Annotated in this window: 162 protein-coding genes, 1 tRNA gene and 2 pseudogenes (1 of these 165 cut by a window edge); 84 read left to right on the top strand and 81 right to left on the bottom strand. The window is 40.7% G+C overall.

What is annotated here, in order from left to right; all coding sequences use genetic code 11:
- Nucleotides 1-616, top strand: a pseudogene (locus tag F0475_RS00820) (THUMP-like domain-containing protein); it begins 695 nt to the left of the window's first position.
- Nucleotides 617-687: 71 nt separating this feature from the next.
- Nucleotides 688-2,238, top strand: a complete 1,551-nt coding sequence (locus F0475_RS00815; RefSeq protein WP_155714981.1) for an endonuclease I family protein — start codon at nucleotides 688-690, stop codon at nucleotides 2,236-2,238.
- 208 nt (nucleotides 2,239-2,446) lie between these two features.
- Here the strand turns inward: F0475_RS00815 and F0475_RS00810 are convergent, their stop codons facing one another.
- Together F0475_RS00810 and F0475_RS00805 are read right to left on the bottom strand one after the other, a co-directional pair.
- Nucleotides 2,447-3,001: a DUF3332 domain-containing protein gene (locus F0475_RS00810; protein ID WP_009435403.1), complete on the bottom strand. Its 555-nt coding sequence runs from the start codon at nucleotides 2,999-3,001 to the stop codon at nucleotides 2,447-2,449.
- Nucleotides 3,002-3,057: 56 nt separating this feature from the next.
- Nucleotides 3,058-4,719: a DUF6377 domain-containing protein gene (locus F0475_RS00805; protein WP_155714980.1), complete on the bottom strand. Its 1,662-nt coding sequence runs from the start codon at nucleotides 4,717-4,719 to the stop codon at nucleotides 3,058-3,060.
- 233 nt (nucleotides 4,720-4,952) lie between these two features.
- Between F0475_RS00805 and F0475_RS00800 the strand changes: the two genes are divergently transcribed.
- The 5 genes from F0475_RS00800 to F0475_RS00780 all read left to right on the top strand — a co-directional run bounded on the left by F0475_RS00800 (nucleotide 4,953) and on the right by F0475_RS00780 (nucleotide 15,651).
- On the top strand, nucleotides 4,953-7,091 hold the full coding sequence (locus F0475_RS00800; RefSeq protein ID WP_155714979.1) for a glycoside hydrolase family 97 protein: 2,139 nt from the start codon (nucleotides 4,953-4,955) through the stop codon (nucleotides 7,089-7,091).
- A 235-nt stretch (nucleotides 7,092-7,326) separates the two neighbouring features.
- Nucleotides 7,327-8,883: a DUF6377 domain-containing protein gene (locus F0475_RS00795; protein ID WP_234422923.1), complete on the top strand. Its 1,557-nt coding sequence runs from the start codon at nucleotides 7,327-7,329 to the stop codon at nucleotides 8,881-8,883.
- Nucleotides 8,884-9,670: 787 nt separating this feature from the next.
- Entirely contained in the window at nucleotides 9,671-11,965 is a 2,295-nt protein-coding gene (locus F0475_RS00790; protein WP_155714977.1) for a leucine-rich repeat domain-containing protein, read from the top strand.
- Nucleotides 11,962-12,183, top strand: coding sequence for a hypothetical protein (locus F0475_RS00785; RefSeq protein WP_009435550.1), 222 nt, complete (start codon nucleotides 11,962-11,964; stop codon nucleotides 12,181-12,183). The genes F0475_RS00790 and F0475_RS00785 overlap by 4 nt, the downstream gene beginning before the upstream one ends.
- A 129-nt stretch (nucleotides 12,184-12,312) precedes the next feature.
- Nucleotides 12,313-15,651: a glycoside hydrolase family 66 protein gene (locus F0475_RS00780; protein WP_155714976.1), complete on the top strand. Its 3,339-nt coding sequence runs from the start codon at nucleotides 12,313-12,315 to the stop codon at nucleotides 15,649-15,651.
- A gap of 222 nt (nucleotides 15,652-15,873) precedes the next feature.
- On the opposite strand, the gene F0475_RS00775 is transcribed toward F0475_RS00780, so the two are convergent.
- The 3 genes from F0475_RS00775 to F0475_RS00765 all read right to left on the bottom strand — a co-directional run bounded on the left by F0475_RS00775 (nucleotide 15,874) and on the right by F0475_RS00765 (nucleotide 18,699).
- Complete coding sequence (locus tag F0475_RS00775) at nucleotides 15,874-16,377, bottom strand: LOG family protein (RefSeq protein WP_155714975.1); 504 nt, start codon at nucleotides 16,375-16,377, stop codon at nucleotides 15,874-15,876.
- A 154-nt stretch (nucleotides 16,378-16,531) separates the two neighbouring features.
- Nucleotides 16,532-17,722 carry an FprA family A-type flavoprotein gene (locus tag F0475_RS00770; RefSeq protein ID WP_155714974.1) on the bottom strand — a complete coding sequence of 397 codons (1,191 nt, stop codon included), beginning with the start codon at nucleotides 17,720-17,722 and terminating at the stop codon, nucleotides 16,532-16,534.
- A gap of 38 nt (nucleotides 17,723-17,760) precedes the next feature.
- A complete protein-coding gene (locus F0475_RS00765; protein ID WP_155714973.1) occupies nucleotides 17,761-18,699 on the bottom strand; it encodes a carbohydrate kinase family protein in 939 nt (312 codons plus the stop codon).
- Nucleotides 18,700-18,841: 142 nt separating this feature from the next.
- Here F0475_RS00765 and F0475_RS00760 point away from each other — a divergent pair, with 142 nt between their 5' ends.
- The 4 genes from F0475_RS00760 (at nucleotide 18,842) to F0475_RS00745 (ending at nucleotide 24,686) form a co-directional block, all read left to right on the top strand.
- Nucleotides 18,842-20,083, top strand: a complete 1,242-nt coding sequence (locus F0475_RS00760; protein ID WP_155714972.1) for a M16 family metallopeptidase — start codon at nucleotides 18,842-18,844, stop codon at nucleotides 20,081-20,083.
- Nucleotides 20,084-20,216: 133 nt separating this feature from the next.
- A complete protein-coding gene (locus F0475_RS00755) occupies nucleotides 20,217-21,488 on the top strand; it encodes an NAD(P)/FAD-dependent oxidoreductase (protein ID WP_155714971.1) in 1,272 nt (423 codons plus the stop codon).
- Nucleotides 21,489-22,270: 782 nt separating this feature from the next.
- Nucleotides 22,271-24,172 carry a DEAD/DEAH box helicase gene (locus tag F0475_RS00750; protein ID WP_155714970.1) on the top strand — a complete coding sequence of 634 codons (1,902 nt, stop codon included), beginning with the start codon at nucleotides 22,271-22,273 and terminating at the stop codon, nucleotides 24,170-24,172.
- A gap of 25 nt (nucleotides 24,173-24,197) precedes the next feature.
- A complete protein-coding gene (locus tag F0475_RS00745; protein ID WP_155714969.1) occupies nucleotides 24,198-24,686 on the top strand; it encodes a methylated-DNA--[protein]-cysteine S-methyltransferase in 489 nt (162 codons plus the stop codon).
- Between the two features lie 275 nt (nucleotides 24,687-24,961).
- On the opposite strand, the gene F0475_RS00740 is transcribed toward F0475_RS00745, so the two are convergent.
- The 11 genes from F0475_RS00740 to pnp all read right to left on the bottom strand — a co-directional run bounded on the left by F0475_RS00740 (nucleotide 24,962) and on the right by pnp (nucleotide 40,045).
- On the bottom strand, nucleotides 24,962-27,085 hold the full coding sequence (locus tag F0475_RS00740) for a S46 family peptidase (protein WP_155714968.1): 2,124 nt from the start codon (nucleotides 27,083-27,085) through the stop codon (nucleotides 24,962-24,964).
- Between the two features lie 58 nt (nucleotides 27,086-27,143).
- The gene (locus F0475_RS00735) at nucleotides 27,144-28,589 is read right to left on the bottom strand and encodes a lipopolysaccharide biosynthesis protein (RefSeq protein WP_009435478.1); all 1,446 of its coding nucleotides are present in this window, start codon (nucleotides 28,587-28,589) and stop codon (nucleotides 27,144-27,146) included.
- A gap of 68 nt (nucleotides 28,590-28,657) precedes the next feature.
- Nucleotides 28,658-29,884 carry a nucleoside recognition domain-containing protein gene (locus tag F0475_RS00730; protein ID WP_155714967.1) on the bottom strand — a complete coding sequence of 409 codons (1,227 nt, stop codon included), beginning with the start codon at nucleotides 29,882-29,884 and terminating at the stop codon, nucleotides 28,658-28,660.
- Nucleotides 29,885-30,435: 551 nt separating this feature from the next.
- Nucleotides 30,436-30,897, bottom strand: a complete 462-nt coding sequence (locus F0475_RS00725) for a copper resistance protein NlpE N-terminal domain-containing protein (RefSeq protein ID WP_155714966.1) — start codon at nucleotides 30,895-30,897, stop codon at nucleotides 30,436-30,438.
- 91 nt (nucleotides 30,898-30,988) lie between these two features.
- On the bottom strand, nucleotides 30,989-31,465 hold the full coding sequence (locus F0475_RS00720) for a DUF4625 domain-containing protein (RefSeq protein WP_155714965.1): 477 nt from the start codon (nucleotides 31,463-31,465) through the stop codon (nucleotides 30,989-30,991).
- A 149-nt stretch (nucleotides 31,466-31,614) separates the two neighbouring features.
- On the bottom strand, nucleotides 31,615-32,346 hold the full coding sequence (locus F0475_RS00715) for a DUF4625 domain-containing protein (protein ID WP_155714964.1): 732 nt from the start codon (nucleotides 32,344-32,346) through the stop codon (nucleotides 31,615-31,617).
- 186 nt (nucleotides 32,347-32,532) lie between these two features.
- Nucleotides 32,533-34,689: a TonB-dependent receptor gene (locus F0475_RS00710; RefSeq protein ID WP_155714963.1), complete on the bottom strand. Its 2,157-nt coding sequence runs from the start codon at nucleotides 34,687-34,689 to the stop codon at nucleotides 32,533-32,535.
- A gap of 259 nt (nucleotides 34,690-34,948) precedes the next feature.
- On the bottom strand, nucleotides 34,949-35,287 hold the full coding sequence (locus tag F0475_RS00705) for a hypothetical protein (RefSeq protein ID WP_155714962.1): 339 nt from the start codon (nucleotides 35,285-35,287) through the stop codon (nucleotides 34,949-34,951).
- Between the two features lie 240 nt (nucleotides 35,288-35,527).
- Nucleotides 35,528-37,366: a lamin tail domain-containing protein gene (locus tag F0475_RS00700; RefSeq protein ID WP_155714961.1), complete on the bottom strand. Its 1,839-nt coding sequence runs from the start codon at nucleotides 37,364-37,366 to the stop codon at nucleotides 35,528-35,530.
- Between the two features lie 13 nt (nucleotides 37,367-37,379).
- Nucleotides 37,380-37,574, bottom strand: coding sequence for a hypothetical protein (locus F0475_RS00695; RefSeq protein WP_155714960.1), 195 nt, complete (start codon nucleotides 37,572-37,574; stop codon nucleotides 37,380-37,382).
- 215 nt (nucleotides 37,575-37,789) lie between these two features.
- The gene (gene pnp, locus F0475_RS00690) at nucleotides 37,790-40,045 is read right to left on the bottom strand and encodes a polyribonucleotide nucleotidyltransferase (protein ID WP_155714959.1); all 2,256 of its coding nucleotides are present in this window, start codon (nucleotides 40,043-40,045) and stop codon (nucleotides 37,790-37,792) included.
- A 755-nt stretch (nucleotides 40,046-40,800) separates the two neighbouring features.
- Here pnp and F0475_RS00685 point away from each other — a divergent pair.
- The gene (locus F0475_RS00685; RefSeq protein ID WP_155714958.1) at nucleotides 40,801-41,955 is read left to right on the top strand and encodes a TlpA disulfide reductase family protein; all 1,155 of its coding nucleotides are present in this window, start codon (nucleotides 40,801-40,803) and stop codon (nucleotides 41,953-41,955) included.
- 946 nt (nucleotides 41,956-42,901) lie between these two features.
- On the opposite strand, the gene F0475_RS00680 is transcribed toward F0475_RS00685, so the two are convergent.
- The gene (locus tag F0475_RS00680; protein WP_155714957.1) at nucleotides 42,902-43,726 is read right to left on the bottom strand and encodes an alpha/beta hydrolase; all 825 of its coding nucleotides are present in this window, start codon (nucleotides 43,724-43,726) and stop codon (nucleotides 42,902-42,904) included.
- Between the two features lie 303 nt (nucleotides 43,727-44,029).
- Here F0475_RS00680 and F0475_RS00675 point away from each other — a divergent pair, with 303 nt between their 5' ends.
- The 6 genes from F0475_RS00675 to F0475_RS00650 all read left to right on the top strand — a co-directional run bounded on the left by F0475_RS00675 (nucleotide 44,030) and on the right by F0475_RS00650 (nucleotide 50,853).
- Nucleotides 44,030-44,566, top strand: a complete 537-nt coding sequence (locus tag F0475_RS00675; RefSeq protein ID WP_009435448.1) for an NUDIX domain-containing protein — start codon at nucleotides 44,030-44,032, stop codon at nucleotides 44,564-44,566.
- A gap of 79 nt (nucleotides 44,567-44,645) precedes the next feature.
- A complete protein-coding gene (gene topA / locus F0475_RS00670; protein ID WP_009435473.1) occupies nucleotides 44,646-46,982 on the top strand; it encodes a type I DNA topoisomerase in 2,337 nt (778 codons plus the stop codon).
- 91 nt (nucleotides 46,983-47,073) lie between these two features.
- Entirely contained in the window at nucleotides 47,074-47,652 is a 579-nt protein-coding gene (locus F0475_RS00665) for a shikimate kinase (protein WP_155714956.1), read from the top strand.
- 57 nt (nucleotides 47,653-47,709) lie between these two features.
- Entirely contained in the window at nucleotides 47,710-49,602 is a 1,893-nt protein-coding gene (gene speA, locus F0475_RS00660) for a biosynthetic arginine decarboxylase (protein WP_009435484.1), read from the top strand.
- Between the two features lie 269 nt (nucleotides 49,603-49,871).
- Nucleotides 49,872-50,384 (top strand): RNA polymerase sigma factor, encoded by a 513-nt coding sequence (locus F0475_RS00655; protein WP_009435466.1) that lies wholly within the window; start codon nucleotides 49,872-49,874, stop codon nucleotides 50,382-50,384.
- Entirely contained in the window at nucleotides 50,374-50,853 is a 480-nt protein-coding gene (locus F0475_RS00650) for a pyruvate ferredoxin oxidoreductase (protein ID WP_155714955.1), read from the top strand. The genes F0475_RS00655 and F0475_RS00650 overlap by 11 nt, the downstream gene beginning before the upstream one ends.
- Nucleotides 50,854-51,011: 158 nt before the next feature.
- Here the strand turns inward: F0475_RS00650 and F0475_RS00645 are convergent, their stop codons facing one another.
- The 3 genes from F0475_RS00645 to F0475_RS00635 all read right to left on the bottom strand — a co-directional run bounded on the left by F0475_RS00645 (nucleotide 51,012) and on the right by F0475_RS00635 (nucleotide 54,327).
- Nucleotides 51,012-52,241: an anaerobic sulfatase-maturation protein gene (locus F0475_RS00645; protein WP_155714954.1), complete on the bottom strand. Its 1,230-nt coding sequence runs from the start codon at nucleotides 52,239-52,241 to the stop codon at nucleotides 51,012-51,014.
- Between the two features lie 52 nt (nucleotides 52,242-52,293).
- Entirely contained in the window at nucleotides 52,294-53,838 is a 1,545-nt protein-coding gene (locus F0475_RS00640; RefSeq protein ID WP_155714953.1) for an arylsulfatase, read from the bottom strand.
- A 99-nt stretch (nucleotides 53,839-53,937) separates the two neighbouring features.
- Complete coding sequence (locus F0475_RS00635; protein ID WP_155714952.1) at nucleotides 53,938-54,327, bottom strand: hypothetical protein; 390 nt, start codon at nucleotides 54,325-54,327, stop codon at nucleotides 53,938-53,940.
- Nucleotides 54,328-54,795: 468 nt separating this feature from the next.
- On the opposite strand from F0475_RS00635, the gene F0475_RS00630 reads away from it, so the two are divergent.
- From F0475_RS00630 to F0475_RS00620, 3 genes are all read left to right on the top strand, one after another.
- Nucleotides 54,796-57,489, top strand: a complete 2,694-nt coding sequence (locus tag F0475_RS00630; protein WP_155714951.1) for a 4-alpha-glucanotransferase — start codon at nucleotides 54,796-54,798, stop codon at nucleotides 57,487-57,489.
- 96 nt (nucleotides 57,490-57,585) lie between these two features.
- A complete protein-coding gene (gene pulA / locus F0475_RS00625; RefSeq protein ID WP_155714950.1) occupies nucleotides 57,586-59,499 on the top strand; it encodes a type I pullulanase in 1,914 nt (637 codons plus the stop codon).
- Between the two features lie 228 nt (nucleotides 59,500-59,727).
- A complete protein-coding gene (locus F0475_RS00620; RefSeq protein ID WP_155715076.1) occupies nucleotides 59,728-61,572 on the top strand; it encodes a glycoside hydrolase family 13 protein in 1,845 nt (614 codons plus the stop codon).
- Between the two features lie 52 nt (nucleotides 61,573-61,624).
- Here the strand turns inward: F0475_RS00620 and F0475_RS00615 are convergent, their stop codons facing one another.
- The 6 genes from F0475_RS00615 to F0475_RS00590 form a co-directional block, all read right to left on the bottom strand.
- Nucleotides 61,625-62,140 carry a structural protein VP3 gene (locus F0475_RS00615; protein WP_155714949.1) on the bottom strand — a complete coding sequence of 172 codons (516 nt, stop codon included), beginning with the start codon at nucleotides 62,138-62,140 and terminating at the stop codon, nucleotides 61,625-61,627.
- A gap of 27 nt (nucleotides 62,141-62,167) precedes the next feature.
- A complete protein-coding gene (locus F0475_RS00610; protein ID WP_155714948.1) occupies nucleotides 62,168-62,569 on the bottom strand; it encodes a PIN domain-containing protein in 402 nt (133 codons plus the stop codon).
- Nucleotides 62,566-62,814: a hypothetical protein gene (locus tag F0475_RS00605; RefSeq protein WP_155714947.1), complete on the bottom strand. Its 249-nt coding sequence runs from the start codon at nucleotides 62,812-62,814 to the stop codon at nucleotides 62,566-62,568. The genes F0475_RS00610 and F0475_RS00605 overlap by 4 nt, the downstream gene beginning before the upstream one ends.
- Before the next feature lie 414 nt (nucleotides 62,815-63,228).
- Complete coding sequence (locus F0475_RS00600; protein WP_155714946.1) at nucleotides 63,229-64,164, bottom strand: redoxin domain-containing protein; 936 nt, start codon at nucleotides 64,162-64,164, stop codon at nucleotides 63,229-63,231.
- Between the two features lie 101 nt (nucleotides 64,165-64,265).
- Nucleotides 64,266-65,945, bottom strand: a complete 1,680-nt coding sequence (locus F0475_RS00595) for an ABC transporter ATP-binding protein (RefSeq protein ID WP_155714945.1) — start codon at nucleotides 65,943-65,945, stop codon at nucleotides 64,266-64,268.
- 84 nt (nucleotides 65,946-66,029) lie between these two features.
- Nucleotides 66,030-66,920: an NAD kinase gene (locus F0475_RS00590; protein WP_155714944.1), complete on the bottom strand. Its 891-nt coding sequence runs from the start codon at nucleotides 66,918-66,920 to the stop codon at nucleotides 66,030-66,032.
- A gap of 136 nt (nucleotides 66,921-67,056) precedes the next feature.
- On the opposite strand from F0475_RS00590, the gene F0475_RS00585 reads away from it, so the two are divergent.
- From F0475_RS00585 to F0475_RS00570, 4 genes are all read left to right on the top strand, one after another.
- On the top strand, nucleotides 67,057-67,626 hold the full coding sequence (locus F0475_RS00585; RefSeq protein ID WP_155714943.1) for a DJ-1 family glyoxalase III: 570 nt from the start codon (nucleotides 67,057-67,059) through the stop codon (nucleotides 67,624-67,626).
- A gap of 14 nt (nucleotides 67,627-67,640) precedes the next feature.
- Nucleotides 67,641-68,309: a 2-C-methyl-D-erythritol 4-phosphate cytidylyltransferase gene (locus tag F0475_RS00580; protein WP_155714942.1), complete on the top strand. Its 669-nt coding sequence runs from the start codon at nucleotides 67,641-67,643 to the stop codon at nucleotides 68,307-68,309.
- A 568-nt stretch (nucleotides 68,310-68,877) separates the two neighbouring features.
- The gene (gene recG, locus F0475_RS00575; RefSeq protein ID WP_155714941.1) at nucleotides 68,878-70,974 is read left to right on the top strand and encodes an ATP-dependent DNA helicase RecG; all 2,097 of its coding nucleotides are present in this window, start codon (nucleotides 68,878-68,880) and stop codon (nucleotides 70,972-70,974) included.
- A 271-nt stretch (nucleotides 70,975-71,245) separates the two neighbouring features.
- Nucleotides 71,246-72,250 carry a peptidoglycan DD-metalloendopeptidase family protein gene (locus tag F0475_RS00570; RefSeq protein ID WP_009435490.1) on the top strand — a complete coding sequence of 335 codons (1,005 nt, stop codon included), beginning with the start codon at nucleotides 71,246-71,248 and terminating at the stop codon, nucleotides 72,248-72,250.
- Nucleotides 72,251-72,494: 244 nt separating this feature from the next.
- Here the strand turns inward: F0475_RS00570 and F0475_RS00565 are convergent, their stop codons facing one another.
- The 6 genes from F0475_RS00565 to F0475_RS00540 all read right to left on the bottom strand — a co-directional run bounded on the left by F0475_RS00565 (nucleotide 72,495) and on the right by F0475_RS00540 (nucleotide 80,244).
- Nucleotides 72,495-72,929 (bottom strand): hypothetical protein, encoded by a 435-nt coding sequence (locus F0475_RS00565; protein ID WP_155714940.1) that lies wholly within the window; start codon nucleotides 72,927-72,929, stop codon nucleotides 72,495-72,497.
- A 107-nt stretch (nucleotides 72,930-73,036) separates the two neighbouring features.
- Nucleotides 73,037-73,816 carry a glycosyltransferase family 2 protein gene (locus tag F0475_RS00560; RefSeq protein WP_155714939.1) on the bottom strand — a complete coding sequence of 260 codons (780 nt, stop codon included), beginning with the start codon at nucleotides 73,814-73,816 and terminating at the stop codon, nucleotides 73,037-73,039.
- Entirely contained in the window at nucleotides 73,813-75,087 is a 1,275-nt protein-coding gene (locus tag F0475_RS00555) for a glycosyltransferase family 4 protein (RefSeq protein ID WP_155714938.1), read from the bottom strand. The genes F0475_RS00560 and F0475_RS00555 overlap by 4 nt, the downstream gene beginning before the upstream one ends.
- Before the next feature lie 374 nt (nucleotides 75,088-75,461).
- The gene (locus F0475_RS00550; RefSeq protein WP_155714937.1) at nucleotides 75,462-77,087 is read right to left on the bottom strand and encodes a hypothetical protein; all 1,626 of its coding nucleotides are present in this window, start codon (nucleotides 77,085-77,087) and stop codon (nucleotides 75,462-75,464) included.
- 57 nt (nucleotides 77,088-77,144) lie between these two features.
- Complete coding sequence (locus tag F0475_RS00545) at nucleotides 77,145-78,629, bottom strand: hypothetical protein (RefSeq protein ID WP_155714936.1); 1,485 nt, start codon at nucleotides 78,627-78,629, stop codon at nucleotides 77,145-77,147.
- 109 nt (nucleotides 78,630-78,738) lie between these two features.
- A complete protein-coding gene (locus F0475_RS00540; protein WP_155714935.1) occupies nucleotides 78,739-80,244 on the bottom strand; it encodes a hypothetical protein in 1,506 nt (501 codons plus the stop codon).
- A gap of 345 nt (nucleotides 80,245-80,589) precedes the next feature.
- Between F0475_RS00540 and F0475_RS11695 the strand changes: the two genes are divergently transcribed.
- Entirely contained in the window at nucleotides 80,590-80,748 is a 159-nt protein-coding gene (locus tag F0475_RS11695) for a hypothetical protein (RefSeq protein WP_199879760.1), read from the top strand.
- 223 nt (nucleotides 80,749-80,971) lie between these two features.
- Here the strand turns inward: F0475_RS11695 and ispF are convergent, their stop codons facing one another.
- From ispF to rplM, 8 genes are all read right to left on the bottom strand, one after another.
- Nucleotides 80,972-81,475: a 2-C-methyl-D-erythritol 2,4-cyclodiphosphate synthase gene (gene ispF / locus F0475_RS00535; protein ID WP_155714934.1), complete on the bottom strand. Its 504-nt coding sequence runs from the start codon at nucleotides 81,473-81,475 to the stop codon at nucleotides 80,972-80,974.
- A gap of 35 nt (nucleotides 81,476-81,510) precedes the next feature.
- Nucleotides 81,511-82,680, bottom strand: coding sequence for a type IX secretion system outer membrane channel protein PorV (gene porV / locus F0475_RS00530; protein WP_036895578.1), 1,170 nt, complete (start codon nucleotides 82,678-82,680; stop codon nucleotides 81,511-81,513).
- Between the two features lie 99 nt (nucleotides 82,681-82,779).
- Entirely contained in the window at nucleotides 82,780-86,364 is a 3,585-nt protein-coding gene (gene porU, locus F0475_RS00525) for a type IX secretion system sortase PorU (protein ID WP_155714933.1), read from the bottom strand.
- Between the two features lie 91 nt (nucleotides 86,365-86,455).
- The gene (locus F0475_RS00520) at nucleotides 86,456-87,073 is read right to left on the bottom strand and encodes a fumarylacetoacetate hydrolase family protein (RefSeq protein ID WP_155714932.1); all 618 of its coding nucleotides are present in this window, start codon (nucleotides 87,071-87,073) and stop codon (nucleotides 86,456-86,458) included.
- A gap of 150 nt (nucleotides 87,074-87,223) precedes the next feature.
- Nucleotides 87,224-88,222, bottom strand: a complete 999-nt coding sequence (gene tsf / locus F0475_RS00515; RefSeq protein ID WP_009435503.1) for a translation elongation factor Ts — start codon at nucleotides 88,220-88,222, stop codon at nucleotides 87,224-87,226.
- Nucleotides 88,223-88,341: 119 nt separating this feature from the next.
- Entirely contained in the window at nucleotides 88,342-89,157 is an 816-nt protein-coding gene (rpsB, locus tag F0475_RS00510) for a 30S ribosomal protein S2 (RefSeq protein WP_155714931.1), read from the bottom strand.
- Between the two features lie 221 nt (nucleotides 89,158-89,378).
- A complete protein-coding gene (gene rpsI / locus F0475_RS00505; protein ID WP_009435516.1) occupies nucleotides 89,379-89,765 on the bottom strand; it encodes a 30S ribosomal protein S9 in 387 nt (128 codons plus the stop codon).
- 11 nt (nucleotides 89,766-89,776) lie between these two features.
- Entirely contained in the window at nucleotides 89,777-90,241 is a 465-nt protein-coding gene (gene rplM / locus F0475_RS00500) for a 50S ribosomal protein L13 (protein ID WP_009435477.1), read from the bottom strand.
- A 1,883-nt stretch (nucleotides 90,242-92,124) separates the two neighbouring features.
- Here rplM and F0475_RS00495 point away from each other — a divergent pair.
- The 11 genes from F0475_RS00495 to F0475_RS00445 all read left to right on the top strand — a co-directional run bounded on the left by F0475_RS00495 (nucleotide 92,125) and on the right by F0475_RS00445 (nucleotide 111,449).
- A complete protein-coding gene (locus F0475_RS00495) occupies nucleotides 92,125-93,216 on the top strand; it encodes a lactonase family protein (RefSeq protein ID WP_155714930.1) in 1,092 nt (363 codons plus the stop codon).
- Between the two features lie 555 nt (nucleotides 93,217-93,771).
- Nucleotides 93,772-93,951, top strand: coding sequence for a hypothetical protein (locus F0475_RS00490; RefSeq protein WP_155714929.1), 180 nt, complete (start codon nucleotides 93,772-93,774; stop codon nucleotides 93,949-93,951).
- A gap of 36 nt (nucleotides 93,952-93,987) precedes the next feature.
- The gene (locus tag F0475_RS00485; protein WP_155714928.1) at nucleotides 93,988-96,393 is read left to right on the top strand and encodes a hypothetical protein; all 2,406 of its coding nucleotides are present in this window, start codon (nucleotides 93,988-93,990) and stop codon (nucleotides 96,391-96,393) included.
- Between the two features lie 203 nt (nucleotides 96,394-96,596).
- On the top strand, nucleotides 96,597-99,227 hold the full coding sequence (locus F0475_RS00480; RefSeq protein WP_155714927.1) for a substrate-binding domain-containing protein: 2,631 nt from the start codon (nucleotides 96,597-96,599) through the stop codon (nucleotides 99,225-99,227).
- Nucleotides 99,228-99,501: 274 nt separating this feature from the next.
- Nucleotides 99,502-102,603, top strand: coding sequence for a SusC/RagA family TonB-linked outer membrane protein (locus F0475_RS00475; RefSeq protein WP_155714926.1), 3,102 nt, complete (start codon nucleotides 99,502-99,504; stop codon nucleotides 102,601-102,603).
- A gap of 23 nt (nucleotides 102,604-102,626) precedes the next feature.
- Nucleotides 102,627-104,360, top strand: coding sequence for a RagB/SusD family nutrient uptake outer membrane protein (locus F0475_RS00470; RefSeq protein ID WP_155714925.1), 1,734 nt, complete (start codon nucleotides 102,627-102,629; stop codon nucleotides 104,358-104,360).
- 3 nt (nucleotides 104,361-104,363) lie between these two features.
- A complete protein-coding gene (locus F0475_RS00465) occupies nucleotides 104,364-105,752 on the top strand; it encodes a DUF4960 domain-containing protein (RefSeq protein WP_155714924.1) in 1,389 nt (462 codons plus the stop codon).
- A 16-nt stretch (nucleotides 105,753-105,768) separates the two neighbouring features.
- Nucleotides 105,769-107,364: a glycoside hydrolase family 32 protein gene (locus tag F0475_RS00460; RefSeq protein WP_155714923.1), complete on the top strand. Its 1,596-nt coding sequence runs from the start codon at nucleotides 105,769-105,771 to the stop codon at nucleotides 107,362-107,364.
- A gap of 175 nt (nucleotides 107,365-107,539) precedes the next feature.
- On the top strand, nucleotides 107,540-109,234 hold the full coding sequence (locus tag F0475_RS00455; RefSeq protein ID WP_155714922.1) for a DUF4980 domain-containing protein: 1,695 nt from the start codon (nucleotides 107,540-107,542) through the stop codon (nucleotides 109,232-109,234).
- A gap of 165 nt (nucleotides 109,235-109,399) precedes the next feature.
- On the top strand, nucleotides 109,400-110,560 hold the full coding sequence (locus F0475_RS00450; RefSeq protein WP_155714921.1) for an MFS transporter: 1,161 nt from the start codon (nucleotides 109,400-109,402) through the stop codon (nucleotides 110,558-110,560).
- A gap of 7 nt (nucleotides 110,561-110,567) precedes the next feature.
- A complete protein-coding gene (locus F0475_RS00445; protein ID WP_155714920.1) occupies nucleotides 110,568-111,449 on the top strand; it encodes a carbohydrate kinase family protein in 882 nt (293 codons plus the stop codon).
- Between the two features lie 283 nt (nucleotides 111,450-111,732).
- Here the strand turns inward: F0475_RS00445 and F0475_RS00440 are convergent, their stop codons facing one another.
- Both F0475_RS00440 and F0475_RS00435 read right to left on the bottom strand, forming a co-directional pair.
- On the bottom strand, nucleotides 111,733-113,061 hold the full coding sequence (locus tag F0475_RS00440) for an MFS transporter (protein WP_155714919.1): 1,329 nt from the start codon (nucleotides 113,059-113,061) through the stop codon (nucleotides 111,733-111,735).
- Nucleotides 113,062-113,131: 70 nt separating this feature from the next.
- Nucleotides 113,132-114,157 carry a LacI family DNA-binding transcriptional regulator gene (locus F0475_RS00435; RefSeq protein ID WP_155714918.1) on the bottom strand — a complete coding sequence of 342 codons (1,026 nt, stop codon included), beginning with the start codon at nucleotides 114,155-114,157 and terminating at the stop codon, nucleotides 113,132-113,134.
- Between the two features lie 281 nt (nucleotides 114,158-114,438).
- Between F0475_RS00435 and F0475_RS00430 the strand changes: the two genes are divergently transcribed.
- The 9 genes from F0475_RS00430 to F0475_RS00390 all read left to right on the top strand — a co-directional run bounded on the left by F0475_RS00430 (nucleotide 114,439) and on the right by F0475_RS00390 (nucleotide 131,536).
- Nucleotides 114,439-117,507: a SusC/RagA family TonB-linked outer membrane protein gene (locus tag F0475_RS00430; protein ID WP_155714917.1), complete on the top strand. Its 3,069-nt coding sequence runs from the start codon at nucleotides 114,439-114,441 to the stop codon at nucleotides 117,505-117,507.
- Nucleotides 117,508-117,528: 21 nt separating this feature from the next.
- Nucleotides 117,529-119,163: a RagB/SusD family nutrient uptake outer membrane protein gene (locus tag F0475_RS00425; RefSeq protein WP_155714916.1), complete on the top strand. Its 1,635-nt coding sequence runs from the start codon at nucleotides 117,529-117,531 to the stop codon at nucleotides 119,161-119,163.
- Nucleotides 119,164-119,269: 106 nt separating this feature from the next.
- Nucleotides 119,270-120,451, top strand: coding sequence for a SusE domain-containing protein (locus F0475_RS00420; protein WP_155714915.1), 1,182 nt, complete (start codon nucleotides 119,270-119,272; stop codon nucleotides 120,449-120,451).
- 82 nt (nucleotides 120,452-120,533) lie between these two features.
- A complete protein-coding gene (locus tag F0475_RS00415; protein ID WP_155714914.1) occupies nucleotides 120,534-121,541 on the top strand; it encodes a SusF/SusE family outer membrane protein in 1,008 nt (335 codons plus the stop codon).
- Nucleotides 121,542-122,125: 584 nt separating this feature from the next.
- A complete protein-coding gene (locus F0475_RS00410) occupies nucleotides 122,126-124,099 on the top strand; it encodes an alpha-amylase family glycosyl hydrolase (RefSeq protein ID WP_155715075.1) in 1,974 nt (657 codons plus the stop codon).
- A 414-nt stretch (nucleotides 124,100-124,513) separates the two neighbouring features.
- On the top strand, nucleotides 124,514-124,882 hold the full coding sequence (locus tag F0475_RS00405) for a desulfoferrodoxin family protein (RefSeq protein WP_009435463.1): 369 nt from the start codon (nucleotides 124,514-124,516) through the stop codon (nucleotides 124,880-124,882).
- Nucleotides 124,883-125,385: 503 nt separating this feature from the next.
- Nucleotides 125,386-128,433 (top strand): SusC/RagA family TonB-linked outer membrane protein, encoded by a 3,048-nt coding sequence (locus F0475_RS00400; protein ID WP_234422927.1) that lies wholly within the window; start codon nucleotides 125,386-125,388, stop codon nucleotides 128,431-128,433.
- Nucleotides 128,434-128,444: 11 nt separating this feature from the next.
- Entirely contained in the window at nucleotides 128,445-130,367 is a 1,923-nt protein-coding gene (locus F0475_RS00395) for a RagB/SusD family nutrient uptake outer membrane protein (protein ID WP_199879759.1), read from the top strand.
- 35 nt (nucleotides 130,368-130,402) lie between these two features.
- The gene (locus F0475_RS00390; RefSeq protein ID WP_155714912.1) at nucleotides 130,403-131,536 is read left to right on the top strand and encodes a SusE domain-containing protein; all 1,134 of its coding nucleotides are present in this window, start codon (nucleotides 130,403-130,405) and stop codon (nucleotides 131,534-131,536) included.
- 518 nt (nucleotides 131,537-132,054) lie between these two features.
- Here the strand turns inward: F0475_RS00390 and F0475_RS00385 are convergent.
- A tRNA-Asn gene (locus F0475_RS00385) sits at nucleotides 132,055-132,128 on the bottom strand.
- A 185-nt stretch (nucleotides 132,129-132,313) separates the two neighbouring features.
- Between F0475_RS00385 and F0475_RS00380 the strand changes: the two genes are divergently transcribed.
- The 12 genes from F0475_RS00380 (at nucleotide 132,314) to F0475_RS00325 (ending at nucleotide 148,495) form a co-directional block, all read left to right on the top strand.
- Nucleotides 132,314-134,002: a S41 family peptidase gene (locus F0475_RS00380; RefSeq protein WP_155714911.1), complete on the top strand. Its 1,689-nt coding sequence runs from the start codon at nucleotides 132,314-132,316 to the stop codon at nucleotides 134,000-134,002.
- A 489-nt stretch (nucleotides 134,003-134,491) separates the two neighbouring features.
- On the top strand, nucleotides 134,492-134,959 hold the full coding sequence (rimP, locus tag F0475_RS00375; protein WP_155714910.1) for a ribosome assembly cofactor RimP: 468 nt from the start codon (nucleotides 134,492-134,494) through the stop codon (nucleotides 134,957-134,959).
- Between the two features lie 5 nt (nucleotides 134,960-134,964).
- Nucleotides 134,965-136,230, top strand: a complete 1,266-nt coding sequence (nusA, locus tag F0475_RS00370; protein ID WP_155714909.1) for a transcription termination factor NusA — start codon at nucleotides 134,965-134,967, stop codon at nucleotides 136,228-136,230.
- A gap of 144 nt (nucleotides 136,231-136,374) precedes the next feature.
- Complete coding sequence (infB, locus tag F0475_RS00365; RefSeq protein WP_155714908.1) at nucleotides 136,375-139,311, top strand: translation initiation factor IF-2; 2,937 nt, start codon at nucleotides 136,375-136,377, stop codon at nucleotides 139,309-139,311.
- 354 nt (nucleotides 139,312-139,665) lie between these two features.
- Complete coding sequence (sufB, locus tag F0475_RS00360; protein WP_155714907.1) at nucleotides 139,666-141,111, top strand: Fe-S cluster assembly protein SufB; 1,446 nt, start codon at nucleotides 139,666-139,668, stop codon at nucleotides 141,109-141,111.
- Nucleotides 141,112-141,129: 18 nt separating this feature from the next.
- Nucleotides 141,130-141,534 (top strand): hypothetical protein, encoded by a 405-nt coding sequence (locus F0475_RS00355; RefSeq protein WP_155714906.1) that lies wholly within the window; start codon nucleotides 141,130-141,132, stop codon nucleotides 141,532-141,534.
- A gap of 12 nt (nucleotides 141,535-141,546) precedes the next feature.
- Nucleotides 141,547-142,305, top strand: coding sequence for a Fe-S cluster assembly ATPase SufC (gene sufC / locus F0475_RS00350; protein WP_155714905.1), 759 nt, complete (start codon nucleotides 141,547-141,549; stop codon nucleotides 142,303-142,305).
- A 99-nt stretch (nucleotides 142,306-142,404) separates the two neighbouring features.
- The gene (sufD, locus tag F0475_RS00345; RefSeq protein WP_155714904.1) at nucleotides 142,405-143,748 is read left to right on the top strand and encodes a Fe-S cluster assembly protein SufD; all 1,344 of its coding nucleotides are present in this window, start codon (nucleotides 142,405-142,407) and stop codon (nucleotides 143,746-143,748) included.
- A 102-nt stretch (nucleotides 143,749-143,850) separates the two neighbouring features.
- Nucleotides 143,851-145,068, top strand: coding sequence for an aminotransferase class V-fold PLP-dependent enzyme (locus F0475_RS00340; protein ID WP_155714903.1), 1,218 nt, complete (start codon nucleotides 143,851-143,853; stop codon nucleotides 145,066-145,068).
- Nucleotides 145,069-145,663: 595 nt separating this feature from the next.
- Complete coding sequence (locus F0475_RS00335) at nucleotides 145,664-146,266, top strand: ribonuclease HII (RefSeq protein ID WP_155714902.1); 603 nt, start codon at nucleotides 145,664-145,666, stop codon at nucleotides 146,264-146,266.
- A gap of 18 nt (nucleotides 146,267-146,284) precedes the next feature.
- Nucleotides 146,285-147,238, top strand: coding sequence for a helix-turn-helix transcriptional regulator (locus F0475_RS00330; protein WP_155714901.1), 954 nt, complete (start codon nucleotides 146,285-146,287; stop codon nucleotides 147,236-147,238).
- 57 nt (nucleotides 147,239-147,295) lie between these two features.
- On the top strand, nucleotides 147,296-148,495 hold the full coding sequence (locus F0475_RS00325; RefSeq protein WP_155714900.1) for an SGNH/GDSL hydrolase family protein: 1,200 nt from the start codon (nucleotides 147,296-147,298) through the stop codon (nucleotides 148,493-148,495).
- Here F0475_RS00325 and F0475_RS00320 read toward each other — a convergent pair whose 3' ends face one another.
- Entirely contained in the window at nucleotides 148,496-149,647 is a 1,152-nt protein-coding gene (locus F0475_RS00320) for a hypothetical protein (protein ID WP_155714899.1), read from the bottom strand.
- A 630-nt stretch (nucleotides 149,648-150,277) separates the two neighbouring features.
- Between F0475_RS00320 and F0475_RS00315 the strand changes: the two genes are divergently transcribed.
- The 4 genes from F0475_RS00315 to F0475_RS00300 all read left to right on the top strand — a co-directional run bounded on the left by F0475_RS00315 (nucleotide 150,278) and on the right by F0475_RS00300 (nucleotide 153,906).
- Nucleotides 150,278-150,733 carry an energy transducer TonB gene (locus F0475_RS00315; RefSeq protein ID WP_234422922.1) on the top strand — a complete coding sequence of 152 codons (456 nt, stop codon included), beginning with the start codon at nucleotides 150,278-150,280 and terminating at the stop codon, nucleotides 150,731-150,733.
- 240 nt (nucleotides 150,734-150,973) lie between these two features.
- Nucleotides 150,974-152,491 (top strand): 2,3-bisphosphoglycerate-independent phosphoglycerate mutase, encoded by a 1,518-nt coding sequence (gene gpmI / locus F0475_RS00310; protein ID WP_155714897.1) that lies wholly within the window; start codon nucleotides 150,974-150,976, stop codon nucleotides 152,489-152,491.
- A 108-nt stretch (nucleotides 152,492-152,599) separates the two neighbouring features.
- Nucleotides 152,600-153,265, top strand: a complete 666-nt coding sequence (gene ung, locus F0475_RS00305; protein WP_155714896.1) for a uracil-DNA glycosylase — start codon at nucleotides 152,600-152,602, stop codon at nucleotides 153,263-153,265.
- A 44-nt stretch (nucleotides 153,266-153,309) separates the two neighbouring features.
- Nucleotides 153,310-153,906: a DUF3109 family protein gene (locus F0475_RS00300; protein WP_155714895.1), complete on the top strand. Its 597-nt coding sequence runs from the start codon at nucleotides 153,310-153,312 to the stop codon at nucleotides 153,904-153,906.
- A gap of 82 nt (nucleotides 153,907-153,988) precedes the next feature.
- On the opposite strand, the gene F0475_RS00295 is transcribed toward F0475_RS00300, so the two are convergent.
- The 4 genes from F0475_RS00295 to rpsT form a co-directional block, all read right to left on the bottom strand.
- Entirely contained in the window at nucleotides 153,989-154,873 is an 885-nt protein-coding gene (locus tag F0475_RS00295; RefSeq protein WP_155714894.1) for a helix-turn-helix domain-containing protein, read from the bottom strand.
- 12 nt (nucleotides 154,874-154,885) lie between these two features.
- Nucleotides 154,886-157,300 (bottom strand): glycoside hydrolase family 95 protein, encoded by a 2,415-nt coding sequence (locus F0475_RS00290; RefSeq protein WP_155714893.1) that lies wholly within the window; start codon nucleotides 157,298-157,300, stop codon nucleotides 154,886-154,888.
- 86 nt (nucleotides 157,301-157,386) lie between these two features.
- Entirely contained in the window at nucleotides 157,387-159,360 is a 1,974-nt protein-coding gene (gyrB, locus tag F0475_RS00285; protein WP_155714892.1) for a DNA topoisomerase (ATP-hydrolyzing) subunit B, read from the bottom strand.
- Between the two features lie 183 nt (nucleotides 159,361-159,543).
- Entirely contained in the window at nucleotides 159,544-159,798 is a 255-nt protein-coding gene (gene rpsT / locus F0475_RS00280) for a 30S ribosomal protein S20 (protein ID WP_155714891.1), read from the bottom strand.
- A 206-nt stretch (nucleotides 159,799-160,004) separates the two neighbouring features.
- Here rpsT and recO point away from each other — a divergent pair, with 206 nt between their 5' ends.
- A complete protein-coding gene (recO, locus tag F0475_RS00275; protein ID WP_155714890.1) occupies nucleotides 160,005-160,730 on the top strand; it encodes a DNA repair protein RecO in 726 nt (241 codons plus the stop codon).
- A gap of 891 nt (nucleotides 160,731-161,621) precedes the next feature.
- Nucleotides 161,622-161,813 (top strand): annotated as a pseudogene (locus F0475_RS11990) (hypothetical protein); the annotation flags it as partial.
- Nucleotides 161,814-161,964: 151 nt separating this feature from the next.
- Here the strand turns inward: F0475_RS11990 and ftsZ are convergent.
- From ftsZ to mraZ, 13 genes are all read right to left on the bottom strand, one after another.
- Complete coding sequence (gene ftsZ / locus F0475_RS00270) at nucleotides 161,965-163,290, bottom strand: cell division protein FtsZ (RefSeq protein WP_009434739.1); 1,326 nt, start codon at nucleotides 163,288-163,290, stop codon at nucleotides 161,965-161,967.
- 54 nt (nucleotides 163,291-163,344) lie between these two features.
- Nucleotides 163,345-164,793: a cell division protein FtsA gene (gene ftsA / locus F0475_RS00265; RefSeq protein WP_155714889.1), complete on the bottom strand. Its 1,449-nt coding sequence runs from the start codon at nucleotides 164,791-164,793 to the stop codon at nucleotides 163,345-163,347.
- A gap of 83 nt (nucleotides 164,794-164,876) precedes the next feature.
- Entirely contained in the window at nucleotides 164,877-165,815 is a 939-nt protein-coding gene (locus tag F0475_RS00260; RefSeq protein WP_155714888.1) for a cell division protein FtsQ/DivIB, read from the bottom strand.
- A gap of 49 nt (nucleotides 165,816-165,864) precedes the next feature.
- A complete protein-coding gene (gene murC / locus F0475_RS00255) occupies nucleotides 165,865-167,256 on the bottom strand; it encodes a UDP-N-acetylmuramate--L-alanine ligase (RefSeq protein ID WP_155714887.1) in 1,392 nt (463 codons plus the stop codon).
- An 87-nt stretch (nucleotides 167,257-167,343) separates the two neighbouring features.
- Entirely contained in the window at nucleotides 167,344-168,450 is a 1,107-nt protein-coding gene (gene murG / locus F0475_RS00250) for an undecaprenyldiphospho-muramoylpentapeptide beta-N-acetylglucosaminyltransferase (protein ID WP_155714886.1), read from the bottom strand.
- 67 nt (nucleotides 168,451-168,517) lie between these two features.
- Nucleotides 168,518-169,822 carry an FtsW/RodA/SpoVE family cell cycle protein gene (locus F0475_RS00245; RefSeq protein WP_009434745.1) on the bottom strand — a complete coding sequence of 435 codons (1,305 nt, stop codon included), beginning with the start codon at nucleotides 169,820-169,822 and terminating at the stop codon, nucleotides 168,518-168,520.
- A 32-nt stretch (nucleotides 169,823-169,854) separates the two neighbouring features.
- The gene (murD, locus tag F0475_RS00240) at nucleotides 169,855-171,186 is read right to left on the bottom strand and encodes a UDP-N-acetylmuramoyl-L-alanine--D-glutamate ligase (RefSeq protein ID WP_155714885.1); all 1,332 of its coding nucleotides are present in this window, start codon (nucleotides 171,184-171,186) and stop codon (nucleotides 169,855-169,857) included.
- A gap of 190 nt (nucleotides 171,187-171,376) precedes the next feature.
- Complete coding sequence (locus F0475_RS00235) at nucleotides 171,377-172,648, bottom strand: phospho-N-acetylmuramoyl-pentapeptide-transferase (RefSeq protein ID WP_155714884.1); 1,272 nt, start codon at nucleotides 172,646-172,648, stop codon at nucleotides 171,377-171,379.
- Between the two features lie 20 nt (nucleotides 172,649-172,668).
- The gene (locus F0475_RS00230) at nucleotides 172,669-174,126 is read right to left on the bottom strand and encodes a UDP-N-acetylmuramoyl-L-alanyl-D-glutamate--2,6-diaminopimelate ligase (RefSeq protein WP_155714883.1); all 1,458 of its coding nucleotides are present in this window, start codon (nucleotides 174,124-174,126) and stop codon (nucleotides 172,669-172,671) included.
- Nucleotides 174,127-174,168: 42 nt separating this feature from the next.
- The gene (locus F0475_RS00225; protein ID WP_009434743.1) at nucleotides 174,169-176,328 is read right to left on the bottom strand and encodes a penicillin-binding protein; all 2,160 of its coding nucleotides are present in this window, start codon (nucleotides 176,326-176,328) and stop codon (nucleotides 174,169-174,171) included.
- Nucleotides 176,329-176,333: 5 nt separating this feature from the next.
- A complete protein-coding gene (locus F0475_RS00220; RefSeq protein ID WP_155714882.1) occupies nucleotides 176,334-177,056 on the bottom strand; it encodes an FtsL-like putative cell division protein in 723 nt (240 codons plus the stop codon).
- Nucleotides 177,049-177,993 carry a 16S rRNA (cytosine(1402)-N(4))-methyltransferase RsmH gene (rsmH, locus tag F0475_RS00215; RefSeq protein ID WP_155714881.1) on the bottom strand — a complete coding sequence of 315 codons (945 nt, stop codon included), beginning with the start codon at nucleotides 177,991-177,993 and terminating at the stop codon, nucleotides 177,049-177,051. Before rsmH ends, F0475_RS00220 begins: the two co-directional genes overlap by 8 nt.
- A 22-nt stretch (nucleotides 177,994-178,015) precedes the next feature.
- Nucleotides 178,016-178,498: a division/cell wall cluster transcriptional repressor MraZ gene (gene mraZ, locus F0475_RS00210; protein WP_155714880.1), complete on the bottom strand. Its 483-nt coding sequence runs from the start codon at nucleotides 178,496-178,498 to the stop codon at nucleotides 178,016-178,018.
- A gap of 255 nt (nucleotides 178,499-178,753) precedes the next feature.
- On the opposite strand from mraZ, the gene F0475_RS00205 reads away from it, so the two are divergent.
- Both F0475_RS00205 and F0475_RS00200 read left to right on the top strand, forming a co-directional pair.
- Nucleotides 178,754-179,581: a glycerol acyltransferase gene (locus F0475_RS00205; protein WP_155715073.1), complete on the top strand. Its 828-nt coding sequence runs from the start codon at nucleotides 178,754-178,756 to the stop codon at nucleotides 179,579-179,581.
- An 81-nt stretch (nucleotides 179,582-179,662) separates the two neighbouring features.
- Nucleotides 179,663-180,652: a GNAT family N-acetyltransferase gene (locus tag F0475_RS00200; protein WP_155715072.1), complete on the top strand. Its 990-nt coding sequence runs from the start codon at nucleotides 179,663-179,665 to the stop codon at nucleotides 180,650-180,652.
- A gap of 471 nt (nucleotides 180,653-181,123) precedes the next feature.
- Here F0475_RS00200 and F0475_RS00195 read toward each other — a convergent pair whose 3' ends face one another.
- The 15 genes from F0475_RS00195 to F0475_RS00125 form a co-directional block, all read right to left on the bottom strand.
- Nucleotides 181,124-183,313, bottom strand: a complete 2,190-nt coding sequence (locus F0475_RS00195) for a glutamine synthetase III family protein (protein WP_155714879.1) — start codon at nucleotides 183,311-183,313, stop codon at nucleotides 181,124-181,126.
- Between the two features lie 580 nt (nucleotides 183,314-183,893).
- Nucleotides 183,894-184,871, bottom strand: coding sequence for a helix-turn-helix domain-containing protein (locus tag F0475_RS00190; RefSeq protein WP_234422921.1), 978 nt, complete (start codon nucleotides 184,869-184,871; stop codon nucleotides 183,894-183,896).
- Nucleotides 184,872-185,064: 193 nt separating this feature from the next.
- The gene (locus tag F0475_RS00185) at nucleotides 185,065-187,218 is read right to left on the bottom strand and encodes a helix-turn-helix domain-containing protein (protein ID WP_155714877.1); all 2,154 of its coding nucleotides are present in this window, start codon (nucleotides 187,216-187,218) and stop codon (nucleotides 185,065-185,067) included.
- Between the two features lie 430 nt (nucleotides 187,219-187,648).
- Nucleotides 187,649-188,425, bottom strand: coding sequence for a TIGR02757 family protein (locus F0475_RS00180; protein WP_155714876.1), 777 nt, complete (start codon nucleotides 188,423-188,425; stop codon nucleotides 187,649-187,651).
- Between the two features lie 41 nt (nucleotides 188,426-188,466).
- Nucleotides 188,467-188,925 (bottom strand): thioredoxin-dependent thiol peroxidase, encoded by a 459-nt coding sequence (gene bcp, locus F0475_RS00175; protein WP_155714875.1) that lies wholly within the window; start codon nucleotides 188,923-188,925, stop codon nucleotides 188,467-188,469.
- A gap of 207 nt (nucleotides 188,926-189,132) precedes the next feature.
- On the bottom strand, nucleotides 189,133-190,365 hold the full coding sequence (locus F0475_RS00170; protein ID WP_155714874.1) for an LL-diaminopimelate aminotransferase: 1,233 nt from the start codon (nucleotides 190,363-190,365) through the stop codon (nucleotides 189,133-189,135).
- 14 nt (nucleotides 190,366-190,379) lie between these two features.
- On the bottom strand, nucleotides 190,380-191,267 hold the full coding sequence (gene dapF, locus F0475_RS00165) for a diaminopimelate epimerase (RefSeq protein WP_155714873.1): 888 nt from the start codon (nucleotides 191,265-191,267) through the stop codon (nucleotides 190,380-190,382).
- Nucleotides 191,268-191,608: 341 nt separating this feature from the next.
- The gene (locus F0475_RS00160) at nucleotides 191,609-193,636 is read right to left on the bottom strand and encodes a M13 family metallopeptidase (RefSeq protein ID WP_155714872.1); all 2,028 of its coding nucleotides are present in this window, start codon (nucleotides 193,634-193,636) and stop codon (nucleotides 191,609-191,611) included.
- 185 nt (nucleotides 193,637-193,821) lie between these two features.
- Nucleotides 193,822-194,727, bottom strand: coding sequence for a hypothetical protein (locus F0475_RS00155; protein ID WP_155714871.1), 906 nt, complete (start codon nucleotides 194,725-194,727; stop codon nucleotides 193,822-193,824).
- A gap of 2 nt (nucleotides 194,728-194,729) precedes the next feature.
- Entirely contained in the window at nucleotides 194,730-195,770 is a 1,041-nt protein-coding gene (locus tag F0475_RS00150; RefSeq protein ID WP_155714870.1) for an NAD-dependent epimerase/dehydratase family protein, read from the bottom strand.
- A 14-nt stretch (nucleotides 195,771-195,784) separates the two neighbouring features.
- Nucleotides 195,785-196,519: an IspD/TarI family cytidylyltransferase gene (locus F0475_RS00145; protein WP_155714869.1), complete on the bottom strand. Its 735-nt coding sequence runs from the start codon at nucleotides 196,517-196,519 to the stop codon at nucleotides 195,785-195,787.
- A 36-nt stretch (nucleotides 196,520-196,555) separates the two neighbouring features.
- Nucleotides 196,556-197,386: a LicD family protein gene (locus tag F0475_RS00140; RefSeq protein WP_155714868.1), complete on the bottom strand. Its 831-nt coding sequence runs from the start codon at nucleotides 197,384-197,386 to the stop codon at nucleotides 196,556-196,558.
- A 651-nt stretch (nucleotides 197,387-198,037) separates the two neighbouring features.
- Nucleotides 198,038-198,211, bottom strand: coding sequence for a hypothetical protein (locus F0475_RS00135; protein ID WP_155714867.1), 174 nt, complete (start codon nucleotides 198,209-198,211; stop codon nucleotides 198,038-198,040).
- A 3-nt stretch (nucleotides 198,212-198,214) separates the two neighbouring features.
- On the bottom strand, nucleotides 198,215-198,412 hold the full coding sequence (locus F0475_RS00130; protein WP_155714866.1) for a hypothetical protein: 198 nt from the start codon (nucleotides 198,410-198,412) through the stop codon (nucleotides 198,215-198,217).
- 166 nt (nucleotides 198,413-198,578) lie between these two features.
- Nucleotides 198,579-202,016, bottom strand: coding sequence for a leucine-rich repeat domain-containing protein (locus tag F0475_RS00125; protein WP_155714865.1), 3,438 nt, complete (start codon nucleotides 202,014-202,016; stop codon nucleotides 198,579-198,581).
- 965 nt (nucleotides 202,017-202,981) lie between these two features.
- Between F0475_RS00125 and F0475_RS00120 the strand changes: the two genes are divergently transcribed.
- The 9 genes from F0475_RS00120 to F0475_RS00080 all read left to right on the top strand — a co-directional run bounded on the left by F0475_RS00120 (nucleotide 202,982) and on the right by F0475_RS00080 (nucleotide 212,695).
- On the top strand, nucleotides 202,982-204,817 hold the full coding sequence (locus F0475_RS00120; RefSeq protein WP_155714864.1) for a phosphoethanolamine transferase: 1,836 nt from the start codon (nucleotides 202,982-202,984) through the stop codon (nucleotides 204,815-204,817).
- On the top strand, nucleotides 204,814-205,935 hold the full coding sequence (locus F0475_RS00115; protein ID WP_155714863.1) for an acyltransferase family protein: 1,122 nt from the start codon (nucleotides 204,814-204,816) through the stop codon (nucleotides 205,933-205,935). Before F0475_RS00120 ends, F0475_RS00115 begins: the two co-directional genes overlap by 4 nt.
- Before the next feature lie 26 nt (nucleotides 205,936-205,961).
- Nucleotides 205,962-206,987, top strand: coding sequence for an acyltransferase family protein (locus F0475_RS00110; RefSeq protein WP_155714862.1), 1,026 nt, complete (start codon nucleotides 205,962-205,964; stop codon nucleotides 206,985-206,987).
- Nucleotides 206,987-207,865: a decaprenyl-phosphate phosphoribosyltransferase gene (locus tag F0475_RS00105; RefSeq protein WP_155714861.1), complete on the top strand. Its 879-nt coding sequence runs from the start codon at nucleotides 206,987-206,989 to the stop codon at nucleotides 207,863-207,865. The genes F0475_RS00110 and F0475_RS00105 overlap by 1 nt, the downstream gene beginning before the upstream one ends.
- 12 nt (nucleotides 207,866-207,877) lie before the next feature.
- Nucleotides 207,878-208,489 carry an HAD family hydrolase gene (locus F0475_RS00100; protein WP_155714860.1) on the top strand — a complete coding sequence of 204 codons (612 nt, stop codon included), beginning with the start codon at nucleotides 207,878-207,880 and terminating at the stop codon, nucleotides 208,487-208,489.
- A 1-nt stretch (nucleotide 208,490) separates the two neighbouring features.
- Nucleotides 208,491-208,877: a GtrA family protein gene (locus tag F0475_RS00095; protein WP_155714859.1), complete on the top strand. Its 387-nt coding sequence runs from the start codon at nucleotides 208,491-208,493 to the stop codon at nucleotides 208,875-208,877.
- A gap of 72 nt (nucleotides 208,878-208,949) precedes the next feature.
- Nucleotides 208,950-210,299: a DUF6080 domain-containing protein gene (locus F0475_RS00090; protein WP_155714858.1), complete on the top strand. Its 1,350-nt coding sequence runs from the start codon at nucleotides 208,950-208,952 to the stop codon at nucleotides 210,297-210,299.
- Nucleotide 210,300: 1 nt separating this feature from the next.
- A complete protein-coding gene (locus F0475_RS00085; RefSeq protein WP_155714857.1) occupies nucleotides 210,301-211,725 on the top strand; it encodes a DUF6080 domain-containing protein in 1,425 nt (474 codons plus the stop codon).
- 7 nt (nucleotides 211,726-211,732) lie between these two features.
- Entirely contained in the window at nucleotides 211,733-212,695 is a 963-nt protein-coding gene (locus F0475_RS00080; RefSeq protein WP_155714856.1) for a glycosyltransferase, read from the top strand.
- 11 nt (nucleotides 212,696-212,706) lie between these two features.
- On the opposite strand, the gene F0475_RS00075 is transcribed toward F0475_RS00080, so the two are convergent.
- Complete coding sequence (locus F0475_RS00075; RefSeq protein ID WP_155714855.1) at nucleotides 212,707-214,149, bottom strand: lipopolysaccharide biosynthesis protein; 1,443 nt, start codon at nucleotides 214,147-214,149, stop codon at nucleotides 212,707-212,709.
- 365 nt (nucleotides 214,150-214,514) lie between these two features.
- Here F0475_RS00075 and F0475_RS00070 point away from each other — a divergent pair, with 365 nt between their 5' ends.
- Complete coding sequence (locus tag F0475_RS00070) at nucleotides 214,515-215,510, top strand: helix-turn-helix domain-containing protein (protein ID WP_155714854.1); 996 nt, start codon at nucleotides 214,515-214,517, stop codon at nucleotides 215,508-215,510.
- Here F0475_RS00070 and nadD read toward each other — a convergent pair.
- The 3 genes from nadD to F0475_RS00055 all read right to left on the bottom strand — a co-directional run bounded on the left by nadD (nucleotide 215,501) and on the right by F0475_RS00055 (nucleotide 217,724).
- On the bottom strand, nucleotides 215,501-216,157 hold the full coding sequence (nadD, locus tag F0475_RS00065; RefSeq protein WP_199879758.1) for a nicotinate (nicotinamide) nucleotide adenylyltransferase: 657 nt from the start codon (nucleotides 216,155-216,157) through the stop codon (nucleotides 215,501-215,503). The genes F0475_RS00070 and nadD overlap by 10 nt on opposite strands.
- Nucleotides 216,158-216,775 carry a guanylate kinase gene (gmk, locus tag F0475_RS00060; RefSeq protein ID WP_155714853.1) on the bottom strand — a complete coding sequence of 206 codons (618 nt, stop codon included), beginning with the start codon at nucleotides 216,773-216,775 and terminating at the stop codon, nucleotides 216,158-216,160. It lies immediately after the preceding gene.
- Nucleotides 216,776-216,845: 70 nt separating this feature from the next.
- Complete coding sequence (locus tag F0475_RS00055; protein WP_155714852.1) at nucleotides 216,846-217,724, bottom strand: YicC/YloC family endoribonuclease; 879 nt, start codon at nucleotides 217,722-217,724, stop codon at nucleotides 216,846-216,848.
- An 87-nt stretch (nucleotides 217,725-217,811) separates the two neighbouring features.
- Between F0475_RS00055 and tsaB the strand changes: the two genes are divergently transcribed.
- The 6 genes from tsaB to rseP all read left to right on the top strand — a co-directional run bounded on the left by tsaB (nucleotide 217,812) and on the right by rseP (nucleotide 223,795).
- Entirely contained in the window at nucleotides 217,812-218,504 is a 693-nt protein-coding gene (gene tsaB, locus F0475_RS00050) for a tRNA (adenosine(37)-N6)-threonylcarbamoyltransferase complex dimerization subunit type 1 TsaB (RefSeq protein WP_155714851.1), read from the top strand.
- Nucleotides 218,505-218,578: 74 nt separating this feature from the next.
- The gene (locus tag F0475_RS00045; protein WP_155714850.1) at nucleotides 218,579-219,178 is read left to right on the top strand and encodes a DUF4290 domain-containing protein; all 600 of its coding nucleotides are present in this window, start codon (nucleotides 218,579-218,581) and stop codon (nucleotides 219,176-219,178) included.
- 3 nt (nucleotides 219,179-219,181) lie between these two features.
- Entirely contained in the window at nucleotides 219,182-220,495 is a 1,314-nt protein-coding gene (murA, locus tag F0475_RS00040; RefSeq protein WP_155714849.1) for a UDP-N-acetylglucosamine 1-carboxyvinyltransferase, read from the top strand.
- A 183-nt stretch (nucleotides 220,496-220,678) separates the two neighbouring features.
- Nucleotides 220,679-221,200, top strand: coding sequence for a ribosome maturation factor RimM (gene rimM, locus F0475_RS00035; protein WP_155714848.1), 522 nt, complete (start codon nucleotides 220,679-220,681; stop codon nucleotides 221,198-221,200).
- A 23-nt stretch (nucleotides 221,201-221,223) separates the two neighbouring features.
- Complete coding sequence (locus F0475_RS00030) at nucleotides 221,224-222,381, top strand: 1-deoxy-D-xylulose-5-phosphate reductoisomerase (RefSeq protein ID WP_155714847.1); 1,158 nt, start codon at nucleotides 221,224-221,226, stop codon at nucleotides 222,379-222,381.
- A 13-nt stretch (nucleotides 222,382-222,394) separates the two neighbouring features.
- The gene (rseP, locus tag F0475_RS00025; RefSeq protein WP_155714846.1) at nucleotides 222,395-223,795 is read left to right on the top strand and encodes an RIP metalloprotease RseP; all 1,401 of its coding nucleotides are present in this window, start codon (nucleotides 222,395-222,397) and stop codon (nucleotides 223,793-223,795) included.
- 527 nt (nucleotides 223,796-224,322) lie between these two features.
- Here rseP and purL read toward each other — a convergent pair.
- Nucleotides 224,323-228,069 (bottom strand): phosphoribosylformylglycinamidine synthase, encoded by a 3,747-nt coding sequence (gene purL / locus F0475_RS00020; RefSeq protein ID WP_155714845.1) that lies wholly within the window; start codon nucleotides 228,067-228,069, stop codon nucleotides 224,323-224,325.
- Nucleotides 228,070-228,540: 471 nt separating this feature from the next.
- Here purL and F0475_RS00015 point away from each other — a divergent pair, with 471 nt between their 5' ends.
- Both F0475_RS00015 and F0475_RS00010 read left to right on the top strand, forming a co-directional pair.
- Nucleotides 228,541-229,401, top strand: coding sequence for an OmpA family protein (locus F0475_RS00015; RefSeq protein WP_155714844.1), 861 nt, complete (start codon nucleotides 228,541-228,543; stop codon nucleotides 229,399-229,401).
- A 240-nt stretch (nucleotides 229,402-229,641) separates the two neighbouring features.
- Nucleotides 229,642-230,004 carry a DUF1304 domain-containing protein gene (locus F0475_RS00010; RefSeq protein ID WP_155714843.1) on the top strand — a complete coding sequence of 121 codons (363 nt, stop codon included), beginning with the start codon at nucleotides 229,642-229,644 and terminating at the stop codon, nucleotides 230,002-230,004.
- Nucleotides 230,005-230,686 lie beyond the last annotated feature (682 nt).

The raw sequence follows: 230,686 nt of genomic DNA, 5'->3' as shown, positions 1-230,686 counted from the left end.
GCTTGATTGACACCGAGCTGTAAACGAACTAAACGTTATTGGCAACGTTATACGTGAGGTTCACATCCTCTCTGTGCGCAATGAATGTAAGGAGTTGCTGATAGTTATGCGACAAGTAAAGGCTATGACTGGTGCAACAATAGCCTTAGATTCTCCACTCCGTGTCGTTTGTGTGAATGATGGTGAGGTCGTTTCCTATTATGAAGAAGAGACAGCAGGCATCTTACCGAGCATTCTTTCAACCGCGCCTACAGCTGGTCAATATCTCTATGAGCCTAATGCTTCACTGATGAAAGCAGGTTGTTTTGCCCTAATCAGTCGTCGTTATGAGGTTTCTGCACTAAGTGCAAATTCTCATTTATTTGTCTCCAATAGTCTTATAGAGCACTTCCCAGGTCGCAGTTTCCGCCTTGTAGCCGTCTCATCATTTAATAAGAAGGAGTTACGTCGCACCTTATCAGCTATCAAGAAAGCTAATCTTGCCGTGCGCAACTTCCCTATGAGCGTTGCAGACTTGCGTAAGAAACTCAAGATAAAAGAAGGAGGAACAGATTATCTCTTCGCTACTACCGATGCAAATAACAATCATCTCTTACTCTTATGTGCGAAGGTGTGAGTGATAAACAACGATGATCTCCTTGTAAAAAAGTAATTATCATTATTCATCAAAATAAACCAATAAGAACTATGAACAGGTTATTAAAAATGGTCGTCGCCACGACATTGATAGGAATCTCTATGTCGGCGAATGCCATCGATCGCCAAAGTCTTAAACAGTATGCCGCTTCTTTAAAAGGACTAAAGAAGGAGCAACTAAAGAATGCACTGCACACTCTGATGGACAAAAAGGCTGTCTTGAAGTATGGCAGTGGTAACAATGGTACATGGTGGGGCTTTTGGTACACCGATCGTGACCCTAAAAACAATGAATGTTACAACCGTTATAGCGACAAGAAGTTCTACTTCGTCGACCACAGCGGAGTAGCTATTGCAGACATGAACATCGAACACTCGTTCCCAAAGAGCTGGTGGGGAAAAGAGAAGAATGATGCTTGGTGCGACCTTTATAACCTCTATCCATCTGATGCAAAGGCTAACAGCGATAAGAGCAACTACCCGATGGGTGTAGTTGTAAAGGTTACTAAGCCTGCTGGAGAAGGCTATGATAAGGTTGGAACAGGCTATGCAGATGGACAACTCATCAAGATGTGGGAGCCAGGCAACCATTTCAAAGGTGAGTTCGCACGCAGTTATCTGTACATGGCGACCACTTATCAGCACCTAAAATGGGTGAAGACGGGACTGCAAAGCCTTGAGAATAACAGCTGGCCAACGCTTAGGGAGTGGGCTTATAAGCTCTACCTCAAGTGGAGCAAGCAAGATCGTGTAGACCAACAAGAGATTGATCGCAACAATGCAGCAGCCAAGATACAGAATAATCGTAACCTCTTTATCGATTATCCAAACCTCGCTGAATATGTTTGGGGTGATAGTGTGGATGTTGCTTTCAACCCCGATCTATCTATAACGACGGCTTCTGACGATGCACGTTATACTGGTGCAATCGTCACACCAACTAATCCAAGTGAAGAGCCAGGTACTCCTGGGGGTGGAGAAGACGATCAAGTAACTCCTAAAGAGAATAAGACTTTTGTGAAAGCTACGGCAGTTCCCGCTGTTAATACACAGTTCCTTCTTGTTGTAAAGGTAGGTGAGAACCTCTTTGCCGGTCAGACCGTTCAGGGTAAAAAGAGCTACGGTTATCTAAATGGATCAGTAGTAACAACTAAGAAAGAGATTATCTTTACTTCCGATGAAAACCTATTCTTTACATTAGAACAGGCTGCGGGTGGTTACTACATCAAGGACACTAAGGGGCGTTACTTCTATCAGGATGGCAAGTACAAGAACTTTAATGTAGTCAACTCAACCGATAAGGCAACTATATGGACAGTCACTCCAAATGCCGACGGAACATTTGTTATCACAAGTTCTGATGGTCACGTCGTACAGTACTCAACGCAATATAAGTCGTTTGGAGCATATAAACCAGCAAGCTCTGGGAATCTTTCTCCAATGCTATATGTATATGATGCAACAGCAGGAATATCAACACTTAATGTTGTCAAGAGTGATGATAAAAACGTTTATAACCTGCAAGGAGCACGTATGCCAAAGGATGCGCAGCTCGCACCGGGTATCTATATCCGTGGTGGAAAGAAGTTTGTTGTAAGATAGATCGTCGGTTTTAATTCCCCGTTCTATGCGTATATAAAAAGAGAGAAAGGCGTCTTCTCCATTTAACAAGGGCGTTTCCTTGCATGGAGAAGAGCCTTTCTTTAGTATCAAGAGAGCCTCTCTTGAAAAACCATCCAGCCATCCCTTGAGGGGAAAGTGGCTACTGGATGCTATGATATAGTATGTTGATACAACCTAGCCAATCGACTTATCGTCTTGCCATGAAGTATGTTGTACCAGCTTGAGCCTGCTGAACTTCTAATAAACCAGATGCATCTGGCGTTACATCAACAGTCAAACCATTATTCAAGAAAGCCTTAACAGAACCATTACCATTAAACTGGATCACCTTTTGTTCTTTGCCTTCTGCATTCATATACCACGTGTTCTCTTGCTTATTGTACGTGAAGTAATAGACCTGACCATCGGGTTTTGTGATCTCATAACCATTCTCCAAGTACTTAACAGCGTACATTAAGCCATCGTCACCCTTGATGTTTCGAACCTTACCAACACGATTGGCAACAGGGTTATCACCGGTCCAGAACTCAATAGAGTTGAGTACTAACGTATCCGCAGCACCGCAGAATGCGTATGCAGGAGATATTACTAAGAAGATAATCTCATTGATGAACTTTGACTTAGTGGCGTGTTTATTCCACTGCGCAAGCTTGTTGAACAAGGCAAATGAACCTACACAAGAACTCATGAGGGTAGCTGCAACGAGCAAACTAACCATTGTTTTAATACCTTTTGTTGTCATACTTTTTGTTTTAAAGTGAATATTAATAATGTTGTTAACCTGTTTGTTGTTTCTAATTAGTCGTTTCCAATGACGCTACAAAGTTTTGATACTTCTGCTTCAAAGTTCGTTTTATCGATGGCTTTGGCTTTAAGTGCAGAGCGATAGTTGTATATTGTCTGTGGAGAATAGAACAGTAAATCAGCTATCTCGGCACTCTCTTTTACGCCAAGGCGTATGAGAGCCATGATACGTTGGTCTGTTGTTAGCTCGTTGGAATGGGTGTTTTTTATCTGACAATCCGCTTTTAGTAATGCGTTTAACTCCTTTGTGAATGTTGGATAGAGGTCTAGAAACGCCTTGTCAAAGCGTGAGAGGAATGTAGAAGCATCCTCTTCGGACAGTCGACCAGATGAGAGTTGACTCAAGAGTTCGCTTGTTTGGTTTGCTTTTATCTTCCTTTTTACCAGCGTCTGTTGCTGTTTTAGTCTTGTAATGTACTTTGCACAAAGGTCAATATATAGCTTTGCCAATCCTTCCCGTTTGCGGTTTGTGTCTATTAATAGGGCATTTAGCTTATGTAACTGTGTGTTTAAGCCTTTCTGTCGAGTGTTAAGTTCCGACAAACTATCATTGTTCTTTTGTAATTCTCGCTGTTGTAAACGCAGTCGTTTGGTCTGTTTTACAATATACGTGATGGCTACGAGTAGGAAAATTAGGAGCAATGAGATGGCAATGATAGCAATCATCTGCACTCGATTACGCGTGTTTAATGTCTGTTGATAGCTGTTGACAATGACTGGTAACTTATTAGATATCTCTATAATACGTAGTCGGTTGTTATAGAAACGAGCATCTTCAAGTGACTTTTGAATATACTCCTGTGCTCGATCAATTCGGTTTTTATCATGCTCAAAGATGTACATGGCAAGCGTTTGTAAGGCGTAATTCTCCATCGTACAGTTCTCTGCATCAGCAATGCTGGACAATAGAAGAAACCTTTCTTGCTGATCCGTTCGCCCTTCATTGGCGTAGCTTCCTGACAAGGCAAAGCATGCCATAGCATAAAAGCGTGAATCAGTGGGCAAGAGGCTAGCTGCTTTTAGATAATGAGAACGTGCTTTCTTGGGATCGTTAAGTACAAACACGCAATATTCCCCATAGTAGTATTCGTAAGTTCTTGCGGTTTCATCGCAATAATCCATTGCTTTAATCAATGCCTGCTTAGCCTTCTCACGATGGATGGGAGCGTATTTCTGGTCATTACAAAAGTCTGCCCAATAGGTGTGAATACGAAAGATAGAGAAGTAAAAGTCGAACTTTTGTGTTCTATCCAGCGCTGTTGTATCCACTAAACTTATGGTTTCTATAGCCTCACTGTATAATCCGCCGATAGAAAGAAGCTCTGCTTTATGAATGACATTGCTGTTATAATAATATGTATTCGCTGTTTCCTTTGCTAAGTCAATGCCTTTGTCGAGGTAAGTCATTGCTGAATCAAATTGGAAAACATAGTATTCTTGATAAAGCAAGTCGTATGTCTGCAATCGTTTTAAGGTCTTTTCTTCTGTGAGAAGTCTTTTTTTTATTCGGTTAATAGTCTCATTTTTCCTTTTAATATGAGCTGTTTGATGACTCAAGAGAAGGTCTAACTGCTCTTGTAAATGTTGTGTGTCATTGTCAGCAAAGAGACCTGTTGGCAATGCTAGTAAGGATATGTATAAAAGTAATTTGCGCATCTTTTAATCTCTTCTGACTGCAAAGATAATACATTACTATCAATTAAGAGATATCTACTTAATATAATTATTATGTTAATGCAAAGGCTTGATTGCTAATGTCTTAAACGATAATACTTGTCGAAATTGTCTACTTATCAACTACTCAAAGAACCTTTTATTCACTTTTTTAGCTATCTTTGCAAGTAAAGATAATTAAAAATTAAAATCCAATTAATACTTTTAACAAAACAATGAAGAGATTCAATATTGCCCTTATGGGGCTTTTGATGGGTATGGCAAACCTTGCTTCTGCGCAGACGGTCACGTCTCCTAATGGTAAGATTGCTGTTAAGTTCTCACTTACAGGAAATGGTGTGCCAACTTATGAGATGACTTACAAAGGTAAGGAAGTTGTTAAACCGTCTCATCTTGGTCTAGAACTAGCAAAGGACAAGCATGCTAGTAAGGGGATGGATGAGACTAGTTTGATGGATGGTTTTCAGACAACTAACACAAAGACAACCACCTTTGATGAGACATGGAAACCTGTTTGGGGAGAGACTTCAACGATTCGTAACCATTATAACGAGCTTGAGGTAGACCTTAACCAACCGAGTAGTAAGCGTGACATCATTATTCGTTTCCGTGTTTATGACGATGGAATGGGCTTGCGTTATGAGTTCCCAGAACAGAAAGAACTAAATTACTTTGTTATAAAAGAGGAACATACGCAGTTCGCAATGGCTGGTGATCACACTGCATGGTGGCTCCCTGGAGACTATGACACACAAGAGCAAGAGACGCAGGAGAGCAAGCTCTCTGAGATACGCTCACGTTTCCATGATGCTGTGAATTGGAGTAACTCTTCTGTAGGAGTGTTCTCTGAAACGGGCGTTCAGACCTCTTTACAGATGAAGTCAAACGATGGTCTCTACATTAATATACATGAGGCTGCATGTGAGAACTACGCTACGATGCACCTTAACTTGGATGATAAGAACATGGTGTTTGAGTCTTGGTTGACTCCAGATGCTACTGGTTTGAAAGGCTTCATGCAGACACCTTGCACAACACCTTGGCGTACGGTCATGGTGAGCGATGATGCTCGTGATATGTTAGCAAGCAACTTGATTCTCAATCTCAATGAACCATGTAAGATTGAAGACACCTCTTGGATTCATCCAACTAAGTACTGCGGTGTATGGTGGGAAATGATTGCTGGTGGTAAGTCATGGGCTTACACCGATGATTTCAACTCTGTTAAGCTCGGTCAAACAGACTATGCTCATGCCAAACCAAACGGTCATCACCCTGCAAACACAGCCAACGTGAAGAAGTATATAGACTTTGCTGCAGCGAACGGATTGGACCAAGTGTTGGTAGAAGGCTGGAATATCGGTTGGGAAGACTGGTTCGGACACTGGAAACAAGATGTGTTTGACTTCGTAACTCCCTATCCTGACTTTGATATAAAGGCTCTTAACGAGTACGCCCATTCGAAGGGTGTGAAGCTGATGATGCACCATGAGACCTCTTCAAGTGCTCTTAACTATGAGAGACACCTAGAAGATGCGCTCAACCTGATGAATAAATACGGTTATGATGCAGTAAAGACTGGATATGTCGGAGACATCATTCCACGTGGTGACCATCACTATTCTCAATCGATGAACAACCACTATATGCATGTAATTAAGGAGGCTGCAAAGCACCATATCATGGTGAATGCACATGAGGCAACGCGTCCTACAGGTCTTTGTCGTACTTATCCAAACATGGTGGGCAATGAGTCTGCACGTGGAACAGAGTACGAAGCGTTCGGAGGAAGCGACCCTAACCACACTGTTATATTGCCTTTCACACGCTTACAAGGCGGTCCTATGGATTACACTCCGGGTATCTTAGAGACTCAACTGTCTACTTGGTGCAGCAACAAGAGCTGGGTTCACACCACACTCGTTGGTCAGCTCGCTCTTTACCTAACCATGTATAGTCCATTGCAGATGGCTGCCGACCTTCCAGAGAACTATCAGAAGTACAACGATGCGTTCCAGTTTATTAAGGATGTAGCCGTTGACTGGGACGATAGTCGTTATCTTGAGGCAGAACCTGCACGCTATATTACAGTTGCAAGAAAGGCTAAAGGCACCAATAACTGGTTCATCGGAGGTAAGACGGGACTTGCTGCTCATACGAGCAACATCAAGTTAGACTTCCTAGACAAGGGTCGCAAATATGAAGCAACCATCTATGCTGATGCTAAGGATGCCGATTATGAGAAGAATCCAAAGGCGTATACTATCACGAAGCGTAACGTTAAGAAGGGGGATGTTCTTAAGTTACAAGAGGCTCGCGGAGGTGGTTTTGCCATCAGTATCAAGGCTCTTTAAGGAGGGTGAATACACATTGAAGTGTAGCTAAATAATAGCAAGTCGCATGACTTATGCAGTTTTCTTGGGACTGACTTCATGCTGACATAAGTGTTGCGACTTGCCTTTTTCTCCCCTTTCTGATAGACTAATTCTCATAAAAAAGCAAACTTTTTTAACCCAAGCATACTAAATACTCGAATGCTACGTATATATATTAATGAGAGATTTTAAGCCCAAATTAATCGTGATGAGAATGAGAAGAATCTTTATCTTAGGTGCATTCTTATGTGTTACCTCGCTTATGAAAGCACAGTTGTATGCGCCTACACTAGATGACCTTGATAAGGTTCTTGCTGCTTCTGAACAGTATGATAAGCAGTTTGAACATAATATTGAGAAGGTAAAAAAGCAATTTCATGCTGCCAAAACAAAGCAGAAAAGATATGACTTGACCGATAAACTCTTCAACTTATACATCTCTTATTCCGTCGACTCTGCCATTGTCTACGCTGAAAAGAAGCTACAACTGGCTAAGCAGATGAACAATAAAAGAGATATAGGGGACGCTAAACTCAATCTTGCCTACCTATTTATAAAAGGTGGACAGCTCAAGGATGCAAGTGACTTAGTTGAATCTATTCAACGAGATGAGCTTGTGCCGAGTCTTTCCTTTTACTATTTTTCAACACGAAAGACGCTCTATGACAACCTTGCCGATGCTGCATTAACTCCATGGCAACGCAAACAATACACCCAACTAGCTGAAGTTTGCAACGATTCTATCATCGCTCATAGCAAGAAAGTGGATATTTGGTCACGTGCGGAGAAGTTTGTTAACCATCATCAAGACGAACAGGCGAAGCAGATTCTACTTGAGGCTTATGCCAAGTTAAAGCCTTACGACAGGCAGATGGGCTTTGTTGCCTACTCATTAGCAGAGATATACAGACGCCAGAAGGAGGTTGATGAGCAAAAGAAGTTCCTCATTGCAGCCGCAATCTCCGATATTCACAACTCCGTTAAGGAGTATCTTGCGTTACAGGAATTGGCTACCCTTCTCTTTGAAGAGGGCGATAACAAGCGCGCCTACGCCTATATGGGGCGAGCTTTGGACGATGCCGTCTTCTGTAATGCACGTCAACGTACAATCGCAATGGCTGATGTTTGGCCTGTTATTCAGAAGTCGCACGAGCGGGAAAGCGCCTCTCGAACACTTTGGTTAACAATAGGATTGATACTTATCAGTCTGTTGTCTGTATTCCTCATTGTGATGATATTCTATATTAATCGTCGCCTCAAAGAGTTGAAAGAAACACGTAAGCTCCTCTCAACAACCAATGAGCAACTCAAGGAATCGAACCATATTAAGGACGAATACATCACTCGATTCCTTAACCAATGTTCAATGTATATTGATAAACTCGACACTTATCGCAAGCATATCTATCGACTTTTCTCTGCTGGCAAACGTGCAGAACTGATGGAAACACTCAAGTCGCAAGAGTTTGTCGATCGAGAGTTAGAGTTCTTCTATGCTACCTTTGATGAAACGTTCCTTGGGCTTTTCCCCAACTTTGTAGAAGACTTTAATGCCTTACTAAAGCCTGATGAGCAAATCATACCGAAGCAATCAAGACGTCTATCAACCGACTTGCGTATCTTTGCACTCATACGTCTTGGTGTGAAGGAAAACGAGTTGATCTGTTCGTTCCTGCGTTGTTCTAAGGCTACTGTCTATGCTTATCGCTCGCGTGTGCGCCTTAAATCATTATGTCCTGATAAGTTTGATGAACAGGTGATGAGGCTTTAATCGTATCTAACATTTGATAAATTAGATAATCGCCACAACTCTTATTATATGTAAAAGAGTTGTGGCGATATTCTTTTTGTCCCTTTTCATCGGTTAATTTAATGCCTCTTAGTCGAATGAAATATGCCCCTTTCTTATAGTGTAAACCATCGGTAATCATCGTGTAAACGCTCATACGTTATAAAAAATAATCTAATTTTATTAGAAGATTGGTTTGTTTTAAAGCAACTTTTAGACTATTTTTCCATTTAAAAAAGTATCTTTAGAGATAGAGACGATATTCTTTAGCCATTTTAAATATGCTCTTTTATTATAGTAAATACCACTAGAAGCGTTCTTGTAAGCCTTTTCTATAATCCTTACTTGTCAATTGTTTTTCTTAGAAATATAGTATTTAACCTGTGAAGATAGTTTAATATCTCATTCATAAAAGTATTTGATTTTAGCTAAAAAACACTTGGTAATAGGTCTAATAACATTATGTTATACTTATAAAATATGGTTTTTATAAATCGCTAAGTACTTAATAATCAGTTATTATACCCTTTAAAGCATTTGTATTAATACAATAGATATATTTGATATAAGCATATCTTTTTGTAACTTTGCACGTGTAAAAAAAGCGAGAGAACTATTAATGTTATAAAAAGTTGACATGTGATCAAGGGTACAAAGAGGACTATTTTCTAGGATGTAATAATCATTTAAACATTTATTTATCACACGACATCCAGCCAATGCGTGCCTATCAATCACCAAGAAAACTTAAAATTAAAATTTAAAACAAATGAAGAGAAAATTACTTCTGGCGTTGTTTGCAATCATCTCACTAGGATGTTTTGCAGACTCTCAACCAACAGATGTTGAGCGAAGAACCAACTTGTTTGTGGACAATGGTATGCTGTTTAGTATCCAGAAATTCGTGAGTACTAGTTCACAAGACAATGCTGTTGAGTTCTGTGGTTGGACTACTTTGACTGATTTGAGCACTGATGCGAAGAAGGATGCTGCTTTGGCTGATGCGCAGAATAATGCCATTAGTAAGGTAGGAGCAGTTACTATTCCTGAAACAGTAACAGCTGCTGTTACTTACGGGGGGGTACTTCAAGGTTCTGCTACTTATAAGGTTACCATGCTTCGTGCTAACCTTTTCCGCGCAGCAAGCTCTGGTGTTACAAGCCAGATAACCAAGATTACAATCCCAAAGACAGTTGAGCACATTGAATCACGTTGTTTTGATCAATGTGAGAACATGACTGAATTTGTTATTGAAGGTGCTACTGATGGTACTTCTCAGTTGAAGGAGATTGACTCACATGCATTCTTAAACTGTAAGAAGTTGGCATCTATCACGCTTCCAAATACAGTAACTTACTTAGGCGATGATGATCCTAACTCTATTGAAGGTGGTGTGTTTGAAGGCTGTGAGTCGCTTACCTCTTTCACATTCCCAAGTAGTTATGCTTCACGTAACTTGCCAAGTTTTACCTTCAAGAATTGTACGAACTTAGCAACTATCAATTGGAATGGTTATAATCCAAAGCGTTTAAACAAGAATGCATTCGAGAATTGCGATAAAATCACATGGTCTCAAGTTCCTCAATCTGTAGAGGAGTTAGGCGATAACTGCTTCTATATCTGTGATGCTTTGACGTCTGTTGACCTCTCAAGAATCAAGAAGATGGACACAGGTGTGTTCTGGGGGACACCTTTAACATCTGTTGAATGGCCTGCAGCTGTAACTGAAATTCCTGCAAATACATTCTGGGCTTGTGGTCAACTAACAACTATCAAAGGTATTCCTGGGCAGCCAGGTGCATGGGATAACATCACTAAGATTGGTGCAAATGCATTCAATATGTGTGCTGCTTTGACTACTATTAAGTTGCCAGCAGAGCTTAAGACAATTGATGCGCAGGCTTTCCGAAGCTGTGATCATTTAGCTACAGTAGACTATGGTACTAAGGTTGAAACTATCGGTGACGGTGCTTTCTGGTCTACTGGTGCATTGAAGAAGTTCTTCTTCAAGGGTTCTGTTAAGACACTTGGTGCTGATGCTTTCCGAGAGAGTGGACTTACTTGTGTTCACCTCAAAGGTGATATGACTATCGGTAAAGGGGCTTTCATGGACTGTAAAAGCTTGAAGTACGTAGAGTTCCCTGCTACATCTTTAGCTACTCAGCCATTGACTTATGTGGCAGAAAGCATGTTTGCAGGTTGTACAAGTCTGCCTTTCATCACTCTTCCATCTACTGTAACAGAGATAAAGGCTAACGCTTTCAATGGTTGTTCACACTTGAATTACGTTAATATCTTGGCTGAAACTCCAGCAACATTAACTACTAACGCATTTGATAACACACCAAAGAATGTCTATGTAAAGGCAAGTAAGTTGTCTGATTATCGGTCAAATGCTGATTGGAACACACTCAACTTGAAGGATACTTACGAGCAGACATTGAATACAAAGTATGCTACTTTCACACACGACTTCCCTGTAGACTTTGTTGCAGCTAATGGTCGTGATGCTATGGAAGCTTACGTAGGTAAGAGCACATACAAGGTTACGCAGCCTACAAAGATTCAGAAGATATTGAAGATGACAAAGGCTACTTCAATAGCAGCCAACGAAGGTGTTATCCTTGCTGGTACACCTAATACTACTTACACCTATCGTATCGCAGAGTCAGCTGTTGCTAAGCTCGCTGATAACAAGGTAATGCCTGTTCGCGAAGATACTCTTCTTTATCAGACAGAGACAGATGGTAAGAGTAACTGGACACTACAGTCTGATTATAAGTTGCACTTAACTCAGGACGCAAAGACCATCTACTGTGGTAGAGCTTACGTTCATGAAACCAACGAGCCAGGTGTTCAAGGAGCAAAGTCAGTAGTCTTCGGTTTAAGTCTTGACGATGAAGATGGTAATATGACCAACGATGCTACAGGTATCGAAAGCATTGATGCAGCAGGTAAGGCTGATGAAGACAATGTTTACTATACCATTTCAGGTGTTCGAGTAGTGAACCCAACAGAGAAAGGTGTATATATTAAGAATGGCAAAAAAGTTATTGTACGATGAAAAAGAACTATGTTAGTCCTGTCACAGAACAGGTAGAGATAAAGCTAGAGAAGCATTTGTTAGACTTGTCATTTGATGATACTCCAGCAGATCCAGGTACTGCTCTCGGTAAGAAACATGTATTTGATGACATGGACGATGACTATTCAGATAGAGTGAATGTAACATCAGGTGGTGACGTATATGTGGGTAACCGCAGGTCACTATGGGATGATTAAATATTAGAACTAAATTTATATTGAAAGGGCATTGCCACGTGTCTAGCCTAAAGGGGTTAGTGTGTGGCGATGCTTTTTATATTTAATAAGGTGGTAATTCATCATAGTTTTAATGAGAAAGGATAATTAATGAGATTGAAACGATTACTTTTTTTGTGTACAGCATTACTATCGTTTACAACGTCGTTTGCTGATGATTTTGTGCAAAATAGCATTAAATACACAACTAGTTCGGATAAGACTGTAACGTTGGTGGATGGTAAGTCTACCAGTGGTGACGTTGTAATACCATCCAGTGTAAGGTATGGTAAAAATGATTATGCGGTTACAGTCATTGAACACAATGCTTTCCAGGGGAATAACTCGATTACATCTGTGATTATTCCTAGTTCTGTTAACAGTATTGGTTATAGTGCTTTCAATGCTTGTAAGAACCTTCGTTCCGTAACAGATGCGTCAAGCAATGCTAATATGCAGGGCTATGAATACACTGATTGTTCCAATCTTCAATCAGTCACATTGTCTGGTTCCTTACAAACGATTGGTTATCGTTCCTTTGCCAACACTGGGTTAACATCCTTGGTGTTGCCTGCCAATGTGAAAGAGATTGGTGGACAAGCCTTCCAAGATTGCCAACACTTGACACAGGTGCAGTTTGATAGCCGTTTAGAAGTTATCAAGGATCATGCCTTTAAGCAGACGGGACTTATAATTTTGGAGCTTCCTAGTGGTGTTAATGAGATTGGAGAATGGTCGTTTGAAGGTTGTCAAAACTTGAAGAAGGTAGTCTTGCCACTTCGAGCAACAGCCTTAGGAACAGGTAGTTTCTTCCATTGTACATCATTGGAATCAGTTGTTATTCCAGGTAATATCACCACTTTCAATGACAATACCTTTAATGGTTGTAGCCGTTTATCGGCTGTTTATTATTTAGGTGATAACCAACCTAGCGTTAATCAATACACTTTTGCGGGTGTTGATAACAAATTCAACTTCTATGTGAAACCATCTGCTTTGGCAAACATAAGGGGTGTTGCTTATATATCAGATAAGGTGAAGGATAGCTTCCCCTATCAACAAAGAAGTAAGTATGCCACCTTCTCAAGTGAATTTGCAGTTGATTTCGCTTCTGTGAATGGCTTGAAAGCATATATCGCAAAGGGTGTTGGTGAGAATAACTCAGTCAACTTGCTTCCTGTTACGACTGCTGGTGCAGGTACTGGACTAGTTATTGAGGCTACACCAAACACTGTTTATCAACTCCGTTTGGCTGATAATGATACTCACTATGACGACAATGCCCTCCATGTAGCAACTAGTGAGATTGCCAACAATGCAACGATTCAGTATAAGGCTGACCTTACTTACCTTTCTAACCCAGTTGATTTGACAACTGATAAGGTACGTTATGAGCCTAATAGCACTGTTACTTTCACAACTAAGTATGCTTTCCCAGATGGAGCAAAGGTGCGTTATCTACATGGAAATAAGGTTGTCGCCACTGCAGATATCAGTGGAAAGACCTCATGGACATGGAAGGTTCCTGCTGATAACTTCACTGGTTATCTTGCAGAAGTGTATACTACAGTAGGTACAACTGACAATGTTTATGCAACAATAGGTATTGATGTCTCAACGGAATGGGGTCGTTTCCCACGTTATGGATTTGTTTCTCACTACGATGCAAGCAAGACGCTAGATAAGGTAAAGGGAGAGGTTGCTATGCTCAATCGCTATCACATGACTGGTATTCAGTTCTATGATTGGCAATGGCAACACCATATTCTATTCCCTCAAGGCGCTACACAGTGGAAAGATATTGGTTTGCGTAATGTCTATAAGTCGTCAATCGATAACTACATCAACCAGTTGCATGGTGTAGGAAGCAAGTGTATGTTCTATGACTTGATATATGGTGTGACTGGAAACATGAATGGCAACACACCAGAAACACCTGACAATCTTGATAAAGACGGCGTTAGCAGTGATTGGGGATGGATCGACTTGCATGAAAAGAAAGGTGGTGGTTACGATCTCCATCAGTATCAGTATCCTCTTGGTAGTTGGCCGAGCATATACGTAATGAACCCTGGAAATCAGAATTGGGTAAACTATCTTGCTGGTTCTATCAATAAGGTTTATCAGAACTTTGGCTTTGATGGTTATCACATCGACCAGTTGGGGCATCAACGTGATGCTTATTACGTTAACTTGAAGAGTAAGAAAGTGAACGGAAAGAAGGTTTATACTGATGGTGACCGCCGTAACACGAATGACTTTGAGGGCTATTTTGCTAACTTCATCAACCGCATGAAGGCGGATAACCACAATAAGTATCTTGTGATGAACGCTGCTTCAAGCTTCGGAGGACCAAACATTGTGGGTACAAAGAACGTTGAATTTGGTTATAATGAGATGTGGGGAGGGGACGACTACTACTGGAATTATCGCAAGATCATACAGGATAACCGTCGTAACAATGGTAAGAACACCTTTAATACAGTGTTCGCTGCCTATTTGCATTGCCGCAATGGTCGCCCAGGAGAGCTTCGCTTGAGTAGTGCTTTGATGGGAGAAGCTACAATCTTTGCCCTTGGTGGGTCAAGAATAGAGCTTAGTGGAGACCACATGTTGTTCACGGAATACTTCCCAGATGACACTCGTCCAATGTCAAGTAAGCTGCAAAAGTCAATCATTCACTACTATGATTTCCTTACAGCATACGAGAATTACTTGCGAGATAACAATGCGGAAACGACTGTAAGTATGACGATGGATGGCAAGCAAGTGGCAGCTTGGGATCTCTCTAACCCTGATCCTAGTCTAAACGAACATCCAGAGAAGCAGACAATAGGACCTAAGCCTTACATGGTGAACACTTACAGCACCAAGAAGGGGGATGTTACAACAATCCAGTTGTTGAACTATAGCAATGTTTCAAGGGACAACTTTAATATTCGCGACTTGTCAGAAACAATGCCATTGCCTAATGTCTTGAACAATAAGAAGATTGTACTTGACGATGCGCAGCCTGTTGCACGTATTTGGGTTGCTAGCCCTGACCGTCTTGGTGGTGCTCCACAAGAGTTAGACTTCACACAGAGTAGCGGTAAAGTAACGTTTACCTTACCTTCTTTGGAGTATTGGACAATGGTTGTTGTAGAGCATGGTCAGAAGTCAGTAGACAATAGTTCTCGTATTAAGAACTATGTCTTGAGTGGTGAGAGTTTCTCTTTGGCACAGCAGAATAGCCTTGTTGCGGGTGATGTTTATTTGTCTTTCCCTGCTTCACTTGTGTCAGCAACGACAAACGTAATGCCTTTGAAGATGGTTACAGAAGGTATTAAGAGCCTTACTAATGTGTGTGGCAATAGTTCAGATGACTATTACACGTTATCAGGAATAAAGCTACAAAAGCCTTCGAAAGGTGTTTACATTCATGATGGTAAGACTATTGTTGTGAAGTAAAGTAAACCATTAGATTGATAAATCCCCCTCTTTATTGTGTGAAACAATAGAGAGGGGGACTTTTTTATAGTCATTTATTAGAGTGAATTGACGCACAACTTGAAGTATAATTGACGTGTAAGTTAGAGTACAATGAACCTTTAAGTTAAAGTACAACTAAGCTTTAAGTTAAAGTAGGATCGTCGTTTAACTTAAAGTATAATGATCGTCTAATAATGGTTCTTAAAAGTCTTTTATCTCGATGAAATCGTGATAATTTCCACGAATCATATTACGCTTTTGTAAGTCGTCTAATAGTGCGATAAGGCTATTCCAAAAGCCTTTCATGTTATATAGCACAACCTTCTTCTGATGATAGCCGATAGTGTTTGAGGCTATAATAGTGAAGACTTCATCGAGAGTACCTACTCCTCCTGGTAGTGCATAGAACACATCTGCACGCTCCATCATGATTGCCTTGCGGTCAGTGAGGTCTTCACAAGGGATTTCCACATCAACGTAATCACTCACTCTGCGCCCTTCCTCCATGATACGTGGGATGATGCCGATGGTTCGCCCACCTGCTTCATGAACGGACTTACCGATACATTCCATCAGACCAGAGTTCCCTCCGCCATATACTAAGGTGTGCCCATTCTCTCCAATCCATCTTCCCAACGTCTCAGTTAAGCGAAAGTAGTCTGGGTCAATATTGTTATTTGCGGAACAAAATACTGCTATTTCCATCTAATTACCTATGTTTGTTTGTGTACAAAGATACTAAAAAAACATGAATCGAGTGTGTTATATCAATGTTGCTTTCGTCTTTTATTCTATTAAAAAAAGGTTCGCTAAGTGTGATTAGCGAACCTCTTATAAGATCAATGGATGAGTATCAGTTTTATTCAGCCAATAGCTTAGCAGCCATCTCACGTCCTAAGCGAGCACATTCAGCTTTGATTTCTGGTGTGAGAGCCTGCTTCATCTCAACAGGTTCGCCCACCTTCTCGAAGTGGAGATGATTCTCATTCCATTCCCCGATAGCAGCAACCGCCTTTGAAGCCCATGAGTAAGAGCCGAACCAACCGATGTAATGGTTCTTAATGTCACGATTGGCAACCTCTTGGAGTAGTACGTCCATCTCGTGATAAAGCCCTGCATTGTAAGTAGGAGCACCCACAATGAGACCACGGAAGCGGAAGATGTCTTGAAGAATGTAGCTGTGGTGCGTCTTTGATACATTATAAAGACGAATGTCCTTAACGCCTGCTAAAGATGCTGCACGTGCTATTTGTTCTGCCATTCGTTCGGTGTTTCCATACATTGTACCATAGCAGATGACCAAACCAGGGTCTGTTTCATACTTTGACATGCGGTCATATAAACTGATAACTTTATCTACATACTTATGCCAAACAGGTCCATGTGTAGAGCAGATATAGTCTATATGAATACCAGCAAGCTTCTTCAAAGCATTCTGAACAGGTGTTCCATACTTTCCAACGATGTTTGAGTAATAGCGAACCATCTCTAACCAGCACCAGTCGGTATCAATCTCTTGATCGATGAAACCGCCATTTAATGCACCAAAACAGCCGAAAGCATCGCCTGTAAAGAGGTGAGATACCTCACCTTTACACAATGTCATCATTGTTTCTGGCCAGTGAACCATAGGTGTCATAAAGAACTGTAAGGTGTGAGCACCTAGTGAGAGCTCTTCTCCGTTCTTAACTTCTATGGTGTTATCTTTGATTCCGTAGAAGCCAGACATCATGTCGAAGGTCTTCTTGTTACCAATGACTTGTATGTTAGGATAGTACTTCTTCAATAGAGCTAACGATCCAGAGTGGTCAGGCTCCATGTGATTAATGACGAGATAGTCAATCTGTCGGTCGCCCAAAACCTCTCGGAGTTTTTCAATGAACTGTACGAAGAAGTCTACCTCAACGGTATCAATAAGGCAAACCTTCTCATCGTCGATGAGATAAGAGTTGTAACTAACACCATAAGGCAATGGCCACAAGCCCTCAAAGAGAGCTTTGTTCCGATCGTTAACGCCTACGTAATAAACTTTATTGGCAATTTCTATCATTTTTATATCATGTTTAGTGTGGTCTGTTCGGGTGTGTTTTAGGAATGAGAGAGCTTCATTTTCTCCCCAAAGTCCTTGCTTACATAGTTGAATATGTCCTTACAACAATCAGCAGAGAAGGCTAAGGCACATTCAATCACCTTGTCCCATTGTTCTTCCGTTAAGCCCCTTTCAAGGTCAGCACGTGTAATACCATGTTTCAAGATACCGAATATAATACCTGCATTGAAGTTATCTCCAGCCCCGATGGTACTAACAACATTCGTGTTAAGAACAGCGTATGACTTCTTAAAATCACGTCCTCCACGTATCTCTACAGGTTGACTTCCGTGTGTATAAACAAATTGTTTGCAATAGAAAGAAATCTCTGCATTGTACACCTTATCGGCTTCCTCCTTTTTATAAAGGGTTGCAAAATCCTCATGACTACCCCGAACAATGTCAGCATAATCGAGGTTCTCTATCAGATTAGGTGTTATCTTGATGACCTCATCCTTATGTGCTAGTCGGAAGTTAACGTCATAATAGATGATAGCTCCACGTGAATGAGCATAATCAAGAAGTCCCATTACTTGTGGACGTATAACTGGATTCACCGCATAATACGATCCAAAAAGTACGATGTCATCGGGTTGTATATCTGGATAAGTAAACTCTAGTTGGTCATGAGGGTGGTCTTTATAAAAGATGTATTCGGCATCATTGTTCTTATCAAGGAATGCCAATGATACAGGAGACTTCGAGTCTGGGAATATACTGACGTTGTCAGCATTCACACCATTGTCTTGTAAGAACTTAATGATGTATTCTCCAACATGGTCATTACCTGCTTCTGAAATGAACGTGACGTCCACTCCACACCGACCCAATGAAGTGATAGCATTGAAGGTAGAGCCACCTGGCACTGCTTCCACTGGTTTATTATCCTTGAAGATGATGTCTAAGACTGTTTCACCTATACCTATTACTTTCCGCATTTGATTGTGAATTACAATTGTGTTCCACTTTAGTTGTGCAAATATAGTGTAATTTAAGCGGACTACAAAAAGTTTCTCTCTTCTTTTTTTATTGGTCGCCAAAGACGCTTACTATATCATTCTTTTTTCTTACTTTTGCACTATGATAGAATATCAAACGGCAGTCTTGGATAACGGACTGCGTATTATCGCTCTTCAAACAGCCTCACCTGTGGTTTATTGTGGCTACCAAATCAATGCAGGAGCAGCCCATGAGCAATCGAACGAGGAGGGAATAGCACATTTCTGTGAGCATGTTACATTCAAGGGTACCACTCGTCGCACCGCTTTAGACGTCATAAACTGTCTTGAGGAGGTGGGAGGTGATTTGAATGCATTTACCACTAAGACCGATACAGTGTATTATTCTGCTATCTTGAAGGAACATCTTCCAAGGGCTATAAGCCTTCTTACGGATATAGTCTTTCATAGTGTCTATCCTCAGAAGGAGATTGATAAGGAGGTGGAAGTCATCTGTGACGAGATAGAATCGTATAACGACAGCCCTTCTGAACTGATATATGATGAGTTCGAGAACCTTATCTTTCATGGTCATCCATTGGGGCATAACATCTTAGGGGCGTCAGAACGTGTGAGAAAGTTCACTACCAAAGATGCACTCCACTTCACGCAGCAACATTACCGACCTGATAATGCCGTCTTCTTTGCCTATGGTAACGTTGATTTCAACATACTTTTGCAACTCTTGTCACAAGAGAATGGCACAAATGTGACCATGGTTGGCGAACTTGATAAGCATTTGGAGAAGTCATTGCCAGTATTGAGTGCATACGAACCACAGACAATTAAGATTGACAAACACACTCATCAAGCACATGTAATGATTGGTAATCGTGCCTATGCAGTGCATGATAAACGGCGAATGGCACTCTATCTCTTGAATAACATATTAGGTGGTCCAGGTATGAGTGCACGTTTGAACCTTGCATTACGCGAACGGAGAGGGCTGGTGTACACAGTAGAAAGTACGATGGTAAGCTACTCTTCAACTGGATTATGGAGTATTTACTTTGGTTGTGACGCACAAGATGTGGATGAATGTATGGCACTTGTACATGCAGAATTAGACCATTTCATCGACAAACCATTGACAGATTCAGAACTAACAATAGCCAAACAGCAGATTAAAGGGCAGATTGGTATAGCCTGCGACAACCGTGAGAACCTTGCACTTGACTTCGGTAAAGGCTTCTTGCACTATGGTTGGAAGAAGGACATAACGGCTCTTTATCGTAATATTGACGCCATTACGGCAGAGGAGATACAAGCAGTTGCACAAGAGTTGTTCGTTGAAGAGCAACTTACGAAACTAATTTACGAATAGGAATTTATAGATATGAAACAGAGGTATTTGACGTCCTTTTCTTTGAAAAGGAGATTGCCTTGGCATGATATTCTCTGTTTACTTTAATATAAGAATAGGTAACAAACATACAAAACATAAATAATGCAGGATAATGAAAGCAAACATTGCGCATACAGATAAGCAAAGAGTCGTCATCGTTGGAGGTGGACTAGGTGGATTGGAATTGGCATCTAAGTTGGTTGATAACGACTTTCAAGTGGTCTTGATAGATAAGAATAACTATCATCAGTTCCCTCCTTTAATTTATCAAGTGGCATCAGCAGGACTTGAGCCAAGTAGTATCTCGTTCCCATTCCGCCGTATCTTCCAAGGAAAAGACGACTTTTTCTTCCGTATGGCAAAGGTAGAAGCAGTGGACGCAAGCAATAAGATGATTAAAACATCAGTGGGTGACGTCCATTACGACTACCTTGTTTTGGCTGCAGGAGCGAAGACAAACTACTTTGGAAACAAGGATATTGAGGCAACAACACTCCCGATGAAGACGGTGGGAGAGGCTATGCGCCTTCGTAATACCATCCTTCGTAATCTTGAGAAGGCTGAGACCGAGGATGATCCAGCACGCAAACAGGCTCTAATGAACATTGTTGTTGTGGGTGGAGGTGCCTCTGGTGTGGAAATTGCAGGTGCTGTAGCCGAGATGAAGAAGAATATTTTGGAGCGTGATTACCCTGATCTTGAGTCCTCACAGATGCACATTTATCTTGTTAATGCAGCTGATAGACTTCTTTCGGCAATGGATCCTGCATCCTCAGCAAGGGCTGAGCGCGATTTGAAAGAGCTACATGTGCATATTCGTCAGCCGCAGTTTGCAACAGAGTATAAGGATGGTATATTGAAAACAAGTGCCGGACTTGAGATTCCTGCAGAGACAGTTATCTGGGTGAGTGGTATTTGTGCGAACACTATCGAGGGTTTGCCGAAGGAAAGCATAGGTCATGCTGGTAGAATCCTTACCAATCGTTTCTGTCGTGTGAAGGGCTTACAAGATGTTTATGCTATAGGCGATCAGAGTTTGATAGAGGGCGATAAGGAGTATCCGTTAGGTCATCCTCAGTTAGCACAAGTGGCTTTGCAACAGGCAAAATGTGTTGCGCAGAATCTTAAAAACCAGTTGAAAGGACAGGAAGAAAAGCCATTTAAGTACAAGAACCTTGGTGTTATGGCGACCATTGGGCGCAATCATGCAGTTGCAGAGATTAATGGTCAAAAGTTTGGAGGATTCCCTGCTTGGTTCTTGTGGTTGGTAGTTCACCTTCGTTCTATTCTAGGAGTAAAGAACAAGACATTCATTCTCTTAAATTGGGTTTGGAATTATTTGAATTACAAACAGAGCCTGCGTCTGATACTGAAAGCCAAGTAAATCTTTCAGTTCAGCAGTCTAGTAGGATAAGAATTTACCCTTTGGAGCAATGGATGATAGCATATCAAACCTTGCACCAAAGGGTATTTTATTATCTGATAGATACTTCTTTTTGTTTGAAAGAATGTTTGTTTGTCGTGAAAAATAGTCTAATAAATAGAATTAAATAAACTATTCTTCTTTGATTAATAGTTTATTTTTGTTTTTAACTAATGCTCCTTTGCACTATAGGAGTAAGTTTCCTCCGATTTAATTAGCTGTTATTAGGATTTTAATTAGGTGTTAGTAAGATAAGTATTAGATGTTAGTAATAAACAAAAAGACTTCGCATCCCTGCGAAGTCTTTCATTTAACATCTAACTTACTCACGTAAGTTGTATGCTTCTGTACTAACTCAAATAATTAACTTTAATAACGACTATTTTTCTATTTGACGTTACAAAGGTACGAAAAAAGTATTAAAAGAGGACATTCTGATAAGTAAATTCTTTTGCTTTTAGACTTTATAACAGTAAGAAAAGTTCGTCCATATTTATGCAAAGTATATATAGTGAACATCGTAAACTATTTGTTTCTTATTCTCTAAGAAGGCTGATTTATAGTTTGTTTTATTTGTAAGATCCAACTTCTTAGCGTACCTTTGCACCCCATAAAGGTAGCATGCCACCTGAGAGTCTGCGTGTTTTAGTTGAAGAGAAGAGCGCAGGCAAGTGTCTTTCTGTGGGTTCGTTTGGTGGCGAGTTTACCTTTTCTATAGGATAATAAATAATAAACAAACGAATTTGAAGACATTTGAAGAGTTGGGCGTGAGCGAAGAGATTCGCCGTGCCATTAGTGAGCTTGGATTTGAACATCCAATGCCTGTACAAGAAGAAGTAATCCCTTATTTATTAGGTAATCGAAATGACGTTATCGCCCTAGCGCAGACTGGTACTGGAAAGACGGCTGCCTTTGGCTTACCACTGCTTCAGAGGATTGATACAAGCAGTAAGTCGACACAAGCGATAGTGCTTAGTCCGACCCGAGAGTTATGCTTGCAGATTGCAGATGACCTCAAGGACTTCGGTAAGTACATCCCTCATCTGCACATCGCAGCCGTTTATGGCGGTGCTTCCATCGATACCCAGATTCATCAGTTGCGCCATGGTGTACAAATCATTGTGGCAACTCCGGGTCGATTGATCGACTTAATGCACCGTGGAAAGGCTCGTTTGGACCAAGTACGGAACGTTGTCTTGGATGAAGCAGACGAAATGTTGAACATGGGTTTCCAAGAGAGTATCACCGAGATACTCACTGGTGTGCCTGAAGATCGTAATACTCTTCTCTTCTCTGCAACGATGAGTAGGGATGTAGAGAAGGTGGCTAAGGGCTACTTGCACGACTATAAAGAGATTGTTGTGGGCAGTCGTAACGAAGGAGCAGAGAGCGTTAACCATATCTATTATATGGTGAATGCACGCGACAAGTACCTTGCTTTGAAGCGATTGGTGGACTTCTACCCTAAGATCTACGCCATTGTATTCTGTAGAACAAAGGTAGAAACACAAGAGATAGCCGATAAGTTGATTAAAGACGGATACAATGCAGAGTCGTTACATGGCGACTTGTCACAGCAACAACGTGACCTTACAATGCAGAAGTTCCGCTCTCATCTCACACAAATCCTCGTTGCGACCGATGTTGCAGCACGTGGATTGGATGTGAATGATTTGACGCATGTCATCAACTATGGGCTTCCTGACGATATAGAAAACTATACCCACCGTTCGGGGCGTACAGGTCGTGCGGGCAAGAAGGGTACTTCCATTTCGATTATCCACTCTCGTGAGAAATATAAGATACGTAACATTGAACGTGAGATAGGTAAGGAATTTATTGATGGAACGCTTCCTTCGCCTGAAGAGATATGCAAGAAACAACTCTTCAAAACGATGGATAACATCTTGAAGACGGATGTAGATGAGGAGCAGATAGTACCTTACATGGAGGATATCAACCGCCAGTTTGAGTATATAGATAAGGAGGATCTTATCAAGAAGATTGTTACGTCCACCTTTGGACGCTTCCTTGACTATTATAAGAATGCGCCAGAGATTGAGAAACCATCGGCTCGCAGCAGTCGTGAGGAGGGGCGTAGCGGTCGTAGTGAGGGCAGAGCAACGCACAGCCGTGGCGCACGTAAGGCAGAGAAGGGCTTTAAGCGACTCTTTATTAACCTCGGTAAGAATGACGGCTTCTATCCTGGTGAGGTGATGCAATTCATTAATAAGAATATGAATGGGCACCAGGCAGTGGGGCATATAGACCTCCTTGGGAAGCAAAGTTACATCGAAGTGCCTGAACAAGACGCCCAGAAGGTGATGAAAGCCTTAGATGGTGCTGTCTACAAGAGGCGTAAAGTGCGTTGTAATGATGCTGATGAACCAGGGCACGGACGCTCGGCTGGTGGTCGTTCCACTGGTAGTCGTGGTGGTTACGGAAGCCGTGCTGAAGGTCGCCAAGACGATCGTGGGCGCAGAGGTCGTGGGCGTCGTCAAGCAGAGAATGACGCTCAGTTTGCTACACATAAGTTCAAGAAGGACGATTGGAAAGAGCTTATGAAAGGTGCACCAGCAAAGCTGAAAGGGGAAGAACCCGACTTCTCAGAAGAGGGGTGGGCACGTAGACGCCCGAAGAAATAAGTCTTATCAACCCTAACCTTCTGTTATGTTCTATTGTCGTTACCAATCTCCCTTGGGCATACTCGTGCTTGCTGAGGCTGAAGGAAAGCTAAGGTATTGCTGGTGGGAGGATGTTATGGAGAGGAAGATAGGCGATGATTGGACGGAAGTTGATAGTTCGGATGATTCCTTATTGGCTGAGGCTTGTCGGCAGTTAAACGATTATTTCTCTGGCAAACGAGGCTCATTTGACTTACCATTGGGCTTTGACGGAACACCCTTCCAACGTCTCGCATGGCAGACCTTATTAACCATTCCTTACGGAGCGACGCTCTCTTATACCGAACAAGCCCGAAGAATGGGACGAGAGAAGGCTGTAAGAGCAGTTGGAAATGCCAATGGTCATAACCCTTTAATGCTCTTTGTTCCCTGTCATCGAGTCATTGCTTCGAATGGAACCTTGGGTGGTTATGCGGGTGGAACAGACCGAAAAAGACAATTACTAAGCATAGAGAAAGAGGATGTGTCTGATTAGGCACATCCTTTTTGTTGGTAGTGAGCAACCTGTCTCACGCTCCTTAATAATAAAGAGTAAACTCCGTTTTGATGGAAGAAAAGCTGTGTTATCACAATAAGAAGCTGGGCTTTAATACCTATCTAGCGGTTTGTTCATAGCTAAAAAGAGGCTGTATCACATCCTTTTATCAATCGTTTGTATTGATAAGAGAACCGATACAGCCTCTTGGTTATTTGTGTTACGCTATCTGGTGATTGATATTCTCTTCATCAGATAGCCGATTTTACTTGTGCTTATTGTGGATTGATCTCCTTTAATAGACGGTCAGCATGCCCCCACTTATCCATGAGATAGAGTACAAAACGGATGTCGACGCCAATGCAACGAGCAAGTTTGCGGTCGAAATTGATGTCACTTGAGAGGCTATCCCAGTTGCCATCAAAGGCGAGACCAATGAGTCGTCCCTTGCCATCAAACATCGGGGAACCAGAGTTACCACCAGTGATATCATTGTTAGTAAGGAAACATAGTTGCATCTTACCAGTCGTCTTGTCAGTGTAAGAACCGAAGTCTTTTGCACTCATAAGCTCTTTCATGATAGGTTCTACCTGATAGTCCTCTATCTTTGAGCCCTCATCCATCTTCTTAACAATACTCTCTGCAGTTGTATAATAGTTGCTGTTGAAGCCTCCAATCATGTATCCTCCCACCTGTCCATACGATAGGCGCATGGTGGAATTGGCATCGCTATAATGTGGCAAGTCCATCTCCATTTGTACTTTAGCCTCACACAACTTCTTCTCTTCAGCGTCAATCTCTTCCGTCTTATTGCTGAGGTCGGCAAGAATGGCACGATAATTTATCAATAAGCTAATGCCTAACAGCACTCCAGGGTCCTTGAGTGTCTTCTCGTCCTGATAGAACTTTTGACCTTTCTTGAGTAGTTTGCTCTGTGAATAAACGAACTTGGTGTACTTCTCATAATCGTTGCCGAACTCCGTCTTGATAGTCTCGTAGAAGTCAGGAAGGAACTTAGCTGGTACGTGTTCACAATAGTTTTTAAGCATGGCAGCCGCCATCTCTTGGTCAAGGGTAGGGTTCCATTCATCTTGATTATCCTCATATACCATGTACTGCTTCTTTGGTTCGTTCGCAGGACCGTACACCTTGAGGGAGCCACGAGCCATGTTAAGTGCTCTGGTGAATAACTCTGACGTTCTCCAGAACGACTCCATCCAATACATACTGGCAAGTTTTGCATCATTACTATTCGAATAGAGCTTAGCCAACTTATCGAAGTCTACCTTTATAGTTGGGGCTTGGATATTCTTCTCTTGGAGCCATGCACGAATGCGAGCTTCGTACTCTGCCTTCTGACGAATCAGTCCGATAGAGTCGATACACTTGTTCATTCCCATGGAGTTCTTCCAATAGTTCGCAGCCTGGACGTACCTGTTCTCGTATTGTATACGTGTCTTCTCGTTCTTATCCATGTACTTCTTCATGAGTGCGAGTTTGATATCTCGAGCTTGAACACGTACAGAATTATCAATGTCACGACGCTGTTGAATACCATAAGAAGACAAGTAACGACTTGTTGAACCAGGGTAACCAATGGTCATAGCGAAGTCCTTGTCCTTGTAACCCTGCATGCTCACGGGTGCCCAATGGGCTGGGTGATAAGGCACATTGTCCTTTGAGTAGGCTGCAGGACCATTCGTTTTAGGGTCTGCGTAGATGCGGAATACAGAGAAGTCACACGTCTGTCTCGGCCACATCCAGTTATCTGTCTCACCACCAAACTTACCCATACTCTTAGGTACAGTGAATACGAGACGGACATCAGGGAAGTCCTGATAAGTTGTTGCATAATACTTATTTCCCTCATAGAAAGGGTCGATGTTGATGTGTAAAGTCTTATCAATCGCCTTGATGGAATCGGTTAGATGATTCGTGAGGGAATCTATGATAGCTTCAGTCTGCTCTGCGTTCTTTCCTGCGATGAGCTTGTTTACACGTGCCGTAACGTCCTCTTGCTTCTTCATAAACGACACATAGAGGTTCTCGTTAGGCAGTTCTTCAACGTAATTCTTCGCATAGAAGCCATCCTTCATATAGTCATGTTCTACGGTGGAGTGGGCATTGATAGCACTAAAACCGCAATGGTGATTGGTGAAGACCAATCCATCTGGAGATACAACAACGCCAGAACAGTAACCAGAGAAGCTCACAACGTAATTGCTAATAGCGTTGGGTGAGTTGTAAATCATGTCACATGGTAACTGAAAACCCTCTGCCACCATCTGTTCATAGACTGCATCTGGGAGGTTGTGGAGCGTCCACATACCTTCATCAGCATGGATAGAAGGACTGCTTAAAGCCAATGACGCAGCAATAAGTAAGGTTGATTTCTTCATGTTTAATATAATTGGTTGATGATATTCTTAGGTTTCTTTCATTCCTCAAACACTCTCCTTAACTCTTATGTCTCCGTATCTTTACCAGTGGAAGGTCGTGGTAAAGAACGTGAGCAACGAAGAGTAAGATGATAATCGTGTTCACGGTAAGGGCGAGAGGAACGGATAAACGTTCATTGCTAATCGTTATTCCCGCAAAGAAAAGACCACCGATGAGCACATACACAAAGATACTCTTCAATGGATAAGCAATGGGATACTTACGTTGACCGACGATGTAAGAGAGTATCATTGCCGTTGCATTGCCTAAGAAACCAGCCCATGCACAGGCGATGTAACCATAACGTGGTACGAAGATAACGTTGATTCCAATGATTACGGCACATCCAATGCCAGAGAAATAGGCACCCCAAATGGTCTTATCAATGAGCTTATACCAGAAACTAAGGTTGAAGTAAACGCCCGTCATGATACCACCAGCCATCACGATAGGTACGACCTTCAGTCCAACCCAATAGTCACGACCAATGATGTGACGCAGAATATCCATGTAGCCCATTACCACCAAGAAGGCAAGTAAGGTGAAGATGATAAAGAACTTCATAGCTCTTGCGTATGTCTCTTTGTTGTCTTTGTCTCGAGACTTACCAAAGACGAAGGGTTCATAAGCATATCTGAAGGCCTGCGTAATCATTGACATGATCATAGCAATCTTACTGGCGGCACCGAAGATACCGAGTTGTGTATGTGCATCGTTATTCTTGTAGACATAAGGAAAGAGTATGTAACCTGCCGTCTGATTAAGTATTCCAGCAATACCAAGGATGAGGATAGGCCAAGAATAGGACAGCATCTTCTTAGCGAGAGGTACATCAAAGAGCTTCCCACTGCCGAAGAATCCGTCTTTCAGCTCTCTCCAGAAGCAGAAAGTGATAGTTCCTGTACATGCCAAGTTGATGTAGAAGGCATAACCCACCTCATGTCCACCTAATACGAGATAGTAAGCAAGGTTCAAGATGATATTCAATGCGATGAATAAGAGTTTGAAAGCTGCGAACTTGATAGGGCGTTTCTTATATCTAAGATACGCAAAGGGAATGCACTGGAAAGCATCAATCGCCACAGTGATAGCCATTGCCCATACGTAAGAGGGGTGCTCCGAATAGCCCATAAAGTTACAGATGGGCTGTATAAAGATGAATACTAGAGCAATAAAGAGCAGGGATGTGAAGCCTACGAGCGTCAATGTCGTTGAATAGACACGCTTTGGATCCTGGTCACTCTTATTGGCATAACGGAAGAAAGTGGTCTCCATTCCGTAAGTAAGAACGACGAGTAAGAGGGCAGTATAGGCGTATATGTTTGTGATAACACCATATCCTCCGCTCGCCGCACTAATCTTTGCGGTGTAAAGGGGTACGAGAAGATAGTTTAAGAACCTTCCGATGATACTGCTCATACCATAGATAGCAGTGTCTTTTGCAAGTGATTTTAAATTTGCCATTGCTTGTTTTTATTATTAGGCACCCACTTCTAGAGAAGTAGTAACCCCTAATCGTCTTATATTGGTTACTAGAAGAAGATATAACAGATTGCGATTGCAGCTATTACACCAGCCAAGTCGGCTAGCAGTCCACAGGCTACTGCATGTCGAGTGTACTTAATGCTCACACTACCGAAGTAGACAGCTAGGATGTAGAAAGTGGTATCTGTTGATCCTTGGAAGATACAACTTAATCGTCCAACGAATGAGTCTGCACCGTAAGTCTTCATTGCTTCAATCATTAGTCCACGTGCCCCGCTACCTGAAAGAGGTTTCATAAGAGCCGTAGGGAGTGCGTCGACGAATCGAGTGTCTAGTCCGCAGGTTTCGACAAACCATCTAATACCTTTCATCATAAGCTCCATACCACCTGAAGCACGGAATACTCCGACAGCCACTAAGATAGCAACTAAGTAAGGGATAATGCGTACTGCTGTATGAAAACCCTCTTTTGCTCCTTCGATGAAAGCGTTATAAACGTTGATCTTCTTTAATAGTCCGGCAGCAATGAATAGGACGATAATGGTCATCAAGATGAGGTTTGAGGCAATAGAAGTTACTGTTGCCATGGTCTGCTTGTCCATTTGTCCAAAGCTCCAGATGACTACTCCAACAAAACCCATCAGTCCGATGAGCCCTAAGAGGAGTGTGGGTTGGAAGATATTAATGCGTTGCCAGCCTGCAGTAATCAGTATTCCAACCAGTGTAGCGACGGTAGTTGCCAATAAGATAGGGATGAATACGTCAGTTGGTTGGGCTGCCCCGTACATACTTCGATAGCCAAGAATAGCTGTTGGGATGATGGTTAGTCCAGAAGTATTCAGCACTAAGAACATGATCATGGGGTTTGTTGCCGTGTCTTTCTTCGTGTTTAGCTCCTGCATTTGGCTCATCGCCTTTAGTCCGGTAGGCGTTGCTGCATTGTCAAGACCCAACATGTTGGATGCAATATTCATGAAGATTGACCCCATGACAGGGTGGTTTCGTGGAATATCAGGGAACAGCTTTGATAGAAAAGGGCTCAACATGCGTGCAAGAACATTGACGATTCCCGCTTGCTCACCTATCTTCATGATGCCCAACCACAATGCCAAGACTCCAGTTAGGTTCAGTGATGTTGTAAAAGCGGTCTCAGATGATTCGAAGGTAGCCTTTACCATCTTCTCAAATATAGTCGTGTCGCCCATCAGAAGAGAGATAATTCCAAAGATGAAAGCGATGAAGAAGAACGCTATCCAAATGTAGTTCAGTGCCATTTAACCTATTTGTTACTGTTAATTCTTTGTCTTTTGATTGATGAAAAGGGAACTACTGGTAGCGAATGTGCCATTCTTCCCATTGCAAAGATACGCATTTATACGTTAACATGGGGCATAATAAAGAAAAAAGATAGGTGTGTTCAAGGAATGAGAAGGGAAGAGGAAAGGTTAAGGGAATGCTAGTAAAAGCCTTTTCAAGCTCCTTCGAAGAAGGGTATGTGGCTATGGGGACTAGTAAAGGAACGCTTTTCTCCATTTAAGAAGGGCGTTTCCTTATAGTGAAGAGGGCGTTTCTTTGATGGGAAGAAAGCACTTCCTTAATAGTACTTATTCTCTATCTCGAAAAGAAACATTGTGTTTGTCTATGATTCGTAGTGGTGTTTAGAACCTATCCTCTATCTCTGGATGAGGGTGAGAGGCGCTAGCCTTAAATGAAGGAGATAGACAAGTTGGGATGCAAAAAGGCTACATAAGCGATTGCGCAAATGGTTGCGAATCCACTTATGTAGCCCATGTTTTAGTTTTTGAAAACCTTAAGTCGACTGGAATTACTTCTTCAACTTCAAGTCATAATTCATGTCCTTGCTGTTAACAGCAGGCTCTTCAAAGTCAGAGTTAACCAATCGGAGGGTTGAATCATTTACTACGAGGAAGTTGGTGGTGTTGCCCTTGCCCAACTCAAACTGGTAGTAGGTATTCTTCTTACCCTTAACATCCTTCTCTACAACCTTATACTTACCTGTGTAGCTGTAAGTGGTGTCTACTTCTGTTTCAGACTTCATATAAGCCTCTGAAACGCTGTAGCCATTGGTTGAATCTTTCGCTAATGCGACATGATACTTGATACCTGCAACGTCTGCAGCAGGTGTCATTCCTTCATAAACTGATGAGTCAGCTGCAACAGAGTCCTGCGCTGTTGAATCCTTACTCTCTGCGTTTGTTGTAGTCTTGCCATTGTTGCAAGCTACCATAGCTGCGCATGCAGCTACCAATAACATTACTTTTTTCATAACTTTCTATACATTAGTTTGTAATTAATCTTTATACTCTCGGGCTGCAAAGATATTATATTTTCTTTGAAAGAAGCAAGTCTTTTAACCTTTATTTTATCTTTATAGCCATTGCACGCAATTGCTGGTTGCCTGTTTGATCGGTAACTCGAATGACGAAGTGATAGTCTCCTGGGTCAATATCTGATGGTATTTCGATATCTTGCTTAGCATCGAAAGACTTACTTCCGCTAGGTATCTTGAAACTTTCATCATAGTGGAAAGGCTTTACAGGCGCCTTCTTTGGATCCATAGAGCAGCCTTGAGCCTGTGTTCCATGCGTGTGATGGTCGAAGTTATTGTGTATCTCTATGTTGTAACTACCTAATTCGTCATTATCAGTAAGGCGATAACGGAAGGGGATAATGCCTCCTCTTTGAAACACATCACAATCCATTGGAACGGCAGTAATGCCTTGATCAGTGATAATTGGTAGTTGATTGTCTTTTACAATGTCGTCGTTATTAGTGCAAGCTACTGTTCCCAATAGTATTGCAGCGGTTGTTAAACAGAATAAAACCTTTCTCATAAGTTTCTTGTTTTATGTTTGTTCGTTGTTAATTAGTTGGTTCTTCGAAAAGATGTAAGGTATATGTGTCCGCCACCTCATAGGGAGGATGGGGCGGACACATGTGCTGTTTACTCTTATTGTTATTGATGAAGAATAGTACAAGGAGGTTATTTTACGATAAAATCCTCAATCTCTTCGGTTGTCTCGCGACCATCAGCATCCTTTACAGTGAAGTGTATGTGATAGGTACCTGGTTTACATTCTGCAGGGACAGCAAGCTCTTTGTTAAATGTAATCTTACCTTTTTTACCATTGAGATCATTGATTTCTATCTCATGTTCCTTGTCTCCGTGGAACTCAACCTCAATCTCTTTAATATCTGAAGTTGTCTCTATGTTGGCTTGGAAAGTGAGCTTCTCATTAGGTGCAGCTGTCATCTTGTCAACATTTAGATTGGTTATCTTCGGTGCCTTCGTATCAACTGTCTTTTTCTTTAACTGAATCTTTTCACTGATGTAACGAGTAGTGTTATCAACCGTTGTAACTGCAATGATACAAGTATATTCACCTTCTTTGAGATCGTCAGAGAGCTTAAGATGCTCATGGAACTTTGTATTTAATACGCCAACATACTTAGCATCTGTGTATGATTGAAGCTTTACTTGTTTATTATCCTTTAATAGGGCAACTTGGATAACACGGATTTTTGCATTAGAGACAATGTCACACTCAAGATGAATATCACCTCCGATGATACCAATCTTGTTGTTGTCATGACCAAATTCAGGGTTCTTGAATTCAATAGAACTTGGTGTGATGTCTTCGTTGTCACATGATGTCAACACCATTGCAAATACGCTTAAGAGTGCTAAAGCACCAATAAATAGTTTCTTTTTCATTGTGTAAATTGTTTTAAGTAAGGCTTTCGCCTAGATTTGTAATCTTATAACTTGTCTTTAATGACTTGTTTGTTTATGTTTAAGGAAAGGGAGTCATGGGGGAAGAAGATGTGTATATGTCTGCCCACCACGCTCATCCTTTCACTATCTCAGATTTAATTTGTAAGATTAAGTGCTATTTTTTCTTTAGAAGTCCAGCCCTACCATTAATGCTACATTGCGTCCCGGTTCAGGCACATCGATGAGTCGATAGAAGCTAGTATGGTCGTAATACTTTCGGTTCAAGAGGTTTTCTGCATTGAGATTAATGCGTAGTTTCTTGTTACCGAGGTTGAAGTTCTTTCCTGCAGTGAGGTTTAGAGTGTAGTAACCTGGCGTCTGCTTCTCTGGTGGAACTATATTGTTTTGTCTACCAGTAACATGCAAGTTGAATGCTACAAATCCCTCATTACCTATCTTCTCACGGCAGAAATCATACTTGATAGTGGCATCTGCTGACCAAGGAGTGCTGAATGGAAGAGTGTAACCCTTCTTTGCTCCTGATAACTGTTCGGCATATAGATACTCACCCTTTAGTTCCGTGCTCAGAGAAGGGAGTATCTTCCAGTTTAATTGTAGCTCTGCTCCATAGCGAATCACGCGACTTTGTGTATAAAAATACCATTGTAAGCCTTCGTAGTAATCGGGAGTTGGATTCATGTAGATGTAGTTCGGGAAGTAATTGAGGTAGGGATCGAACTGAACGGAAAGTCGATCATTGCCCCAGTGAATACCTGCATCCACTTGATAAGACTCTTCTGGTTTGAGGTCTGGATTACCTTTCTCATATCTAAAGATGTGATAATTGACACCATCTGTACCGAGTTCCTTTGGTATTGGAACACGGAAACTCTTACCGATATTGAGCTTTAGAATCCATTGTTTGACTGCATAGTTTACACCAGCTGACCATGTCAAGCTATTGAAAGAACGGCTAAGATTGACGGAGCGTTCCTTATATACGGAGTCAGTAGCATTGATTGGTGTTTTGAACCAGTCGTTGTAACTGTGCAAGTGAGTATGTACGTGGTCATAACGAACACCAGCGTTAAGAATTAAGTCGTTCGTTACCTTAAAGCGGTCGAAGGCGTAGGCTCCGAACGAACTCGTCTCAAAGTCTGGAATAATAAAGCCCCATCCTGCACGGCGGTTATGCTGATATTCACTGTTGATACCTGTTGTCAGTGTGTGTCGTTCACCCATCGTGAGGCGCATAATGACGTTGGCAGTGTAGGTATCTTTCTTAAATTCACGTTCAAGCGTATGTGGAGGAGTTGGCATATAACCATGTGATACCGCTTCTGCAAGCTCCTTTCTATGGTTGTTCTGATAGGCTATGTTGGCTTCAAGAGCTAAGTTGCCATGTTGATAAACAGTGTGGCTCATTGCCTTAAAATGATTCACACTCTGATAGGGTAAGTCGATGTCTCGACGTGACTTATCATAGTCAATGCTTGACAATCTGACCTCCAGACCATGTGCATTAGCAAAGAATCCACTCTTTGAATATGTATCAGAAAACTTCAACTCAGTATGAAAGTTATAATGCTTGTAACCAATGGTTATGCTCCCATCACGCTCTAATCCAGCTGTGTTACGAAGTCTTTTCTTATAGAGTGGGATGTCGTAAGAGAAGTACTGAATACTATTGGTTGGTACTTTGTAATCGGCATAATCAATGTAAGTTGCGTTTGCCTTCCAATAGAAATGCTTACCAGTTCCTTGCAAACGGGCTGCTGCTCCAATAGATGCGTTATTGCTTCTCGTGAAGAGAGAGGCACTTCCTTCAAATGGTTTGGTAGGTATGAAGTTGGTGTAAAGGTTGATAACTCCACCAATAGCGTCCGATCCATAGAGTAGAGCAGCTGGGCCTTTGATCACTTCGATACGGTCGATAGCGAACTGATCAATCTCTAATCCGTGGTCATCTCCCCACTGTTGTCCTTCATGTTTGATGCCATCTTCGGTTACAACCATTCGATTAAAACCGAGTCCACGTATCGTGGGTTTCGATTGTCCAGAACCGATACTCATTGCCTTAACTCCTGGTATTCCACTGAGTGATTGCATGAGACTTCCCGTGAAGTTTGTCTGTAAATACGACTTGTCAATGCGTACAGTATTGACAGAAGATGACATTTGTGTCTCTTTCTGACGATCGCCTAATACGGTGACATTTTGCATAACAATACTACTATCAACGTCGCTTTTTTCTTTCGCTGGAACGACTATTGATGTGTGTTGTAGGGCTACTGCTGTCACACAAATAGGTGATAGAACGAAAGCTAAAATAGCTTTATTCATTATCGCTTGTTCTAATGTTTAAATAAAAGAAATGCTGTTTCCTCTCCTTTATATGTGTTAGAAGCAATATAAAAGAGGGTGTTTGTGTGCCATGACGACAGATTATAGACTTACAATAAGGCGTATTCTCCCCTATACGAGAGGATGCAATACTACGCTATAATCCCTGTCATGATGACGGAAAAAGGGCTTAATAAAAGATAATAAGCTGATAATCAGTAAGGCTAATAACAGTGATTATCATTTATGGACGTCCCCTTTAAAAGCGTACAGGGGGAGCTCTAAGGCTGGTGACTTCTACCTCTGGGCGTACATAAGAGATGTGCGTAAAAAGGAAGAGGAAGCCCAATAAGATAAGGGTTGCTGTTGCAAGCAAGACATCCGCACCTTTTACAAAGTTGAAAAAGGTAAAGTGACAGATGGAACAAGAATCAGGATTGTGGCTTTGACCTTGTTGTCCTGTTGCGTGATGACCGTTAGCAAGCTCAGTTTCAACCTGACATACATGCACAGACTTTACTACCATTGGTAACATGAAGAGTGCCAACAGTAGCCATGCAATAAGCATCTGTCTTGTATTTTGGTTTTGCTTAGCCATCTAAAAGCCTTTGAAATTCCGTGGCAAAGATATTTGTTATTTCGTAACAAAGCAAATAATAGGTTTCTCTTTTTGTTATTATTAACAATAAGAAGTATGTGGAAAACCATTATTCAATGACAAAAGATCTCGTGTTAATGCCTTTTGTCATTGAATAATCCTCCTATCGAACTTATATAATTAATGCTAAGCTAGATGTCATTTATTCTCTATTAATCAAATATCTTCTATTTGCTTTGCTTATGGAAGATGAATGATATTGGTGTAATAAGACATATTACGGTAGCGTTCTGGTCTATTCCCACTTCCACCATCTTTATAATTCACGAATGGTATGAACCTACTATCATAATCATTAAAGGTTCCAAGGAAGTTTAATCCACTTGTTTCTATCGGCATATAATACCATCCCTTTGGATTAAATCCATTATAAGGAGCATTAAAAGGTGTCTCCTTTGAACGAATAAAATCTCTCTCTCCTAAATAATAATTATAATAGAAACCATTGCTGCCATTCAACAAATAGCCCACTTCAACACCAAAATTGTCTACTATATTATTGTTTGGGTCTTTCAAATCGATGTTCCAACCGTCTTTACAAATATACTTTGAATAACGTACACCACCCGTAACAGCTGACGGAGTAGACACTCCAGACCCTGTATTGATTACTTGATAAGCCTTATTCTTAGCTACAACTTCTGCATAGCCTGTGCCCGCAGCTAAGCAAATAGACTTTCCTGCAGGTATCGATGTTGTTGAGTTTCCTGGCATACCAACACTACTACTTCCTCGACTCAATGCTTTGAGGTCAGTCAGATTAGCGACATATAATGCTCCATAAGGAGGTACATTCCATGGGTTTGGACTCACAAGATAATAGCCTTTCAACGATACTGTCTCTCTTGAAGCATTTGTTATCTCAATCCAACTGTTCTCTCCGTTTTCTGCAGAAGAGTGGTAATACTCTGTTATCATCAATGCTCCACGTGTCTCTTTCAGACTTGCATTGATACTAAAGTTATACGTATCGCCATCTTTGAAGTCTACAATAGCTTTCGCTTCACGGTAGAATCGATTACGCATAGACAAGAAATCAATCTGTGGAGCTACTGCACCTGTCTTGCTATCAGCCTCACTGCGGAGGATAACTCTTGCTTTTTTCGTACTGGTGACACCTGGCGTAGCCTTTACCCAGATATAGAAAGGCTTGGTATACTTGGTTGTTCCTGCTCCATCAGCCTCACCACCGATAGCGAAATTATTAACTCTAATCGTGTCACATTCGTCTAAAACTTTCCCCTGTCGTCTATCTATATTAATTCTGTATGAACTTGGTTTCCATACAGGAGAAGCTTGTGAGAGGTCAAATGTACCATCCATGTGGAGCACGTCAGACTTCAAGGCAATAGAATAAACGTTGCTCTTGTAATACATATCCGACTTTGCTCTAACGCCAATCCAGCTTCCTAACATTAAAAACTGAACTTTAGCGTGCTTTGTAGCAGGGTCTACTTTCGTTAACTTAGAATAGAGTGGGATGTTATAATCGTATGAACTCGCATCTATAACCTTTGGTCCAAAAACCCTCATGACGCCATTTGCGCCAATACCTTGTGTCCATGCACCATTTTCTACACCGTCTTCCTTACCCGTAGCTGATGCCACTTGCAGTTTAGACAAGTCAAAATCAGATGGTACGGAGAACGTAAAGTAACCCTTATTGGCTGAGATAATCTGCAAACCCTTGGCTACCTTTCTACTTATTTGGCGTGTTCCATCAGTGATATAGACAAATAAAGGAATCGTACTTCCAACCCTCCAGTTATAAGTCAATGACCCTTGCTTATCGTAAGTAATAGGTGTACGGGTCGCAGCAGGCTGTTCGGCATCCCATACATTTGTCATCTGTTTTGCGTTCACCATATCCTCTACATTCTTGTCTAATGTAACATCAACGGTGAAAGTAATTTCTTCTTTTGCTTTCTGTTGCTCAGTTGAATTGATATCTTCCTGCGAGCAGGCAACAAGTCCAAGTGTTATTGTCGCGTAAATTAATGTTTTTACAATGTAATTCATAATTTCAGTTATTTCAAGATAAGATTGATGTATGTTTAGCTGGAACACTGAGAGTAGCTGGTTCGTCCATCTCATACTCCTCGTCTTCATCATCCATGTTGTGTCCTTCGGAACCTTTAGGGAGATCACCAGAGGCTGATTCTAAGAGAGAAAATTCCATTATGATTGGAATTACAACCATAGTGGGAGAAAGATAGTCTTTTTTCATTTTAGTGTTAATAGCGTTGTTTAAATTAAATGTAAGATCATTTTATCTCACAAAAGTGGTTAGATAGATGTGGTTTATATAATTTAGATGATGTGGTTTATATAGTCAGGTAGAATTGAAATTGTATCTACGTGGCCTTGTAGATATTGAAATATGATCCCCCAGCAAGCTATAGTCGACTTCTGGGGGATTATAGTATTATTTCAAACGAACGATTATTCGTTATTCTCTACATCGTTATTCTCGCGACGTGGACGACGCTCTTCATGACGATGCTCACCATCACGACGTGGACGACGGTCACCACGTGGACGGCGCTGTGGCTCTACATAACCCTCTGGCTTCTCGAGTAATACACGACGAGAAAGCTTGTACTTACCAGTCTTAGGATCGATGTCGAGCAACTTAACCTTAATCTTGTCGCCTTCCTTGATACCAGCTTCTTCAACAGTCTCAAGACGCTTCCAGTCGATTTCAGAGATGTGAAGCAAGCCGTCCTTACCTGGCAGAATCTCTACAAAGCAACCATATGGCATGATAGAACGCACAGTTCCTTCATATACCTCGCCAATCTCTGGAACGGCAACGATTGCCTTTATCTTACCAAGAGCAGCATCAATAGAATCCTTGTTAGGCGCAGAAACTTGTACCTTACCAATTCCCTCTGTCTCTTCGATTGTGATAGTAGCACCTGTTTCTTCCTGTATCTGCTGGATAATCTTACCACCAGGACCAATCACAGCACCAATGAACTCCTTTGGAATCTCCAATTGGATAATACGTGGAACCTGTGGTTTCATTTCCTGACGTGGCTCTGCGATAGTCTCTGTCAATAGGTTAAGGATATGCTCACGACCAGCCTTAGCCTGCATCAAAGCCTTCTCCAAGATTTCGAATGATAGACCATCACACTTGATATCCATCTGTGTTGCAGTCAAACCATCCTTAGTACCTGTAGTCTTAAAGTCCATATCTCCTAAGTGATCCTCATCACCAAGAATATCGCTCAATACAGCATATTTGTCCTCACCTGGGTTCTTGATAAGACCCATAGCAATACCAGATACAGGCTTCTTCATTGGAACACCTGCATCCATCAATGCCAATGTTCCTGCACATACGGTAGCCATTGATGAAGAACCATTAGACTCAAGAATCTGGCTAACTAAGCGTACAGTGTATGGGAAATCTGCTGGAATCTGACCCTTCAAAGCACGCCATGCCAAGTGACCATGACCAATCTCACGACGACCAACACCACGTTGTGCCTTAGCTTCACCAGTACAGAATGGAGGGAAGTTATAGTGTAAGAGGAAGCGTTGATAGCTCTTATCTAACACGTTGTCAACCATCTTCTCGTCCATCTTGGTACCGAGTGTACAAGTTGATAAAGACATCGTTTCACCGCGTTGGAAGATAGCACTTCCGTGTGGCATTGGTAGAGTATCTACCTCGCACCATATTGGTCGAATCTCATCCGTTGCACGTCCATCCATACGCTTGCCAGTGTCAAGTACACTGCGACGCATAGAGTCACGTTGAACATCAGCAAAGTATCTTTCTATTTCTGCGTGTTTTTCTTCGAGGTCGTCTTCACTTAAGTCAGTGTGTGCTGCATCGTATGCTTCAATGAAATCAGACTTGATTTTCTCGTAGGTTTCTTCACGATGTTTCTTATCGTTGTCACCGCTTTGAGCCTCAGCATAGCAAGCATCGTATGTCTCTTTGCGTACCTGTTCGCGTAAGTCTTCATCATTGATTTCGTCGTCATACTCACGTTTTACGTCAGTACCACATGCCTTAGAAAGCTCTTCCTGCATCTCACACATAGGTTTGATAGCCTCATGTGCTGCCTTCAAAGCGCCAATAAGATCCTGTTCAGAAACCTCATCCATCTCACCCTCAACCATCATGATGTTGTCCTTAGTAGCACCCACCATGAGATCCATGTCTGCATGTTTCATCTGCTCGAAGGTAGGGTTGATGACATACTCACCATTAACACGTGCAACGCGAACCTCTGATGTAGGATAATCAATAGGGATGTCAGAAGCTGCTAAAGCTGCTGATGCTGCAAATCCTGCGAGAGCGTCTGGCTGATCAATGCCATCGGCTGATAACAGCATTACCTGTACATAAACTTCGCAGTGATAATCTGATGGGAATAGTGGGCGAAGTACGCGATCCACAAGGCGTGAAGTAAGGATTTCATCGTCATTTGCTTTGCCTTCGCGTTTGGTGAAACCACCTGGATAACGTCCTGCTGCAGCATATTGCTCGCGATAATCAACTTGCAAAGGCATAAAGTCTGTACCCGGAACTGCCTCTTTAGCTGCACAAACAGTGGCAAGAAGTACTGTGTTGCCCATGCGGAGCACTGCGGCTCCATCTGCCTGCTTTGCAACCTTTCCGGTTTCAATTGAGATGGTTCTTCCATCTGGCAATTGAACTGTTTTCGTAATTACGTTCATCTAAAATTAAAAATACTTATTGTTTTGACCAACATCTAGGGAACAAAAAGTGATATGTACGCTAAGGTTTGATACCTTCTAACGTCCCTTTTCACGCATCCCTTCAAAATTAATCCGTGCAAATTTACCTATTATATATTTAACGAACAAATAATTGGCTATTTATTTTCGACTGATAATCAATGATTTTAAAATTGTTTTCTCTTGTTGTTCTAACTTGTTGTCTAGGGAAAACTAGTGATCTTCTATGTTCTTCATCATCAGCTTTCTCCATTATAGATGTAAGTCTTTAAAACGTGGTATAGAGCAAGATAGTCCTTTATGGGTATGTAACCTATGTTGCAAAAGTAACTATTGAATGTTTCTGAAAAGGCTTTTTCTAAATTAAAAATAGACTAAAAATATTTATTATAAAATTAAAATTTGATAATTATTAAACTAAAAGTAGATCTAAAGTAATGTACTCTTTATCTTAGAAGGTAATACTATAGCAAATAAAATCGCCTTATGAGCTAAAAAGAGAATATCTCTTTCTAAACTTATTTGGTGGTTGTGTAAATTGACGTAAAGTTTCTTGTGAGGTAGAAATGAGGCGTAGGAAAGAAAAATGGAATAGTCAGAAGATTAGGGGGAGAATACTTTGTTTTTTATATATCACTTTGATAATATTTGATACTAATTGCTTTGCTGTTTTCTCAATTTACGTTACCTTTGCACGAAACTTTAAAAGTTAAAAACGTAATATCTATTAATTAATGAAGCATACTATCAAAAGAATATTCGTTGCAGGAATAATAGCTGTGGGGGTAATTGTGCTGGCTAGTTGTGCTGGAGAACAATTTCATGTTAATGGCTCAATTGCTAATGCAAAAGATTCTGTACTCTATTTTGAGCATAATGGTCTAGAAGGTTTCTCTACAATAGATTCTGTAAAACTCGATGAAAAGGGCAATTTTTCGTTCTCTTCAGATAAGGTTGATCATCCAGAGTTCTTTCGTTTGCGTATTGCCGGACAGATTATTAATATCGCTATAGACTCTACTGAAACGGTTAATGTACAGGCTACTTATCCGCAGATGGCAACAGATTATTCTGTAAAAGGTTCTTATGAGAATGAGAAAATAAAGGAGTTAGCTTTGAAGCAAGTTGACTTACAAGCTCAGTGTCAAACTATTTATGCCGAGCGTCCAGATATTGCCGACTCTTTAGTGAATGTTCTTGTTAGTGGTTATAAGCAAGATGTGTCACGTAATTACATCTTCAAAGAACCAATGCGTGCTTATAGTTACTTTGCTTTATTCCAATACATTGTAGTGGGGAATGAAGCTCGTTTAATCTTTGACCCTACTAAGGATGCCAAGGATAATAAGGTGTTTGGAGCTGTTGCAACGAGTTGGGACACTTATTATCCTGGTTCGGATCGTACACAGAACCTGCATAATATCACCATCAAAGGGATGAAAGACGAGAGAATAGTGCAAGCACAAACTAAGCCTGTGGAGGTAGATGCGAAGGAGATGGGAGTTATAGATTTACCTTTGCGTGATAATCGTGGTGTAGAACATCATCTTACTGATTTAAAAGGAAAGGTTGTCTTGCTTGATTTCCATGTTTTCTCAGCAGAAGGATCAACTGAGTACATCATGAAAATGCGTGAACTTTATAACAAGTATCATGATCGTGGATTGGAGATCTACATGGTTTCTCTCGATAATAACGCTCATTTCTGGAAAGAACAAGTAGCCAGTCTTCCTTGGATAAACGTTTATGATGATACGGGTATCAGTCGTGCATATACTGCTCCTGCGCAGACTATGCCAATCATCTATCTTATTGATCGTGGTAATAACGTTGTAAAAAATCCATCACAGATACAGAATTTGAGTGAAGAAATAGAGAAACTATTATAAAAAAAGATTGTAAACTTTGTGGGGATGTACATACTTGTGCATCCCAACTATTTTTTTGTAAGATAAATAAAGAACAATGACGAGAATAAAAAATCTCATTTTTGTCGTTGATGTCATTGCTGTTACAACTTAAACTTTGTATCTCGTTGGGAGTATGTTAGAAGCGAGTAATGTAAAAGTGACAGCAAAGTTAAAAACATACTTGTATTGTTAGAGACTAAAATCACAAATCACACCAATCACAATCACATTTAGGTTTTTTCATGTTTTCGCATAATTAAAATAGACATTATATATTATCATTTATTAATAAGGTATTATATTATATGGGATTCCATTTTGCATATTGAAACTACCTTTTTGTGATTTGTGATTTTGTGATTTTGTGATTGTTAGACATGTAATATTGAACTTTTCTTCTTTTGATCATTTATTTTTGCTCTCTGGACTTTATTCCGTTAGGTCAGTTGTTAACTTGTTAAGTAGATATGGTCAGAAGGTTACATTTACCTTTATCTTCTTGTAATACAGTGCCTTACATCGGTGTTTGCAATACTTGTTAGTCTTGTACCCCGAAAACCCATTGTTTTCTATCTAAAACTGCTTATCTTTGCAGCAGGAAAAGAAAAAGCAGGCTCACCCTCTACCCTTTGACCTCTGATTTTAACCTTATGGTCTTTTGCTAAATGGAGAACTGCACCAAGTGTATAAAGTTCCTAGTTCAATAGTCAATGGTCAAAGTTCAAAAAGATTAGTGTTAGTCGATTCAAAGGTTAGTGTTAGTAGGCTCAAAGCTTAGTGTTAATAGATTAATAGTTCGATGTTCAAAAATAAATGCGGAATTGCCTCTGTAAAGGCAACCCCGCAAGAATTATAAGCTAATTAAGTTTTTCCAGATAACAATATGTTGTTAACTATTGTCTCTATGGATAATGTTGGTAAGAGTTTAGAAACTCTTCAACCATGCTTTGAGATCCATCATCATTTCTTCGTGATAACGGAAACCAATCTTACTACCCCAACCATGACCACCACCAGGGTAAACATGGAGTGAAGCACGAACATCATTGCGATAAAGTTCTGTGTAGTAGTTGACACCATTTGCAGGTGGAACAGTATCATCATCGTCACTAAGAGCGATGAATGCGCGAGGAGTAACACGACTAACGTTCATATCTGCACTGTATTTCTTCTCGTCACGCTTGCTTGGGCGTTTACCTAAGAAGTTGATACGACTACCTTCATGCCCATAGCCTTCTACCATTGAAATGACAGGGTAGAAAAGAATCTGGAAATTTGGCTTTGCCTCACCTTGACTACATGTTGCAATAGTTGCTGCAAGATGTCCACCAGCAGAAAATCCCATGATACCAATGTCATTACGATTAATCTTCCAACTGGTAGCATTCATACGTACCAACTTCATTGCTTGTTCGGCATCAGAAATAGGAACATTGGGTTCACCATGTGGTAAACGATACTTTAGAACGATAGCAGCTATACCTTGATTCTGGAAGAACTCCCCCCAATCATAGCCTTCTTTGTCCATAGAAAGAGAGGTGTATCCGCCACCAGGACAAATGACAACAGCACGTCCAGTGGCTTCTTTTTCCATTGGAAGGTATACGCGAACCTTTGCAGTATCCTGTGAGTCGCCGTTGTCATAGGGTGGATGACCATTATAGAGTTTAACATCAAAAGCCCTCTGAGCTGACATTGACATTGCAATAGCAGCTAATCCAGCTACAAGAAAAAGTTTTCTTAATTTCATTCTAATATAATGTTTATTTGATTCTTATCCGCTAAGATGTAATAATCAAAATTTTATTAATGCTGGAGGTAATGCCTCCTTGGTTACAAGCAGATTTGTAGCCTATTGGCGCAAAGTTAACAAAAATATAGGATTAAACTAGTGGAAGTTTAGAGTTTTTAGTATATTTGCAAATTGAAGAAGTAAAAGGCATTGAGTCTAAAGGTATTTTAATGATTGTGAGTTTTATGTTAACAACTGTTCTTTTGGTATTGGATATATCAGTTTTCTCTCAATCAATAATTCATCTCCAATAATCATTTTATGCACGTATTAGAGAAGTTTCAGTATTGCCCTGTATGCGGAAGTAAGCATTTTGTTGAACAGAATGAAAAGAGTAAACGTTGTGAGAGTTGCGGCTTTGAATATTTTCTTAATCCTAGTTCTGCTGTAGCCGCCTTTATTTTGAATGATAAAGGAGAGTTGCTAGTAACACGAAGGAAGTTTGATCCTGGACGTGGAACGTTGGATCTTCCAGGTGGTTTCTGTGATATTGGTGAAACGATAGGAGAGGCTTTAGCACGTGAAGTAATGGAGGAAACGAACCTCGTCATTAAGGAGAAGTGTTATTTCTGTTCGCTTCCCAATAAGTATCGTTACAGTGGCTTTGACATTCCAACACTTGATGCTTTCTTTGTTTGTAAGGTCGAAAATGAGGAAAAGTTGTGTCCTGCAGATGATGTAGAAAGTGCTATATGGACCCCTTTGAATGAAGTTCATACAGAACAATTTGGGTTGCGTTCCATCCGACAAGCTCTTCGTGATTTTCTTCAAAGGCATGACGAATACTTAAAAAAGTAGAAAAATTATCTATTATATAAGGTGTAAGCAAAAAGTTTAAGTACTTTTGCGTCCTTGAAAAAATGTACAATTAGTAATCATGCAAGAGAATCTGGTAATAGTAGAGAGTCCTGCAAAGGCTAAAACAATAGAAAAGTTTCTTGGTAAAGACTATAAAGTGATGTCTTCTTATGGTCATATTCGTGACCTTAAGAAGAAAGAACTAAGCATTGACGTCGATACGTTGAATCCTGATTATGAAATCCCAGAAGAGAAGAAGAAGGTTGTCAGCGAATTGAAGAAGAATGCTAAAGCGGCTAAGAAGATTTGGTTGGCTTCCGATGAGGATCGTGAGGGAGAAGCTATTAGTTGGCACTTGTGTGAAGTGTTGGGGCTTGACGAAGAGAATACGAGTCGTATAGTCTTTCACGAGATTACCAAACCTGCTATACTCAAGGCTATTGAGTCTCCACGTCATTTAGATATGAATTTGGTAAATGCACAGCAGGCTCGCCGTGTGTTAGATCGTCTAGTGGGGTTCCGTCTTTCACCAGTTTTATGGCGAAAAGTAAAGCCTGCTTTGAGTGCTGGTCGTGTGCAAAGTGTTGCCGTTCGTCTGATTGTTGAGCGTGAACGAGAGATTCAAAATTTTCAACCAGAGCCTTATTATCGTCTGAATGCAATCTTTGCTGTTACTAGTGAAGATGGCTCAAAGAACGAGATAAAGACAGAACTGAATAAAAGATTTAAGACGCATGAAGAGGCTTTAGCATTCTTGGAATTGTGCAAACAATCAAAGTTTACGGTTTCATCGATTACGAAGAAACCATTAAAACGTATACCAGCTCCACCTTTTACTACATCAACTTTACAACAGGAGGCTGCTCGTAAACTTGGATTTACGGTTAGTCAAACAATGATGATAGCCCAGAGATTGTACGAAGCAGGACGTATCACTTACATGAGAACAGATAGTGTTAACTTGTCGGCTTTAGCCATTAATACAAGTAAGGCGGAGATAGAACGCTTATACGGCACAGAATATAGTAAAGTAAGAATGTATCAGACGCATAGTAAGGGCGCTCAAGAAGCGCATGAAGCTATTCGCCCTACTTATATGGAGAATGTTTCTATTGAAGGAACTAGTCAAGAGAAACGTCTTTATGATCTTATTTGGAAACGAACTATTGCATCTCAGATGGCTGATGCTCAGATAGAGAAAACGACAGTTAATATAGCATTGAGTTCAGAAGATGGTTCTTCTCAAACTGATTTGCAGTTTGTTGCAAATGGTGAAGTTGTTGCTTTTGAGGGGTTCTTGAAAGTTTATTTTGAGTCAACTGATGATGAAGAGGGGAATGAGGAATTGTCACATGCTTTACCAGTGATACATGAAGGTGAGGTGTTGGAGCGTCGTGAAATAGTCTCAACAGAGCGTTATTCACAAGGTCCAAATCGTTATACAGAAGCTAGTCTGGTTCGCAAATTGGAAGAACTGGGTATTGGGCGTCCTTCAACTTATGCTCCAACAATTTCAACTATTCAACAACGTGAATATGTTCAGAAAGGTGATCGTAAAGGTGAAGAGCGCAAATATGCTGTTGATTCCTTGCTTGGATTGAAGATAACATCAAAGAGCAAGAAGGAAATGGCTGGTGCTGACAAGGGAAAGTTGATACCAACTGATGTTGGTATAGTTGTTAACGACTTTCTAATGGAGAACTTCCCAGACATCATGGACTATAACTTCACAGCTAAAGTTGAGCAAGAATTTGATAAGATAGCAGCAGGTGAAGTGGAGTGGAATAAAGAGATGAAACTCTTTTATGAGAACTTTGAACCAGAAGTTGAGAAGGTTATGAATGCTCGCTCTGAACATAAAGCTGGTGAAAGAGAATTAGGAATAGATCCGAAAAGTGGTAAACCTGTATTTGTTAAAATAGGTCGTTTTGGTCCCGTTGTGCAGATAGGTAGTGCAGATGATGAGGATAAACCACGTTTTTCTCAACTCCCTACAGGAAAAAGTATGGAGACCATTACACTAGAAGAAGCGCTAGAATTGTTCAAATTACCACGTACATTGGGGCAGTTTGAAGGCTCAGATGTTGTTATTGGAGCAGGTCGCTTTGGTCCTTATGTACTCCATGATAAAAAATACACATCAATACCCAAGGGGGAAGATCCATTAACAATAACACTTGATGCTGCTATCAATCTTATTCAGAAAAAGCGTCTACAAGAAGCACAGCGTCACTTGAAGACTTTTGAAGAAGATGCTAAGATGGAGGTGATGAATGGGCGTTATGGTCCATACGTTGCTTATGATGGTAAGAATTATCGTATGCCGAAAGCTCTTTATGATAAGGCTTCTGAATTGACTTACGAACAATGCTTGGATATTGTTAAGAATGCTCCAGAGCCAAAGAGAAAAAAGTAAGATAACTGATCTCTCCTTTATAATATAATGTTGATCACACTTTTTCTTACGACATAGAAAGTGTGTAATGATATATGAAAATTTCGTGAGTATGTCAGATAACAAGGCTGGAAACATACCGCTTCGTATCATTCTTATCGGATATATGGGGTCTGGCAAGACTACTATTGGCCGAGCCTTATCGAAAGAGTTGAACATTCCTTTCTATGATTTAGATTGGTATATAGAGAGTAGGATGCGAAAATCTATAAAGCAGATCTTCGATGAAAAGGGGGAAGAAGGATTCCGAAAGATAGAAAAAGCAATGCTTCATGAGGTGGCAGAGTTTGAGAATGTTATTCTAGCTTGTGGAGGTGGTACACCTTGTTTCTTTGATAATATGGATTATATGAATACTCAGGGAGAGACCATATATCTGAAAGCTAGTCCTGAAGTGTTATATGGTCATTTGCAGATGGGAAAGTCTGTTCGCCCTCTGTTATTAAATAAGAAATCTGAGGAGGTACGCCAGTTTGTTTGTAGACAATTGCAAGAACGTGAACCATTCTACACCAAGGCAAAGCATACATTAGATGTTAGTTTGATGGACAACTATGAGAAGATTCAAATATCTGTAGGTGGTGTCTGTCAGTTGTTAGCGGTAGATACAACGTTAAACGGTAAGTTGTGAAGATTCATAATTTCTATTTATAGTTTGAAAAAGATATACAAGGGTTAGGAAACGACAATGAAAAAGTGGACGATAGAAGATTCTACAGAACTGTACAACACGTCGGGGTGGGGTACTTCTTATTTCGGTATTAATAATAAAGGTGATGTTTATGTAACACCATGTAAAGATAATACTCAAATTGATTTACGTGATGTTATGGATGAACTAGCCCTACGCGATGTTACACCTCCTGTGTTACTTCGTTTCCCTGACATTCTTGATAATCGAATTGAAAAGACTTCGTCTTGTTTTGAAAAAGCAAAAAAAGAGTATGACTTCAAAGCTGAGAACTTCATAATCTATCCTATTAAGGTGAATCAAATGCAGCCTGTCGTTGAAGAAATCATCTCTCATGGGCGTAAGTTTAACTTAGGCTTGGAAGCAGGATCAAAGCCAGAATTACATGCTGTAATTGCTGTTCAATGCCAGAGTGATTCCCTTATTATCTGTAATGGATATAAGGATCAGAGTTATATTGAGCTTGCTCTATTGGCGCAAAAGATGGGTAAACGTATCTTCATTGTCGTTGAAAAGCTCAACGAAATAGATCTTATCGCACGTGCAGCAAAGAAACTTAACGTTAAACCTAACCTTGGTATTCGTATAAAATTAGCATCTAGTGGCTCTGGAAAATGGGCTGAAAGTGGTGGCGATGCATCGAAATTCGGTCTTACTTCCTCTGAACTTCTTCAGGCTTTAGAGACGCTTGATGCAAAAGGGCTGCATGATAGTTTGCGTCTAATACACTTCCATATAGGTTCGCAAATAACAAAGATTCGTCGTATTCAGACGGCTCTAAATGAAGCAGCACAGTATTATGTGAACCTGAGGAAGATGGGGTATAACGTAGACTTTGTTGATTGTGGTGGTGGACTTGGAGTCGATTATGATGGTACACGTTCATCCAGTAGTGAGAGTTCTGTGAATTATAGTATTCAAGAATACGTCAACGATTGCGTTTATACGTTTGTAGATGCAGCTAACAAGAGTGATATTCCACATCCAAATATCATTACGGAAAGTGGTAGAAGTTTGTCTGCACACCATTCGGTTCTTGTTATTGATGTTCTTGAAACTGCATCTTTACCTGAGATGTCTGAAGAATTTGAAGCAAAAGAGACCGATCACCAGCTAGTAAAAGACCTTTATGATATATGGGATAATCTTGATGCTCGTAATATGTTAGAGGATTGGCATGATGCAGAGCAGATTCGTGAAGAAGCCTTAGAATTATTCTCTCATGGTTTGGTTGACCTTCGTACTCGTGCGGAGATAGAAGCAATGTATTGGAGTGTATGCCATGAAATCAATAATTTAGCAAAGAACATGAAGCATGTTCCTGATGAGTTACGTAACATGGATAAACTTCTTGCAGATAAGTATTTCTGTAACTTCTCCCTTTTCCAGTCTCTTCCAGATAGTTGGGCTATAGACCAATTATTCCCAGTGATGCCTATTCAGCGTCTCAATGAGCGTCCAAGCCGTAATGCGACATTGCAAGATATAACCTGTGATAGTGATGGAAAGATATCAAATTTTGTTGCTATGGGGCGTAGCAGTCATGTACTACCAGTTCATCCGTTAAAGTCAAATGAGCCTTATTATCTTGGTGTATTCCTTGTCGGGGCTTATCAAGAGATTCTTGGTGATATGCATAATCTCTTTGGCGATACCAATGCCGTACATATTTCTGTGAAGGATGGGGGGTATCATATCGATCAGATCTTTGATGGTGAGACTGTCGAAGAAGTTCTGGAATATGTTCAGTACAATCCGAAGAAGCTTGTTCGCCAATTGGAAATATGGGTAACAAAGAGTGTTAAACAAGGTAAGATCTCTCTAGAAGAAGGTAAGGAATTCCTTAGCAATTATCGTAGTGGACTTTATGGTTACACATACTTGGAATAGGTTATGATTTCCTAGAGGAGGTAGAGCATACTTGGCGAATTAATGAGAAATGCGATTTTATGCAATCTAAATACTTAGTTAAAAACCAAAGTATGCTCTGCAATCTTTGATTTATTAATATAATATACTCTTGATTATTGAGATTGTGTTGTCGTAAACAATAAGGTGATAATCATAAATGATGTGTTATTAAAGGTTAAATGGATACTCTTTCGTTCTATTCTCTGTAACTTTTAGTCATATATAATCGTCATTTAAATAGTGAGAAGATGAAAAATATCAGTTTTCGAGATGATATCTTGCCGTTGAAGAATCAACTCTTCCGGCTTGCACTTCGTATCACACTCAACAGGTTTGAGGCTGAAGATATAGTGCAAGATACGCTGATAAAGGTTTGGAATCGTCGCTCTGATTGGGAGGACATAGACTCTATTGAAGCTTTTAGCTTGACGATATGTCGTAATCTCTCACTCGATCGCATCAAGAAAAAAGAGAATGATAACAACTCTTTAGAAGATGTAAAAGGAGTAGAACCATTATCTTCATCTAATCCACAAGACCGAATGATTCAAGCTGACAGGGTGAATCTAATTAGACAAATAGTAGATTCACTTCCTGAGAAACAACGAAGCTGTATGCAGCTAAGAGACTTCGAAGGTAAATCTTATAAAGAGATAGCTGTCATATTGGATATTACTGAAGAGCAAGTGAAGGTTAATATCTTCCGAGCAAGACAGGCGGTCAAACAAAGATATTTGAAACTAGATAATTATGGATTATAAGTACATTGAACAGTTACTGGAGCGCTATTGGCGCTGTGAAACTTCTCTTCAAGAAGAGGAGATTCTACGTGCGTTCTTCTCTCAAGAGGACATTCCAGCAGCTTTACTACCTTATCGCGACCTTTTTACATATAGTAAGAACGAGAAGGAAGAGAGCGTACTGGGCAGTGACTTTGACCAAAGGGTATTGGGGATTATAGAGAAGGATGAGCCTGTGAAGGCACGTGTCATCACGATGCGTCATCGTCTTATGCCACTCTTTAAGGCTGCTGCTATAGTAGCAATTATCCTCACGTTGGGGAACGCAATGCAAGTTGCTTTCTCTGATGAAGACGCCTCACGTGCAGTATCAAGTACTGCTGCCGTAGACAAACCCCATGAAGGTCCTTCCGTTGCTAAGGCTGATTCTGTAAAGGTAGACACTTTGCAACATAAGATACAGACATCTGTGTCATCCATAACAAAGTAAGACAATTTCTATGCTTTCTCAATAAATAATCATTTAAAAGTAAAACAACTCGAGGCCGTGAGGTCTCAATATTCTCTCAAATTTTTCATAAATACTAACGTAGAAGAGCTGGTACTCGTTAAGAGTATCAGCTCTTCTGTCTTAAGGGATGCGTGTGTTTACTCTCTACCCAATTGATCAACAAACTTCATGACATTGGCTGGTGGACGTTGATTCAGTAGTTCGTTCTTCATGTAGTCCATATATGGAGCAATGTGTTGGAAGAACTTCTTATACCCTTTGCAGAGGTAGTTAAGACCAGGATTACCATACTTATCCTTTATAAATCGGTTCTTTGGACACTCTCCATGACAGGCAAATTCCCATTCACACTCACGACATTGAAGTGGGAGCGAGGCATGCTTGAGTTTGCTAAACTGCCGTTGTTTCTCCCCATAAAGCATATCAATCAATGTCTTATCTTTTACATTACCAAGTTTGTATTCAGGGAACACAAAGTGGTCACAAGAGTACACATCTCCATTGAACTCCATTACTCCTGCATGTCCACACTCCTTTGCATACACACAGATACCAGGTGTTTGTCCCACCCAGTTAGCCAATATGCAATCGAATATCTCCACATAGGTTTGCCCCACATCATTGCGTACCCACTCATCAAAGATTGCACACAAGAAGTCGCCCCACTGCTCTGGTGTAACCGAGAAGTCCGCTATTGGCAACTCTTCCTTATCGGTTAATGTAGCTAGATGTCGCCCATCCTTATGTTGTATGATGCGCTCTACAATAGGTGAAATCTGTATGAACTGGCATCCAATCTCCTTGAAGAAGTGATAGAAGTCGAGCGGGTAATCAGCATTGAAATCGTTTACTACCGCCATAGCATTCCATTCCACGTGGTGTTTCTGGAACTGTTTAATCCCCTTCATAACCTTTGACCATGATGGACCATTGCGTGCTGTGCGCCGGTATTCATCGTGAAATTCCTGTGGACCATCAATCGATACACCTACAAGCCAGTTGTTCTCACGTAGGAACTCACACCATTCATCAGTCAATAACGTACCATTTGTTTGTATAGTATTGCTTATTCTGCGCCCGTTAGCATACTTGCGTTGTAATTCAACTGCCTTTTTGAAAAATGATAGTGGGCGCATCATCGTCTCTCCCCCATGCCATGTAAAGAGAACCTCATTCATGGTTTGAGCATTGATATATTCCTTTGTGAATCGTTCTAATAGCTCTTCTGTCAGTATGCGAGTTGGTGTGTTCTTATAGAGATTTGCCTTTTCAAGATAATAGCAATACTCACATCTGAGGTTGCAGGAAGCCCCGACGGGCTTTAGCATGATATATAAAGGGTGCGAAAATGGTGCAATTGTGTTCATGTCTATGTGTCTTTTCTTATCTTACTTATCCTTATCTACATTTGCTTAATTGTCATCTTTTATCCAATGAAGGCATTGTAACAGGGAAAAGTTCACTATTCGTATGCTCTTTCTGAGCAATTTCTATCATCTTCTGTACGATATCTGGATGCTCATTTGCTATGTCATGATCCTCATGAAGGTCGTTTGCTAGATTGTAAAGATGTGGTATTCCATGAATAGTAATCAGTTTCCAATCCCCCATTCGAACAGCTGTTTGGTCCGTTTCAGCGAACTCCCAATAAAGATAAGGGTGCTTCTTTTGTCCGATTCCATCGTTTATGAGCGTAGGAAGAATTGATATTCCATCGAAGTAATCGATAGTCTTTTTCTTATTACGATAGCTTCGTACATAATCCTTTACACCTGCCATTTCTGCAAAAGTAGGCATGAGATCATAGAAAGCAAAGGGCAAATTACTCTCTACACCAGCCTTAATATGTCCATTCCAGCGAGCTATGAAAGGTATTCTGATACCTCCTTCGTAACATTGTCGTTTAATACCTCTTAGCTTTCCATCGCGGTTGAAGAACGAAGGATCAGCCCCGCCTTCCTCATGAGGACCATTGTCACTGGTAAAGATAACGAGTGTGTTGTCCGCAAGACCTTTCTCATCCAATAGCTTGAGAATCTCTCCTACGTATGAATCAAGGCGTGTTATCATTGCAGCAAACTGTGCGTGCGTGTGAACAACAGCGTTATATCGTGAGCCTTCTTGCCCTCCCCACGTCTTATCAGTGAAGAACTGCTTCTTATAAAACGCCACTAACGAGTCGTCCGGTTGCGTAAGTTCAGCATGAGGAAGCGTATAAGTGAATACTCCAAAGAATGGTTTATCCTTCGTTTGAGCCTTCAGCCAATCCATGGCATGCTGGTGGATGAGGTCAGCCGAGTATTGCGTGCGTTTAAAGTATTCGTCTCCAAACATCGGATGATTGATGTTTTCTGTCAAGATAACACGTTTCACCGCCGTATCTCCTCGTTCTTTATAGTATTCGTTGAGGAAGTTTGGATAATAGAGATGGGCTTGGAATTGGCATATATAGCCATAGAAATCATCCACCCCTCGCTTATCAGGTGTTGAAACAGAGCCTTCGTAACCTCCTGCCCACTTACCGAACATTCCCGTTCGATAGCCATTATCCTTCATTATCTCTGGTAAGATAATGTGATTGGGGTCGTAAGGATGCTGCCCAACAACGCTGAAGTCTTTGTTTTTCCCATAGTAAACAGGCTTGCTATTCTGCCAATATTCCTTGTTACCACGCACCTCCGTATGTCCCGAGTGCTGCCCAGTCATTAGGCAAGCACGTGATGGTGCACTCACAGGAGCACCTGCATAAGCCTGCGTGAAACGCATTCCTTCCTTTGCCATTCGGTCTATGTTAGGCGTAAGGATGTACTTTTGACCATAGCAACCGAGGTCGCCATAGCCCATATCGTCACACATTATATATATAATGTTAGGCTTCTGTTGCTTCTTAGGAGTTGTGGCATTGCCTTGCACACAACTGAAAGCTGTGATGGGCAAAAGCGTTTTTACAATTTTAGAAATCATATTAATAGGTTTTTAGGTTTGGTTTCTTGCATAGAAACCCTATTGCTGGTTCTTTATTACTCGTCGTTTCTTCTTGTTTGAATGTACAACTTTTCAATCCTACCAAACCTCATCTCCATCACTAAACGACAGTGGGAAGCGACGGATAGTATCGGGTTGGATGATCGTAAGAGTTGTATTTCCTTTCTGCTTCACAATCCTGTTTCCAGCCCTTAGGTCTTTATCGGTTATTGCCCAGAACCTCGTTATTTTGTGCACACGTGTGCGTCCGTCTCGGTCGACACCCTCTACTTGGTATTCCCGAGCAGACTTAAAGGACACCACTTTGAAGTCGAAGGTTTGCTCTTTAATGTGCGCTATTAACTCTGGACGAGTGTCTCTTAAGCAATCGTACAAGAATGCATAACCAAACAAAGCATAGATTATTACTTTTATAATTTCAGCCTTGTAAAGGTTTAAATAAGCAATATAATAGCTCAGATTGTGCATAGGCTATGATGGATCCATTGGTTATGTGCAAAGATACAAATATTTTTCTTTAATTGTGACAAGCTGTTGTTATAAATTAAAAGAGGCTCTTTTAAGGAGGAAGAGAGCCTCTCTTTGTATCAAGGAAAGGCTCTCTTCATGGCAAGGAAAGGCTCTCTTTAAATGGAGAAGAATATTTACTTTCTTGCACCTCCTTGTTTGTAACTAAAGAAGTGCACCTTCTTTATCTCTCACAATCATCTCTTCTTTTGTGCTGTTCTTTGTTTTTTGGGGTGCTTCTCTCACCCTCTTTGTCTTTCAAAGAATACCTTGTAAAGGCTTAATAATGAGAGACTAAGCAAGTGATAATCTATAAGTTAGGGTTGAAAGTGCAAACGATTACGCATAAATTGATATAAATCATGCAAAGAGCTATTGCTTATTCACATTATTATTATTAACTTTGACGAAAAATAACTACCCAACTCTATGAACATACAGTTTAACATAAACTATCAAACCTACTATGGTCAAGAACTTGTCTTGAGCATAATTACAGGGAGACACAACGGGGTGAATGAGACCTCACAGTACAGGATGCACACCTTAGATGGCTATCACTGGAGCGTAGAAGTACGTAAGGACGTGAAGCCAGGGACGCAGATTGATTACTTCTATAGTGTTCTTCGTGGCGATAACGAGGAGCGAAAGGAATGGAGCGTCATGTGTCATCGATTGAACTTCGATGCTGAACGCGGTTTAAACTATTGTGTTTACGACCACTGGAATGATATTCCTGAGGATTCATACCTATACTCTTCTGCTATTGCTGATTGTGTTGTCGGTAAGAAACAAGAGAAGGTTAAACTCAACAACTTCAACAAATCGGTTACACTCAAGGTGCGTGCGCCACAGTTAAGGGCTGAAGATCAACTCTATCTCATTGGTGCTGAACCAGCATTAGGCGCTTGGAACGAAAAGAAAGCACTGAAGATGACACAGCACAACATCAATGAGTGGATGGTAACTCTTGATGGTGCAAAGTTGGCAAGCAGCCGTTTAGAAGTGAAGTTCTTCATTAAGAACAAAGCAGATAACGATGCTATCGTATGGGAATACAGCGATAATCGTATCGTTGAATTGCCTGCAATGGATGAAGGTGACGTCATGGTCTATGAGTTGGATGAGGCTTTTTTCCCACTTCCAGCCGTTCGCATAGCCGGAACATTAGTCCCTGTCTTCTCTCTTCGTTCGGAGTCTAGCTTCGGAATAGGCGACTTTGGCGACCTAAAGAAGATGGTTGATTGGGTGAGTCTGACGCAACAACGTGCGCTACAGATTCTTCCAATCAACGATACAACCATCACTCACACCTGGACGGACTCCTATCCTTATAGCTGTATATCCATCTTTGCACTTCATCCGCAGTATGTTGACCTCAACGCCTTACCTGCTTTAAAGGATAAAGAGCAGCGTGATAAGTTTGAAGCCTTGCGTAAAGAACTTAACGCCTTACCGCAGATTGACTATGAAAGAGTCAATGATGCGAAGACAGAATATCTACGTTTACTATTCGAACAAGAGGGTCAAAAGGTGCTCACGAGTGATGCTTTTAAAGCCTTCTTCATCGATACAGAGAGCTGGTTAGTGCCGTATGCTCAATATTGCTACATGCGTGATAAGAATGGAACAGCTGACTTCTCACGTTGGTCCGACCATAACCAATGGGATGAAGCAGAGCGTAAACAGCTATCGTCACCAAAGGAGAAAGCATACAAGGAGGTCGCTTTCTTCTATTACGTGCAATATATCCTCAGCAGTCAACTAAAGGCTGTCCATGAGTATGCACAAGCGCATAAAGTGGTCCTGAAAGGCGATATTCCTATCGGAGTAAACCGTTATGGATGTGACGTGTGGACGCAACCTCGATACTTCAACCTTAATGGTCAGGCAGGCGCGCCACCTGATGATTTCTCTGTAAATGGGCAGAATTGGGGCTTTCCAACATACAACTGGGAGGAGATGATAAGCGATGGTTGCAAGTGGTGGATACGTCGCTTCCAGAACATGTCGAAGTATTTTGATGCCTACCGAATCGATCATGTCTTAGGCTTCTTCCGTATATGGGAGATTCCAATAAGTGCTGTTCATGGTCTGTTAGGACAGTTTGCTCCATCGCTAGGAATGAGTCGTGAGGAGATTGAGGGCTATGGTTTACACTGGCAAGAGGAGCTATTTACCGAGCCATTCATCACTGATTGGATATTAGATCGTGTATTCAGAGAGCATGCAGATGAGGTTCGTCAAAAGTATGTTGAGCATATTTGGGGTGACAGATACAAGATGCGTCCAGCCTTCGATACGCAACGTAAGGTGGAAAAGGCATTTGCTGGTAAGACCTCAGATACTGATGTTTGGATACGTGATGGGCTATATTCTCTGATTAGCGATGTGCTCTTTGTGCGTGATCATAAGGATTCTAACCGCTTTCATCCACGCATTAGTGTGCAGTTCGCATTCATCTATGAGAGCCTTTACGATAGTGATAAAGCAGTATTCAACAGGCTTTATAATGATTATTACTATCGTCGCAATAACCAGTTCTGGTATCAGGAAGCAATGAAGAAGTTGCCTAAGTTGGTGAATGCAACACGTATGTTGGTATGTGCCGAGGACTTAGGTATGGTGCCTGATTGCGTTGCCTGGGTAATGAACGAGCTTCGTATCCTTAGCTTGGAGATACAGAGTATGCCGAAAGACCCGCATGTTCGATTCGGACACTTGGGTCAGAACCCATACAGAAGTGTAAGTACTATCTCCACACATGACATGGCTACACTTCGACAATGGTGGGATGAAGACTGGGCAAGAGCGCAGGATTACTTCAATAGTATGCTTCATCGTGGTGGACCAGCACCTCACCCATTACCTGGATGGCTTGCTCGTGACATCGTTAGTCGCCATTTGACATCACCAAGTATGCTCTGCATCTTAGGCATTCAAGACTGGATGAGTATTGACGAAACGCTCCGATTGGCTGATCCTGACGCCGAACGCATTAACATCCCGGCTAATCCTAAGCACTACTGGCGCTATCGTATGCATGTAAGTATCGAAGAGTTAATGAAGAACAAGGACTTTAATGGACAAGTAATTGATTTGATTAACCAAGCTGGAAGATAATTCTATTAGGCGATTATGATGCTTTGACAAGTGTTTATAATCGCCTATTATCAATAAAACCATCTATAACTATTCATTAAGAAGACTAACGTAACAATGAAGATAAAGTATTATTTGGCTGCTTCTATCGCTACCTTTATGCTTTCACAAGGGGTTTCTGCACAAGAGAAATTCGATGAGGTGTCTTACACACCATCGGCTACAACCTTCCGTCTTAATGCACCATCAAAACCTGTACTAAGGCTATATGATGAGGGACTTGGTGGTAAGGCTTATAAGAAGTTGAAGCTCACACAGAGTGGTGATAATACATGGTCTGTGGTCGTGAAAGGCGACTTAAAAGGGAAATTCTATACTTTTGATATTGGTAAGGGAGAAACTCCTGGTGTCTTCGCAAAGGCTGTTGGCTGCAATGGTAGTCGTGGAGCTGTGGTGGACATGAGGGACACGAACCCTGTTGGATGGGACTCGGATAGACGCGTTCCGACGAAGAGTCCAGCCGACCTTATTATATATGAGCTACATCATCGGGACTTTTCTATAGATAAGTCATCTGGCTTTGTAAACAAAGGGAAGTACCTTGCTCTGACAGAGCAAAAGGCTATTGACTATCTAAAGAAGTTGGGTGTGAATGCTATTCACATTCTTCCTTCTTTCGACTTTGCCTCTATCGACGAGTCGAAACCAGATGTTCCTCAATACAACTGGGGCTATGATCCGTTGAATTATAACGTCCCCGAAGGGAGTTACTCATACGATGCCAGTCTGCCAACTCGTCGTATCATGGAGTTCAAACAGATGGTACAAGCATTGCACAAAGCTGGTATTAGGGTGATTCTTGACGTTGTTTATAATCACACTTACGACCTTGCTAACAGCAACTTCGAGCGTACCTTCCCTAAAGCCTACTATCGTTATAAGGCTGACGGAACGCCTTCTGATGGTTCAGGTTGTGGTAACGAGACGGCAAGTGAGAAGTCGCTTATGCACGAGTTTATGCTTGAGTCAATGAAATACTGGGTCAAAGAGTATCACATCGATGGCTTCCGTGTAGACCTCATGGGCGTTCATGACATTCAAACTATGAATGATATCCGTCGTGAACTCAATGCTATTGACCCCGAGATATTCGTTTATGGAGAGGGATGGAGCGCTGGAACTTGTGCTTATCCGCATGATAAGCTGGCGATGAAGGCTGCTATTCCACAAATGCCAGGCATTGCAGCGTTCTCTGATGACATCCGCGACGCTTTGCGCGGACCATTCTCTGATGATCACCAAGCTGGCTTCTTGGGTGGTGTGAAAGGTTTGGAGGAGAGCATAAAGGCTGGTATTGCAGGTATGATAGCCCACCCACAGGTTGATTACAACAAGGTGAACTATTCGAAGAAGCCATATGCAATAGAGCCAACACAGATGATCTCTTACGTAAGTTGCCATGATGACTTGTGCTTAGTAGACCGATTAAAGGCTTCAATACCCGAAGTGGTATATGATAAGGATGCGTTAATTAGATTGGACGAATTGGCTCAAACAGCTGTATTCACATCTCAAGGCGTACCTTTCATGCTGTCTGGTGAGGAGATGTTACGCGATAAGAAAGGTGTTCACAATTCGTTTAATTCACCTGATAGTATCAATCACTTGGATTGGAACAACCTAACTGCTTACCCGCAAGTGTTCCAATATTACAGTCGTCTCATCCGTCTTCGTAAGAACCACCCAGCCTTCCGTTTAGGCAATGCAGAGCTTGTCCGCAAGCATTTGGAGTTCCTTCCAGTACAGGACTGCTTGGTTGCTTTCCGTCTAAAAGACCATGCTGGTGGTGATAAGTGGAACAATATTTACGTCATACTCAATGCTAATTCAAATCTAAGAACCGTCAATATCCCTAAAGGGAACTACACGATTGTATGTGCAAATGGCGATATCAACGAAGCAGGATTGGGTCAGATGGAAGGCGGAGAGGTAATGGTTGATGCGCAATCGGCATTGATCTTACATGATTAAACACGTCTCCTTCCTTCCTTACAAGGGTAGGGTTGCTAGCAAGAAGAGGCTAGCAAGAAGAACCAGAAATATAACTTTTCAACAAGTCTCCCCATCCTTCCAATGGATTGGGGAGCTTTCCGAATAACAATGAACCTAAAACAAACAATCAACAAAGCAGCTCTTTGTTCCGCAAGAAGGCTATGGAGCAGCTTATTCTTATTATCTTTATTCATCGTTCCAACAGCTATGACTGCTCATAACAGTACATCCGTACCAAAAAGTCAATCGGTATCGAAAGTGGATATCACACGCATTGAACCAGAGAACTGGTTTGTTGGTATGAAAGATCCAACACTTCAGTTGATGGTTTATGGTAAGGATATCAAGTTCTCTGACGTATCAACTGATTATGAGAATGTGCGCATTGACTCACTTGTTAGGCTTGATTCGCCTAATTACTTACTGGTTTATCTCAATCTAAAAGACGCTAAACCGGGTGAGATGACGCTCTCATTTAAGGGCAAGGATGGTAAAGTTATCAAACGAAAGTACCAACTTTTGGCTCGTTCTATGGCTGGTGCTGACCACAAGGGATTCGATAACTCGGATGTTCTCTATATGCTCATGCCTGACAGATTCGCTAATGGTAACCCGAAGAATGACGTTGTTAAGGGTATGCAAGACCAACTATGCGACCGCAACGAACCGAGTCTTAGACATGGAGGAGACCTAGAAGGTATACGTCAGCATCTCGATTATTTCACTCGTTTAGGGGTAACAGCTCTATGGTTCACACCCGTTTTGGAGAACGATAGACCAGCCGATAACGGGAAGAATAGTACGTATCATGGCTATGCAACAACCGATTATTATAAGGTGGATCCACGCTTTGGTACAAACGATGAGTACAAGAAACTCATTGCTGAATGTCATCAGAAAGGACTGAAGGTAGTCATGGATATGATCTTTAACCATTGTGGTGACTATCACACATGGAACCGAGATATGCCCTCAAAGGACTGGTTTAATTATCCAAACTATGGTTTGCAAACAAGTTATAAACTAACTCCTGTGCTCGATCCATACGCCAGTAAGGTGGACATGAGGGAGACTGTTGATGGCTGGTTCGTCGCTTCCATGCCCGATCTGAACCAACGCAACCCTCACGTTATCAAGTATCTTATACAGAACTCAATGTGGTGGATAGAGACAGTGGGTATAGATGGAATACGCATGGACACCTATCCTTACGCTGATCGAAAGGCTATGGCAGAATGGATGAAGGCATTAGATGCGGAATACCCAAACTTCAATACCGTTGGAGAAACGTGGGTTACAGAACCTGCTTACACAGCTGCTTGGCAGAAGGACAGCAAGCTCTCTGATATTAACAGCTATCTGAAGACGGTGATGGACTTCTCTTTCTTTGATAAGCTAACGCTTGCGAAGAACGAAGAAACCGATGATTGGTGGAAGGGACTGAATCGTATTTACAACTCATTGTGCTATGATTACCTCTATACGAACCCATCTTCTGTGATGGCATTCATCGAGAATCACGATACAGACAGGTTCCTTGGCAATGGTAAGGACACAACGGCTCTGAAGCAGGCTTACGCTTTGTTGCTCACAATGAACCGTATTCCGCAACTTTACTATGGTACGGAAGTACTCATGAATGGTACGAAGGAGATAACAGATGGCAATGTCCGTAAGGACTTCCCAGGTGGTTTTCCTGGTGATAAAGTCGATAAGTTCACACGTGAAGGGCGCACAACTGCAGAGAACGCCATGTTCGATTGGACTTCAAGAATACTACATTGGCGACAAAACAATGAGGTGATTAGCAAGGGAAAACAAACCCAATTCATCCCTTGGCATGGTGTTTATGTACTCGCAAGACAGCTTGATGGCAAGACTGTTCTCACCATTCTCAATGGCAAGAAGGCTGATAATAAGGTGGAGGTAGCACGTTATGCAGAAGTGATTGGTCAACATACTACAGCCACAGACATCACAACTGGCAAGACAATCGACCTCACAAAGGACATCCCACTGGGGCATCGTCAGACGATGATACTCAGTTTCTAAGCCCATAAACAACAAACAGCGAGAAGGCTATCAAGCCCTTCTCGCTGTTTGTTTATTTATTTTCTTTGTTCGACTCGAACATTTGCAGACCTATTAACTGTACCAATTCTTTGAACTCGGGGGAGTATTTTACACCCGTCTTACCCCATTCGTACTCATGACGAATATTCTTTCCTGGATAATAGATAGTCACAAATAAGCTCCCTAGATCAGTACAAAAATCGTTATTCTTAACGGCTATCACATCCTTAGCAGAGCCTGTGACGTATATGTCATCCACGAGTTCTTTGACTCGAAAACTGCGCTCGTCACTAACCTGAACTATGTCTGTTGTGTCTTTCACCTTGCCTTCTACCGATACATTATGCTGTATATACTTACACGAACGACCCTGTTTATCTACTACCCAAGTAATGTATTTAGGATTTAAAACATAGCCTGGAAATGACTCAATAACGACAGAGTCATACGCTTCTGACGTATTCTTCGCCGTCAACACTCGGTTTCCTTTGGAACAGCTAATGCCTATCAAGGCGATTACAACACATAAATAAACGGGCTTCCTCATCTGTTTTATTCTATTAAATAACGGCAGTTACCTATCCACCCAATTAATAACTTCGAGGTTAGGAATATAGCGGAAATGCTTGATATTATCAGTTACTAAGGTCAAATTCCACGCTAACGCTGATGCAGCAATCAACAGATCAAAGTCTTCAATAGTAAATCCTTCCAATCGAAGAGAGTTCTTCGTCTGTGCAAAGATGTCTATTCCTACTTCAAAAGGAACCACATTTACCTTTTGAAGAAAGCTATCAATCAATTGAAGATTCTCCTTTGTTCGGTTGCTTTTATATGCACCATATTTCAACTCGGCAAGCGTTATCTCCGAGATAAAACATTTCTCGAACCCAACGTGATTAAGCCTATCTGCAATGTTCCACTTATTGCGGAACAAGAAAACACAGATATTCGTATCAAGCAGGAAACCATTCATAACTCTATCTCTCTATTCTTAGTTCTACTCGTCCGGATGTCCTTTATAATGCTTTCTGTAGTCCTATCATCACGCCAAAGACCAGCAAACTGGTCTGCCCAATGCTCATCCTTCGCCTTTACTTCCCTATGAAGTAACGAGTCACTTAACAAAGAGATCAGTTCCAACTTAACGTTATCACTTAGGTTTTTAAGGATATTCCAATACGGAATCCGCCCACTATTTAATGTGTAATTACCATCCATAACTATTCCTTTATATGCCTGTTGCAAAGATACACAATAATGTGTTTGCCTCCAAATAATCGTCTTTTAAGTTGCTATTAACCGATAGCTCTATCAGTGTTCATGACAATCTTTGAGGCACTTCATGCTCTCCAGGATTATTACAAGGCTTCTGTAATACTTCTCCAAGCCTTCTGTAATGGTATTACAAGCCCTTTGTAATATTTCTGTAAGACTTCAGGAAGATTCTCAAAAGGCTCTTTTAAAGACCAAGATTGTGGTTAAGAAGATACGAGATGAGCATTAGCAAGAATAGAAAATGATTTTTATTAATCCTTACTCTACGCCTTTTAACTGGTGAGATAAGGGCAAAAAAAGCCCCTCTCTGTAGGAGAGGGGGTGGGGGTGAGGCTTGTATCTTGAATTGAAAAGCCGTTAGGGTTGAAAGATGATAGGCACTGTTACGCGTGCTTGTATAGGGCGGTCGTTCTGCATAGCGGGCTTCCATCCCACCATGCGATTGGTTAATCGAACCGCTTGCTCCTTGTAGAACTCCACGCAATTAGCAAGTACTCGCTTCTGCTTAGCCGCATCCATCTTCATAAAATGCTTACTTGTGCCCTGCACATTCTTAACATCTACGACACGAGCACCCGTCACGGAACCATCCATTTCGACGTTAAATAAGACGGTCATTTCGGCATGTACCTTCGAGCGAATAGCCTGAATGCTGTGGTGCTGATTACGTGCAAAATAGTTGGCGATGGCTTCCTGCCCTCCTTCAAACGTCGGGAGAACATCCGCCTTACTAACTTTTGGTTGCAAGTCGATGGACTCTAACTTTGCTTTTAACTTGTTGATCTCTACCGTTCCCATAACTACTTTGCCGTTAGGGTCGATGAGGTACATTGAAGGAATCCAATCAATCTTATATAACTTGTCGATAAATGTATTCTTCCTAAACTTCTTCAGTTCGCTTACCTGCGTCCAATTCATCTGATAACGATTCCAGTATGTCTTTGCCCAAGCCTCTCGGTCGGTATCAAAAGAGATACTAACGAATTGCACACCATAGTCGCGGAACTGCTCATAAAGTGCTTTCATGGCTGGAATATCACGCCGACAATCGGGGCACCAACTCGCCCAGAAGTCTAAAACAACATAACTTCCTCGGTACTGGCTCAGCTTGATATCCCTACCATCATAGGTTCTCAAGGTAAACTCTGGGGCTTTCGTACCTGGCTTCAACATGTTAGTTGCATACTTTGCATCCAAGTCTATTGCAGCTTGAATGGTATCATTTGTTTGTGCGAGAGCAGCTGGAACTGCCATAAAGAACGCACATGCAGCTGTTAGGAAAATCTTTTTCATATCGTTACTTATCTACTTGCTGTTTTCTTACTTCACGTTATTTGTATTAGGTCTGTTGGTTATTTTGCAAATATACTATCTTATTTTCAATAACACAAGACCTATTGTATTTTTTCAATTGTCAGTGTTTGGTCGCAATACTCCACAACTGCTGGACGGTGCGTGATGAATATCACCGTCTTATCATGTGTAGAGAGTATGTTCTTGAGGAGCTTCTTTTCGGTCTCAGGGTCTAGTGCAGAAGTGGCCTCATCGAATATCATTATACTTCGATTACGTAGTAGGGAACGGGCAATGGCAATGCGTTGTGCCTGTCCTTCACTCAATCCGCCGCCTTGTTCGGAGCATGGAGTATCAAGTCCAAGAGGCAAGTGGAACACGAAATCAGCACAACTCTTGCATAACACTTCTTCCATCTCTTCTTGTGTAGCATCTACCTTTCCAAGTAGGAGGTTCTCACGTATTGTACCACTCAAGAGCGTGTTCCCCTGTGGTACATAGACGAAGTTTGTACGCATGAGAGGGGATAGTTCTCTACTTTCCTGCGCATTATAAATCTCGACCTTGCCCTTTGTTGGCTTCAATAATGCTAGTAACATCCTGATGAGAGTAGTCTTTCCTGCTCCTGTTTCACCTAATATGGCGGTACACGAACAAGGGTAGAAATCGAAGTTCAAGTCCCTTAGTATCTCTCGATCACCATCCTCGTAACGATAGTTAATACCCTTCAATCGGATGCCACAAGGCGATGATAACTCTATCGGGTCGCCCTGTTCTTCGAGTGGATTCTCCTCTAATTCCATCAGTCGTTCGGCTGCTGTAAAGACAGAGACAAAGGCTGGGACAAGCTTTGTTAGTTGTCGGGCAGGGCTTTGAATCTTATTCACTAACTGCAAGAAAGCCGTCATTCCGCCAAATGACAATGTATGAAGTGACATGCGAATGGCCGCCCATGTGAAGGCGACAAGATACCCAAATGCGAAGCCAAAGTTCAATACTAAGTTAGAGAAAACAGAGAACTTTGTCTTGCTAACAACCTTCTGTCGCAGTTCTTTCTGTGTACCTTCTAGCTTGCCAACTATCATCTCGTCGCTCTCAAGAGTCTTAATCAACATACGGTGTTGAATGGTCTCTTGGAGTACACTTTGTACCTTAGAATCAGAGTTACGAACCTCCCTTGTGAGGCGTCTCATTTGACGAACATAGACCTTACTAACCAATACAAACAATGGTATGATGACGACAATCAAGAGTGCAAGTCGCCAATCCATCGTCAAGAGATAACAGAAAGCTCCGAGGAACATAGCCAATGTTGAGATAGAACTAGGGATGGTTTCGGTGAGGAAAGTGACGACATTTGCAACGTCAAGTTCCAATCGGTTCAATACATCTCCGCTGTGGTAACGTTCCCGACCATGCCACTCTGAGCGCAAGATACGGTCTAGCATGTTCTGTTGCATCCTATTCTGCGCCTTTATTCCCAGCAAGTTTCGCACCCAGACAGAGGCGATACTCAATGCAAAGTCGCATAGAATCAAGCCTCCCATGATACTAACAGCGATGTAAATACTGCCTGGTTTAACATGAGAAGCAACGTCAATGGCATTTTGGACAGCCCATACAGTAGCCAAAGAAACGCCCACACTGAGTAGACCAATCAATGCATTGAGGATTGCTTGCTTATGGTTTCCGCGCCACGCAAGCCATAACCAATGAAATATCTCCTTAGTAGTATAGCGTGTGTTAGGTATCTGGAAGAGCCTTCTTATCTTATCAATCATTGTATAATCTTTCGTTAGCTGTGGTTTATGTCTCGGTCTTTATCAAACAAAGAGAGTTAGTGGTTAGGACATGATAACAATCCGTTAGAACTTACGAGTATCTGCTCCCCACATGAGTTTCTCGCGTAGTGTGGAGAAGAAATGCTGTTCCTTCCGCTTTACGATACGCACTTTATGAGAGGCTTTCCTTATCTTTAGCGTCACACCCTCACGTAGTTTCTCTGATCGTCCATCAACTGCTGCCAAGAAGTTGTGGCTTCGGCTCTCTACTTCTAGGGTTATCTCGGCCTTGTCACTGATAACGATTGGACGAATGTTGAGGCTATGAGGAGCAACAGGAGTCATGCTAAAGATGTCCGATTGAGGGACTATAATAGGTCCACCGACGGACAATGAGTAAGCTGTTGAGCCTGTTGGCGTACTGATAACGAGTCCATCTGCAAGATAAGTGGTGAGGTATTCACCATTAACAGTTGCCTTAATAGAAATCATCGCAGCGTTATCTCTTTTCAAGATCGCAATATCATTCAGTGCGTATGGGCATCCCTCCAATGGTTCGCCAAGTGCTTCTAATTGCATAACGGCACGTTCCTCTATCTCAACATCACCTGCAAAGACATTATCTAAGATAGATCTAGCCTCATCAGGAACCACACTTGCAAGGAATCCCAAGCGTCCCATGTTCACTCCAATGATAGGTGTTTGCTTCGGACCAACCTTACTTGCCGCCTTTAAGAACGTCCCATCGCCCCCGAGAGAGATAACGTAATCGACATCAAAGTTTACTCCCTCAAACACACCAGCTATCTTTAAATCCTCCTGAAGTTTATTCTCTAAAGCATGAAAGAAGCCTTGCTCTAAGTAAATATCAGCCTCGTGTTGAGCCAAATAACCCAACAGTTCTTTTATCCGAATAGACTCTAAAGCTTTAGAAGCACTACCAAAAATGGCGAAACTCAGTTTCTTCTCAGTCATAAAAACATACCTTTTAAATATCTTTTAGCCTTGCAAACGGTACTAAACGACGAATAATTAGTATATTTGCAAGTACTTTACTTCTGCAAAAGTAAGGTTTTTAATTGGATTTGTAGACTTAAATACGAAATAAATTATGGCTAAAGTGTATGAGTTTCTGGCTAATGGTTTCGAAGAGGTAGAGGCATTAGCACCCGTAGATATCCTACGTCGAGGTGGCGTGGAGGTTAAGACTGTGAGCATAACAGGCTCCCCGCTCGTTGAATCATCGCATGGGGTGATGGTGAAAGCCGACTTACAAATAGAAGACCTAGGTGTTATTGATGATGCAGATATGCTCTTGATACCTGGTGGAATGCCTGGTGCACAGAACTTGAAGGACGATGTTCGTGTTGGAAAAGCACTGCTTCATCAGGTGGAGAGTGGTAAACGTGTGGGCGCAATCTGTGCTGGACCGATGGTTCTCGGTGCTTTGGGAATCCTCAAGGGCAAGCGTGCTACATGCTATCCAGGCTTTGAGAAGTTTCTTACTGGTGCAGAATACACCAAGGAATTATGCACTATTGATGGCAATGTGACAACAGGTAAAGGTCCTGCTGCAGCCTTCGTTTATGGTTTCAAGCTATTAGAACAACTCGTATCAGTAGAGAAAGCGAACGAAATCAGGGAAGGTATGTTGATCAACGAACTCATTGCTCTGCATTAAAACATCGTCAGAAGATGATAAGATACGCTATTATCGTTGCAGGAGGAAAGGGTTTGCGAATGGGAACAGAGGTGCCTAAGCAATTCCTTCCCATCGCTGGTAAGCCTGTTCTGATGCACACCATTAGTAGGTTTCACGCCTATGATGAGCACTTAAAAGTCATCCTTGTCCTTCCAAAAGAGCAACAGGAGTATTGGAATCAGCTCTGTGAAGAATATCATTTCACCGAAGATTACCAGCTTGCAGATGGTGGCGCTAGTCGCTTCCAGTCGTGCCGTAATGGCTTGTCAATGATACCTAATGATACAGAAGGGCTCGTTGGAATTCATGATGGTGTGCGTCCATTCGTTTCAAACGAGGCTATCTCACGTTGTTATGACGCTGCAGAGAAAGAGAAGGCAGTGATTCCTGTATTGCCCGTGACAGACACCTTGCGCTTTGTGGGCGATTCCGATAAGGGGAGGAATGTGTTGCGAAGTGATTACAGAGTGGTTCAGACGCCACAAGTGTTTGATATCCAACTCCTCAAAAAAGCATATAACCAACCCGAGAGTACCAGCTTTACTGATGATGCTAGCGTTGTTGAAAGCATTGGACAGGCTGTCACTATGGTGGAAGGGAATCGTGAGAATATAAAAATCACTACCCCCTTCGATCTGAAAGTAGCGGAGATTTTGGTGTAAAAAGGCTCTTCCGATAATTCAAAATTCATAATTCATAATTCAAAATTATGATTACTTCGAGTTGACGAGTGGGCAGGTTGACAAGTAAACGAGTTGTTTGTTCTGCAGGAAACAATACTATCTACTCCCCTCTCCATTGGGAGATGGGGCAGGGGTGAGCCTTTTTTAACAAAGAAGACACGGATGACACGAAGCCTAAAGGCGACACAGAGTTCCTTACGGAACAATAGAACCCACAGAAGCTTACGCCCACGTGTAATTCAAAATACAAGATTCATAATTATAAGTTATAATCAGAACAATTTGAGAAGAGCGTTCCCTTGCATTGAAGAAAGCCTCTCCTTGCATCGAAGAAACGCCCTCTTTAAATCAAAGAAAGGCTCTTGTTAAATGGACATAACGATTCAAACTGATTTCCGTTAGGCACTCCTCCCCTTGGGGGAGGCTGGGTGGGGTTCCAAAAGAGAGCCTCTCTTGTTAGCTTCCGTTAGGCTACATCCCCTCCTTTGGAGGGGCTTGGGGAGGCTTTAAGTAGCTGTGTTGAGGTTCTCAAAAGTTGTTGTAACGCATGGATATACTATCACAAGACATCATGTATCTACCAGGTGTAGGTCCGAAAAGGAAAGAGATTCTAAGCAAAGAGCTTGGCATCTGGAGTTATCGTGACCTCTTGGAGTATTTCCCCTACAAGTATGTTGACCGCACAAAGATATACCTTCTCTCTGAGTTGTCGGCTGATATGCCCTTCGTACAAGTGAAGTGTAAGATACTAAGCTACGAGGAGTTTGAAGTCGGGAAGCGTCGGAAACGAATCGTGGCGCACGCTACGGATGGTCATGGGATATGCGATATTGTATGGTTCAATGGTACTAAGTATATTTATCAAAACTATCAATTAGATAAGGAATACATCATCTTTGGGAAGCCAACCTACTATAACGGACGCTTTCAATTCAGCCATCCTGATATCGACGATGCCAGTCAGTTGCAGCTCAATGACATGGGTATGCAACCTTTCTATATAACGACTGAGAAGATGAAAAAGGCTGGTATCACCTCTAGAGCAATGGAGAAACTAACGAAAACACTGCTTAGTAAGCTCACAACTCCGCTTGACGAGACCCTTCCCTCATTCATTACTACTCCCTTACACCTCATCTCTCGTGATGCAGCCATGCGTAAGATTCATTATCCAAAGTCGGTAGATGATACGCAGCGAGCACGTGTACGCCTTAAATTTGAGGAACTCTTCTATGTTCAACTCAATATTCTTCGCTATGCAAGTGACCATCGTCGCAAGTATCGGGGGTATATCTTCAATCGTATTGGAGCACAATTTAACTGGTTCTACACGCATAATTTACCCTTTGAACTTACTGGTGCACAGAAGAGAGTGATGCATGAAATACGTGCAGATATGATGTCTGGCAAACAAATGAACCGTCTCTTGCAAGGCGATGTAGGTTCGGGTAAGACGCTCGTAGCCCTTATGTCTATGCTCATAGCCATCGATAACGGCTATCAAGCATGTATGATGGCACCGACGGAGATACTTGCAGAACAACACCTACAGACTATCAAGGAGTTTCTCAAGGGTATGAACTTACGCATAGAACTGCTGACTGGTATTGTGAAAGGCAAGAAACGCAAAGAAGTACTTGCTGGGCTTTTGGATGGAAGTGTACATATTGTTGTCGGAACGCATGCTATCATAGAAGATAAGGTGCAATTCCAAAACCTCGGGATGGCTGTTGTTGATGAGCAGCATCGCTTTGGTGTGGAGCAAAGAGCAAAGTTATGGAGTAAGAGTGACAATCCTCCTCACATCCTCGTAATGACAGCTACTCCTATTCCACGTACCCTTGCCATGACGATATATGGTGACTTAGACGTGAGTATCATCGATGAGTTGCCTCCAGGACGCAAGCCCATACAGACGATACACAAGTATGATGACCAGATGACGAGCCTCTATCAGGGTATAAGACAGCAGATAAAGCTTGGCAGACAGGTGTATATTGTCTATCCACTCATCAAAGAGAGTGAGCGAATAGACCTCAAGAACCTCGAGGACGGATACGCTGCTATGTGTGAGATATTCCCTGACTTCAAGTTAAGTAAGATTCATGGTAAGATGAAGGACAAGGAGAAAGAGGCAGAAATGCAGATGTTTGTCAGTGGAGAAACGCAAATCCTTGTTGCTACAACAGTGATAGAAGTGGGTGTGAACGTACCGAATGCAAGTGTAATGATTATTCTTGATGCACAGCGTTTTGGGCTTTCTCAGCTCCATCAGTTGCGTGGACGTGTCGGAAGAGGTGCCGAACAGAGTTATTGTATACTTGTTACTAATCGCAAACTCACAAAGGAAACGAGTAAGCGAATTGACATTATGTGTGATACGAATGATGGTTTCGAGATCGCAGAAGCCGATTTGAAGCTAAGAGGTCCAGGTGATTTAGAAGGTACACAGCAAAGTGGTATAGCCTTCGACTTAAAGATTGCCGATATAGCACGTGATGGTCAGCTTGTTCAAATGGCACGTGAAGAGGCACAAAAGATAATTGATAGTGACCCAACCTGCCAAAAGAATGAATATAAATTACTATGGGATAGACTTAAAGCGTTAAGAAAGACTAACATAAACTGGGCTGCGATCTCTTAAAATTAATTTGTCGAAAGCTCTCACAATATGCACTTCTAAACGGCTTGACATATATCATCTACGAATCAAGAGATATAAAAGTCGTTTGTTAAACAGCCTATAAAAACTGTTAACCTGTTGTCTTTTTGTCATTTTTTCCTTATCTTTGCGAAGTCTTTTGATACTTAGTTCGATTCTTTGTTATAAGTTTTCAACATGTCAAGAGATAGGAACTTAACAATTTGTTCCGGCCTTTTTAGGCTTCATAGTACAGAAATAAAATAACTTGATTATGATGTTTAAAAGAATTGTTAGGACTTTCGCACTTACATCTCTATTCGCCCTAACAGCCCACACAGCTAACGCACAAGACTTGCTTGCACGTCAGGCACCAATTGATAGACGAGCTAAAGCACTTGATACAATGGTTATTAGTCGCTTACGTGAATCTGAGGAAGTTGAAGAACCAGCATCTGAACTCTACAACGATTGGAATAACAATTATGCACATAGGGGTGGTAACCTCCCTGATGTATACAAGATTGACCTCCGCGGATTCCATATGCCAACTCCTAGTCGCGTCATTACGAGTAACTTCGGACGCCGTTGGGGACGTCGCCACTTAGGTATGGACATTAAAGTCTACATCGGTGATACCATCCGCGCAGCCTTCTCTGGAAAGGTTCGTGTTGTTAAGTACGATGCAAATGGTTATGGAAAATATGTTGTAATACGCCATAACAATGGTCTTGAAACTATCTACGGACACTTATCAAAACAGCTTGTTTCAATTAACCAGACAGTTCGTGCTGGTCAGCCGATTGCTTTAGGTGGTAATACTGGTCGTTCTACAGGTTCTCACTTGCATTTTGAAACACGTCTTGCTGGCGTTGCTTTGAACCCAGCTTTATTCTTCGACTTTGCTCATCAGGATGTTACTGGCGACTACTATGTGTTCCATAAGAGTACACTAGCACAAGAGTCAGAACAAGCAACAGCTGCTCGTGGTACTTCTTCAAGCCTTGGTTATTCTCGTGAAAACATTCAAGGCACACGTGGACAGAGTTCTTCTACTCGTCAAGAGAAGGCTTACAATACTGATTTCTCTAATCACACACCACGCACAGAAGCTACAAGTAGTACTGGTCAGATTATCTATCACTCAGTAAAAGAAGGTGAGACTATTGAGTCTATTGCTGAGTTGTATGGTGTAACGATTGATAAGTTATGTCGCTTGAATCGTCTAGGTCGATACACGAAGGTGGACAAAGGATGGATTCTCAAGATTAGTAAGTAAACGAATTAATTGATAATACAAAAACACCTCGTTAGATATTTTATTCTAACGAGGTGTTTTTTATTAGGATAGCTTTTGTAATTTGCTGTCATTCCTGTCATTATTTTCGTGTGCACAACATACTGATTACAGAATAATATTATAAGTGCTAAAAGTGACAGCAGCTAATATTAAAACTAAATTAGGGCTTTATGTAACCCAAAGTGGATGTGATTTTTATTGAAAGGAATAGCACGGAAAGTACTTACCGATTGTCAGTACTATCTTTCTTGAATGAGTCGGATATGCCTTTACCGAGCTTCTTAAAGAACTTCTTACCACCTTCTCCTATCTTGCGGGTTACCTCGCCCATAGTCTTCACTTCGCGTTTTACAACACGACCTATGCCACGTGACATTGTCCGCAAACCATCTTTTACCTCTGTCTCGCCAGAGTCTCTTCGTTCAACTCTATCGGTTTCTACCTTCTTGCTGCTAGTAGGCTTTATTGCAGAAGATGGTTGAGGCGCAGGCGTAAGATGCTTTGTTGGAGTTGCGGTGTGTGCTCTTGCCTCTGCTTTCTGGCGTGCTTTAACCAAATGTGGAGATGCGCCTGCAATTCCACTATACTCTGTTTGTGCTGTTGCTGATAGACTTATCAGCGACAAAACAACTATAAGTTTTGTTTTCATTCGTTCCATAGTCTTTCGTTTTATAACTTACTAATTAAACGATAAATGAGCATTGTAAATTATAGTCCTTAACAAACAATAGTACGCTTTAAAGGCCTTTAAAAGGAGGAGAAAAGCTATTTAAATACTTTACGGACAGCAAACCACGCGTGGAGCAAGATTGTAGTAAGAAGTCCGTAATGGCGGTTCATCACATCAAAACGCTCTTTGAGAGAGTCCTTATGATGGATGGTTGTTTGTCCCTCTTCCATGTAGTTGGCAACGACAGCATGTATGTTACGTAGAAGAAGGTGTCGCCGTTCCCCCTCTTTCATAACTCTTATACACCAGTCAACATCTGCTGAATAACGGAAAGATATGTCATAAGGAAGAGAGCGAGCAATATCTATACGTGCATAAAAGGCTTGATGGCATACCACCATACCCTGACGGAAAGAACGCCAAGTAAGTCTTTCTGGGGGACTGAGTCGACGGTGATACAAGAAATTACCCTTGTCATCAATTATATCTGTATTTCCAAAGAGGACAGCAGGATGCTCTTCACCATCTCCCACGACAGCTGCTAACATTACCTTATTTAATGTCTCTGCATCAGGAAAGCGGTCACCTGCATTCATAAAGACAATATAGTCTCCTGTTGCTAGTTGTAACCCTTTATTCATTGCATCATAGAGCCCCTTGTCAGGCTCGCTTTGGATTTTTACAATATGCCCATTCTCTGCATTATCAGATTGTTCTTGATAAGCCTTAGCAATACTTATTGTCTCATCAGTTGACGCTCCATCAATAATAAGATGTTCCACATGAGGATAGTTCTGCATCAATACACTGTCTAGAGTAGGACGTAAGACAGCAGCTGCGTTATAGGTTATTGTGACAACAGAAAACGTAATCATAATCGATAATTCTTAAAGGCCATTGCCTCATTATATATATTAATGTATTGCAAAGCGACGCTACGTTGAGAATAACTACGCTGTACCTTTGTTATTGCTGATGAGGAGAGGTCTTGGTAATCGGCTTCTTCTAGAATCCAATGAAGTCCTTGTGCGAGGTCTGTAGCATCACGATACTTTGCAACATAACCATTTACCTTGTGGTCAATCTCTTCTGGAATACCACCCACCTTAAAGCCTACACTGGGTACACCACACGCCATTGCTTCCATAATGGTGTTAGGTAGATTCTCTGAGAGAGAAGGTAAAACGAAAACATCAGAAGCATTATAGACATCTACAATACGCTGAGTGTCGTTGATATATCCCAACTCATAGACTTCAAAGTCGAATTCCTCTCTTAGGTTCTCTGCATGACCACCTAGTATGGCTATAGCTGTTTTATTGACTATCTCTGGATAATCCTTTGCTAACTTATGGCAGGCTTCAATGAGATAAGAGATTCCTTTGTTTACATTTGTTACGCGTTGTGATGCAAAAAGAATAATTTTCTTGTCTAAAGGAAGTCCTGCATTTATGCGAGCCTGTTTCCTATCTGTGGGATGAAAAACATGTGTATCAATGGGATTGGGGATAGAGAAAACTTGTTGTCCAGCAAGAATAGCACTCTTGCTTGCCTCCTTTTCGAGCCATTTGCTACACGTTACAAACATGATATTGCGCCCTTCAAGCATCTTCTTCTTACGCTGAAGCACCTTATTAGATAAGTCGTTTGTAGAACCACCATTGGGTAGAAGGCGGCAATTACCGCAATAAGACTGATAACGCAGACAGTTTAGTGTGATATGACAGATACCTGTTGCAGGCCAAATATCATGCATTGTCCAAACAATAGGCTTTCCACTATCAAGGATCTTGCGGATTCCTTTCAGCGAAAGCATTCCTTGATTGATCCAAGAAAGATGTATAATATCAGCCTCCTTAAACTCTGGTAACTTTGTGATATCAACTCCAGAATTAGCAATATCTATCTCAAATAGGTGCTTACGACTGAAGTGTAGATGCCAAAATATGGTCCATCGTTCCCAAAGAAAGTGTAATTGATTGCGTAAAGTATGTGATAAACCAACAACAGTAATATCATCCGTCAGTTTATCACGTACTAACATCTTTGCTTTTACGCCATTGTTATTCAGAGCGTCCTTAAGTCGGTTGGCAGCTAAAGCAGCACCACCTGTCTTCTCACTGGTATTTACTATCAGAACTTTCATTCGCTTATTTCCTTTTCAGCAAAGTTACAAGAAAAGGCATAAACACACAAGGAAAGTAACAAAATATTAGTTGTTTACGGACACAGAAGGTTGATTTGCGTCAAGAAAGGGGCATTATCTTGATAAAACATAAGTAAAATGTTGCAAGGAAGTGAGAATCATCCTACCTTTGCATTGTCAAAAGGTTAATAGATTGTTTAGGTTAGTAGTAATAGATTTAGGTTTTTAGTTATTTTATTTTAGGTAAAACGTTTAACGATTGATCAGTGATAGCAAAGGTAGTCGTGAGATTCCCTTTCACATAAAAAGATTTTTGGTTAAACATACTGATAACGCCGATGCTCGTTGAGAGTATCGGCGTTTACTTTTATGGATTACATCACTCGGTCTATTACAAAGTCCTTATAATATAGATTTCTCCGCACATCACCCTTTATCTGCAGTAGTTTTCCTTTCGTATCAAAGCGATATTCGTAAGAATCGATCCTAGTCTTCATATCCTGTATGGCTGGGTCTGATTCATCCACAAAATCACCATCTTTCACTTCGGGGTCGCCTTTAAGCGATACGACAAACCCTTGCTTATCCTTTGATATGTTATAAGTTCCATAGTCACCAAGTAGGTCGAAGTACTCTCTGCCAGTGGTCTCACCTTCATCAAAGTGCATCTCTAGTCCAATCATTGCCGTTAACTCGGGCATATATTGTATAAATGATCCATCTTTTATGAAGTTATCCAGGTGATATAAGATATTCTCACCTTCAGTTGTCCTCATCGTCTCATCAGTTACTCTAGAGAACTTTCTATTCCTTTTCCAGTCCTCTTGACACCATCGTTTGAGGTTCTTATACCACTGATTGAACATCTTCTGATCCTTCACCTCAACGTTGGTCTCTCCCGTCAGATTATTTGCTTCGATGATAAAATGCTGCTTGAGCATCTGTTGCAACGTCTTAGCTTCAAGTTTATTTAGTTCCTTGTCGTATGCACCTGTTTGCCAATCAGGCAGCTTTACATCTAGCCCCTCTACTATGCATTCTAGGCGACAAAGATCATTATTAACCACCAGCGGGACAAGTTTAAAGGTATGTGTTCCCGTTATCCATTTCATTTCACAATCCACTTTTATACGATAAGTGAGCGTATCCCCCACAGTATATTGCGATGGAAGTAAGGGCTTATAAGTGGGTTCTTTCACAACTGATGCCTGCATACGCTTCATAAATAGTTGCCCCTCTGCCACATTCTTTATCTCTTGAAAAAATGAGACTCTTCTGTTGACTGGCACATTCTTTTTATCAATTGGCCATTGTAACTTATTATCAATCGCCATGTACACATCATCCTTCTGCGGATTATTATAGAGCTTGACTAATCGTTTTGCATCCTGACGAGTGAGCCTTAGTGTGCCAGTAACGCTCCCATCAGAGATTTCATCTTTACGCACAGCAGTGAATGAAGCCGTAGTCATGGCATAAGGCGACTGCTTATCTAAGGCACAAAGGATTAGCCAATCATCCATCAGTTCGTTTATACCAAAGCCAAAGATGTAACGTGAAGTGTCATAGAGTTGCTTCTCACGTGCCAGATTCAGCAACCTCATCACAATTTTCTCATCCTGTGGATTCACCTGTACATACGAATTCATGTGAAAAGCAACATCTTCTCCATTATCAGCTGCATCTGCCGCCTCTGCTGCAACATACCCATCTGTATCGGGTAAGGTCCCGAAACGCTTCTTGAAAGCCGCTGTTGAGTCAGCTTCCGCTGCATTTTGATTCCCATAAATCTCGTCATTAAAGCGTCCGAAATACTTCACTAATGGGCGTGTCGTAATATGCTTCTGATAGGGTAGGAGCTTATCACTAATCGACTTCAGTAGTTCGTGTGGGTCATGTACTACTGGATAAAATGATATTTGCACGGGCTTCAATGCTTGCGCCATGGACATTTGCAGACAGCTAATAAGCATTAATAAGAGGAGGCTTATACGTTTCATAAAGTCTATATGTTTGATAATTTACATTCTAATTCGTTGTTCATTCATTCCATCCGATTAGTTCGTGCGCTCTATGAGATAGCCATAAGCTTCAACATCTGACATTCCTTTGTCCTTCTCTGTTGCTTCCTGTTTGACAATCCATTGATATTCTAACCGCTGTATGAGTCCTTGCTTATCTATATGGTAGATATATCTTTCCTCCGTATCACTGTCCTTATCCTTTGTCTGGAGCGTGATAACAAGTCCCTCGTTAGCCTGTGCGATTGTATAATCGACTAAGTTCTTCGCACAAGGGAAGTAACACGTACCTTGTGTCTGCCCCTCAGAGAAGAAATAATCCATTACCGTCATCACCTCTAATTCGGGTAACCGACGTGCCATATTATCACCCGTAAAGTCTGCACTCACCTCCTTCAATAGTTCCTCAGCCATCTGCTTGGCTGCTCCTTGCATTTCCTCTTTGCTCGCACCAAACATAGCTGCATTCTCTATCAGATATTCCTCTATCTCTTTAAGGAACGTCTTGGAGTTAATCAATGTCGATACAGCAGTGTGTGTTGTCAGGTCAGTCTCTATCATAATGTGACTCTTGCGTAACCTGTCACAAGTATAATCTATTATCTTCTGAAATACTTCTTCATATTCACGCATCTCCTTTTCATTTGCAGCGTGGAGTGTATCTTCAATACATTCTATGCGTGTCATCTTGTCGTTTACAAGTCTTGGTATGAAACGGAATACATGGGATTCCTTCTGCTTACCTTCCTCTTTCCGAGCTGTGAAGCGATAGGTCAAGGTATCACCTATCACGTATTGCGGACGATAAAGTGGTTTGAGTGGAGCCTCCTTTACAGCCGTTGACTTCAGGCGTCGCACAATCTCTTCTGCTTTAACCGCACCCATCTCATTCGGAATTTCTATCTCTGTAGTGGAAACCCCACTATCAACAAACATCGTGGCGAGGAACTTTCCATCCAGCAGAACCACAATATTATTGTCTACTTCTTGATAAGTCAACTTCGTAAACGCTACTGCGGCATCACGTGTAAGACTTAGTTGGAATACGGGATAGCCATCAGAGCTCTTGCCGCAACGCGCATTCGTAATTGACAATGTTGGGATAGCCACAGGACTTTTTAAGTCTATGACGTGTAAGTCGTACAAATCCTTATCCAAAGGTGACCTCGATAACAAGAGTTGATAATGTGAAGTGTCATACAATCCTTTCTCTTTGGCAAGATTTAAAAGACTCTGTACCATACTTCTATTCTGTTCAGAAACATAGAACAAGGCATCATCAGTAGGGGAAGAAGGGCTCGCTTCGTCAATCTCTGTGCTGATAAAGTCCAATAAGTCGATAAGCGACTTCGATGTAATATGCTTCTGATAAGGCAATAACTTCTTGTTGATTGGTCGAATAAGGCTTGCCACATTCTGAGAGGCAGGGTAGACTGACAGCGTTGCAGGCTTATCACTCTGTGCAATAGCGCATTGAAAGACTGCAACAATCGATAATAATGATAAGAAGAAACGTTTCATAAATTGTTCTGAAGTAGTTATGTGCGACAAAAATAAGGATAATTCGTTTTATAAGGTTTATCATTTGGTTATTTGTTCTAAAGTCATACGCTGCTATCACCACAGCCGACTATCTTATGCGTTCTATAAGATAGCTCGAAGGAACACGGAAGGTTGGGCTCACGGCATTACGAGGTACCTTCGCATTAGCAATCGCCTCATACCTCAATTGTCGTATCAGTCCACGCTGGTCGATAGAATAGGTGTACTTCCCTGCCCCACCATTCTTATCTGCCTTGACAGTAAGCGTAATCACTAGTCCATCATCCATCTTCGTGATCGTATATTCTGCTATTTTATCCTCCAAATAAAGGTAACATGTGCCTTGTGTCTGCTGATTAGAAAAGCGATTATCGATCTGTGTCATCACGTTCAATTCCGGTAGTATGCTTTCTATATACCCTTGTTCAAAGAACCCATCCCAGGCTTCTGCCAGCCTTTCAGCCACCTGCTTCAAGTCATTATGCCCAGACAATCCCATCACTTTGACCACTGCACTATGCGTTGTAAGATAGGTCTCCAATGCATGGGATAACGCTGGTAAATCCTTCAGCATAGGCACAACAAAGTGAGACGACTGATCTGTCTCAATCATAAAATGGTTCTTGCGTAACTCATAAACGAAATAATTAGCCATATCCTTATATTCCTTGTTTCCCTTAAAGAACTCGTCAATGGTAAGAGCAATAGAATCTACCACACATTCCATCCGTGTTATACTATCGTTCACAAGTCTTGGGATGAGTTGAAAGGTGTGCGAACGCTGTGCAGTACCCTTACTCTGTGGGAAAGAAACACGATAAGTCAGCGTATCACCCAATACGTATTGCGGACGATAAAGGGGCGTATAAGCAGAATCACTCACCACAGCAGCCTTCAGATGCGGCAATAGTTTCTGACCTTCCTCTTCTCTAAACCCCAATGATAGCTCCAGCGTCTTAGTAGAGATAACACTTCGAACACAAGGAGATGTGAGGAGCTTACCATCCACTAAAAAGAGTATCAGATTATTTATTTCGTGATAGGTAAGGTTTGTGAAAGCATCCGCAGCACCATGTGTAAGACTTATTTTAAATACAGAATCACCATAAGAGCCCTTGCTGAAACGTACATCTGTAAACGAAAGCGATGGAATTATGTAGGGATTCTTTAGGTCTATAACATATAAGGCAGACGGCTCTAATGCGGATTCTCCACTAGAGAATAAGAAGCGATAGCGGGTGGTATCATATAAATGTTTCTCCCTTGCAAGATCTAAAAGACTCTGCACCTTAGACTGATTAGTCCCTGCCACATAAAAGTAAGTGTAATTAACAAGATATGAGTCTTTATCCTCTTCTGTTGTACGCCCCTTATCACCAGTATACGTATGGGGAACACGACTCATAAACTTAATAAGCGACTTAGAAGTAATATGCTTCTGATAAGGCAATAGCTTCTCGCTAATCCTATTGATAAGCCCCGTTGCATCCTTGACTGCCGGATAAACGGAAATTGTTGCAGGCTTATCACTCTGCGCAATAGCGCATTGTAGGACAGCAACAAGCAATAATAATGATAAGAAGAGACGTTTCATAAATTGTTCTGAAGTAGTTATGTGCGACAAAAATAAGGATAATTCTTGAAACGGCAAAGGGGATAAAGCATTAGATTCACATTTGATGTCAAGTATTCTCTAACGTCAGTAATGGTAAGTTCTGTATAAAGCCACGATCGCTTGAACCCCGTTTGCGCTCTTTGTCTCATAGGTTCCCACATTCTTTCTCACCCGTTCCGCATTCCTTTCTCACGTGTTCCCCATTCTTTTCTCATGCGTCTTGCGTCTTTGTGTTCCGTATCTTTTTTTAGTTTCACCATGGTGAAACGAGTGTCTCATTATGATGAAACCAGTGTCTCTTCATGATGAAACTTGTGTCTCATCATGATGAAACTAACTTTATATGCGTGTGTAAATGATGCGCAACACGTGAGAAAGGAATGGGGAACAGGTGAGAGAGAAATACGCAACGCGTTAGAAAGAATGCTGAAACTAGTGAGCAACGATTCGCAAACAGGTCAAACGTTGATGTTCTGCCGTTGAAACAGACGCTCTTTGATAGGATTAGATTGTTTCTTGTAATATAAGCTGATTTTATTATCACCCTTTGGTAAGTCTATTGGAAAGCTAGACAGAAATCGAGAATCCATGTAGGAGAGCCTGACTCTTAGACTTTATAGCGCTGGAATATCCGTATAATAAAAAACGGCTGATAGCAGTATGAAGAACCGCTATCAGCCGTATTTTATTTAGTCTTTATTAGCCTTTACACCTTTACTATTAGGCATACAGCATAAGCCGCCATACCCTCTTCTCGTCCAACGAAGCCCATTCGCTCTGACGTGGTGGCTTTGATGGATACGGCGTCGATGTCGCAATCTATGATATTGGCTAGACATTCGCACATTGCTGGTATGTGAGGGTTTATCTTCGGACGCTCAGCGCATACGGTTGCATCGATGTTGCCCACACGATAACCCTTTGTGGCAAGTAGTTCGATGGTCTTACGTAAGATTACTTTCGAGTCCATATCCAATGTTTCGTTGGCAGTATCTGGGAAATGATAACCAATATCACGCATATTAGCAGCACCGAGTAGTGCATCACAAATGGCGTGAATGAGGACATCCGCATCGCTATGTCCGAGCAATCCAAGGCTGTGTTCTATCTTAATACCACCGAGATAGAGGTCACGCCCTTCAACGAGTTTATGGACATCGTAACCCATTCCAATGCGGAAAGATGGGATTGATTGAGTAATATTTGTCATATCTATTAGATGATAGCCCCGCGGGGGAGGCTTGCCTATTTCCTCTTAAACAAGTCCTTTATACCATCCATATCAAATGATAGGGAGAATCGGAGCGTTTGGTCGAGTGGGTTGTTCTTAGCCGTTGCAATGACATAGCCCGCATCTAGTGCGAATACATTCATCTTGAATCCAGCACCTACGGTGAAGTACTTGCGGTTTCCCTTATTCTCACTCTCGTTGTGATAACCTGCACGAAGTGAGAACTTATCATTGTAGGTATATTCAGCTCCCACACTCCATTGCACCTCCTGCATCTCTTCAGAGAATCCATTGGGCGCGTCGCCGAAGCTCTTGAAGATACCCGAGATAGACGATACATCATAGTAATCCTTCTGCAAGCGGTTGTCATAATCTACTTGCGATTCGCCCGTATTACGCTTGGGGTAAGTTGGAACTAGCAACTTGTTTGCATCAGCAGCTATGGTGAACTTATTGAACTCATCAACTGGAATCATCAATGCGGCACCTAAGCGGAGATTGGTAGGTATGAACTCAGAGCGATTATCGCCACCGAACGTTATCTTAGAACCAATGTTCGAGATATTCAAGCCTAGTCCTAACTGGCACTCACGCTCACCAATGTTGATGTAATTCTGGTAATAGCAAGAGAGGTCGGCTGCGAAGGCGGAACCGGGAGATGTATCTTCCTTATAGTCATACGTGAGGTCGGAATAAATCCAACGCACAGCGGCTCCGAGTGAGAAGTGCTCACTTAACATCAAAGAATAAGCTACGTCTAATGACATCTCGTATGGGTTGATTGTCATATTAGAGCCGTCATTCGTCTGCACCTCACCCAAAGAGAAATAACGAAGGGAGGATGATACAGCACTATAATCACCTATGCGATAATATCCGGCTACGTAAGCGAGGTCGATGTCACTCACCAATTGGCGAAGCCACGGGGTGTAGTTCAAAGAGACACCTGCACGAGAAATATTAAAAGGATACTTCGCAGGGTTCCAATACTGGGAATTAACATCAGGGTCAGTGGCTGCTCCTACATCACCCATACCTGCTGCGCGTGCATCAGGAGCAATGGTTTGTGAGGTAACGGAGGTAGTAACTGGGTTGAACATATCCTTCTTTGTGCCCTGTGCAAATGCGGCAGAAGAGGTCATAACGACCATGGTTAAGAAGGATAAACGAAGCTTTTTATTCATCTTATTTACTTGAGTTGCTTATGGAATATTGCTATATAAAGAATCCATGATGCAGCTAGTTTGCCAGCTTACATCATGGATTAAAACGTCTTACTTATGTTACTTATTGTCTAGGACAATGAGTTTCTTAGCCTTTGACACCTTTGTTGCACCATCACAACTGAGGCGAACTCGATAGAGATAGACGCCTGTTTGCAATCGTGTTCCATTATCTACTATCAGGTTCCAGTTGGTTGAGATGGCATTACCTGATGATACGCCTGACTCCACGTGATGCCAGAGTAGGCGTCCACCCATGTCGAATACTTCTATCTCTACATCCACATTCGAACCCATGTAGTTATGCGATACGATGAATGTTGTCTCGTTGTAAGCAGGATTCTTCGATGCACTGACGCTATAGATATCGGGGGCAAGCCCTTTGACCACATTGAAGTGGAGCGTTACTGTTGACGCATTGTTTTGGATGTCCCATGCTCGGAACTGCAGGGTGTGCGGTCCTTCTGATAGTTCGGGTAGACTATATCCCGTTGTGCCCGAGGTATAGCTGCCGAAATCATAACGGAAGTTATCATTGAGGAGGTAGGTTTGTGTCAATTTACCATCTATACACAACTGCATATCATGACCAATCCCATTGCCTGACGCATTGATACCATCCTTGTCGGTTATCTGTGCAACAAAGTATGGTGTGCTATTCACCTTGCCTCCGTCGACAAAAGAAGGAGAATTGAGGTAAGCGTAGATAGATGGTCCGATAGAGTCATTATAGACTACTTCTGACCCATCAATATTGAATCTATCTTCATATCCTTGCGCCATGAGAGAATGGTCTTCGTTGATAGCAGAGAAGTTCATCAAGCCCGTACCTGATGTATAATTGATGTCACGTGGTACTGCGAAAGTGAGTGTAAACTCGCCATTGCGCACACTATCCGTACCATTGTAAAGCGTCTTCAGTCGGTCGTAATAGGTGAGGGCTACGTCGGCAGACTGGTCTTGTTTCTTGCAGGTTACGAGTTCTTTGGTATCTCTTACGACCGCAGTGATGAGCCCATTGAAGTCCGTTTGCTTATTACCACCCTTTGTAATAGAGCCTTTCACCTTCACGATTGAGCCACCTTTAATTAGGATAGTATTACCGGCATTCACAGCTTGACCATTGATTGACTCTACGTTCACTTGCAGCTTTGGGAGGTTGAGGGCTAAAGCTGGATCACCTAAGAGGGCATATTGCAGTTTGTTTGGTGTAAGGTCTCTACTAGAGTTGATTAACTCGCACTTTGCGAGTCGTTGCGCCTCACCAAGTGTGGTTGGCTTTCCGTTTGTAAGACTCAGCACATGCTTTAGGAAGGCAGTATTGATAGCCTTGTTATAATAAGTATATACTGTATGAGTCGTTCCCCAGAATGCTACCGAGCCACCTTTGCTATTCAGTATAGCCGCTTCACCGATAGTTGGAATCACACCATCATACGGCATAATATCACAACTGGCGGTAATCCATAACGGAAGATTTGTATTGGAGAAGTTCTTGAAGTCAACAAGACGGAGTACTGCTTCATGTGAAATCTGATCTTCTTTACCATGCCCTGCATAATCCATTATCAATGCTCCTTGTGCTTGCTGTTGCTTGATAAGCGCACTAGCTTCTGGGTAGGTATTACCCGTAGCAGTAGAGATTCGAGGGTAAGCATCCCACATTACCTTCTTTATTTGATAAGCAGGGTAGGCGAATGATACCGATTCAGCAGTTTCATTCACATCGCGCATGTGGATATTATTATTGCCATCATCCCCCATGAACATAAGTACATTTTCCCAGCTTCCTCCATTCTTGTTTAATGCGTAATTAATGGTCTTGTCAACAAGCGTCTTCGCATCAATAGCATTGGTAACAGGGAATCGTCCAACGCCAAGATCCTCCTTATCTCGACGTAAAAGGTCAGTTCCTTCACCATCATCCATCAGAGTGAACCATCCGTCATTAACATAACAGTCGGTCTCACTAAATGAGTTCTCACTCTCGTAAGCAAGTAGGTAATCATCTGGATTCAATAAACGACAAGAATTAGTATTCATGCGATTATCCCATACACAATCACCAAAGAGCAAGAGTGACTGGGGCATGGTCTGTGCATTTGTCGCACGATCATACAACATCTTCATGTAACGTCGGTAAGCCATTGCATCAGGTGTTCCACTAGAGAACTCGTTGTATAGTTCGTCAGCAGGGACAACTCGTACAGAGATATTATCATGTGTTCTGTGGAAATCAGCTAGGCGCTCAGCTTGTTGTAAGAGCTTCTGACTTGTTGGGATGATAATCACCATATTGACAGGCTCATCGGCATGATGATCCTGATTGGTGATATTATATACATACTCTGGAGTTGGGAACGATGTACTCAATGAAGGTGCTGGGGCAGGCGTTGGATAGGTCATTGTGAGATAATCGAGCCTTGTAGGACCACCTGAGATCGTCGTGAGCCGGATGCTATCTACACTTTGGAGGTTTGATACAGCATAATCTCTGATAACCTCATAACCTTTATCAAAGGAGTCACCAGGTGCAATATGTATCTCACCGAGTTCTCTTCCGTTGGCTTCCACCTTAATGGTTGATGTGTAGTCACCTGTTGTCACAGCAACAGTCAAGATACCTGTGCTGGCTTTTGCCTTATTCTTTAAAGTGAAGACCTTGCCCTCATTTAATTTTAATGGAGTCTCTTCAAAGAGATTACGACCACCATTAAACCAACTGAAGTTATCTACCTCGTGCAATGAATGGTAGTCATTTGCTGATGGATAAAAGCTATTTAAGAAGGTTGTACTATCTGATATGGATGCTGGATTGCCTGCGTTATCTTCTGTAAGGAAGTAATATCCGTAATCAGAATAGGGATTGCGAGTGCGTCGAGTGGCTGAATTGCTATCCCAATTAACAGAACCTTTAGCATAGAATAGCCTCTTACCATGGCTTGTATAGGTTGGAACCTCTTTCAAATCATCATGCGATATGATATAATTAGCTGTCAGTTCTTCATCTTGGAGATGCCCACCATAGCCATAGATTTTCACCTTATCTAAATTGGTAAAGCCAGCTCGTCGAATCAAGTCATTACTTAATTGATACACACCATCAGCTGGGACACGTATCTTTGCCCACTTGCCAGTAGACAAGACGGAATGGTTAGCATAACGATTGGATACCTCTGAAGTCGTAAGCCCACCAGGTCTAGTACTCATCATAGATTTCATTCCTCTCTTAGCATTCAACGACTTCGGACGTGAAGTGAGTGCTATCATAAAGCTAACAAGGAACTGTTTCTTGCCATCACGCTCAACAATCGGTATCAAAGAGAATTCTAGCACACCCTTTTTACGCTCGACCGTCATCTGTTGATGTATCTCTGGCAATGTTGGAGGTACTTGTTTTGTGAGAGAATTATAATGTTGTATGTCCTCAGGGCTCATGTTTATGAACTCAGGGTAGCGTATCTCTAGCTCATAGATAGAGTCTGCATAATTCTCTCCAACGGGAATAGCGTAATGGAAATGAGGTAAGAGTGAGTCAATCGTAACATCTTCAACTGTTAGATTGAAGAATCGTTTCTGTTGTGCACTCATCGTTATACAGCTCAACAGAAGTATGAGGGAAAGAAGATTTATTCGTTTCGTCATTGACTTAATAATTCTTTTTGATGATTGTAGGGGACTTGTTATAAGTTACTCAATCCTTATGCTTTGTTTTGATAAATAGCTTTTATACCTTTTACTTACAATGAAGATCCAGTACTTTACGTTCTTCTATATATCCTTCAAGTCGGTCGTTGATATGTACAGGGAATCCACTAGTAGGACAACCAGTATAAATAAGGTCTCCAGTCTTTAGTGTGAAAAACCGACTAATATAGCTTATGATTTCATCCACCTTATAGATCATATCGTTCGTACATCCTTCTTGCTTTGTTTCCCCATTGACATCAAGGTGAAAGCGAAGACGTTGAATATCCAAGAACTTATCTTTTGAAACCCATTCGCCTAGTGCAGCAGCTCCATCGAAACTCTTACTCATATCCCAAGGAAGTCCCTGCTGGCTCAGTTTCCTTAGTAAGTCACGTGCCGTAAAGTCGATACCCACTGTTACAGCATCATAATATCGAGAGGCAAAACGCTCGGATATAGACTTACCTAAACGGCAAACTCTTACAACGATTTCAGCTTCATATTCTATAGTTCCTAACTCATCTGGAATGAAGAAAGGCTTCCTATCTTTCAATAGAGAAGAGTCTGCTTTAGTAAAGATAACAGGATCATCTTGTTTCAATAACGGCTCATTTAGTGCTTTATTGTATCCGACATAATTCATGCCGACAGCAAATATCTTCATATCTTATCTTGCTTATCTCATCTACAACCATTAATTCCATCAATATGGACTGTCATGATTCTGATGAGCTAGTAATCTAAAAAAGAGTTGCAGGAGCCTGATGGCTTTCCTACAACTCCTTGCTTATTTTGCTTTAACGATATACGTTGATTAGTCTGCAGAGAGTGTGAAACGCTTGTAAGCAACGATCTTCAAATCCTTACCTTGAGCCTTAAGCCACTCGCCAACGCTCTGCTTATCACCATCACCAAATTGGAACTCTTGATCAACCAAGCAGTTCTCTTTGAAGAACTTGTTCAAACGACCTTTAGCAATGTTTTGAATCATTCCCTCGTTGAGGTTAGCGGCTTTCTCTGCACCAACAGTCTTGCGAATCTCGATAGCCTTGTCAGCCTCCTCACGAGTCAACCAACCCTTGTTGATGTTTGACTCGATGTGATCATCACTATCAACCAAGTTTGCGTTGATACCAGCCTTCTTAATAGCTGCTACAACAGCCTTTTCAACCTGCTCTTCCTTTGTCTTCTCAACAGCCACCTTGAACTCTTCATCCTTTACAGATTGTGGTACAGAAGCTTCATCCAAAGCAACTGGTTTCATTGCTGCTACTTGCATCGCAATCTTGTGACCAGCGTCCTCGTTATTCTCATTGAGCTGAACCATAGTGGCAAGGGTATGCTTATTCATGTGATCATAAACAGATACATTCTCACCCTCTAGGAAGTTATAACCATCAAGCTCCATCTTCTCGCCAGTTACACCAGAGCGCTGTTGAACAGCAGTAGCTACATCTTCTCCGTTAGCAAGCTTTAATGCCTTAACCTCATCGAGGCTCTGGCACTTGTTTGCCACAGCAGCATCCAAAATCTCTTGAACCAATGCAATGAAGTCCTTACCATTAGCCACGAAGTCGGTCTCGCACTTAACAGCAATCATAGCAGAAAAGCCATCAACCTGCTTTACAAGCACACAACCATTAGATGTCTCACGATCAGAACGCTTAGCCGCAATTGCTAAACCACGCTCACGAAGCAATTCTTTTGCTTTGTCGAAGTCGCCTTCAGCCTCTGTGAGAGCCTTCTTTACATCTGCTAAACCTGCGCCAGTCATAGCGCGGAGCTTCTTGATATCTTCAATAGATACAGCCATTTTTGTTTTTCCTTTCTAATATTATTAAATAATGCGGGCGTTGATGAGAGATGATGAACCTATATATCAAAAGATATAAGAGTTCATTAGCACTCACCAGCGCCCACTATGTTTTATTTTTACTCAGCAACTGGTGCTTCGTTCTCAGCCTTTGGAGCTTCCTCTGTTTTACGAGCAGAACGCTTTGGCTTAGCTTCTGGTGCTACTTCAGACTGCTCTGCATTAGCCTTCTCATCAGCCTTTTCAGCCTTACGCTCTGTAAGACCTTCTGCAATAGCCTCACAGCAAGCACCAAGGATTGCTGCTACTGAATCCTTTGCATCATCGTTTGCTGGAATAACATAATCGATGTTCTTAGGATCAGAGTTAGTATCAACAATACCGAATACAGGAATACCCAAGCGATTAGCCTCCTTAACGGCAATGTGCTCTTTCATTACATCTACAACGAAGAGTGCAGATGGCAAGCGAGTCAAGTCAGCGATAGAACCAAGGTTCTTCTCGAGCTTTGCACGCTGGCGAGAGATTTGGAGCAATTCACGCTTAGAGAGGTTAGAGAATGTTCCGTCGTTCATCAACTTGTCGATGTTCGTCATTTTCTTAACTGCCTTACGGATTGTAGGGAAGTTGGTCAGCATACCACCGGCCCAACGTTCATTAACGTATGGCATATTAACAGATGCAGCTTTCTCAGCTACAACTTCCTTAGCTTGTTTTTTAGTAGCGACAAACAAAATCTTCTTTCCACTCTTAGCAATGCCCTTGAGTGCTTCTGCGGCTTCATCAACTTTAGCCACAGTCTTGTGAAGATCGATGATGTGGATACCATTGCGCTCCATGAAGATATAAGGCGCCATTGCTGGATTCCACTTACGACGGAGGTGGCCAAAGTGGCATCCTGCCTCCAATAACTGGTCAAAATTTGTTCTTGACATGTTGTTTTGTTTTACTTGTTTACTTTCTTTTTAATTCTTTCTTGACGAATAAGCTTCGTCAGGCTTGTTAGAATCAATCAATGAGTAGTCCCCCGATAAAGGAATCTCATTAATTTAGATACTAAACTCTTTTTCTTTGATCTTCGACCTTTTATGTCTTTAATACGAACATACTAAATGTACATATAAATTCTCAAGATTATAAAGACCAAAGAAAAATATTAACGCTTACTGAACTGGAAGTGAGCACGAGCCTTTGGCTGACCTGGCTTCTTACGCTCAACTGAGCGACTATCACGAGTCAAGAAACCTTGAGCTTTCAATGCCTTCTTATCTTCTGCGTTAACCTTTACCAATGCACGCGCAATAGCAAGACGCAATGCCTGGCTCTGACCTGTAAAGCCACCACCATCGAGGTTAGCCTTAATGTCATACTGACCCTCTACACCGAGCAACTGCAGTGGTTGTTTAACCACGTATTGCAGGATAGCTGATGGGAAGAATTCAGTTAAATCTTTCTTGTTAATTGTGATCTTACCGGTGCCCTCTGAGAGGTAAACACGAGCGACTGCACTCTTACGGCGACCAATTGCATTAATTACTTCCATCTTTCTCCTTATTATTTATACTGGTTAATATCAATTGCCTTTGGCTTCTGTGCCTCGAGACCGTTGAGCTCTGTACCGTCGATAACATAAAGGTTATCCAGCAAATGACGACCTAGAGGACCCTTTGGTAACATACCCTTTACGGCGTGACGAATCATCTTGTCAATACCATTCTTGCGAGCACGAAGCTGTGCAGGAGTATTGAAACGCTGACCACCTGGGTAACCAGTATAACGTGTGTAAACCTTATCAGTCTCCTTCTTACCAGAGAATACAACCTTAGCCGCATTGATAATGATTACATTGTCACCACAATCTACGTGTGGAGTGAAAGTTGGCTTGTACTTTCCGCGAAGTAACTTAGCTACTTTAGAGCAAAGGCGACCTACAATCTGATCGCTCGCGTCAATAACGACCCACTCTTTCTTAGCTGTTTCCTTATTAACGGAAATAGTCTTGTAACTTAAAGTGTCCATTTTAAAAAATTAATAATTTTACTACTAAAAAACGTTTTCTATTTCACGAATATGCTTTGCCTAACCATGTCGCCCGGCCAAAGACAACACTATTAACATGATTCGTATGGGGCTCTAAGAGTACCCCTATAATAATCGGACTGCAAAGGTAATTGTTTTCTACCTTATATATATGATTTTCTATAATCATTCTGTGTTATTTACGATTATTTAACCAATCGCCCTCTCCTTATCCTTACCCAATAATAAAAAGTACTCTTGTTATAATGAAAACAGGGCAAAGAGGGTTTCTTAGTGCAATAAGGATAAGTTTTTTAGTGTAAAGGAATGGTTTAGCACAAAAAGGAATGGTTTTTAGAGCTAAAGATATAGCGTTTTGAGGGAGGCGGGTTATAGTTTTTGGAGGATAGAATGTATTTGTTTCATGAAGGGTGTGCGAGTTCTCTATTAGAAGGATATTGAAAATCGTGTAAAAATAAGAAGATTCATGGGCGTGATTTCTTTACAATATGAATATTCTTGGCAAGTCTTTTACACCGTTTTGCACACTAACAGAAGGGGTAATGTGAGGTTATAAAACCCTCTCCAGGGGGTATTTTTTTTTTCTCTCTCTGAGGCTTCTAATCTTCAAAAAAGCCCGATTTCATCGAGATGGAGATAAGTAGACAAGTGAAAAGAAGCCTCCCCCAACCCCTCCGAAAGGAGGGGAGCTTCCTTTCTGCTATTTTTAGATGATGTCAGCGAGGGGTTCTCTGCACTCTCCCCTTTTCGGGGGAGTTGGAGGGGCTGGAGGCTTTCCCCGTTACAGCGTTACACGTTACACGTTACATTTTTGCTTATGGAGTTTTCGTAGGGGAGGCAGGAAGGGTATAGTTTATTATTATATATAATATATATATTATATATAATAATAATTTTATTTATATTTTAATTTATAATTTATTTACCTTAAAAAACTACATTTTATTACTCTTTGTTTTATTATGCTTTTTTTGCCCTTAAATTCCACAATTTTTACCCCCTTATTAACGTGTGAGATATAAAAATGTAACGTGTAACGTGTAACGGTGTAACAAAAGGAAGTGAAAGGAGGCCTCCCCAAGAAGCCTCCGAAAGGAGAGAAAGCCTCCCCCGACCCCTCCGAAAGGAGGGGAGTCCCATTCGCTCAGGGGAGGATAAGCAAGGAGAGTATTGCAAATCTTCATCCAATAGGGCTCCCCTCCTTTCGGAGGGGTTTGGGGAGGCTTCTTGGGGAGGCTTTTCTCCACTCGTTAAATGCGAAAATCGTGTTAGCGTATTATGTTGATTATTAGTTAGTTATCGGTGTTTGTGTCATTTTGTTGAGTACTAACACCTCCTCGTTACCCTCATTTTCTTGCTTCCTTCTTCGATTCTTCGTATCTTTGCATTGATGATTAAAAACCATTGACCTGTAACTTGTTAAACGAAAAATCTAGCGTTATGATTACTAAGATAATCCAAAAAATAAAATTCCAAAATCAATTTAATGATTCTCTCGAGTTAGCGAATTTGCTAGTCGACGAATTGTTCGTAAAGGTGCTCTGTGCTTTCTCTTGCCTCTTGCGATACTCCGTGTATAAAGGCGAACTTTTTAATGCTGGATTAAAGAAATCTGCATTGAAGTGCTGGAATCCGTTTCGACGGAAGGTGCTGAACGAACAGATTTGTCCTGAACCATTTAAACCCTTTTTAATAAAGTTCCATTCATTTTTTTTAAAATCTGCGCCATGAAGTCAAAAAAGTAAAAAAGCCGAATCTTTCTAGAACTTTTCCTTACTTTTGCAGGCGTTTGGAGATCCCTGTATGGCATTGCTTAATAGCGTTCTCTGAATAACAAACAAACACCTATAAACATTTATTCAATGAAAACAAAAGCTATTTTATTGGGACTTACATTGGCTCTTATCCCTGGTCTGAATAGAGCTGAAAACGGCATTAAGATGGTTGTTGGTACTTATACTGACGCAGGAAGTAAGGGTTTATATTCCTTCTCTTTTGATGATTCTAATGGCTCTGCAAAGGAACTCAGCTCGTTAAAAGTCGATAATCCTTCTTATTTCACCTTTAGCAAGAATGGGCGTTTTATTTATGCTGTAAGCGAGAAAAACAATGCCACAGCAGCACTTAATGCCATCAGCTTTGACCCTGTGAAGGGCGACTTAGGATTGATGAACTCTCAACTGACGCATGGTGCTGACCCCTGTTATGTTGATACTGATGGAAAGATTGCGCTCACGGCAAATTATTCGAGTGGTACAATTTCTGTATTTCCTATCCTGAAAAATGGCACGTTGGATAAGTCACTTCTTATGGTAAGTAGTAAAAAAGGCGGACCTAACAAGACGCGTCAGAATACGCCTCATGCTCATTGTGCTATCTTTGCCCCTGATGGTTATATTCTTTCAACAGACTTTAGTGGGGATCGGATTCTTAGCTTCTATTATGATAAGGATAAGAAAAAACTTGAAGATCACGGCATAGCCGCCCATCTGAAAGCTGGTTCTGGACCTCGTCATATCACCTTCTCGCCCAATGGTAAATATGCTTATCTTATGAGCGAATTGTCAGGGAAAGTGACGGTGTTCACTTATGAAGAAGGAAAGTTGAAGGAAGTCCAAACGCTAGTGGCTGATGACGCACGTGCGCAAGGAGGTGCAGATATTCATGTCAGCCCTGATGGTAAATTTGTTTATGCTAGTACACGCCTAAAAGGTGATGGAATCACGATTTTCCGTGTGAATGGCAATGGAACGCTAACGCGGGTAGGCAAACAATCAACGGGCAAACATCCCCGTAATTTTGCCATCACGCCCAATGGTAAATTCCTCCTTGTGGCTTGTCGTGATGCTAATAAAATTCAAGTTTTTTCACGAGACAAGGAAACGGGTATGCTCAAGAATACGAACCAGGATATCCATCTGAGTCATCCTGTTTGTGTAAGATTCTATAATTAAAATTTTACTAACATTTCCCTGAGCTCGGGGGAGGAAGTGTTAGTTCTTATATTCAAGGTAGAGGCAAGGCGAACTCGTCTGTCCCTACCTTCTTTCTTTTTATTGTCCCTACCTTCTTTCTTTTATTGACAATATTTCCTTTCTTTTTATTGTCAATACTTCATACAATTACTTCTCTTTCCTCTCAACCTTTAATATAAATCTTAAACGCTCAAAGCCCCACAAATTTCAGCAATATAACCTTGTTTCAAAGTATAGACAAATATTTACATTTTAAGTCTTATTCACTTATAACGAATCAAGAGGAATGATCTTCATTATAGTTAAAATATTAAAATTGTTCTCGTTAACACATTGTTATTGTGCGATTTATAGTTAACTTTGCATCCGTTTTGGAAGGCTATTTTTTAAGAGTGTAAAGCCACTATTGTTTTGTTCACGACAATTAACTTCGATAATTTTAGATTGTATAACAAATTATAAACCATAATTTTTGGAGTTCAACGCCCTCAGTAATATTAAGGTGAGGAAACTCCGTTTAGTGATTATTTTGATATGAAGAAGAAAGATTATGTAAAGCCTAACGCACAGGTGTTGAGCCTTTACACAGACGAGTTTATGGAGGGTGGCTTCCATACAGGTAGTACTATGAAGGGTAGCTTGGATGCTGGCTATGATGGTGGTGACGCAGATTCAAGTAACTCTAATGGCATCGAGAATGATCAAGAGCCTTAAAATTAAGAAAAGTAATAACAAATAAATAAACCATACATGAAACGATTAATTTATTCATGCATTGCTGTTTGCGCATTGATTTTTACAAGTTGTGCAGACCAGGATGTTACAGAAAACATTAATGGTAGTGAGAACAAACCTGGAGTTACTGTCTCAATGTCTTTGGAAGGTAATATGCAGGGGAATCAAACAGCACCTGTAAGCCGTGCAAATACCAATATTGGTTATAAAACAGATGAGAGTACTGGCTTCCCTACACCTGTAGGCTTGTTCGATGCTGTTGGTAATGATGGTAAGGAAATTGCTGAAGGTACAAAGGTTCCTGTTGTTCTTATTTTTAGAAGTACTGATAATAGTCAGCCTATAACAAAGGTAGAGACAAAGTGGACCTATCATAAGGGTGGTGATTTGACATTGGAACCCAGTGAGACGTTCAACATGGAAGCAAGTACCGACCTCACAAAGGGTACATGGTATGTATGTGGTATTCTTGGTGGTGAGTTCCTCAAAGGTCAGAATCAAGTAAAAATCAATCCTTTCTCAGAAGGACATGTCGCTAAGGTGAATAACCAAGAAGTAACATGGGGTGCTAACATCCCTTACATCTTTGGCTGGCGTGAGTTGGTTGCTAAGAGTAAGACAACTTTCAAGGCGAAGGATAACAAACCTGTTCGTTTTAAGCAGTTCGGTACTATCGTACGTTTAAAGGTGACGAACAAGACTGGTTTCAACTTTAAGTATAATGGTGTACGTATCATCACAAGTAATATTCTTTGTGGTCAGTTTGACCTCAAGGCTTTTGATGATAAGACACTTGTACCTACGCTTAAAGATACAAAGGACGGAGATGTTGAAACTCCTACATCAGAAGATTACAAGAATGTTTTCAAGCCTTTCAAGTTCTATCAGCGCCCAACAACTGATAATGCTATCGTTAATACGCTCTCTACAAGAAATAGATATCGCATTAAGGGTGACTTTATAGCAAATTATGCTGAAGAGAAAGCTAATGACGCAAAGAATGATAACGATTTAACTAAGAAATTGAATACTGCACTTACCTATTATGACCATACTTTCCTAAAAGATGCAACGGGAAACAACTTCGATAATGTGCCAAATAATGACGTAGCACCAAGTTATATCTATGTGTGGATGGCACCACAGACACAAGCTGTGAAGTTGTATAATGATAATGCGGAATCTTCAACAAGTACTAATTACACCGTAAATCGTGTCGCTAAGACACAGTTCTTGTTGATGGCTATACCAACAGAAACGAGTACAAGTTCTCCTGTTATACCTACCTCAATTAATATGATACCAGCTTATGGTACACGTGCTGACTATGTGTCAGGCGTTAATTATTCAGCTCGTGGTAGTGTTGTTTATAAATTCCCTCCATTGAGCTATATTGCAAAGCACGATAACTTTGGTACTGATGCTGAATTGTCGGTTGATAACGATTATAATGTGGCTAATACAAAACGCTATACTTACCAAGAATACGTTGTAAACACAGAGAAGATAACCGACAAACTGGCTTCTATACCATCTGGATATATGTTTGCAGGTAATGAATATTGGCGTAGTATCATTGCACAATACTATGGTTTTGCTGGCTTCCGTAATGCTGGCACAAGCTATAAGTATTCTGTCGGCTTTGTTTCTCCTGCTAAATTACCGGGTTGGAGTACCACTAAACTTGTTTTCCATTCCTATTCTAAGGGTGTGAAAGATAGTAACGGCAAACTTATTGCCTATATGATTGGTATGTCGAAAAAGCCCGATTACATTACCAATAGCGTAGAAGGTCAGGTTTATATGGGGCATGTAACAACTCCTACACAGCGAGTTAGCGCAGGACTTGATGGCGATCCAACATGGATAGACAATAATAACTATCGCTATACCATACGTTATGAAGATGTGAATGGGTCAGCTGTACTCACTCAACGTTACCTTGGTCCACGCTTTGTACTTGATATGGATGATATCGATACAGAAGACTTTTGGGCTGACCCAAGCAATGGTACTACCTATCCAGCCGATACTAAGCGTATATTCCCATACGCAGGAGTGAATAGTTCTACCTCTGTTGGTAATCAAACTTTCTGGTTTTACGAGACATCAACATTAGGAAAGGGAACACAATATTGGACTCCTGACAATACAACAGATAATGGAAGATATACTCCACAGAACTCTGATCGCACAGGAGCAATGCTTGGATTGGGTGGCGTTCGACCTAAACAGGCTGTTGCTTTCATGGGTTCGCAGGGCGGAGACCAGACTTGTGGCTTCTTCCAACACTATCTTTATATAAACGTTCCAACAACTGGTAATGTAGCCCAAGGCGCAAAAGATGATCCACGATTTAAACTAAACTTCATTATGAGCGCTCCTGTACGTCTTTGGAAGACAACTCCATACGCTGACTAATACAGAAATATTATATGATAAAGGTATCGGCAATGTCCTTCAAAGGATGTTGTCGATATTTTTTTGTGTGTAAGGCTATTTATTTGAAGTACTGGTTTCTATGAAAGACGAATAAATGAATAACATTTGCGTATATAGAAGAAAGGGTGTATCTTTGTAAATTTTTGTACCTCTATAATATAATGTTTAAGATCTGAATTTATATGAGACAATACATTTGGATGATTCTTCTTGCCCTTCTTCTCACTAATTGCACAGATAATAATGGGAAGAAATATGTTATTGGTGTTTCACAATGTTCGGGAGATATATGGCGCGATAAGCTCAACAACGAACTTGTGATGAGTACCTATCAGCATGATAATGTGACACTGAAATTTGCTTCAGCTAATGATAATGACAGGTTACAGAAACAACAGATTGAACAGTTTATAAAGGAAGGGGTCAACCTTCTTATTGTTTCTCCCAATCAAATTCATACGATTTCATCGGTCATCGATAAAGCATACGATGCAGGAATTCCTGTTATCCTCTTCGATCGTAAGACCGATTCAAGAAAGTATACAGCCTTTATAGGGGCTGATAACTATGAGGCAGGACACGAAATAGGCTATTTCATCGGTCAGCAGTTAGAGGGTAAAGGGAATATTGCAGAGATTTGTGGATTACAAGCATCGTCTCCTGCTATCGAACGAAACAGAGGTTTTATGGATGCTTTGAAGAATTATCCTGATATAAAGGTCGTGGCTCGTGGGTATGGAGACTGGATAAAAGAAAGTGGTGTCACGGCTATGGATAGTATACTTGTGCAGTCTAAGGAGCCTTTCCAATATGTCTTTGCACAAAATGACCGCATGGCTTTAGGTGCTTTGCAATCTATAAAGAAGCATAAGGTTAAGGGAATAAAAATAGTTGGAATAGATGCTCTTCCTGTTTCAGGAGGAGGTATGGAGAATGTTCGTGATGGTAATTTAGAAGCTTCTTATATCTATCCTACCCGAGGCGATTCGGTTATGCAACTCGCGTTGAATATCCTTGAGAAGAAGCCTTATAAGCGTGACAACTATCTAAAAGGTGCATTGGTAACAAAGGCAAACGCTAATGTTTTACTTATGCAAAATGAAGAGATGAACAAGCAGACCGCCCGTCTCAATGCACTTCATGGGAAGGTAGATACTTATTTGGTGCAATATAATCATCAAAAGATGTATATTGTGCTTTTTAGCATAATCCTTCTCTTGCTGATAGGTATTATGGTTTATATCTATCGGACCATCCTTATGAAGCGAAGAATAGAGGAAGAAGCCAACAAAGCAAAACTTCAGTTTTTTACAAATATAAGTCATGAATTGCGTACACCACTTACGTTGATAGCTGATCCTGTGAACTATATCATCCATGATGATAACCTTAATTCACAACAACGAAGTATGCTTCAGATAGTACAACGTAATGTGCTTGTCCTGACACAATTGGTCAGTGAGATCCTTGACTTCCGTAAGGTGCAGAATGGTAAGATGGAACTACGCCTCTCCGACTTTAATCTTGCGGAAAGTATGAAACAATGGATTAAGCTTTTCAGTGTCTCTGCACAGAAGAAGCATATTGCCATTAGTATGGATGCCCCTGATACAATCATGCTCAGAGCAGATCAAGATAAGATAGAGCGAATCTGTTATAATCTTCTTAGTAATGCCTTAAAATATACGTCTGAAGGTGGAGAAATCTCTCTGACAGCTAAAGAAGAGAATGGGCGTGTTATGATTAGTGTGGCAGATAATGGTTGTGGTATTTCAAGTGATGAACTTCCTTATATTTTTGATCGTTTCTATCAAGCAAAGAATGCAGGACGTGGTACGGGTATTGGGTTGGCTATTGTGAAAGCTTTCACAGAATTGCATCACGGAGAAGTAAGTGCTACAAGTATAGAGGGAAAAGGAAGTACCTTTACTATTCATATTCCTGTTAGACAGAAAGGAGAGGTAACTAACCAGCCTACAGAGAAAATAGAACAATTGGTTGAGCCATCATCCGCAGAAGAAGTTCCGAATCAAGCTCGTCATATAGATGAACTTATACAGCCTTATCAAACAGATAAACCAGAGGTGTTAATCATTGATGATAATATCGATATTCGCACTTATCTAAGGTCGGTACTATCCGAAAAGTATAATGTGAGTGAAGCCGCCGATGGAAAAGTCGGTTTGGAACTTGCACGGAAAATAGTTCCAGATATAGTGTTGTCGGACATTATGATGCCTGTCATGGACGGATTAGCATTTTGTCAACAGCTGAAAACGGATAAAGCTATCAGTCATATACCTGTCATTTTACTAACAGCACGTAGTCTTGATGAGCAACGCGCTGAGGGGTATGAGCATGGCGCAGATGCTTATTTGTCCAAACCATTCTCACTTCGTCTACTCCTTTCACGTATTGACAATCTCATAGAAAGTAGGAAAAAGTTGAATCAAACATGGTCAAAAGGTGTTGAGGACGATGAAATCGGTAATATTTCGAATGAAATTGATAAATCTTTCCTTAAGCAATTGCGAAAGATAATACAAGAAAACCTTGCAAATAGTGACTTAAGTGTAGAGCAGATTGGCGATGAAATCGGACTTTCTCGTGTACAACTTTATCGGAAAGTAAAGGCTCTTACGGGCTATTCTCCTGTAGAAATTGTACGTAAAGCTCGTCTCACTCGTGCCCGTCATCTCCTTCAAACGACTGAGCGCACGGTGTCTGAAGTGGCTTATGCTGTAGGCTTCTCTACGCCCAGTTATTTCTCAAAATGCTATAAAGACGAGTTTGGGGAGAATCCCAAGAAGTGATGATAGGATTATGAAAACCGTTTAAAATAAGTGATATAGGCACTTGTGGGTGTGTAAATCTCCTGTAAGGTGAGGTGTTGAACACTTAAGAAAATGAACGATTTGTCAGATTCGTGAGAATAGACAAATCGTTCATTTATTATTAATATCTTTGTTATGTAACATTTATTACATTCGGAGAACGATTATTATTGGAAAAGGATATCACCATTTCTTATCTTTGCGCCATAAAACCAAAAGAATATTATTTAGTATTACTAACTATCAGAAAGTCATGAAACAATTATTGCGAGTAATCATGAGTCTGTTACTTCTGATGTATTGTGCTGGAGTTATGGCACAAACAGCAGATGTTAGCGGTAAAGTGATTGACGAACAGGGGGAACCTGTTATTGGTGCATCGGTGGTACAGAAAGGTACATCAAATGGTACTGTCACCGATATTGATGGTAATTTCACCTTTAAGGCTCCACAAAGTGCTACACTTGTAGTCTCCTATGTAGGCTATAAAAGTGTAGAAGTAAAGGCTGGTGTCGGAATAAAGGTACAGCTACAAACAAATGCGAGTGAACTAAACGAAGTCGTTGTTACGGGTTATACAACCCAACGCAAAGCAGATCTTACAGGAGCTGTTTCGGTTGTAAGTGTAGATGAATTAGCAAAGCAGAATGAGAACAATCCAATGAAGGCGCTACAAGGTAGGGTTCCTGGTATGAATATCTCTGCAGATGGTTCACCTTCAGGATCTGCTACAGTGCGTATTCGTGGTATTGGAACTCTGAATAATAACGATCCTCTTTATATTATAGATGGCGTACCGACTAAGGCTGGTATGCATGAGTTAAATGGTAGTGATATAGAAAGTATCCAAGTTTTGAAAGATGCTTCTTCTGCTTCTATCTATGGTAGCCGTGCAGCTAATGGTGTTATCATTATTACTACAAAGAAAGGTAAGGAGGGAAGAGTAAACGTAGATATTGACGCTTCTATTGCGGCGTCAATGTATGCCCATAAGATGAAAGTTCTTAATGCGAAGCAGTATGGACAGGTAATGTGGCAAGCTTATGTTAACGATGGTATGGATCCAAATACTAATGGTTTAGGGTATCGTTACGACTGGAGTTACGACGTACAAGGAAATCCTGTGTTGAATGGCATTAGCATGCGTAAGTATCTTGATGGTGCAGGAACAACACCTGCTGCTGATACAGACTGGTTTGATAAGACGACACGTACAGGTGTTGTTCAGAACTATAATGTAGCGGTAAGTAGCGGTTCAGATCGTCATTCGTCTTATTTCTCATTAGGTTATTATAAGAACTTAGGTATCATTAAGACATCTGATTTTGATCGTTATTCAGCTCGTATGAATACTGAATATAAGTTGATAAAAGATGTTTTGACCGTTGGAGAGCATTTTACGTTAAGTCGTACGTCAGAGGTTCAAGCACCTGGCGGGTTCCTTGAGAATGTTCTTCAGTTTAATCCTTCACTCCCTGTTTACACAGAGAACGGAACTTATGCGGGTCCAGTCGGTGGTTATCCTGATCGTGAGAACCCAGTTGCACGTCTGTATCGTAACAGTGATAATCGTTATGTTTATTGGCGTACTTTTGGTGATGCATACATAAATCTTCACCTTTTCAAGGGATTTAATTTGCGCTCAACCTTTGGATTGGATTATGCTCAGAAGCAGCAGAGATTCTTTACTTACCCTATAACAGAAGGAACGGTTGCTAATTCAAAGAATGCTGTTGAGGCAAAACAAGAACATTGGACAAAGTGGATGTGGAATGCTGTTGCAACTTATAATTTGCAAGCTGGTTTACACCGTGTAGATGCTATGGCAGGTATTGAGTTGAATCGTGAAGATGACAACTACTTCTCAGGTTATAAAGAAGACTTCCTGATTCTTAATCCTACCTACATGTGGCCTGATGCTGGTACTGGTACTGCACAAGCCTATGGTGGAGGAAGTGGATACTCTTTGGTGTCTTATTTCGGAAAATTGAATTATAATTATGCTGACAAGTATTTAGCTTCATTCACCCTTCGTTATGATGGCTCATCACGATTTGGTAAGAACAATCGTTATGCCACATTCCCTTCTGTCTCTTTGGGATGGCGCATTAATCAAGAGAAGTTCTTAAAGAGTGCACAATGGTTGAATGATTTAAAACTTAGAGCATCGTGGGGAGCAACTGGTAATCAGGAGATTTCTAACATCGCGCGTTACACCATATATGTTAGTAACTATGGAGTAAATGAAAATGGTGGTCAGAGTTATGGTACATCATATGATATAGCAGGTACTAATGGTGGTCGTCAATTGCCAAGTGGATTTAAACGTGACCAACTCGGTAACAATGACATCAAATGGGAAACGACCTATCAGACTAATCTTGGTCTGGACTTCTCTATGTTCAACTCTTCATTATATGGAAGTTTTGACTGGTATTATAAAAAGACTAAGGATATTCTCGTACAGATGGCTGGTATCGCTGCTATGGGAGAAGGTAGCACACAGTGGATCAATGCTGGTGCTATGGAGAATCGTGGTGTAGAACTCAACTTGGGTTATCGCAAGACAACCAATGGTGGTTTTCATTATGACATAGCAGGTAACTTTAGTACTTATCGTAATAAGATAACAGCTTTGCCAGCAACAGTTGCTGCCAATGGTACCTTTGGTGGTAATGGTGTGAAGAGTGTTATTGGTCATCCTATGGGTGCACAAGTTGGCTATGTTGCTGATGGCATCTTTAAGAGCCAAGATGAAATAGATAATCATGCGAAACAGGATGGTGCAAAACTTGGACGTATACGTTGGAAAGACTTGGATGGCAATAACGTCATTACAGAAGCAGACCAAGACTGGATTTATAATCCAACTCCAGACTTCTCTTATGGCCTAAATGTGTATCTTGAATATAAAAACTTTGATTTCACAATGTTCTGGCAAGGTGTACAAGGTGTAGATATTATCTCTGATTTAAAGAAGCAGACTGATATTTGGGCTGGTTTAAATATTGGTTTCCTAAATAAGGGTCAACGCTTGTTAGATGCATGGAGTAGTACTAACCCAAGTAGTAATATTCCTGCGCTCTCACTATCAGATAATAATAATGAGAAGCGTGTTTCTACTTATTGGGTGGAGAATGGTTCATACTTAAAACTACGTACTATTCAGTTAGGATATAATTTGCCAAAGAGTATGACGAACCGGCTTGCAATGCAGCGTTTACGTTTCTACCTCAGTGCGCAGAACTTATTAACTATACATAGTAAGAGTTTTACCGGTGTTGATCCAGAGAATCCAAACTATGGTTACCCAATTCCACTCAATATCACATTCGGTATAAACGTTACATTCTAACAATTATCATCTGACTATATAATATGAAAAAAATAATATATTCAGCACTTGTGCTCGCTACCCTTAGTATGACAAGTTGTTCAGACTTCTTGGATGAACATACTCCACAGGCAACACTAAGTGATGAGCAAGTAAAGGAGGCTAATCATGTTGATGAACTCGTAACATCAGCTTATGCCATATTTATTTCAGCAGAAGATATCAATTCTTCGTTTTCAATGTGGAATTATGATGTCCGCAGTGATGATGCCTATAAAGGCGGTAATGGAACAAGTGATGGAGATGTGTTCCATCAACTTGAAATAGAACAAGGAGTCTTGACCACAAACTGGAATATCAGCGATATGTGGCAAAGATTATACAATTGTATATCACGTGCCAACACGGCAATAGCTCTTCTTGAACAAGTCAATAGTACTGTCTACCCTCGAAAGGATGAACGTTTGGCTGAGATGAAGTTCCTGCGTGCATATGGACACTTTTTGTTAAAGCGTTTGTATAAGAATATACCTTTTGTTGTAGACCCTAATCTTAAGTCAGAGCAATATAACATGCTTTCTAATCGTGAATATACGAATGATCAAGGTTGGCAAGTTATTATTGATGACTTGATGGAATCTTACAATAACCTTCCTGTTCATCAAGCAGACAAGGGACGACCAACAAAAGCATCAGCTGCAGCTTTCCTTACGAAGGTGTATATGTATAAGGCTTATCATCAAGATAATGAGAACACGAATGAAGTTACAAGTATATCAAAAGACGATCTTTTGAAAGCTGTTCAGTTTAGTGATCCATCTATTTATGCTGCTGGAGGCTATGGCTTAGAGAGTGATTTCCATAATAACTTTAGACCAGAACCACAGTTCGAGAATGGAAAGGAAAGTCTTTGGGCAATGCAATATTCTATCAATGATGGAACTAAGAATGGTAATCTCAACTGGAGTTATGGACTGATTGTTCCAAATATTCCTGGTGTAACAGATGGAGGATGTGATTTTTATAAGCCAAGTCAAAATCTTGTTAATGCTTATCGTACAGATGCTAATGGACATCCATATATCGGTACATTTAACAATCAAGACTATAATAAAGCAACAGATTATGCTGACCCACGCTTATTCCTTACCATTGGTATTCCTGGTTTGCCTTATGAATTTAACTCTAAGTTCATGATGGATAGGACTGCTACATGGAGTAGAAGTAATGGATTGTATGGCTATTATGTAACTTTAAAGCAGAATGTAGACCCAGAAAGTCCTTATCTGAAGAAAGGTGCATGGTGGGGTACATCAGAGAATCGTATTGTCTTCCGTTATGCTGATGTTCTGCTTGAGCGTGCAGAAGCTTTGATTCAATTAAACGATGGTCGTATTAACGAAGCAATCAATATCATCAATCAAATCCGTAATCGTGCTAAACAAAGTACAAGTGCTATCAGCAATTATCAGAGTGATTATGGTGTGAGAATGAATGTTATGCCATATACTGGAACCTACAGTCAGGTAGAGGCGCTTGATATTGTTAAAATGGAGCGTCGTATAGAGATGGGTATGGAATCTGAAAGATTCTTTGACCTTGTAAGATGGGGAGAGGCAGAACGCATACTCAACAAGTATTATGCAGAAGAAGCTAATGACTGTTCTATCTATAGTAGTGCTCACTTCACTAAAAATAAGAATGAGTATTTGCCTATTCCATATGCACAAATAGCTGCTTCAAACGGACATTATAAACAAAATATTGGTCAGTGGTAAAGTATGAAAACAAATATAACAACAATATTCATTGCGCTTATTGCTTTCTTTGCATTAGGTAGCTGCAGCGACGAGAATAATATTTCTGATCTGCAATTAAACGGATTATGTTCAGTCGATTCTATCGTATTGGATAATTATAAAGGTGTCGTAGATCAGGCTTCACGTACAATCACTGTGCGTGTCCCTGAGACTTACGATGTTACAAATATGACCGTTAGCACACTTAAGGTAAGTGCTGGCGCCATCTGTAATTTCAAAGAGGGTGACAAACTTAATATGCTTACGGCTCAGGTGCTCAGTGTTAAGAATGGTGACGTCTTCCTTGATTGGACTATCAATGTGTTGAGAGATGAGGCAAAGATTACTTCTTTTAAGATTAATGGAACATATAATGGTGTTATTGATGAAGCGAATAAGACAATTTCTGTCTATGTGCCAAATACGCTTGACCTCCATTCTCTAATCCCTACAATAGGTTTGAGTACAAATGCGACGGTTAGTCCATCTAATGGTATTGCAACGGACTTCTCTAATCCTGTTACATTCACAGTTACCAATAATACTGCTTCTGCAATATATACTGTAAAAGTAACAGCTATTGGTAAGCCTACTGCAGTCTTTGTTAGCTTGCCTGCTTCGATGAATGAACTCAATTCAGAGGAATTAACTGCTTGTAAGTGGATGCTTCAGAATATTCCAAATTCATTATATGCATCATTTACTGATATTAAGAATGGCACAGTAGATCTTAGCGAGTGTAAAGTGATATGGTGGCATTATCATAAGGATGGAGGAGTAGATGGAAAAGAAGCTTTCGAAAGAAGTGCGCCTGAGGCTGTCAATGCAGCAGTTGCCTTAAGAGACTATTATAATAATGGTGGTTCTTTCCTCTTCACTCGATATGCAACAAACATGCCAGCTGAGATTGGCGCAGTAGCAAACAATGCTGCTCCAAATAATTGTTGGGGGCAGAACGAAGCTGATGCTGAGAAAGTAAGTGGTCCTTGGAACTTCTTTATTCAAGGGCATACGAGTCATCCTCTTTTCCAAAATCTTATAATGAAGAGTGGTGAGCCTAATTCTATTTATACGTGTGATGCAAATTACCGTATCACCAATTCAACTGCTCAGTGGCATATTGGTACCGATTGGGGTGGATATGATAACTTAAATAAATGGCGTACAGAGACTGGAGCACAAGATTTGGCTTATGGTGGTGATGGTGCTGTCGTTGCATGGGAATTCCCTGCAACTGGAACAAAGGGCAAGATTCTCTGTATTGGCTCTGGATGTTATGACTGGTACAGTATTGATGACGTTCCTGCTTACTACCACAATAACATTGCTAAGATGACACAGAACGCATTCAACTATCTAATGAATCATTAAATAAAGTATAATTGATATGAGAACTATGATATATTCTCTCGCTCTCATCGCATCTTTATCAGCCTCACTAATGAGCTGTAGCGATGATAAGACCATGATAGAGGAAAAAGATTGGAATACAACAACTTATTTCAAGTCTACAGATGAAATGGGGCAAGCTACCTTTTATAAGCCAACTGTTGGATTTGTTGGAGACCCAATGCCTTTCTTTGATCCTAAAACAAAGAATTTTAAAGTTATGTATTTACAGGACTTTCGTCCTAATCAGGCGGGTACTTATCATCCTATCTGGGCTGTAGAAACATCAGATGGAGCCAACTACCAATCACTTGGAGAGTTGATTCATTGTGGTGGTATCAATGAGCAGGATGCGGCACTGGGTACAGGTTCTACCGTTTATAATGATGCTGACGGATTATATTATACCTTCTATACAGGTCATAGATATCAAACAAATTCTACTAATAATGGTGAGATGGTGATGATGGCAACATCATCCGACTTCAAAACATGGACTAAGAATCGTGTTTTCCGCTTGAAAGGTGATGATTACGGATATAGTAAAGATGACTTCCGTGACCCCTTTGTCTTCAAAGGTGACGATAATAAATGGCACATGCTTGTTTCTACTCTAAAGGGAAGTAAAGGTCATTTGGCTGAGTTTACATCAGATGATCTTAAGACGTGGACCCATGCCGGAACGTTTATGACCATGATGTGGGACCGATTCTATGAATGTCCTGATGTGTTCAAGATGGGTGATTGGTGGTATCTTGTTTATAGTGAAAAGCATTCAGCTATCCGTCGTGTGCAGTATTTCAAAGGTAAGACTCTTAATGAACTCAAGGCTTGTACACAGAATGATGCTGGTTTATGGCCTGATGGACATGAGGGATTCTTAGATAGTCGTGGTTTCTATGCAGGTAAAACTGCGAGTGATGGTCAGAATCGCTATATTTGGGGATGGTGTCCAACACGTCCAGGCAAGGATAATGCTGCTGTTGGTGCTGCTCCTAATGAACCTGAGTGGGCTGGCAACCTTGTTGTCCACCGTCTCATACAACACGCTGATGGTAGTCTTACCTTAGGAGAAGTAAAAGGGATTAGCGATAAATACGGCAAAAAACAAGAAGTAAAGGTTATGGCAAAGAGTGATAATGGTGTTGAGAATGTAACTGATGGCTATAAGCTTTCTGGTGATTCTTACCTACTTTTCAATCGTCTTGGCTATCACAATAAAATTTCCTTCACGATAACAACTTCTAATAACTGGGATAAGTTTGGTGTTTCATTCGTACGTGGCACAGATTCTGAGAAGTATTATTCTTTGGTGGTAAATCCTGAAAATGAACAGACACGTAAGATAAACTTTGAGGAAGAAGGTTCTGCGGGTCGTGGTTTCATAAATGGTATTGATGGCTACAACTTCGCTCGACCAACCGACAATGTCTATCATGTCACTATCTATACGGACAATAGTATAGCCGTAATGTATATTAATGATGTATGTTGCTATACCAATCGTATTTACGAAGTACAGAAGAACTGTTGGAGTATCAATAATTATGGAGGTAATATCACCATCAGTAATCTCACTGTAAGTCAGTATTAAGAATTTAAACCCTTTCTTCACTAAAGATAGAATAAAAGAGATAGTCGTTCATTCTGTGAGAAATTGCTTGTTATCGCAAATAATATCATTGAATGGGCGACTACTCTTTCTAACTTATCAATAAAATGTCTATCTTTGTCTATCTGAAACTAAAAATATAATGAATCAACCTATAATGAGTAGAAAGATTAAATTATTGGCTATTTGCCTTTTTATAACTACAACATTTATGCATGCGCAAACATTCTTAAGTTCAAATCATGCTATGAAGCGTGTGAAAACTGCAGATAAGTATATTCTTCTTCCTGTAGAGGAGGAAGAAGGTTATGCACATATTCGCGTTATCAAAGATAATCAAGTTGTAAAAGAATTCAATTGTAAGCTTGCTATAAACAAGACTGATTATAATGTGCCACTTAATGTCAGTGAATATGGTGGTGATGTATTGCTTGATATCCAGTTCTTAGGAGATAAGCGTAGTATCGGTTTAATCAATAATTTTGCTTGCTGGAAAGATATAAAAGCAACAAATGTGTTTGATTCCAAGAATCGTGAAAAGTTCCGTTCTATCTATCACCATACTCCAGTCTATGGCTGGATGAACGATCCTAATGGTATGTTCTACAAAGATGGTGTATGGCATTTATACTATCAGTATAACCCTTATGGTTCGCAGTGGGAGAATATGACGTGGGCGCATAGTACCTCTACAGACCTCATACACTGGAAAAATCATGGAGAAGTGATACAACCAGATGCACTTGGAACTATTTTCAGTGGTAGTAGTGTCGTTGATAAAGAAAATACCGCAGGGTTTGGAAAGGATGCTGTTGTTGCTTTTTACACTTCTGCAGGAGCTGCGCAAACACAAAGTATTGCATATAGTACGGATAATGGTGAGACTTTTAAGAAGTATGTAAACAACCCAATTCTTACAAGTGATGTACCTGACTTCCGTGATCCTAATGTCTTTTGGAATGAAGAAGTGAAGCAATGGAATCTTATTCTTGCAGCAGGACAGCAGATGAATATATATAGCTCAAAGAACTTGAAAGACTGGAAGTATGAAAGTTCTTTTGGAGAGGGATATGGTAATCATGGAGGTGTTTGGGAGTGTCCTGACCTCTTGAAGATGGGAGATAAGTGGGTGCTTATCTGTAACATTAACCCTGGGGGTCCCTTTGGTGGTAGTGCAACTCAATACTTTGTAGGCTCATTTGATGGTCATAAATTCACTTGCGAATCAAAACCTGAGGTGACAAAGTGGATGGATTATGGAAAAGATCACTATGCAACCGTATCGTTCAGTAACGCTCCTGATGGTAGAATTGTCGTTCTTCCATGGATGAGTAACTGGCAGTATGCTAATCAAGTACCTACACAGCAGTTCCGTTCAGCCAATGGTTTGCCAAGAGACTTGGGGCTTTATAGTTACAATGGGGAAGATTATGTTAGCGTAAAGCCATCACCTGAAGTCTTTGCTGCCTTTGAGAAGAAACCGTCTGGACGCCTCCAATCTGCTGCTTATATAGAAGTGACCAATATTAAGAGTAATGCTTCTATAGTGTTAAGTAATGACAAGGGAGAACGAGTTACTATGGTTTATGATGGAAAGAATGCTACTTTCAGTATGGATCGTACAGAGAGTGGTGTTACTGATTTTCATAGTGACTTTAAGGCTAAGACGGTAGCTCCAACTAATGGTGTTATTAAATCAATGCAAATATTTATAGACCGTTGTAGTATTGAAGCTTTTGATACTGAAGGTAAAGTAGCAATGACTAACCTCGTTTTTCCGTCAAAGCCTTATGATAAGATAATAGTAAAGGGATGCAAAGTAAAGATTTATGAATTGAAGGATCAAAAGTAATAAAAGAAAAAATACTAATTCTGTCTATTAATTATATGTAATCTTGTTAGAGATATATTTGTTGATATTAATGAACGGAATTTCAAGGTTTCTTTCTTCGTAAAAAAGTAACTTTGCAAGTATAATTAAAATAGTAGAACTACACAAACTAAAAATTTAAAGATTATGTCGAAAACCAATAAACTCGCACTACTGCCCGTAATGCTTTGCTTCTTTGCGATGGGCTTCGTTGATTTGGTGGGTATTGCCTCCAATTATGTAAAGAACGATTTGCAACTGTCGGATTCAACTGCAAATGTTTTTCCGTCCCTTGTTTTCTTTTGGTTCCTTATCTTTTCCGTACCGACTGGTATGTTGATGAATAAGATTGGACGCAAGAAAACGGTTCTTATTAGTCTTATTGTTACCTTGTTCTCCCTGCTTTTACCGATATTCGGTGAGTCCTATGGTTTGATGCTTGTTTCATTCTCATTGCTTGGAATAGGCAATGCTTTGATGCAAACATCGTTGAATCCGCTCGTTTCAACGGTGATGAAAGGTGGAAATTTGGCGTCAACACTTACTTTCGGACAGTTTGTTAAGGCAATAGCGTCTTTTATGGCTCCTTATCTCGCTATATGGGGAGCGCAGGCAAGCATTCCTGCCTTTGGTCTTGGATGGCGTGTTCTTTTCCCAATTTATTTGATTATAGGCACACTTGCTACGCTGTTACTCTTCTCAACGCCTATAGAAGAAGAACCTATTGAAGGCAAAGCAAGCTCTTTTACAGAATGTTTCAGCCTATTGGGTAAACCTATTGTGTTGCTTAGTTTCTTAGGTATTATGTGTCACGTTGGTATTGATGTTGGTACAAACACCACGGCACCAAAGATTCTGATAGAGCGTTTAGGAATGTCATTGAATGATGCGGCTTTTGCTACATCCCTCTACTTTATCTTCCGTACTATTGGATGTCTTACAGGTTCGTTCTTCCTTCGTGTGATGAATAATAAGGTTTTCTTTATTATTTCGGTTACGATGATGGCACTTGCTATGTGTGGAATGGCTGTAGGAACGTCAAAGACCGTACTTTTTGTAGCGATTGCTCTTGTCGGTTATGGTAATAGTAATGTCTTCTCAATGGTCTTTGCACGTGCTTTACAGAGTGTTCCCGACAAGCAGAATGAAGTGAGTGGATTGATGATTATGGGACTTTTCGGTGGTACTATCTTCCCTCTCTTGATGGGATTTGCCAGCGATGGGTTCGGTCAAGTGGGAGCTGTTATTGTAATGGCGATAGGTGTACTCTATCTTTTTTCGTATATTCCAAAAATGAATAATAAATAAAACAGATATGAAACAGTTAATTGTTGGCCTCGGAGAGGCATTGTGGGATTGTCTTCCTGAAGGTAGAAAGTTGGGTGGCGCACCTGCAAACTTTGCTTATCATACAGGACAGTTTGGGCATGATTCGTTGGCTATTAGTGCTGTCGGAAATGATGCTTTGGGTAAGGAAACACTCGATGAATTCGATAAAAAAGGCGTAAACTACTTGATGCCGGAGGTCGATTATCAGACAGGAACGGTGCAGGTGGAACTCGACAGTGAAGGTATACCTACTTATGATATCAAAGAGGGGGTAGCTTGGGATAACATACCGTTTACTCCTGAGATTGAAGAAGCAGCCAAGAACTGTCGTGCGGTATGCTTTGGTTCACTCGCACAGCGTAGTAGTGTAAGCCGCCAGACAATACAGAAATTCCTTGAAACAACGCCAAAGGATTGTCTCAAGATATTCGATATCAATCTTCGTCAGAACTTCTATACAAAGGAGATTATCACTAATTCGCTTCAGCATGCCAATATCCTCAAGATTAATGATGAGGAACTTGTTACTATCGGTCGTCTCTTTGGTTATCCAGGTCTTGATATTGAGAACAAGTGTTGGCTGCTTTTAGGAAAGTACAATCTTGATATGCTTGTGCTGACTTGTGGTGTTAACGGCTCGTATGTCTTTGCACCAAACCTCAAGTCGTTCCAAGAAACCCCATCGGTAGAGGTTGCTGATACCGTTGGTGCAGGTGATTCCTTTACGGGTGCCTTTACTTCAGCTATCCTTGCAGGTATGCCTCTTCCAGATGCTCATAAGTTAGCAGTGGATGTCAGTGCGTATGTATGCACGCAAGATGGTGCAATGCCAAAGATTCCACAGACAATGTTGGATAGAATTAAGTAATTGTATCATCCTTTCAAGAGCCTTACAATCCTTGATGTAATATCCAATAATAGAGGAAACACAAATAGGCATAGGCACAAGAAAGAGATTTTTACATTATAAGAGGGCGTTCCCTTGTATCAAGAAGAGCCTTTCCTTGCATTGAGGAAAGGCTCTTCTTAATTTAAGGAAAGGCTCTCTTTGTTTCTTCGCTATAGTTATTACAAAGTAAAAAGGCATATCGGAACGCTTCCCGATACGCCTTTTCGATTTAGAGAGAGTTATAAAAAAGTAATGTATTTATCTATTCACTTGCTTTATGCTCCTTGATGACTCCCACTGAGATAGCACCTAATACTAAGGCTATACCAGCGACAATCATCATGTGACTCTGCTCAGGACCGACTAACTGAAGTAGTAAACCACCAATAGCAGCTGCAATGATTTGTGGAATACAAATCGTTCCGTTGAAGAGACCTAAGTATGCTCCCATGTGCCCATAACCCTCCAGTGCGTTTGTAACAAAGGTGAAAGGCATGGCAAGCATTGCTGCCCATGCACATCCAATGAGGATGAATGGAATGAACATAACGTACTGGTTGTGTATATAAGCCGCCATGACAAAACCGATACCACCGAGAATGAGCGATAGAGCATAGGCTAACTTGCGATTCTTGAATTGTGGGAGAATAGTTGCCCAAACGACTGATCCAATAGCTTGTATTGCGAAGAGGATACCTACCCAGTTACCAGCTTCTTGATAACCTGCCGTTGTTGTGGCATCATGTGCAAGCATATCGACGTTCCAACAGTTTGCTGCAACTGTGCCATTCGTGTATGTCCACATATACATAAAGGCGAACCAACAGAAGAATTGAACTACTCCTACCTTCCAGAAAGTGGCTGGTGCATTCTTTAATAAGGTCATCCAACCCGTCTTCTGTTCGTTTTCTGGTGTTTTCAAACTATGATATTCGGCATATACCTTTGGTGGCATCTCTTTGACCTTAGCTGTAGTATAGATGACGCAAAGGATGAGTATGGCCGCACCAATATAGAAAGAATAAACAACGGAGTCGGGGATTACACCTAAAGGAGCTTGGTTTGAAATACCAAGGAAGGTGAATAAGAAGGGGAAGATATAACCAGCAATGGAGCCAGCGTTGCATAGGAACGATTGAATAGAGTAGGCGAGTGTCTTTTGTTTCTCGTTAACCATGTCTCCAACAAGCATCTTGAAAGGTTGCATTGCCATGTTGATACTGGTATCAAGGAACATCAATGAAAGCAAACCAAAGACCATTGCTGTGGATACAGCCATACCTAATGACCCTGCATTAGGCAATAGACACATGACTAATACAGCAACAGCTGCTCCTATAAATAGGTAAGGTATGCGTCGACCGAAGCGTGTCCACGTTTTGTCGGATAGGGTTCCAACGATGGGTTGCACGACGATACCCATTAGAGGAGGGAGTATCCAAAAGTAGCTGAGCTTATGTGGATCAGCTCCAAGTGTCGCAAAGATACGAGAGATGTTAGCACTTTGAAGTGCATAGGCAATCTGAACTCCAAAGAAACCGAAGCTCAGATTCCATAGCTGCCAGAAACTTAAATTAGGTTTTTGTTTCATTACTTATATTCTTTATAGGGCCTCTTTAATAGCTCCAAAGGAGTATCTTTTGAAGGCAGACTTTGTTTTCTTATCTAGTTGTACCTCTTATTATCAATCTTGTACGTATTATTCTCTTTTCGATACGAGTCTTAGGTATCACTCCTTCCACCTGGTCTATGAGAATATTAGCAGCCTCTTCGCCTACACGCATACCACGTTGTTCCACTGTTGTTAACATCGGATCACAGGCAATGGCACGCTCTCCATTTGTGAAACCACAGATAGATATATCTTCTGGTACACGATAACCCATACGTTTACAAGAGTAGAGTATGCCTATTGCTGTATCATCATTGACAGCGAAGAAAGCATCAGGGGGATTGGACAAAGACATTACATCAGGGGTTATTGACTCAGCATCTGCACGATTGTCACAGGTTCTTATCAAGTGCTCATCAGGCTTCATTCCATGCTTCAAGAGGGCATCTTTATAACCATTATATCGGTTTTTACCAATCTCCATGGTTAATGACGTACCATAATAAGCGATGTTTTTACAACCTGTATCTATAAGGTGTGATACAGCTGCATATGCCCCCATATAATCATCAACGACAACTCTACTGGCATTGACTCCAGTGCTGATACGATCGAAGAATACAAGAGGTAGCCCTTGATGGATGAGCTTTTGGAAGTGATCATACTTCGTTGTATTCTTCGCCTGAGACACGATAATGCCGCAAACCTTGTTCTCGTGGAAGGCTTTACATATCCTTACCTCGTTCTCATACTTCTCTTTACTTTGAGCAACCATCAGTTGATAGCCTCTAGCAGATGCCTCCTCCTCTATACCAGAGAGGATGGATGAGAAATAGAAATGCGACAATTGAGGGATAATCACGCCTATTATCTTTAATGGTTGAACCTTGCTTTTGCGCAAACTCTCAGCTATGATATTGGGAAAGAAGTTGTGTTCGCGCGCATAACTCTTAATCTCTTCACGCTTCTCAGCCGATATTCTTGGGCTATCTTTTAGTGCGCGAGAGACAGTAGCAACCGATACTCCTAAGTCTCGGGCTATATCTTTCATTGTTATGCTGGACTGATTGTTCATCCGAATTAATAGATTCCTTTATCCTTATATATTTACTTCTGTAGCGCAAATATACACATTTTTCACAAATCATTTGACTTATGTCAATTTATTTATAGCCTTTTTATATGTGCAAACGTTTGCACAGTTTAAATAACATATTTAATACCCAAAAAGTGTGAAAGTAATCTTTCTCATTTAACTTTGCACTTACTAACCTCTCAAAATCGGCTATTAACCGACCTTGATGATGCTGAACATATATACTTTAATCAATTTATAACACTTTAATTAACAAAAAGATGAAGCAGGTAAAATGCAAGTTTCCTGTTAAGGTGATGGGGCTCTTCGCTGGTCTCTGCCTTTCAGTCAGTGCTTTTGCACAATCTACTACTGTCACAGGACAGGTGAAAGATGCTTCAGGTGAGCCTGTTATTGGTGCCTCAGTTCTAATTAATGGAACTTCAAATGGTACTGTAACGGATCTTGATGGTAACTTCTCTGTCAATGTACAACCTGGTGCTACACTTACAATCTCTTACATTGGTTATCAGAAACAGCAGGTTGCTGCATCCAATGGTATGGTCATTACGTTGAAGGATGACCAAGCTCAACAGATGAATGAAGTTGTTGTTATTGGATACGGAGCCGTTAAAAAGAGCGACTTAACAGGTTCTGTAACAGCTCTGAAGCCTGATGGGAAGAATAAAGGACTTGTTGTTAATGCACAGGATATGCTCTCTGGTAAAGTTGCTGGTGTGAGTGTAACGAATGATGGAGGTACTCCAGGTGCTGGTTCTACTATCCGTATTCGTGGAGGTTCGTCTTTGAACGCATCTAACAATCCATTGATTGTTATCGATGGTGTGGCTATGGACCAAACTGGTGTTAAGGGTGTCACCAACCCATTGTCGCTTGTCAATCCACAAGACATTGAATCATTTAACGTCTTGAAAGACGCTTCTGCGACAGCAATCTATGGATCTCGTGGCTCAAATGGTGTTATCATCATTACAACAAAGAAGGGGCGTCGTGGAACACAGATATCTTATAATGGAAGCTTTACTGTTAGTACAAAATCAAAGAATCTAGACGTTTTGTCGGCTGATGAATATCGTAAACTTATAACAGAGAAGTTCGGTACGGCATTGTACACACTGGACTCTAATGGTAACCAAGTTCCTACTGCTTATGCTCGTTTGGGTAAGGCAAATACTAACTGGCAAGACGAGATCTTCCGCACAGCATTTAGTCATGATCATAACGTTGCTGTATCGGGTCAAGCCGCAAACTGGCTTCCTTATCGTGTAAGTGCAGGCTATACAAATCAGCAGGGTATCATTAAGACCTCTAACTTCGAGCGTTTTACTGGTGCTTTGACATTGAGTCCTTCTCTCTTGAATGACCATTTGAAGTTGACGTTGAATGCAAAGGGTATGTGGACAAAGAACCGCTATGCCGATGGTGAAGCGATAAAGGCTGCACGCCAGTTCGACCCAACTCAGCCTGTTCGTGCAAATGGATTTGATAATTTCGGAGGTTATTATCAGTGGTTGGACGATGGTACTGCGCTCAATGACCCTACTTGGCCACAGACTTACTTCTCATTGGCTACTAAGAATCCAGTGTCTATCCTCAATTTAAGGAACGAACGCGCCATTAGTCGCGACTTCTTAGGTAGTGCTGATGTAGACTATAAGGTACATGGTTTCGAAGACCTCCGTTTACACGTTACTGCTGGTATTGATATTGCCAAAGGACGTCAGACTAAAGATATTGATCCTGCTTCTCCACAGGCTATTTACTATGGTTCACATGGTTGGGAATCCCAGTTGAAGCGCAATATGCAGCTTTCTGCTTACGCTCAATACTACCATGACTTCAACGACAAGGCTAAGAATCACTTTGATATCATGGCTGGTTATGAGTGGGCACACTTCTGGCATAATACGCACAACTCGTATTGGAGCTTCTTCCCAAAGACCAATAACGATGCAACACTTGCCGGTAAAGAGCGCAATCGTACGAAGTATGACTATGCGACAGAGAATTACCTCGTATCTTTCTTCGGTCGTGCTAACTGGTCATTGATGGATGGTCGCTATATGGTAACTGCTACTGTTCGTGATGATGGATCATCTCGTTTCAGAGATCACTGGGCTGTATTCCCTTCATTCGCATTCGCTTGGCGTATGAATGAGGAGAATATGTTGAAGCAGATTGATTGGTTGTCTGACTTGAAGTTGCGCCTTAGCTGGGGTATGACTGGTCAGCAAGAAGGTATCGGAGATTATAACTATTTCGCCGTTTATGAGATGAATACTGGTAGCGAGTCTTACTATCCAGTCTATGGTGATGGTACGTTAGCTCGACCAAAGGCATTCGATCCGAATCTGAAGTGGGAGACGACCACCTCTTATAATATTGGTCTAGATTGGGGTATCCTCAAGCAGCGTCTTAGCGGTACAGTTGATTGGTACTATCGTAAGACAAGTGACCTCCTTAACAGTGCAACTGTATCTGCTGGATCTAATTTCCGTAATCAGGTTATGAGCAACATCGGCTCTATGTTTAACACAGGTGTTGAAGCAAGTATCCACTGGTTAGCCGTTAATACCAAGCTATTCAACTGGACAATGGATTACAACTTCACCTATAATTATAATAAGATTACTAATCTTAACGGTGGCAATGATGCGAACTACTTCGTTCCAACAGGTGGTATCTCTGCTGGTACAGGTGGTAACATTCAGGCACAGCATGTAGGTAACGCTGTCAACTCCTTCCACGTATTCCAACAGGTATATGATAAGAGTGGTAAGCCAATAGAAGGTGTGGTTGTTGACCGCAACCGTGATGGTAAGATCACAGATGCTGATAAGTACTATTATAAGGCACCTGCTGCTCCTGTAACAATGGGCTTTGCTTCTCGCTTTGAGTATCGTAATTGGGATCTCGGTTTCGCACTCCGTGCAAGTCTTGGTAACTATGTTTACAATGATGCTTTCGCAAGTGTTGCTAACATGTCAAACTCTGAATTGTTCTCAAAGGGCAAGTATCTTGTAAACCGTCCATCGGATGTCTTGGCTGATAACTGGCTCACCACAGAGACAAAGTCTATACAGACTGACTACTGGGTACGGAATGCTTCATTCTTAAAGATGGATAATATTACCCTTGGTTACAGCTTCGCTAACCTCCTCAAACAGGGTAAATGGAATGGAATCTCTGGCCGCGTTTATGGTACAGTGAACAATGTCTTCTGTCTTACAAAGTATAAGGGACTTGATCCAGAGGTATTCAATGGTATTGATAACAACCTCTATCCACGTCCAATATCATTCATCTTGGGTCTGAATTTGAACTTCTAATCCGTTTAAAGAGTAGTTACAATGAATACAAATATTAAATATATATTCTCTGCAGCAGCCTTTATGCTGTCTGTAGGACTTACCTCTTGTACTGGTGATTTGGATGTTAATCCTATTGATCCAAATCTAAAGACAAAGGTTAATACAAAGGCTGAAAGCGCCTTAAACAAGTGTTATGCTACCATCGCAATGGCTGGTAATGGAGGAGCTAATGGCGATAGTGATGTCGATGGTATAGATGGTGGTACGAGTGGTTATATCCGTCAGTTGTTCAATACACAGGAACTTACAACCGATGAAGCCATCTGTGCTTGGGGTGGTGATGAAGGTATTCTCAACTTCAACTTCAATACTTATGATGCTTCACATCCTATGTTGAAGGGTTTTTATAACCGTCTTTACGTAGGCATTACTTACTGTAATCAGTATCTTAAAGACTACGGCGACTATAACGAAAAAATGTCTGCTGAGGCTCGATTCCTTCGTGCTTTGAACTATTATTACCTCTTGGATGAGTTCGGTAACGTACCGTTTACGACAGCAATATCGTCTAGTAATCCTGCTCGTATCGAACGTGCTGATCTTTACAAGTGGCTTGTTGATGAATTAAAGACCAATGTTGAGCCTAAATTGGGTGAACCTCAACCAAAGACATCAGCTACTGCTGGCTATGGTAGTGTTGATAAGGCTGCTGCATGGATGCTCTTAGCTCGTCTTTATCTGAATGCTGAGGTATATACAGGTACACCTGATTGGGCTAATGCTAAGCTATATGCAAAGAAGGTTATCGACTCTCCTTACAAGCTCTACACAACCAAGAAAGGGCAGTGGAGTGCTTATCAACAGCTCTTCATGGGCGACAATGGCGAGAATGGAGCTTCTGTTGAGGCTATCTTCCCAATCCTCCAAGATGGTAAGACAACTACCTCTTACGGTACAACGCTTTACCTCATGGCTGGCTCAAACGACAACAGCGAGCACATAAAGGATGCTACAACAAAGGGTAACAACACGACTGCAGGATGGGGTGGTAACCGCATGCGCCCTGACTTGGTACAGAAGTTCTTCCCTAACAACGACGCTCCTAATATTGGTGCCTACGCTATGCCAGCTGCTGCCGATGATGATCGTGCGCTCTTCGATGGTGATGGAAGAAACGTAGATAATGGCAATAATGAAACTGATGTGAAAGTGTTTACCAACGGATTTGCCGTTTGTAAGTTCACTAACTTTAAGACGGATGGTTCTGCTGGACATGACTCTAATTTCCCAGATACCGACTTCTTCCTCATGCGTGCTGCTGAAGCTTATCTGATATATGCTGAGGCTGATGCTCGTATGAACGGTGGAACGACAACAACTGATGGTACACAATACATCAACGCACTACGTAGTCGTGCGCACGCTACCACTCACACCGCTTATTCTCTTCGTCAGATCTGTGACGAATGGAGCCGTGAGTTCTACTTCGAAGGTCTCCGTCGCACCACACTCATACGTTTCGGTTACTTTGGAGGTGACGTTAACTATAACTGGAGTTGGAAGGGTGGCGTAAAGAGCGGCCGTAACTTTGATACTCATCTCAATCTCTTCCCTATTCCTTCATCTGACTTGACAGCCAACAAGAAACTTGTTCAGAACCAAGGATATAATTAAGGTATATGCCAATACTTAGCCGATGGCGCACACCAGAGGCTAAGTATTGGCATAGAAAGAAGATTGAACTATCGAATAGAACATAAATGATTAAATGATAATTAATATGAAATCAATAATAAAGTCTTCATTGTTATTGTGTGCAGGTGTAGCGTTGTTCTCTGCTTGTGACAAGGACTTGGAACATAATCCAACCCTTCAAACACCAAAGACATTTAAGCTGAATACTCCTGCCTACGCTGCACAGACAGTTGACCTAAAGGTTGCTGATAAGTTGAACTTCACTTGGTCACAGCCAGAATATGGTGCTCCGATAGCTGCCGAGTATGGTATGCAATTCTCAACTACCAATAAGTGGACTAAATCAGTCGACAAGGTAGTTGATATGGATGCTGAACGTGGCGACTACGCACCAGTAGGAACACCAACAGGAACATGTAGTACGTCGGTTAGTGCAGCCGAACTTGCGACCGCAATAGAGAAGATGGAGCGTTATGAGGAAGGTCATGTGCCAGCAAGCCAAGACCTCTATGCACGTGTTTACTCACTCGTTAATGGCGATACCATCTATTCAAATGCCGTTAAAGTGAACGTTGCTCCTTATTATGTTGAGCTATCTGATGCTCCTGTTGAGACCTGGTACCTCGTTGGTGGTAACTTCGGTGATGGCTCATGGGGCAATACTCAGGTCGTACCTTTGCTTCCACAGGAAGGTCAGGAATATGACAAGAAAACTGGTAAGGGCGTTATCTCTTGGACTGGTTACCTATCAACAGCAGGCTTCAAGTTGAAGAAGAACCCTGCAAGTTGGGATGATGGTCAGGTTGGTCAGGGCGCAAGCTTTGGTGATTTCAAATATAACGATGGCGGCTCATCAGATATTAAAGTTCCAACAGCAGGCTACTATACGATTACATTCGATACAAAGAATCCTAAGTTGAAGATTGTACCTTACACTGGTGCTGCACCTACTGTCTATACTTCAATGGCATTGCCAGGCAAGCACGATGGCTGGACTGTTGCAGGTGGTACACCAATGACTGCAGAGACTTCTGTTGTTGAGAACCACGATTGGAAGGCTACAGTGACATTCACAGAGAAGTCAACCGGTGCTGATGGCGAAGGCTGTAAGTTTGCTGCCAATGGCACATGGGACGTAAACTGGGGTGCTGAAAACTTCCCATACGGTGTTGCAACTAAGGGTGGCAAGAACGTTCGTAACTTGAAGGGAACGTACACTGTTTACTTCAACGACATCACTGGTCAGTATTCTTTCGTAAAACAATAACAAATAAAAGATACCTTTTAGAAGGTGTGTGCCTTTGGGCATTACCTTAGGGCACACCTTCTTCTTAATAACAAGAATTGATATGAAGAAGATATTAGTCTTAGCAAGTACTGCACTGCTCCTTGCTTCTTGTGGTAGCAATGAATATGAAGAGTGGGCTAAGCCACAGTCTAATGCTGAGGAGACGGCTAACTCTGTGAAGTTCACTGTAGCTGAAGCACCCGCAATCGACTTCAATACGGTGACTGCCGACTCTGTCCAGCTCTTTACTCCATCAGTGGTTTCCACTGATGCCGTTGCTGCACAGACCTTGACTGCCGTACTTTCTAACAACAACAAGACGGCAACCTTGAATGTTAGCGATGCGGGAAAGGTAAAGAGTACAGAACTGGTTTCAGCCATAGAGAACCTTTATGGTAAGAATGGCGACCAGCATGAAGTTGCCATGGCGGTGACCAATAAGATTAAATTACAGCGTGGCGAGGGTTATAGTCTGTCGCAGAATGTAAAGGCAAAGGTCACTTGTGTTGCTCCTGCCTTCACCCAGTATCTCTATATGTCGGGCGACGCTAATGGTTGGTCATTCAGCAATCCGCTCTATAGTCCAGCTGCCGATGGCAAGTACACTGGCTTTATGTATCTCAATCAGAACGGCTTTAAGTTTGCTACCCAACAGGATTGGAATGGTACTGACTATGGTCAGGATCTTGTAGAGAAGGGTGCTAACATCGTCATGACTGAGCCTGCTGGTTTCTATAAGGTAGACCTTGATCTGACCTCACAGACCATTACTTACACCGCAATCAATAGTGTTGGTATCATTGGTTCTGCCACTCCTAATGGTTGGAGTTCAGATGCAGCAATGACCTACAATGCGGCTCAAAAGTGCTGGGAACTTGATAACGTAACCCTGACAACAGGTGAGATGAAGTTCCGTGCGAATAGTGATTGGGTGTTAGACTGGGGTGGTTCTTTGGATAATATCACCTTTAAGGGCGGTAATATCAACGTAACAGCTGGTAAGTACAACATCAAGTTGTATCTCTCTTGTGACAGCAAGTCACACTGCACAATGGAGCTTGTTCCATAGACTCTGAATTTCTATTTATATATTTAAGGTGCGTTGGTTCGTTGTTAGCCAGCGCACTTTTTTCATGCTCCTTGTGTATATCTGTCCCCGTGTCAGATATGTTTCATTCCAGTCTCAGTCTATGAAACTCATCGTTTCAATACATGGAACGCAGGGTTTCAATACATGGAACGCAGGGTTTCAGTATATGGAACGCACAGTCTCAAGCCTATGAAACACAGAGTTTCAAGTATGTGAGACACAGAGTATCAGGCGCTGATACACACCGTCTCACGGCTTGATACTCTCATTACCGAATATTAGTAGTGATTGAAAGCCTATTATCTTGAATCAGAGAGAGGCGTGTTGTAGGGTGGAGGAAAGGGAGATGTGGGGGCGTGATAGCCGTTAGTTATGGTCGTGACCATACCCAGCTCGAAATGCAAACGTTTGCATGAAAAAAAGCGTATGCCGTTATCTGTATTGAAAGACAATGTGTTGTAAATCACTAACTTTGCACTCATCAACAAGAGATAACTAAAATCAAAATCTATATGAAACGTATTTTGACTTGCTTATGCACACTTTTTCTATGCTTATGTGCCATGGCACAGGGTTGGCCAAGCAGTTATGGCGGTGTGATGTTACAAGGTTTTTATTGGGATTCGTTCGATGATTCGCAGTGGACAGTGCTTGAAAAGAAAGCCGATGACCTATCGGGTTACTTCGACCTTGTATGGGTTCCGCAGAGTGGTAAGGCTGCTGCAACGAAGTCGATGGGTTATGATCCGCTCTATTACTTCAATCAGAACTCATCGTTCGGTACGGAGGCAGAACTCAAGAGTATGATTCGTACCTTCAAAGAAAAGCATATTGGGACGATTGCCGATGTAGTGATTAATCATCACGGAACGAATAATGGATGGTTTGGATTCCCTGCAGAAGTGTATAAAGGAGTAACATATCAGAACCTTTCTACAGATGTTTGCGCTAATGATGACAAAGGTGCAGCAGCTGCAGAAGCGTCCCGGATAGGTGTTCAACTCAGTAAGAACAATGACGAGGGAGAAGGTTGGGGAGGCATGCGTGACCTTGACCACAAGAGTACTAACGTGCAGAACATTGTGAAGGCATACGAAGATTACTTGCTTAATGACCTTGGTTATGCTGGTTTCCGTTATGATATGGTGAAGGGATTTGCCGCTTCTCATGTTGGTGATTATAATACTGCAGCAGGCGTGAAGTACTCTGTTGGCGAGTATTGGGATGGTAATGCGAATACGGTAAAGGCATGGATTGATGCCACAGGAAAACGTAGTGCAGCCTTTGATTTCGCCTTCCGTTATTCCGTTCGTGATGCTATCAATAGTCAGGATTGGCGTAAATTAGGCAATAGTACTATTACGGGTTTGAATGTAGATAATGGTGCTTACAAACGTTATTCAGTGACTTTTGTTGAAAACCATGACGTTGAGTATCGTTCTGTATCAGAACAACAAGACCCTATCCGAAGGGATACGTTGGCTGCTAATGCCTATCTTTTAGCTATGCCAGGCACGCCTTGTGTGTTCTATAAACATTATCTTGCTTATCCTAAAGAGATAAAGGCTATGATTGACGCACGCAAGTTGGCAGGGATTACTAACGAGAGTGCGTATCAGATGTATCGCTCTTTAAAGGATTATTATGCCAATGTTGTGACTGGAAAGAAGGGCAATTTGCTTGTCGTTGTGGGTAAAGGTGCGAACCAACTGGTTGTGTCTTCTGCTCGATACACAAAGCTGTTGAGTGGCTATCATTACGCTTATTATCTTGCAAGAGAGGCTGAATTGCCATGGGCGGATAAGGCGAGTGGAAGTTATGAAAGTGAGAACTTGAAGGTTAAACTGGTGGCAGTTTCTGCTGATGATAACGCTCAATTGGTTTATACCTTAGATGGTTCAACACCGACGATAGGTAGTCATAAGGTGGCAAATGGTACTGAAATCACTTTGCCCGAGGGGAAGACTATATTAAAGGTGGCAGTGTTGTCGAATGGTAAAGTAGGGGAGCAGGTGCTCACACGCACGTATATGGTGAAGCAGCCAGAGCCTTTCGTGCCTCAAACTATCCGTGTTTACGTGAATACGGAGCAGGTGGGTTGGAACGATTATGTGAATATTCACTCTTGGGGTGGCACTCATGTCGGAACGTCTTGGCCGGGTGATAAGGTTACTTCAAAGACAACCGCAAATGGTAAGACATGGTTTTATAAGGACTATACGCTTAATAAGGCGAATGATTATGTCAACTTTGTTTTTAACATAGGAACGGCTACAACGGCTGCTAATAACCAGACCCTTGATATTGAACGAGTGAATAAAACATCTTACTTTGTGGTTACAAGTACGAAAGAAGATGGGAAATATAAGGTGAATGATGAGACTTTTAGCGTGACCAAGATTGATAATGTACGTGGTAAAGAAGCACCAGCCAGCACCGATAACCATTATTACACCCTGTCTGGGCAATGCCTTTCTAGTGTTCCCACACAGCCCGGAATCTATATTCATAGGGGTGAGAAGGTTGTTATAAAATAGATAAGAGCTGTTGAATCTCATACTTTCAGTAGCTGTCAAGAAGGTTGTTTCAGTATAAAACTCATACTTTTAAATGATGTAGAACTAATAAGTTCGGGTTTAATCTCATACTTTTAAATGATGTAGAATTAATAATTTCAGGTTTAAGGTTTTATGTTTGAATGATTCAAAACGATATGCTTTCTCAGATAATAAGTTTTGAATAACGATGGAAGAAGGTGGGCACAGCGGTGTTCACCTTCCTTTCTTTTCATGTTAGGTCTCGAGTCTTATTCCCTTAAACTCTACTCTCTTCCTCATTTAATAGCGCTAATTGTTAAATAATGTAAGCCTTGTAATATTTACAAAGAATAGTTTTCTCTCTTCCAACAAATACTCTTAAATTTGCATTCGAACATTAATTAATAATTTATTATGGCGACAAGAAATAATGTATATAAGTGCCCAAAGACAGGCAGTTTAGTAGAAGTATTAGTTGGAGGCGAGTGTGAATTAGGTGACTTGCAACTATTGAAAGAGAACACAACAGATGCTGCTACAGAGAAGCATGTACCAGTTGTTGAGAAGATAGAAGGCGGTTATCGCGTTACAGTTGGTGAGGTTGAGCACCCAATGACAGCTGAACATTCTATCCAGTGGATTGAATTGATTACTGAAAACAACGAGGTTTTACGTAAGTACTTAGACCCAAGTGAAAAGCCTGTTGCTGTTTTCAAGACTGATGCCAAGGAGGTTTATGCACGTGAATATTGCAACCTTCATGGTCTTTGGAGATCAAAGTAAGTAAGAGATAAAGCGTCTATTTATAATAAGAGAGGATACATCGGCTCTTTCATAAGAGTCTTGTGTATCCTCTCTTATTATATTCTATTTCTTAGTAGTGATTTCTTCTTTCTATAAACCACGATAGAAACGCTCCTTCGATGGAATCGATATATTTAGTCAAGATACCTTCTTTTATTGTTTTATACTTTTTTCTTATAAAGGAAAATAGACTCTGCTGATAGTCAGGGAGATGCGAACTCCATTGTTAGAAATTCTTTATACATATACTAATAGAACTTAGGTAACTGCAGTAAAATGTTTAATTTTGCAACAGAATCTAAACTACACCTTGATGAGATGTACTCAATTTATCATGTAAAGAGTGTATTTATTAACTTTACCTATTAAATATAATGAGACAAAAGCAAATGTTTTTTTGCCGTAGTATGCTTAATAGGCGTACCTTAAGTACAGCATGCCTTGTTGCGTGTTTGTTCTCTGGTGGTGCCTTAAATACTGTCATGGCAACCCCTACTGATTTAATGGTAAGTCAGCAAACAAAGACTTATAAGGTAACAGGTCAGATTACTGACTTAGCGAAAGAACCTTTGATTGGAGTTACAGTAACGGTAGTTGGAACAAATGGTCCAATACGTGCAATTAGTGATATTGATGGTATTTTCTCCCTCAATGTACCTGAAGGTGAGAATAAATTAGAGTTTTCTTACGTCGGATACAAGAAGCAGACAATATCAGTATCAGGTGCAAAATCATTGAATGTTGTACTTGAAGAAGAGACGAAGGATATTGATGAAGTTGTGATAACGGGCTTTAGTAGTCAGAAAAAAGCATCTATTGTTGGTGCCATTCAGACTATCCAACCTAATGATTTGAAGTTTGGTAACACTCGTTCTTTATCTAATAATCTTGCTGGTAAACTATCTGGTGTCATAGGAGTTCAACGCTCTGGTGAACCTGGATATGACGATTCTAACTTCTGGATTCGAGGTATTAGTACCTTCTCTGGAACACGTGCACCATTGGTGTTAATAGATGGTGTTGAGCGTGATCTTAATAATGTTGATGTAGCCGAGATAGAATCTTTCTCGGTATTAAAAGATGCTTCTGCAAGTGCCATGTATGGTGTTCGTGGTGCTAATGGTGTTATCGTTATTACGACAAAACATGGAAAGATTGGTGCTCCGTCGGTCAAGTTCCATGTTGAGCAATCGGTTAATACGCCAACTCAATTACCTAAGTTCTTAGATGCACCAGCCTATATGGGGTTACTCAATGAACTCGCAGGTGAAGCTAATGCACCTCTTCCTTTTACACAGCAACAGATAGACAGAACACGTAGTGGATATGATCCGGACCTTTATCCGAATGTGAATTGGATAGATGCTATTACGAAGAAATATGCTTATTCAACACGTGCTAACCTAGATGTAAGCGGTGGTTCCGACTTTCTCCGTTATTCCATCGTGGCTTCTTACTTCCGTGAAACGGGTATGTTAGCACAAGATAAATCATTGCCATTTGATAATTCAACCAATAATCAGATGTTCAATCTTCGTTCTAATATTGACATGGATGTGACTAAGACAACCTTGTTACGTGTGAATATTGGTGGATTCTTGAATCGCTTTAGACAGCAGAGCTGTAATACTGATGACGCTTTCAAGCAGGCATTTGAAACGTTACCCTTCGTATCTCCAATTCGTTATAGTGATGGAACAATACCAAAAGTATCGAATCGAGCTAACCCGTGGGAAACGGTAACACAGCATGGGTATGACTTCTATACAAGCTCTAAGATTCAAACACTCTTCTCTGTAGAACAAGATTTGAAGATGGTTACTCCTGGTTTAAAGGTGAAAGCTCTCTTTAGTTTTGACCGCTGGAACAAGAGTACACGTAGTCGTACTGCCAATCCAGGAACAGTTCTTCCTGCAACAGGACGCGATGCAGAGGGTAATTTGTTACACCTTCAAGGAAGTGTAGGAGATGAGTCCATGGGTAGTAGTAAGGGAAGTGAGTATGGTAATACACGTGTTTACTTTGAAGCAGATATGTTGTATAACCGTCGTTTCGGAAAGCATGATGTAGATGCACTCTTCCTTTATAATCAACAAGCTTATGATGATGGTGATATTCAAGATTATCGTAAACAAGGTGTAGCAGGGCGTCTCTCTTATACTTATGATAATCGTTACGTTGCAGAGTTCAACTTTGGTTATAATGGTTCAGAGAACTTTGCCAAAGGTAAGCGATTTGGTTTCTTCCCTTCGCTTGCTGTTGGCTGGTTAATGAGTGAGGAACCTTGGATGCAGAAGTACCATAATATTTTTAATAAGATAAAGTTCCGTGCCAGCGTTGGTAAGGCTGGTGATGATAAGATTGAGGGACGTCGTTTTGCTTATTTAACGACTTTGAATCAGTCTGCTCAAGGTTATACTTGGGGAACAACGGGGCAGGTTAATTATGAAGGGGATGTCAAAGGTATCAGTGAGGGTGATATTGGCGTGAGCAATCTGACATGGGAAACGGTAAAGAAGTATAATTTTGGCTTTGAACTAGGTCTATGGAATATGATTGATTTTAACCTTGACCTCTTCCGTGAGAAGCGTTCTAATATCTTCATGAAACGTAGTATTATTCCTTCACAAAGCGGATTTATCAATAACCCATGGGCAAACTTTGGTAAGGTAACTAATGGAGGTGTAGAGATGAGTCTTAACTTCCATAAGCAATGGAATAAGGATTGGTTCACCTCTGCTTATGCTAACTTTACATACGCAAAGAATCGTGTTGATGAGTATGATGAACCTGAAAAGAAGAAAGATACCTATCGCGCACAGACAGGTCGCTCTCTTTATGAACTCCAAGGACTCACAGCTGAGAGACTATTTACGAATGATGACTTCAATGCCGATGGTTCATTGAAAGCAGGTATCCCATCACAAAGTGGTGTAGGTGGTACAAATCTCAAACCAGGTGATGTGAAGTATGTTGATAAGAATGGTGATAACGCTATTACAGAAGAGGATGCTGGATTCATTGGGGGGACTATTGATCCACGGATTGTTTATGGATTTGGTGGTGTGATAGCCTATAAGAACTTCGATTTTAACTTCTTTTTCCAAGGTGTTGGAGATTCTCATCGTATTATAGGTGGTACACCATATTTTATACCAGGTAGTGGTACAACTGTACAAGGAAATGCTTATAGTGAGAATATCAGCGATCGTTGGACTACTGATAATCAAGATCCATATGCGTTCTGGCCACGTTTTACCTATGGACCTAATGTTAATAACTATCGTGCCTCAACTTGGTGGAAGAAAGATATGAGCTTCCTTCGCTGTAAGACAATAGAACTTGGTTATACACTTAATACTAACTGGCTTAAGAGTCTATATGTAAAGAGTATGCGTGTGTATGTCAGTGGCAATAACCTCTTTGCCTTCTCTAAGTTTAAGTTATGGGATCCAGAATTGGGAACGAGTGATGGTTTAAGATATCCAATGAATCGTTCTATTCAGTTTGGTGTAGACATTAATTTCTAATGATGTTAATTATGAAATCTAGAAAAATAGCTAAATACTTTGCAATTGGTTTGTTGACTTTAAGTGCAACAACGTCTTGTTCTGATTATCTTGACAAAGAACCTGATACAGAACTAGACATGAAGACTGTATTCACAAATCGTGATAAGGTTTATAGAATGCTGTCTTATGTTTATAATATCATCCATACTCCAGATAAATTTGCCTTAACAGAAGATGGATATGAGGTGTTTGCTGATGATTTAACACCATCACGGCGTTGGGAACAATGGAGTTGGGATCAAACAATTCCGAAGCTGTTTGGACAATGGACGATAAATTCTTCGTGGCGAGGAAACCTATGGGGGGATATGCCTAAGTATATTCGCCATGGTTACATCATGGAGAATATGTTGCATGCATTGCCTGATCAAGACCTTCCTCAGCGTGAAGTTGACAATATCAAGAACGAGTTGAAGTTCTTAACAGCTTATGGTTGGTGGCAAGCTGCAGAGGCTTATGGTGGTATACCATTCAAGCCAGACTATATTACTCCATCTGATTTTACACTTTCGGAATTGATGGTTGGACAATCAAAGTTCGATGATATCGTTGACTATTGTGATAAACAAATGCTAGAAGCTGCTAATGCTTTACCTGCTACTTATGCTGACCCTTCAAAGTATGGGCGGATAACAAAGGTCATGGCACTTACTGTTCGTGCACGTATGTTGCTCTTTGCTGCAAGTCCATTAGTAAATGGTAACTCTTGGTATAACAATTATAAGAACAAGAATGGAAAGCTAATTTTCAACCAAACTTATGACCCCAATAAGTGGAAAAAGGCTGCAGAAGCTTGTAAGCTATGTATTGATGAGGCTGAGAAAGCAGGATATGAATTATATAAAGAGTATAATGATGATGGTTCGATAGACCCATTTATGTCAACGTATAATGTTCACATCAAACGTTGGAGCGAAGGAAATCATGAGATAACATTCCCTGTAACCAAGCACAACGCATATAAAGACATTACAGGATTGCTCAATTGGTGTTCTGTACGTGAAGTCGGTGGTGGTAATGGACTTGGTGTTTATCAAGGTCTTGTGGATGCTTTCTTTGCAAAGAATGGCCTTCCTATAAGTGATCCCAACTCTAACTATCGTGAAGAAGGTTTCTCTACAGTAACTGATACACGAAATACAAAGTGGGAATATGGTACAGGTCATATGGGAGAAGTAACAGCTCCACACACCTATAATATGTATTGTAATCGTGAACCACGTTTTTATAACGCAGTAACTTATAATGGTGCATGGCTTACATATGTTGGTCGCAAGGCTGATATGCTATATAACCATACAGATAATGTACGATCAAGTTCACCGCACGATGCACCTCAGAATGGTTATCTTCTTCGTAAGGCAATTAACTTGACAGATAATGTTAAGACGGGAAAGATTACTGATAGACAAGGTTTCATCTATCGTCTAGCCTTCACATATTTGGATTATGCAGAAGCAGAAAACGAAGCCTTTGATGATCCTGCAGCTCGGTCTTCGGCATTGGTATATCTAAATCGTATTCGTGAACGTGCTGGTGTACGTCAGTATACATTTGATAATGTAAGCCTTCAGGATGATAAGTGTATTCATATAGACAACTCCCAAGCTGCACTTCGTAAGGTTATTCGTGCAGAACGTCGAGTAGAGTTGTGCTTTGAAGACAATCGTTGGTATGATATCCGTCGTTGGAAAGATGCAGAAAACTTGCCAGAGATGATAGGTGATGGTTACGGTATGAACTCTTTGGGAGGTGATGAAGCTAGCTTCTATAAGCGTACAGTCTTCCAACATCGTATTTGGAAGCGTCAATATTATTGGATGCCTGTATATATTGATGAATATGAGAAGAACCCGAACTTGGTGCAAGGTCCATTCTGGGAAAGCGAATAGTCCAACATGAAATATGAATTATAATTGCGAAAACAATGAAGACAATCAATAAAATATTCGGACTTCTTAGTATCCTTCTAGCATTTACTGCTTGTAATGAAGATCCTACTTATTTTCAACTACCTAATCAGCCAGATGATATGCACATTCAAGCATCTGTTTCTGAAGTGGTCTTGAATAAGGGACAAGAAGGTCAGCCCGCTATTACTTTCAAGTGGGATGAGGTGAAAAGTCCTATTAAGGACTATGATTCAATCACCTATAGTATTAGACTCTATGCCACAGAATCAAAGAGTGATAACCATACGGAATTTATTTCTATAGGTAAAAAACGAGAAGTTACATTCACTCATAAGGAGCTTAATGATATAATAGCTCGGTGGGTTCCAGCTGGTACAAAGGTTTCTGTGACAGCGGAAGTAGTAGGGTTGATAAATAATGAAATCAAATATATTAAGCCAGAATCCTCAATGGTAGAGTTTAGTGTGACTGGTTATGAGAAGACTCCAATGTATCTTTATGCTCATCTCAAGGATGATGCTACGGGGGCTGAACGTGTAGAACGACTAAGTCAGCGTCAGTTGGGCTCTGGTATTTATGAAGGTACATTCCCTGTAACTCCTTGTAGTTATTATTTCACAACATCACCTACATCAGATCGTCCTGCTTATGGTCAAGATAGTGGTGAGAAGCTGAAGTTTGTTAATGAGGGTAATGTCTCAAACTTTGCGAATACAGCATCTGGCACACGAACATTTATTGTTGATATTAATGATGAGTTCATGGATTGTCGTGTCGTGAACATTGTTCAATTACCAACTCGTGAAACAATCCGAATCGTTGGTGATGGTTGTTCTATTGGTTGGGATCCTGGATCATCAGAAGGCTTATTTAAGATAGAGAATCCTCGTTATCCTTATATCTACTCATGGACAGGAGAATTTAAGAACGGAGAAATCAAGGTAAATACTGGTACGAACTGGGGTGATCAATTCTTCTTTGCTCCAGAGTCGAATGCTGATCCTGCTGTTAATCACCAATTGAATATGTTTAGATATGAAGGAGCTGGTGGTGATGTGAAGTGGAAAGTTACTACTCCTGGGCGCTTTAAGTTTACCCTTTGTTTGGATGCAGATAACTTACACACATCCTTTGAGCCTGTACAATAATAGGTATAAACGATCTTTGTGATTGATTCTTCAAAAAGAGATATGTTGCAATTTCCTTAGTTGTAGCATATCTCTTTCTTCTTATCTAAACTTGTGGAAACTCTTTTCTAGTATCGATAGGGTGTATTCTCTTATGATTTTATTCTTGCTTTTGCTACCTTTTCCTATTTGAAAAGGCCCTAATTTAGTTTTAATTATAGTTGATGTCATTTTTAACAATTGCTGTAGTTGTTTTGATTTTAGTGATTTATGTTCGGTAAGAGAGTGCCAAAATTGGTAGTAGAAATATTTTTCTTCGTTTTTATAGGTCTTAGCTCTTTTTAAACTCCTTTGTATTCTTCATCCTTTAGGAAGCTTCGAACTACTAGTGTAAATAGTCAATACTACTTGTGTTCCTTGTCAACACAATAAGTCATTAAAGCAAGTAGACAGCTAATAGAGTGGGGCTTTAATGTGAATATGTTATCTTAGAAAAAGAAAAAAAGGAAATTCTCTAATTGAGAATTTCCTTTTCTATGCGCTCCAGGATGGGCTTGAACCAACGACCCCCTGATTAACAGTCAGGTGCTCTAACCAACTGAGCTACTGAAGCAGGTGCTTGTTTCTTGTAAGCGGTTGCAAAGGTACGATGTTTATTTGTAACTACCAAATATTTTGAGAATAAATTTCAATAAAAGAGTAAAATACTTTAATTTCCTATGCTAATTATGTATTTTCCATTATAATAATGTACTTTTGCCCCCTATAAGCTCATAACTTACAAACAAAACATACGTGATGAAAAAACTATTCATAGTATTCTGTCTTTGGATTCTTGCTTTTGGTGGTGCTGCAGTGGCACAAAATAATTCGGACAAGGATCATAATTTTAAGGTAGCAAAGAACCTCGAGACCTTTTCTGCAATATATAAATACCTCGATTTGATGTACGTTGACACCCTCAATGCAGATGAGGTTGTTGGTAATGGTATTAATTATATGCTTCATTCGTTGGATCCTTATACGGTGTATTATCCGGAAGATAAGGTGAAAGACCTTGACCTAATGATCTCAGGTAAGTATGCTGGTATCGGTGCGGTGATACGTTATAACTTTGCTATAAAGAATACGATTATTGATCAACCATACGAAAATATGCCTGCTTCAGAGGCTGGATTGAAGAAAGGGGATATTATTCTTGCTATTGGTGACTCGTCTATGGTGGGTAAAGATGTCTCCTATGTAAGTAATAGATTACGTGGTGATGCTGGCTCACGATTTGTCCTCACGATAAAGAGACCATCAACAGGTAAGAAGATGAAGTTTAAGATTACACGTCGTTCAATTCAACTTCCTGCTGTTCCTTATTATGGTTTGCAGGATGATGGAGTCGGTTATCTGAATCTCAACTCTTTTACAACTGATTGTTCAAAGGATGTGCGACGTGCTTTTCTTGATATGAAGAAACAAGGAATGAAGTCGCTAGTCTTGGATCTTCGAAATAATGGAGGTGGTAGTTTGCAAGAGGCTATCAATATTGTTAATATGTTTGTTCCTAAGGGCATAACATTGGTGAAAACCATTGGAAAGATAGAACGCGCAAATAAAGAATATAAGACAACTGTTGAGCCAATAGACACTGTTATGCCGATTGTTGTTCTAGTGAATGATGAGACTGCAAGTGCCAGTGAAATTACTAGTGGCAGTTTACAAGACTTGGATCGTGCGGTTATTCTTGGTACACGAACCTATGGAAAGGGACTTGTGCAAGTGTCAATGGATCTTCCTTATAATGCTAATTTAAAGTTGACAACCAGTAAATATTATATTCCTAGTGGACGTTGTATTCAAGCAATCAATTATAAACATTCTAATGGTGGATACACCGAACATGTGCCAGATTCCTTGACGCATGTGTTCTATACTGCTGATGGTCGTGAGGTCAGAGATGGTGGAGGTATTAAGCCAGATATTGAGGTGCAACCAGACTCTTTGCCTAATATTGCTTTTTATCTTACCTCATCTGGACGTGATTCAAGTGAAGTGATGTTGAATTGGGAATTGAAGTATTTGAGTACACATCCTACAATTGCTCCTGCAAAGAACTTTGTTATCTCCGATGCGGATTACGCTGATTTTAAACAGGCAGTACTAAAGAGTGGCTTCAAATATGATCGTGAAAGCAAGAAATATCTAGAAGGTCTTGTGAAATTAGCAAGGTTTGAAGGTTATTATGATGACGCTAAACCAGAGTTCGATGCATTGGAGAAAAAGCTCAATCATAACATTGCTAAGGATCTTGATTACAACAAGCAGACCTTAAAACAGTTGTTGACAAGTGATCTTGTTTCTGCTTATTACTACCAGAGAGGATCAATGGAAAATAGTTTGCAGTTCGACAAACAATGGAAAAGGGCTGTAGAGTTGTTGAAAGATCCAGCTGCATATAAGAAAATACTGCAACCATCTGTTGATATTAAAAAGTAGTAAGTATTAGATAAAGCGTAAGTTTTTAAGACTATCAATAGATACCTTTTTAAAGAGAAAAGATGCCCTTTGAAGTAATCAAAGGGCATCTTCTTGGTTATTAAAGGGTATCTATATACTTGTAAAAGGGTGTTTCCTTTGTGGAGAAAATAGTTTATTTATAATTATTAAATAATCTGTTTATTGTCAACTTTTAGATTATTTTTTAAGCAAAGTGATTGTTTTCCCTAATTAAATAGAGCGTTTTCTGCTTCACAAGAAAGGCTAGCTTGGGGAATAATTAAAAGTATGTTTACTTTAAGGAGCATTGGATTAGTTTGGGTTAGAAAGTCTTATTACACATCACTTGCGTTATATGTATTAGAACAAGTGAAGTCTTAAGAAAAAGTAGAAAACATTTGGCTTGTGTCGAATTTATTTGTAACTTTGCACACGTTCAGAGGAATGAGGGGCTTTCGATAGCTCCTCATTTTTCATATTAAAACGCTTATGATAGATAAAAACGTTGTAAAGAGTCTCGTTGACGAGTGGCTGGAAGGTAAGGAATACTTCCTAGTTGACATTCAAATCAGTTCAGATGACAAGATTGTCGTTGAGATTGATCACGCCGATGGGGTGTGGATAGAGGATTGTGTAGAGCTGAGTAAATATATAGAAGATCGCCTTTCACGTGATGAGGAGGATTATGAGTTAGAAGTTGGTTCTGCTGGTCTAGGACAGCCATTCAAGGTTCCTCAACAGTATGTGAACTTTATTGGAAAGGAAGTTGAGGTGTTGGATAAGGATGGGAAGAAGGTTAAAGGCGTTTTGAAGAGCGTTGATGGCAATGATTTCATCGTTGCTGTTAATGAGAAAGTACAAGTGGAAGGAAAGAAGCGTCCAGTGAAAATGGATGTAGACCATGCGTACAAGATGGATGAAGTAAAGTATACAAAATATATAATAAGTTTCAAGTAAAGGCTATGGCAGCAAGAAAAGTAGAAGAAGAGCGTCCGAATATGATCGAGACCTTTAAGGAGTTTAAAGACACCAAGAGTATCGATCGCACAACACTTGTGAGTGTATTGGAAGAGAGCTTTCGTAATGTTCTCGCAAAGATATTCGGTAGCGATGAAAACTTCGACGTGATTGTTAATCCTGATAAGGGAGACTTTGAGATTCACCGTAACCGCGTAGTTGTGGCTGATGGTGAGGTTAAAGACGAAAATAAAGAGATTAGTCTGACGGATGCACGTAAGATAGAAGCCGATTATGAAGTTGGTGAGGATGTTAGTGAGGAGGTCGATTTTAATAAGTTCGGTCGCCGTGCTATCTTGAATTTACGCCAGACTTTGGCGTCAAAGATCCTTGAATTGGAGCATGACTCTCTATATAATAAGTATAAGGATCGTGTTGGTCAAATAATTTCAGGTGAAGTCTATCAAACTTGGAAACGTGAAGTCTTACTTGTTGATGACGAGAATAACGAGTTGATACTCCCTAAGGGTGAACAGATTCCACGTGATCAGTATCGTAAGGGTGAGACTATTCGTGCGGTGATTCATCGTGTTGATAATGAAAATAACAATCCAAAGATTATCCTTTCACGTACTGCTCCTGAATTCTTAGAGCGTCTTCTTGAAGCAGAAGTTCCTGAAATTGCGGAAGGCTTAATAGCAATTCATAAGATTGCTCGTATGCCTGGTGAGCGTGCGAAGATAGCTGTTGAGAGTTTTGATGAACGCATTGATCCTGTTGGAGCTTGCGTTGGTGTGCGTGGAAGTCGTGTACATGGCATCGTTCGTGAATTATGTAACGAAAACCTTGATGTCATCAATTGGACAGCTAATACTAAGCTCTTCATTCAGCGTGCACTGGCTCCTGCTAAGGTTAGCAGTTTGACCATTGATGAGGAAAACAAGAAGGCTGAAGTTTACTTGCAACCAGAAGAAGTGAGTCTAGCTATTGGTCGTGGTGGTATGAATATCAAGTTAGCTAGTATGCTGACAGGTTATACTATCGATGTGTTCCGTGAGCTTGATGAACAGAATGCAGAAGAGGATATCTATTTGGATGAGTTCTCTGATGAGATTGATCAGTGGGTTATCGATGCTATTAAAGGTATCGGACTTGACACTGCTCGACAGGTATTGAATGCTCCACGTGAGATGTTAATCGAGAAAGCTGACTTAGAGGAAGAGACTGTTGATAATGTCTTGAACATATTGAAGTCAGAGTTTGAACAATAAAAGGTGATTGGTTGGTGGGTGATGGCTGTTGATTGATAGCTAACGGGTGTGACTATTTATCGACTCCATGTTCGGAACCCCTCTCTACCAAAAGGCAAAACAACTACCAACAACTAGCACCCAACACCGAATAAAATAAAGTTAATGAGCATCAGATTAAACAAAGCAATTCGAGAATTGAATATAGGACTTCAGACGGCAGTGGAGTTCTTGGAGAAGAAACAAGAGTTGGGAGAGGTTAAGAGTGACTTGAACTTCAAACTCAGTGATGGGCAGTATAATGCTCTTGTCGGAGCCTTTAAAAACGATAAAGAGGTTAAGAATGACGCTGCTAAACTTTTCCAAAAGAAGCCTAAAGAGAAGAAGTCTACTGCTGATCATAGGGCAGAGGCTCTGCTTAAGGGTAATCGTCCGCAGTATAAACCAGTCGGAAAAATAGATCTCGATCAGCTTAATAAGCCGGTCGCTAAGTCTTCTGTTGCTCCTACTGAAAAGAACTCTGAACCTGTAGCTGCTACTGCCGTTAGCCAAGAGCAGGGTAAGAATGAGGTTAATAAGGTTTTGAAATCCGAAAAAGAAGATAAGCCTGTTGTTAATGAAAAGCCAATAGAAAAGGTAGAGACAGATAAGTCTGTTACTCCTAATAAAACAAAGGTTGAGAAATCTGTTGAGGGGCATATGACACAGAAGTCTGTTGAACCAAAAGTTGTGGAGGCACCTCAGAATGAGGAAAAGAACCATGATGATTCTAAGAAAGAAGTAAAAGCTGACGTAGTGGCAGAGCCAGCTTCGACAATATCAAATACAACTACAAATTCTGCAGTAGTGGAGGAAAAGAAAGATAATGGGCTCTTCTTGACAAAGAACGAGAAGAAGATTTTGAATACACCTAAGGTGAATGTCTTAGGTAAGATTGACCTCAGCACTTTGAACCAGAGTACCCGCCCTAAGAAGAAGAGTAAGGAGGAACGCCGTAAAGAGCGTGAGGAGAAAGCTGGTCAGGGTAATGGTCAGGGCAAGAAGAAACGCGTTCGTATTAACAAGGAACGTGTTGATATCAATGCTGCCGCTAATCAGCAGCAGAACCAGAATGGTAAGAAAGGCAATAACAACAATGGCGGTGGCAACAAGAATGCGGGTAAGAAGAACCGCAATCGTAATCAGAAGCCTTTAGAGGTTGATGATGAGGCTGTAGCACGCCAGGTAAAGGAGACACTTGCACGCTTGACAAGCAAGAGTCAGAATAAGAAGGGTGCTAAATACCGTAAAGAGAAGCGTGATGCTGTTCAAGAACGTCTGAATGCAGAGGCTAAGGCAGAGCGCAAGGAAAGTAAGATATTGAAGTTGACAGAGTTTGTTACTGTTTCAGAGTTGGCAACAATGATGAATGTTCCTGTAACAAATGTCATCTCAACCTTGATGTCTGTAGGTATCATGGTGTCTATCAACCAGCGTCTTGATGCAGAGACTATCAACCTTGTTGCTGATGAGTTCGACTTCAAGACAGAGTATGTTAGTGCTGAAGTACAGGAAGCTGTTAGTGAAGAGGAGGATGATGAGAACGATCTCGTGTCACGTGCTCCAATCGTGACTGTCATGGGTCATGTTGACCATGGTAAGACTTCTTTGCTCGACCATATCCGTAATACGAATGTAATTGCTGGTGAGGCAGGTGGTATTACCCAGCACATCGGTGCTTATGGTGTGACACTTGAGAACGGACGCAAGGTTACCTTCCTTGATACTCCGGGTCACGAAGCATTTACTGCTATGCGTGCTCGTGGTGCACAGGTTACTGATATTGTGATTATCATCATTGCTGCAGACGACTCTGTGATGCCTACTACCAAGGAGGCGATTGCTCATGCACAGGCAGCAGGTGTTCCTATGGTCTTTGCAATCAATAAGATTGATAAGCCAGGAGCTAATCCTGATAAGATTCGTGAAGACTTGTCACAAATGAATCTGCTCGTTGAAGAATGGGGTGGTAAGTATCAGTGTCAGGAAATCAGTGCTAAGAAGGGTATCGGGGTGAACGAACTTCTCGACAAAGTCCTTCTTGAAGCTGATATGATGGATCTCAAAGCTAACCCTAACCGTAAGGCTACAGGTACTATCATTGAGTCTTCACTTGATAAGGGTCGTGGTTATGTAAGTACGGTTCTTGTATCTAATGGTACTTTGAAGATTGGTGATAATGTTATCGCTGGTACTTCATGGGGTCGTATCAAGGCTATGTTCAATGAGCGTAACCAGCGTATTGAGAGTGCTGGACCAGCAGAGCCTGCAATCATCCTCGGTCTGAATGGTGCACCAACAGCTGGTGATACCTTCCATGTTATGGAGACAGAGCAGGAGGCACGTGAGATTGCTAACAAGCGTGAACAGTTGCAGCGTGAGCAAGGCTTGCGTACACAGACTCGTCTTACCCTGTCTGATATCTCTCACCGAATCGCTCGTGGTGAGTTCCATGAGATGAATATCATTGTGAAGGGTGATACTGATGGATCTATCGAGGCATTGTCTGACTCATTCATCAAGCTGTCAACAGAGAAGGTTAATGTGAACGTGATCAGTAAGGCTGTAGGTCAGATTTCTGAGAACGATGTTATGTTGGCATCAGCTTCAGACGCTGTTATCGTCGGCTTCCAGGTTCGTCCTTCTGCTGATGCACGCCGTTTGGCTGACCGTGAGGGTGTAGAAATCAATACTTACTCTGTCATCTATGATGCTATCGACGATGTTAAGTCAACGATGGTGGGTATGCTTGACAAGGTGAAGAAGGAGATTGTCACTGGTCAGTTTGAGGTTAAACAGGTCTTCAAGATTTCCAAGGTTGGAACTGTTGCTGGTGGTATGGTTACTGAAGGTAAGGTTCACAGCAAGGATAAGGGTCGCGTAGTCCGTGACGGAATCGTTATCCATACAGCTCCTATTGATGCTTTGAAGCGTTATAAGGACGATGTGAAGGAGGTCGCTACAGGACTTGAATGTGGTATTTCACTTGTCAATTACAATGATTTACAGGTGGGTGATATCATCGAAACCTTCACGGAGATTGAGGTTGAACAGAAATTGTAACAATATAAAAAACCGTCTTTTCTCCATAAAAGGAGTAAAGACGGTTTTTCTTCGTGGTAACAAATGTTGCCGTAGAACTTCATGGCATACATCTTGTATGGTCATAGAGTGTATATTTAGTATCGAGAATAGAGATGGCGAGAGCTAAAAAGACTTATTGTTGGATGAACACGAGCGATAGGTTTTGATGCGTCAAGCAATAGGTATAAGAAAGGTAAAGAGTGTTTTTCAGATGGGCTAAACGTTAGTGATAAAGAGGTCTACGGCAATTGTAAGTATTGATCTTGATTTCTCTGACACCCTTTAACCTCTTTAACGACTGAACAGCCTCTCCTCTCTTTAATCACAAAACAAATGTCTGAGAACAAGAATAATGAATTTGTAAAGAAAGTCGCAGAGCAGAAGTATGAGTTCGGCTTTACGACTGATGTACATACGGAGGTCATTCCGAAAGGTCTGAACGAGGATGTCGTTCGACTTATTTCGCAGAAGAAAGGGGAACCAGAGTGGCTCCTCGATTTTCGTTTGAAGGCTTTCCGTTACTGGCAGACGCTCCCTATACCAACGTGGGGACACTTGCATTTGCCAGAACTACATTTGCAGGAAATCTCTTATTATGCTGATCCATTGGCGAAGAAGCCTAAGAATAAGGAGATTGACCCAGAGTTAGAGAAGACTTTCGATAAGTTAGGTATTCCTTTGGAAGAACGATTAGCACTGAGTGGGACGGCTGTTGATGCCATCATGGACTCAGTATCAGTGAAGACTACCTTTAAGAAGCAGTTAGCAGAGAAGGGTATTATCTTTTGCTCTATCGGTGAGGCGGTTCAGGAACATCCAGACTTGATACGTAAGTATCTTGGAAGTGTTGTTCCTTATCGTGATAACTATTCTGCAGCACTCAACTCTGCGGTCTTCAGTGATGGCTCCTTTGTATATATCCCTAAGGGAGTTCGCTGTCCAATGGAACTTAGTTCGTATTTCCGTATCAATGCTGTTAATACAGGTCAGTTTGAACGCACACTGATTGTTGCTGACGATGATTCATACGTTAGTTACCTTGAGGGCTGTACCGCTCCTATGCGTGACGAGAATCAGTTGCATGCAGCAGTAGTTGAAATCGTTGTCTTGGACAATGCGGAGGTTAAATACTCTACTGTTCAGAACTGGTATCCAGGTGATGAGAACGGTAAGGGTGGCGTCTTGAACCTTGTTACAAAGCGTGGTGAACTACGTGGTGTAAACTCTAAGCTGTCATGGACACAGGTAGAGACAGGTTCGGCTATTACTTGGAAATATCCTTCTTGTGTATTGAAGGGTGATAACTCACAGGCAGAGTTCTATTCTGTTGCTGTAACAAATAACTACCAAGAGGCAGATACGGGTACGAAGATGATTCACATGGGTAAGAATACCAAGAGTACAATCATCTCTAAGGGTATCTCTGCCGGACACAGTCAGAACTCTTATCGTGGTTTGGTACGTGCTATAGCTAATGCTGAGAACGCCCGCAACTACTCAAGTTGCGACTCTCTTCTCTTAGGTTCTGACTGCGGTGCTCATACCTTCCCTTATATGGATATCCACAACGATACAGCTATTGTAGAGCATGAGGCTACTACTTCTAAGATTAGTGAAGACCAGCTTTTCTATTGTAATCAGCGTGGTATTCCTACTGAAGATGCCGTTGGTTTGATCGTCAATGGTTATGCTAAGGACGTACTCAATAAGCTCCCAATGGAGTTTGCTGTTGAGGCACAGAAGCTACTCTCTGTAACACTTGAAGGAACAGTAGGATAATATAACTGAATAAACAACATGCGAAAGGTCATTCTTATCACGTCTGGCTTGCTGCTAACAACAATGCTTCAAGCCCAGTCATGGCAAATAAAGCCGTGGCAGAAATATTTGATTGATGAGCAAGTGAAGCAGGATACAGCGATTACATACCAGTCAGTGATGGGGTTGCCATCGATACCCAAGCCCTTTGAAACTCGCCTCTATCATACAGTTACGGGCTCGGAGATGATAGGTAACTTACCACGTTACAAGAAGAAATCAAAGTCTTTCTTGGGTTATAATGACTCTGCGCCATCGCTTTTTGAAGAGCAGAGAGAACAAGAAAAATCAGAGAAGATGGCTCGTGGTGAGTATCATACCTCTGATTTCGTATTCGACATGTTGTTAGATTTCGTTAATATATTTTTAGTGAAGAAAAAATAAAGCAAAGATAATATGTTAGAAGTAAGAAACCTGCATGCTACCATCGCAGGAAAAGAAATATTAAAAGGTATCAACCTCACGATAAAAGATGGTGAGGTGCATGCTATCATGGGACCTAATGGTTCGGGTAAATCAACGCTGAGTGCCGTACTTACAGGTAATCCTCTCTATGAGGTAACTGATGGTATGGCATTGTTTAATGGCAAGAATCTCTTGGAGATGAAGCCTGAGGACCGTTCTCATGAGGGACTCTTCTTGTCTTTCCAGTATCCAGTAGAGATACCTGGCGTAAGTATGACTAACTTCATGAAGGCTGCTATCAATGCAAAGCGTGCCTATGAAGGGTTAGAGCCAATGAAGGCTGCAGAGTTTATGGCACTCATGCGTGAGAAGCGCCAGTTAGTTGGTATGGATTCAACACTCTCTCGCCGTAGTGTAAACGAGGGTTTCTCTGGTGGTGAGAAGAAGCGCAACGAGATTTTCCAAATGGCAATGTTAGAGCCAAAGCTTAGTATTCTTGATGAGACCGATTCTGGTCTTGACGTTGATGCTATGCGTATTGTAGCTGAGGGTGTAAACAAGATGCACAATGAAACGACTTCAGCTATTGTTATCACACACTATGAGCGTCTGTTAGAGATGATTAAGCCAGATGTTATCCATGTGCTTTATAAGGGTCGTATCGTGAAGACTGCAGGTCCTGAACTTGCAAAGGAGATTGAACAGCGTGGATACGATTGGATTAAGGAAGAGGTTGATGCAGAGGAATAATCGGTGGCTTAAGAGTGTCTTGTAGTTCTAATAAAAATAGTATTACGAGTGGCATTAGTCCCGCTATCCTTTAGATAAAACCTCCAAAAAGAAATTACAATGCAAAGCGAAAAACAATATATAGACCTCTATACAGAGGCGCAGCAACTCATCAAAGAGCATGCTGCACCTGTGCTCAATGAGGTACGCGATAAGGCTTTTGAAGACTTCCGTCGACAGGGCTTTCCTACCAAGAAGGTGGAACGCTATAAGTACACGGATATGCAGAAGCTCTTTGAACCTGATTATGGATTGAATCTCAACCGTCTTGAGATTCCTGTTAATCCTTATGATACTTTCAAGTGCGATGTTCCAAATCTCAGCACTTCTCTTTATTTCATAGTGAATGATCAGTTCTACAGTACGTCACTTCCAAAGGCAAAGCTTAATGATGGTGTCATTGTTGACAGCTTGAATCATGTAGCAACTGAGCGTCCTGAGTTGGTTGCAAAGTATTATGGTCGTCTTGCCAATACTGAGGCTGATGCGATAACAGCTTTGAATACAATGCTTGCACAAGATGGTCTTTTTATCTATGTGCCTAAGAATGTACAGCTTGAGCGTACCATACAAGTAATCAATATCCTTCGTTCAGATGTTGACTTGATGGTCAATCGTCGAGTACTCATTGTTCTTGAAGAAGGTGCTAAGGCGCAGTTCCTCTTCTGTGACCACGCTGCTGACGACCGTAACTTCCTTGCTACACAGGTAATCGAAGCCTACGTAGGAGCGAATGCCAATCTTGAGTTGAACTGTCTTGAGGAAACGCATGCAAAGAATGTACGCGTGTCGAATGTATATATCGAGCAGCAGCGTGATTCACGTGCAAGCCACAATGTTATTACATTGCATAATGGAGTTACTCGCAATATGCTCGACCTTGTTTTCAAGGGAGAGGGTAGCGAATGTTTCTGTAATGGTTGTGTGATAGCTGATAAGAGTCAGCATGTTGACAACAATACGCTTATCGACCATCAAGTACCTCATTGCACAAGTAACGAACTTTACAAGTACGTACTTGATGATAATGCAGTTGGTGCTTTCGCAGGTCGTGTGCTTGTTCGCAAGGGTGCGCAGAAGACGCTTTCACAAGAGAACAACCGTAACCTTTGTGCCAGCAAGACAGCTCGTATGTTCACCCAGCCAATGCTTGAGATTTATGCTGATGATGTTCAGTGTAATCATGGTTCAACGGTAGGACAGCTTAATGATGCTGCACTCTTCTACATGCAGCAGCGTGGTATTGATAAGAAAGAAGCAAAGCTCCTCCTTGAGTTTGCCTTTATCAATGAGGTAATTGATAAGATGGAACTCGAGCCATTGCGCGACCGTCTCCACCATTTGGTAGAGAAGCGTTTCCGTGGTGAGCTTGATAAGTGCGAAGGTTGCAACTTGTGTAAGTAATTAGGTCTAAGGTTTATTGGACTAATTAGCCTTATTAGCCCAATAGACCCAATAGCCTTATTAGCTCAATAGGCCTAATATGGCCCATTAACCCAATAGAAGATGTACGATATTAATAAAGTTAGAGAAGACTTCCCGATACTCTCTCGCACCGTCTATGGTAAGCCGTTGGTTTACTTTGACAATGGTGCTACCACGCAGAAACCGCTCTGTGTGCTGGACGCCATGCGTGAAGAGTATCTTAATGTGAATGCAAATGTGCATCGTGGAGTACACTGGATGTCGCAACAGGCAACTGACTTACACGAGGCGGCACGTGAAACTGTGCGGAAGTTTATCAATGCTCGCTCCACTACGGAGATTGTCTTTACACGTGGAACGACGGAGAGTCTGAACCTCGTTGCCTCCAGCTTTACCGAAGGATGTATGCAAGCAGGCGATGAAGTGATTGTCTCTACGATGGAACATCACTCTAATATCGTTCCATGGCAGTTGCAAGAACAGCGCAAAGGGATTGTTTTGAAGGTTATCCCAATGACCGATGAGGGAGTTCTCGACCTACAGGCTTATGAGCAACTCTTCTCCGAACGTACGAAACTCGTCAGTGTAATGCAGGTAAGCAACGTTCTAGGCACCATCAATCCAGTAAAGGAAATGATTCGGATAGCCCACGAACATGGTGTACCAGTTATGATTGATGGTGCACAAAGCGTACCGCATTTTGCTGTTGACGTACAGGATTTAGATTGTGATTTCCTTGCTTTCAGTGGGCATAAGGTCTATGCTCCTACGGGTGTAGGTGTTCTTTATGGTAAAGAAGAGTGGCTCGATAAGATGCCACCTTACCAAGGTGGCGGTGAGATGATAGAGCATGTCAGCTTTGAGAAGACCACCTTTGAGCGTCCACCATTGAAGTTTGAAGCCGGAACTCCCGACTATGTAGCTACTCACGGACTTGCCAAAGCCCTCGATTATGTCTCTGCTTTGGGAATGGATAACATCTTAGCGCATGAGCAAGACCTCACACATTATGCCCTTCAGCAGTTACGTGAGATAGAAGGAATGCACATCTACGGGCATGCTGGGGATAGTGGAGATGCCGTTATCAGCTTTAATGTAGGCAATATCCACCACATGGACCTCGGTACACTCCTCGATCAACTTGGCATTGCAGTCCGGACTGGTCATCATTGTGCCCAGCCCTTGATGGATCGCTTGGGTGTTCTCGGAACTGTTCGTGCCTCTTTCGGACTTTATAACACCCGTGAGGAAGTAGACGCCTTGGTGTCAGGTATCAAGCGAGTGCTACAGATGTTCTAGTGTTGAAATTGGTTTGTTCTTGTGCATAAGTGTAGAGACTTTGTTTTCCAAGCGTATTATCTTTTAGCTTCATCGTAGCTATAAACATGAAAAAGGATGTACTTTGAGAAGAAGAAAGTCTATATTTCCGCATTCAAAGTTCATCTTCTTTTACACATCCAGAGACTTCGCACGAACCATAAGATAGTGATAATATGCAGCCAGATAGACGACATTACACGGAATGCTGATAGAATAAATGCAATTTGAACTTGTGTTATGTACGATGTTTGTCGGCTGTTTACTTCCTATTCCAGGATTTCACTATAGTATCTGCAAAGCCATTCTACAGATGCATGTAGCTAAAGACTAACCTCCTTAAAGAGTCTACTTAGGTCGTTGTTAGAAGTGTTCTGCTCATCGAAAATAATTTCTTTTTTCATATCGTTTTGGTTTTGTTTGTTGCTATATATTATATATAAGGTGTAAGAACCATCTTTGGTTTGCATTTACAAAAGTAACTTTGCCTTGTGTAGAGGATGTTCTCTTAAAGAAAAATGTTTGTTATATATATACTTAGACGGAAAGGTTCTTTAACGATTAAGATGCGTTATTCATGTTGAAAAGTCATTATTATGAAGAATTAGTAGAGGCTGGTTGTGATGAAGCTGGGAGAGGATGCCTTGCAGGGAGTGTCTATGCTGCGGCTGTCATCTTACCTGAGAACTATGAGAATGACATGCTAAACGATTCTAAAAAGTTGTCAGCTAAAAAGCGTTATGTACTCCGAGAGATCATAGAACGTGATGCCCTTGCATGGGCTGTGGGCGTTGTTACCCCCGAAGAGATAGACAAGATAAACATTCTCAATGCTTCTTTTCTTGCTATGCATCGTGCTTTAGATCAGTTAGGAACACATCCTGAGGCAATTATCATTGATGGAAATCGTTTTAAGCCCTATCGAGATTTACCCTTTACTACAATAGTTAAAGGTGATGGCAAGTATCTTTCTATTGCTGCAGCATCTATCCTTGCCAAGACATATCGTGATGATTACATGCTCTCATTGGCTGAGGAATATCCTCAATATGACTGGCAGTCGAATATGGGATACCCCACAAAGAAGCATCGTGAGGCTATTCGTAAATATGGAATAACACCATTTCATCGAAAAAGTTATAACCTTTTAGGAGATGGACAACTATCTTTTGATTTCTAAAGCATCTAACTATAAGTCATGAGATTTGATAAACTAAAGAAGCAATTGGAACTTATCATCCTCTTATCCGATGGTAATAACTATGCGATACAAGACTTGTGTGAACGCATGGACTTATCTCGGCGCAATTTTTATTACCTACTTGATTTTATCAAACATGCAGGTTTTATAGTATTCAAGCATGATGGATGTTATCATATTGACCGACGGTCTCCTTTCTTTGTAAGACTTCTTCAGCGTATTCAATGGAGTGACTCTGAGGTGAAGATAATCCATAGTCTCTTGGTGATGGAGGGTAATAATAGTTTAATGATCAATCAACTGCGACAGAAAATAGAAAGCGCTTATGACTTCTCTGTAGTTGTAAATTCACCAATTCATCGGCAGATTGAAATCAATTTAAAGGTTTTGAAAAATGCTATGGAGCATAAACACATGGTTAAACTTTTGGGTTATTCTAGTCCACATAGCCATACAATAAAGGACAGAATAGTAGAACCTTACCTTCTTTTGCATAACAATGAGGATGTAAGATGCCATGAAATACTGTCTGGAGAGAACAAGACTTTCAAGATATCACGTATGGAAAGCGTTGAAGAACTTGATACTTCATGGTTACATGAGGATAAACATCGACAAGTTTTCACTGATATCTTTATGTTTAGTGGGGAGCTTCGGCATCGTGTGAAACTTCTTCTTGGACAATTATCACGCAACCTTTTTGTTGAAGAATACCCACAAGGAGCCTATTTGTTGACGCAGGTAAAAGACGATATATGGCTTCTTAATATTGAAGTTTGTGATTATCGTGGACTCGGTAGGTTTGTTCTTGGACTTTTTAAGGATATTCGTATAGTGGAAGGTGATGGTTTTAAGGAATATATAAAAGGTGAGATAGAAAGTCTTACTCGTCATTCTTCTCTTTTAAATAGTGACGTGCATGACGCATACAAATTGAAAAAATTGAAGTAAAGAGATAATCGATTAAATCGGTAAGAATTGGTATTCAGGATTAAATATAGTTATAATATGACACGTAAAATTGCATTTGTTTTATTGTTATTCATTGCTCTGACTGCCCATGCTCAGCAACCACATTGGGTGGGAACATGGGCTTGTGCGCCACAAACAGTTGATAAGTCATTTATGCCTTACAACAATCAGATGAGCAATAGGTCTGTTCGTCAGGTGGTGAAGGTTAGTATTGGCGGAAATGTTATTCGTTTACAACTTAGCAATGAACTATCTTCGGAACCAATAGAAATAGCTAGTGTATATATTGCAAAGGCGGGTAATGGCTCAGAGATATATAAGACTTCTGCGAAGTATTTACAATTTGGAAAGAAGCGAGGAGTAATTGTTCCTGCTGGAAAAGCAGTCTTTTCTGATGCATTAAAGTTTAAGTTACAACCCTTAGAGCGTGTTTCCATCACTATTAATTATCTAAAAGCACCGAAGGAACCAACCGTTCACATGGGGTCACGTACAACCTCTTATATTCTTCGTGGAACGACTAATGCGTACTCAGACTTTACAACAGCTTTCAAGGAAGACCATTGGTTTAATATCTCTGCGATTGATGTTCTTGACGCGACATCATCGAGTATAGCCATCCTTGGTAATAGTATAACAGATGGTAAAGGAAGTACAACTAATGCTCAAGATCGTTGGCCAGATTTCCTTTCAGCAGCATTGAATAATGGTGCAGGTACTAATCCTTCTAAAGTTGGGAAGACTGGTGTCTTGAATTTAGGTATTGGTAATAATCGAATCTTATCAGTAGGTTTAGGTGAGCCAGGAAAAGATCGATTCGATCGTGATATACTTGCTCAAAGAGGCTTGCGAGCCGTTATCATCTTTGAAGCAATTAATGATATAGGGACGTCAACCAACCCAGAAGAGACTGCACGAAAGCTCGTTGAAGCCTATCAAGTGATGATAAAGAAAGCACGTCAACGTGGTTTGAAAGTCTATATGGGTACGATAACTCCATTCCGTGGATGTCGTAGTTATTTTACAGAAGATCGTGAAAAGGCACGTAAAACAGTCAATTCATGGATTCGAACAACACGTGAAATTGATGGATTCATCGATTTTGATGCTCTTATGAGAGATCCTTCTTCACCGGAGCAGTTGCGTCGTGAATGGCAAATTGGCGATTGGCTGCATCCTAATCCATCAGGTTATAAACAGATGGGAGAGTATGCGGCGAGATTCTTAATGCAGTGATTAGTTCTGTTCCAGTTTCTTTTTAAGTCTACTTTTAATAGACCTTATGGCTTGTGCAGTACAGCAGAATGCTTGTGCTTTTAGGTCATCTTCTATCCCATAATGCTCCATAATATAATAGAAACACTCCTTTGGTGTGAGCGCAAAGCGTGGATTGTTGAGGATATAAGATAGTTCGTAATCATAGTTGGGCATAATCATGTTAAGAGCTTGTTGCTCTCTTTTGCCCATCTGTGATAAGTTTCCTCCTTTTAAGATAGTATATAAGGAATCGATTCCGAGTTTGATTTGTTCGATGGAATCGGACGTTTTTATGTTTTTGTTGTGGGCTTTGATAGAATACCGGAGTTGGTTGAGTTCATCGAGCTTACTATCTATTTCTGCCTTCATCTCATCTATCGTGGCATCTTTTCGACGTAGTGTTAGTTGGATATTATGTTCTGTTTCCTGTTGTTGTTGCCGATAGAACTGAAGTTGTTGACGCATACGGCGACGAAACCATATCGTAATTCCAATTGAAACGAGGATGAGTGTAAGGAGGAGATAAGCAATATAAAGTTTCAATTCAACGGCCTTGCGTTGTGCTAAGGCTACCTCATAAAGGTCTTGCAGTTGTACAATTTCAATGTCTTTACCTGGTGATATGGCGACAATTTGGTGTCTTTTGATGTGTTGTCGCATCTCTTCTATCCGTTTCTCTTGATCCTTTCGAATGCGAGGTTTGTACTTCTCAACTCTTTGTAAGCTGTTAAGAGCAGAGTCCCGATTGCCCATTTGATTGTAGATAAAGGCTTTTTCTATGTATATATCAGTCATTCTGTGGCTACGCTTCACGTCATTAGCATTTCGTGCCGCATGCTTTAAATATTCTAAAGCAATTTTGTAAGCACCATCTTGAGCATTAATTTGTGCAATGTGATAGTAAGTAAGAAACTTTAGCGAATCTTCTGTAACGTTGAAAAGGCGCTTTTCTGCGGCCTTTAATTGGTACATTGCCTTGTGTAAATCATGTTTTTTTGTATATATGGCAGCACTATCAAGGTGCATACGAGTAATCCCATCATCTGTAGCTGGATAATGTGGAAGTTTCTTTTGACTGCATGATAGCAACGACAAAAGACAGATAAATAATAAAAGAAACTTTCTCTTCATGTGTACAAAGATAGATAATTAAAGTGGAAAAGGCAAGTTTGCTGATGTTGAGAACTCTAATTTTGTGTCAAAGAGAGGTAGGTGAACTTTGTAAGTGCTTGTGATTGAGATGTCTTTTCATTATCTTTGTGTCAACAATAATAGTGCTATTGCATTGAAGCAAAATCCTCCTTACCTTTGCATTGACGATTAGTTCCAATGATTGTCATCTGCATTTCATAAACCCGCAGCGGTGTGATTGCGTTTAAGCACTGGTGCGGGTTTTGAATAGAAAAGGTTTTGGAGACCTCTCCAAACACCTCCAAAAAGTGGATGTAGCCTATCGGAAGATAGTTAGAATACAATAGCTTGATTTCCAAGATATTGTTTTAGAAAAAAGAAGAGATGCTTTCCTTGATTTGAGAAGGGCATTTCTTTGATGTGAAGAAGGGCTCTTTTGAAGTGGAAGAAAGGCTCTGTTAAAAATGAGGAGTAACTCTTCTTTTTAGATGATAAAGATATTTTGAACTGATAGAAATGTTGAATAAGAATATTTAAAAGTGTATGATAATGATGAAGAAGTTGTTTTTTGCGTTTCTGATTAGCTTTTTTATGATTGGAAATGCTACTGCCCAGCATCGTAAAAGAACGATGAAACCGAAGAAAAATGTCCCTTCTGGACCTACTTGGCGTTATATGTGTGCAGATCCTTCTCAGGAGTTTTTAGACAAGATAAAGCCTGCGAAGAGTGATACAAACAAAGTTGATACCTGCAAACAAGTGCTAACAGAGAAGAAGGATAGTACTAAGAACTTTGTGTGTGAGCTCGGTCCGAGACCTTTCTTTCCTGGTGATTTACCAGAATTCATCGCTAAGAACCTGCGTTATCCACCTATTCTTGCAAATATGTGTGTACAAGGTCGTGTTATTATTGGGTTCTTTGTAGATGTTGACGGGACATGCAGTAATTTCAAAGTAGTGCGTTCCGTTTACCCTATTTTAGATGAAGAAGCACTGCGTGTAGCCAAGTTAATGCCTAAATGGAAGTGGACTTCAAAGCCTAAGAAAGGTATGCCTTTTTATATACCCATTGCTTTCCGAATGTAAAGGTGTTGTTTTTGAAGCTGGATAATAATGTTTAGTCGTATTAAAGAACATTGTTAAACCGCTCTTAATTCATCGATTGAAAATCAAAAATCAGTAGGCTTTATGCTATCATCTTAGACTTTTATAGTACCTTTGCAAAAGATAGGCTGCGGTCGACAAATAGAGTATATATTCTCTTGGTTATCGTTGGCACTATCTTTGCAAGACGTAGATAATAGTGTAAAATATAAAGGTAAAATTATGGCAAAGAAAGCTTTATTGATGATCCTCGATGGTTGGGGTAACGGAAAGCATGGTAAAGGTGATGTGATTTATAATACTCCTACACCTTACTTAGACTACTTGAACGCTGTTAGTGCACACTCTCAGTTGCAGGCATCAGGCGAAGATGTAGGTCTTCCTGATGGTCAGATGGGTAACTCGGAGGTAGGTCACTTGAATATAGGTGCCGGTCGTATCGTTTATCAAGACTTGGTTAAGATTAACAAGGCATGCCAGACAGGAGACATCCTAAAGAACCCTGGTATTGTTGAAGCATATAGTTATGCACAGAAAACAGGTAAGAAACTCCACTTGATGGGACTTACTTCAACTGGTGGTGTACACTCTTCTTTGGATCACCTATTCAAACTCATTGAGATTGGAAAGGAATACAATCTAAAGGATGTGTACGTTCATTGTTTTATGGATGGTCGTGATACAGACCCAAAAAGTGGTGCTGGTTTTATCGCAGAGATTCAAAAGGTGTGTGACAGCAATGGTGCTCATATCGCTTCAATCGTTGGTCGCTTCTATGCAATGGATCGTGACAAGCGTTGGAATCGTGTGAAGGAAGCATACGACCTACTCGTTGAGGGCAAGGGAGTTCAGGCTACTGACATGGTGAAAGCGGTTGAAGATAGCTATGCAGCAGACGTTACTGACGAGTTTATCAAGCCTATCAATAACTCTTCTGTAGATGGAACAATCCAAGAAGGTGATGTTGTTATCTTCATAAACTTCCGTAATGACCGTGCTAAAGAGTTGACACAAGTGTTGACACAGCAGGATATGCCAGAGGAAGGTATGCACACAATCAAGGACTTGCAGTACTATTGTATGACACCATACGATGCTAACTTTAAGGGTGTACATGTACTCTTCCCTAAGGAGAATGTGATGGATACGTTAGGAGAATACCTCAGTCGTCTTGGTAAGCGACAGCTTCATACAGCCGAGACAGAGAAGTATGCGCACGTAACCTTCTTCTTCAATGGTGGTAGAGAACAGCCTTATGAGGGTGAAGATCGTATTCTTGTACCTTCTCCAAAGGTTGCAACCTACGACTTAAAGCCTGAGATGAGTGCTTTCGAAGTGAAGGATAAGCTTGTTGGAGCTATCAATACACAGGAGTACGACTTCATTGTTGTGAACTTTGCTAATGGTGATATGGTAGGTCATACAGGCGTTTATCATGCTATAGCAAAGGCTGTTTGGGCAGTTGATCATTGTGTAAAGGAGGTTATCGAGGCTGCTAAGGCTAACGATTATGAGGCTATTATTATTGCAGACCATGGTAATGCCGATAACGCAATTAACCCTGATGGCACGCCAAATACAGCCCATTCACTAAATCCAGTACCATTCATCTACGTTACTGATAATAACTCTGCGACAGTGAAGGATGGTCGTTTGGCTGACGTAGCACCTTCTATCCTTCATATCATGGGCTTGGAACAACCTTCAGATATGACAGGTGAGAACCTAATCACTGATTAATTCGACTTGAATTAAGCTTAAATTAATATAGAGGAAGTCGTGTCGAAAGGCACGACTTTTTGTTATCTCAGAACTTTGTAGTACTTTTGCAGGTAAAGAGTTAAAGCTATGCAAGTAAAGATAGAACCCTCGTGGGGTGTAAAACTCGGTGGTGAGTTTGAGAAACCTTACTTCCAACAACTGAGCGAACAGGTGAAGCAGGAGTATAAACATTATGCGTGTTATCCTCCAGGTAAGCTGATTTTTAATGCTTTTGACCTCTGTCCTTTCGATAAGGTTAAGGTTGTTATCCTTGGACAAGACCCTTATCATGAACCTGGACAAGCAATGGGTTTGAGTTTTTCAGTACCTGATGGTGTGCGACTTCCACCTTCTTTGGTGAATATATATAAGGAGATTGAAAGCGACTTAGGCGTTCCTGTAAAGACTTCTGGTGACTTAACTCGTTGGGAAGAGCAGGGCGTTCTCTTATTGAATGCCACGTTAACTGTTCGTGCGCACATGGCTAATAGTCATCAAGGATTAGGGTGGGGAGCGTTCACGGATGCGGCTATTAAAGCTCTTAGTGATGGGCGGGAACATTTGGTGTTTATGCTTTGGGGTAGTTTTGCTCGTAGTAAGAAAGCATTGATCGACACGCATAAACACTTTGTTTTGGAGAGTGTTCATCCCTCTCCTTTATCAGCTAATAGAGGTGGATGGTTTGGTCAACACCAGTTCTCCCGTTGTAACCAATACTTAAAAGAGCATGCTATTGAACCGATAGGATGGTAGTAGTGAAGCTTGCAGATGTAATGATTTAAGGTAAGAATAAGTTGATGGGTAATACATACGAACATATATTCATGGTGGGAAACGTCTTAGTTTCTCCTGATATCATAAACGTCAAGTTCTGTTGTGATTTAGATAAGTGTCATGGTCAATGTTGTATAGATGGCGATGCTGGAGCACCAGTGACTCTGGATGAGACAATGGCTATTGAGAATGTATTAGATACTGTTTGGGGGGATTTGTCAGCATCAGCTCAAGCCGTTATAGATAAGCAAGGCGTTGCTTATACAGATGTGGAAGGCGACTTAGTAACGAGTATTGTCGGTGGAAAGGATTGTGTTTTCACCTGTTACGATAAGGGATGTTGCCTCTGTGCATTGGAACGTTCGTATCGAAAAGGTGATATTGAATTTGTGAAACCTATCTCCTGTTCGCTATATCCTATCCGTGTAAAGGAGTTTGAGAATGGTACTTGTGGTATCAATTATCACCATTGGAAGATCTGTGCAGATGCTCGAAAGAAAGGAGAAGAACTGAATCTTCCCCTTTATAAGTTCCTAAAAGAGCCACTTACTCGGCGTTTTGGAGCTGAATGGTATGGTGAGTTATGTGAGGTTGCACAGCAGTTGACAAGTGAAAAGTAGGCAAGTAAATCTATTACTTGTATTAGGTAATTTCCCTGACGATACCAGTATTAACTCGTCAACTTATTAACTTGTACACTTGTCAACTCTTCCTAAACAATGAAGGGCTCATTCCTACATGCTCTTTGAAGTATTTACCCATAAAGCTTTGATTAGCGAAATGAAGTTCATCAGCTATTTCCTTTATGCTCATCGTACTATTCTTCAGCATGACACAAAGCTCACGTACTACATACGAATCGATCCAATCGCTGGGTGTTCGTTTACTGATTGTTCGAATCGTCTCGGATAGATACTTCGAAGTAATACATAGATTCTTGGCATACCAACTGACACGACGCTCATGTCGGAAGTTCTTTTCAACCATTTGAATGAAGTCTCTAAAGATTACTTCTGCACGTGTTTGCCCCTCTGTTTCCAGTTGTTGGAACTGATAGATAATGTTACTCATGTCGTAAATGAGAGCTTTTAGCATTGTCATCACAAGTTCCTTGCGGAAACGATGTTGGGTATCTATGATTTTCTCTTTGATATGGCAGATATAATTCTCCAGTTCCTTCGTTTGATGCCTATCTAGATGAAAGACTGGATGAGTACGTGCGAAGAGGAAGAGAGCAGACAATTCATGGATGCCACTAACAATGTTGTTGAAGAAATTATACGACAAAAGAATGGCTATACCTTTGCAGTCTTGGGATAGCTGATAGTCTCCGACAACTTGTCCTTCACTAATAATAATGACATCTCCTTCGCTTACTTCATGCTTATGAGTATCTACTGTGTATTGCGCTTTACCGTCAGTACAGAGTGCTAGAAATAGACTTTTCATGCGAGAAGATCTCGAAGGGAGTGGCACTTTAGCCATATCCTCGAACAATATCAGGTCATTGTCTATGTATTTCCCCGCTGGGTAAACGTATTTTGCATGGGCTACGTTGACCTCAGCTAGCTTTATTTGATTACTCATGACACCTTATTTTTATTTACAAGATGAGATATTAATAATCCCACCTTTCCTTAATTTCATTTTTGAAGACTTATTGTTATAAGTGATGTTGACGTCTACATCTGTATCAGCCTTTATTTGTAAAGATGTTACAAGTTTGTTTTCCCACTTCATGTCGATGGTTAAACCGCCGCGCGTTCTTATACCTTTTATCTCTCCATTTGCCCACGCATTGGGTAAAGCGGGGAGGAGGTGGATGTTGTAAACAGGCTTCTTAGCCGTCATATCAACCGAACTTTGCACCAGCATTTCACACACTCCAGCTGTACCACCGAAGTTTCCATCAATTTGGAAAGGTGGGTGAGCATCGAAGAGGTTAGGGTAGGTTCCACCATGATGCACGGCATCCTTCCCATGATACCCTTCGGGTGAGACGTATGAAAGAAGGTTTTGGTAAATCTTGTAAGCATGATTTCCATCACCCAATCGTGCCCATAGATTGATTCTCCATCCAGTGCTCCATCCTGTACTTTCATCGCCTTTCTGAATGAGTGTTTGGCGTGCTGCGGCTAAGATTGTAGAATCTTTCGTTTGATTAGCTAGCGCCTGTAAGTGCATACCAGGATATAATCCTATTAGGTGCGACTGATGCCTGTGATGTATATCATAGTCCTTCCAATCGTAATACCATTCGTTTAAGTCGCCTTGAGAACCTACAGTATAAGGATGCAAGCGATTCAGTTTATCATCCATCTCTTTGTCAGGTTTCAAACCAAGAGACTTACGTGCTTGCTGCATATTCATGAATAATTCACGGATAATGGCTAGGTCAGCCGTACCACCATAACAGGTTGTTCCGTGGTAACCCTTATCTGTTACATATTCGTTCTCAGGGCTAGTACTAGGCGCTGTAATCAGTTCGTTTGGCTTGTTGGGATTGGTAGCCAACCATTGTTGGAAGAACTTGCTAGAGCCTTCCATAAGTGGGTATATTGTGTTTTGAAGTAACTGCTTGTCTTGTGAATATAGGTAATGATCCCAAAGTGCGTTGACCAACCAGGCACCACCGAGGTTCCAGTTTGCCCATTCGGGGCTTTCCTTTCCTTCTCCAACGGGAGAAGTCTTGCACCAAGGGTCGCTATTATGAGCAGCACACCAGCCCTCATTTATGCCATAGAAGTTGCGTGCTGTGTACTTACCAGTTGCCGACAAACCTTTGACAAAGCCAATCAGCGGTTGGATAGTTTCTGACATATTAGCAGGATCGGCAGGCCAATAATTCTCTTCGAGGTTAATGTTCATCGTGTAATTTCCACGCCATGGTGAGAATAGGTGCGGTGTCCATAATCCTTGAAGATTGGCAGGGATATTTGGAGTACGTGAACAAGAGAGCAGGAGGTAGCGTCCAAATTGGAAATAGAGAGTCTCCAAATAGCGTTGTGCAGCCTCTGGGAGTGGTGCTGTTGATGATGAATAGCGACGCAGGAGTTGATCCGTTGGCAGATTGTTCGTATATTCCTTATTCCCTAATTTTAATTTAACACGATTATAAATCTGCTGATATTCCTTTATATGTCGGTCTTTGAATTCATTATATGTGAAGTTTTGTGTGTGCCAAGCAGCATTGACAGCATTGTCTATATAGCTTGCCCCATCTTTGACGGGATGCTTGTCGAAACCATTAAAACTCGTGGCATTGACAATGTATATGGTGGCATTATCAGCATTGGTTAGTGTGAGCGTGCTATCAGAAGCTATAACCTTTCCACCTTGAGGTAATAATCTTACGATTGTGCAAGCGTGCACGCTCTCTGTCTCTGAACCTGTTGTATGCCCCGTCATTGTCAACTGATTATTCGTTGCTTTAACCTTATGAGGAGTCTGTGCCGTTAGTTGGATGCGGAGGTTTATGGCTCCAGCTTGATTAGCTTTAATGTGTATGGCTATAAGACTATCACGATGAGTTGCGAAATATTCGCGTGTGAATTGAATACCATTCTGTTGGTAGCTTATATGCGCCAATGCACTATCTAGGTTCAGCTCTCTATAATAATTAGAGACTGCCCCCGTGTTTAGATTAATGATATTCAATGTTCCTAGCGGTTGATAAGAGGCTGATTGTTCGCCTTGAACAAAGTGTTGTAAGGAGTCAGCTGTGCGATAATCCTCAGTAAATAGAGCCTTTCTTATCTCTGGAATCCATTTAGCTTTACCCAATCCTTCGTTTGGATCAACAGGTTTTCCTGTCCAATAAGTGATATCATTCAGATAGATTGTGTCCTTTTGAGTACCACCATAAACCAATGCCCCTAACTTGCCATTACCTAAGGGAAGACTCTCTTCAAAGAAATGAGCAGGTTGGTTATACCATAATCGCATTGTCGGTTGTTGTGCCTTGACACTGGCAACAATAGCTAATAAGGATATACAGAATAAGATTCGTTTCATTGTTTAGGTTGTTATTGGGTAAAAGAAAGACTCCCCTCCTTATCTCATGAGGAGGGGAGTAATATTTATTTATTGTTTATAATGACTTATGCATCGATATTAGCGTAAGTTGCATTTTTCTCAATAAACTCTCTACGTGGCTCGACATCATCTCCCATCAGCATTGAGAAGATTTCATCAGCATCTGCAGCGTTCTCTATCGTTACTTGCTTCAATAGGCGTGTTTTTGGATCCATTGTTGTTTCCCAAAGTTGCTCAGGATTCATCTCACCAAGACCTTTATAACGTTGTGTATGGATGGTTTTACCATCTTCTACTCCATTACCATATTTGTCCAGGAAAGCTTGTCGCTGCTGTTCGGTGTAGCAATATTCGCTTACCTTCTTGTAAGTACACTTATAGAGGGGTGGGGTGGCAATATACAAATGACCTTGCTCGATAACCTTCGGCATATAACGATAGAATAGCGTCATAATCAGCGTGTCGATGTGTGAACCATCGACATCGGCATCGGTCATGATGATAATCTTATCGTAACGGAGCTTATCAATATTGGCTTCGAAGTCACCTTCATTCTCTACTCCAAATCGAACACCAATCGATTGAATGATATTCATAACTGATTCTGCCTCGAATACGCGGTGTCGTTGAACTTTCTCAACATTCAGAATCTTACCTCGGAGTGGCAAAATGGCTTGTGTGTAACGATCACGACCTTGCTTTGCAGAGCCACCAGCAGAGTCACCCTCTACAAGGAATATCTCGCAATCCTTGGGATCTTTGTTGGAACAATCGGCTAGCTTACCAGGCAGACCACCACCACTCATCACGTTCTTACGCTGTACGCTCTCACGTGCCTTGCGTGCTGCTACACGTGCTGTAGCTGCTAAGATAACCTTGTTGCATATCATCTTAGCCTCGTTAGGGTGCTCCTCCAGGTAATTAGAGAGTGCCTCGCCAACTGCTTGTTGTACTGCACCTGCTACTTCGGAATTTCCTAATTTCGTTTTTGTCTGACCTTCAAATTGTGGTTCTGCCACCTTTATAGCGATAACAGCTGTCAATCCTTCACGGAAATCCTCACCTGCTATCTCTATCTTAGCCTTTTCAATTTGCTTAGATATTTGTGGGTCATTGTCAGCGTATGCCTTTAGTGTACGGGTCAAAGCTGCACGGAAACCCTGTAAGTGAGTACCGCCTTCTATGGTGTTGATATTGTTAACGTATGAATGGATGTTCTCCGTATAATCAGTGTTATACATCACAGCCACCTCAATAGGGATGTTTTGCTTCTCTGTCTTGAGATAGATAACATCATCGAAAAGGTGCTGACGATGACGATCAACATAACGGACAAACTCCTTTAAACCATCCTTAGCATGGAAAACCTCTGTGCGAGTCTTGCCCGTCTCTGGGTCTGGACGCAGGTCAGTGAGCGTAATCTTAATACCTGCATTTAGATAAGCTAACTCACGCATACGGCGTGCAACGATGTCCCACTGATAAACTGTTGTTGTGAAGATCGTTGGGTCTGGCCAAAATTGTTGACGTGTACCTGTTTTCTGGGTTTCGCCTACAACCTTTACAGGATAGAGTGGCTTTCCTTTCTCATACTCCTGCTGATAAATCTTTCCATCACGATACACCTGTGACATCATGTGTGTGGAAAGGGCGTTAACACAACTTACACCTACACCATGTAGACCACCGCTGACCTTATAAGAACCCTTGTCGAACTTACCACCAGCGTGTAGCACAGTCATAACAACCTCAAGGGCACTCTTGTGAAGTTTCTTATGTTCGTCAACAGGGATACCACGACCATCATCTTCAACCGTAATGGAGTTATCCTCGTTGATAGTTACTTCGATATTCTGACAGTAGCCAGCCATCGCTTCATCGATAGAGTTATCGACAGTCTCATTAATCAGGTGGTGAAGACCTTTCTCGCTGATGTCGCCAATATACATGGCTGGACGCTTACGTACAGCCTCTAATCCCTCTAATACTTGGATGTTACTGGCGGAGTAATTATTCTCGTTTTCTTGATTTTCTGCCATTTTTATTAGATTGTTCTTATAGTATGCAAAGATACTATTTTTCCTTTAGATGGGGAAATAAAAACTTGCTAAAAACATTTAAGAAGGTGTATGAAAGAGCCTAATTAAATCTATCTATAAAAAAAGCCATAACTCATTTGAGTTATGGCTCTATTATTCGTTTCAGCTATGACTGAAGTTCTTTTATCCTAATGCAGCAACGTGCTTGCAGAGAGCAGACTTGAGGTTAGCTGCCTTGTTCTGGTGAATAATGTTGGTCTTTGCCAACTTATCCAACATCTTCTGCACAACAGGATAGAGCTTTACAGCCTCTTCCTTATCCGTCATATTGCGCAACTTACGAACAGCATTACGCATTGTCTTTGCGTAATATCTATTGTGCAACGTCCTTACTTTGTCCTGACGTATTCTTTTCAATGATGATTTGTGATTTGCCATCTTTGTTCTTCTTTTATTTTACTTGTAGTCCCTAGCAGAGTCGAACTGCTCTTTAGAGAATGAAAATCTCTCGTCCTAACCGATAGACGAAGGGACCATATCGAATTGCGGGTGCAAAGGTACTTCTTTTATTCGAACCTACCAAACTTTTCTCGAATAAATTTCCTTATAATGTTGTCTTTTTGTACTTTTGCACAAGAATTTATATGATTTTAAAGTCAAAAGCCATAGTTTTACGTAGTATGAAGTTTGGTGAAGCATCGCTCATTATAGATATGTTCACCGAACAAGAAGGGCGTATTTCGTTCATTACACGCATACCTAAGACTGCCAAAGGAAAGATAAAGAAACAGTATTTTCAGCCTTTAACTTTGTTAGAGCTTGAGTTTGATTATCGACCGCATACTTCCTTACAGCATATAAAGGAGGTTCGTATTCTTTATCCATACGCTTCTATTCCTTTTGATCCCATCAAATCGGCTATCTTGCTATTCCTCTCTGAGTTCTTATTTCATGTTACACGAAGTGAACAGCAGAACCTTCAGCTTTACAATTATGTGTGTGCTAGTTTGCAATGGTTGGATGGTGCAGTGCGTAGTTACGCCAATTTCCATCTTGTATTTATGATGCGTCTAAGTCGGTTTATAGGTTTCTTTCCTAATTTAGAGGCTTATCATGAAGGGGTATGTTTTGACTTACGCACTGCGTCGTTTACTCATAGTATTCCTCTTCATACTGATTATCTTCTCCCAACAGAAGCCACTGCCATTCATCAACTGATTAGAATGGATTATGAGAATATGCATCTTTTCCGCCTTTCACGTGTAGATAGGAATCGAATTGCCAATCTGATCCTGCGTTATTATCGTATTCATGTGCCGAATATGCCAGACTTAAATAGTCTTCAAGTGTTGAGTGATCTTTTTGATTGATATGCTTCATGCTCTCCGCAACCTACGTATACCTTAATGTAATTTGTAATCTGTAATTGTGTAAGTTCCATTGTTTCTTTATTTTAAAGTTTCCAAATACAAAGATAAGAAAAATATGGGCTTACACACTTTTTTAAGACAGTACCGCCATTATGTTTATCTTGTTATTATGATATTTAGGAAAATCACAAAATCACAATCACACAATCACAAAATCAATTATGGTAGTATCATGCTTTTTCTTTATGTAGATAATATATCATTATATATTATTATTTATTAATAAGGTATTATATTATATTAGGAATCCCTTTTACACATTGAAAATCCTTTTTGTGATTTTGTGATTGTGATTTTGTGATTGATGTGATTAATTGAACTTTATCCCATTAGGCAAAGGGCAAAAAACAAATCATTCTGTCTTATCGTTCCTCATTCTTCATTTGTTTATCTCTCTGTAACACAAGTTATTACAGAGCCATTTGCAATACTTGTTATCCCAGTACCTCGAAAAACTAATGTTTTCTTAAAAATTCTACTTACCTTTGCAGCACAGAAAAGAAAAAGAAGCACCATCCTCTACCTCCAACCGCTGACTCTTAGCCTCTACCTAATGCATGAAACAGCAACAATGGAAGAAAGTCGTAAGTTCAAATGTTAATGATTAAAGTTCAAAAAGGTTAGCATTAATAGGCTCAGAGGTTAGTGTTAACAGGCTTAAAGGTTAGTATTAATGACCAATAGGTAAAATAATAAAATTCAAAGACCAATGCAAGAAACCTATGTCTAGCTTTTTACAGATATTAAAAACTGATTTCATCCATTCAAGGGGTCCCACAGAGTCATAATAGAGAAAAGTAAACACACGACAAAGGGGCTTGATTTATCTAACTTGGATTTAAAGACTACACCGAAAAGAACCTCTTTCAAAGACATTTCGTTGACGAAATACAGTTTATTACTAAGTTGAAAAGTAACATTGCCGCCTATTGCCTGTTTCCCAAGAAGCCGTGCATCAATCTACAAAGAACCATTGACACACAGCTTTCATTGTTCAGAATTCGTCGAACTCACGTTAAATAAAAGAATTCCGAGAGGTTTCAGCCTACCAAATGTCCATTACGCCAAAGATAATATTTTGGGTAGAAAGCGATATGAAAGAAGGTATACCTCATAGCTTGCTTGCTATTTCGATATACCTTCTTCTCTCGCCTTTAATATTTTATCAACGTGATTAAACGAAGCTAATTACGCCTTCAACCGTACCTTTAGAATCAGTCTCTTCCTGTCCTGTCTCTGGAGAACTGATGTGTTTGATGTCTTTTATCATTTGCTTTGTGCGCTTGTAAGTAGGTGTATTCTCTACGGCAAGAATTACATCTTCATTGTCAAGCTCATCTGCTGTAAAGCGATAGATGTGAGGGCGATGTTTGTATTGAGTGTTGTTGTTGTCCCTATAGAAACGTTCACGGCGGTCACGACGTTCAGCATCTTTCTCCTCATTATCGGCTCTTCTTGCTGCTTCTTCTGCGGATAGTTTCTGTATGTGTCGTCCCATACCATCAACATCCTCTATGCCGAAACCAGTTGCAAGGATGGTTACTTTTACCTTCTGATCAAGTTCTGGGTCAATTGCCAATCCCCATTTCAGTTCGAAGTCTTCGCTGAAATGATTCATAAATTCGGTTACATCCCCCATTTCTTCCATAGTCAAGCCAGGGTTGTCCTTGTCATTGCTATTGAAGTTGATGGATAGAAGGATTTTCTTGGACTTGTAGACATCGTTGTCGTTTAGTAATGGTGAGTTAAGTGCATCCTCTATTGCTTGCTTTACACGGCCTTCTCCTTCACCATAACCTGTTGACATGATTGCTACACCACCATCCTTTAGAACCGTCTTCACGTCATTGAAGTCGAGGTTCATAATACCATGTACAGTGATGATTTCTGCAATACTTTTTGCTGCAACGCTAAGCGTATCATCAGCTTTACGGAATCCGTTTAGGAGGCTAAGTTCTGGATAGATTTCACGTAATCTTTCGTTGTTAATAACGAGAAGAGCGTCAACATGTTTAGCCATCTCTTCTACTCCGTCTAGCGCCTGATCAATCTTCTTTGCACCTTCGAAGCGGAAAGGAATGGTGACAATACCAACAGTGAGGATACCAAGTTCTTTACTGACTTGTGCAATGACAGGTGCAGCACCTGTACCTGTTCCGCCTCCCATACCAGCCGTGATGAATGTCATTTTTGTTCCATCATTGAGCATCTTCTTGATGTCATCGATGGTTTCTTCGGCTGCTTGTCTTGCGCGCTCAGGGCGGTTTCCTGCTCCCAATCCCTCCTTTCCTAGTTGTAAATGAACGGGAACAGGAGAATCGTTGAGAGCTTGTGCATCTGTGTTGCAGAGGACGAAGGTTACGTCATGTATACCTTCTTTATACATGTGGTTGACGGCATTACCACCGCCACCACCAACACCAATGACTTTGATTATGCTGTCAGTAACGTCGCCATCGCCGAAGTCTAATACGTCTATTTTATTATTATTATCTGTCATAACAGTATGTGTCTATATGATGAATATACTTATTATTTGTATCCCATGAAAGTGTTACTCTTCGTCTTCTAGCATCTTGCCTCCAAATTCCTTTGCTTTGCGAACGAACTTGTTCCAGAAACTATTGCGACGTTTTTCTTCTTCTCTTTCACGTTCTCTTGCTTCTTCCTCTTCGCGTAGCTTGCGTTCTTCTTCTTCTCTCTTACGGCGTTCCTCTTCAGCTTTACGTTTCTCTTCTGGAGTGGGGACAAAACCTTGTCCTTGTGGACGTGTATTAGTGTTTGTAGCTGTTGTCTCTATTGGATGGGCTACAGCTACATCTTTTGCTTCAAAGAGGGTGTTAGCAGCAGGGTTATATGCTGCACCAGCACAATTCATGTCTCCCTTTGCTAGTAAGCCTAATATGGTGTTTGTTTCACCATTTTTTGCAGTTATTTCAGCATGACTTGAGGTAATGGTTTGTGTGACGAACTTAGCCTTACGAATCTTTTCTATACGTGTAACATTGCGTACTAAACATTCGATATTTTTAAGATTCATACCTCCACCTGTAAGTATGATTCCACCGAGGAGCTTGTCTGTATATTCTGATGGAACCTGACACCATACATTCTCGATAATTTCCTCTGCACGTGCTTCAACGATTTCGATGAACTTCCGACTGTCTACTGTTCGTTCGGCATCTATAGAGTATTTAAGGTTGTTGTCAATTTCGTTATTGTCAGTGAATGCAGAACCATACTTCAGTTTCATGGACTCAGCTTCTTTTTCTTCCATCTGCAAGGACGCTATATCTTTGTTGATATTATTGCCTCCTAATGGGATTACAGCGAGGTGGCGAAGAATATTCTTATAATAGACAGAGACGGTCGTGGTGTCAGCACCAAGGTCGACAAGTACACAACCACCACGTTTTTCGGCTTCGCTGAGTACGCCATCTGCCAAGGCTAATGGTGCTAGGTACATTTCTGCTATTGCTATTCCTGCCTTTTCAAAACAGCTATTTAAGTTGTTGTAAAATGACTTGCGCCATAGAATGTTTAAGAAGTTTCCTTCCAAACGTGTGGCCTTAATACCGACAGGGTCTAGGGAGTATTGGTTGTCAACCTTATACTCCTGAGTAGCAGCATCTAAGATTTCTTGCTCAGGGTAAGTCATATTTCTGTTAGCATCCATCAGCTCATTTATCATATCTGATGTTATGATGGTATCTGAAGGAAGATCCTTAACAATAACGTTACGAACGCTACGTATAGATTGTCCTCCTACACCTACATAAACCTGAGAAATCTCATATTTCAGTTGTTTCTTGAGCTTATTAATAATGCTGGTGAGGCACTGTCCGGTCTTGTCGATGTTATAGACTACACCTTTGCGAATACACTGTGATGCATCTTCCTTAGCAACGGCTAGCACGGAGATACTACCGTCAAGATTTTTCTTGCCGGCGATTCCCATAATCTTTGATGAGCCTAATTCAATGGCTACTATGAACTCTGCCATATTCGTTAAGTATTATATTTCTTAGTTTTAATGTTCTTTTCTGTCTGATACATGTACATTCTTCTACGTGATTGCATGTTGACTTATTCCGTTGGACCATCTGCTACTTGTTCTTGTCGGTCAACCTCTTTACGTGCTTTCTCACGTTCCTCCTCCTCTGTACGTTGTCTGTCTTTTTTCTTTTCTTCTTTAGCTTCTTTGGTGATAGCTTCTGCTTCTTTTCTTTCAGCTTCCGCATCTCTTCGTTTGCAAACAATCTGATTATCAAATTCAATATCAATATATGAATACTTGTTCCATCCGACTTGTGATAAACCATATCGATAGAACTTCTCCAATCGTGATAATTTGTTGTTTACGAAAGAGTTAATCTCTCGGTTACGTGTCCACCTGTTGCGATTAAGAGGTAAATACCCCATGAAGATTATATGGTCTCCCACGCGTGGAACTAGTTCTATACCATAATCTGGGAGTACATTTATTTGCTCTATTTGATTAATCCAAAAAGGCGATGCACTGATAGCCTTAGCAAGTGGTGCAATATAGAGCTTTGCAAAGATATTATTTATATTACCTGTTGCAATAATCAAGTCGCTTGTATATTTAGAATTGGGGAGTATTCCTCCATTGTCGTCAAGATAGTAGTCACCACCATGTTGGCTCTTTATACGGATGATAGGCATACGTTGAGTAATCTGTATGTTAATATGTCCGTTCTCCGTCTTGTAACATTGAGCAGTCTTCACAAAAGGTCCATCTTTGAGAGTTTCTTCGATGTCTCGTGGATTGATATTCTCCATCTTTTTATTAAGAGGATAGAGATTGTTCTTTTGTAAGATATGCTTTATCTCCTCTGCTGTAAGGAATCCAGCATTCTTGGAATCAGATATTTCTATGTTCACCTTCGTGCATACTTTACCTTGCTCATCTGGGTTGTTCCAAGCGGTAACAGCCATGATGAGATAGAAAGCTAGTATGATGTCCAGCGCAGTGATAATAATCTTTTTCCACTGAATGTACATGTCTTATCTTTTCTTTAGGATGCTTTTTCCTTTTATGTATTTAAAACTTTCAATTTAGTTTTTGCTCTTTAGCTTTGATAATCTCGGCAATTTCTGGTACATAATTGTCGAGGTTACCAGCACCAAGCACTACAAGTACATCGAAGTCACGTGATTTAACGAAATCAAGAACATCGTCTTTTTGTATCATCTTCTTCTCTATATTGGGGCGTAGGTTATCGTAAATGAGCTTACTTGTAATACCTTCTATTGGTTGTTCACGTGCTGGATAAATCTCAGTAAGGATAACCTCATCAAAGTGACTTAATGCATCTGCGAAGTCTTTATAGAAATCACGAGTACGCGTATAGAGGTGCGGTTGGAAGATAGCTGTTATCTTTCTATCTGAATAAAGTTCCTTCAAACTTTTAGCACTCTGTAATATCTCTTTTGGATGATGACCATAATCAGATAGGAATACATGACGATCATTCTTTATCTTGAAGTCGAAGCGGCGATCAACGCCACCATAGGTTCTCATACCTTCACGTAGCTCTTCAGCGGTACAACCATTGAGTTGTGCCATAGCCATTGCAGCGACACCATTTTCAATATTGATTGGGATGGGTTGACCAAGCTCTACATTCTTCACTATTTCTATAGGAGAAATAAAGTCAAAAGTTATAGTACCATTCTTTATTTGGATATTCTCAGCATGGAAGTCACCTCCCTCACGACTATAATTATATACTTTGACCCCTTCTTGTACATGTTGCTTCATCTCAAGATCCTTATGAATAATGAGTGCACCACCTGGTTGTATGAGTTCTGTGTAATGGCGGAAACTTTCAAGGTAAGCCTCTTTCGTGCCATATATGTCTAGATGGTCTGGATCGGTAGATGTAATAACGCTCATCCAAGGACGTAGCCAATGGAAAGAACGATCAAACTCATCAGCCTCGATCACAACATAATCGCTGTGGGTAGAGAGGATATAGTTTGTGCCATAATTCTTAGAAATTCCACCTAAGAAAGCATTGCAATCTAAGTGACTTTGGTGCATGATATGAGCACACATGGTTGATGTAGTCGTCTTACCATGGGTACCTGCAAAACAGAGTCCTTTGTGTGTTCTAGTAAGTGTTCCTAGCACTTGTGCACGCTTCTCTATTACAAAGTTATTATCATGGAAGTATTTCAATTCTGCATGTGTTGATGGGATCGCAGGTGTATAGACAACCAATGTTGTTAATGGTTGCCGACATGCTTCAGGAATGAGATTTACATTTTCTTCATAGTGAATCATCATTCCTTCCTTTTCTAACTGATGGGTAAGTTCTGATGGTGTCTTATCATACCCAGCAACAACTAATCCCTTATGAAGGAAATAACGAGCAATAGCACTCATTCCAATACCACCTGCACCAACGAAATATACTGACTTTATATCTTTTAGTTCCATGTATCTATATCTTTTCTAACTTTATTCTCTTTGGCAGATTTTTGTATTCCATTTACTTTTACAACAAATCTCCTCGTATAAGTAAGATTATGAATTGATGAGTTTAATTACCTCGTCTGCAATAACATCTGCCGAGTTTTGTAGTCCCATCTTTTTTACATTCTCACTAAGGCTGGCTAATTCTTGATTATCAGATATTGTCTCCAATGCTAGTTTCAATAATGTGTCGGGAGCCTCAGAGTCCTTTACGTAAATTGCAGCATGCTTATTTACTAGTGCCATTGCATTCTTAGTTTGATGGTCTTCTGCAACATTAGGACTTGGGACAAGGATTACAGGTTTACCTATGAGTTGGAACTCGCTAATAGAGCTTGCACCTGCACGACTGATGATTAAGTCTGCTGCTTTATAAGCTACCCCCATATCACTAATAAAGTCCATTATCTTCAAGTTAGGAAGTTCCTTACCCTTCATAAATTCCATTATCTGCTGATGGTAGAACTTTCCTGTTTGCCAAATAAATTGCACATCTGTATTGGCTACTAGGTCTAGATGCTCCATGATAGAACGATTAATGGTACGAGCTCCAAGGCTACCGCCTACTAACAAGATAGTCTTCTTATCACTCTTCAACCCTAGACTCTCTCGTGCTTCTTCGGCAGAGAGTGGTGTATTTAAGACGTTTTGTCGTACAGGGTTTCCTGTCATAATAATCTTATCAGCAGGGAAGAATCGTTGCATACCTTCATACGCAACACATATCTTTTTCACACGTTTAGCCAATAGTTTATTCGTCACACCAGCGTATGAGTTTTGTTCTTGGATGAGACATGGAATTCCCATCTTAGCACATGAATAAAGTGTAGCACCGCTGGCATAGCCACCTACACCAACAGCAACTTGCGGCTTAAAGTCTTTGATAATCTGACGTGCCATGCGTAAGCTTTTCCATAGCTTATACAATACTTCGAAGTTTTTAAGTATATGTGCACGATCGAAACCTTTGATAGGTAAGCCTTTTATCTCATATCCTGCAGCGGGAACGCGTTGCATCTCCATACGTCCTAAAGCTCCCACAAAGAGAATCTTAGCATCTGGATGTTTTGCTTTAATCGCATTCGCAATAGATACAGCAGGGAATATATGTCCTCCTGTACCACCGCCACTGATGATTATTCTTAATTCCTTGTCCATTTCAAACTTGTTTACTAACCCACAAAGGTAATCAATTTTTTCGTCTTCTTCGAACTTTAAGTCTTTTTTAAGAATCTGTTGCTTGTGTAATAACTTCCTGTGCCTCCTCCGTAGAAGGATTGCCAGCTTTTTTCTTTTTAGCCGATCGACTGATACTCAAGATGACACCTATATAGACACAATTAATGATTGTTGATGTTCCTCCCTTACTTATAAGTGGTAATGGTTGACCTGTCACTGGGGCTAGTCCAACAGCCACTAGCATATTGAATAGGGCTTGTGTTACCAGTAAAAATGCAATACCCATTGCAAGAAAAGCAGGGAAGGAATTTTCACATCGATTAGCTATGATACCTGTTCGGAAGAGCAGGATGATGTAAAGGAATGCTACAATAGCCGCTCCTTCTATGCCCATTTCTTCAATAATGATGGCATAGATAAAGTCTGAGAAAGCCTGTGAAAGGAAGTCACGTTCTGTTGAGTTCCCTGGTCCCTTACCCACGACATTCGATGTGGCGATGGCAATATTAGCGTGTGCCACTTGTGCATCTTTATCTAAATCATAGTCCTTTGGTGCCACATATTCATTATTAAAGAACTTCTTAATACGTGCTTTCCATGTGTCAGCACGATGTAAGATCTTTCCCAAAGAACTTGGAGAATCTTCCTGTTGTTGCTCTTGTATGGTTTGTTCGGTGAGGTTTTGCTTTGTTGATAAGTCATTTTCTACCTTTTTATCATCACCAACAACCATGACCATTATAAGTGTGAATACGATAACCAGTGCAACTGCTCCAATTAACCTGCCAATCTGATTGAATGGTACTCGCCCAACTATCATCATAAGAACAATGGTTAAGGAGATGAGCATAGCTGTAGAAAGGTTCTCAAGTAGAATTAAGAAAATGAATCCACCAGATAATAGCAAGATATCTCGGAACGCCTTTCTATCGGCTCCATGGTCGGTCTGCATGGCACTAAGTATCTGTGCAACTGCTAGCACAAGTGCGCCCTTTGCAATCTCAGAAGGTTGAAATTGTATACCTGCAAAACTTATCCATCTATTTGCTCCGTTGGTAGTTTGTCCTGCAACAAGAACCCACAATAGTGTTATTAATGCTACACCAAGAAGGATGGGGGTAATCAGTTTGAAGTACTTGCATTTGATATTTAATACTACCACCATTAAGCCTATTCCAACAGCGAGAATACTGCAATGGTAGATAATTGGACTCCAATAATTTCCTCCTTTGTATGATAGTGAACTTGAAGCCGAATAGACCTCAATGATACTAATAATACATAGGAAGAAGAATACCATCCATATGACCTTATCACCTTTAAAAAGGTTACTGAGAGATTTATTGTTCATTTCCTTTCTTTCCGTTATCGAGCATCAGTATCTTATAAAGCTCTAACTAATGCTTTAAACTGGTCTCCTCTATCCTCCATATTTTTAAAGAGGTCAAAGCTAGCACAGCATGGGCTTAACAAGACAGTGTCACCTGGTTTTGCCATATCTGCACATGCTGCAACACAATCTTTCATAGAGTGTGTGTCGCGAACAGGGATTCCTAAGCTATCAAAATTGTCGTGGAGTTTTTTGTTATCAGCACCTAGATAAACAAGTCCAGAACATTTCTTTTTCACTAAATCTTTGATGGCATTATAATCATTCCCTTTATCTTTGCCTCCAAGAATGAGGATTGTTGGGGTTCGCATACTCTCTAATGCATACCAACAAGCGTCTACATTTGTAGCCTTTGAGTCGTTGATATATTGAACTCCAGCCACCTTGCAAACCTTCTCTAAACGATGTTCCACACCCGGGAAGTCGCTTAGGCTCTTGCGGATACACTCCTTTTTTATACCGCTGATGTTTGATGCTATACCAGCAGCAAGAGAGTTATATATATTGTGACGACCTGTTAATGACAAGTCTTCCTGTTCCATGTTGAAAGGTTCAGGTTGTTCTATCTTGTATTGTCCTTCTTCAATATAACCAATGCTACCATTCTCCTTTAGCTCTGAAAAAGGATAGCATACGGCATGTACATCGAACTTCTTTAGCTCGTTCTTAATCACGGGATCATCATTCCAATAGATGAAACTATCGTCCTTAGTTTGGTTCTGAATGATACGCATCTTGGCATCAGCGTAATTCTCAAACTTGTACTCGTAGCGATCCAAATGGTCTGGAGTGATATTTAAGAGGATAGCGATATTTGCGCGGAAATCGTACATATTGTCAAGTTGAAAACTACTTAACTCTATGATGTAATATGCATGTGGATCCTCAGCTACCTGCAATGCCAGGCTATTACCTATGTTCCCAGCTAATCCAACATCGTATCCTGCATTCTTAAAGATGTGATAGATGAGGCTTGTTGTAGTTGTTTTCCCATTACTGCCAGTGATACATATCATCTTCGAGTTGGTATATCTACCAGCAAACTCAATCTCACTGATGATGTGTGTATTCTGTGCCATGAGTTTCTGAATCATTGGAGCCTCTTTAGGAATACCTGGACTCTTGATGATTTCGTCTGCATTAAGGATCTTCTCCTCCGTGTGGTGTCCCTCTTCCCACTCTATATGATGCTCATCCAGGAGCTTCTTATACTTGTCTTTAATAGATGACATGTCTGAGACGAAGACATCAAAGCCCTCTTTCTTTGCTAGTACAGCTGCACCAGCACCGCTCTCTCCAGCACCAAGTATTACGATTCTTTTCATATCTATTTCCTTTCTTTTCTTTCCTAATATCTACTTGGATGATGTCTTAGTATTTGCATCGTCCTATAAAGATAAGCCTTTCTTCAATACAAGGAAGCGTCCTTCTTCGTAGGAATAAACGCCTAGTTAGATGGCTAATAGGCGTTTCCTTCTTTTATGTAAAGAGCTTGATCGTATCGAGAAAGCGTATTTATCTGATTTTAAGAGTGATAATTGTTAACGCCGCAAGTATAATCGTTACGATGATGAAACGCAAAGTTATCTTGCTTTCGTGTACTGCTCCATGTGGTACTTTTATCAGATACTTGCAGTCGGGGTCTAATTGTGAATCCTGAGTACGGAAGTTATCATGAATAGGAGTACGCTTGAATATACGCTGCTTAATGCCTTTACGCTTACCTAATTTGTAATACCAAACTTGTACGATGACACTCAAACTCTCAACGAAGAATATTCCACAGAGGATTGGAAGCATCAATTCCTTATGTATGATGATAGCTCCTACTGCAATGATACCACCGATGGTTAAGCTACCAGTATCTCCCATGAAAACTTGGGCAGGGTAAGCATTATACCAAAGGAAACCTATCAGTGCTCCAATAAATGCCATGAAGAACACTACTAGCTCCTCCGTTCCTGGAATATACATAATATTCAAGTAGGCTGCATATTGTATGTGGCTACTGACATAGGCTAAAATTCCGAGAACAACACCGATTATAGCGGAGTTTCCAGCACACATACCATCCATTCCGTCATTAAGGTTTGCTCCATTAGAGACGGCTGTTACAACGAGAATGGTCATGATTACGAATAGAATCCAACCACCAGCTGTTTTATAGTCTCCTAAGAATTCAACTAGTTTGGAGTAGTCTAAATTATGTGACTTTACGAATGGTATTGTCGTCTTTAACGTTTTCTCTGCCTTAGTTTCATGTTTAACAACTATTTCCTGACCATTCTGATTAGCCACTTCTAGATTCATGTTCGCTTTAACATCAGGTGATGCCCAAAGAACAACACCTACAATGAGTCCGATACTGACCTGTCCTATAATCTTATACTTACCTTTTAAACCCTCTTTATTGTGCTTGAAGATCTTGATGAAGTCGTCCATTCCACCGAGAAAACCCAACCATATAGTTGTAATAATCATCAATATCAGGTAGATGTTACGCAATCGACCAAGCAAGATTACAGGTACTAGCAGAGCAATAATAATGATGATACCTCCCATGGAAGGTACTCCAATCTTCTTAACACCGAATGGGTCTATGCTAGCATCACGTTGAGTCTCTGTTATTTGTTTACTTTTAAGATATTTGATAAATCGTTCTCCGAACCATGCTGATATAAGCAATGCTAATATCATAGCCAATATGCCACGGAAACTAATGTACCCCCACAGATGGGAGCCACTTATACCGAACTGATCTAACCAGCGGAAGATATAATATAGCATATTACTTGTATTTATTATTCTTATTTAATACCAAAAATCTCACGAATGACTTCGTGATCATCAAAGTGATGTTTAACACCATTGATTTCTTGGTATGTTTCGTGTCCTTTACCTGCTACTAAGATAACGTCTCCCTTCTTTGCCATCATTGAAGCAGTACGTATTGCCTCTTTACGATCAACAATGTTGAGTACTTTCTTACGTTGTGTAGCATCAAGTCCTGCCATCATGTCATTGATGATAGCCTGTGGATCTTCATCACGTGGATTATCACTAGTAAGGATAACAGTGTCACTTTGCTTAACAGCCTCTTGTGCCATCAATGGACGTTTACCCTTGTCACGATGACCGCCAGCACCACATACGGTTATGATATGGCCACCCTTATTATCCAAAACATCATGGATAGCAGCCAAAACATTCTCTAGTGCATCAGGGGTGTGTGCATAGTCAACAATGGCAGTGAAGCCTTCTGGGGATTGAATAGGCTCAAGACGCCCATTCACACTCTTCAATGTGCTAAGTGCGAGGAGTATCTCATCTGTTTTCTTGCCCAGCATCTTTGCTGCACCATATACAGCCAATAAGTTGCTAACATTGAATTTACCAATAAATTGAACGCCTACCTCTTTTCCATCAATCTCTAGGTACATACCTTCGAAATGACACTCAAGAATTTTTGCACGGAAGTCTGCCATGCGTTTGGTTGAGTATGTCTTGATGGTAGCTTTCGTGTTCTGCACCATGATCATCCCATTCTTGTCGTCAGCATTTGTTATGGCAAAGGCATGCTTTGAAAGACCATCAAAGAACATCTTCTTTGCATTTCGATAGTTTTCGAAGGTTTTGTGATAATCGAGGTGATCACGTGTAAGATTTGTAAATATAGCTCCCGTGAAGTCTAATCCACCGATACGGTGCTGATGAATCGCATGGCTAGAACATTCCATGAATGCATATTCACATCCTGCTGCAACCATATCTGCTAGGAGTCGATTGAGTTCTATTGGATCTGGAGTTGTGTGATCGGCTGGTATTGCCTTATCATCGATATAGTTGCATACGGTAGATAATAACCCAACTTTATAACCGAATTCACGGAACATATTATATAATAAGGTGGCAATCGTAGTCTTGCCATTTGTTCCTGTGACACCAACTAACTTTAGTTTATGTGATGGGTCTCCATAGAACAATGTTGCAACTTCGCCAGCAGTTTTCTCAGTTGATTCAACCTGTACGTAGGTAACATTCTCATTCAGAGTGTCTGGCATGTCTTCCAATAACACAGCCACCGCGCCTAGTTCTATAGCCTTTCCAATAAACTGATGACCATCTACTTGTGTTCCTTTCATAGCAATGAATAGATGACCATTAGCAATCTTTCGGCTATCAATGTTTACACCAGTAATTTCAACTTCGGTACTCCCTTTGATGGTAGTAGGGTTGATGTTCTTGAGTAATTCGCTTAATTTCATATCTTTGTTCTATTATATCTTTGTTTATTGTTCACTAGTATGTTAACCCAATCTAAGTGAACATTGCATACCATTTTTTATTTTGTCGCCAGGCGCCAAGCTCTGTTCTATAACACGACCTCTACCTGTAATGCGTACTTTAATACCTCTCTTTTCCATTAGATAGACAGCATCACGGGCTCCCATACCACGTACATTCGGTACTAGATTCCCCTGATTTATGTCTTCCTTATGGAAGGTAAGAGTCTTACCATTCTCTGTGGTTGTTCCCCAAACTGGGTTTCCGAAGGGATATGCACCATTCCATCCGTTTGTTACATTAAAGCCAAGTGCATTTAAAACATAGTCTGTTGCTAATAGATTTCCTATCTTTGCTGATGGGATAAGTATCGATGATTTGTCACGTGCATCGGTAACATTCAATTTCAGACTCTGTGCCATTATACCTTCTGCTATATGGTGGAAAACGACGCCACTCATACCACCACCTGAAGCTGGTAATCCGCTCTTTTGAATACAAACGATACAACTATAACGAGGTTTGTCTGCAGGGAAGAAGCCTGCAAAACTAAGTAGATAGTTTACAGCACCAGCCTTATAACCAACTGCACCTTTGGACATCTGGGCTGTTCCAGTCTTACCAGCAACGAGGAATTTGTCTGATCCTGCTCTCTTGCCAAGACCTTCTGATACTACTTCTGTTAGGATTCTTGTAATATCCTTGATGGTACTTTCTTTGGCAATATGTTCTTTTACTACTTGTGGCGGATTGTCATAAATTACTTGACCATTCTTTACGATTTGCTTTACAAAGCGTGGTCTCATCATTTTACCACCATTAGCAATGGCATTGTAGAATGCTAGGGTTGAGATTGGAGGAATCTGTGTTTCATATCCGATACTCATCCAAGGCAGTGCTGTTGCACTCCAGTTGTCGTATTGCCCATGGTGATTCTTATGAGGCATACGTATTTTAGCTGGTGATGACCCCACAATTGGTATGTGAAAATTAGTAGCGAGTCCGAGGTCGTAAATACCCTGAACAAACTTCTCGGGATTCTTGTGGTAATGTAAGTCAATGATACGACTAACACCTATATTTGAGCTATATTTCAATGTCCATGGCAGTGTTAACGTACCATAGCCACCACGTGTCCAGTTATGATCTTTCATGTCTCTACCATACATTGGCCATACTCCTGAACCTGTTTGAACAGTATAGGTAGTGTCGACCAAACCATCGTCTAGGATTGCCATAATAGAGGCTGTCTTGAAAACAGAACCCGGCTCAAGCAAGTCGCTAACAGCATGATTCTTTACTTCACGATACTGTCCATCGCTGCATTTATCCATATTGACGATGGCTTTTACATCTCCTGTCGCAACTTCCATAACAATAGCCACACCCACATTACCATTCACATTAGGATCTTTGAGCTCGTCTATTAAGGCTCTTTCTGCTAAGTCTTGCATACCAACATCAATGGTTGTTATGATGTCTGCACCATCGACAGGAGGTGTATCTGTGATGTTTAAGTATTTATTACGAACTTTGCGACGATGAATGATACCATCTGTTCCACGCAATATAGAGTCATATGATAACTCAAGTCCGCATCGTGCCGTATCTTTTGCACCGAACATATCACCAACTGTACGCTGTGCCAATGAACCAAAGGGACGCCGACGAGCATTGAATTCTTCCCAATGAAATCCACTCTTAAACTTAGATAGATGTAATATAGGTAAGGTCTGTATTTCTTTGAATGTATTGTAGTCTATGCGCTCATCCCATATTGGCCAGTGCTTACTCATCTTATGATATCCTTCTAAGAGTTGCTTTTTGAAGTCTGCAGCAGAGCGCTCTGGAAAGATGTTGTTAAGACCTTTGCTGATGTAATTTATACTATCGATAAATGCCGTATCATTGCCTGCTTCTTTAAGAGCATTGAAGTCTAAATACACTTTGAACTCAGGTAGAGAACTAGCCATGAGTTGCCCATCACAACTAAGAATGTTACCTCTTGTTGGTTTTACCCTTACACTATCTTTCTTTTGCGTAGAAGCAACTTCCATCCAATAAGACCTACTAGCAGTCATCGTGTAGATGGTTTTCCCAAGTACAGCAAGTGCAATCAGCGACATCACAATAGCGATGGCGCTGTAACGTGGGATAATCTTTTTATTATTGAACTTGCTCATTTTATTTACTTCTCTGGGACATTTATTATATAAGGTGGGCGATCTGACATTTTCAGAACGCTGTCTTTTCTATTCTTTAGCAACTCTAGAATATGACTTTCTCGAGACTTTTCTGTGAGTTGACTACTACTTGATAATGCTCTATATTTTGCATCTTCTAGCTCTGTGTTAAGCTTATCAATCTCTATCAGATACTTCTGAACGCTGTATCTATTAGATATGTATATAATGGTGAAGCCAACAATGACGAGGATTAACCAAATGTTATTGCGTAACAGACGGGCTGAGAGAATATCGCCACCAAGTATCTTTCTCAAGGTAAAGTTGGATGATTGAGGCTGTTCATCCTCGCGCGCTTGTTCTGCGATTGCTGCTTTGAGGATCTTAACCTCAGCTTCTTCCTCTTTTTTTCGTTCCTCTTCTTGATATCTTTTCTCTTCTTCCTTTATCTGTCGTTTTGCTTCTTTCTTTCGCTCTTCTTCATCTTGAGCAGGGATGTCCTTAACTCTCTTCTCTATTAATATATCACCTTTAAGGTGGGGAATGTTTGTCCCTTTATTACTATCTGTAATCTCTAAAGCTATTGAAGATGACTCTTCTCTCTCATAGATATCACCTTTGGCAAGTGGATTAATGACCGATTCAGATTTGTCATTATCCGTATTGTCTCTACCACGAAAGCTTTCAGCGGTTACATCTAGATTCTTTATGTCGTTTTTGTCAATCATTTGCTTTCTTTTCTGCTATTCTTAGTTTGGCACTTCTACTACGTGGATTCTGCTCTTGTTCTGTGTTACTTGCTGTGATAACCTTGTTGTTTATTAGTTTGAAAGGAGTCTCTCTCTTCCCATAGAAATCTTGCTTTACCTTTCCTTCAATATTCCCCGACTTCATGATATTCTTAACCATTCGGTCTTCTAAAGAATGATAGGTGATTACTGAAAGACGTCCCCCAGGTGAAAGCAAGTCAGTTGCAGCAAGTAGCATTTCACGTAAAGCATCCATCTCATGATTGACTTCAATACGTAGTGCTTGAAACATCTTCGCCATTTCTTTTTTCTCTCTTGCATGAGAGAAAAATGGTTCGACGATGGCTAGTAATTCATTTGTGCTTTTGAATTCCAGCTGTGCTCTTGCTTTGACGATAGCTGATGCGATACGACGGGACTGTTTTATTTCACCATAGAGATATAATATGTTCGCCAGTTTCTCTTCATCTTCTTCGTTAAGAATATCGGCTGCTGTGCGTCCAGCACGCTTATTCATTCTCATATCGAGGGGTGCATCGAAACGGAAAGAAAAGCCACGAGTCTCATCATCAAAATGATGACTACTAACTCCCAAGTCGGCTAATAAACCATCTATATGGCCTATGTTGTAATAGCGCATCCAGTTCTTTAAATACCTAAAGTTCGAACGAACGAAAGTGAAACGATCTGTTTGATCGTTGCTTAACCCCATCTTGCTAATATTCAACTCGGCATCTGCATCTTGATCGAAACTATAGAGACTGCATCCCTCTTTAAGGCGAGAGAGTATTTCTCGACTATGACCTCCACCTCCAAAAGTGACATCCACATATACCCCATTAGGATGAATGTTCAGCCCCTCAATACTTTCGTTGAGGAGTACAGGTACATGATATGTTTCTGCAGTTTTAATCATCTTTTCCGTTTGTTGTGGGAGTCTATTTATCTGTATTTAATAAACTACTAGAGTCGAAGTCTTCTGTTTCCATGGTTTCTTCCATGGCTTTGCTAAATTCTTCTGCCGACATAAAAGGTTGTTCGGAATCGCTTGTTGACCAGATCTCTATACAATCATCCATCCCTGTAAAACGTATTTGTTGGTTGATGTTAGCCATTTTTAGATATCGCTTAGGGATGAGGAATCGTCCACTATTGTCCAGCGTGATAATTTCGACATCAGTAACAAACTGACGATAAATCATCTGATCTCGTTTGTTCCAACGGCTTAATCGCTTGCGCAAAGTATCCATACGTTGATTCCAAACTGATTGGGGGTATAGTACAAGGCACGCTTCAAAGATGTCTTTGCGCAGTATCAACGAGTCTTCGCCAGATGCGTTTAGCACCTTGCGGAATGTAGCAGGCAGAAAAGCTCGACCTTTCGTATCTGTTTTTGCTTCAATATTTCCTAAGAACCTCATGCGTACTTCTTATAAAACTCGTATTTGGCTTCAAAGTTACATATTTTTCCCCACATATCCCCACCATACTCCACTATATTTTATAAAGGCTCTTTTTTTTGTGAAAATTAACGCTTTATTTGGGGTAAATACAGTGTTCTAAAACCAGTTAGACGCATACTTTTTTTGTCTAAATTGCATATTTTTCGACAAAAAAGATAGCTAATTCAAATGGTTTCGTTATTTTTGCATGTTATTACGAGGATTTCCGATAACATGAGTAGTTCGATAGAGAAGACAATAGACATCGATAAGATACTTGTTGATAAAATGGGTGCAAAGGCAAAGTTTGTACCGTCTTTTGTTGTAAAGTGGTTGAAGCATATTCTTCATGAAGATGAAGTCAATCAGTTTCTGTGGGATAATAGAGGATTGACAGGAACAGCATGGCTCAAAGCATGTGTATCATATCTTGACATGACCTTACAAATTGAAGGTCTAGAAAATCTACCAGATAAGAACGATGGAAAACTTTATACATTTGTTTCTAACCATCCTCTTGGTGGACAAGATGGTGTAGCTCTAGGTGCTATTATCGGGCAACATTATGATGAGAAGTTCCGTTATTTAGTGAATGATTTGCTTTTAAATCTTCCAGGTTTAAAGCCTGTTTGTATTGGGATTAATAAAACGGGTAAACAGAGTAGAGATTTCCCTCGTATGGTAGAAGCAGGTTTTCAAAGCGATAATCACATGTTGATGTTTCCTGCAGGATTGAATAGTAGGAAGATAAATGGACGTATTCATGATCTTGAATGGAAGAAGACATTTATTACAAAGAGTGTCGAATGTCATCGTGATGTAGTACCTATCTTTTTTGGAGGTAGAAATTCCGAACGCTTCTACCGCATAGCTCATTTTAGTGATAAATATGTCAAAAAGGTGAATATTGCAATGCTTTTCCTTGTCGATGAAATGTATAAAAATGTTGGGAAAACATTTCGTGTAGCTATTGGGAAACCTATTCCATGGCAAACATTTGATAAGTCAAAAACACCGATGGAATGGGCTAAGTTTGTAGAAGATAAGGTGTATGAATTATAGTTCTATTCAATGAGGCTAGTGATAGTTAAGGGATAAAACTGAATGAGAGAATTAAAGAGAAAGCAAAAGAATAGTACATATATGGAAGAAGAAATCATCCAACCCATCAGTAAGGAAGTGCTCAAAAGCGAGCTGACTGTAGATAGGTTACTTCGCATGACCAATAAGAGTCATAATGAAATCTACGTCATAACAGCTAAAAATGCACCTAATGTAATGAAGGAAATCGGTCGTCTTCGTGAGATTGCATTCCGTAATGCTGGTGGTGGTACGGGTAAGTCAATGGATATTGATGAGTTCGATACAATGGATAGTTGTTGTCGTCAGCTTATTGTCTGGAATCCCGATGCTGAGGAGATTATAGGAGGCTATCGTTATATCTTCGGAAGCGACTGGGAAATAGCTAATGATGGACAACCAGTATTGGCAACAAGTCATATGTTCCATTTCTCTGATAAATTTATGAAGGATTATGCACCATATACTGTTGAACTAGGACGTTCTTTTGTTTCCTTAGAATATCAAAATGTTCGTCGCAATGCAAAGAGTATCTTTGCTTTAGATAACCTTTGGGATGGTCTTGGAGCATTGACAGTCTTGAATCCAGATTGTAAGTATTTCTTTGGGAAGATGACAATGTATCCTTCTTATATACGCCGTGGTCGGGATATGATTCTATACTTTTTAAAGAAGTATTTTGATGATAAGGAAGACTTAATTATACCGATTAAACCATTAAAAATAGATACTCCAATTGATGAATTAGACGCTCTTTTTAATGGTAAAAACTTCAAGGCTGATTATAAGATACTGAATAGTGAGGTTCGTAAATTAGGTTACAATATTCCACCCCTTGTCAATGCATATATGAATCTATCGCCAACAATGAAGCTATTTGGCACAGCAATCAACTATGGTTTTGGTGAGGTTGAAGAGACGGGAATCTTAATTTCTGTTGATGAGATATTTGAAGAGAAGCGTATTCGCCACATCGAGAGTTTTGCGGATGAGCATCCTGAGTCGTTAGAGTTTACTAGTGGCGCTAATCATGTTATTTATAAGGAAAAATAGGGTGGGGTTATATTCTCTGTGAATAATTCCTTTTACTTATATGAAAAGGGTAGAGAATCCTTGAGAAGGAGATTCTCTATTTTTTTATATTATACTTTGAAATCATTTAATAAAGTTAATGAGTGAGAGTGTTGAACTTAGTTTCTACCCTTTTCGATGGTTCTCTCTTATCAAATTATTGGTGACTAATATTCTGCGAAAGCATCTTTTTAAATTAAAAATAGATTAATAAGTTATAGAAAATAAATTATTTAATTTATAATAATAGATTATTTTCTAGTGTGGTAAGTAATCTAATCTTGTTTACTTGGCGTTTTCTATTAATAAAGTTAATGCTCTTTATGCTTTAAGTAGATGAATGAAAAGAGTGCATCAAAGAGCCCCTTATGTGACTCATTCAATGCACTCATATTACTCAAAAGTGTTTTTTAGTATCTAAGAGATACTTGTTATCGATGGAATCGTGATATTTTATCGGATAAATAAAAGCTCTCGATACTTAGGTAGTGTCCATAACTCATCACTAACAACCAACTCAAGCTTATCAATTTGATACCTAATCTTTTCCATCTTAGGTGCTATCGTGTTATGGTAAGTTATGGCTCTCTCACGTTGATTCTCAATCTTATTAGCTACCTTGCGAGCATTTACAAGCTCTTCAATTCCACTTTCGATGAGTGTAGTACGTTCTGCTATCTCACGGATGATCTTGATATTTCGCTCACTAAGTTGCTTACCTTCTACGTCTCCAAAGACGTCCATCATATTCTGTACATTCTTAGCCAATTGACTCTGATAATGCGTTGCAACAGGGATAATATGGTTCATTGCGAGATCTCCCATGACGCGTGCTTCTATCTGAATCTTCTTAGTGTATGTCTCCCATTTAACCTCATTTCGAGCCTCTAATTCATTATGACTCAAAACATGTGTGGCTTCAAACATCTTGATGGAGTCGCTATCTAGGTATCGATCGAAGCATACAGGACAACTTGCCTCACAATCTAGTCCACGTTTAGCAGCTTCTACTTTCCATTCGTCAGAGTAGCCGTTTCCATCGAAGCGAATAGGCTTGCAGGCTTTTATATCTTCACGAATAACATCAATAATAGCAGAGTTCTTCTCCTCTCCCTGTGCTATCAATGCATTTACACGATTAGCAAAGTTGTCAAGAGCTTCTGCTACAGCAGCATTTAGAACAATCATTGCTGATGCACAATTAGCCTCTGAACCCACAGCACGAAATTCAAATCTATTACCAGTAAATGCGAATGGTGAGGTACGGTTTCTATCAGTATTATCAATGAAAAGCTCAGGTATCTCTGGTATGTCAAGTTGCATACCTGTTTTGCCAGTGAGTGCAAACAAATCGTCTTTATCTGCTTTCTCAATGTGATCAAGTAGGTCGCTAATCTGCTTACCAAGGAAGGATGAGATGATAGCAGGAGGTGCTTCATTAGCTCCAAGTCGGTGATCATTGGTGGCACTCATGACAGATGCCTTCAATAAACCATTGTGTTTATACACTGCCATTAGTGTTTCTACAATAAAGACAACAAAGCGGAGATTGTCAATAGAAGTTTTTCCTGTGGCATGCAAGAGTACGCCAGTGTCTGTACTTAAACTCCAGTTATTATGTTTACCAGAGCCGTTAATACCACCAAATGGCTTCTCATGTAATAGAACTCGGAAACTATGTTTGTGAGCAACCTTCTTCATTAATGACATCAGAAGCATATTGTGGTCTACTGCTAGGTTACATTCTTCGAAGATAGGAGCCAACTCAAATTGTCCTGGAGCGACCTCGTTATGGCGCGTTTTACATGGTATTCCCAACTCAAGAGCCTGTATCTCTAAATCTTTCATGAATGCCTGAACACGTTCGGGGATAGTTCCAAAGTAGTGATCATCCATCTGCTGGTTCTTTGCAGAATCATGCCCCATGAGTGTTCTACCTGTTAGCATTAAGTCAGGACGTGCGAAGTAAAGGTCTTCATCAACAAGGAAATATTCCTGTTCCCACCCTAGATTACTTGTAACTTGCTTTACTTCGGGGTAAAAGTATTGGCAAACTTTAGTTGCAGCAACGTTCACTGCACGTAAAGCCTTTAGTAGCGGGGCTTTATAGTCGAGTGCTTCTCCTGTATAAGATATGAATATTGTTGGGATACAGAGCGTGTCATCAATAATAAATACGGGACTTGTCGGATCCCAGGCAGAGTATCCTCGAGCTTCAAAGGTATTTCTTATACCTCCATTAGGGAATGAACTCGCATCTGGTTCTTGCTGAACAAGGAGCTTACCAGAAAACTCTTCAATCATTCCGCCTTTCCCATCATGTTCTATGAAGGCATCATGTTTCTCGGCTGTACCTTCTGTTAATGGTTGAAACCAGTGTGTGTAGTGAGTAACCCCATTCTCTTCTGCCCATTTTTTCATGCCCTGTGCCACTGCATCTGCAATAGATCTATCTAGTCGGCTACCATTATCCATGACATCAACGAGTTTCTTGTAGATGTCGGCAGGTAGATACTTGTACATTTTAGCACGATTAAACACGAATTTCCCATAGAACTCTGAGGGACGTTCTGTTGGTGCGTTGACTTCTACTGGTCGCTTCTTGAACGCTTCTTCAATAGCTTCAAATCTTAAATTTGCCATATCTTTTACCTTAAAGTGAAACTTCGTGTTGCAAAAATAAACATTTTCCTTATATCTTGCAAAGTATTTAAGAATATATAAGGTGCAAAGTTTTTGATGTAATAATTTAATAGGTTGTAACAGAGAAGAATATAATCTCTCTTACTTTGATTCTCTTAGTAGGGCTGTTGTTATGTGCTTGTTTAATATAGAAGAGTTCATCTTCAATAGTAAAAAAGTGCATATCTGCTCACGCAGACATGCACTTAGCCACTTAACTAAATAACTCAAAAAATTATTTGACTCAAAATATTCTTTAGGTAGTCTTCGTCACGAGGACAATGCCTAAGTACTTAAATTTGACTATTAACTTACTAATAACTATTTAAACGTAATTTGATTGCTACTCAATAATAGCTTTGAATTAACGATTGCAAAGATAAGATATTTCTCAAACAAGTCTGTCTATATAAATAGTTTTTGTTTGTTATAAGTGTAATTTATTATTGTCAATAGTTTAAAAATGCGATTCAAACAACGAATTTATCCCTTTTCATCGAGTTTTTATATTGTTCCTTGTCTTTGAATCTTATGTGTTTGTTTATGTTGTTGGTGGCTCAATGACCTTCCTTCTATAAATGGTTGGCGCAACCCCAAAGCGTTTTTTAAAGGCTTTACTCATGGCCGCAAGGTCACTATACCCACATTCATAGGCAATCTCGGATATATTCTTTCTTTCGTCTTCCAGTAGTTCTTTACAGTATTTCATTCTACACTCACTCTGCCAAGATAAGAATGTTTTACCTGCAAATTCATAAATATAATAAGACAATGAAGAAGTACTAATACCGATTGATTCGGCTGTTTTTTCCATTGTTAGGTCAGCTTCCGATAAAGGAAAGGGTCTCTGTTCTAACCAGGAGTCTATCTTTTCTTTGATACTATTATCTGCATCTGAAATATTGTGTTCTATTGCCATTAAGCTCTTATGAAAGCTGAGATAGAAGATTGTTGTGCAAATGACAAATCCAATGATGAGCACCCTTAAGATAATGTGATAGCTCATTGATGGTACAATCTGACCGATAGTCATGGCAAGAAGTAATAACGCCCATGCTCCATAAATAATACTTCTGAATTTTACACCTCGTTGCTCTCCTCTTTCTTCAACTATTTGCCTCTTATATCGAAACTGTTGGTGTATAATTTCGACAAGCATGATGAGTTTACAAAAAAATAATCCCATAGAAAGGGTTATTCTTGTATAAATCTGCAAGGGAAATGGCTGATTTAATACATCTATAAGTTGTGTGTAATTATGTATTTCTAACCCTTGTCCCATAACTTTAAATAAGATATGCGGAACGATTAAAGTCGCTGGAACAATATTATAAAATAGCCAAGCATAACGATTCTTATAGATTTGTCCATTGCTAAATGTTGTACAGGTAGCAAGGTAACTCTCCCAAAGTAGGTATAGAATTAACATCGATGGAACGCAAAGAATCTCAGTTTCATCGTTATGTTGATGTATGAAGTAGCTACACAGATAACCTACTAAGAAGAGGTAATTAATCATAATTACTCTGCGTTTAATGGTCAATGGACCGCTCCTAGCTTTGCGGTATTTACGTGCTACTAAAGCGAAGCATATCAGTGTGATTACTAGTGTAACCAGCGTTATTGTATAACTTATAATCATGGTGTTGTGTGTTGTTGTGGGCGGCAAAGATAAGGATTTAAACTGATACTACCTTATATTTTTATCTTTATTAAGTCATTGTTGTTTTCATTATCAATAGAATATCTGTATAAGTGATGTCGGCTGGACACAAGAGCTTAATGGCTTTTAAAGACGCTTCTTTACCAGCAAGCTGTAATTTTTGTAATATTGTCTTTGCTTTTTCCTCATCGATTACTTCGTTTAGTTTTATCTCTCCTTTTTGGATATAAGGGATGAGATGTCCTTGTATAGTAGCAGGTGTTAAGCTACGCTCCTTAGCAATTTCTTCTATGCTCTTGCCAGTCTTAAAGAGATTAAATGTGACTTCACCCGTACTAATTTTAGGTACTTTAGGAGTTGTTTCTTCGATTTTATTTTTTCTATTCCTACCTGTTTTCTCCTCTAAACTATTAAGTATTGCCTCTTGTTTAGCGGTTAAATAACCATTAATGGAGAACCCTTTTTCCATGATTCTCTCCAATAGCTCATGCTTAACAACATAAGTCTGAAGTAAATCGGCATAGTTGTTATCAAAGCGTTTGTAGGCTATCTTATTATTAGATTGTACACCTTTTGTCATATCAAGTAGATGACTAAAAATCTCAGTAAGTTGACTATGAAAATAAAGAGCTCCTTTTTTCATACGTTGTAAGAAGTCATCTTCGTGTAATTGATCTGTTGTCATATTACAGATAATACTTTTCCATTTTGAAGAAATACTCATTATCCGTTCGTCAAGATCAATTATTGCCATCTTATGAAGCGTTATAATCTTAGGATACTTATAAAAGTATTCTGTTAGAACACGATAGAGTGCATCTTCACAGGCTTTTAAGTCGGTGAAACTGAACAATTCTAAGAGTAGTTGTCGGTAATACTCAGCTTTCAAAGTAGGTAGTGCTGCTATGCTCTTTTCTGCTTCTTCCGTTTGATGAGAGATATAATTCATTACCAGATTATCATTAATAATGGCAGAACTACTTATTGGTGAGGCAAGGATAAGCCCTTCCAAAGTCTTACAACGGCTTAAAGCTACATACACCTGACCAGCGGCAAAGGACGACTGCGCATCAATGATAGCATGTTCGAACGTCAATCCCTGACTTTTGTGTATAGTGATAGCCCATGCTAAACGTAAGGGATATTGCTTGAAAGTACCTTGTACTTCTGCTTCTATTTGTTTTGTCTTTTCGTTTAAGCTGTATTTAGTATTCTCCCATGTCTCTTGCTGCACTTCTATCTCCTTGTCATCACCAGGACAAAGTACAAGTATTTTCTCATTGTCAATGTGTGTTACGTGTCCAATCCGACCATTGTAATAACGCCCGTTATTATCATTTCGAATGAACATTACCTGTGCTCCACGTTTTAGCGTAAGTTTGAAGTCGGCTGGATAGTTGTATTCAGGGAAATTACCATCGGCTTCTGCTATGAAAGTACAAGCCTTTGAAGGTAGGTTGTGTAGTTGTACTTCATTATAACTCTCTGCCATTTTATTGTGAGTCGTTAGTCGAATATAATCACTTCCCACCTCTGGTTCAAAATTAGGGTTGAATCTTTCGTTTAGTCTCTTTAGATCTGTCTCACTTACCTGTCCTTCTCTTATATTATTAAGTAAGGTGATAAATTCCTCATCTTGCTGTCTATATACATGTGTTAATTCGATGGTTACATAGCTAATACTGCGTAAAGCTTTTGAACCAAAGAAGTAAGATGTGTCGTAATAACGCTGAAGTATCACTTCGTCTTCTGGTGTTACGACAGGTGTTAGCTGTTGTAAGTCGCCAATCATTAGTAACTGTACACCGCCAAAAGGCTTTTCGTGTTCCCTAAATCGGCGTAGAACAGAATCAATAGCATCAAGAACATCAGAGCGCACCATGCTTATTTCATCAATGATAAGTAAGTCCAGCGTTCTTATTATCTTGCGTTTCTCTTTGCTATAATCGAATCGATTCTTGAAGTTTGCTTCTGGTACAAATGGAGATAATGGTAATTGAAAGAAGGAATGGATGGTCATTCCCCCCGCATTAATTGCTGCTACACCTGTTGGAGCAACAATGATACTACGTTTAGAACTCTTTTCTTTGAGTGTTCGGAGAAATGTTGTTTTACCAGTACCAGCCTTTCCCGTAAGAAATATACTGATACCAGTGTGCTCTACAAAGTCCCAGGCGTGCCTTAATTCAGAGTTCTTTTCCATTGTTTAATCCTCTATTTATAATGAGGAACAAAGGTAATTGAAATAATTTGAAGTAGCAAATAAACCTCAAGTTGATAAATATCAATCGTCTTGACGCATAATAATAAAACTATGCCAATAAGCCTTTAAGTATAATAAATGCTTGTATATCGGTTGAAAACTAACTACCTTTGCACTCGTAAAAGATAAAGGATAACATATTAAAGAACCAGAGACAAAGGGTCTCTATTAAACGTAAATGATTATGGTTTCATTAGTATTAGCAGCTGTAGTAATTGCAGCAACAGTAGCAAAGGCAGTAAGTGTTAATAACCACATGGCTGCCTAATTTAAAGACATGATTTAGAAATTTGAGAGTAGAAACAGGATTCCAAGTTCACTAAGAGTGAGTTTGGAATTTTTATTTTATAGGTGTTTTGTTGTATAAATATCATTGATTTACCCCATAGCCAAACAATGCGAAATCGGCTCTTAATGGATCTTCGGGGAAAAAGGTAAGGAGTTTCTCTGTTAAGCGACGTGCTGCGACCATTGTTGTAGACTTACTTGTGAGAAGCCCCAATAGCATAGCTTGCTGTATTACGTGTGTGTCAAGAGGGATTAACAATGTACGTTGGTCAATAAGTTCTGCCCATATTCCAAGATCAACAGGGGAGTTCTTTCGAACCATCCATCGTAAGAACATGCAAACACGTTTGCAACAAGAACTTGTGTCCTTTGGTACAATACCTTTGACTTCATGGTTTTTAAAGAATAAACATAGAGCCTCTATTGCTATGAAAGCATTAATTTTATTACCTAAATTGTTTCCTTTAGCATACGAGAAGAGATAGTTTTCCATGTCATCATATTCTTCATACATTAATTGCAATGCTTGTAACAGCTTGAACATCATGTGATTCGTATATAATCGATAGAAACAATTTTCATCATCAGGGATGTCTTGTTTAAACTTACCTGACTTTATCCATTGGTAGGGAGATCCTTTAGAACAGTCAAGTAAATACTGGATACGAGGCATGAATACTTGTCTAGAACCATAGCTAAGACAAGATGCTATGAAGGCAATGGTTTCTTGGTTGCGCTTTCCTATTACTTGATGCATGAACCATGATGGGTCGCCTTTTATAAAGTCTTGTGTTTCGTATTGAGCAGCGAGGGCGTGAAGTTTATTCTTCAAGCCCTCTGTTGTTTTTGTTTTTACCATGTATTTATTCTTATGGAAAAACTTATTATGTTTATTCTCCGTTACTTCTTTTTAGTAAGAATTTGTGCTGCATGATCTTTTGTCTTAATCTCTTTCGGACCAATGATCCGTTCTATAATACCTTCCTCGTTAATAATAAAGGTAGTACGGAATGTCCCCATGTAAGTTCGACCATACATCTTCTTTTCGCCATAAACCCCAAAGGTCTCTACAAGCTTTAGGTCTGTATCAGCAATGAGGGGGAATGGTAGCTCATTCTTCTCTATGAACTTCTTATGCGATTTCTCGTCTTGTATACTTGCTCCAACAACAGCATAGCCTTGAGCTTTTAGTTCCGTATAGTTGTCACGAAGGTTACATGCTTCGGTTGTACAGCCTGATGTCGAATCTTTTGGATAGAAGTAAAGAACGAGCTTCTGCCCTTTATAATCACTTAATTTAATCTCTTTACCATCTTGGTCAGTACCCAAAATCTCTGGTGCCTTATCTCCTACATTCATAATTTTATAGTTTTTAATGTTTTACTTTATTGGTTTACAAAGATACAGAAAGATGTGGAATTATTACAAGCAAAGGCTCTTAAACATTTAAAAAATATGGGACCTCATCTCACGATGAAGTCCCACTGGTAACTAAAAATATCCTATGAAAATAGGATTTAGTAGTTTTCTCTTCCGTATAACACCTATTTGCTATACTTTATCTCTTTATGCTTTCAACCATTTCTTAATACGTGTCATAGCCTCAAGACAATCTTCGCGATTACCGAAACTAGTAAGTCGGATGAATCCCTCACCAGCTTGTCCGAATCCAACTCCTGGTGTACAAACTACTTGAGCACCATAGAGTATTTCCTCAAAGAACTTCCATGAAGGAGCATTATTCGGCGTTTTCACCCATAAGTAAGGGGCATTCTCACCACCATAAACTGTCAAACCTAGTTCGACCAGACCCTCACGCATAATGCGTGCATTCTCCATGTAGTAAGCAATTGTTTGCTTGATCTGCTTCTTTCCTTCTGTTGTATAGATTGCTTCTGCGGCTCTCTGTGAGATATAACTCGTACCATTGAACTTCGTGCATTGACGTCTATCCCAGAATGGAGCAACTTCCACACGATGACCATCAGCTGTCTTGGCTGTCAATTCCTTTGGTATGACAGTGTAACCACAACGTACTCCTGTAAAACCTGCAGTCTTGCTATAACTATGAAATTCAATGGCAACTTTCTTCGCACCTTCTATCTCATAGATAGAGTGGGGTATATTGGGATCTTGGATATATGCTTCGTATGCTGCATCATAGAGTATGATAGCGTCGTTCTTGATAGCATAATCAACCCATTTTGCTAACTCTTCCTTTGATATGACCATACCCGTTGGATTGTTTGGGTAGCATAGATAAATCATATCTACACGATGGTCTGGTATTTGTGGAACGAATTGATTAGCTTCATCACAAGGCATATAAGTGACATTACTCCAGTGTCCATCCTCATATACCCCTGCACGTCCAATCATTACATTAGAGTCGATGTAAACAGGATAAATAGGATCGGTAACAGCCATGGAGTTATCCCAACGAATCAATTCACTAATGTTACCCGTATCACTCTTGGCACCATCATTGACAAAGACTTCGGTTGGTTCTATTTGAATCCCACGTGCCAGATAATCGTTCTTAGCGATAGCTTCACGTAACCATAGATATCCTTCTTCTGGTCCATAACCATGGAATGTCTCTTTTGTCGACATATCATCAACAGCCTTATGCATGGCTTCGATGACTGCTGGTGCTAGTGGTTGTGTCACATCACCAATGCCTAAGCTGATGACGTTTGCTTGAGGATGTGACTCTTTAAAAGCACTTACCTTTTTAGCAATGTCTGCAAAGAGATAATTCTTCTGAAGCTTTAGGAAATTCTCATTTATATGTGCCATTGTGTTGTATATATCTATAAATCAATTTCTCCTTCATATGCGAATGCTGCGGGACCACTCATATAGATGTGATTGTCTTTACGCCATTCTACGCTTAATGTTCCGCCATCCATCTCTATCTCAACAGGCTTCGACCTATCTGCAAGTCCATTTAGTATAGCTGCAGTAGCTGTTGCGCATGAGCCTGTTCCACATGCCATTGTTATTCCACTACCACGTTCCCATACTCTTGTACGCAAGTGATTATTAGCTGTCAAGCAAGCGAATTCGATATTGCAACGCTCGGGGAAAGCTGTATTATGCTCTAGACTATGACCAAACTCTGTGAGTTCTGCATCGCTGATAAGCACATTCGAATCCTTTACCTGTTCCTTATCTAGGAAGATAACGAAGTGTGGATTACCCATACTTACGAAGGTTGGATGAACACTTGCATCCTTGATCAAGGGGAGGTGGAATTCTGATAAGTTGGGTGCAACACCTGTGTATTGTGCAGGAACGTCAAGTTTGGGTTCGAGCATATCTACTGTTACAGAATCAACTTGTTGTTTGTTCGTATTTAAATGGAGCTGCAAAATCTTGATGCCAGAGGCTGTTTCTAGATTAATCTCTGTCTTTTTGCAGAGTCCTTTCTCAAACAGATACTTACCAATACAACGACTTGCATTCCCACACATCATCGCTTCTGAACCATCTGCATTGAATATGCGCATACGATAATCTGCACCTGCTTGTGTTGGTTTACCTATCAATACCAACCCATCACTACCGATACCTGTATGGTAGCGACTCCATTTTATGGCTGCTGCTGTAGGGTCAGGTATATTATTCTCTAGTGTGTTAACGTAGATATAGTCGTTACCTGCACCATGCATCTTAGTAAACTTTACTTTCTTTGCCATCCGTGTAAATGTTTTTACCTAAACGGTAGTTGCTACACCTTTTAATCGCCTGCAAATATACTACTTTTTATGGAATTAATAGATAAATATCCTCATTTATTGTTCGTAATAAGCAAATATTTGATAAGTGTCATTTGATTTTATCTATGTTAATTTATTACAGATATGCCTAAAACAAAGGCTTCGATTGTAAAGTCAAGTGACATCATTTGCGACCCATATAATGCTATCTTATAGGATTGATCAGCAATGCTGGAATACAAGAAGAGCCTCTTCTATACAGGAGAAGAGGCTCTTTAAAGTTTGAAGAAGGCGTTATCTCAAATCAAAGAAAGCATCTCTTACCAGATGTGAGCACGCTTCTCCTGTGGGACAAAGAGTTTGTCACCTTCTTTAATATCGAATGCCTTATACCAAGAATCTATCATTGGTAGGGCTGCGTTAACACGACTTACGTTAGGAGAATGTACGTCAGAATTAACAATGTAAGCAACAAATTGAGGTGCAACATTGCTTGCCCATACTCGACCCCATGCGAGGAAGAAACGTTGAGAAGGGGTGAAACCATCCTTGTCTGTAAGCGGATTTTGCTCCATACTATTCTCTAATGCACGATAAGCAACGTTCAAACCACCATTATCACCAATGTTTTCTCCAAGTGTTTTCTCGCCATTTACCTTTAGTCCTGGTATAACTTCTTGCTGGTTGAACCAGTCTACTAACACCTTTGTACGTGCATCGTAGTTCTTCTTGTCTTCGTCTGTCCACCAGTTCTTCATGTTTCCTTCTTTATCAAACTGGCAACCTTGATCGTCGAAGCCGTGGCTCATCTCGTGCCCAATTACTGCACCAATAGCACCATAGTTAGCGGCATCATCAACCTCAGGATCAAAGAATGGAGGCTGTAGAATAGCTGCTGGGAAGTTGATACTATTCGTTGATGGATCATAATAAGCATTGACCGTCTGTGGTGTCATGTGCCATAGTTTCTTATCAACTGGTTTACCCCAACGCTTAGAGATAATATATTTTGAAGCAGCCTCTTGTACGTTTTTTACATTGTCAAGAAGTGACTTTGCGTCGTCAATAACAAATACACTATCCATGTTTTGCCACTTATCTGGGTAGCCAATCTTTATGTCGAATGCCTGTAACTTCTCGAGTGCTTTTGCCTTTGTTGCAGCTGTCATCCATGTATTCTCTTCGATACGCTGTGCAAAAGCTGATTGCAAGTTCTTAACAAGTTGAATCATTCTTTCCTTGCTACTTTCAGGGAAATACTTCTGAACATAGAGCTTACCAACGGCCTCTCCCATAATACCTTGTACGAAAGATAAGGCACGCTTCCAACGTGGCTGTTGCTGCTGAACGCCGTAAGCAACTTTTGTGTATTCGAATTTACGGTTTGAGAAAGCATCAGAGAGCATACCCGCAGAACTTGAAATAACAGCTAATTCCATGTAAGCCTTCAACTGATCGAGTGGAGCTGTAGCCAAGATTTTCTCTACCTCATGTACTGGCTCCGGTTGACCAACATCCACCTTACCACCATTATTAGGATAGCCAGCAATCTTTAAGATGTAGTTCCAATCAATACCTGGGTAATCCTTTAAGAGTTGTTCCCATGTCATTGGATGGTAATTAGCCTGTGGGTCACGTGATTTCACTTGGTCATAACTAACCTTTGCAATACGATTCTCCAGTGCAAAAGCCTCTTCCATCTTCTTCTTTGCAACTGCTGGAGCATTGCCAACCATCTTCAGGTAGTCATTCTTCAAGCTCTTGTAAGCAGCCACAACAGCCTTTTGTTGTTCATTAGGTTGTGTGTAATACTCTGGATCCAAACCCAATCCTGACTGTGAAACACCGATGATGTATCGGCTAGAATTCATGGCGTCAGTAGTCATCCCAAAGCCTACGGGGAAAGTGTTATAGCCCTTTTCGTCAAGATCATACATCAGTTTGATGAGTTCCTTACGTGTCTTAGCAGCGCGAACTTTGGCTAATACGGGCTTAATAGGGTTGTATCCCTCACGATTGCGGCGTGTGCTGTCCATGTAGAGATTGTAGATAGAAGCAATCTTCTGTGCTACAGTACCCTTCTTTTGTGGTTTCTTGGCATAATCCTCAACCATTTCTCGAATGCGTTTGTTGTTTAACTCTTCTAGATCAACAAATGCGCCGTTCATTGGATGTTCCTTGTCTAGAGGGTGAGTCTTCATCCAGTTACCTGCAGCATACTCATAGAAGTTCTCTCCCGGTTTGACATTTAGATCCATGTTGTTGCGGTCTATACCCGATTTCAACCCCTGGGCAAATGCCGAGGTGGCGACGAGTGAAGCCGCTAGAAATAGCATTTTTGCTTTCATGTGCTTAATGTTTTATGTGTTGAATATTATCTTCTATCCTATTAAAAAGCTACGAATAGTTTACAAAGATAGCCAAAAATGAGTAATTGTTTTACTTATAAAGCTCTTTTTTGATGAATACTAAGTTTGTAAAATATACTTTTGAGTATTTTAACAGGGAATTTATACAAGTGTAGGTCATTGTCTTATATTTCCTCTTTCAGCTTTTGGAAGCGTTGTTGACAACGTTGTTTATAGTTGTACTTGAATACATGTTTCTCAATCTTCCTTATGTTATAAACGAGAGAGAAACAGATCTTATCCCAAGCCTTAGGGCTTTCATCAGCATAAATCGAACGTGGAATACGAACGAAATAAAGGTCGACAATCGTGTCAAAAGTAGAGAATTGCTTGTGATTAGATAGTTCGAAAAGCCATACTTCCGAGTAGAATCGATTGGTAGAGATGATGTTCTTGTCGAAATGTGGGAGTCTCTTGATATAATCGGACTTAGCCCACCAGAAGCTACCAGAGTACATGGTATATTTGCGAGGAGGCCATCGATAACAGCTGTAAGTGTCATATCCAGCTGTTAACACATTCACTGCCACCTTCCACTTGTCAAAGATAAAGTATTCTAAGAGCTCTCTCCACGCATCAATCTTGCGCTTGAACGAATGGAATTGACGATCTCTTGTGGTAATAGACTGGTAGGATATACCCTTAGAATGGAAGTAATAAATCAAGCAATCCTCGTTATCTGCGAGTTGTCTGATATATTCTAATGCAGGATATTCGTACTTCTTTGGGTCAGAACTATTTGATATAATCTCTACCTTATCACTATCGATAATTTGTTTCAGAAGTGCCACGTCCGATTGTTTAGAGGCTATACAACTGACATATAGTTTCTTTGTTGCAGTTAAAAGACCACTTCTCTTGAGGTTTTCTATCTGACTTTTAACTAATGAAGTCCAACCTGTATCTAACATAACATGGTAAACTCCATAGATAGGGAGTGGGGTAGATGGCGTGTGTTCCCACGCACTCAAATCTTTTCGATTATATGTGTGTAAGAGACTGTCTTTCACTCTTTTATATAAGTTACTCATATCTATTCTTCCTTCATGGAGGCTATTAAGCGACCAAACATATCCTTCATATTATAATAAGGTGTCCACCCCAAACTTTGTATTCGTTGCGTGTCTAAGCGTAATTTGGTGGTAGGTGAATAGCCTAAACCCTCTTGCTTCTCAATCACTACATGCACATGATTAGGATTGAATGTCTCGGCAACGAGTTCAGCCATTTGTCGAATGGAGATGTAAGTTGCTTCATTTGCCACATTATATGCTGTTCCGTCTTCACCTTTCAATAGGATATAAAGCATGGCACTGATCGCATCTGTCGTATAACAATAACACCTACTTAGTTCGCCAGTTGTATGTAAGATGATGTCTTCGTTATGGATAACGCTACGTGCAAACTGCGCAAAGACACGATTGTCCTGTTTGCTAACTCCTGCGCCAAAGGTTTGTGCCAATCGTGCAACCTTTACTTTTACTTGCTTCTCCACAGCATAGTTATGACATAACCCTTCTGCGGCTCGCTTTGCCAAAGGGTAACTACTACGGGTTGCCATCGGGTCTAGATAACCTTGTTTGTCCTCCGTGAGTGGGGTAGAGTCATCTGTTATCGTACCATAGACTTCCAATGTTGAGGCTAAAACAAGTGATTCCAACTTTGCTTGCTCAGCATAGTTGAGGATATTCTGCATACCCATATAAACCGTATTCATCGTTTCTACGGGTTTCTCAACGAAGTCTTTTGATGCGGTAGGGGCTGCAAAGTGGAAAAGATAATCCACCTTTCTCTTCGGTTGGAAAGGTTCCGTTGAACTGAAGTCATATTGATAATAGCTGAGCTTCTCACGCTCTTCTCCAAAGAGGCGAACAGCTTTCTCCATATTTCGTACTACTGCCACGATATGTAAGTTGACACCTCTTTGTGCCTTCAAAGCCAATAGACAGTGCACCATACAGGCTCCTAACAATCCTGTGGAACCAGTTATTGCAATCGTCTTACCCTCTAACTCTGTGGCTAAAGCAAACCGAGACGCAAAGAGCTGTATATCTTCTTTCAGTATGTTATTCATCTTCTTCGTCGTTCTTACAATCCGAATATCTGTTGATCTTCATGTACCTGAACCATAGCACGCAGTACGAAATAGTCTGTTGGAGTCGTAATCTTGATATTCTCCATGGGTCCGATAACAGTTGCCACCTTATGTCCATAATGGCTCATCATCGTACAGGAGTCTATAAAGTCATGTCTTCCTTCCTGCAAAGCACGTCGATGTGCTTCCATGATATCCGATAAACGGAAACTCTGCGGAGCACGAGCAATGAGTGATCTAGCACGTGAAGGAATCTCTAAATTGCCATCATCTTGTTTCACAATAAAGGTTTCGGTGGCAGGAATACAGGTGATACAGCTTCCTTCCTCTTCTACCTTATTAATATTATCGGTGATGGTTTCTTCCGTAATCAATGGTCGCACACCATCATGAATCAGTACGGTTGTCTGCTTTGCATCAGCCTTATGTTCTTGTGCATATTCTTCTGCAGCACACAAACCATTATAGATAGATTCTTGACCAGAGCTTCCTCCAGGTACAATCTTCACCACTTTGTTAATCTCAAACTTGCGTATCTGCTTTTCTAAGAAGGGTATCCAACTCTCGATACAGGCTACAACAATGGTGTCAATAGCCTCATGGTTATCGAATAACTCTAGCGTGTAAATGATAATCGGCTTACCATTGAGGTCAAGAAACTGCTTCGGTCTTGACTTTGTGTGCATACGGAGACCTGAGCCTCCAGCGAAGATTACGGCGATATTCATACGTTACTTTTAGAAGATTAATTATCCCTTTGCCTCCTACTTGAACTCAACATCAATCTTATGTCTGTCTCGCTTATCCCTTGGAGGCAAATCCATGTAATTGCCATAAGCAATCCGACAAAGCCCCTCAGGGTCAGCTGGCCCTTCAAAAGTATATCCTTCGAAGACGATATCTTTGTGAGGAATCATGTATTGACGTGGATTTTGCTCATAAAACCATGCTCCGTATGAGTGCATGTATAGGTCGGGATTGCCAAAGAGTCTACCGAGGATGCGGAAACCAGGAAACACAATGTGGTGTAAGAAATCGTAACCAAGCTGTGCTAACATAGGGTATCTGCCAGCAAATTCTAAGTTGAGATTCACTGACAGTTTAGCTGCAAGGCGTTGTAAAGAGGGTATCATATATCCTTCGTAAGGGAAGATATCAATATGTAAGCCCCTAAACTTTTGTGCTTCATGCACTCTTCTGTTCTCACTGTCACTTGCTTCATGACTGTGATTCTCACTCTTTAGGTCGCGCAGGCAAGCCCATTCTTTATAGAAACCAGGGTCAGTATCATTGTCTTGCAGCACATATTGAGGGTGAGGGTGGGCTTTGAGGTAATCGCAAAGACGCTTGAAATCATAATAGCTCACCACCATATCAATATCATCATCCCATGGAATAAAGCCACCATGACGCAGAGCACCGAGCACATTACCACCATCCAACCTACAAGGAACGCCTATCTTTCGTGCTGTCTCTTGTAGATAGATTGCCATATCCAATAGTCTTAGTTGTGCTTTACGTAGCACCGAACCATCTGGATTATATTCCTGTCTCAGACTCTCTTGAGTCTCCCCCGTGTTGAATGTTTCTATCATCTCTTCTCCTTATATCTTTTGCAAAGATAATAAAAGATTGTGATTTCCTTAAATACTTATTGTCTAAAGAGATTAAATATGATATTTAAAGTACTTTTGTTCTCTAACTTATACGTTAATCGTACTTATACTTACTGGGCATTTGTACTTTAACTTAAACGTCATTCCTTCTCTAATTTACAATTAATTTGTTCTTTAATTTACATATTCCGAAGGCATAATAATGCTTAGATGTCTAACCTGTAATTCTAAATCAATGAAAACTTGCTAAGCAAAAGGCTTAATTGTTAACAACGACGAAATGTACTTTCGTGGGGTACGGGTTATACTTCCGTGCCCTACGGGTGTATAACTCGTGCCTTACAAGTCCTATTAAACTTTTAAGCACCCTTCTCAATATTACTCAAGTTATCATGGTTCTATACCTAGGGTATCTCAGTATAGGACTGAGGGTATCTCTGTATAGGACTGAGGTCTTATTAGTCTTGTGGTTGACAATATATACTTTTGTGCCCCACAATATGTACTTTTGTCATTGACAATCTGTACTACTAATGTGCTGCACACTATAAAAAAAAGAGCAGACTCTTATCTTTTAAGAATCTGCTCTTTTGTCAATAGGTTTCTTGTTAATGTGTTTGTGAACTCAATCTAACCAATAAGTCCATACATATATGCGCATAATGCAACTATCATCAATGAACACAAGACGAGTATTCCAAGTCCTACCTGACGCAACACAACCATTACGTGTTGATGTCTCATCTCTTGGTAGAAATGGTCTCTAGCATCCATTACCTCAGAAGAGTGGAATAGTAACATCATTGTTTAATCCTCCCATGGATCGAAATGATGGAATGGCTTTGCTGCTACCTCGTCGTCATCACCAAGGTCACCACCTTGTCCAGGAGCAGTGGAAGATACTCGGGGACTTGTTTGTAAAACAGCTGTATGGTCGTCCATCAATCCTTCTGTTCTTAAGTTACAGCAGAGAATTTCAGGTGTTATATATGTCTTCTTTTTCATTGTATGGTCTTTTTAAAATGTAGAATATAGATTTTAAATCTCTTTGAATAAAGCTTTTTCCCTGTTTTAGAGTGTTGTCTCTGCGTACATTTCTGTTGATATGTAGTACAGAGAGCAACACTCCTTACAGAATGAAGATGTCTTTAATTCTTATATACTTAGTAGTTTACTTTAAAACAACTTTCTTGCCATTGTGGATGAATACACCATGTTGTGGATTCTCAACACGCTGACCTTGCAAGTTGTAGTAAACGTTATTGTCTGTTGTTGTGGTATTCTCTACATTCTCAATGCCGTTCACAACATTGATAGCAGAACCATCCTCATCAAAGACAAACATAACCTTTGCAGAACCTGATAGTGTTACCTTTGGACGAGCAACAGCCTTGTGAACAGGGATCGTACGATCTGTTCCTATCTTGAGAGGCTTAAAGATACCCGTTGTTGTCATTGCGAAGATTGGGTCAGAAGTAGATGACTGCTTCTTTGTATCCTTCACCGTCACACCTTCCAAGATGTTATTTGAGAGGCTATATGTAACATTGTCCTTCTCACCGATAGCATAGTAGAAGTCTGCAGGAGTACTTGCTCCACTACGACTCTCCAACAATACACCTGTCTCAGCAGGTACATAATCATAGTCAGTTACGTGAGTACTACCATAATTGATACTCTTCATAATGAACTTTGTGGTCTGTACACCAGTTGAAGCATCCGTCTCTGTTGACATACCAGCAGTCTGCGTAATGAATGCACCAATGCGTCCTGCTTCATTGTTCTCACGTGCATAGATACCGAGGTCAGCATCAAACTCACGTGCGAAAGTACCATACCAATGTGCTATATTAATCTCACCTGGTATCTTATAAGATGTCTGACCTGCATAACGAGACCAACCTGTAGCAGTCTTATAGGCATTCTCAGCAGACTTCTTTACATAGACCTTGAGACTTGGTTCAAACTCCTTCTGGGTATAGTTACCTGAGTTATCAATGTATTCCCACTTCGTTGCACTCATATCCTTTGTAGGTTCAGTAGCGGTGAAGTAGATACGCTTAACACTTGAAGAACCATTACTCTTCTTGAAGGCATCGAGACCTACATAATCAAGTGTATTCTTGAAGACAACCTCCTGTATATTGGTTGTGTTGTCATTCATTGCATAGTCGCCCCAAAGGCGCACCTCGTATGTGTTATTATTGTCATCTGTTACGGTTGGTTTTACTACGTATGTATAGACGTCAGCTTGTGTACCAACAATCATTACAGCCTTCTTTGACAATGGGAAGTATTCTGTTGTACCATTACCAGTACCATTTGTTTCTTTGAAGAAAGAGACACCTCTGGTACGGAACTGACTCCATAAAGGATCACTATCAAATGCTGCCTTTGCATCTTTACGTACACTAAGGTCAATCTTAGTCTTATCTACATTAGCAGGATTGAATGCTGATGCTGCAACATCAGTAATAGGAGTCTTACCTAAGAAGGCTATCGTATTCAAGTTACCAACACGGTCGAAGGCGAAGTCTTCAATCTTCTTTACCTTCTCTGGGATTGTTACGTTCTCAAGAGCCTGTACGAAGTAGAATGCTTGCTTACCGATTGTCTCGATAGTTGGAGGCAACATTGTATAATAGGTATTGGCCTTTGCTGGAGGGAATGAGACTAATGTCTTCTTATCTTTACTCAACAAGAAACCATCAACACTAGAGTAAACTGGGTTGTTCTTATCTACTGTGAACTTTTCAAGTTTAGCACATTCTTGGAAGCCAGTGGCATCTATAGCGGTCACACTTGCAGGGATTACAATCTCCTTCAAGCTCGAACAAGTATTGAAAGCATCCTTGCTAATCGTTGTTACAGTATTTGGAAGCTCTATTCTCTTTAATGCTTTTGCATTTTGGAAAGCACCTTCACCGATAACTGTCATCGTAGCAGGTTGCTTGAAGGTGATAGTCTCCAAACTAGAAGCACCATTGAAAGCACCTCTCTCAAGGACTGTAACCTTCTCTGGAATAACAAAGCTCTTCAATTTATCATCACCACTGAAAGCATCTGCCTGAATCTTATTCAAGGTAGAAGAACCCTCAAAGGTAAATTCTTCAAGATCCTTACAACCATTAAAAGCACCCGTATTGATTGATTGCAACTGCGAACCATCAGCAACGGTAACCTTTTTTAGTTTAGTTGAACCAAAGGCGCTCCAACTAACAACTTCTAATGATGCAGGTATGTTAAGCTCGGTTAGTCCTGAGCCTTGGAAGGCAAACGTACCGATAGTCTTAATCTTAGCTGGTGCTTCAAAAGTGATGTTCTCTAATTTTGTAGTTGCTTGGAAAGCATCATTATCAATCACTTCAAGATTGTTATTGAACGTCACCTTGGTTACCTTTTGAGCATAGTAGAAAGCCCTGTTACGAATCTTCTTTGTGGTTGTTAAAGTAGTATATTCACCAGCCTTACCGGCAGGGAACAACACAAGTTCTTCCTTATTCTTTGTGTAAATGACCCCATTATCAGCTGCATAATTAGGGTTTGCTGGGTCTACATCAAAGGCAGCGAGGTCATTATTACCACCGAAAGCTCCATCTTCTATCGTATCAACAGAAGGACCAAGCAATACATTTCTTAATTTAACAGCCTTGTCAAAAGCTCCTTTAGCGAGTTTCTTTACACCATTCAATTCGATAGCTGTAAGTCCATTAACCTGTGCGAAGGCTGCTTGCTCTATAGACTCCACACCATCTGGAATCTTATAAACACTTGCGTTAGGCTGCCCTGTCACACCTTGATAAGCTGGATTAGTTGAAGGAGAACCTGCTTTCCCATTTGGATAAGCAATCAACTTTTTACCATCAGCCGACAAGAGGACACCATCAACAGACTTAAATGCCGTGTTACCAGCAGCAACAGCAATCTCTCTAAGGTTCTGAGCACTTGTATAACCATTGAACTCTGCTGTTGAAGGTGATTCCTTTAACGAAGCTGGTAAAGTAATTTTTGTTAGGTAAGATGCACGTTGAAAAGCATTTGTGTATACACCATAAACACCTTCTGGCACTGTATATTCTGCATCAGGTCTTGCCAAAGGATATGCAGCTACCCACTCTTTTGAATCCTTCTTCTCAATGAGTACACCATTATCAGAGCGGAAGTTTGGGTTCGCAGCATCAACGTTAATAGCTGTAAGGTGGCTCATCTGACCGAAAGCACCACTTTTGATTTCAGTGACAGATTTTGGTATTGTGATACTTGTGATATGACCACCCTTAAACGCATTAGCCTCAATCGATACGATAGTGTTAGGCATCGTGACAGATGTAGCATTAGGAACTGTACTGTTATTAGCAATAGCCGTTACATTAAAAGTGTACTGGTTATTAGGGTCCGCAACAGTTGCAGGAATGTTTACGGTAGTGTTAGTAGATGATACGAACGCCACATTGTAAGTTTTGGGGATGCCATCATGAGCCTCATCCATCTTAGTAACCCTGTACGTGTTACCATCCCGCGTGAAAGTGTCGTTCACTATCAGTGCACTTGCATCGGTCACATACAGCAATGCAAGCAGTGTAAACAACAAGAAACTAATTTTTCTCATAATTGTAAGTAAATCTATTTAATTATTTAACTAGTGATTATTTGTTTTTATCCTAACTTTATCCTTACGTCTAAACGTGAGTGGTTTTGTTATTGCAAAGGTATTTACAATTATTTACATATTTCTTTCTTTTAGTAGAAAGAAGTTTCCTTTTTAGGCATACTTATTGCCTTTATTATTTTTTAATTTCCCTTTTAGGTATAACAGGAGTCGTTAGTTTCGCTTTAAGCAATTATTCCTTCTTCTCTTATTAATGATTTCCTTTGTTTGACACACGATATTTTTAATGTGTTATTAATCTATCTCAATGAGGCAGTAAAGTGTTAAATATATGGTTTTGAGTGTATTGTTTACGATTTTGAAAGGCTTTCTTTGGGAGAGAGAGCTATTTTGTTGCATACGAAGAAGAGATGTTTTTAGAAGACGTAAAACCACGTCTTTATATTAATAAGGTATAGATGAGAAAGGTTTAGATGGCTTTTTTTCCTTACTTTAAAGACTCTCTTTATTCTCATGTACTCATCTTCTTTCCTGGAAGAAAGCGACTTTACAATCCTTATAAATACTTTTGAAAAAAGTTGACAGTTGTCTTCTTGCTCATAAGAAATCATGTCTTAAATTACAAAATACGCTTAGCTATGTTTATGGAAGCCCGTTGTTAACTTAGAAAAGAGAACTCTTGTATTAGAAAAATAGATTATTAATCTTAAAATATTAGTTTGTTTTCTATTAATTTTTAATCTATTTTCCTGATACACGAACAGTCTTCAAGAAGATAAGGAGGTATAGTAAGGCTTATTACTCAGCCTCATCCCATAGAGAGTAATACCCTTGTCACTTTATTTATTGGGTATATTGAGATTGGAAAAAGCACCTTTATATAGAGAGTATAATGTTAATTCTGTTGTTAAAAGTTGACATATCATAAATTTAAGTTAACTTTGCAAGGAAATGAAAGTGTGTATATGAAAATTTTGAGAAGTGTAGCTTACTTATTAAATAAGGTGTATCAGCCTATTAAGGAGAATGCCCGATTCTTTTTCTTCATGTATCTCCTTGGCGTGTTAGTCACGTTTGAAGAGTTGCCAAAGAATGATCCGAATGCATGTGTCTATGGTAATCTTTGGTTAGAACTCTTCCTTGATTTGTACGTTGTATGTCTATTGCTTACATTCATACCGATGCGCATACGCCGATGGATTCGTGCTTTCTTATATGTTATTGCCTATGCAACGACGATGGCAGATGTGTTCTGTTGGGAGAAGTTCCAATCGACATTAAACCCTTCAATGTTGCTGCTTGTTGGGGAAACAGATGGGAGAGAAGCAAGTGAGTTCTTTAGTAGTTATTTCAGCGCAGACTTACTCTTTTCTGGTGTCGGGCTGGTTCTGTTGATTATGCTTATCCATATTCTTTGTGCTTTCTGGGGCAAGGTAAGGATGCAGTTACCTGATAAGTTGCAGAAGAGTTATGCGGTTCTTTGCAAAGGTATTAATCGTCTTCAACCAGTATTAGGAGCGTTAAGTTTGGGCTTATTGGTGTGGTCTGCTTGTACTTCTGCACATAATAAGAAGGAAATGGTACAGATGTTCTCGATGGATACGATAGGTTCTGTCGAACATGAACTGACCACAAGTGATTGCGCACAGTTCTATCTTCCCGTGTATAGACTTGTCTTTAGCATCTTTGCAAATGAGTTAGCTTCACAGCAGATAGACCGATTGATTGAGGCAAAAGACAAGGTGAAAGTGGATAGTTGTACGTTTAAATCGCCTAATATTGTCCTTATCATCGGTGAAAGTTATGGCAAACATCATTCGCAACAGTATGGTTACTTCATGCCAACAACGCCTCGACAGATAAAGTTACAGAAGTCTGGTTTACTCGTTCCATTCAGTGATGTTGTATCGCCATGGAACCTTACTAGCTTTGTCTTTAAGAATGTCTTTTCTCTACATGTGGTCGGAGAGAAAGGCGAGTGGTGCGATTATCCTCTCTTCCCAGAGCTTTTCCGTAAGGCTGGTTACCATGTGACATTCATTACCAATCAGTTCTTACCAAAGGCAAAGGAGGCTGTTTATGATTTTAGTGGCGGTTTCTTCTTAAATCATCCAGAGCTTTCTCAAGCTATGTTTGATACTCGTAATGATCAATTATATCAATATGATAGTGGTTTACTCGATGACTTCGATAAAAAAGAGAAGCAGCAGAGTACCAATCATAACCTTATCATCTTTCATCTAATTGGGCAACATGTGGCTTACAAACAACGCTATCCAAGCGATAGAAGACACTTTCATGCAGATGATTATACCAACAAACGGAGTGATCTGAATGTGAGTGAACGTAGCGTCTTGGCGCATTATGACAATGCAATACTATACAATGACTCAATAGTAAACCAAATCGTCAAACGTTTCAAGAACCAAGATGCCATCGTCATTTATATGCCTGACCATGGAGAAGAGTGTTACGAAGGGAATAGAGGCTTTATTTGTAGGAAGCATTCAGCCGCTATTGACTATGATTTGGCTAGGTTTGAATTCGAGATACCATTCTGGGTTTATTGTTCAAAGAAGTATATTGCAAATCATCCAGAAGTGTTCCGTGAGATCAAAGCAGCGAAGAATCGTCGTTTTATGACAGATGCCTTGCCTCACATGTTATTGTATTTAGCGGGCATCCATACGAAGGATTATCATGCTGAATATAATATTTTGAGTTCGAAGTATGATGAGAAACGACCTCGATTATTAAAGAATACGACCGATTACGATAAACTTGTTGAAGCAAAGAAATGAAAAGAGAACTCTTGACAAGAGCAGAGTGTAATGCCTTGAGAGGCCTTGCCATCATAGGAATATTCCTCCATAACTATTGCCATTGGCTAGCTCCTGTGGTGAAGGAGAACGAGTATCAGTATTTTCAAGAGAATGTTAACTGGTTCTATCATGTGATACATAGTCCGTTGGATACGCTCTTCTTCTTTCATATACTGTCTTTTTTCGGTCATTATGGAGTACCTGTTTTCCTCTTCCTTTCGGCTTACGGATTGACAATGAAGTATGAGCAACAGGAGGAAGTAGCACGTGGAAATTGCCAACTTGTGCAGGAAAAGTTACCAGTTTGGTGCTTTATTAAGTATCATTGGTTAAAGTTATTCAGCATGATGATAGTTGGTTTTGTTGCATTTACCATGTTGGATGCTATTACACCGAGTCCACATCATTATGCAGTGATAGATATTATCGGTCAAATGGGACTTTTTAACAACCTCTTACCACACCCTGATGACATTATATGGCCTGGTCCTTACTGGTTCTTCGGACTGATGATTCAGTTCTATATTGTCTATCGGCTTTGCCTTTATCGGCGCCATTGGGTATGGAATGTATTTTTAATTGCTATCTGTGCAGCCATCCAGTTAGCTTGTGACCCTGAGGGAGAAGCCTTGAATAGATGGCGTTATAATTTCGTAGGAGGTATGCTTCCATTTGGTTTTGGTGTGCTTTATGCCCGTTATATGCGTCCTTTGAATACAGCAACTCACCTTGTTTTGTTTCTTCTCTCACTATTTGCTATCGTCTTGATGAGCTTTAATTACGTCACATGGTACTTCGTTCCGTTGGCTGTTTGTATAGCTTCTGTTAGTTTTGTAAAGCTAACCAGTAGATTGCAAGTTGCACAAAAAGAATATAAGACGGGCTTTATGGCAATGCTTACGTGGGTGGGTAGCATTTCTGCAGCACTATTTGTTTGTCATCCCATCACGCGTAAGATCTTCATACCATTGTCTCGCGAAGGGGATTACTGGACGGGACTTCTACTCTATATTATCAGTTCCATCTGCCTGGCTTGGCTCTTTAAAGAATTGATGAAACGTATTCCCAGTCCTCGATTAAAGAAGAGAGAAGTATAAAATAATGGATTCATCGAAGAAAAGATATGAAGATAAAGGACATAGAATTGGCTAATATCAGCCGCTATCGAGGTGAGTTAATGGGTGCAGCCATGCTCTTTGTAATCCTATTCCATGTAGGGTTACCTCGTGAAGACATGTTCTTCGGATTGAGAAGAATGGGCAATATCGGTGTTGATATCTTCCTTTTTCTTAGTGGTATGGGACTTTGGTTCTCATGGACCAAACGCCCATCTTTATCCCACTTCTTCACTCGTAGGTTCTTACGCATTTATCCAACTTGGTTGCTTTTAGCCTCTTTGTATTATATTCCCGATTACCTCGACTTATCCTTTGTACAACATAGTGGACATAGCACAAGCATCATTGATTTGATAGGAGATATCTCGATCAATTGGGACTTTTGGTTACATGATGAGTTAACGTTCTGGTATATCCCTGCAATCATGCTCCTTTATCTCCTGAGTCCATTCTATATGAAGCTCATCCTCACGCACCCTATTTATCGATGGTTGCCTGTTGTGATGTTGATGTGGTGTATATTAGTACAATACGTTACACCTATTAATAATGCTGTTGGGCATTTGGAAATTTTTTGGAGTAGAGTTCCTATCTTCTTTATAGGCATTAATATGGCTGCATCAGTGCAACGGAAAGATACAATGGATGGTACTTCAATATGGATGATATGGTTAATTTTCATCATGGCGTTGGCTTCTAGCATCTTTTTAGAGCAAGAGAAGCATGGTCAATTCCCCCTTTTTCAAGAGAGAATGTTATATATTCCACTTACAATTACAACCATCTTATTATTGAATCGAGTGTTTCGTCGTACACCAGTAGCCATCAATAAGGCTTTCAAGTTTGTTGGAACGTTAAGTCTAGAAGCTTATCTTATTCATGACCACTTTGTATTAGCGTATGTGGAACAGCTCCATTGGACTTATTGGCCCACCTTCTTGTTAACCACCGGCATAACCTTATGTGCTGCATGGATTGTCCATCAAATGTTAGAAAGAATTATAACTCCCTTAGAGAATAAGCTGAAATAATGAAGAATCTCATCCGTTTAATACGCCCACATCAATGGGTTAAGAACCTTGTAGTACTCCTTCCTGTCTTTTTCGGAGGTGCGTTATTGCATATAGAGTCCGTCTATGCAGGACTTGTCACAGCCCTTTGTTTCAGTTTTGCAGCCTCTTCTATCTATTGTCTGAACGATATTGTCGATGTAGATGACGATAGGCGACATCCTGTGAAGTGCCATCGCCCTATGGCGTCAGGTGCAATTAGTATCCCACAAGGTTATACACTTATGTTCTTGATGTTCATTTTGTCGATGCTTTCGACCTTTTTGTTACGTCAAAGCCAACTAGAGACTGCAAGTGTAATCCTATTTTATTGGTTATTAAACATAGCCTATTGCCTAAAGTTAAAGCAGTATGCAATTATTGATGTGTGTGTTGTTTCCTTTGGATTTGTGCTTCGAATCCTAGCTGGCGGATATGCAACAAGTATCCATCTAAGTAAGTGGATTGTCTTAATGACCTTTCTTCTCATGTTATTCTTGTCCTTTGCTAAACGGCGAGATGATGTCGTTAGAATGAATGAAACAGGGCATGCACCACGCCAAAATACCATTCGTTATAACCTAACTTTCATCAATCAAGCAATAACAATAACGTCTAGTGTGACCCTCGTGTGCTATATCATGTACACTGTTAGCCCCGAAACAATACAGAACTTCCACACTGATTACCTTTATCTAACCAGTGTTTTTGTTCTTGTTGGTCTATTGCGTTATATCCAAATCGCTGTTGTTGATAAGAGAAGTGGCGATCCGACGAAGGTGATGTTGCATGATCGTTTCATGCAATTTGTCGTTTTGGCTTTTGGATTAGCATTCCTTTTCATTATTTATGTACTATAAGTAAGGAGTTTGATGATGGTGAAGAAGGTTTATGCATTCGACTTCGATGGTACATTAACGACGAAGGATACACTCATAGAGTTTATTCGTTTTGCTCGAGGTAATACTACCTTCTTGTTGGGATTCTTATTGTTTTCCCCCTTATTGGTGCTCATGAAGTTAAAATTCTACCCCAATTGGAAGGCAAAACAACGGATGTTCTCATGCTTCTTTAAGGGTATGCTAGTAGACGATTTCAACCACCTTTGTACAGAGTTTGCTTTTCATAATAAGCAACTCCTGCGTCCGAAAGGAATGAAGGTAATAAAGAAAGCAATAGAGGAAGGTGCTCAAGTCGTGATTATCAGTGCAAGTATAGATAATTGGGTGCGCCCTTTCTTCGATGAAATGGGTGATAATATTATCGTTGAGGGTACTAAGATTGAAATAAGCAATAACCATTTAACAGGCAAATTCACCACTAATAATTGTTATGGAGTAGAGAAAGTGCGACGCTTACAAGCACTCTTTCCACAGCGCAATGCCTATACTTTAATCGCTTTTGGCGATAGTCGTGGAGATAAAGAACTATTAGCTTATGCCGATCAAGGTTTTTATAAGCCTTTTAGAGAGAATGAGGAATAGGATGAGAAAGGATGTTTTAGATAAGAAGAAACTCGGTGAAATCGTTAGATTCATTGTCGTTGGTGGTTTAGCAACAGCCATCCAGTATGGTATCTATTTACTTATGTTATTGTGGTTACAGCCTCTCTTGTCAAATACTATTGGTTACTTTGTGAGCTTCACCTTTAATTATATCGCCTCAACTCACTATACTTTCCGTGTTAAGTCGACTGCCAAGCGAGGTTTAGGCTTTGTTTTCTCACATATAGTAAACTATTTCCTGCAAACCCTTACACTGCATGCTTTTCTGATGTTAGGGCTCGATAAGAAGATAGCCATGATTCCCATGTTTGCTATATGTGTCCCAATTAACTTCGTATTGGTACGCTTCTTCTTGCATAGAAAGTAACTTACACATTACTACATTTGGTTGGCTCTGCTTTAATTAGTAACTTTGCAGCTGTTAATTAACAATTATTTAATGCGTATATTCAATATATTTAAGGTAAGAAAGGAGGAACGTTGGCTTGCTCTTTCCATGCTTCTTGTGTTCATTCTGTTTAATGGCTTATTGATAGCAAGCCATTATCACACCTATACAATGGGTGCACATGGAGGATTCTGGAGCATTTTTACTAAGCATTTCCGTATGTCTGGATATGATAACTGGGCGTGGATAACCATCTCTGGGATGCGTATTCACTTTGAAACTAGCCGTCATCCGCTTTACTTAACGTTCCTTTATCCGCTCTATCTATTGAATCATTGGCTCATACAAACCTTTGGTTATAACTTTGCAGTGTATTTTATGGCTGCTATTATCATCTTTTCATCCTTCTATGCAGTACTCTTTATGTATCGTGTATTCCGTGAAGTGATGGAGATGAAACCGAAGGATGCAACACTGTTAACGCTCTTGCTTTTCTCTTTTGGGCATATTCTCATTCCTTCAATGGTGCCTGATCATTTCATCGTATCGCTGATGTTGCTTTCAATGACGCTTTATATCACAGGAATGAAGATGAAGAAAGGACTGTTATTAACGTCTTGGCAGTCTCTCATATTAACTTTCTTCACCGCAGGAATGGCTACTTCCAATGGTGCAAAGACGCTTTTAGCAGGTCTATTTACCAACGGGAAAAAGATATTCTCTACTAAGTTTATCATTATAGGAGTCATTCTTCCCTTCTTATTGTTGCTGGGTATTCAGCAATCCCAGTACTACCTATTAGAAGTACCACAACAGGATGTTATCCACCATATCGAAAAGGAGAATCTAAAGAAAGACCCGCAAAAAGTTTTAGAGCATAATCGACAGCGTAATGAATGGCAACGTACACATCTCGGACAACCTGTTGGTGATGGGGTTATAACTAAGTTGATGGATGTATCTACACCACGAGTACCAACGCTTGTAGAGAACTTCTTTGGTGAATCCATCCAACTCCATCAACGTTACTTGCTGAAGGATGTGTCATGGGAAAGACCTATTTTTGTGTCTTATAGCTGTGTCTTGAATTATATAGTGGAGGCTTTTGTCGTCTTATTGTTCGTTATTGGCATTGTTATTAGCCGTAAGCAACGCTTCTTCCAGATGTTACTTGCATGGTTCGCATGCGATATCACTTTGCATCTCATCCTTGGTTTTGGTATTACGGAAGTATATATTATGACAGCAGGATGGGCGTTTATCATCCCAATAGCTTATGGTTTCTTGTTGAAAAGATTACCGATGAATTGGCAAAGAATCATGCGTGTAACACTCATTCTACTGACGGCTTATTTGTGGATATATAATGCAGGACAAACATTCCAATATCTAATATCATAATATGTGGGGGCAGTTTATTAAAATAAGAAAGGCAGAACGTCTACCTGCTTGTCTGTTTCTTCTATGGCAGATTATTATGCAGGCGACAGTCATCGTACCATATTATTCGGTGTTTTCGGCTGTTTCTTCAAATTATCGTAAGAATTTCCTTGACTGGTTCCATGTGTCAGGCTTTGACCCATTAACTTATTGTGTTGTCACCGATTGGTCGACAGCTTACGATGTGCATAGGCACCCTTTACTGGCTTTCTTCTATTATCCCTTGTATCTTATCAACCATGGGTTGACAAGTTGGTTAGGTGTTAATTGTGTGCAATTCTTAGTTGCTTTTGTTCTTCTTATTAGTTCGTTCTATGCCTTCCTATTGATGATGAGAATAGGTAAAGACCTGCTCCATCTATCACAAAGAGAGTCAGCTGTTATTGCCTTTCTACTCTTCTCCTTTGCTTATGTCCTATTGGCAGCTGTCTCACCTGACCATTTCATACTATCACTCTTCCTCCTTCTCCTAGTGATATACATTACTGGTAAACAGATGGCAGATGGCAAACCGCTAAAGAAGAAACAAGCAATTATTCTCTTCCTACTCACTGCTGGCGTTTCTCTCAATAATGGGTTAAAGGTGTTTCTTGCTGACTTCTTCTCAAAAGGAAAGCGTTTCTTTCGCCCTTACAACCTTATTTCTGTTGTTGTCTTACCAGCTGTTCTTATATGGTTCTTTGGTGCTTGGGAGTATAAAACATTCGTTGCTGATAGCGTTAAAGAGCGCAAGATGAGTGAGAGACAAGCAGTAAAGAAAGATAAAACTAAACTATGGACAGCTTTTTGTGACACGACTCATATTAAAGATAGTAAGCAACAGAAGGCTGTGTTCGACCAGTTATGGAAAAGGCACCGACAGGCACAATTAAAGGTAAAGTATAGTGCTCCACGTTATGCCCACTCGGGTGATCCCGTCAGTAAACAGCCTTTCTTAAATTGGACAGACATAACCACTTCGCGTAGTAAAACCATTGTGGAGAATCTCTTTGGTGAGTCTCTACAATTACACCAGAGCTACACCTTAGGGGATGTGATGCGTGATCGTCCAGTCTTTGTCAGCTATAATTGGTTCTTTAATTACGTCATTGAAGCGTTCATTGTATTACTTTTCTTGTGTGGTATATGGGCTGGAAAGCGCAGTAAGTTAATGTGGATGACGCTGTCATTCTTTGCTCTTGACATGATACTCCATATAGGATTAGGCTTTGGAATAAACGAAGTTTACATCATGACTGCGCATTGGGCGTATGTTATTCCGTTGTGTATTGGATTCTTGATAAAGTCCACTTCAGGTAGAAAGCGTACCGCTATCACACTATGTACAGCATTAATAGCCTTCTATCTCATTGTTTATAATAGTGTACTAACCATCTTTACACTCTGAAAAAGTTATGACTAACAAGCCTACTGTATCAATCGTTCTCTGTACTTATAATGGTGAGAAGTATGTGAGAGAGCAGCTTGATTCCATCCTCAAGCAGTCATATCCGATTCATGAAATAGTCATTCAGGATGATAATTCGGCAGATGGTACGTGGGATATATTAGAGGAGTACGCTGCAAAGAATCCCCTTATTCGAATCTATCGAAACGAAGGGAAGCATGGTGTAAACCCTAACTTCCTATCAGCCATACACCGCGCAGAGGGTGATTATATTGCTATCTCTGATCAAGATGATGTGTGGGAAGTTGACAAGATAGCCAATCAAATGAATTGTATTGGAGATAAGATGCTTTGTAGTGGGCACTCTCGTCCTTTCTCAAATGATGGTTCTTTTGCTTATTTTGATGGTAGAAAACGCAATGTGAATATCTTTCGTATGATGTTCCTAGGCTTACCTGGGCACACACTACTCTGTAAGCAAGAGTTGATTCATTTGTTACCAGCCATCGAACATCCCGTCTTTAAGGTTACTCTCTATGATGCTGTATTGAGCATTATTGCGGCATCCTATGATAGTGTTGTATTCTGCAATCAAGTGTTAGTGAACTTCCGTCGTCATGTAGAAGCCACTACTTACAATGATTATAGTAGGAGTTTACCATCATGGAAGAATGCTGTACACGAGTTGAAATGGTGCCTTCTACATTATCATGAGATGCGTGAGAAAGCCCTACCAGTCTATCGAGGTAAACTAGAATTGATGGATGATTTGTCCTCGGAAAAGCACGATTTCATCGAAGCAAGAGAGGCTATGAGGATGGAAACAAGGGGTGGATTCATGGCATTCTTGCGCCTACAATACTTGCTAACAAGGAACTATAAGAAACTATTTCATACACCTGGTGGTGGCTTGATGAAGCTCTTTCGGGCAATGCTCTATCCCATCATGCAATTATATATGTACCACTAAGAACTCTTTAATCAGCCTTTCTTATGACGAAAGTAGTTGATGCATTCCTGTTGTATTTGCGAGCCTCCTACTTTCATAACGATATAATAGAGTGAAAAGGCTATAACCACTCTTGCCAACAAGAGGATGATGAGGCTGTGTATCCATAATGTAATAAGATAGGTAATAACCATCACTGCAGCAGAAACTAATAGGTAAGGACTAATGTCCTTCAGTATGTCTTGCAATCTAATACCTATCTCCTTATTTGCGAAATATTGCCAAACAAGGAGCCAAAGAATTGTGATGATGGTATAGACACTCACCATGAATACGATGCCTTGTTGATAACAAAGAACAATGAAGAAAACCTGTGCTACGATAAGTAATATTGTACACCACATATAGACTGTGGACCTTCCTCGACTGAGAATGAGGTTTTGATACATTGTATAAAAGGGTAGGAAGGCTCCACTAATACAAAGGATTCGTAGTAAGGGTATGCTATCCATCCACTTATCAGATATTAGAAGAATAATGAATTCATGTGCAACCATCGATAGACCAAACATAGCAGGAAAGACTAAGAAAGCGGTGAATCGGAGCATTTTGCGGAATACTTTTACCTGACGGCAGGTATCATTATTCACTTCAACGAGTACTGGTTGTGCCACTTGTGATATAGTACCTGAGACGAAGGTACTAGCCATTGTGTCCCATTTGAAGGCTTGCGAGAAGTTGCCAACAGCCTTTGCACTATACAAACGACCGAATATAAAGGTCAGAATGTTTTGGCTTATTGTGTTCACAACAGTGGTTATTAAGATCTTATAACTAAATGAGAACATGTGCTTGATAGGGGTGAAGTCGATGTGAAACGTGGGTCGCCAAGGAATAATAAAGAATCGCCATAGACTGGTGAGAGCAATGTAAAGAACCTGTTGCCACGCCAAACTCCAATAAGCATAACCTTTCAGTGCAAGCACAATACCCACCACGCCCGATATTACTAAGCAGGTGATGCGTAAAAGAGTGGTCTCTTTCACCATCATATTCTTGAATAGGTAGGCCGCAGGAGCAGTCCCTATGGATGAGAATAACAGCGATGCAAATATAAAGCGAGATAAGTTTATGAGTTCTGGATGATGAAAGAATGAGGCTATCAAAGGTGCTGAAACGAATAAGACAGCGTAAGATAGCCACCCAACGAAGGTGCTGAACCAAAACACAGCATTGTAGTCATTATCCTTTGGATGCTCCATGTTAGCAAGAGCTGAGGTGAATCCGCTCTCTTGTAAAGCACTAGCTATGGCTGTGAATACTGCTAACATCCCCACCAAACCATAGTCGGCTGGTGAGAGCAAACGTGCTAAGAAGATTCCAATAACTATATTGAGAAGCTGCATAGTACCATTGTTCAATGCCCCCCAAAAGAGTCCTTTTGCAGTCTTCTCCCTTAGTGTCTCTTTTCCCATGATTGTCTTTTAAGCTATCAGCAAACTTCTAGTTCTCTTGTTCGATAGCCTTTGTTATAACAAAAAATATTTGAGTTGCAAATATAAGGTATTCTCATGAGAAACCAAAGAGATTGTTTGTTTAATCGCTTCAGTTTGTTTCCTAGAATCGAAGAGAGGCCCTTCTCATAGCAACGAAACGTCCTTGTCACATGGAAGAGAGGCTCTCTTCAAATAGAGAAGGGCGTCTCTTTCATACACAAAAAGTACATATTTATACGAAAGAGAGGATGTTTTCCATTTAGGACAATGAATATCCCAAAAGGGACATGGTTGCTGCTTGTTTGGTAGAAAGGGTTTATTTTTGCTCCGATTTATACAACAGTATGAGAGAGAATAAACTAATTTCAAGAGTAAGAACCACTAGTTTTAAGAAAATTGTATCCTATTTAGCCAGCAACAAAGCTAATCTTGGAGGTGATATATATGTAGGGACTGAGTTTGCTATAGGCCTTGGTTGTCTTCCTCCTTTTAGTCCAGTCCATGATAAGACAGACTTGGTAAGGTTGGATGTTCTACGTGTTATCATCATTAAAAGTGGGTGGTGTGAACCTGTCATCAACTTTAAGAAGTATCGTTGCGGGCCTGGAGACATTCTATTTATCAACTGGGGTGTTGCTATTAAAGAGGATGCTTTAGGGCGTGATATAACCTTTGATGGATTCATGATGACGCAAGAATACCTGAAGATGATATTTCATGGAAGACTCCCTAAACGCTTCTTGTCTCCTAATCTTTGCTTCTCTTTCCATATGCAGGATTTTGAGTTAGATATTTGGAGCCAATATATTCGTCAGCTTTATAGCTTAGCTAACATTCAATCGATGGCAAATGAGGAAGCGATGAAAGCCCTCTTTGGATCGGCAATGGCTTTTGCTATGTCGCTTTATAAGTCGAGAATGCCTCAAAACGACGATATGTGGTCACGTAGCAAAGAGTTGATAGAGCACTTCCTGTACTTTGTTGATCAGTATGCAAAGACTCAGCATGAACTTGACTTTTATGCTTCAAAGCTGTGTGTAAGTACTCATTACTTGGGGATGATAGTAAAGAAAGAGACAGGAGAGACGGCAAAAGCAATCCTTGATAAGGCTTTGCTTCTCTTGATAAAGCTGGAACTTAGATATTCAAATAAGCCTTTGCAAGTGCTAGCTGATGAGTTTCATTTCGTCACACTAAGTGCCTTTTGTAAGTTCTTTAAGCGTTGTGCAGGAGTAACGGCATCGGAATATAGGACGATGCCCGATAATCAGCACGAAGGCAGCTTACCCCTATATAATTTGGAGAAAGCTGAGAGTAAGGGCGAAGGTCCTTATTTGTAATATTGTAAGATAGCGTTTTCAACCCTGGAAGGAACCCATCCTGTGATGGGTTCGCCTTGCTTAACTCTTTCTCGGATAACTGTACTGCTGATATCAATTAGTGGTGTTTGAAGTATGCTAACATTCTTTGGTAAGAGGGAAGAAGACGGCGTGTGGTCACGACGGGGATACACCACTATATGATAATGAGTGATGATGTCCTCCGCATGATACCAATGGTTAAAGGCTTTCCAATTATCTCCACCAACAAGAAGAGTGAATGTGTGATGAGGAAAGTCATGCTTTAAATGTTGTAAAGTGTTCCATGTATAAGAAGGCTTCGATAGGTGGAACTCGTAGTCGGAAGCCTTGAAATGCGGTTCGTCAAGTATAGCTTGCCTTACCATCTCTAGTCGGAGATGATCATCCAAGAGCCTTTGATTCACTTTAAAAGGGTTCTGTGGAGAGACCATGAACCATACTTCGTCAAGTTCTTTCTCTATTAGAAAGGCTTTAGCAAGAGCTATGTGCCCATTGTGAATAGGGTCGAAAGAACCTCCAAAGATACCCACCTTCAGTCCTCTCTCTTCATTAGAGGGGATAGAGGAGGGGTGTAATTCCTTAAAAGAAGAAGGTGAATCTGGTGTTTGTTGGGTTTTTTGAACCATTTATATAAAAGCTTTAATCATCTCGTAAACCTCTTGTTTAGCTTTGTCGAGGTCATCATTGACGATAATCTTATCGAACTTGTTAGCAAAAGTAAGCTCGTAGGAAGCTTTCGCAAGGCGGTTTTCTATGGCTTCAGCACTATCCGTTTGTCTACCCACCAAGCGTCGGCGGAGTTCGTTTAGAGATGGAGGTTGTATGAAGAAGCTCAATGCGCGTTCCCCATAGAAGCGTTTGATATTGCATCCCCCCTTAACATCTACATCAAAGACAACGTTCTGTCCAGCTGCAGATTGATGCTCTACTTGTTCTTTCAAAGTACCATAGAAACGATCTTTATATACCTCCTCATACTCAAGAAAGTCATCATTTTTGATTCTCTCTTTAAATTGTTCGGGGGAAAGGAAGATGTATTCAACACCATCCTGTTCGGTTCCTCGTGGCGCACGAGTGGTACAACTAATAGAGAAAGCAAGCCTTAGTTCTGGGTGTTCCTGCATTAACCACTGAACGATGGTGCTCTTTCCTGCACCTGATGGAGCCGAAAATATCAATAGTTTACCAGCGCTTTTTGCATCCTTCGAGGCTTCTGGCTGGGGGGTAGAAAATTGATTCGACATATTGTTGAGTTGGGTGTTTGTCTTGTTTTGGATTGATTCTATGGATTACTATTGAGGTGAGTTGGGCTATTTAAAGAGCGTTAAGAACCTGCTCTTTTATCTGCTCTAGCTCATCTTTCATCTTAACGACAATGTTTTGCATCTCGGCTTGGTTACTCTTAGAACCAGTCGTATTGATTTCGCGTCCCATCTCTTGTGCGATAAAGCCTAGCTTCTTTCCTACACCATGACCACTCTCCGCCATAGTCTCACGGAAGTACTTCAAGTGGTTAGTTAAGCGTTGTTTCTCCTCACTAATATCAAGTTTTTCGATGTAGTAGATGAGTTCCTGCTCTAGACGATTCTTATCGTAATCAACCTCGGGGATCTGTTTTAAGCCATCAATAATCTTATCTTTAATCTTTGGAACACGGCTCTTCTCGAAGGGTTCTATGCTCTTTAAAAGGGCAGAGATATTATCAATTTTCTCTGTAAACTTCTTTTGTAACGCAGCTCCCTCTTGTGTTCTAAATTCGATGAGTTTGTCAATAGCCTTGTTAATTGCCTGCTTTGCAGCCTCCCATTCATCTTCATCGAGCTCTTCAGCATCGGTCTTTGCGGTCACATCAGGCATTCTGAGGAGTGTAGAGAACCAGTCGTTTGGCTCTGGAATACCCGTTTTCTCAGCAATAGTTTTTATCTGTTTGTAATAGTTTTCGACGAGAGCTGCATTGATTGGAGTCGCATCAACAATGGTTTCCTTCTCTATCCAGAGAGAGAAATCAACCTTTCCTCGTTCTAATTTCTGTGCAAGTAAGCGACGAATCTCCATCTCTTTCTCTCGGTAGAGTGGGGCAATGCGTGTAGAAAGATCAAGTGACTTGCTATTAAGAGACTTAACCTCTACATTGATTTTCTTTTCCTTGTAGGTTACAACAGACTTACCGTAACCTGTCATTGATAGTATCATTAGTTTTCAAGTTAAATTTCTGCAAATGTACAAATAATGCGGGAAAAAAGAGTATATTTGCATGTTTTTAGAACATAATTATATTTTATGTCTTGTATATTAAGCATTGATACGAGCACAAATGTGTGCTCTGTTGCAGTAAGTCAGGATGGGACTTGCATCTTTGATAAGGTAGATAACAGTGGTCCCAATCATGCCGAGAAGTTAGGAACATTCGTTGATGAGGCCTTAGCCTTTGTTGATAGCCACGAGTTAACGCTCGATGCTGTGGCTGTTAGCTGTGGTCCAGGTTCATATACAGGCTTGCGTATAGGTGTGTCTATGGCAAAGGGCATTTGTTATGGACGTAATATAAAGTTGTTGGCAGTGCCAACTTTGGAATTACTAGCTGTTCCTATTCTTTTACATCATGAGTCAATAGAAGAGGAAGCCTTGCTTGTTCCGATGATTGATGCACGACGTATGGAGGTTTATTCTGCCGTTTATGACCGTAGCTTAAAGGCTGTTCGTGCGATTCAAGCTGATGTGGTTGATGGTGATACATACAAAGAGTTCCTTGATAAAGGACCAGTTTATTTCTTTGGAGATGGTGCAGAGAAGTGCATGGAAGTTATCCATCATCCTAATGCCCATTTGATTAAGAATATCGAACCAGTGGCTAAGAACATGTTCCCGTTAGCAGAGAAACGAATGGCAGAAGGTAAGTTTGAGGATGTAGCTTACTTCGTTCCATTCTATTTGAAAGACTTTGTTGCTAAACAGGCAAAGCCTCTGTTGTAATTAATAGATTATGATTGTTGATGAGGAAGGGCTTTATGTTCCATCCTCAGAGTTCAAAAGTTCAAACCTCAAAGATGAATATTGAAGGATTAGATTATAATACCCAACGAGAGAAACTCGTGCTTCCGCAATACGGACGAGAGATTCAAGATATGGTTGATTATGCGGTTAGTTTGCCTACAAAGGAGGAACGACAGCATTGTGCGGAGACCATCATTTCTATCATGGATAGGATGAATCCACTGAGTCGGGGGAATGTTGACCACATGGATAAGCTGTGGGATCACTTGGCATTGATGTCTAATTTTAAGTTAGATATTGATTATCCTTGTGACGTATCACAAGCATTGAAGATAGCAACGAAGCCTGAACCAATGTCTTACTCAACATCGAGAATACCAGTTCGGCATTATGGTAAGTTACTTTTCGAGGCTTTTGACAAGTTGAAGACAATGGAGCCAGGAGCAGAGCGAGATGCTTTCGTTCGTTCAATTGCTAATCAGATGAAACGGAGTCTGGTACAATGGGGACATGGATCAAGCGATGATGAGAAGGTAGCTTCAGACCTTGCACGTTTTACAAATGGTCAGATACAACTTGATCTGGACTCTTTTAAGTTTGATAAAATAAATGAGAGGGAGCTTGCTCAGCCTCGTAATAAGAAGAAGAGATAGTACATGGAGTCTTTTATTATAGAAGGTGGACATCGCTTAAGTGGTACGATTACGCCGCAAGGTGCTAAGAATGAAGCCTTGGAAGTGATATGTGCAACATTGTTAACAACCGAAGAGGTAATCATTTACAATGTCCCTGATATCCTAGATGTCAATAACTTGATTAAGTTGTTACAGGATATTGGCGTAAAGGTAAAGAAGCGTGCCCCGAATGAGTATTCATTCCAGGCTGATGAAGTAAACTTGGACTATTTGGAGAGTGTGGACTTCGTTAAGAAGTGTTCGTCATTGCGTGGTAGTGTGTTAATGATTGGTCCTTTATTGGGTCGCTTTGGTAAAGCAACGATTGCAAAACCAGGTGGTGATAAGATTGGAAGACGCCGTTTAGATACTCACTTCCTTGGCTTTAAGAATCTAGGTGCGCGTTTTGTTCGATTGGAAGATCGTGATGTATATGAGATACAGGCCGATAAGTTAGTTGGACAATACATGCTTTTGGATGAGGCTTCCATAACTGGTACAGCTAATATCATTATGGCTGCAGTCATGGCGGAAGGCACTACAACGATTTATAATGCAGCTTGTGAGCCTTACATCCAACAGCTTTGTAAGATGTTGAATGCTATGGGTGCGAAGATTACGGGCATAGGAAGTAACCTGCTAACCATCGAAGGTGTGCAGAAGTTGTCAGCAACCGAACACCATATACTACCCGATATGATTGAGGTCGGCTCATTTATCGGTATGGCTGCAATGATTGGTGATGGCGTTCGCATAAAGGATGTTTCTATCCAGAATCTCGGTTTGATTCTCGATACATTCCATCGATTGGGTGTACAAATCATAGTGGATGGTGACGATCTTATCATCCCACGTCAAGACCATTATGTGATAGATTCTTTCATTGACGGAACGATTATGACCATCAGTGATGCACCATGGCCAGGCTTGACACCAGACCTTATCTCTGTGTTACTTGTTGTAGCAACGCAGGCACAAGGCAGTGTCCTCTTCCATCAGAAGATGTTTGAAAGTCGATTGTTCTTCGTGGATAAGCTCATTGATATGGGTGCGCAGATTATTCTTTGCGACCCTCATCGTGCTGTGGTAGTCGGTCATGACCATGCTAAGATATTACGTGCTGGGCGTATGTCAAGTCCAGATATTCGTGCAGGTATCGCTTTGTTGATAGCTGCTCTATCAGCACAAGGAACAAGCCGAATCGATAATATTGCTCAAATCGATCGTGGTTATGAGAATATAGAAGAGCGACTAAATGAGTTGGGGGCAAAGATTCGCAGAGCAGAAATCTGTTAGCTTCGTCGTATCTGAAGCTACCCTTTGAGGAAAATAGGTGTTAGCTTTAAACAAAAAGGGTCTACCCTTTTTCTCAAAAAGGTCTACCTTTTCGGGCAAAAAGGTCAACCCTTTTATAGAACACACCATTTGATATTGAAGTAAGCTATAGTTTTATCAGCGTTGCTGGTATATGATAAAGAGATGATAAAGAAGGAAGAAGTCTATAAGATAGGGCGCATAGGGAAACCTCATGGCGTACACGGAGAGTTGCAACTGCAGTTCTCCGATGACGTTTTTGATGCTGTTGATGCCGATTACTTAGTATTGGATATTGATGGAATACTTGTTCCTTTCTTTATGGAAGAGTATCGTTTCCGTTCGGATGAGATAGCACTTATGAAATTCTGTGATATTGATACGGAGGCACAAGCACGTGAGCTTACGGGTTGTTATGTGTTCTTTCCGCGCAAGTTGGCGGCAGAGCGAACCGAAGATGTGTCTTGGGCGCAGATTGTGGGCTACTCATTAATAGACGAGCAAACAAAGAGAACCATCGGAAAGATTACTGCCGTTGATGAGACAACAGTAAATACGCTCTTCGAAGTGGTAACGTCTGAGGGGAATGATGTTCTAATTCCTGCAAGCAACGACTTAATTGTTAAGGCTGATACCATAGGTCAGACGATAACCATGCGCATTCCTGCTGGGTTGCTCGACCTATAACTCATCGTATAAAGGAAATACAAATGAAACAACAAATCTGTATATTAGGTTCCACTGGTAGCATAGGTACACAGGCGCTTGATGTCATTAGTCAGCATCCCGACCTCTATGAGGCTTATGCGCTAACAGCTAATAAGCGTTGGAAAGAACTGGCTGACCAAGCCCGCAGGTTCCATCCATCTGCTGTGGTCATTGCCGATGAGAACTATTACGAGTCGCTGTCTTCCGCGCTATCCGATATGCCCGATATAAAGGTATATGCTGGTGCGGAAGCATTGGAAGAAATAGTCGAGTCGCCATCTATTGATATGGTACTTACAGCGATGGTAGGCTATTCGGGACTAGCTCCAACTATACATGCTATCAAGGCAAAGAAGAAGATTTGCCTGGCTAATAAGGAGACATTAGTGGTGGCGGGAGAGCTTATCTTGCAGCTCGCTCAGCAATATCACACACCCATCTTACCAGTCGACAGCGAACATAGTGCTATCTTCCAAAGTCTGGTAGGGGAAGATGATAACGAGATAGAGAAGATACTTCTCACCTGTTCGGGAGGTCCTTTCCGCACCTTCACGCACGAACAGTTGAAGTCTGTCACAGCCGCTGACGCACTTAAACATCCCACGTGGGAGATGGGAGCAAAGATTACCATCGACTCCGCTTCATTGATGAATAAGGGCTTTGAAGTGATAGAAGCTAAGTGGCTCTTTGGCGTTCCTGCAGATAAAATCCAGGTATTGATACATCCGCAATCGATAGTCCATAGTGCCGTACAATTCGTGGATGGCGGTGTGAAGGCACAATTAGGAGTGCCCGACATGCGCCTTCCTATACAATATGCCTTCTCATTCCCTAAGCGATTGCCGCTCAATGGCGATCGTTTGAATCTCTTCTCTCATCCCTTAGAGTTCTTCGAACCCGATGTGGAGAAGTTCAAGTGTTTAGCGATGGCGTATGAGGCTATTAATAAAGGTGGCAATATGCCGTGTATCGTTAATGCAGCCAATGAGATTGTCAATGCAGGGTTCCGTCAAGGTGCGTGCTCATTCCTTGCTATGGGCGACATCATCGAACAGACGATGCAGCGTGTAGCCTTTGATAAGAATCCTGATTACGATATCTATGTGCAAACAGACGCTGAGGCGCGTCGTGTGGCACAATCAATTATGAACAATAAATAATGGTTATATAACAATGGAAACATTTCTAATCAGATTGCTTCAGTTCGTTCTGGCAATCTCTTTACTTGTCTTGCTACATGAAGGCGGACATATGTTCTTTGCGAAACTCTTTGGAGTTCGTGTGGAGAAGTTCTTTGTATTCTTCGATGTGAATATCGGTAAGTGGTCAGGTAAACTCTTCAGTTGGAAGCCGAAGAAGGACGATACCGAATATGGAATGGGCTGGTTGCCCCTGGGAGGATACTGTAAGATATCGGGAATGATAGATGAGAGCCTTGATAGGGAACAGATGAAGAAGGACCCACAACCATGGGAGTTCCGTACTAAACCAGCATGGCAACGACTCTTAATAATGATTGGTGGCGTGTTAGTTAACTTCGTCCTCGCATTATTCATCTATTCGATGATTATGTTCACATGGGGAGACAGCTACTTCAAGGTATCTGATATGACCATGGGAATGCGTTTCAATGCTGATGCCAAGGCTTTGGGATTCAAAGACCATGACGTTATGTTGGGTACAGACCAAGGTTCTTTCCGTGAGTTCGCTAATGTCAATGGCGATTTCTTCCGCCAGATTGCACAGGCAAAGCGTGTTGATGTGCTACGTAATGGTAAGAAACAGAGCATTAAGCTACCAGGAGATATGGATATGTTATCCATGATTAAGACCCGTCCTTACTTCGTTGAGCCATTTATTCCAGCACAAGTTGATAGTGTTATGAGTGGTTCTCCAGCCGCTAAAGCAGGTATGAAGGCAGGAGATGTTATCAAGTCTATCAATGGAAAAGCTGTTGAGACGTGGTCAGACATGAACTATCAGACAGGTGTCTTAGATGATGTTATGGCAGTGAAGAACACCCATAAGGATTCACTTGCAGCTCGCTCCGTTGTCTTAACGGTGCAGCATAAGGGCGCAACAAAGCTCGATACCCTGCGAATGGTTATGACTCCCGACTTGAAACTAGGCGTTTATCAGTCGAGCTTAGCCTCTTTCTATAAGCCAGTGCAGGTTCAATATAGTTTCCTTGAGAGCTTCCCCGCTGGTGCAAAGCATGGTTGGAACGTTCTACGAGGCTATGTCGGCAACTTCCGTTACCTTGCTTCGGCAGATGGAGCAAAGAGTATTGGCGGCTTCGGATCGATTGGTAGCCTCTTCCCTCCTTATTGGGACTGGTATATGTTCTGGTCGATGACAGCCTTCTTGAGCATTATTCTAGCCTTTATGAACATCCTTCCTATCCCTGCGTTAGATGGTGGTCACGTGGTATTCCTGCTTTATGAGATGATTACACGTCGCAAGCCATCAGAGAAGTTTATGGTTTGGGCAGAGTATGCTGGTATAACGATACTCATTATATTAATGGTGTTTGCCAACCTTAATGACATCCTTCGCTGGCTGCATGTGATGTAATAATGCCCGTATAAGTCCCTCTGAACAGAGGGTATATGCCTAACGGAAGCTAGTTAGGACTGCGAGATGTATCAAGAGCTTAGGTGTTGCTTAACTCTTGATACATCTCTTTTTATGTGTATTATCCTAGTGATAGAATCGTCACTCCTATGCCTTATTCGATTGTATCATGCGTCTTGTGTCTTTTAAATCCGTATCTTGTATTCGTTTCACCATGGTGAAATGAATTTCTCACCATGGTGATAATATTGTGTCACCATGGTGACGTTTATGTTTCACCATGGTGAAACTAACTTGATATACGTGTGTGAGCGATGTTATATAATAGGTGTTCGTGTTTAGAAGTGCTATGTCGTGTTATTGTGAAGCGCATATATACGAACAAGGAAACGCCCTTCTCGATATGAGAAGGGCGTTTCCTTGTATTAATAAGAGCCTCTCTTCGTGTTAATGAGAGCCTCCTTTCGTCCGCAAATAGCTATATGTGCTCCCCTCGCCATTTGTAGAGAGGGTGGGGGTGAGGCACCTTATAACTTACTCTCAACCCACTTACGTGCATTGACGAAGGCCTCAATCCATGGTGTTATCTCGTCTTTGCGACGCTCACGAGGATAGTAAGCCTGCTGCCAAGGGAATATAGATCGCTCCAAGTGAGGCATCATTGCGAGGTGACGACCATCCTGTGAGCAGATTCCTGCGACGTTATAATCGGAGCCGTTAGGATTGCCTGGATACTCTGCATAGTTGTATTTCGCAACAATGTTGTACTTGTCTTCTGCCTCTGGGAGATAGAAGCGTCCCTCTCCGTGTGCTACCCATATACCGAGTTTATCACCACTTAATGAACCAAACATCACACTATTGTTCTGTGGAATGGCTACATTGAGGAAGGTGCTCTCGAACTTCTTACTTGTATTATGGCATAGATGTGCACGATGCTTATGCTCTGGATTGATGAGGTTCAGTTCCACCATCAACTGGCAACCATTGCAGATACCGAGTGAAAGGGTATCCTCACGTGCATAGAAGCGGTCGAGTGCTTGCTTAGCCTTTGGGTTATAGAGGAATGCACCAGCCCATCCCTTAGCAGAACCGAGCACGTCAGAGTTGGAGAAACCGCCACAGAAGACTATCATATTCACCTCTTCCAACGTCTCACGACCGCTGATAAGGTCGGTCATAGTGACATCTTTCACCTCGAAACCAGCTAAGTAAAGTGCATAAGCCATCTCTCTTTCACCATTAGTACCCTTCTCACGGATAATAGCAGCCTTTGGCGTTGCATGGTTCGTGGCAGGTTCTGATGACTTCCATCGGTCTGCATCCAATCCATATTGCTTGAGCGTTCCAGTGAAGTCAGCGTTGAATTTCATTTCTATAGGCTGCTTCTTATAGTTCGTGTAACGCTTCTTCGCCATACCATTCATGCTCTGCTTACGATCGAGCAAGTAAGAGGTCTTATACCATGTGTCACGTAGAGCATCAATATCGAGTTCTACCTTCCATTCGCCATCAGCTATGTTAAGTACACGTTGATTGATTCGTGGAGCACCGATGCAGGCGAATCCAATGCAATTCTCCTGTAAGAATGCTTGTACATCGTCCTTATGCTCATCCGCAACTTGTATGACTACACCTGGATTCTCAGCGAACAACTTCTTGATAACATCATTGCCTTGGATGTTCTGAAGGTCAATATGCAATCCACCTTCTGTATTGGCAAAGGTCATCTCAAGTAGGGTTGTAATCAAACCACCAGCCGAGATATCATGTCCAGCGAGTATCCATCCACGGCGGATAAGCTCTTGAATGGCATCGAAACAGTCACAGAAGTATTGCGGCTCTTTGATAGTTGGAACGTCACTACCTATCTTTCCGAGACTTTGGGCGAATGCGGAACCTCCTAGACGTTGCTCATCAAAACTGAAGTCGATATGATAGATGTGGCTCTTCTCATCGTTCACAAGTACTGGAGAAACTACCTGACGAACATCACTCACCTCGCCACCGCTCGTCACGATGACCGTTCCTGGAGAGATAATCTTGTCTCCATTAGGATATTGCTGGGTCAGAGAAAGAGAGTCCTTACCTGTTGGAACGTTCACACCGATAGCACAGCAGAAGTCGGATAGAGCCTTAACTGCACTGTAAAGGCGTGCGTCTTCACCCTTCTGTGACCGACAAGGCCACATCCAGTTAGCCGATAAGCTGAGGCTGTCCATGCCGTCAGCCAATGGTGCCCAAACGATGTTCGTCAATGATTCAGCAACGGATAGTACGGAGCCAGCCTCTGGTGATGCAAGACCTGCCTGAGGCGCATGGCCGAGTGCAGTGGCTATACCTTTATGCCCACGATAGTCTAATGCTACGACACCACAATCCGATAGTGGGAGTTGTATCTCACCCTGGCATTGCTGTCTTGCAACCTTACCCGTAACAGAGCGGTCGACCTTGTTTGTCAACCAGTCCTTACATGCAACGGCTTCCAGTTGGAGCACACGTTGGATGTACTCTTCCACCTTATTTATATTATAAGAGGCGTCTTCATATTTACGAACGACGGTCTCATCCTTCATAATTGTCTTAGGAGAATGACCGAACATCTGCGCTACGTCTAAGTCGAAAGGTTTAATACCATCACCCTGAACGAATGAGAAGTGAGCATCGCCAGTGGTCTCACCAACAACATACATAGGTGCACGCTCACGCTCAGCAATCTTCTTTACGTGCTCGAGGTGCTTCTCATCAATGAGTAAGCCCATGCGCTCCTGTGACTCATTGGCTATAATCTCTTTCGCACTAAGTGTCTTGTCGCCGATAGGAAGTTGGGTCATATCTATCTTGCCACCGCAATCTTCTACTAACTCACTCAAGCAGTTTAAGTGACCTGCAGAACCATGGTCATGGATGGAAACAACGGGGTTGGTGTCTTCTTCAACCAATGCACGTACAAGGTTATAAGCACGTTTCTGCATTTCAGGGTTAGCACGTTGTACGGCATTCAATTCGATACCATTAGAGTAACGACCCGTATCAACAGATGAAACAGAACCGCCACCTAGACCGATACGATAGTTATCGCCACCTACAACAACCACCTTGTTGCCTGCCTGTGGCTCGCCCTTTAGACAGTCGCGTTTGGTACCATAACCAACACCGCCAGCCAACATAATGACCTTATCATAAGCATATTTCTCGCCATTCTCTTGGTGCTCAAAGGTGAGGAGCGACCCCGTAATCAATGGTTGACCGAACTTATTACCGAAGTCGCTAGCACCATTTGATGCCTTGATGAGGATTTGTTCTGGTGTCTGATAGAGCCATTGACGAACGGGCAATATGTCTTCCCAATCTCTAAGAGCTGGCGTAGAATTATCGTCCTCTTTAAGTCGTGGGTAGGCAGTCATATATACTGCAGTACCTGCGATAGGCCATGATCCAACACCGCCACCCATGCGGTCGCGTATCTCACCACCTGTTCCTGTTGCGGCACCATTGAATGGTTCAACCGTAGTAGGGAAGTTATGCGTCTCTGCCTTGAGTGAGATTACACTCTTAATAGGCTTTACGCGGAAGTAATCGGATACACTTTGATTGGCTGGAGCAAACTGTTCTATCTCTGGTCCTTGTGCAAAGGCGACATTGTCCTTATAGGCTGACAGAATCTTTCCTGGGTTCTCTTTTGTAGTCTTCTTGATGAGGCTAAAGAGACTACTCTCCATTACTTTGCCATCAATGATAAACTCTCCGCCAAAGATCTTATGCCTACAATGCTCAGAGTTAATCTGTGCGAAACCAAATATCTCAGAGTCTGTCAGTGGGCGACCATTTTGCTTTTCAATCTTATGAAGGTATTCCATCTCCTCTGGTGAGAGCGCAAGACCTTCTTCTTCATTGAACTTCTCTAAGTCGTCCACATGTTTGATGGGCTCTGGCTCATGGTTAACAGTGAAGATAGATTGGTCTAATCCATCATACATACGTTGTAACATTGGGTCATAATCAGCCTCTTTGCTCTTCACAGGGAAGTACTCCTCTATACGCAAAATGCCGTCAAGACTCATGTTTTGAGTAATCTCGACGGCATTTGTACTCCATGGAGTTATCATTTCACGACGTGGCCCTACATAGTAACCTTGCAATGATTCTTCATTCTGCAAGTAGGTTGCGTCGCCGTAAAGCCAGCAAAGTTCGTTGATTTCTGCGTTAGACAAAGCATGATCTACTTCTGTAGCAATCACGCTCTTGGACTGAGTTCTGAAGAAAAGAATCATAGTCTTTATATAAAAATTGGTGTAACTTATGCTTGCAAAGGTACTAATTACTTTGGATATATGGTAGCTTGTTGTGGCTTTTTTGGTGTATGGAATGATGTTAGCGTGTGTTTTTTGTATTCTTACACTTATCTTCTATGGGCTTTGATGACGAAGGGCTTATTTTTCTTAAATATGAGTTTTTCATCAGCGGAGATAGTAAGTGGAATTGGGGGTAAGCTTATAGGCTGACAAAGAGATACCCTTTTTGATTTGAAAAGGTGCTCTTCTTGCCTCAAGAAGATGCCTGTTTGGCTTGTAATATGTGCTCTTTTATTCTCTTGCAACAAGTTCTGTATAATTTTATCAAATTGTATCATGAATACAACAGATGAAAGTTAAAATAACTAAAGCATACGTCTAATCACTTGCTTTGGACTAGTTTATGATATATCTTTGTAGCAGAATACAAACAAATACGATTATACTATTATGAAAAAAGGTCTTTTTATAGGTGCTTTATTCGTTGGTGCGCTTGCTTTCAGTAGCTGTGCCAGCAAAAAGGATTTGGAGAATTGTCGTACAGAGAATAGTAAACTTACGGAAGACTATCAGAGTGCGAAGGAAACAATTGCAGCCAATAATGCTCGCATTAAGAGCTTGGAGGATCAGTTGGCTCAGGCAAGAGAAAGTGCTGCCGCATTACAAGGAAGTCTTGACAATAGTTTGAGAAATGCCAATTCGAACAACATAAATATTTCGAAGCTCGTTGATCAGATCAATGAGAGTAATCAGTATATTCGCCATTTAGTAGAGGTGAAGTCGAAGAGTGACTCGTTGAATATGGTGCTGACGAATAACCTTACTCGCTCGTTGAGTCGTGAGGAGTTGAAGGAAGTTGATGTACAAGTTCTGAAGGGTGTTGTGTATATCTCTTTAGCTGATAATATGCTTTATAAGAGTGGTTCTTATGAGATTAACGATCGTGCTGAGCAGACTTTAAGTAAGATTTCAAAGATTATTACCGATTATAAAGATTATGATGTTCTAATCGAAGGTAATACTGATAATGTGCCAATCAATACCGCAAATGACAAGATGAAGAATATCCGCAATAACTGGGATCTCTCTTGTTTGCGTGCAGCATCTGTAGTACAATATCTGCAAGATCATTTCAATGTTAATCCTAAGCGTTTGACAGCTGGTGGTCGTGGTGAGTATAACCCACTTGCAACTAACGATACAGAGTTGGGTAAGCAGCGTAACCGTCGTACACAGATTATCATTACTCCAAAGCTTGATCAGTTTATGGATCTCATTGGTGAGGCTCCAGAAACGAAGTCTACAAAGTAATTTGTTGATGAGTATAAACGTTTTGGTCGGAATACTCTACAATGCCCATGGTAATATAAGTGGTTGTTGGTTGTACTTTCCATATATGTGATTTATTTCTGTGAAAAGTGTTACGGGGAAGTAATGTGGTATTTACTGCATTGCTAGAATAGAAAACGTTGATAAATATAAATCAGCATCTTGTCTGTATCATGTTGACAAGATGCTGATTTTTCTTTATATATAATATAAGGTTTGTATATGGATGTTACTTTTATGATTTTAGCTACATTGGTAGCTGTCGAACACATATATATAATGTGTCTTGAAACGATATTTACTAAATCGAGAACAACTGCGCGTACTTTTAATATAAATATGGAGGAATTAAGTCGCTCATCTGTATCTATATTATTTAAGAATCAAGGTGTCTATAATCTTTTATTGGCAGTGTTGATTTTAATAGCTGTTTGGGTTACGAATGATTTGTTTTGGACACGTTGTTTTTTGTCGTATGTAGCATTGGTGGCTATTTATGGTGGTATTACAAGTAGTCCGACTATTATTTTAAAGCAAGGTGCGCCAGCTTTGGTGGTATTAATATATAGTTTTGTTCTATTATAGGTATTTGTTGTTTTTGGCTAAAATTGAAATTTCCCTTGTTTTCGATTTTGTGTTTAAGAAGTTGTTTCTTGTTTTGTGGCTTTATGCTGCTATTTTTGTTTTTATTGCTTTCTAGGGTTTGAAAAAGGTGCTTTAGGGGGTGTTTTTGATTGATTTGTGTCAAGGTTTTGGTTGATTTTTAAGTTTTTTGAAAAATAATCTTTAAAACATTTGGAGTGTATTGGTTTTCTATATACCTTTGCACTCGCTTTTACGAAATAAGCCACGTGCTTATGAGTATTTAAAGCAATAAAGAAAGAGTTCTTTGAAAAGATTTACATAAACAGAGAAGTAGTACAAGAAGCGTCTGTTTGGTTTTATATCAAATAGATGGGTAAAAGAAACGAACCGATCAATTCATTGTCCCTACTTTTGAGGTACCGCCTCAAAACTAAAGGAACAAAAGAAAAGGTGCTTTTTACTTGATACTTTTAGGATAAGCGTTCTGAAACAGAGATTACTCGGTGAAGTGCTTGGGTTAATGTGGTATTCATTATCACTTATCACCTATCACTTATCACCCAAACATATTTTACAATGGAGAGTTTGATCCTGGCTCAGGATGAACGCTAGCTACAGGCTTAACACATGCAAGTCGAGGGGAAACGGCATTTAGTGCTTGCACCGAATGGACGTCGACCGG

The organism is Prevotella vespertina, assembly GCF_009728485.1.
GTDB classification, from domain to species: Bacteria; Bacteroidota; Bacteroidia; order Bacteroidales; family Bacteroidaceae; genus Prevotella; species Prevotella vespertina.
This window is presented reverse-complemented; position numbering and strand designations above follow the sequence as displayed.

Bases quoted from the DNA above. Each gene is read 5' to 3' on its own strand.
- F0475_RS00815 (WP_155714981.1), top strand. From the start codon at position 688: ATGAACAGGTTATTAAAAATGGTCGTCGCCACGACATTGATAGGAATC.
- F0475_RS00810 (WP_009435403.1), bottom strand. From the start codon at position 3,001: ATGACAACAAAAGGTATTAAAACAATGGTTAGTTTGCTCGTTGCAGCT.
- F0475_RS00805 (WP_155714980.1), bottom strand. From the start codon at position 4,719: ATGCGCAAATTACTTTTATACATATCCTTACTAGCATTGCCAACAGGT.
- F0475_RS00800 (WP_155714979.1), top strand. From the start codon at position 4,953: ATGAAGAGATTCAATATTGCCCTTATGGGGCTTTTGATGGGTATGGCA.
- F0475_RS00795 (WP_234422923.1), top strand. From the start codon at position 7,327: ATGAGAAGAATCTTTATCTTAGGTGCATTCTTATGTGTTACCTCGCTT.
- F0475_RS00790 (WP_155714977.1), top strand. From the start codon at position 9,671: ATGAAGAGAAAATTACTTCTGGCGTTGTTTGCAATCATCTCACTAGGA.
- F0475_RS00785 (WP_009435550.1), top strand. From the start codon at position 11,962: ATGAAAAAGAACTATGTTAGTCCTGTCACAGAACAGGTAGAGATAAAG.
- F0475_RS00780 (WP_155714976.1), top strand. From the start codon at position 12,313: ATGAGATTGAAACGATTACTTTTTTTGTGTACAGCATTACTATCGTTT.
- F0475_RS00775 (WP_155714975.1), bottom strand. From the start codon at position 16,377: ATGGAAATAGCAGTATTTTGTTCCGCAAATAACAATATTGACCCAGAC.
- F0475_RS00770 (WP_155714974.1), bottom strand. From the start codon at position 17,722: ATGATAGAAATTGCCAATAAAGTTTATTACGTAGGCGTTAACGATCGG.
- F0475_RS00765 (WP_155714973.1), bottom strand. From the start codon at position 18,699: ATGCGGAAAGTAATAGGTATAGGTGAAACAGTCTTAGACATCATCTTC.
- F0475_RS00760 (WP_155714972.1), top strand. From the start codon at position 18,842: ATGATAGAATATCAAACGGCAGTCTTGGATAACGGACTGCGTATTATC.
- F0475_RS00755 (WP_155714971.1), top strand. From the start codon at position 20,217: ATGAAAGCAAACATTGCGCATACAGATAAGCAAAGAGTCGTCATCGTT.
- F0475_RS00745 (WP_155714969.1), top strand. From the start codon at position 24,198: ATGTTCTATTGTCGTTACCAATCTCCCTTGGGCATACTCGTGCTTGCT.
- F0475_RS00740 (WP_155714968.1), bottom strand. From the start codon at position 27,085: ATGAAGAAATCAACCTTACTTATTGCTGCGTCATTGGCTTTAAGCAGT.
- F0475_RS00735 (WP_009435478.1), bottom strand. From the start codon at position 28,589: ATGGCAAATTTAAAATCACTTGCAAAAGACACTGCTATCTATGGTATG.
- F0475_RS00730 (WP_155714967.1), bottom strand. From the start codon at position 29,884: ATGGCACTGAACTACATTTGGATAGCGTTCTTCTTCATCGCTTTCATC.
- F0475_RS00725 (WP_155714966.1), bottom strand. From the start codon at position 30,897: ATGAAAAAAGTAATGTTATTGGTAGCTGCATGCGCAGCTATGGTAGCT.
- F0475_RS00720 (WP_155714965.1), bottom strand. From the start codon at position 31,465: ATGAGAAAGGTTTTATTCTGTTTAACAACCGCTGCAATACTATTGGGA.
- F0475_RS00715 (WP_155714964.1), bottom strand. From the start codon at position 32,346: ATGAAAAAGAAACTATTTATTGGTGCTTTAGCACTCTTAAGCGTATTT.
- F0475_RS00710 (WP_155714963.1), bottom strand. From the start codon at position 34,689: ATGAATAAAGCTATTTTAGCTTTCGTTCTATCACCTATTTGTGTGACA.
- F0475_RS00705 (WP_155714962.1), bottom strand. From the start codon at position 35,287: ATGGCTAAGCAAAACCAAAATACAAGACAGATGCTTATTGCATGGCTA.
- F0475_RS00700 (WP_155714961.1), bottom strand. From the start codon at position 37,366: ATGAATTACATTGTAAAAACATTAATTTACGCGACAATAACACTTGGA.
- F0475_RS00695 (WP_155714960.1), bottom strand. From the start codon at position 37,574: ATGAAAAAAGACTATCTTTCTCCCACTATGGTTGTAATTCCAATCATA.
- pnp (WP_155714959.1), bottom strand. From the start codon at position 40,045: ATGAACGTAATTACGAAAACAGTTCAATTGCCAGATGGAAGAACCATC.
- F0475_RS00685 (WP_155714958.1), top strand. From the start codon at position 40,801: ATGAAGCATACTATCAAAAGAATATTCGTTGCAGGAATAATAGCTGTG.
- F0475_RS00680 (WP_155714957.1), bottom strand. From the start codon at position 43,726: ATGAAATTAAGAAAACTTTTTCTTGTAGCTGGATTAGCTGCTATTGCA.
- F0475_RS00675 (WP_009435448.1), top strand. From the start codon at position 44,030: ATGCACGTATTAGAGAAGTTTCAGTATTGCCCTGTATGCGGAAGTAAG.
- topA (WP_009435473.1), top strand. From the start codon at position 44,646: ATGCAAGAGAATCTGGTAATAGTAGAGAGTCCTGCAAAGGCTAAAACA.
- F0475_RS00665 (WP_155714956.1), top strand. From the start codon at position 47,074: ATGTCAGATAACAAGGCTGGAAACATACCGCTTCGTATCATTCTTATC.
- speA (WP_009435484.1), top strand. From the start codon at position 47,710: ATGAAAAAGTGGACGATAGAAGATTCTACAGAACTGTACAACACGTCG.
- F0475_RS00655 (WP_009435466.1), top strand. From the start codon at position 49,872: ATGAAAAATATCAGTTTTCGAGATGATATCTTGCCGTTGAAGAATCAA.
- F0475_RS00650 (WP_155714955.1), top strand. From the start codon at position 50,374: ATGGATTATAAGTACATTGAACAGTTACTGGAGCGCTATTGGCGCTGT.
- F0475_RS00645 (WP_155714954.1), bottom strand. From the start codon at position 52,241: ATGAACACAATTGCACCATTTTCGCACCCTTTATATATCATGCTAAAG.
- F0475_RS00640 (WP_155714953.1), bottom strand. From the start codon at position 53,838: ATGATTTCTAAAATTGTAAAAACGCTTTTGCCCATCACAGCTTTCAGT.
- F0475_RS00635 (WP_155714952.1), bottom strand. From the start codon at position 54,327: ATGCACAATCTGAGCTATTATATTGCTTATTTAAACCTTTACAAGGCT.
- F0475_RS00630 (WP_155714951.1), top strand. From the start codon at position 54,796: ATGAACATACAGTTTAACATAAACTATCAAACCTACTATGGTCAAGAA.
- pulA (WP_155714950.1), top strand. From the start codon at position 57,586: ATGAAGATAAAGTATTATTTGGCTGCTTCTATCGCTACCTTTATGCTT.
- F0475_RS00620 (WP_155715076.1), top strand. From the start codon at position 59,728: ATGACTGCTCATAACAGTACATCCGTACCAAAAAGTCAATCGGTATCG.
- F0475_RS00615 (WP_155714949.1), bottom strand. From the start codon at position 62,140: ATGAGGAAGCCCGTTTATTTATGTGTTGTAATCGCCTTGATAGGCATT.
- F0475_RS00610 (WP_155714948.1), bottom strand. From the start codon at position 62,569: ATGAATGGTTTCCTGCTTGATACGAATATCTGTGTTTTCTTGTTCCGC.
- F0475_RS00605 (WP_155714947.1), bottom strand. From the start codon at position 62,814: ATGGATGGTAATTACACATTAAATAGTGGGCGGATTCCGTATTGGAAT.
- F0475_RS00600 (WP_155714946.1), bottom strand. From the start codon at position 64,164: ATGAAAAAGATTTTCCTAACAGCTGCATGTGCGTTCTTTATGGCAGTT.
- F0475_RS00595 (WP_155714945.1), bottom strand. From the start codon at position 65,945: ATGATTGATAAGATAAGAAGGCTCTTCCAGATACCTAACACACGCTAT.
- F0475_RS00590 (WP_155714944.1), bottom strand. From the start codon at position 66,920: ATGACTGAGAAGAAACTGAGTTTCGCCATTTTTGGTAGTGCTTCTAAA.
- F0475_RS00585 (WP_155714943.1), top strand. From the start codon at position 67,057: ATGGCTAAAGTGTATGAGTTTCTGGCTAATGGTTTCGAAGAGGTAGAG.
- F0475_RS00580 (WP_155714942.1), top strand. From the start codon at position 67,641: ATGATAAGATACGCTATTATCGTTGCAGGAGGAAAGGGTTTGCGAATG.
- recG (WP_155714941.1), top strand. From the start codon at position 68,878: ATGGATATACTATCACAAGACATCATGTATCTACCAGGTGTAGGTCCG.
- F0475_RS00570 (WP_009435490.1), top strand. From the start codon at position 71,246: ATGATGTTTAAAAGAATTGTTAGGACTTTCGCACTTACATCTCTATTC.
- F0475_RS00565 (WP_155714940.1), bottom strand. From the start codon at position 72,929: ATGGAACGAATGAAAACAAAACTTATAGTTGTTTTGTCGCTGATAAGT.
- F0475_RS00560 (WP_155714939.1), bottom strand. From the start codon at position 73,816: ATGATTACGTTTTCTGTTGTCACAATAACCTATAACGCAGCTGCTGTC.
- F0475_RS00555 (WP_155714938.1), bottom strand. From the start codon at position 75,087: ATGAAAGTTCTGATAGTAAATACCAGTGAGAAGACAGGTGGTGCTGCT.
- F0475_RS00550 (WP_155714937.1), bottom strand. From the start codon at position 77,087: ATGAAACGTATAAGCCTCCTCTTATTAATGCTTATTAGCTGTCTGCAA.
- F0475_RS00545 (WP_155714936.1), bottom strand. From the start codon at position 78,629: ATGAAACGTTTCTTCTTATCATTATTATCGATTGTTGCAGTCTTTCAA.
- F0475_RS00540 (WP_155714935.1), bottom strand. From the start codon at position 80,244: ATGAAACGTCTCTTCTTATCATTATTATTGCTTGTTGCTGTCCTACAA.
- F0475_RS11695 (WP_199879760.1), top strand. From the start codon at position 80,590: ATGATGAAACTAACTTTATATGCGTGTGTAAATGATGCGCAACACGTG.
- ispF (WP_155714934.1), bottom strand. From the start codon at position 81,475: ATGACAAATATTACTCAATCAATCCCATCTTTCCGCATTGGAATGGGT.
- porV (WP_036895578.1), bottom strand. From the start codon at position 82,680: ATGAATAAAAAGCTTCGTTTATCCTTCTTAACCATGGTCGTTATGACC.
- porU (WP_155714933.1), bottom strand. From the start codon at position 86,364: ATGACGAAACGAATAAATCTTCTTTCCCTCATACTTCTGTTGAGCTGT.
- F0475_RS00520 (WP_155714932.1), bottom strand. From the start codon at position 87,073: ATGAAGATATTTGCTGTCGGCATGAATTATGTCGGATACAATAAAGCA.
- tsf (WP_009435503.1), bottom strand. From the start codon at position 88,222: ATGGCTGTATCTATTGAAGATATCAAGAAGCTCCGCGCTATGACTGGC.
- rpsB (WP_155714931.1), bottom strand. From the start codon at position 89,157: ATGTCAAGAACAAATTTTGACCAGTTATTGGAGGCAGGATGCCACTTT.
- rpsI (WP_009435516.1), bottom strand. From the start codon at position 89,765: ATGGAAGTAATTAATGCAATTGGTCGCCGTAAGAGTGCAGTCGCTCGT.
- rplM (WP_009435477.1), bottom strand. From the start codon at position 90,241: ATGGACACTTTAAGTTACAAGACTATTTCCGTTAATAAGGAAACAGCT.
- F0475_RS00495 (WP_155714930.1), top strand. From the start codon at position 92,125: ATGAAAACAAAAGCTATTTTATTGGGACTTACATTGGCTCTTATCCCT.
- F0475_RS00490 (WP_155714929.1), top strand. From the start codon at position 93,772: ATGAAGAAGAAAGATTATGTAAAGCCTAACGCACAGGTGTTGAGCCTT.
- F0475_RS00485 (WP_155714928.1), top strand. From the start codon at position 93,988: ATGAAACGATTAATTTATTCATGCATTGCTGTTTGCGCATTGATTTTT.
- F0475_RS00480 (WP_155714927.1), top strand. From the start codon at position 96,597: ATGAGACAATACATTTGGATGATTCTTCTTGCCCTTCTTCTCACTAAT.
- F0475_RS00475 (WP_155714926.1), top strand. From the start codon at position 99,502: ATGAAACAATTATTGCGAGTAATCATGAGTCTGTTACTTCTGATGTAT.
- F0475_RS00470 (WP_155714925.1), top strand. From the start codon at position 102,627: ATGAAAAAAATAATATATTCAGCACTTGTGCTCGCTACCCTTAGTATG.
- F0475_RS00465 (WP_155714924.1), top strand. From the start codon at position 104,364: ATGAAAACAAATATAACAACAATATTCATTGCGCTTATTGCTTTCTTT.
- F0475_RS00460 (WP_155714923.1), top strand. From the start codon at position 105,769: ATGAGAACTATGATATATTCTCTCGCTCTCATCGCATCTTTATCAGCC.
- F0475_RS00455 (WP_155714922.1), top strand. From the start codon at position 107,540: ATGAGTAGAAAGATTAAATTATTGGCTATTTGCCTTTTTATAACTACA.
- F0475_RS00450 (WP_155714921.1), top strand. From the start codon at position 109,400: ATGTCGAAAACCAATAAACTCGCACTACTGCCCGTAATGCTTTGCTTC.
- F0475_RS00445 (WP_155714920.1), top strand. From the start codon at position 110,568: ATGAAACAGTTAATTGTTGGCCTCGGAGAGGCATTGTGGGATTGTCTT.
- F0475_RS00440 (WP_155714919.1), bottom strand. From the start codon at position 113,061: ATGAAACAAAAACCTAATTTAAGTTTCTGGCAGCTATGGAATCTGAGC.
- F0475_RS00435 (WP_155714918.1), bottom strand. From the start codon at position 114,157: ATGAACAATCAGTCCAGCATAACAATGAAAGATATAGCCCGAGACTTA.
- F0475_RS00430 (WP_155714917.1), top strand. From the start codon at position 114,439: ATGAAGCAGGTAAAATGCAAGTTTCCTGTTAAGGTGATGGGGCTCTTC.
- F0475_RS00425 (WP_155714916.1), top strand. From the start codon at position 117,529: ATGAATACAAATATTAAATATATATTCTCTGCAGCAGCCTTTATGCTG.
- F0475_RS00420 (WP_155714915.1), top strand. From the start codon at position 119,270: ATGAAATCAATAATAAAGTCTTCATTGTTATTGTGTGCAGGTGTAGCG.
- F0475_RS00415 (WP_155714914.1), top strand. From the start codon at position 120,534: ATGAAGAAGATATTAGTCTTAGCAAGTACTGCACTGCTCCTTGCTTCT.
- F0475_RS00410 (WP_155715075.1), top strand. From the start codon at position 122,126: ATGGCACAGGGTTGGCCAAGCAGTTATGGCGGTGTGATGTTACAAGGT.
- F0475_RS00405 (WP_009435463.1), top strand. From the start codon at position 124,514: ATGGCGACAAGAAATAATGTATATAAGTGCCCAAAGACAGGCAGTTTA.
- F0475_RS00400 (WP_234422927.1), top strand. From the start codon at position 125,386: ATGGCAACCCCTACTGATTTAATGGTAAGTCAGCAAACAAAGACTTAT.
- F0475_RS00395 (WP_199879759.1), top strand. From the start codon at position 128,445: ATGAAATCTAGAAAAATAGCTAAATACTTTGCAATTGGTTTGTTGACT.
- F0475_RS00390 (WP_155714912.1), top strand. From the start codon at position 130,403: ATGAAGACAATCAATAAAATATTCGGACTTCTTAGTATCCTTCTAGCA.
- F0475_RS00380 (WP_155714911.1), top strand. From the start codon at position 132,314: ATGAAAAAACTATTCATAGTATTCTGTCTTTGGATTCTTGCTTTTGGT.
- rimP (WP_155714910.1), top strand. From the start codon at position 134,492: ATGATAGATAAAAACGTTGTAAAGAGTCTCGTTGACGAGTGGCTGGAA.
- nusA (WP_155714909.1), top strand. From the start codon at position 134,965: ATGGCAGCAAGAAAAGTAGAAGAAGAGCGTCCGAATATGATCGAGACC.
- infB (WP_155714908.1), top strand. From the start codon at position 136,375: ATGAGCATCAGATTAAACAAAGCAATTCGAGAATTGAATATAGGACTT.
- sufB (WP_155714907.1), top strand. From the start codon at position 139,666: ATGTCTGAGAACAAGAATAATGAATTTGTAAAGAAAGTCGCAGAGCAG.
- F0475_RS00355 (WP_155714906.1), top strand. From the start codon at position 141,130: ATGCGAAAGGTCATTCTTATCACGTCTGGCTTGCTGCTAACAACAATG.
- sufC (WP_155714905.1), top strand. From the start codon at position 141,547: ATGTTAGAAGTAAGAAACCTGCATGCTACCATCGCAGGAAAAGAAATA.
- sufD (WP_155714904.1), top strand. From the start codon at position 142,405: ATGCAAAGCGAAAAACAATATATAGACCTCTATACAGAGGCGCAGCAA.
- F0475_RS00340 (WP_155714903.1), top strand. From the start codon at position 143,851: ATGTACGATATTAATAAAGTTAGAGAAGACTTCCCGATACTCTCTCGC.
- F0475_RS00335 (WP_155714902.1), top strand. From the start codon at position 145,664: ATGTTGAAAAGTCATTATTATGAAGAATTAGTAGAGGCTGGTTGTGAT.
- F0475_RS00330 (WP_155714901.1), top strand. From the start codon at position 146,285: ATGAGATTTGATAAACTAAAGAAGCAATTGGAACTTATCATCCTCTTA.
- F0475_RS00325 (WP_155714900.1), top strand. From the start codon at position 147,296: ATGACACGTAAAATTGCATTTGTTTTATTGTTATTCATTGCTCTGACT.
- F0475_RS00320 (WP_155714899.1), bottom strand. From the start codon at position 149,647: ATGAAGAGAAAGTTTCTTTTATTATTTATCTGTCTTTTGTCGTTGCTA.
- F0475_RS00315 (WP_234422922.1), top strand. From the start codon at position 150,278: ATGAAACCGAAGAAAAATGTCCCTTCTGGACCTACTTGGCGTTATATG.
- gpmI (WP_155714897.1), top strand. From the start codon at position 150,974: ATGGCAAAGAAAGCTTTATTGATGATCCTCGATGGTTGGGGTAACGGA.
- ung (WP_155714896.1), top strand. From the start codon at position 152,600: ATGCAAGTAAAGATAGAACCCTCGTGGGGTGTAAAACTCGGTGGTGAG.
- F0475_RS00300 (WP_155714895.1), top strand. From the start codon at position 153,310: ATGGGTAATACATACGAACATATATTCATGGTGGGAAACGTCTTAGTT.
- F0475_RS00295 (WP_155714894.1), bottom strand. From the start codon at position 154,873: ATGAGTAATCAAATAAAGCTAGCTGAGGTCAACGTAGCCCATGCAAAA.
- F0475_RS00290 (WP_155714893.1), bottom strand. From the start codon at position 157,300: ATGAAACGAATCTTATTCTGTATATCCTTATTAGCTATTGTTGCCAGT.
- gyrB (WP_155714892.1), bottom strand. From the start codon at position 159,360: ATGGCAGAAAATCAAGAAAACGAGAATAATTACTCCGCCAGTAACATC.
- rpsT (WP_155714891.1), bottom strand. From the start codon at position 159,798: ATGGCAAATCACAAATCATCATTGAAAAGAATACGTCAGGACAAAGTA.
- recO (WP_155714890.1), top strand. From the start codon at position 160,005: ATGATTTTAAAGTCAAAAGCCATAGTTTTACGTAGTATGAAGTTTGGT.
- ftsZ (WP_009434739.1), bottom strand. From the start codon at position 163,290: ATGACAGATAATAATAATAAAATAGACGTATTAGACTTCGGCGATGGC.
- ftsA (WP_155714889.1), bottom strand. From the start codon at position 164,793: ATGGCAGAGTTCATAGTAGCCATTGAATTAGGCTCATCAAAGATTATG.
- F0475_RS00260 (WP_155714888.1), bottom strand. From the start codon at position 165,815: ATGTACATTCAGTGGAAAAAGATTATTATCACTGCGCTGGACATCATA.
- murC (WP_155714887.1), bottom strand. From the start codon at position 167,256: ATGGAACTAAAAGATATAAAGTCAGTATATTTCGTTGGTGCAGGTGGT.
- murG (WP_155714886.1), bottom strand. From the start codon at position 168,450: ATGGACAAGGAATTAAGAATAATCATCAGTGGCGGTGGTACAGGAGGA.
- F0475_RS00245 (WP_009434745.1), bottom strand. From the start codon at position 169,822: ATGAACAATAAATCTCTCAGTAACCTTTTTAAAGGTGATAAGGTCATA.
- murD (WP_155714885.1), bottom strand. From the start codon at position 171,186: ATGAAAAGAATCGTAATACTTGGTGCTGGAGAGAGCGGTGCTGGTGCA.
- F0475_RS00235 (WP_155714884.1), bottom strand. From the start codon at position 172,648: ATGCTATATTATATCTTCCGCTGGTTAGATCAGTTCGGTATAAGTGGC.
- F0475_RS00230 (WP_155714883.1), bottom strand. From the start codon at position 174,126: ATGAAATTAAGCGAATTACTCAAGAACATCAACCCTACTACCATCAAA.
- F0475_RS00225 (WP_009434743.1), bottom strand. From the start codon at position 176,328: ATGAGCAAGTTCAATAATAAAAAGATTATCCCACGTTACAGCGCCATC.
- F0475_RS00220 (WP_155714882.1), bottom strand. From the start codon at position 177,056: ATGATTGACAAAAACGACATAAAGAATCTAGATGTAACCGCTGAAAGC.
- rsmH (WP_155714881.1), bottom strand. From the start codon at position 177,993: ATGATTAAAACTGCAGAAACATATCATGTACCTGTACTCCTCAACGAA.
- mraZ (WP_155714880.1), bottom strand. From the start codon at position 178,498: ATGAGGTTCTTAGGAAATATTGAAGCAAAAACAGATACGAAAGGTCGA.
- F0475_RS00205 (WP_155715073.1), top strand. From the start codon at position 178,754: ATGAGTAGTTCGATAGAGAAGACAATAGACATCGATAAGATACTTGTT.
- F0475_RS00200 (WP_155715072.1), top strand. From the start codon at position 179,663: ATGGAAGAAGAAATCATCCAACCCATCAGTAAGGAAGTGCTCAAAAGC.
- F0475_RS00195 (WP_155714879.1), bottom strand. From the start codon at position 183,313: ATGGCAAATTTAAGATTTGAAGCTATTGAAGAAGCGTTCAAGAAGCGA.
- F0475_RS00190 (WP_234422921.1), bottom strand. From the start codon at position 184,871: ATGATTAATTACCTCTTCTTAGTAGGTTATCTGTGTAGCTACTTCATA.
- F0475_RS00185 (WP_155714877.1), bottom strand. From the start codon at position 187,218: ATGGAAAAGAACTCTGAATTAAGGCACGCCTGGGACTTTGTAGAGCAC.
- F0475_RS00180 (WP_155714876.1), bottom strand. From the start codon at position 188,425: ATGGTAAAAACAAAAACAACAGAGGGCTTGAAGAATAAACTTCACGCC.
- bcp (WP_155714875.1), bottom strand. From the start codon at position 188,925: ATGAATGTAGGAGATAAGGCACCAGAGATTTTGGGTACTGACCAAGAT.
- F0475_RS00170 (WP_155714874.1), bottom strand. From the start codon at position 190,365: ATGGCACATATAAATGAGAATTTCCTAAAGCTTCAGAAGAATTATCTC.
- dapF (WP_155714873.1), bottom strand. From the start codon at position 191,267: ATGGCAAAGAAAGTAAAGTTTACTAAGATGCATGGTGCAGGTAACGAC.
- F0475_RS00160 (WP_155714872.1), bottom strand. From the start codon at position 193,636: ATGAAAGCAAAAATGCTATTTCTAGCGGCTTCACTCGTCGCCACCTCG.
- F0475_RS00155 (WP_155714871.1), bottom strand. From the start codon at position 194,727: ATGAGTAACTTATATAAAAGAGTGAAAGACAGTCTCTTACACACATAT.
- F0475_RS00150 (WP_155714870.1), bottom strand. From the start codon at position 195,770: ATGAATAACATACTGAAAGAAGATATACAGCTCTTTGCGTCTCGGTTT.
- F0475_RS00145 (WP_155714869.1), bottom strand. From the start codon at position 196,519: ATGAATATCGCCGTAATCTTCGCTGGAGGCTCAGGTCTCCGTATGCAC.
- F0475_RS00140 (WP_155714868.1), bottom strand. From the start codon at position 197,386: ATGATAGAAACATTCAACACGGGGGAGACTCAAGAGAGTCTGAGACAG.
- F0475_RS00135 (WP_155714867.1), bottom strand. From the start codon at position 198,211: ATGATGTTACTATTCCACTCTTCTGAGGTAATGGATGCTAGAGACCAT.
- F0475_RS00130 (WP_155714866.1), bottom strand. From the start codon at position 198,412: ATGAAAAAGAAGACATATATAACACCTGAAATTCTCTGCTGTAACTTA.
- F0475_RS00125 (WP_155714865.1), bottom strand. From the start codon at position 202,016: ATGAGAAAAATTAGTTTCTTGTTGTTTACACTGCTTGCATTGCTGTAT.
- F0475_RS00120 (WP_155714864.1), top strand. From the start codon at position 202,982: ATGAAAATTTTGAGAAGTGTAGCTTACTTATTAAATAAGGTGTATCAG.
- F0475_RS00115 (WP_155714863.1), top strand. From the start codon at position 204,814: ATGAAAAGAGAACTCTTGACAAGAGCAGAGTGTAATGCCTTGAGAGGC.
- F0475_RS00110 (WP_155714862.1), top strand. From the start codon at position 205,962: ATGAAGATAAAGGACATAGAATTGGCTAATATCAGCCGCTATCGAGGT.
- F0475_RS00105 (WP_155714861.1), top strand. From the start codon at position 206,987: ATGAAGAATCTCATCCGTTTAATACGCCCACATCAATGGGTTAAGAAC.
- F0475_RS00100 (WP_155714860.1), top strand. From the start codon at position 207,878: ATGATGGTGAAGAAGGTTTATGCATTCGACTTCGATGGTACATTAACG.
- F0475_RS00095 (WP_155714859.1), top strand. From the start codon at position 208,491: ATGAGAAAGGATGTTTTAGATAAGAAGAAACTCGGTGAAATCGTTAGA.
- F0475_RS00090 (WP_155714858.1), top strand. From the start codon at position 208,950: ATGCGTATATTCAATATATTTAAGGTAAGAAAGGAGGAACGTTGGCTT.
- F0475_RS00085 (WP_155714857.1), top strand. From the start codon at position 210,301: ATGTGGGGGCAGTTTATTAAAATAAGAAAGGCAGAACGTCTACCTGCT.
- F0475_RS00080 (WP_155714856.1), top strand. From the start codon at position 211,733: ATGACTAACAAGCCTACTGTATCAATCGTTCTCTGTACTTATAATGGT.
- F0475_RS00075 (WP_155714855.1), bottom strand. From the start codon at position 214,149: ATGGGAAAAGAGACACTAAGGGAGAAGACTGCAAAAGGACTCTTTTGG.
- F0475_RS00070 (WP_155714854.1), top strand. From the start codon at position 214,515: ATGAGAGAGAATAAACTAATTTCAAGAGTAAGAACCACTAGTTTTAAG.
- nadD (WP_199879758.1), bottom strand. From the start codon at position 216,157: ATGGTTCAAAAAACCCAACAAACACCAGATTCACCTTCTTCTTTTAAG.
- gmk (WP_155714853.1), bottom strand. From the start codon at position 216,775: ATGTCGAATCAATTTTCTACCCCCCAGCCAGAAGCCTCGAAGGATGCA.
- F0475_RS00055 (WP_155714852.1), bottom strand. From the start codon at position 217,724: ATGATACTATCAATGACAGGTTACGGTAAGTCTGTTGTAACCTACAAG.
- tsaB (WP_155714851.1), top strand. From the start codon at position 217,812: ATGTCTTGTATATTAAGCATTGATACGAGCACAAATGTGTGCTCTGTT.
- F0475_RS00045 (WP_155714850.1), top strand. From the start codon at position 218,579: ATGAATATTGAAGGATTAGATTATAATACCCAACGAGAGAAACTCGTG.
- murA (WP_155714849.1), top strand. From the start codon at position 219,182: ATGGAGTCTTTTATTATAGAAGGTGGACATCGCTTAAGTGGTACGATT.
- rimM (WP_155714848.1), top strand. From the start codon at position 220,679: ATGATAAAGAAGGAAGAAGTCTATAAGATAGGGCGCATAGGGAAACCT.
- F0475_RS00030 (WP_155714847.1), top strand. From the start codon at position 221,224: ATGAAACAACAAATCTGTATATTAGGTTCCACTGGTAGCATAGGTACA.
- rseP (WP_155714846.1), top strand. From the start codon at position 222,395: ATGGAAACATTTCTAATCAGATTGCTTCAGTTCGTTCTGGCAATCTCT.
- purL (WP_155714845.1), bottom strand. From the start codon at position 228,069: ATGATTCTTTTCTTCAGAACTCAGTCCAAGAGCGTGATTGCTACAGAA.
- F0475_RS00015 (WP_155714844.1), top strand. From the start codon at position 228,541: ATGAAAAAAGGTCTTTTTATAGGTGCTTTATTCGTTGGTGCGCTTGCT.
- F0475_RS00010 (WP_155714843.1), top strand. From the start codon at position 229,642: ATGGATGTTACTTTTATGATTTTAGCTACATTGGTAGCTGTCGAACAC.